Below are 230,686 nucleotides of genomic sequence, written 5' to 3'. Positions count from 1 at the left end.
CTGTTTTTGGCAAATAAAAAAGTCAGTATGTTTTATGTATATAAAAAGAGCCTAAATATACAAGTAGTGTATAAAAACTTGTATATTTAGGCTCTTTTTAATTATTCCTTGTTTCAGTAAAGCACCCGATAGTTTAAGTACAATTCTTCACAAACTATAGTAAATAATCACATTAACTAGTTCTGTCAATGGTTTGAAGCGTTAATTCCTTAGTGCGAAATATAACCAAGACTCCTTCACGATTCAGGATTAGTTTTATAAAAGGTTTAATCGTTTCCGAATCCAGTGAACTACAACAAGTAAAACGGGAATCGCAACAAAGAATATAGGCAAAAGGAACTTTATAACCCATTCCCCTTCTTTTAAGTGCTCTGAAATATTACTTGCCTCTATTATGGAGCTTAAAAGAGCTATGAATGCAATCGGAACTGCTAACTTTTGTTTATTTTCAACATTAAATATGTCCGATATAATATTAATCGCAGCTAAACAATAAATAGATATTTTAAAAAATACGCCAATAATCAGTGCAATAATCGCGAAAATATCTAGACGTTCTAATAATTCTCCTATGTGGGCTTTTTGTATCATTCTTAATAGAGGGAATGGAGAAGTGCTATAACCAGTTTCTCCAAGAACGGATATTTCAAGAGCGTGAGTAAAGCTTAATATTAAGGTACTGAGCGTTAATGCTGCAACTCCAACTTTTCTTCCGGATTGAGTTTGATTTAAATTAGGAAAAATGGTTGAGAAACAAAAAATTTCACCGAACGGAAACATTAATATATTGGGATAAGCTGACTCTAAGACAGGTTTCCATCCATTTTCAAGAATTGGTTGGAAATTGCCGATGTTAGCTATACCGGATAATAACACTGAAATACTCCCCAATAAACCAAAACAAATTAAAACGACAAAGTAAAGCTCTGCTGTTCTAGCCAAAACTTCTACACCTTTGTATAGTGCATATATTATTACTATAATCAACATCGTTTCAATAACAAACAGTGGAGTCTGGCTATATACGCTAGACACTAGTAATGCCCCAGTTTCCCTTAAATCTCTAGAAGAGAGATAAATGAAAAGCGTTGCATATACAAGGCTTACTATCCAGCCTAAATTTCTTCCAAGGATCTTTCGAGCATACCCACTTAAAAGAAGATTTGGATACTCACGAAATAGGTAATCGTACAGTATAAATAAAACGATTCCCCCAACAGAGGCAATTATTACTGAAAGCCAGACATCTTTATCAGATGCAAATCCGATTGGAAGTACAAGTGCAGTACCCATTTCAAACAAAAAAATCAAAACGAATAATTGACCGGAACTAATTTTTTCTTTTTCCATTTCTCACTAATCCATCCTAAAACTCAATAATTTATGTTCATTTTTACTGTTAGTTCCAATCTTTTATATTTCAGTTTTCTTCCACCAAAGGAAAAATATACAAATTTAGGCGAAATAAAAAAAGCCCTTTCTCAATCTTCGAGGTAGGACTTATGTAATTCCTTCACCAGTGCTTAATACGTGCACGGCATTCTAATAATAACAGCCGAAATTACGACCCCTTCCAAAACCCTTTAATACATAAAAAAATAAATGGTCAAGAGATAGTACCGCTTAATGTTAATAAATTATGGGGGGAATAAATCATCCAAAATATTGAAAATTGTGTTATTGCCTAATATATTTAATTAAGATTTGCATATGATGTTACATAACAAAATCTTGTCCATTTTCCTTTACATCCTTTTTTAGGATGGTTTTGTATTAGGTTGAAATTGGTAAATCTCCAATACATAAGCGAATAAATATTCCGCATACTACTTTAGTAATTCAATTTCATTCCGAAAAGAGGTATTTAAATGACAGTTGGAAAGGATGTTCAAACCGCTTTAGCAAGTTTAAAAGGTGCACAAGCAAGCTTTGAAACTTTTGCTTTAGCAACCGATAACCAGAATGCAAAACAGCTTTATCAACAAGCCGCACAACAAACAAAATCCGTGCTTGACAGCCTTGAACCTCGTCTCCAAGAAATTCAAGGGGAAGAACCTCAGTACAATCAGCAATAAAGTGTAAGCGTCTTTATCAAATATGATAAGATATCCCAGATACTATTTCTGGCGGTCGGAATATGATGTTATATAAAAAATTCTTGTCCATTTTCCAAAACCATCCTTTCTAGGATGGTTTTGTTTTTTAGAACACCATTTATTCTATGGTCATAAGTTTTTATCTAATATACATCAGAAAAAATCAATTTTATTGCACAATATAGGTCAAATGCGACATTAATGAGTCACTTTGCTTGTTCAACTAAACTGCCACGTTAGTGCAGCGAGCATAACTTCACAAATATGTATAAATATTAGCTTGTATACATTTTTTTCTTGAGTATCGATTCATAAATATACTGCCAAAACATACATTAAATAATTTCCTGAAACAGCAAAACAATGGTCTGCCTGATTAACCAAGGCAATCATGTATGCCTCTCCATGTAAAAATGTACGTTTCAAATTGGCAAAAAGTGTCCCAATTAATCAAGCAAAAACTGTGTCATCTCTTTCAAGCGGTCACAACTGGAATAATTGATTAGGATGCTTCGGTAATTGTCACAGTATAACCTAAGTTTTCAAGTCTTCGAACCGAATGGCGTACAATAGATACTTGTCTCTGTTTATCAAAATAATCTTCGCCTAAGTCAACATACATTTCTTTTCGTGTTAGAAGGTAATATGCGATTCGCAACATCGCATGGGCGACTACAATGGCTGCCTTTTTCTTTCCTTTTCGACCAGCTGTACGTCTATAAAGTGCACCGAGATAGTTTTTTGATCCTCTTACTGATTGAGCTGCTTCTGTTAATGCAGATCTTAAATATTTATTTCCCTTTTTAGATCTGCTTGATTTTCTTTTACCTGCGCTTTCATTATGCCCAGGAACCAAGGCTGCCCATGAACAAAGGTGAGCTGCGGTGGGGAATTGGTTTCCAACATCCGTTCCAATTTCAGCTAAGATTTGTTCAGCCATTCTTGTTGCGATACCAGGAATGGAATCGAGTCGTTCAATATCTTCCTGATAAGAACTTACTCTTTGTGCTATCTCTTGATCCAACATTTCAATTTGCTCACTTAGAAAATCAATGTGAGTTAAAATGGTCTTCAACATCAAACGTTGGTGAGGGTTTACATATCCCTGGAGGGCTAATTCTAGTTCTTCTTTTTTTCGCTTCATTGTACGACGAGTGAAATTTGCAAGTTTTTCAGGATCGTCTTCACCATTGGCGATCGCTCGAAGCATATCCTTTGATGAAACACCCATGATATCAGACACAACAGAACCAAGTTTGATATTGGCACCTTCTAAAACCTTTTGAATTCTATTATGTTGTCTGGCTCTTTCTTCTATAATACTTCGGCGATAGCGAACAAGTTCCCGCAGTTCTCGTTGATTCCGATCAGGAATGAAGCTTGCTTTCAGAAGTCCATGACGAAGAAGTTGGGCTATCCATTCGGCATCTTTAACATCAGTTTTACGTCCCGGAAGTGCCTTCATGTGTTGAGCATTCACAACTAAAAACTCGATTCCTTCGGACTCTAATAAGTTAACAATAGGTTTCCAATAAACACTTGTGCTTTCCATAGCTACGTGAGTACAACTATTCTCCTTAATCCAGTCCAATAACTTTAATAGAAAAACCGTTTTAGTAGAAAATGTTTGAACCTCCTTTCCTTGCGAAGTCATAATACAAGCAGTGATGTTGTCCTTATGGACATCCAATCCACACGCTCTTTCAATGATTACATCCATTGAAATCTTCCTTTCGAGGCTTATAAATTGGAGGCTGGTGCAACAATCAGAATTAGGATTAATCTACCATGAGTGCTTCCCGTAAGGGAGCGACAGTTTGTGGTGCACCGTGGTCGTTGGAGTCAGACTAACGGATGGGCTCTAAGGCACCATAGTTCATCGACCTTCCTCTCCCAGCCTTAGAACAAGTATGGACGGATTCAATACATTTTCATTCTTTGTGGTGAAGAGCTGGTTTTTAGCGATTCATGGATGGCTAACGGGTCTTTTTGACGAAGAACTGGCTGCCATTTTCGGCGGCTTTTCTTATTGAAGTAACTGGCAGATTAACTTCAAAATGGAATTGTTGCTGACAGGGTAATATTTCCTATGTCCATATATAGAACCATTCGATTAATATAATAATGACGATATTATTTGGAGTGGAGGGAAATGCCTTTAAATGATCAACTTCAAAATACCTAAAGGATACTTATTAAGGTTTTTGTATTTTTGTTTGCTCTATTTTCTATATATATTAGTGGGTGAGATTTGGTTCACAACGTTATACGCCCACGATAATTGGATAAACCTAAGCGGAATTATTATGATTGCTATTCTATTGGTTCCCCTTTATACATTTATAAACACAAGATTATCCCTTGGGAAAATGAGATATATATTTTATATTCCCCTCCTCCCATCCTTTATTGGAGTGTTGTTGTTTCAGCCAATTGAATATAGTCTTTTTCCAAATCTATTTACACAAGACGACTTAGGTGCAGGGATTCTTATGTTTATGATTGCTCTCCCACATTGGGCTGCTATGGTCCTCTCTTTTTGGTTATCGGATAAATTAAAAAAGCATGTCTAAAAGGTTGAATATCTTGTGCGATACTTCAAGAAGAAGGTCGCTTTTTTTTCTTTTGCATAAGAAAGATTGTGAAATGTTGTACTTAAACTAACGGAGCAGGTTTGTTTAAGAAGGAATATAAATGAAATTGGTAGAATAAGTAATTGGATATAAATCTTAACATCTAAATATTAATAAGCGGAGAATGTCTATGGGAACTAAAGAAGTAAAAAGTTTAAACTAAAAGGGGGTTAAAAAATATGAAACAATTGGGAACGCTATACTTTTTCTGTGGAAAAATGGGTGCAGGGAAATCAACTAAATCAAAACAATTGGCGATAGATAAAAATGCGGTACTGTTGTCTAAGGATGAATGGCTTTCATCTCTTTACCCCAATCAGTTCGCATCATTTGATGATTATATAAAATTCTCAGCACAGCTCAAACCGTTGGTGAAAAAGCATGTCCAAAACATATTGAGTGTCGGTACAGATGTTGTAATGGATTTTCCAGCTAACACTAAAAAACTACGAAAGTGGTTTTTGGATATGGCATCAGAGGTCAATGCAAGCCATCAACTAATTTTCCTTAATCTAAATAACGACCAATGCTTACGTCAAATTGCACAAAGGCGTAACGAACAACCTGAAAGAGAGGCTTTTGACACGGAAGCGGTGTTTATTCATGTAACTAGTTTTTTTGAAGCACCAGAAGAATCCGAGGGTTTAAATATTTTAGAGTTTAGCGGAAAAGAATAACAAGAAGTTCAATGAATCGTATGTATAGAGTACCTTTTGTTCTGGGAGGTGCTCTATATGATATAAAATGAAATGTGAGTAAGAAAAGTTTCAATGTATATATGTTAAAATCGGTGTAACTTTGTGAAGTGGTGCACTTAAGCTAACGGGTGCTTATGTTTAACAAGTGTTGGTTATGATTTTTAGGAGGAACAAAAATGAATGACATAAAAGCTAGCCATTATATAAACGTTAGACATATTGCTGGTGCACAGGATGATTATAGAATTAGCGTCGATTTTGACGGAAATATTGTTTTATTAACAGAACAGAAAGTACAAGGAAGGTACTTGCATAAGGTATTTCATGTTGTAAATGGAAAAATAAATAAAATAGAACTCCCTTCGGTATTGGAAGCATTTGATTTTGTTCAATCTCTTGAGGAGAATTGGTTATTGGTTAGTGCAAGAACCGACAAGGAAGAGGGGTATTTAAGGAACGGTACCTTATTTGATGTTCACGGAAATGTGTTAAAAACGTTCGAGTTTGATGATGCAATTCAAGATGTGCAAACGACAAAGGATTCTGATATATGGGTAAGTTATTTCGATGAAAACATGGATTCAGGTTTAAGATGTTATGATAATGAAGGAGTCCAAACATTTGATTACGTCGATTTTGTCATTCAAACAGGGAGAAAAGTTCCATTCATAAGCGATTGTTATGCTTTAAATGTCACTTCTAAAGACACAAATATCTATTATTATTCTGACTTTCCACTTGTTACATTAAATAAGACGGATTATAAGATTATTCGTAATGTTCCTATCAAAGGAAGTCATACATTTGCTATCTTAAATGATCTAGTTATGTTTAGTCATGGTTATGACCATAGGGCAGTGGTATACTTGTATTCTTTAAAGGACAGGAGAAGAAAGAAATTTCAAACGGTAAATCAGATTGGAGAAGAACTGATATATGATTATGCTGTTGGCAGAGGGAGCAAATTGTTCTTAGTTAAGGATGATGATGTTTACTTAATAGATATGGAAGATGAAAAGTTTGTGAAAGAATATACTTAAAGTAACTGGTTGCTTATGTTTATAAAAGGGGCACTACCGGCGACCTTTTTTCTTGCTCCGGTGCTGACAGGTTATTGAATAAAAAACTAGTTTTGACAAAACCTTTGTTAAAACTGGTTTTTTATTTGTTTTTAGGATGGATGGTGGTTTTTCTTGTTTAGCATTAAAAGGGCTGCATTTAAATTAATTGCATTATTAATAGTATTAACTCTTATGAGTAGTGAAATAAAAGAAGTTAAGTCATCAATGATAAGCATAGAAAAGGGGGAATTATCTCTTAAAAAAGCCATAAACCTCGGTCTAGGTCGAGCAAAAGAATGGAATAATAACGCATCTTTATTAAGAGTAAGAAGTGTTGACGAGACGATGGGCGGATCAAGAGGAGAGACTGGGAAACGTTTTAATTGGTTCTTGAATTTTATTGTTCCTGGTACAGATGAATATTTACTTCTTGGTATTTCAAAAGGAAAAATTACAGTATTCGAACAGTTAAAACAATCGGGTCAGGATCAAACGATAGCCTACAATGATATTAAGTTTGATAGTGCTTCTTAGTAAAAATAGCAAAGGATAAATATGGACTTAAACCGGGAAAAGACTGGGCAACAGGATATCATTTTACACTTAATATTATTGAAGATAAACCAACTATAACCGTAGTAGGCATTGACAAAGATAAACTCTTTACAAGAATTTCTTTCGATGCAAAAAACGGTGAAATTATTGGTGCGATTCACAAAGTGCCATATGGCGGTGGATTGATATCCTTACATCAAGGATCAAATACAACTAAGATAACAAAAAAAGGTATGGCTATTATGGGAATCACAGAAGGGAAAGAATATTTGGTTACTTGGGGTGATAGAAAACCAACCCAGTTTAATACAACCAATCATCCTTTTCTTGGAGTCAGTTCAAATAATGGAAAAAGATGGACTGACTTAGATATAAACAAGTATGTAAAATATGCGTGGTTTAACACTAAAGATGAATTATATGTTTCAACAGCATATGAAATATGGTCAAATGTAACGCATAAAAGTAAAGGGAATAAAATATTGACTTTAAAAAAAGAAATTGAAAACATAGATTATTCTTTGAATAATAACATTGCAGTTTTATCTGACGGAATAGTTTACTCAACTATAAATCAAGGGGATAGTTGGGAAAAACACCCGGTTCCTGAATCCCTACACACAGTTCAGATCTCTGATAAGGGAGAGTTATTTGTCTTTACTCAAGATAGGAAGATTTTTCGGAAAAACAGAGATAAATGGAAAGCGATATCTATACCTTCAAATGCAGGTGTTCCTTGGGATATGAAAATCCTTAAGAATAAGATCGTTATTTCCACCGAAAGTGGATTGTGGATACGTGACGTTAGTGGAGGTAAATGGGGAAAGCGACAAGTCGATGAACCGATAGCGAGATTAATTAAAAAGGGACATAATTTATTTGGTATTACAGATAGAAGTGCGGCTATTTACGAATTAGACTTTGAAAATGAAACCAACGATAAGATAAAGAAAGTGTATCAGGCTAAAGATATTATTATTGTTTGGGATATAGATGTATTCCAAAATATTTTATTAATTGCAACCATACCAGATTATAGTTGGGAAGAGATGGACACTAATATTTCAAGAAAGTAATCCATTAACAAGAATGGTAAAGCTTTTTACTAACCGGTGCAGGAGCTTAATAGAGAGCTGCCATTCTTGGTGGCTTTTTTATTATTCAACTAACGTGGCAGGATATGTAGAAGAAGATGTTCGAATATAATAAGGAAAAGTCTAATTAAGCAGTATTTTTCATAAGGGGTTTATATGAAAATGGATAAATTAAAAAATGGTGAAATAATACCTGGGAAAAATATCGGGACGTTTCATTTGGGATGGACTTTCAAACAATTGAAGACAGCCTTGAATGATAAATTTGAGATTGAAAAAAGGAGTCGTTGTTTTGTAGTGAAAACCGATTGTATTTGGTTTTGGCTTGATGATAAGCAAGAAGTATTTCAAATTAGAGTACAGGAACCATTTGAGGGTAAATTCCTTGGTGAGATTGGGATTGGAAGTACCCTATTAGATGTTGAGAATAAGGCTGGAGAATGGCAGGAAGAATTAGATGTGTATATTCTTCCTAATCACATAGGAATATGCTTCGAACTACGAGATATAGATGATTTTGATGATGAATGGGACGAACTTACTGCCCCCATAAATGCTATTAGTGTTTATTAAATAACTAGCTACTTATACTATGGGCAAGAGTTAAAGATTGGGTTGGCTGCGGCAATCCTTTTTTAAAGCACTAACGGGCAGAATAGTTGAACAACCATTGAAACTCTACTTATTTGGTGAACGTTTTATTAATATAAAAACTTTAAAAGGGATTGAGACAAATGAATGCTTTGTATTTTAATAAAGAAAACTACACTGGGAATCATCTCCATGTAGATAATTGGAAGAATGAGTTTACGCCTGTTATAGAGGCTATTGCTTGGGAAAGACAAGATGGTTCAATGGATTTATTCTTTAATGATTCTGATAATGGAAAATTACAAGACTTATATGCTGGTAAGGAATTTTATTACGATGATGAAATTGGTTTATTTTTAGGTAATGTGAAAAGCAATGAGGAAGCCAATGAAACTTTTCGTAAGTGGGTCGATACAGTATTGAATCCATACCGAAACAAAACAATGTAAAATAATAACCTTCCTCAACTAACGGGTGCAATAGTTAAAGATTGGGATGGCTGCGTGCTATCACTTTTTCTTATTGCACTAACGAAGCAGGATAGTTGAAGAAGATGTTTTCTCTTATTATGGAATTAACCCACCAATGATAAAGAAGGTCTTACAAATGAATGCTTATAATTTAATTCCCCTAATTCCTTTTTTACTTGGATTATTTGGAATAATTCCTCAGTTTTATCGAGAATAATGATAATAAAATCTTCAACAAAAAACAGGGAGGTAATTAAAAAGGCTAATATAATTTTACTAGGAGTTGGATAGATGAGCCGTTTTATTCCGAAATACGGAACAATTGTTTGTCGGTTAACAAAAGAAGAAAATAAGCGTTTTTTTCCACTATATCAATCTTTCTCTGCAGAGATTAACGGGTTTAGAAAATTACAAAAAATGTTGGTGAATCCAAGTCAGGAGTTAGTTCAACACATCGAAGTGTTAGCTGGAAAATTAGAAAAAAAGAGGTATGCGGTATGGGAACCGTTATACAATCAATATGGTTTACAGTGGAGGTCAGATACATATATATTGCCTAATCATGATGGGATTCTCTATAATGCAAAAAGTTTCGTACCTGAAAGCTTTGAAAATTCTTATTACAAAGGGGAAGAATCTATGAAAAACGTAAATGAAAATAAACCTATTGACGGCACATTAGTGGGAAAATTAACTGAGGAAGAAATCAAACATTTAATGGAAGTGGATGCACTTGATGCTGCACTTCAACATATCAGTATTTCGGTCTCTACTGTTCAGGAATTTGATAAATTCCTGCTTAAATTTCAGGAACTTGAGAAACAAAGAAGAAGTGTGATTATCTCTATATATAAACGATTGAAGATACCGCAAGCTTGGGAGCTTACATTTGATTATTCATTAGGGAATATTTATGTCGTCAATTATGAAGAGCCTTAGGATAATGTAAATTGATATGGTATTGGGATGAGTAAACTTAAAAATATTTTTTACTCAACTTAAAACGAAATAGTAATACCTTTCTATTTAAAATAAAATCAGGAAAGCTGACGCAACAACCAGAAAAAGGATTAATCTCCCATAAGTGCTACCCCTAAATGGGCGCGACAGTCGGTGGTACACCGTGGTCGTTGGAGTCAGACTAACGGATGGGCTCAAAGGCACCATAGTTCAAAGACCTTCTTCGCCAGCATAAAAACAGTATAGACTGCCTGAACCATTTTCATTCTCTGTGGTGAAGCGATGATTTTTTGCGCTTCATGGATGGCTAACGGGTGCTTGAGTGAAAGATGATTTCCAGCAAAGATCGCGTCGGCGGTCATTTTTCTTGTTGAGCTAACGGGGCAGTTTAGTTAAATAAGAACAACTGCTAAAATAGCCATAAAAGTGTCCCAAAAAGGGGTTGATAATATGGAGAATTTTCCGTTGCTTATTGATGTTTTACCTCACCTGGCAAACAGAATTAAAGATTATTTTTATCGGTAAATGCAGAATTGACTTGTCAAATCAAGTTGATAATCTTCGAATAAAAGGACTATGTGAATGTGGCGACCCCGATTGTGGTTCATTTTACCTTAATGAATATCTAGAAAACGAGGATAAACTTGAAGGGTTTGATTTTGAAGATATAGGAACAATCGAAGTTAATGAAGGTAAAATTGGCTTTGTTGAAATTTTCCCTAGTAATTTCGGTTACGAAATACGTTCAACACTAAAGAAAAACAATATATCTTATTGAAGTAACGGAGCAGGTTAGTTAAATATACCACGATAAATAATCTCAACATTAATGTGGAAGAATACTTATTAAAAGAATAAAAAGGGTTGTGGAACATTGAATAAAAGAATTAACTTTATTTGTTTAATACTCTGTATTGCTTATTTTGTACCAACTAATGACATAGCCTTTGCAAATCCAAACGATTCTCCTCCTTCTATTGAAGAAATGTTCACTCAAGTTGGATATAAATCTGCTGAAGAAGCCGTTAAGGAATTTGAAAATCACTTTAAGAAAGATGTAAAATTGCCAAAAATCAAGCCTTCTATTCCTTTCACCCATCAATTCGGAAGATTTTATGAAGATAAAGAATATGACACAAATGATTTCCTATCAATACATTTTGTGAATGAAAAGTCACGAGAAAATAATTATAAAGTTGATATTCGACCCTTAAAAAATAAAATAAATTTTAAGGATAGAGGCAATCAAAAAGTCTATACACTTGAAAATGGTCAAAAAGCCATTTATATAGGCGATCAAGTTATGAATTTTCTTGTTTTTGAAAAAGATAATTGGCAATATATGCTCGGAGTTGATAAAAAGGTATCAAACAAAGTTACACCAGAAGTATTAGTTGATATTGCTAATTCAATTGAATAACGAATGCAAGTTTAGACCATTAGGTTTCTTGCTAAACTAACTGTGGCATTACTTCAGCAATGAGGTAATGTCATTTTCTTATTAAACTAACGACTTGTGAGTTTGTGAAGAATTCTACTTAAACAAACGTGGCAGTTTAGTTTAAGTGAAAATATTCACAAACCTTATTATTTAATTAAATAATAAGAAGAATGCACTTCACAGGTAACCCTTTGGTGGCTTCTTCGATGAATTGAATATAGTAAATAAATCTTAATATGTTTACGAGTTTTTTCTATACATCAGATAAAGAGTCTGAAAATTTCTCCTGAGTTTCTTTTAAAAACATTTCAGCGGCGGCGGAAAAAACCTGATGCTTTTTCCACACAATATTTAAGCCAGATTCAAGTCTTGGCTCTAGCGGTCTAAAACAAAGGTTACTATCACTAGACGTATTCACTATTTTATCAAGGACTACTGCATAACCAATGCCCTCATCAACCATAATGCCAGCATTATATGCCAGATTGTAGGTAGTCACGACGTTTAATTTATCAAAATCTTCACCAAACCAATCCGCAAATTCATTTTTAGAAAATGTCTGTTTCATAGCTTGTCGTGAACAGATTACCGGAACATTTAATAAATCCACTGCTTGAATCGTATCTTTGAAAGCAAGAGGTCTGTCTTTCCTCATAACAACGCCCCAAACATCTTTGGCTGGGATATCGATATAATTGTATTTTGATAAATCAGCTGGTTGAATTAAAATACCAAAGTCAAGCAATCCCTTGTCAAGCCGTTCAGTCACATCTTCTTCGTTTCCGCTGTAGAGGTGATACCGTATATTTGGATAACGTAACTGTAAATCTTTTACTACTTGTGAAATCTGTCTCATGGCGTCTGTTTCCCCGCCACCTATGTAAACATCACCACTTATTGTTTCTTCCATGGAACTAAATTCTGTCTCTAATTTAGCTACCATATCAACGATTTCTTCTGCTCTCTTTCGCAACAGTATTCCTTCATCTGTGAGAATAATACTGTGACTACTGCGAGTAAATAGCTTTTTGCCTAACTCTTGTTCAAGGTCTTTTAATTGTCTTGATAAGGTTGGCTGTGTCACATGCAAAAAATCAGCAGCCCCTGTAATGCTTCCTTCTCTTGCGACAGTAAGAAAATAGCGCAAAACTCTTAATTCCATAAACACTCCTCCTTCATTATGTTTTATTATATCCGCTATAGAAATGCTCATCAAGCATAACTTGATATAAGATATAGGTATTTGTTATGTGCAAAAGGCACAGCTAGAATAAATAACAGAGGGTGAAAACAACAGTAATATGATGTTATCTTAGCTCATTATTAACGAATGTAATGAGTAGAGAAGAACCCAGTAAAATATTAAATTCCTTAAGGAGAACAGTTTTTAACTTGGAGTATTAATTGAAAGAAGCCCAGTCACAATGAATTTTAAAAGAAAATTATATGAAACTTGGAGGAGAAAAAAGGATGAAAAAATCAATAATTCAATCTGTTGCATTGCTGGTAGCCCTCACACTTACTGCTTGCAACAACAATGATACTGATATAGAGGTCATTTCTCAACAAGAAGAGAATTCCTCTGGGGCTAAGTCTGGGGAATACACTGAGATTGGGTCTGGGGCTAACCTTGTTAAATTACCTAAAGACCTTGAAAAGGGTGTCGTTTTTGCAACTTACGATCGAGGAGATATTCATGAAAACATCTATGTAAATAGTAGGGAAGCAATTGAAGCAGTGCAGAACGGAGAGGAGCTTCCGAGCGGCACCGTTATCACTCTCGAAGGATTTCGAGATGGAGAGATCGAGCATTATTTAGTGATGGAAAAGCGTACCGGCTGGGGTTCCCGGTACTCGCCCGATGAGCGTACTGGGGAATGGGAGTTCCAAGCATTTACTCCTGACAAAGAAGTGATGGAAGATGGTATTGGTGGACCAGCTATTGGACGATGCTATTCCTGCCACGCAAATCAGGAAAGGGATCAATATATGAATTCGTTAGAACAAATGAAAGAGTTTGATTTGGAAGAGATTTCACAATCAAAGAACAGTAATACAGAAACTTCAATCGCAGATATCACTACTGACCACTGGAAGGTAAGTGAGATATCTGCCCAAACGAATGTTTCTAAGGATGTAAATAAAGACGAAAGTAATGCAATAGATGGTAATGATAAAGCAAAAATCATTCAGGAAGTTCTTTTAAAGATGTATTTACAGCAATTTGAAAGCTAATGGATGTGTTGCCATTATAAGGTATTTGCATGTCTACTATGGAAACACAATTCAATAATAAATCAAATAGAAAGAGGAAAATACTTTGAATCCAAAGATGTTATTCAGGCTTGTTAATGACCTTGCGATGACATTTCTTATGTTAATAGCAATGGCTTACTATATTACTGGAAACATGGTCCACGAAGTCATTGGAGTTGTGGTACTTTTATTATTTATCGTCCATAACTTTTTAAATCGACGTTGGTATAAAGCGATTTTTAAAGGGAAATATCATTTAAGGCGCATTATACAAATAGCAATCAATCTACTTTTTCTTGTAACTATGTGTTTGATGATGATGAGTGCTGTGATGATTTCCAGTGACTTATTTCCCTTTATTCCCATAAATAACGACATGATGCTACGACAAATACATGTTCAGACAGCATATTGGGGTTTTATCATTATGGCAGTCCATATAGGGTTTTCTTGGGGGATGATTCTCTATTCAGTGCGGAGTATGACGGGAATAACCGGTACTAGTCGTATTCGGACCATTGCGTTGCGTATTCTGTCGGTATTAATTGTTGCCTACGGGACACACTATGCTTTGAAATTTATTCAGAGGCAGGATAAAAAAGTAGTTCAAAAAAGCTGAAATAACTTTAAAAGTGAAAGGGCAAGTACGATCCCGCTTAATCTATTTCAAGCGGGATTTCTTATTAATACCATTTTTCCCTTATACCTGTAACATGCAAAAAATTCAGTAGCAGCCGTAATGCTACCTTCTCTTTCAAGAGGAAGAAATATTGTAAAACACTATATTCCATATATGCACCGTTAATGTTTTAGTCTATATGTTTCAGAAATGCCTACTAGGCATATCTTGATATTAGATATAAGTATTTGCTATATGTGAAAATCGCGCTAGAATAAATAGCAAAGGAGTTAATAATTTTCGAATGAAAGAGTCTGCTATCTCATTTTTCTATTCATTATTATTTGGGAAAAATGTGAATTAAGATCATAGAGCAAATTATTAAAGCTTACAATGAAACCCAAAATTAAATAAATAAGGAGATCATGTAATTTGAAGAATTTATGGAAAGAATTCACAGTTGGAAATATGAAATTACCTCATCGTTTAGCAATGGCACCAATGACTCGAAGTAGAGCATTAACTGATGGAACACCTTCAGATTTAAGTCCTGAATATTATGGGCAACGTGCTTCGCTAGGTCTAATTATTAGTGAAGGTACTCAACCCTCTGAAGATGGTCAGGGTTACTTGAATACGCCGGGTATTTATACCAAATCACATATTCAAGGGTGGAAAAAAGTTTCCGATCGGGTCCACCAAGAAGGTGGTTATCTTTTTATCCAATTAATGCATGTAGGAAGGATTTCTCACCCAAATAACACTCCTCATCATCGTCAAGCAGTTGCACCTTCAGCCGTTGCTCCAGGTGAGCAGATTTAAACGGAAGATGGAATGAAGGAAATTCCTGTACCAAGGGAATTAAGTACAGAACAAATAAAAGATGTTATTTACGAATTTAGAAAATCTGCGGCTTCGGCTATTGAAGCTGGAGCTGATGGAGTTGAAATTCATGGTGCAAATGGCTATTGAATTCACCAATTTATCGGTGAAAATTCAAATATTCGTACAGATGAATATGGTGGATCAGTTGAAAACCGTGCACGCTTTGCTATTGAAGTTACAAAGGCTGTTGTAGATGAGATTGGTGCAGATAAAGTTGGTTTTCGTATATCGCCAGGAGCACCACTTGGCGGAGTAAAAGAAGGGGCTGACGGAGATAAAGTCTATCAATACCTTGTTTCCGAGTTAGAGGAATTAGGTTTAGCATACCTTCACATAATGCATACAGGAAATGAGAGTCTTTTATGTAAAATACGTTCTATTTGGTCAAATCCATTAGTTAATCGCTCAGGGCGTCAAATAGAGGACATCAGTATTGATATCGATAACAATATCGCTGACATCGCACCAATTGGTGTATGGGCTCTAGCTAACCCTGATATTGTAGAGCGTTTGAAAAAAGGTGCTTCACTCAACGAGCCTGATCGTACCACATTTTATGGTGGCGGTGAGAAAGGATATATTGATTATCCATTTTTAGATAAATAAGGAGATAACAAAAAAGGAGCTAATGAAAGGAATACCTGCCGCCATAGAAATGTTGGCTAGTCAGCTTCAGAAGCTCCTGAATTCGCTAATGGATTATTTTTATCATCCGTTAACTTAGTAAATAATAAACGTATGTTGTTAGTAAAATCAATGGTGGTATTCTTTAGTTCCATAATAATATTAAGAAAGGGCGTTATTAATTATGTCTAATATTCAAGATAAAATTGTAGTTATAATGGGTGCATCCAGTGGGATTGGTGAAGCAACTACCAAGAAACTTGCACAAGAAGGGGCAAAACTAGTGATTGCGGCTCGTCGTGTAGACCGCTTGAAAGCCCTAGTTGAATCATTGCCAAATGCAGAAATTTCATATGTGGTAGCAGACGTTACGAATAAAGACGATGTTCAAGCAGTTGTCGATTTGGCAGTAAAAAAATATGGTCGTGTAGATGTACTTTACAACAACGCTGGTGTCATGCCAACTGCAACAATTTCGGAAAAACGTTTTGATGAATGGCGACAAATGATAGATATCAATATTATGGGTGTTTTAAATGGAATTGCAGCTGTATTACCTATTATGAAACAACAACAGTCCGGTCACATTATTGCAACTGATTCCGTAGCTGGACATGTTGTTTATCCAGGATCTGCTGTATACTGTGGGACTAAATTTGCAGTTAGAGCAATTATGGAGGGATTGCGCCAGGAAGAAAGAGAAAATAATATTCGTTCCACTATAATTTCACCAGGGGCTGTAACTACTGAACTTTATACAACAATTAATACGCCTGAAGAGCGAGAATGGGTAAAGGATCTTATGAATAAGGGTGAAGAAGGACTTTCTTTGAAAGCAAGCGATATCGCAGATGCAGTAGCTTATGCGATTAGCACACCTGAAACTGTTGCAGTGAGTGAAATCTTGATTCGTCCAACAAAACAAGTTGTCTAATGGATACAACTTTTAAAGAAAAGATTGCTCGTCCTACAAGACATCTGCCATATATATCGTAAGTAATAAAATTGCTCCATGGCTTTGCTGGGGGGCAATTTTTTTACTAATGGCAGTTCGTTAAAATCCTTGTACATTTAAAAAAAAGGATTTTATGTTCTCGTTGGATGTCCGTAACTGCAAAAACGTGGGGACACGCAGTTGTCTAATTGGATACAACTAAGATAGGAGTTGCTTTTTTGTCTAAGCGAAATAATTTACTTATATTTACATTGACCCTAGGGGCTTTCGGCATTATAAATACTGAAATGGGAGTTATAGGGATATTACCCTACATTGCTGATCACTTTCATGTCAGTGTATCTAAGGCAGGGTTGCTGGTGAGTATCTTCGCACTTACTGTTGCTATTTCTGGTCCAACTATGCCGTTATTATTTTCGGGGGTAAATCGCAAGAAGGCAATGTTACTTGTACTTGGTATTTTCGTTTTAGGTAACATTGTCTCTATATTTACATCAAACTTTACCATTGCAATCATTGCGCGTGTGATTCCAGCCATTTTTCATCCAATCTTTTTCTCAGCAGCTTTTACAATGGCTGCTAACTCAGTTAGCAAGGAAGAAGCTCCAAAAGCTGTTTCAAAAGTTTTTATTGGAATATCTGCGGGTATGGTACTTGGTGTACCAATCGCAAGTTTTCTTGCTAGCACAGTTTCGTTTCAAATATCAATGGCATTTTTCGCCATCGTGAACGCTATAGTATTTATTGCTACATTAGTATTTTTCCCTTCTATGCCTGTTAAAGAAAGACTCTCTTACGGCGCTCAATTATCGGTATTAAAAAAACCAATTACTTGGCATTCCATTGTTGCCGTCATTTTACTAAATTCAGCAGTATTTGGGGTGTATAGTTTTCTTGCTGAGTATCTTAAAACCGTTACAAATATCTCTGGGAAATCAATTAGTTTAATGTTAGTCATATTCGGGGGGGCAAATATTATTGGAAACATTGTGGCAGGGAAGTTACTTACAAAAGATGCCATCAAAACTGTAGTATCTTTTCCTTTTGCATTGGGAGCCATTTACATCATATTATTCGTATTAGGACAATTTACTTTACCTATGGCTATCATTACTTTATGTTGGGGAATATTGGCTGGTATAGGAACCAATATTAATCAATATTGGATTACGTCTGCAGCTCCAAATGCTCCTGATTTCGCTAATGGATTATTTTTATCATCTGTTAACTTAGGAACAACAATAGGTACAGCTGTAGGTGGATTATTTATTTCAGAATTAGGTACACAATACGTCGTATTAGTGGGATTATTATCGTTGGTATTAGGGTTGGTATTTATTTTATTAAGAAACTATATGCACAGTCCTACCAAACAACTTTCTAGATAAAGAATTAATTTAGGCGAGAAATGGGGGATTTTAAATGTCACTGGATAAACAAGTTGCTCTTGTCACCGGCGGGAATCGAGGAATTGGATATGAGCTTGTCAAGCAATTGGCGGTGAAAGGTTTTAAGGTCATTTTGGCAGGTCGGGATCCAGAGATGGGTCATGAAGCTGCGCAAAAAATTAAGGAATCAAATCTGGAAGTTTCGTTTGTGGTCATGGATGTAGATAATCAAGAAAGCATTCATCAAGCTGCTGTTGCAATAAATGAGAAGTATGGAAGATTAGACGTATTGATTAATAATTAATGCTGGCGTGTATCTGGAGGAGAATAGAAAGTTAGTGGCAATGGATCCTTCCATTCTGGAGAGAACGATGACAACCAATTTCTTCGGAGCTTACCATGTGATTCGTTCCTTTATACCCCTTATGGAAAAACAAAGATATGGAAGAATTATTAATGTTTCCTCAGAATATGGGGCGATGTGCGAATTGTCATATCCTGGAGTAGGAGCTTATAAGTTGTCTAAATTTGCCCTAAATGGATTAACACGATTGGTAGCTGCCGAAATCAATGGTGATATCAAAATAAATGCTGTCGATCGGGGATGGGTGAGCTCAGATATGGGCGGACCATCTGCTCCAAGAACACCAAAGCAAGCTGCTGAGTCTATCCTGTGGTTAGCAACTGTTGGATTTGAAGGACCGAATGGGGGATTTTTTAGAGATGGAAAGCAAATCAATTGGTAACAACATTAACCAATTTGGTATAAGGCTTAGCAATAAAAGGAGCAAATAAAATGAAGAAAATCCTTCAAGTATTTTTTACAGTAGCTTTTATTTTTACTTTTGCAGGGTGCAGTAATTCTGCAGCAAACAATAGGTATACATCATCTGAAACATCTGCTCTTTCTAAAAACAACTCAATCGATGAACACAATAAAAGCCAAACAGATCGTGCTAAGGAGACGACAACAGTGAAAGAAATAACTACCATAAATATCCTAGTTGGAAATAAGACATTCACCGCAACTCTTGAGGATAACGATACAGCTAAAGCGCTTGTTAAACAGCTCCCGCTAACAGTAGATATGTCTGATCTTAATGGGAATGAAAAATATAATAATTTGTCAGTTAATCTTCTGGAAGATAAGTCAATCATTCCAGGAAGGATCAATGAAGGCGATTTAATGCTCTATGGTAACAACTGTCTTGTTATTTTCTACAAGACATTCAATACTTCCTACAACTATGTAAAGCTCGGACACATAGACAACGCCACTGGTCTTACTGAAGCCTTTGGTTCAGGTAGTGTGAAGGTTACATTTTCCGTCAGTGAATAACTTTAAGATGTGCCAATAAAAACTCAGTTCATTAATTGTAACGCACTTGTTTTAATAAGCAGGTGCGTTAATTATATGTAAGAAGTTACTATCTATGTACTTTAGATAATTTTAAATCATCAAATTTTCATAAAGATAATCAACAATTTTTATTGGCTTGTTGAGTAATAAACGAATCGCATTACTTTAACCATTGAACAAATCCTGTTTTTTTTTATAATTATAAACATGTGTTGAGTAATCAATCTTTATTCATTTTTTTCTAGAAGGACCTCGTGTACTATACCTAATTTATGGATTTATTGTTGGTCTTAGGTAATTCTAAACAAATAATTCATCAAGGAGAGATTCTATAATGAAAACATTAGTTCTTGTATTTCATCCAAACTTAACTGCTTCCCGTGTTAATCGACGCTTGACGGAAGAAATGGAGAAGCAATCGAACGTTACCGTACGCCATGTCTATGAGGTTTACCCCGACGAGAAGATTGATGTGGCAACCGAGCAGAAGCTATTGGAGCAGCATGACCGCATTGTGTTGCAATTTCCTTTCTATTGGTACAGCACTCCTCCATTGCTGAAAAAATGGGCAGATGAAGTCCTTACCTACGGCTGGGCTTATGGGAGCAAAGGGGACAAGCTGCACGGAAAAGAACTGCTGATTGCCGTTTCTGCGGGCGCCCCTAAAGAAAACTATTCACCAGATGGCAATTTCAAATACACCGTCCCAGAGCTATTGCGACCTCTTCAGGCAACCAGCAACTTGATTGGCACGCGTTATTTAACACCATTTATATTACACGGAGTAATGCAACTCCTGTCCGACGAGGAGCTTGAGCAAAGTGCGAAGGATTACGTGGCTTACGCCTTGAACCCTGAACTTGACTACTTGCAGTCCGTTAATATTAGTCTGTAGTGGGACATAACTTTACGACTACCAATCGTTTGAGGAAGTCATTCAAGCTGCAAAAGATTGAATTAGTTACTACAATAATAAACGAATTAAAGAAGAACTCGGTGGTAAGAATCTTGTAAAGTACAGGATTCTTACCACCGAGAAATCAGCATAATATATTTTCGTCCAACTTTTTGGGGTCAGATCAGTCTGTAGATGGACCCAGGGTTTTTTTATTTGGTTTTACCTTGATGAATTATTCAAAATTCCTATCTAACAATGTCCCCGTTTGTTCAGCCATGACACGGGCTGGTAAAGGCATTTTATTCTTGAACCACCATTCCACTGCACCAACAATCGCTGAACCAAAAAATTGAAGAATAACCTCTTCATTTAAACCTTGATTTTTTCCTTCGGTATTTTCTACTTCAGCCTTATACTCTTCGATGACTAAATCAAGAAATCGACTACGAAAATAAGGGGCACCTTTACTGGCTAACATCGTTGAAAAGAATAAATAATTACGCTCAAAGTATTCGAACCAGACATAATTCCCTTCTTGAAAAGTCATTTCAGATGCCGATTGGCATAGTTCCCGGAGATTGTCTATATGTTCTTCAATCATCTTATCCAGGAGGTCGTATTTATCCATGTAATGAAGATAAATGGTTCCTCGATTAACATCTGCTCTGTCTGCAATATCCTGAATGGTAATGTCGTCAAAACTTTTTTCAGACATCAGTTCAATTACAGCATTTTTAATAGCTACTTGACTTTTTGCTATTCTTCTATCTATTTTAGACACTTTAATTCACCAACTTTCTAAAGATAATCAACAATTTTAAATGATTTGTTGAGTAATCAACGAATTGCTCAAAATTAACCATTGAAAGTATGAAGGGCTTTTTTATAATTATAAACAGATGTTGATTAATCAATCAATATTAATTTTTAAAGCATCATGTTGCAGCTAACATTTGGAATAATAAAAGTAAATTAACTTTAAACAGGAGGTTTATATATGGACCGCATTGAAAAGAGCAAAGAAAAATACAAACAACTATTTGGAAATGGAGTACCAGCCGCATACACTACCGATCCTGATTTTCAAGACATCCTTAGCCGCTTCATTTTTGGGGAAGTATTCTATCAAGGAAATCTGGATGACAAGCAACGCGAGTTGATTACCCTGGTAGTGCTTACGACCAACCAGACATTGCCTCAGCTCAAGGCACATGTTGCTGCGGCACTATACGTTGGGCTGACACCAGTAGAAATCAAAGAGGCAGTTTACCAGTGTGCTCCGTACATTGGATTCCCGAAAACGTTAAATGCTATCAATGAAGTCAATGAGGTTTTCAAAGCGAATAATATCTCTTTACCAATAGAAAGCCAAAAGACTGTAGATGAAGATAATCGTTTTCAAAATGGTCTTGGGGTTCAAGTAGAGATTTTCGGTGATGTCATTAAAAAAATGCAAGAGAGTGCTCCGGCAAATCAAAAGCATATGCAGGAATATCTTTCTGCTTTTTGTTTCGGAGATTTCTACACCCGTGGTGGACTTGATTTGAAAACACGGGAGTTGTTGACACTCTGCATCGTAAGTAGCTTAGGCGGTGCTGAAGGTCAAGTAAAGGCACATGTGCAGGGTAACAAAAATGTAGGCAATGACAAGGAAACATTAATCACCGCCATTACTCACTGCCTCCCATATATGGGCTTTCCTAGAACACTGAACGCATTAAGTTGTATTAATGAAATTATTCCAGAAAATTAAGAAAGTAGAATAGGGGATGCCACATACTATTTTATATATGACAAGGTACTACAAAAAAATAACAATTTGAAGGAGACAAAAGCATGTTCAACGAAACTTACAAATTATCAAATGGTGTAGAAATTCCAAAATTAGGTCTTGGTACCTGGCTGCTTGACGATACACAGACAGCACAGGCAGTGCGTGATGCGGTATCTATCGGATATCGTCATATTGATACTGCTCAGGCTTATATGAATGAAGTTGGTGTAGGTGAAGGAATCCGTTCCTGCGGTGTTGCAAGAGAGGAACTTTTCATCACGACAAAGGTTGCTGCAGAAGCAAAGACCTATGATGCGGTTACGATGTCCATTGATGAATCTTTAGCGAAGATGGGGCTGGAGTACATTGACCTTCTGATTATCCACAGCCCACAGCCTTGGACGGAGTTCCGTGAGGAGAACCGTTACTTCGAGGAAAACAAAGAAGTATGGAAAGCAATGGAGGATGCTTATATGACAGGTAAGGTAAAGGCAATCGGTCTATCAAATTTCCTTCAGGATGATCTAGAGAATATTCTTACAAGCTGTGAGATCAAGCCTATGGTAAATCAGGTATTGGCACATGTGAGCAATACTCCTTTTGAACTAATTGAATTCTGCCAGAAGAATGACATCCTGGTAGAGGCGTATTCACCAGTTGCACACGGTGCAGTTCTCGATAATGCAGAGGTTAAGGTAATAGCTGATAAGTATGGAGTATCTGTTGCTCAGCTTTGCCTACGTTATGACATCCAGCTTGGTCTTGTAGTAATTCCTAAGACGGCAAATCCGGAACACATGAGAAACAATGCAGAGCTTGATTTTGCTATCAGCGATGGAGATATGGAAATTTTGAAGAATGCAGATCACATCCAGAATTATGGTGAGCATAGCTTCTTCCCGGTATTTGGCGGAAAGTTAAAATAAACAGGACTAACTACTGTTACCGGACATAACTTCGAACGGTTTACAAAAATCATTATCAGCCATCTGTTCAAGTTGGTTAATAAAAATAAAATTTATTGGAGGAATTAAAATGGCTAAACATGAAGAAGTAAAAAACGGTGTTATTTTCCCAGTAGGAGAAAAAAATGAAGCATTTGCACAATTTTTCGTAGGACAAAGTTATCTTAAAGGGTTAGTGTCTGACCCTAAAGTCAACGTTGGTGTTGGGAATGTGACTTTTGAACCGGGATGCCGAAATAACTGGCATATCCATCATGATGGATTTCAAATTTTATTAGTAACCGGTGGAGAAGGCTGGTACCAAGAAGAAGGAAAACCTGCTCAATTATTAAAAGCTGGTGATGTTATTGTTACTCACGACGGTGTAAAACACTGGCATGGCGCTACAAAAGACAGCTGGTTTGTACACATTGCAATTACTGCCGGTAAGCCGGAGTGGTTAGAACCTGTCGATGAAGAAACGTATAACAAATTATAATAATTAACGCATCGAATTATTTGATTCGATGCGTTAATTATGTCGCTCAAACAAACAAAAGGGCGGAAACGGTATTGGAAAAACGTGTGATTGAAAATGGTATAGCTGTCACCTTAAGCCAAGAAGTTATTAAAAATGCAGCGACTGAGTTGATGATATCCATATTAAACACATTGACTTCACCAACCTTTCTTAAGGATAATCAACAATTTTGATTGATTTGTTGGGTAATCAACGAATTGCGTTAATTTAACCATTGAATGCATTCAGTTTCTCTTTATAATAATAAACAGATGTTGATTAATGAATCAGTATTGATTTTTTAAAGTGATCTAATGATCAGGTCATACCTGAAAATTGAACTTGCATCAAAAAATGCAGGGAAAGGAGATGGTTATTATACGAACGGACAGGTTAAAAACATATTCTTTGCTGTCAGTTGCTTTGTTGATCTCATCCGGTCCTTTGATTGCCGCAAACATTCCTGCAATCGAAAAAGAATTTCCGACAGTAAATCCAACCCATGTAGGGCTTTTAACAACCATTCCTTCACTGTTTGTCATTCTAGGTATTTTAATTGCGAACCGTTTGGAACTATGGTTTGGAAAGAAAAGAACGATATTGATTGGTTTGGGAGTTGTTTTTCTTGCAGGGGTATTTCCGGTACTGAAGCATGATATCTTTTCGTTTTTGTTTATTTCACGCTGCTTCTTTGGTTTAGGAATCGGTTTATTCAACCGCTTAATCATTCAAATGATTAGTGATATATTCCAAGAGGATCCCCGTAGAAAAGCAACTGTAATTGGATTGGAAAGTGCCTTTGAAGGATTGGGTGGCATTTGTTTGACGCTTATAGTGGGGCAGTTGTTGAAAATCAACTGGTATACATCGTTTCTTATTTATGCCCTGGCGCTTCCAATTTTTCTAGGATTCTTTCTCTTTGTACCGGATGACAAGAAGCAAAGGGCAAAGAGAAAAGCGGAACCAAACACAACTGTATCGGACAGTCCCGACGAAGTAGGATCTTATGGATCGGTCATTGGTTATGGTATTTTGCTTTTTTTGATTGTGACCTTTTTTATTAATTACAATATTCAAATTACCCCACTACTTTTAGAAAAACACATTGGCAATGCTACGATTGGTAGCAACAATCTTGCCTTCATCGGTTTAGGAGCATTTATTGCCGGTTTTTCATTTGGTAGAATTTTTCAACTGTTGAAGGATTATATCATGCCTGTCGCACTTTTATTGCTAGCAATTTCTATATATATTACTACTATTTCAGAAAGTATCTTACTCACGACATTTTGTTCAATGACTATTGGCTTTTCTTTTCGTTGTATGATGCCATATTTGTTTCATACATTTACGCAAAAAAGCGAAAAGGTGGCAAAGCTTGGAACAACAATGGTGTTAGTTGCTTATAACATTGGTGCTACCCTATCTCCTTACGAGGGGATTGTGTTTTCAAAGTTATTACACGTTCATACTGTTCAGTCCTTGTTCCGTTCAAGTTCAATTGTGATTTTTTTGATTTCTATCATTGTTTGGGGAGTTGTTTTTAAAAAGGCAAAAATGAACAAAGTCCAACAGAGAAGTATTTAAGTTTAAGAGGAGGATGCTGTATGCCCCACATTATTGTAAAACTTATACCAGGCAGAAACGAGGAACAAAAGAAAGAACTTACAGATAAGATTGTGCAAGCTGTTAGAGAAAAAGTAAACGCTGGAGAATCTAGTATTTCTGTCTCATTTGAAGAAGTTCCAAGTGAGAAATGGGAAGACCAAGTATATAAGACTGATATTTTAGGAAAAGTAAAAACGTTGTATAAAAAACCAGGATATAAATACTAAATGGAGGGAATTATCATGACAAATATTAAAGATAAAGTAGTTATTATTATGGGGGCATCAAGCGGAATTGGTGAAGCAACAACCAAGAAACTTGCTCAAGAAGGAGCAAAATTGGTCATTGCTGCTCGCCGCGAAGATCGTTTGAAAGCTCTTGTTGAATCATTACCGAATGCTGAAATTTCACATATTACTGCAGATGTAACGAATAAAGAGGAAGTTCAAGCAGTTGTCGATCTGGCAATTGAAAAATACGGTCGTGTCGATGCGCTTTACAACAACGCTGGAGTTATGCCAACTGCCCCACTTTCAGAAACACGATTTGATGAATGGCGTCAAATGTTAGACATCAATATCATGGGTGTTTTAAATGGGATTGCTGCAGTTCTGCCAATTATGAAAAAACAACAATCCGGTCATATCATTGCGACCGATTCCATTGCAGGTCATGTCGTCTACCCTGATTCTGCTGTGTATTGCGGAACAAAATTTGCGGTACGCGCCATTATGGAAGGGCTTCGCCAAGAAGAGCGTGAAAATAATATTCGTTCCACAATTATTTCTCCAGGACTTGTTGATACTGAACTTTATACAACAATCAATGATCCTGCGAATCGTGAATGGGTTAAAAATAACGCGAAAATAGAAGGTGTAGGATTAAAACCAAGTGACGTTGCTGATGCAGTAGCATACGCACTTAGCACACCTGAAACGGTTGCTATAAGCGAAATTATGATTCGCCCAACCAAACAAGTTGTCTAATCCTTCTTTAGTACCCAATTAGTTATCACAAAGGACAAAATAGAATTCTCTCACCATGATTGAGAATTCTATTTGTTTTTAGAACAGTAAATTAGATAGATATTCGCTTAAAAGTCACATAATTTTTAACTTGTTTTATGAAATTGGAGGAGAAACAATGGAATCAATTAATCAACAAATGCTAACCGGGGAACGCGCTCTTTTTAAGAGTCGAGATCTTATCATTAAGGATTCAGTTTTTGCAGATGGAGAGTCACCGCTAAAGGAAAGTTGTGATATTTCCATCGATAATAGTATTTTTAAGTGGAAGTATCCTTTATGGTATTGCAAAAATATTAGTGTAAAGAATAGTAGTTTTCTTGAAATGGCACGATCCGGAATTTGGTATACTCATCATATTTCAATCAGTGACAGCATCATTGAAGCACCAAAGACATTTCGAGGTTCAAGCGATATACACCTGACCAACGTTGATATGCCAAATGCACAAGAGTCCTTTTGGAACTGTAAAGATGTTTACTTAACAAATGTGACCGCAAAAGGCGATTACTTTGCAATGAATAGTGAAAATATCAAAATCGATAATTTCAGATTAGTAGGGAACTATGCCTTTGATGGAGCGAAAAATATTGAAATCCGAAATGCGAAGTTACTTTCGAAAGACGCTTTTTGGAATTGTGAAAATGTCACTGTTTACGATTCTATCATTATCGGTGAATATCTAGGTTGGAATTCAAAAAATATCACGTTTATTAACTGTACCATTCAAAGCAATCAAGGCATGTGCTACATGGAACATTTGGTGATCGAAAATGGGAAAATCATCAATACGGATTTAGCATTTGAATATTCAACAGTAGACGTGGAAGCAACAACAGTGATTGACAGTGTGAAAAATCCGATTTCAGGAAAGATTCAAGCGAAGAACATTGGCGAATTAATATTGGATGACCAAGAAATTATCTCAGCTAATACACAGTATGAACTGGATAAAGCAGGTGAACCCTGTGACCTTTAATTTTGATAAAATGACGAATCGCTTTAACACGAACTCTTATAAGTGGGATGTTGGGCACGAAGAGCTTCCTATGTGGGTGGCAGATATGGACTTTGAAACATCCCCCGCTATTGTTAAGGCAATGCAGAAGAGATTAAACCACCACATTTTTGGTTATACAAGCGTACCAGATGCATATTATCACGCAGTTGCCCGGTGGTGGAAAAATAGACATCAATTTAATATAGAAAAAGAATGGATAATGTTCTGTACTGGTGTGGTGCCAGCCATTTCTTCCATTGTGCGCAAAATGACCAACGTTGGAGACAATGTGTTGGTGTTGGCACCAGTCTATAATATCTTTTACAACTCAATCATCAACAATCAACGAAAAGTTCTCTCAAGTGAGTTGATTTATAAAGACCATCATTATTCCATTGATTTTAATGACTTAGAAAGAAAATTATCCGATCCCAACACAACCCTTATGATTTTCTGTAATCCTCATAACCCAATAGGTAAAGTATGGGATAAAGAAACTCTTGAGAAAATAGGAAACCTTTGCATCAAACATAATGTTCTTATCCTTTCTGATGAAATTCATTGTGATTTAGCACATCCGGGATATCGCTATATTCCATTTGCTTCTGTTTCAAAAGATATTGCTCAAAATTGCATTACCTGTGTAGCACCAACGAAAACATTCAATCTTGCTGGGATTCAAACTTCGAGTATTATCGTTCCAAATCCAGAGTTAAGAAAACTCGTGAATCGTGGAATTAATACCGATGAAGTGGCTGAACCAAATGTTTTTGCGATTGAAGCAGCAATCTCGGCGTTTACAGTAGGTGAATCTTGGCTTGAAGCATTATTGGAATATCTGATGGAAAATAAGGAATTTATTGAACACTTTATCGCAAACCAGCTTCCAGAGCTTCAATTCATTCATTCAGAAGCAACCTATTTAGCGTGGATTGATTATGGGGCTGTAACGAATAATACCAAAGATTTATGTGAATTTATTAGGAAAGAAACAGGGTTGTATGTTTCAGAGGGTGCTATTTTTGGTGGCAATGGTAATAACTTTATTAGACTAAACTACGCCTGCCCCAAAGCGCGGCTTGAAAATGGATTACAGCGTTTGAAAAAAGGGATTGTTGCATTTCAACTTCTAAACAACCCAATATGATTAATGGGGTTTTCCAATAATTAATAAAAATATTTAAGGAGGAAATCATCATGACAAATATTGAAGGAAAAGTTGTCATTATTATGGGTGCATCAAGTGGGATTGGTGAAGCGACTACCAAGAAACTTGCACAAGAAGGAGCAAAATTGGTAATTGCGGCACGTCGTGAAGACCGCATGAAAGCTCTTGTTGAATCATTACCTAACACTGAAATCTCATATGCAGTTGCAGATGTAACGAATAAAGAGGAAGTACAAGCAGTTGTAGATTTGGCGGTCGAAAAATATGGTCGTGTAGATGTACTTTATAACAACGCAGGAGTCATGCCAACTGCTCCACTTTCAGAAAAACGCATTGATGAATGGCGACAAATGTTAGACATCAATATCATGGGTGTGTTAAATGGGATTGCTGCAGTTTTGCCTATCATGAAAAAACAACAATCCGGTCATATCATTGCAACTGACTCTATTGCGGGGCATGTCGTTTATCCAGGTTCTGCTGTATACTGTGGCACAAAATTTGCTGTTCGGGCTATCATGGAGGGGCTTCGCCAAGAAGAAAGAGAAAATAATATTCGTTCAACTATTATTTCCCCAGGATTAGTAGATACCGAACTTTATACAACGATTAACGAACCTAAAAATCGTGAACGGGTGAAGAATAACGCTAAAATAGAGGGTTTGGGATTAAAGTCAAGCGACATTGCCGATGCAGTTGCTTATGCAATTAGCACACCGGAAACTGTAGCGGTAAGTGAAATCCTGATTCGTCCAACGAAATCAGTAAAATGAATGAAGGTTCAATAGAATTCTCTCATCAATGTCCACAATCTAGAACTGGAAATTCCAAAGTTTAAGCGAGTTCATGATAAGGGGGACTATACATGATTCATGAAAAAATTAACTTAAGCAATAATGGAAAAGTAAAATTGATAACTTATATTCACGATAATTCAGTGAAAAGAGAGAAGGAAATGGGACCAGCACCCAAACGCCCAGCTATTATTGTGTTACCGGGGGGTGCCTACTATTTTATTTCGGAACGAGAAACGGAACCAGTCGCATTGACTTTTATGAAGGAAGGGTTTAATACTTTTGTGCTTCACTACTCTTTTGGGGATGACTCTATTTTTCCAAATCCCCTTCTAGATGTATCATTGGCTATTTTAACAGTGCGCAAGAATGCTGAAAAATGGGGGATTGATCCAGATGCGATTTGCTTGATGGGATTTTCGGCAGGTTCTGGGATAGCTGCACTGTCAGCAACGCAATGGAACAATCCAGAGATAGCAGAAAAATTAGGTGTTCACCTGAAGATATTAAACCAAATGCAGCTGTTTTAGGATATGGTGCTGCAAAAAACTCGATGATTGTCGAGGGAGAAGATGTTTATGTTCCACCGATGCTTGGGAAAATTGCTAGAGAAAAAGCGTCTCAACTGGAATTCGTCGATTATATTGGAACGCATACCCCGCCACTTTTCATTTGGCATAACCGATATGACAAATATGTTCCGGCGATTCAACCACTGATGATGGCGCAACGAATGCAAGAATTAAATCTTCCTTATGAACTCCATATTTTTCAGCAGAGAGAACATGGGATGTCTGTTGCGAATCGCCTATCTAGAAATCACTTAAAAAACGAGAGTGAAACATCAAACGTCGATAAATGGGTTGAGATGTGTGTAACTTGGATTTTGGAAGTGTTGGTAAAACACAACTAAAGTTGGTGAGGATTATGAAAAAGGCAATCACCATGTTTCTGAGTCTTTTGGCAGTTATGCTGTTAACTTCATGTACCAATATACAAAGGAATCCAGCAACTAACGAATCGGAAGTTCATTCAAATGAAACATCAAGTATGAGCAAAAGTTCACCTGTTTCAGAAAAAACGAATCATGAAAAACAAAAAGAGGGTGTGAAAGAAATGAAAATAAAATTAACTGTTGGGCAGGACGAATATACTGCCACTATGAATAACAGTAAAGCAGCGAAAGATTTTATCTCCTTACTTCCAATGACGTTGACACTCAAAGACTATGCGGGAATGGAAAAGATAAGCGATCTTCCAAAACGATTGTCTACTACTGGTTCTCCAGATGGGACTGCAGGTTCTAATGGAGATATTACTTACTACGCGCCTTGGGGAAATTTAGCTATATTTTATAAAGATTCTAATTATGCAAATGGACTTATTAAATTAGGTAAGATAGAGTCCGGAATAGAAAAGCTTGCAAGTATTCGTGGTGATTTTACAGTTACAATAGAAAAAATTGATTAAATTAAAATGATGGGGCGTTTAAATTGTCACAGAAATTGCAGTGGATTTGCCTTGGTAAGTTAATGAACTAATCTCAACTATAAATATATGAAATGGGGATTATAGATGGCATTAATTCAGGTTAATTTTATGTCGAAGACTTTGGCAAGAACAGTTCCAATGAATGTAATATTACCAGTGGATAAAATGACGTTTCCAGGCATGCCCGTAAGAGGGGATAAATCATACAAGACATTATATCTTCTTCATGGTGTTTTAGGTAACTACACAGACTGGGTATCAGGAACGAATATTCTGAGATGGGCAATGGAAAGGGATCTTGTTGTTGTAATGCCTTCTGGTGACAATATGTTTTACGTAGACAATCTGGGGACAGTCAACAATAATTATGGGGAGTTTATTGGGAAGGAACTGGTAGAGATTACAAGGAAAATGTTCCATCTTTCAGATAAAAAAGAGGATACGTATATCGCAGGTCTTTCTATGGGGGGATATGGCGCACTTAGAAATGGCTTAAAATACCATGATACATTTGGATGTATTGCAGGACTGTCTTCAGCCTTGATTATTGATGGTATTGAACAAAGACCATACAATAGTCCATTCTTCTTTGAGAGCCGTGCCTATTTTGAAGGCTGTTTTGGAGACCTTACGAAGGTGTCCGACAGTGACATGAACCCAAAATGGCTGGCGAAGAAGTTGGTAGAAGAAAATTCAAATATACCGAATATTTATTTGGCATGCGGAGAAAGTGACCCCTTGCTTGGAGCAAACAGAAATTTCAGAAATTATCTGGATGATATTGGTATTAAAGTAACCTACGAAGAAGGTCCTGGAGGGCATGATTTTGATTTCTGGGATCAATATATTAAAAGGGTATTAAATTGGCTTCCGTTGGAAAACAAAACTGTAGGAATCAACAGTGGAAATGTGGGAATTTAATGAAAATTAAGGAGGATTTATTATGGAATATCGCCAGTAGGGAAAACAGGCATTCAAGTTTCGAATTTATGTTTTGGTACGATGTCTTTTGGTGGAAACGCTGATGAAGAAACATCTAAAGCCATGTATAAACGTTGTCGGGAAGCTGGAATCGATTTTGTTGATACAGCCGATGTATATAGTGGGGGGCGTTCTGAAGAAATTTTAGGGGAATGCATTGCACATGAGCGTGATAATATCGTCCTGACGACAAAAGTGTTTTGGAACACGAGTGCTGATGTGAATGCAAAAGGATTGTCACGAAAACATATTATGCAAGGTATTGAAGGCAGTTTACGCCGTTTAAAAACAGATTATATTGATTTTTATTTTGTTCATGACTTTGATGAAAAAACCCCAATTGAGAAATTCTACGGACACTAGACGACTTGCAACGGCAAGGAAAGATTCTCTACCCTGCAGTAAGTAACTGGGCAGCTTGGCAAATTACAAAGGCATTAGGAATTTCTGCAAAAGAGCAATTGGCTCGTTTTGAATTAATCCAGCCTATGTATAACCTGGTTAAACGCCAGGCTGATGTTGAAATTTTGCCAATGGCTGCTTCTGAACAAATCGGAGTCATTACTTACAGTCCGCTAGGTGCCGGTTTATTAACCGGTAAGTATGGAGTAAACAAACGACCGGAACAGGGGCGCCTTGTAGAGGATGCCCGCTATGGCGATCGTTACGGTGCCAATGATGATATTGTCACGGCTGAACAGTTCACCAAATATGCACAAGAACATGATGTGAAACCTGCAACTTTACCAGTTTCTTGGGTAATGGTTAATCCCGCTGTTACTTCCCCTATCATTGGTGCACGTAATTTGGAGCAATTAAAAGATTCGTTAGCAGCTGTCGATCTTAAACTTTCGTCAGAAATGTATTCTGAAATTTCGCGTTTATCAAGAACGCCCGCTCCAGCAACTGACCGTACCGAGGTATTAACTGGAAAATGGTCGTAAGACTAATAAACTTAGGTCCTTCAAGTATTACTATTATAGAAGGAGTGAAGGGTGCAGTATGGAATTGCATTCTTCTTTTTTATCGTTCTTTTTCAAACCTGTTTAGTAATTTAGTAAACATAGTATTACAAATCTATACTGGTTTCCCAAGTAAAAAGAAGGTCTCTAAAAATACCAAGATAAAGGGCGATTCTTCCACATGAAGTACGCCATTTTTGTTATTACAAAAAAATGATTGTGAAATATTACACTTAAACTAAAGGGTGCTTTACTTCAATAAGGAGTAAGCTTTTTTTCTGTTGTTCCATTAACGGGGAGGTTAGTTCAACAAGGATAATGGATTCTCATTATAGAATATAAGAGGAATCATTGTTTAATTTACTGGAGGTGTTTAAATGCAAGATAACAAAGAAACTCCTGAACAAATAAGAGAGAGATTAAGACAACAAGAATTGAAAAGCAACCCAACTGGTAATTTGAACGATGCTTTTAATAGGGCAAACAGCGGAGGTCTTGTGGATTTAGTAGGAAGTTTAGGCTGGAAAGGGACAGGAATACTTATCCTTGTAATCATAATAGGATTAATAATTACTTCATTTTTTTTCAAGTAACGGGTGTAAGAGTTGAAGAACCAGCTGCTGAACTAGGCGGCTTTTTTCTTGTTGAACTAAAGGAGCAGATTTGTGAAATAACCTTATATGAAAGTATCTGGATAAATTGGTAAAAAAGTACACACCATAAACTTTGGAGGTGGTATAATGAAAAATTTAAGATTATTTTATTTAGGTTTGTTAATTCTACCGTGGCTAACAGTTCCATTCTTAGGTAGAAATTCATTTAAGAAATATCTTCCAGCAGCAATTTTTATGGGTACAGTCACAACTGCATTAGATTTATTCGGTGAAAAGAAAAGATGGTGGCGATTTTATAAAGGGATACCGCCTTTAAAAAGTATGAACTTTTTTAATTGGGGTCCTTACTTTGTTTCAAGTCTTTGGATGTTAAAAATGGCTTATGGTAAATTTCCATTTTATATAATCTCTAATACGATTCTTCACATTTGTTTTATTTACCTTGGAGGTATAAAATTTGTAAACCGTTTTAAAATATTTTCCTTAGAAAAATTAACAAAATTTCAATACTTAGCTATCGACTTTTTAAGAGCATTAATTCTTTATGGTTTTCAATTCATAAATAATTTTAGTCAGAATACAAAAAAGCTTTCTAACAAGTAATCAATTTAAATTTATTACAAAATGGCTGAGATTTCTAAAAAACAAAACACCGTCTTAGTGATTATATACATTACATTGTGAAGGAATTCACTTAAAGTAACGGGTGCAAGAGTTGAAGATCCAGCTATTATTTTAGATGGTGTGTTATGAAGTTAAAATTAATGTAATCAGGAGGTTTGAAGAAACTTTCATACTATACTGAAGATTTAAGTTAAATCTCTGTCTGGAAGTATACAAAAGTGGAAAGGAAAATTTAAGAGGTAAGCACCAGAAAGTGCTTACCTAATAACCTCATCCAGAGAAATGATTATATGCTTTAACTCCTTATTCGAATCTAAAACACCTATTACAAATTGATTATCTTCTGTTATTGTCGCATATCTGAAATGTTCATCCCCATTAATAAGGAAAGCTGTTTCCTGTTTTGCCTCCAACTTAGCAAAGACATCATCTGTGTAATCGAGTGGTAGAAAATCATCTAATCCTTCTGTTGGTCTACCAACCCATTTGAAGAGGAAATCTTTGATTGCATATTGCTCAATCATCGATAAATTTTTATTGAATTTTAGTTTATTCACCGATACTGTGTTCACTCAATCACTCCTAAGATAGTATGTATAGTTTATACTTTAAAATACCTTACTACAACGGTATTCATGTGACATAATATTTACAATTTGATTTCGAGTTAATGAAAATATGGGTCCAATTTGTCAATCCTTTTTTCTTATTGTGCAAACTGTCAGGTTAGTGAAAAAAGAAAAAGCCCCAAAGTAAATATTTACTTGGGGGGATGTTTTTCATAGGGAAGATATGGAACTTTCTTAGGCGTATATGTAATTACATCAGAAGAATAAATTTTGATTATTAATTTGTTTTCTATCGATTTTGCAAGTATGAGAATAGGTTGATTGTAATCATTTTTAAAGATTAAATCAGGTCCGTTCCAACTAACGGTGGCATCCCGCTTTGGTGGAACGTATGAAACCTCTCTACTGTGTGAATTACGCTGAACAATTTTTAAACCAGCATTATCAACTGCATTAAAAAGGGTAGATGATACTTGACAAATTCCTCCACCAAAGTCCTCTGAAAATTCCCCATTAACGATTACAGTAGCTGGCATATATCCTTTTCCTGCTGTTCTTTCTCCAACCACTTTATTAAAGGAAAATATTTCACCTGGAAAAAGAACATAATTATTAATGGCTTTTGCAGCAAGATAAATATTATTGTTTCTTTCTTTGTTATTGGTATTAAAGAATGTTACATATTCCCCAATTTTTTCTCCTCTAATATTTCCAAGTAATTCACTGTCGACCCTTGGATAAATAGCCAGTAAGGGGACTTCTAATGTAGATGAGCCATTATTAAAATAATAAGAAAAAATATTTTCTGTGAAAACTTGGCGGTTTAAACGGTAACCGAGTTGTTCTGGTATAATATTCCCGTTTTTATCTATAATTGAATTTTTAGGATTTTTAGTTACATGCTGGTCAATATCGTCCATGAATTTATTAAACTTTTTTGTATCCAAAATGGGTAATATAGGCAAGTGCATCGAAAAGGTAGTACGGTTGGCAACGGAGATAGGATCACTGTTGTTAGTGATTACTAAACGTCCTGGCATAATCACTTGTTGAGATAAAATTATTATTCCAAGCATCCAACTGAAATTCATATGCTTAAAACCTCCCTACTTTAATTATGAGTTAAAATATCCATTTCATGTAATTGCAGCTATTCTTTTATTACGGTCATTTTTGGAAATAAAACCTTTACAACAAAGATTGTGAAAAATTTCACTTAAAGTAATGGGTGCGTATGTTTAAGAAGGGGTTGCTGCTGCGGTCCTTTTTTTGTTATTGAGCTAACGTGGCAGGAAAGTTGCAATGAAACATTTTGCTGGAAAAATTCGTATATAATATAGCAGATATTAAAAGGGGATGTAATACTTTTTTCTAAAGAATTGGCTGCGAAAAAAGGGCATCCCTTCTGTTAATATCCTAACGAACAGAATAGTTGTTGAACATACCTCGTTATTATCAGATTTGAGAAAAAGGATGAAACAAAGGGGTGCAGAAGATGAAAAAAGTAATAAAATGGATTATCTTAATCATAGGAGCTTTATTTGGAGCAGTAGCGTGGAATTCCAATAAAAAAGAGGAACAATAAATAATGAATCAATCTTGAGTCAAGAATCAGCCGCCATTCTCGGTGGCTTTTTTTATTCAAGTAACGGTGCAGGTAAATGGAATAAGAATATTTAAAATTCAATTGAAGGTAATCCAATTTATGGAATATAATAAAATGAAAGTAGGGGGGATAAAATGTTTAAACTCATTCTAAGTGTGGGGATATTTTTTATTGCTATGTTACTTAGTTGTTACTTTTTTGTAGGTGTAAGTTTAATAAAGTCTTTACAGATGACATTTATTATAACAATTTTTCACATTTTATCCCTTTTTATCAATAGGCGTAATAAATTTGAGAAAAATAAAACCTTATAACTAATAGGTGAATGGGAATGGTTTTCTAAGGTGATTCATTTTGAATAAAATTTAACGAGAGTATAACGAAATTGACCCTTTGGTTGGTCGAAAAAACGGGTTTGTGAAGTTTTGTACTTAAACTAATGGGTGCGATAGTCGAAGAAGAAATAGTTAAACTGAACAAGTTAAACAAGTACAAAAGGGAGAAAAAACTATGGAGTCAGAGTTAATAAAAGAATTTTCGGACGATGTAATCTTGCAATTGAAAGAAGGGGCAATGAAACAATTTAAAGGTTATATGTATCTAAACGGTGGATTCCGAAAGGGTTCTCGAATTGTAAAGGAACAGGAAGTCAGGGAATTTATCTATCAATTTTGGAAAACAGGGACTATTTCCTTATGGAAGTAACGGGTGCTTGAGTTGAGTAAGGAATGGCTGCTGCGGCAGCCTTTTTCGTTGTTCCACTAACTGGCAGATTAGTGGACAATGGTAAAATTTACCGATAAAGTATTTCTTATGGGAGGGTAATATGGAACAAGTTAATTTTTTTGAAAACAGTCTTTTTTATGAAAAGGCAGAGGAAACTTTCTTAGTACACAAAAAGTTAATTAAAGAACGTATGCCCGAAGCTGATGTTCAGCACGTTGGAAGTACGGCTGTCCCTAATAGCCTTACAAAGGGTGATTTAGATATACAAGTGCGTGTTAATTCTGAACAATTCCCAAAAGCAGTTCAGACACTCTCAGCATTATATGAACTTAATGAAGGTAGTGTAAAAACGGACTGGTTCAGGGCTTTTAAAGACGATTCAACCGTTCCTCCTTTAGGAGTTCAATTAACAGTCATAGATTCTGAATATGATTTCTTTTGGAAATTTCGAGATGTTTTATTACTAAATGATAATTACAGGATGGAATATGATGAGTTAAAAAGAGAGTTTGAAGGGAAAGAAATGGATGAGTATAGGGAAGCTAAAAATGAGTTTTTCCAAAAATTAATGAACACTTCTGAATTTAATAAACTGTGACATAAGATTGTGAACAATTGTACTGATATGAACGAAACTGTCAATGCTCCCTACACAAATTGATTTTGGTTCGGTTTTTGGGCAACTCTAAGAAGAGAAGCGTTTTTCGGCTTCTTTGCTTATTAGTTGGGATTCAACCTTTTAAGGCTAGGGGATCTCCTTCTCAGCTTACTGACTGCTCCTCAAATTGGCTGTCAAGTGCTTTCCTTGACAGGCAATTTGGAGATTGAGATACTTTTTAAAGCTGAGAATGATAAATTTCTCCTTTCATATTGATATAAAAAGTTAAGCACACGGCACGAAGGCAAAAATCTCAACTGCGGTTAGCACTCTGATATTCGTGGGTTTTCACATTTTATCTTTCCGTATAAAGGAGCTTCCACTAACTTAAAACGTGAGTTAGCCTACTTGGGCATATCACAAGTACAATTTCGTGGTTTCTCCTTACCGGTTTTTACCTTTGCCTCCGAGCCCTAGGCTCCGACTTCTAAACAAAATTGATATTTATTTTATTCGAAACTATTACTTTGCCATGGAGCTATTTTCAATTTCTTGAGTTACTGCCCAGATAAATCCTGCTAATTCTCTTGCAATGGCTGTTAATGCCTTTCCAAATGCTTTTCCACGTGATAATAAACGAAAATATTTTTTATGAAGGCGATTTTGAGCTTTCCATGAGATCATTTGAACATTAGGCAATTGTCCTTCTAGTCTTTTCTTTAAATCTCCCTTTATAGCAGGTGGAAATCGATAACTCCAAGCTGCTTCTACGAGCAACCTACGAACATGACGATTGCCTGTTTTGGTAATTTTACCTTGCCTTCTGGTTTCACCACTAGAACTTTCACTTGGAATTAACCCAACGTAAGCCATTAATTTTTTGGGAGTTGCAAATCTTTTAAATGATCCAATCTCAGCCACAAGACTAGTAGCTGTAATCGTAGCTATTCCTCTTAATGATTGTAGTGCTTGAATCATTGGCGCATGGTAACCTTCGGTTGATTGTAATTTTATTTCTTCCTCAAATCGTTTTACCCTTTGCTCAATTTCTTGTAGATGGTACAGATACTCTTGAAAAACTACTTTGGATGCGGAACGTTCAAACTTTAGAGTATTTAACCATTCACGATATCTACGAGTCCACTTTTTTCCTTTGAAAGGAGGGTGAATATCATTCCGTAAAAGGAATTTAGATAATCGATGTTTGGCTCTTAATTCATCTTCTTTAGCATCTTCACGAGCCCGAACTAAATCCCGAAGGGCTTCGTCATCTTCTGTTGGCACATAAACAGGGGTTAATTCGCCGGCGCGAAATAACTTTGCTAGTTTAATCGAATCCCTACGGTCGGTTTTAATACGCTCACCTGGTTTTTTAGGGATTAAAGATGGTGCGATTACTTCACACTCTATTCCTAGGGTAAGAAAAAGTCGATGTAAACCATAGCCAGTTGGTCCAGCTTCATAGCACACTCGAAGATTCTCTTTTTCTCCAAGCTTTTTTACTAACTTTCTAATGGATTCCGGAGTGTTAGGAATCATCCCCCAATACCTTGGCTCATCACGACCTTCATCTGCAATGGCAACGGCAATTTTTTCTTTTGAAACGTCTAAACCTACATATTTTATGGTATCCTGCATAATAACTAGCTCCTTCCGTAATGTAGCTCTGATTTGGTTTGTTATTTTCAGTAAACAGTGTAACCAAATTAACCTTCGGTGTTACGAGTAAGGAGCTAGTTTCGTTCATGATAACTTAAGCTCCCTCAGTTAGATTCGATTATCTCTCAAATACTCACTTATTCGCAGGATTTCAAATAACTTGGATTACATCAGGGTACTGATGAAAAGAGTTGTAAGCATTTTGGCTACATGAAGGCATACCTAAATAAAGGAGGTAGTGATATCTCCACTATTTTCCATATAATGTACGTTTTTTCCACGCCACCCCTGGAGGTTTTCGCTCCCATGTCTCAACGGGTCAAATGCCCTCTCATTCCTTCGTCATACCTATCCAAGTGGTAGATGCCGGTCTTTCTAACGGAACGGGTCAGAGCCCTTATGCTTAAGTAATCCGGTCCTTCGTACTTTCTTTGAAATCCTACGAATAAGCCAATATTCGAAATGTATTTATCAATTAGTTTATTAATTTACCTGTAATTGAAGATATGTTGGAAATTTTATTAAGCAGCTATTGAAATTAAAGGTTGTACTTTGTCGGAACGATAAGATTCATTTTTTCTTGCCATTCCTACTAGAATTCTTGCGTACCGTGGGAACATAGTCGCAAGTATGGAGTGGGCTCAAAGATTTTTCAAGAAAATATATTAGAAAGTTTTGTTGAAGCGTATTTTGCTATAAAACCGTGGAACCACTTACAATTCAAAGATAAATTTATGGATACGCTTCTTTTGCCTGGTGTGGGACGACCTGATAATGTTAATATCCTTACAAAAGAACAAAAGAAATTATACGGGTCTAATTCTTAAACTGGCTGTTGCAAAAAAGGAGTCTTTTCTTATTAAGCTTAAGATGCAGATAGTTGAACAAAAAGGAAATTTATTGAATAACCCATTGCAAAAATTTTTAAAAATTTAGTAGGCAGGGAAAAAGTGTTTATTTAAGAAGGACTTTATTTTATTTATATTAGGTGATTCCGGTGTTTTTATTAAGTGGAGTAACTGGTTTTTTCGGTTCAAAAGATGATCAACCTCCTTATCATACAAAAAATGATGTAAAACGAGAGTTCTTTAATTCTGTCACTAAAGTGGGCGGAAAAACAGGAAACTTCTTTGAACCAGAGTATTCAACAAGTTATTATGAAGGTGTTTTCAAATATAAAGGCAGGACAATTTATGCGTTGTTTAATAAGTACCAACCTTTGATGGGATTTGTCTCCAAAGTTGATGAGTATAACTTCTCCTTTATTGATGTCCCTGAATTATTAAACGGATTCCGTAGCTATTTTAAAATCCTAAGCGTTAAGGATTTAACGACACCCTTCGAAATTAAAGAGGTTAATGGAAAAATTTTTGTTAAAAATAAACATCAATTAAAAGATGTTGAAGTACAGCAGGCACTTTATTGGAAGCCACAGACAATAGGAGAAGTAATATTTAATTCTTGGGACTGATAATACCCGAAACATAAGCCTTCCTGTTCAAATATAATGTGTTTGATGAACGGTATATCCATCCCATCAATGCGCAATTATGAACTCTGTAACACAATGAAAATGGGAGCCTGTCAGAAAATAGAAAATAGGTGATCTTATCGTTAATAAATGGTATCGGATGTTGGTGTTAATCATAGGAAATATGAGACGGATAGTTCGAAGACGTAGAGATAATGGTTGGACCGTTTATACTTCATTGGCGGAAATCGGAGGAAAGGCTAAAACATATCCTTTCAACTGGATAAAAGAAATTGATGAACATCACTTTGATAGTCTTTTTAAAGAAGATAATGAAACTGAATTTGGTATTGGTAATTTTACGTTTCGAACCGTAAAATCTGAAAATAAATTAAATCAAATGAGTGAAGCCTGTTTCTTCTTCGCAGCACCAAGTGTTATTCTGCATGAAAATTATTCACTCTCATTTCGAGATGTGCAGCCTTTATTGCTCGAAATTCTTATTAAAGATTTTGTACCACACTATAAAAATGTTAAACAATTATTTATACTTGGCGAATTTAAGGAAATACGTTTCGAAGATCTCAAAGAGGAATCAAAGAAAATAGTGGAGAATTTGATTGCTGCAAACTTCTACCCAGTTATTTCAGATTTATATCGAGGTAAATATGCAGAGAAATCTGGAATGCGAAAGTTACAATATTTTTTAATCAACAAGGAAGACATCACTCCGTTGTATTCAAAAGAAACTGAAAAAATCCAGCAGTTTATACAGAGTGCATTTTTTGACCAAAATGAACCATTTTGTCGCCAGCCTGTAGGATGGAAGCTTGAGCAAAATCTAAAGGAGTCGATCACAATTCGTTCTTTCTGTACCTTTGCAAAGGAAATTGTCCTATTGGTTAATGCAGTTGACGACAGTGTTGAAGCCATGTATATTTTCGGATGAGTTTCGTGAAAGTATTACTTGAGAGGTGCCATAGCTCCTCCTTCTTCATGATCAGGTTAAATTGAGTTCTTAAGCTAAAAGGGTGCGTTTGTAAAAATATGGGAGAAAGTTAGAGGAATAACAAATGCAGCAGATTGACTTGTTAAAAGAAAAGGGAATCCTTGTTACCGAATTGAAAAACAAAAGAAACGAGCTTCGGAAACAGTGGGAAGAAGCATTCGCAAAACACCTTAGCAAATCCCAAAAAAGAAAGATTTTTTTTCATCAGCACTTATGGCATGTATTTAGTTTTAATAAGCTTCCATGCGTTGAAGGACTAGAAGCAGGGGATGCTTTTGACAAGAAAAAGAAAGATGCTTGTTATATTTTTTACCAAGACAATGATTATGTATTATTACTTGAAAACGCTATATGGTTAAAGGCGGAGGACAAAATAAATGAAATTGATGGATATATAAATGATGTTTATGTAGTGGATAAAGATTTTTCATGGACATTTATCCATACCCATGAATACTTTTGTGGTCTTTATTTCTTTCAGCAAGTACAGGAGTAACAATTGTCTTTTTGAATTACGGGGTCTACACTATCAGCTCCAGATTTTTAGAAATCAAAAAATTTTTATAACATCATTTCATTTTTAGTTTTTTTCCATTATACTTTAAATATCAGGCTATGATACTTCTTCCTTCTACAACTCATTGGATAAAAAGCAGAGGTATCGCTTTCCTGATTATAATTATTTAAGAGAAAAATCATTAGAAAAAATCAGGCTGTGAGATATCTCGATTACCTGATTTTTTTATTTTTTTATATATAATGAATTCAAGATTGGAAGCTGATGGGGATGAGCAAAAACAGTATTTTTGTGCGCAGAAAAGGAAAATTGATTGTGAATCAAGGACCTGAAAAGGTATTATGTTTAGATGTGTTAGCCACAGCTTTAAAAAACATTGAAAAACTTGGCTTTATGTTTTCGGAAAAGTTGATAAATGCTGTTCGCACGATGAACGAAAAGGAGTTTTTATATTTCTATAATACTCTTATCCTTGACCTCCAAGAAATGACTGGAGCCCATAGAAGTTTTCGTCCAATGTATCCAAATTTTCCAACACAAGTGATGGATATGGAAGAGGCTGAATTATATCTAAATGCTATTGTTCACTATTTCTCTGTTGCTGTAAAAGATTCCATTGGGGTTAATCTCCCGAACAATGGTCTTCCAAAATATGAAAAAGTGATGCGTTCTCCCCTTATCGAAAGAACAGATCTTCGTATTTTAGAATTATCAAAAGAAGAAGACTTTATTTTAATGATTCAGAATTTAATCAGCGCAAAAACGTCGATTTCCGGAATAGATAAACAAGATGTTGCATGGGCAATCGAGCATATGGATGATATCGCTTCCTTATTGCCTGACTCAATTCCATTAAAGGAAAATGTCGCATTTATAGTTGCTCAATTACTCCAATTTAAAAAAGCAGATGTTAATGTAATTTCCAGGTATTTCGAAACAGCAACAGACGTTTTGAGATTAGCTGTGGCTCTCTCAGGAGGAGACGTAAGTTTAGCATCAAGCACCCGTTTCAAGAGCTTTAATCGTCAGGAGCGCCGTTTGCTCATGTCTTTATTGGATTCGGTTAACCATCCTGAAGAAGACATGCTTCGTCACAAGGAGGCTTGGAAGCGCTTAAGTGAACGACTGCATCCAGGAGAATTCAAATCAAAATATTTAAAAGTCTACCAAGCCTTTGAGGCAGTCCGCGGAAATGTTCCACTCCAAACATTTGGAGGGAAATTGGAGCATTTATTAGAGCAGAAAGATGCTTTGGCAGCTATTACTCTTTTGAAGAAGCGACCGGGTGATTTTGCGAGAAGGCTGGATCACATCATCCGCATTTCAGAAGAACCTCAACAAGTGGTTAAATCTTTTTCAGGAGTGGTAGGTTCTGTTTCAACGCGAGTTCTATTACAGGTTCACGCACACTTCAAAAACCGAAACAACGGCAGTGATATTCGTGTATTTTTCCCAAAAGGAAATGTTGGGAAAGCTATCAGCATTACGAATGAGCTGATACACATTGAAGAAGAAATTTGCTGCTCAGTCGTTAGCATTATCGAAGAAGAGCTTGTGACACGCTTCAGCGAACTTCCTCCGTTTGGGAAAGTATTTGTGGATAAAGAGCTACAGGATTATCTTGTTCCATTTTCCCAAAGGAGCGCTTCAAGGTCAATTCGCACCATTTCCCGCGGAAGCCAAATAAACATTCCGGACGGTGATACGATACGTGCGTATGTCTGGTGGAGGAACATGGACGGAGACGATCCTTGGGAAACTAGAGTAGACCTTGACCTTTCTGTTACGATATTTGACGAGAAATGGAAGTTTATGGACCAGGTTTCGTATACCAATCTTCGTTCTAATGGGTTCCGGATGTTTCATTCCGGTGATATTACTGACGCTCCAAAAGGTGCTGCTGAATTTATCGATATGGATATACCGAGCATAGTGAAAAACGGTGGACGATATGTGATTGTCAATGTTAACTGCTTTACTGGTCAAAGCTATGGCGAACTGCCAGAATGTTTTGCAGGCTGGATGATCCGAAAAGAACCACGTTCGGGAGAGATTTTTGAGCCGAAGACCGTGGTTGACAAGTTTGACATTACTGCAGATACCCAAATTTGCATTCCTGTTATTTTTGACCTCGCTGAACGCAAAGCGATCTGGGCGGATATTGCTTTGCGGAGAAATCCGAATTACGAGATTAATATTGAAGGAAATTTGATTGGGATTGCTGCAACCGGCAAAAGTATGACTTCACTAAAGAAGCCAACTCTTTACGATTTGTTTATGCTCCATGCACACGCTCGAGGTAAACATGTTGAATTAAAAAAAGAAGCAGATACGATTTTCTCCGTGAAAGAAGGAATAACTCCTTTTGAAATTGAGAAAATCATGGCTGAGTTTCTGGTTTAATTTAGACTGTGCTTAGTGCATAGTCTTTTTTTGTTTAAATTAAAATAGTTTTTATTTACACGAAGAAAAGACATAATTACAACTGGATGCTTTAGTGTTTGCATAGGGTGACTTTCATTCTTCTCAATTTCTAGATCTGATATCCTGTTTCTGCGTCAAATATAGCTATCCTTTTCTCCCCTTCCTGCGAAACGGATATATATACATATACTTGCCGCTTTGGGTGTACATCAGCATCATGGATCGTGACTAATCCATACTGAGCTGCGCGGGCTAAAATAGTATTCACATTTTCAAAGTTGGTTTTTTCCCTAATGTTCAGTTTTGCATTTTTAAATTCAACGTATTCTTTTTTATCAAGTGACCGGTAATAGGAATCCGCATCTTTAAATTTCTTATCTGAATTTTCCTCGTAATACATGCCCCGTGGTTCCTTGGGGTAAAGCATCCAATTTACGACTTTTATCAGTTCTTTTTTCGAAGGATTGTATTTTTTATGATCGCCCAATAATTTCACACTATATTGCATGTTATCAGAAAGAAAAATTAATTCGCAGCCTTTCTGTGTTTCACCGATAAAACCCCTATAGCCCTTTTTGAGCGAAACTGGTTTATACATGTTACTCTTCGGCAAAATGATCTCTCCTGCGGTTGGTTCTGCTTGAATTTCCAGAACGCCTGCAATTTCCTTATTCTGATATTGCAAGAAAATCTTTTTGTCTGTTACTTTTCCATTCACATGTGTCATTTTAAAGGGAAAATGCATTGGAACCAATATTTCTTTGTTGAATTTTTCTTTGTATTCTTTTGTAACGATTAGCTCATTCATATGCGGATTAGCCACATCTGAAATGACCTTGATTTTTGATATTTTGTTATTTTTTACTGATACTTCCCATATAAAGGCGATCCGATCACCGCAATCACTCGGATTATCACCCATGCAATCTTTAAAATTTCCAATCAAGATGACCGTGTTTTTATGAGTAGAAGGAAGCGTACTAAGACCTCCGATTGGCGAATTTTCCCTGATTTCAGGAATTTTGACGCCTGGCTCTACCAATGCGTTTAATTTCTTAGCGTCCCTTTCATACAATGCTCTGGAAAGTTGGTGGAACCACCGCATTTCTTCACTCATTGCTTTTGTGTACGTCGGGGATAGCGCTCCAAGAGCCAACACAATAAGGAATACTAAAATAGATTTCTTTGTTTTCATTATTTATCACCCTATTATTTATTGTTCCCAATATGCCTGACATGTATGTTTGTATTTTCATAATGATAAGTAATTGAACTGCATTCCTCCTATCGCATCACGGGTAAATAATATTCTGCTCTATTTGGAAAAATAACTGTAAAAGAAGGTTTTAGAATGAAGAGAATAGTTTCAGTCGCTGTGTTAGCAATAATAACCACAATTTTTGCTTTCAATATTCAATTAGTACATGCAGAACAAAATGATAAACCTTGGAGTAAATACCCAGATAACTCTGCCAAAAGTTTTAAAAACGCTGATTCGTTTTATAAGTCGCTTGATAGAAAGCAATATACTGAATTTGAAAATGCAAAGCTGAATATCCGAGAAAAAACTTATTTTAAGGACATTAATAGTGTTCTTTCTCGTGCGGATCAATATGGGAAATCCAGGGTCGGTGGTGATGGTTATCACCCAAATAGACAAGTTTATGTTTTTATGACGATTTCTCCAGAGGGGAAAAGGTGGCATGCTGTTTTTGACGCGGAATTAGGAAGGAAGATTTTCGAAGGACGTCATAAATGAGTGGAAAGTAACTCCAACTGTTGATCTCCGGATAAATCTAAGTTATAACTCCTGATAAAGTACAGGCAGAGGAAAAAAATCCAATAAAAAATGCAATTAAGCTTTTAATCCATTTTATGGGGAGGCGAGTGGTAACTTGGATGAGTATGAAAAAATGATGACGGAGTTTGATGAATGGTTAGAGGATGCAAAAAAGAAAATAAAGTCCTCGGTCCAAATCGATCCATCGAAGTTAGATGCTTTTGTAAAGATTATCTCCGAGTTGGTCAGCATCAAACAGAAGTATGATGACAAACTGTCAGAATTACGCACTGCTGCGAAAGAGAAAATTGTAAGGTTGGAGTATTCTAAAGGCGGAGAAACGATCCATCGTGGATACTACTGTCCAAGTCCAGTTTTAGATTTAATCATTGGTGGGATGAAAAGGGGCAGACTGTTCAAAAAGAAGAAACCTGAATTTGGGAATTACTCGTACGAATATGGCTTTGATATGGACGGTAGACTGCTACGAGTAAAGGGTGTAAATGAGTTTACAACTCCAGACAGTCGTTTTAACGAAGAGTATTTGATATATAACGGAGATGTGGTTTATGGTTTGGAATTTGATAACTTAGGCGAATTGGGAGTGGTGTCCAAGTGCATTTACGATAACGGAAAATTAATGAAGTATGAAAGAAGCATGTGTGGGATGGAGAAATTTGCTGATCTTCATTATGAGGAATACACATACGACAACAATAGGCTTTCCAAAGTGGATTTCTTTTTTAATATTTCGCCGCAATTAGAACTGTATGAAGAGGAAAGATTAAGTGTAGAACACGATCAAGATGGCAATATTATTAGGTTAATCAGCGATGAAATTGTGGATGGTAAAGCAGAGCAGTTTATATATAATGTTAAACCGCCCAAAAAATAAGTGGCTGCACTAAAAAGATAACGGGATAGGGGTAGCTTAATACACAAAAGGAGCGAAAGCGTGGTAAAGAAAATTTCAACCAGCTGCTTATTACTTTTGTTGTTTATCCCGCATGGGAGAACATATGCAATTGACCGCGTGGTTCTAAACAGTGTGCCAATCGATAGAGCGGATATGAGAATTTACTTATTAGCAGATAAAAAAAGCTGGATGGACTATGAAAATTTCTCGGTTCAAGTCGGCGAACAAGGTCAAGATGTTCTTTATCATTTTCCCGATTGGTATCACGGTAAATATGATTCAGCTTTATATTTTGTAGATATAAGCAGTGACAAGCAAAAAGATGTTGTGGTCGTGTTGAACAATGATAGAGCAGGACTTGGAAAGCCAAATAAAGATATTCATATTCTAAACCAAATGAACGATTTACTATTTAAAGAAGTGCCGGTCGAACCGGTTAGTGAAACACTAAATCGCCTTGCCAAAATAGATCAAAAAGGGAATGTGGTAACGATTCTTGCAGGTAAGAAGGAACATAAAATCAATTTATCCAAGTATCATTTCGTTAACCCGCGCACTCCGCACTTTAGCGTTGAGACAATGGAATATACCATTGAAAAAGGAACATTAATTGGAATTGTAGGTGCATATGTAGATCGAAATGATGCCGTTGTAGGTGGGCTTCTTGGTCATTTGAAAATTAAATATAGATGGGGTGGAAAAAGGTATATCGCTCAGTCAATTACATTTAAACAGGCTGTGCCTGAACCATAAAAACTCGCCAAGTAGCGAGTTTTTTATTGTCTTTTTGGTTGAATTAAGTCTTGAAAATGTGGAGGGAGCTCATATGATTCGAGATGCTCAAAATTCTTTAACTTGATTTGACTAGGAATTATAGTTGGAGCAATTTCAAAAGTCAATCTGTCTTTTCCTATTGGGTTATGAGCTCCAAACACTGGTGTAACTTCTAATGTGATTAAAAAATGAAAAGTACGGAATCCACCAATTCTTTCTACCTTTTCGATTTCAACTTCGTAAGGATACACCATTGAGGTTTCAGTGAAATATTTGGAATAGTAATTGCTTACCGCTTTATCTATTTCTGGTCCTAGTAAAAGCATTAAGATATCATTGACCATCATTTCTTTCGTATCCTGAGGTGGCGCGGTACTTTCATGTTTCCACCCTGTCAGAAGCCAATCAAAAAGCTCAACTGATTTCAATCGAATCTTTTGATCATTTTGGGTGAGGATGACAACACCATCTGCCAGCGTACAAAATTTTTTTTGATTTTGAACATAGCAGTCATAAGCAGGTTCTACTATAGCAACATCAACGTTCTTCATTTTTATTTTTAAGACGGCAATCGGAGTTTTTTAACTAAATCCGATGTTTCTTTTACAGTGCTTGCTGTGTTAATCCATTCAATCACCTTTTTGATAACAAATGATTCAATACCATCATTTTCATTGAAAATACGCGTTCCGCCAGAAGTGCGGTATATTTGCATAGAAGCAACATCATCCCATTTCATGTGGACATTTGCCTGTACTAGTTGAATCGGGAGGAAAAGTCCTGAAAAGACCAGGATTATTATTACTAACTTTTTCATTAATATCTCACCACCATTGTAGTGCCTCAAATGCCTTTTATTATTTTTCCTCAATTCAAAATCTTGATGATTGCCATTCTTTTGTAACAAATGACTCCATCATTGCTACCAAGGCAAAAAGATCAGTTTTATAAGTAATTTCAGCTATGGTAAATATATGTGAAATATACAACTATAGATAAATCTCCATAGGATGAGGAATTATTTGCATTTCCTAATAAAAGTCCATGTGGGAAAAATATTAAGGCACCAAAATTAAAGGAGGTTTCCAATGGTCTACATTAAGGCTATGCTGGTTTGTTTGCTTTCATTTCCATTCCTGTTCAATGTTCCAGCAGCGCAAGCAGCTCCACCGGAAAATGAATTAAACCAATATTTGGCTGGAATTGGATGGACAAAACAGGACTTACTGGACTACCTTGATTACTATGAAATTCCTTTGGATGATTTCAGTACAGTGGAAGAGCTTAAGGAAATTTTGGGAACCCCTATTAACTCGACAAATTTTCAGGAGATGTTAACGAAATATGGTCTGACAGAGAAGGAATTTAATGATCTCATGGACCATTTTGGTGACTCCAAAAATGAATATAAATTTAGCGAGGATTTGGATGCAGCAGTCGAATTCTATGTCAATTATGATGATTTCATGGCGGAAGCCGAAAAGGGATTAGCAGAATTCGGCATAACAGAAGAAGAATCGGAGAGATTTTTCAATTATTTAGCTGAAGTGGAAGAAAAAAATAAAGACCAGCTCGACCAAATCGCAACAAACGATACGCTCTGGGAAAAATTAGCGAATGTAGAGGACCCTTCCCAATTAAGCGATCAAGACCTAGATGAAATGGTTCAAATATTGGAGGAAATCATTTCGCTTTATGAAGTAAAGGTGAATTTGAAAGCTGATGGACAGGCTGTTACGTTAAAGGATTTATTGAAAATGCAAGAACCTCCAGGCAATTTATCAGCTAGTGTGTATAGCAATTCAGGGGAGCTTCTAATCGATTTTAACATTCCTAAAGAATATTTTGAATCCCTGGAAGGTCTTGAAGAAGGGGAAGACATGTTGCACTTAGGTGAGATTTCAGATGATTATGTCGACCATATGCACGAGGAAAAATATGAAGATGCACAACAATTAAAATAATGTAAAAGCCCTTCTCTTTTGAGAGGGGCAATTTCATTCGGTCAGACTCTTCCTTCAATTATTTGCTTTCGATGCTGGACGGCTGTCAGTAATTTATAACCTCTAAGCTTAGGAATCATGTTATCGAGAAGTGTAAGCGCCTCTTCCTTTTTCCCATCATAAACGGCTTGATCGACATCCAATATGTTTAAAAAGAAGGTATCTTTTATCTTTGCTTTATTTTGTTTGAAAGCTTCTACGTCGTCTTCATTAATCGCGATATCCGCCAAAGCGTACCACTTTGTCTTATGTTCGCCCATTAGAGAAAGAAGCTCTTTTGCTTTTCCGTATTGTTTTCGCTCGATTAAGAGCATTGATTCGGAGTTTCGTTTCGCCTTTTTGGAACGGATTTTCTCCATCGCTTGTTCTGATGCCGATAGATCCCCTTGAAGAAATTGATAAAGAAATTGCAAATGTGGAGCTTTGGATTTTTTTAAGTACGCCATCATCCTTTCGGCATCTTTTCCAAATAAAAGCGGGTTTCGAAACAAGAAATAAATAAACACGACAATCAATATGCCATACATGAGCCAGATGGGAACCTGGAAAACTCCCATCAAAAAAGCAAACAGAACGACTAGCAGTAAAAACCAAATCATAGAATCCTCCGTAAAAGGTTTTATTCCTATTTTTACCACACATTTTTTTTACATGGATTTATCAAATGAAGAAATAAACCCCATTCCTTTATGTAACGGGTTCACTAACTTCTTTCATAAATGCATCAGTATTATTATTTGAATTAAGAAAACGAACTATTTATATGGAAACATTTTCAGCCTAATTTTTTGTTATTCGGGAGGGTATTTATAGATCTTTAAGTGCGTGTGATTTATCAATTTAACTGTGGGTCCAAAAGTAACTAGATAGGTCATTCGGTCCTTGCCAACCCGAACGTGGTGTTCACCATCGTAAGGCTCAATTTCAAATGTAATTTCCAATAATAAGCCACGAAAGCCATTTACTCTTCTTGTTTCAATCACTTCAATATTCCATGGACTTACTTGAGGTCCAAAATCCTTAAAGATCTTCGGATAATAATATTTTTGCAGATCTTCTCTGATATAAGGAGTGAGCATGTTCATGAGCATATCCTGTAACCGAAGTTTTTCTGAATCTTGAGTTTGCTTGGCTGCCGGAACAGATGATGTTGGTGCAGTGCATGGCTTACACCCTTGTAAAGTATTCTGCAATATAGCAGGACCCAATTTCTCTGTTTTTGAGTTGGAGGGTCGAACCTCGACAATTGCATTTTTAGGAATTTTTGCAGATATCTCATCAAACTTACCGACCCATGGGTTTCCACCAAACCAGCTTAGATTATGCTCTTTAACAGGATACATCTTAAATCGCCAACTGATTTCACCGGGTATTTGGGAGAATCCTTCGTATTGATCATAATGTCCAAATGACGAAGGCGAAGGAAGCCAATCTGCATAAATCCCCACACTTTGACGTTCTCTAATTGGGCTTGATGGTGAAGAGGTATAAGGCTTTTTAACTTTTGTGATTAAAGCAGTTCCTTGAGCGCTGGAAATACTTTTAACCGAATGAAGAACAACACTGCATGGGTAGGATACTTCTGTGGTTGTTTGAGCATGTGCTACACCTATACAAGAGAAAAATAGCGCTAGCAATGCGGTCGAAAATTTCAACATAAAATCACTCCCAAATTCATTTCTCCCGTCTACACTGAATGCGTCCTTCTTTTCCGGAGATATTTTTTTGGATTGTAATGTTATTAACTTTTACGTCGTTTTCAGGTGTATCCGTCAACGTGATATGAATTCTATGAAGCGGTCCAGCATGATGCCCTGAATAATTTAACGCACTCATGTGAATGACATGTCTTCTTCCATCGCCGTTTATTCTTTCGATTTTATCTATTTTGGGGCACATGAAAAAATCATCATACGATTTGTCGAGATAGTTGAAGTATCGTGTATATAAGGTTTCATCAAGCAATTCTTCCTTAGAGGCTCCCACATTTTCATATTTCCAACCAACTAGGAGCCAATCAAATAGTTCAATCGATTTCAATCTAATATTTTTATTATTCCGGGTCAAAATCACCTCACCATCGGCTAGCACGCATTTTTTTGTTTTATTTTCAGAAACACAGTTGTAAGCGGGTTGGATAATTGAAACATCACCGTTTTTCATTTGTATTTTTAATACAGCGATTGGTGTTTTTTGATTTTCTGGCTCAGTTGTTCCTTTTGCAGAACTTGCTGAATTAATCCAATTCACAACTTTATTGATGACGACTTCTTCATAACCATCGGTGTCCTTAAATACGCGGGATCCACCGGAGGAGCGGTTTACTTCAATAAAATCGACGTCGTGTGTTACAAAAGGGAAATTTGCCTTAGCTGATGGTATCGGTGTAAAATACCCTGCAAACATCAGGATGAAAATAATCAAAAACTTCATAAAAGTGCCCCCTTTCAACCTACTTCTTTTTTCGCGTATAAAGAGCATATGAAACCAACAGTAAGCCCAATATTATTGGCAAAACTGAAGCCAACAAAATCACCTCCAGCATTTCTAATATTTAATGAAGCTATTTCATCGACCTTGCAATTTCTAACATTTTTTCTTTTGATAATCTGGAACTACTCATTTCTACATAAGTATCATCTTGTACCCAATTAAGTAAACCGCCAGTAATGGTGTTTCCGGTCTTGTCCACGTTTCCATTATCTACCCATGCCTGAAAATAACCTTTGTTTCCATTAATATCGACTTTCTGAGCATGAGGAAAATCGTCATTCGATAATGGAAACCCTCTTCTCAAATGAATAGCGACCATTAGCTTGGTGTCCTTACTGTCCATATAATGCAGCATGATCCAGGGGGATGTTTTGGTATCTAACGTCCAATCATCAGGAATTTTCTTTGGAGTTAATATGTTAAAATCAACTTCTTTCTTTATTTCTGCAATGGTTTTGCTGTTGTGATTATACTTAATTTCTTTAGCAATAATTGTCATTGGACTACAGATGAACAAAATTACGGCAATGGTTAAACGAATAGGGATTTTCATACTTTACCTCAATTCAAATTAAGTATCTGATATTAGTGCATTTTTTTGATAAAAGGATTATGAAACATTAAATGAATTATTATTTGAAGTTACGGGGAAATTATACATATAGTAAAATCGGAATAATCATACCGAAGGAGTAAAATTGATGAAAACATTTGAAGCCTTGGAATGGCTAACCACTAACAAAAATCCATCAGCTTTAGCAAGTGATCGGTTTGGCGAAACAGCTAATGCCATCAAATTTGTTGAAAAACTTTACGAACTGGGTGCGCTAAAGGTCAATGTAATTGGTATCCTGGATGAATCAGAACGGATTGAGGAGGAAGGCGGTCCATACGTTACGTCACTGACTGTAGATTTACCACCAGACAACGAAAAACGCGATAAGCTCATTAAATTTTATAAAAAGGAAATGGAAGAGCAAGGCATTGAAGCAGGCGAAGGAATTTTGGAATGGAACGGAACCAAGATGAATGAAGGCAAACTGGGTTTCGGCTGGGGCTGATAAGGTGGGCAAAATTCATGCGGAATAAGCTAAAACCGTTATTAATTACCATATTCGTTATAGCGGCTGTATTTACGGCAGGTAAGTTTGCGCTGGATGCATTATTTGGGGATATTTGTGGAAACGACATTAAACAAAAATTCCTTCTCCAAATGCTAAAAATGTAGCATATGTCTTCGAAAGAAATTGTGGTGCAACGACGGGACTTTCCCCCCAATTATCCATTTTAAATAAAGATGAAAAATTACAAAATGAATCAGGAAACACATTCCGATCAGATAAGGAATTTTCCGTCGAATGGATAAATGATGAGAACCTGAAAGTGTTTTATGATAAATCTTCTGAAACTTACGAAATGGATAAAAAGGTGGATGGCGTTACGATTCAATTTGTAGGCAAAAAGGAAATGGAAAAATGAGCACCCTTGTCATTGGACTATTGTTTTTCATCCCTGGAGTAGCATTCTTTCCTTATGTTTTATTTAAATATTCCGATGAGGAACATCAAAAGGAACTTGAAAAGTGGAGATGGTTTCGGGATTGGGATTTAGCGCTTTTTACAAAAATAGCAGAAAAATCATTCTATTGATAACTGCTCTTATCCCTGTTTTGATTGGTACCTTTGCTCTTTGGGTTTACTTTTCTGGATAAACCATCTTGTTATACTTACCCGAGCGCTATTAGAGAGTCAGCTGCTTTACTAAAAGGCACATTACCAATGGAAAAGAATGTTGTAAATCAAGAAATGTATGCTAATGGTTCTTATCATATCCCTTATTACAATTATTTCTGGTTGTTCTAATGATTATAAATACCCGCCTGGAAAAGATACGGTGGAAATTTATGGCGATGGAACGTATCAGATTTTGTCAGGAGAAACAATGACGTTAGCTAATGTTGAAACTCAAGAAATTCCTGAAGAGAATGTCTATAAATATAAAGAAGTGAAGCCGATGGTTTATCTTATCGGAGAAAGCGGATATACGATCCTCAATTATCAAACCGGAAAAATTATTAAGTACAAAAATATGGACGAAATTCCAGAAAAACAAAAGAAAGTCTTTATAGAAATTACAAAGGAATAGTAGCCCTCCCTCCGAACTCCCAAATTATCCCCTCGGAGGACAGCTTTGCAGTTGACTCCAACCCGCAAAAAATTTTCCCGGCATAAAGCCCTGCTTTTAGATTGTGAAAAATTGTAATTTCCATATTCCATCTATTTCTTTAACTGTATAAAGCAAGAGCGTTCCAATATGCACACTTCCTAGGTTATATCAACGATATATTCATCCTATCACTCAACCATTTTTCAAATCCTCAATTATGTCAGTGTTTCACTACCTCCAATAAAATACCTTTGTGCTGTTAAAGTATTGGTGTACAATTCCTGATTGATTTTATGTAAAATTTCTTATACATTTTTTTAACCAAAATTCAAACAATAATGATGAAGAATTACTGTTGAAGGGGTGAGTTTATGAATTTTGAAGGTTTTCGTATTGTGACCGAAGATGACCAACTAACATTAGTGTTATATCTAGATGACCAACAGATAGCGGAGTTGGGAGGTTTTGGAGATCCGGGATATAATAATGATTTTCTAACTGAATTTGCAAGAGAGTTGGGAGTTAAAAGAGACCTTAAACAAGTTGTCCGTAATGAGGCTCTTCAATATATTAAATCAAGGTTTCCAACCCTAAAAGTAAATACCGTTAAAGTTATGGTAGGAACAATGCTGCTTGGTTCATTTTCACTTCTTGAATTAGAAAACAGAGCTCAAGCATATACGGGACAAACCCTGCCTAACACAACCTATCAGGTTAAAAGCGGGGATACACTTAATAAAATTGCCACTCAATTTAATACTACTATTAGTATAATGAAGGAACTTAATGGTTTAAAAACAGATGTTTTATATGTCGGTCAAAGTTTAAAACTGCCGTTTTATACATATACAGCTGTTTCAGGGGATACCCTTTTTGTTATTGCCAAACGCTATAACATTACGGTAGATCATCTTCGGTCTGCGAATAAGCTAACGTCAAATACGGTTTATATTGGGCAGAAATTAAGGGTGCCACTCCCGGTTGAGTCAGCGGTTACAACAGCGCCCCCAGTGCCGACAGCTCCTACAACAGGAAATTATCAAGCGTATACAGTGGTACCAGGAGATACTTTATATCTAATCTCAAAAAAGTTTAATACGACTGTGGATGCTATTATACAATTAAATAAATTAACTTCCGCTAGTATCAATGTTGGACAAAAGCTGCAAATTCCATCATCTAAACCGGCTCCATCCGAGAATACACAAAACATTGCTTATACGGTTGTATCTGGGGATACATTAGCTGGCATTTCCAGAAAATATGGAACGACAGTTACGGCAATTAAAACCGCAAACAAATTAACGACAGATATCATCAATGTTGGGCAACGACTAACAATCCCAGTGCAGATCCAGGCTCATCATCCACCTGCTGATACGACCGCACCAACAGTTCCTACCATCATTACTAATGCTAATATTACCAAAAATAATGTTGCGGCTTATACAATAACAGGGGCAGCTGAGACTGGAGCGACCGTTTTTTTAACCTTAACTGACGGGACAAATACAGTATCTCTTAATACAACTGCTGATGGAACCGGAAAGTTCCAAATTGCTACAAACACTTCAGCATTAAAGGATGGAACGGTTATAATTAGGGCAATTGCCCAGGATAAGGCTGGGAATAAAAGCTCTGAAAGACAAGTCACGATTATTAAAGACATTGTTGGACCAACACAACCGATACTTACCAGTCCGACTATAATTAATGGAACAAATAAGGGAAGCTATCCATTGACCGGTAGGGCAGAGCCAAACAGCAAGGTTAATGTTACATTCAAGGACGCTTCCAATCATGAAGTTAAAGGTGTAATGACCACAAATAGCCAAGGTGTTTTTAATCAAACATTTAATCTAACATTATTATCTGATGGGTCCGTATCGATTCAATTGAAAGCAAATGATCAAGTTGGTAATGAAAGTTCTATGCTCTCTACGAACGGTTCCATTGATACGATTGCGCCAATCACTCCAACTTTGACTGTTCCAAGCTTTATAAGTTCAACAAACCAAAATGGTTTTACTATTTCAGGAACAACCGAGCCGAAAGCCACTATGGAAGTTAGAGTAAGCGATGGTACAAACGAAAGAGCAGTTCAATTCTCTGCAGATAACAAAGGGAATTATAATGGGACAATCGCTTTAGCATCCCTAAAAGATGGACCAGTTAAGATTAAAGCTATTAGTATAGACCGGGCAGGAAATGCAGGTCCGGAGAGGACATCCAGCATAACAAAAGACACAAAGGCAAATCCACCAGCACTAACAAATGTAGCATACGTTAACCTGGCAACCGCATCAGCTTATCTTGTAAAAGGGACTGTAGAACCAAATGCAAAGGTAATCATTTCGATATCCGATGGAATCAATAGCCCTGTAAACAAGGAACTTCAAGCGGGGCAGGATGGTAGGTTTCAATCAACCTTTGATTTATCAGGGCTTAATAATAAGGCATTAACCATTAACGCTTATCAAATTGATCAAGCAGGAAACAGAAGTACGATGTCCACTGCTATCGTTCAAAAAGATACAACTGTTGGGGCACCTACTATAGGTGAGCTAAGCTTACTAAGAAGTGAAAACGTTGGAGCTTACACCATCAGTGGTACGGCAGAGCCGCAGGCTGTTGTCCATGCCATCTTTAAAGACGAATCGGGAAATATGGTTACCTTTGATGGTAAGGCAGATTCGTTAGGTGCTTACACTTTAAAAACAGATTTGCGTGCGTTAAAGGGTGAAAAGATTTCGTTAACCGTAAATCAGATTGACGCAGTAGGAAATAAAAGTCAGGAATCAACAAAGATATTTAATGCGGATTTGAAAGGTCCTACAATATTAGAACTAGCAGATCTACCGGTCATTTCACAAGCTTCCGAGTCATCCTATGAAATAAGCGGAAAATCAGAACCGAATAGTACGATATCGATTAAGGTCACTGACGGTACAAAAACGGTGTTGAATAATGTAAAAGCAGATGGTCAAGGTAATTTTATGTTAACAATGAACCTCTCGACTTTAGCAGATGGTCCACTGAGCGTAAACCTTACAACAAAGGATGAACATGGAAATATCGGTAAGGAAATTCGTGAAACTGTAATAAAGGATACACAAGCGCCTAATACATTTACTTTTGATGCTGCCAATGATGGGATTGTAAATCAGTATAATGCGGATGCCTACCACATTACTGGTACAAGTCCAGAAAACGGGGGTATCATTCACCTTGAAATATCCAATGGAACTGAAACAATCACAGACACTACGCTTGTAGTAGACGGTGTGTACGATATTCCAGTGAACCTTTTGAAAATATCTGATGGCAAGTTGTCACTACGGGTTAGTCAAAAAGATGCTTCAGGGAATGAAAGTGAAGCAAAAACATACACCATAGTTAAAGATACAGTAGCGAATGTACCAGTCATAACGACAAGTCAGGTGAAAAATAATGGAACAACTTTTAGCTATACCATACAAGGAAGTGCCGAGCCCAACTCGAAGGTACAGGTTACTCTAGCTGGTCAATCTGGTTCAGAAATGATAAAACAAACTTTGATATCTGGTGCGGACGGGAATTTCAATGGAACCTTTGACATTAGCCCATTTATAAAAAATAACCCATTTATATCTGTCCAACAGATAGACAACGCTGAAAATAAAAGTAAACCAAAGAGTATCGGATTAACGAGCTATGTTACAGGTTCCGGTGATACCCTTTGGAAGATTGCAAACTTATTTGGCACTTCTATTGATTCTATAACCAAGCTAAATAGACTAACGTCATCGAATATCTATGTTGGGCAAAATCTGATGATTCCAACCAATGCAGGAGTGGAAGTGTCTGTAATATCAGAAGAACAAGCTTTTAATATGGGTTATTTGTACTTCGGAGATTCTAAATTTTTCTCGGATACAGTCAAACAAACAAACGGTACGATTAATGTCGTTTCCCCAACGTATTTTGACTTAAACGCAGATGGAACCTTGAAATTGACTTCTCAAGTGGACAGACATTTCATAGCTTCTATGCATGAAAATGGAATAAGGGTAGTGCCGTTTGTAAGTAACCATTGGAATCGTGCAGTAGGAGAAAGTTCTTTGGAAAATCGCGAAAAATTAGCACAACAACTTGCAGATACCATTGAACTATACAATCTAGATGGTATCAATGTGGATATAGAAAATGTAACCGATCAATATCGAGATGAATATACCGATTTTGTCCGTTTACTTCGAGAAAAGCTGCCAGCAGGAAAAGAAGTGTCAACAGCTGTTGCAGCAAATCCAAGTGGTTGGAAATCTGGTTGGCAAGGCTCTTATGACTATGCAAACTTAGGATTACATTCCGATTACCTGATGATCATGGCTTACGATGAAAGCTATTCTGGTAGTCCTCCCGGTCCATTAGCAAGCATTGGTTGGGTAGAGCGTTCCATCCAATATGCATTAAAACAAGGAGTCCCAAAAGAAAAGATTGTCCTTGGAATTGGACACTATGGAAGGTATTGGAAAGAAGGAGCATCTTCTGGCGGATATGGTATATCTAATCAACAGATAAAACAAGCAGTAGCGCTATACAATGGTTCTGTCACATTTGATGAAGCAAGCCAAACTCCAAAAGCAGTCTTCACTATTAAAGAAGGTGATGCAACTATTAGTGTATACGGAAGAAACCTTGTTCCAGGGACCTACACAGTTTGGTTCGAAAACGAACAATCTATTCGTGCTAAAATGGATCTCATTAAGAAATACGGCATAAAAGGCACCGGAAACTGGGGAGTGGACCAAGAAGTTCCAGAATTCTGGGATGCGTTTGCTGGCATGGTGGGCAAGGAGACAGCATTACCATAGGTTTGGAATTTGATTGAAGTAATAAAACGTATTTTATTACTTACTTTAAGAAAGGGGATAATCCTTGGAAATTAACCTGGATTGCACATATTGATGAAGCCGATACTTTAAGTTGATTAAGCAAATTTAGTTAGTTTTACTGAACTAACGGTACATTTTTCAATAAAGAAGGTCCTTTTGGAAAAGAAACGATATTTCTTATTAAGTCGGGGCAAGACTCGAACAAAGGAGTGGCTGCGGCTGCTCCTTTTCTTATTGTGCTAACGGGTGCTTAGTTAGAAAAGATCGTTAAGAAAACGATCTTTTTTATGAATAAACAAAATCTCTTTTATGTCCAACTTGACCTATAAAGTGTAAATAGGAATTCAGAAATTTATTTTGTCTTTTTTTAAGGCTGTTTTCGCATAAATTGTTGCTTTCTTGAGCACTTTATAAAATGTTGATATAATGTGCTCTTGGAGGCGTTGAAATATGTGGTTAGACATCTATGAAGAGTTCAGTAAATTATCCGAATCAGAACAAATGGCATTGTTTGAAGCGATGAAACACGATTTATTTCCAAGTGAACCTGACAAAATCAAAAAGCTATTGAAAGACATTCGTGAAAGTAGGTTCTCTGCTGGGATGGCTTGTGTCCATTGCGGCAGTGTTTCGGTCAAACGAAACGGTAAATATCGTTCAAGGCAACGTTATCTTTGTAAGGATTGCGGCAAAACATTCAACGATATGACAAACACGCCTTTTGCTGGCTCTCATTATCCTGAGAAATGGGTCCAGTATATAGAAATGATGATTGAAGGTTTTACTCTTCCTAAAATCGCTGAACGCCTAGAAATCCATATTTCAACCGCATTTTATTGGAGACATAAAATATTGAACGCTTTAGGAATTCACGGATTTAACCAGTTAGCAGGAATTGTTGAAAGTGATGAAACCTTCTTTCGAGAATCGATGAAAGGCAAAGAAATCACTCATAGAAAAGCGAAAAAACGTGGCGAAAAAGATGAAAAAAGAGGGATTTCAAATCAGAAAATTGCGGTGGTAGTTGCCCAGGACCGAAATGGAAATGTGATTGCCCGCAAAGCAGGTACAGGGCGTGTTAAAGCTGAAGAGGTGATTGGTGGATATATTCATCCATCTTCTTTGTTATGTACTGATACCGCCACTAACTATAAGAAATTTGCAAAGATGAAAAAGTTGCAGCACGAATCTGTTAATGAAAGACAGAAGCAACGAGTAAAGAAAGGAATTTATCACATTCAGCACGTTAACAATTTTCATAACCGTTTAAAAAAGTGGATGGTACGATTTCAAGGTGTAGCCACGAAATATTTGGATAATTACCTATATTGGTTCCGGTGGCTAGACTTAGGCAAAAACTTAGCATTTGAAAAACAAGTAGAACGAATGCTTATTTTGGCGTGTCAAAAGTCAAGTTTGACAACTGTTCAGATGTTGAGAAGTGCATAATAAAAGACCTCAAAAGAGGTCAAGTTTTTGATATATATTCAGTTTACATTTTGCCAATGAAAGAAACTAGAAACCACCAGAAAATTATTGATAATGACAGAAGTATTACAATCCATACAACATTCTCGAATTTCCTTTTTAGTAGATAAACGATGGCGATGATTAACCCGTAAGTAGGAATTCCTAACCAAACTATGTCCTGCAATATTTCACTTTTTGAACCTAAAAATCCAAGTATATCTGTAAAAAACATTAAATACCAAAATATTTGTAGATAGAGTCCAACTTTCAACAAAACTTATGTCACGCCCATTAATTGTAAATTTAGATTTGTATCACATAATATTTGTATTTTAACAGAAAAGTGATTTGTTTCCCATTTATATTCTAAAAACAACAATCTTTACGAAAACAGCCTTTAAAAAAGAGTTCACTCAAAGTCAGATTGTTTGTAATGAAAAATTAATTTCAATTTATTTTTTATCTTTTTTTATTTCTCTTTCGGACAAAAAAACTTGGAGCATCGCTGTTACTTTTTCTCTTTCAAGGGGGGTCATTTGTTTTGCCACGTTTAATAATTCTATTAAATCAGCTGGTAGTCTTTTTTCGTCAGAAATAAGGTCTAGAAGATCAATCTCTAAAGCTTGGCTAAGTTTTATTAGTGAAAGAAGTGACGGTGACTGTTTACCATTTTCTATTCGACTAATTGATGCAGCTCCGAGTTCTGAATATTTACCTAACTGTTCTGTTGTAAGTCCCCTTTTTTTTCTTATGAACTCCAACCTTTTACCAAAATTCATAAAATATTACCCCTTACAAATTAAAGTATGTGTTGTAAATGTTGTAAATTATGAAAGGATTTTTACGACTGTTAATTTTAACATTTAAAATAAATAAAAAATATACATTTCCACATAAGTAATAAATATTGATTTTTAATCCATATATGGATTATAATAGACTTAATAATTCCATTTATTCCTAAATGTAACTCTAAATTAAATGGATCTAAAAAGGTTACCCTACAGCTTTGTTAATTAGCATCCTTGTCGTATTATAAAAATTTTTACGAAAGGGAGATTGTGACGATGGCAAAAATAGCAAAAAAGGAGAATTTAGAATCACATATTGATTATATCCCAAATGATAAACTTCCTAATCAAGCAGGGGTATATGTACTTGTCGATATAAAAACAAGTAAAGTTTATATTGGTGGAACAATGAATATAAGAAAAAGAATAGCAAATCACCGAAGTTTGTTTAAACATAAAAAACATACAAATAAAATATTACAAAAAGCGTATAAAGAAGGATGCTTATGTGTATATGTTTTAGTAACATTACCAATTCCAGATAAGGATAAAGTTAAAGAAGTGGAAAAATATTTTATAAATGCAATGCCAGTGCTACTTCCAAATGATGTATTAAATAAAAATTCTTAGAAAATTAAATCTTTTAAAATACAAATAAAAATATAATCTAAAAAGAATCACATGCTTTCAATGTGATTCTTTTTTTATTTATAAATATCACATAAACCTTTACCTGAAAATTAAGTAAAATTGTATTTGTTACCGATGAGAAGAAGTATATAAATGGTCAAAAATTAGTGGAACTATTTTCAATAAAGGAAAATTTATCAATAAAATATATGTTTTTACTAGAGGGTTCCGAGATAACGAGAAATTATTTTTTCTTTTAGTAAGTTAGTTAGGACTTTTTTAAATTATTATTAAACATAAGGGGAAGAAGCAAAATTTTGATTTTCTATTTATAAATACTTTTTAAGTTCTTCCAGGGATCTTATTTGATTGTGGGGAACTTAAGGAATTAATTTGTAAAAATATATTATGACCTGTAAAACTTTCCTTGAAGACAACCCAAATTATATTTATATAATACATATTTATAGTAAATCGACCTACTATAATCATGGGTATAAAAAACCTCCGGTTTTAAAAGAATAGACTAGATGAGGAAGATTTACATTACACACAAAATACTAATAAATTAAACGTTCAAGACAAGTACTACTTTAAATGTAAGTTTTGTAAGAAAAATCGGTCAAGACTTGTTGTCAGCCATCCCATATTTAGCGGCTTCAACTGGATCAGCCTGTCATGCCGGCAGCATTGAATTATCACCGGTATTAAAAGAGATGGATGTTCCTGAAGAGGTGGGGATGGGTGCGATCCGCTTTAGCTTAGGCCGGTTTACGACGAAAGATGAGATTGATCAAGTGATGGAATCGTTAAAAGGAATATTGTAATTTCTTCGGTCAGGGACTACCTATTCGCAGTTAGTCTTTTTTCTCTGGGATTAAAGGTTCCTATCTTTGCATAAGCTTTTAGAATCGCTCTATCTTACTGAGGTCAGATAATTTATTGAGTTAGGGTAAGAAAGTGGTGCTTTATCTTACCGAAGTTAGATAATTTATCAGGATAGAGTAAGAAAGAGCCGGTTTATCTTACCGAAGACAGTTAGTTTATCGGGTATAGGTAAAATAGAGCCTCTTTTCTATATTCACTAGTATCTTTAACTCATTTACTCAATGTAATTGGCGTATTATAATGTTCTTAATACAGAACGACATGAAGGAAGGTGTGTTGGAATGCAAAAAAGAATATTAGGTAAAACTGGGCTGGAAGTATCGGCGCTTGGACTAGGCTGTATGGGGATGTCGGATTTTTACAGTGGGAGAGATGACGACGAGTCTATTAAAACAATCCATTGTGCCATTGAAATGGGGATTACGCTTCTCGACACAGCTGATATGTATGGCGTAGGTAAAAATGAAGAATTACTCGGACGGGCAATTAAAGGTCGTCGGAATCAAGTGGTTGTTGCCACAATTACTACTTTTTGCGCAGCTACAAGAAATCGAACGTCTTCATGCACTGGGCGATTGTCTTTTCGATGACCAGCTTCAAAAGGGCATCGACCTTGATTCTATTAGTATTTCCCGGCTGTCGCACCGATTAAATGGTTTGAATCCAGATCTATTCCAAACTCTTTTTCTAGATTTAGTGTCACAAATTCATGTCAAAACCCACTATACAAAACTCGTGATGCCGTTAAAAATCATCGATTCAAGCACATTGCCACTCAATTTGACAAATCATAAATGGGCAAAATTCCGTAAAACAAAGGCGGGAGTCAAGTTGCATCCTAAGCGAAAAACCCAATAACTAATGATATTTAAAAATAACTAGAAATAACACCTTTCCTCTAACTTCAAAACTGCTTGAGACCTGCGTGCCAGGTCTGGGGGGTTCGATTCCCACGCAGTCCCGAAAAAAAATCCTACAGCTGCAAGGGTTTGTGATAAATTTTGACCTTTGCATTCACTAAAACTTAATAGGGATTTCCTACACAGTTTTCTGCCAGTTTCACGAAAGACTGTTTGAGACTGAGGTAAAAAACTGATTAGGACTTATCAAGAAACTGTTCGATTCGTAGCTCGCTTAATATTAATTAAGGGGGCTTTTTGTATGCACAGAAAAATTAATAGGAAGTTAAAATTGGAAATGTTTTTAGCGAATGTTAATGTTAGTCAAGACTCCTATATTGTCGGTAAAGTGTGAGGATTTTCTACCATTTTTCAAGGAAATAAGTTCCAGTAATTATTTTGCTATGATATAATGATGGTAAGTTTAATATATAATGCATAATTTTGTGTAACTTTAGTAAGTTTTTTTGGTTATGCTGACTTAAGTCGGGAGGATTACATATGTTTGAAAACCTTTTAACTATATCTGACGCTGCAAAGCTCTTGGGAGTGTCCCCAAGTACATTAAGGCGGTTAGAGAAGAATGGAAATATTGAAGAATATGGTTTAAAGGTTATTTATACCCCTGGAGGACAAAGACGTTATATTCTTGATGAGGTTCAACAGCTTTACTCTAATCAAGGGTTTTCAGGACAAACTGGATTTGGTATAAAACCAGCTCTATTAATTCGTGATTTAACTATAGCATTTACCGAATCCCATTCTCAATTATCTATTAAAATGGATAATCAAATCGCTGCTACCCAACAACTTATTGAAGAAGCACTTACCGATAAAATACCGATTATCTTTAGTAAAACCATTTATGAATCAGAAAATAAGGTTTCTAGACTGTGGTGTGAGAAATTTCCGTCTCTTCAAATTTTAGACCGCGAAAGTACATGGGTCAACCTTCATCCAGATTTAGCTGACTATCCCTATGATATGGTTAATGCAACAGTGTATATATCTACTTTGTACGATAATCAAGTAGACGATTACCTGCAAAAAAGAGAAATTGATACAGTAATATTAGCTGGAACTACTACAAGTGGAAGTATTAGAGCAACCGCTGTCGATGCCCTTCAAAGAGGTTACAGAGTTATCATTCCTAAAGAGGCTGTAGGAGATCGAAATCAAACCTTACAGAACTCAACATTAGTAGACTTAAACGCAAGGTATGCCGATGTAATGAATCTGGAAAAGGTTCTTAAAGGCATGAAACTATAAGTAGGGCAATTGCATTAAAACCATGATTATTTTTGATAATCATGGTTTTTTTATTTTTAGAAAAATTTAATAAATTTGAATATTGACACTAATGGTACTGTAAGTTACAATGAATTCATGGAAGCTTTGGTAAGTTTAATAGATTTAGGTAACTTTTGAGAAAGTATACAACTTTGATAACTTCAATCTATCGGTTGTAACAAATTTTCTATTATTTTAAGGAGGAGTAAAGATGGAAAATACTCAGGTAGTATCAAAGTTTTTGAAAACAGGTGAGATGTTCAAGGAAAGTCTTCGTGATGGTCGGACGGTGTATTATAAGGGTGAAAAAATTCAAGATGTGACCATTCATCCAGCTACTAGTGGCGGTATCAATATAATGTCCAAGATCTTTGATGCCCAGCATAACTCAGAAACCCAAGATAAGCTCACATATATCAGTGAGGAGTCAGGTGAAAGAGTAAGTAAAGCTTGGATGATTCCCAGAACGAAGGAAGACCTTAAGAGCCGCCGAGAATTAACTGACTTTGTAGCTCAGGAAACCTTCGGGGTGTTTGGCAGACCGTTCGATTTAGCACCACTCGTTCCTGTAGGGATGGCAGCACATCTTTCCAAATTCCGCAGTAAAAGACCAGAATATGCTGAAAATGTACTTCACTATATCGACTATGCCCAAAAGAATAACTTGATGGGACCTGAAGTACTAGTGGATCCTCAAAATGATCGTTCCAAAGCAGCAGCTGCTGGTGCCCGCCTATTCGATATCGAATTAGGAGGCCAAATTAAAGGAGGCGACTCCACACCGGCTTTGCTCAGGGTAGTGAAAGAGACCGAAGAGGGGATCTACATTAGCGGAGCAAAGGCAGTAGGTTCTATTTCTTCTCAAGGAAACGAAATGATTCTCTCCAACCTTATGCGCCCGGGGCTTTTACCGGAAGAATCTCTTTGGTTAGCTGTTCCTATAAATGCACCGGGCATTCACATTGTCTGCCGTGAATCAGTCTCAACCGATTCAATTAGTTCTTATGATCACCCGGTTAAATCACGCGGAGAAGAAATGGATTCTTTCTTGATTTTTGATAACGTTTTTGTGGAAAAGTGGAGAATTTTCAACTATGGTGTCCCAGAACTCAATGAATTGTACGGAGGCGTTGTATTAGGAGTACACTGGCACGTGCTCTCCCGTTTAGCTACTAAAGCTGAATTGTACGCTGGGGCTGCCCAGCTTATCGTAGATGCACTTGGAACAGGGAAAATTCCAGGCGTCCGTTCAATCGTATCGGAAGTCATTCAATATGCTCAAACGTTAAGAGCCTATGTTTTAGCCTCTGAGGAATTAGCTAAACTGACTGAAGATGGCGTTATGTGGCCGGATGTCAATATGCTTACTGCCGGACGTCTTTATGGAATCACACATTATCCGCAAATTATTCATCATCTCCAGGAATTATGCGGACAAGGATTGGTCATGAGATTTTCTGAAAAAGACTATGATCATCCGTTTATTGGAGGAAAATTAGAGGAACTTCTCTTTGGACGCGATTTAACTTCCAAACAGAAAAACTTGTTGATGAACTTCATTTGGGATATTACCACTGATTCCCACGCAGGCCGCATCGGTCTATTTGAAAACGTCAATGCGTTGCCAGCACCACTGCTTCGTGAGCGTCTGTATCATGAATATGACCGAACACCTTTTATGACCCATATTCGTAAATCGATTGGACTTCCTTTGTAGGTATCGTTTATAAGAATAATAGCTTGATAGGTTATATCTATTTAGGAGGCGTGCAAATTGAAAAAAAACTATCGAATAGGACTCGTTGTTCCTAGTTCAAATACAACGATGGAAACAGAAATTCCAGCAATGCTTCGATGGAGAGAACAAGTTGAACCGAATTTGTCGTTTACTTTTCATTCAAGCAGGATGCGAATGAAAAATGTTACAAAAGAGGAATTAAAAGCAATGGATGTAGAAAGTGACCGCTGTGCTGTCGAACTTTCAGATGCCAGATGTGATGTTCTTGCGTATGCATGTCTTGTTGCTATTATGTGCCAGGGGCCAGGGTATCATATGGAATCTGAACAGCGCTTATTTAATGCAACAATAGAAAATGGAGCAGCTACTCCGGTTATTAGCAGTGCGGGTGCATTGGTAGAGGGCATTAAAACATTAGGAGCACAAAAAGTCGCGATAATAACACCTTATATGAAGCCATTAACGAACCAGGTGATTGACTATATTGAGGCTAGTGGAATACAAGTGACAGATTCTATTAGTTTGGAAATCCCTGATAATTTGGAAGTTGGACGTCAAGACCCTATGCGTTTGGTGGAGATTGTTAAAAATTTAGATATTAGCCAAGCTGATGCTGTTGTATTATCTGCTTGCGTTCAAATGCCTTCATTAGAAGCTATTCAAATAGTTGAGAATGAAATCGGAAAACCTGTGCTTTCAGCAGCTGTGGCAACAGTATATAACATTCTTAAAACTCTTAATTTACAGCCTTATGTACCAAATGCAGGAAAGTTGCTATCAGGGGATATTCTCTCTAAATTTCCAATTCAGGAGGGGAACTATAATGGATGAAATAAAAGATAAATTTCGGGAGTCCATGGGCCGACTCGCTACTGGAGTAACAATTGTCATGACTGAAATTGATGGCCGGCCTTGGGGCTTAACGGTAAGTGCGTGTTGTTCACTATCAATGGAGCCACCTCTTATTTTAATAAGCCTGGCAACTAAAGCAGCTAGTACACACGCGATAATTAATAACGAACGTTTTAGTGTAAGTGTTCTAGCCGAAGATCAAATTGAAGTAGCGAAATCTGGAGCTAAAGCAGGAGCACCAAAGTTTTTTGAGGAGTTTGTAGAAAGTAAAGGCAATTTTAATTATGATGTCAAAAATGCTCTAGCCAATATTCATTGTAAAGTTGAACAAACAGTCACTGCCGGTGATCATACCATTTTTATAGGGTTCGTTGAAAATGTAGTACTGGGTGAAGCTAAGTCACCATTGCTTCATTTTAATAGACAATTTGGAGAATTTAATACAGCTGTAAAGAGCTAAATCAAGTGAATGACTTTCCAAGATTGGTATATTACCAATCTTGGAGGGTTATGAAGGGAGAGTTGTTGTGGTGCATGTTAAAGGTGATGAGGCTTTCTTTAAAGAAAGAGGATTTGGAAAATTATTAGGTTTTGGTAAGAAACCTGGTTTGATAGTTGTGGATATGATTAAAGGATTTACTGATGCTAGTATGCCAATGGGCTCGGATTTAACCCCGCAAATTAAAAATGTAAATGAGCTTTTGAATATTATGCACAAAACAGATCTGCCAGTATTCTTTACTACCATTTCTTATGATGATGATACATTTGCAGATTCAGGAATTTGGTACCAAAAGATGGAGGGGTTAAAAACTTTAAGAGCAGGGACCGATGCTGTAAATGTGGATCCCCGTTTAGATTTTCGTTATGGTGACGGCTTAATTGTTAAGAAATATGCATCAGCTTTTTTTGGGACCGATTTAATTGCACGTCTGAATGCACAGAATGTTGATACTGTAATAATTGTTGGTTGTACTACATGTGGCTGTGTTCGTGCCACAGCTGTTGATGCGCTGCAATACGGATACAGACCAATTGTTGTTGAGGATGCTGTAGGGGATCGTTCATTAGCATCCCATGAACAGAGTCTTTTTGATATACGCCAGAAATATGCCGACGTATTGAAAACTGAAGAAGTCGTAACATCTGTTTCTTCTAAATATGGTAAGGATTCATTAACAGCTTTAATAAATGAATAAATTTTCAATCAGTGCCCTTAAGCCTAGTGAGGAGGGATAATACTGAAATACTATAAAAATCTATTCAACACGTACTTAAAAGAATTAGAACATGGCTCATATATTACTATTGGTTCCTTTGATGGTGTTCATAAAGGCCATCAACAATTAATTTCGAACATTGTAATGGAGGGTAAAAAAAGGAATTGTCCTACTATAGTCATAACATTTGACCCTCTTCCGAAATCTTTTTTTAGTCATAATGATTTACAATCTTCACGTATAACTAGTCCGCACACCAGAGCAGAGAGAATAGCTGCTCTGGGAGTCGATATCCTCATTGAATATACTTTTGATTATAACTTTTCAACCATTAGCTCCGATGACTTTATTCATAACGTTCTTTTGGGTCTAAACCCTAAAAAATTTTTTGTTGGGAAAGACTTTAGGTTTGGCTATAAAGGTTCAGGGAACCCCGAAGTTTTAAAACAAACAGGTTCTAGATTGGGATTTGAGACAGAAATAGTCGAATTTACTGATTTAGGAAATGAGCGTATCTCTAGCACTAGAGTGCGTCATGCGATACACAATGGTGATCTTAAGCTCGCCTCTGACCTTATGGGTAAACAACATGAATTGTGTGGCAGGATTGTTCGGACGATGAATGATTTTAAAGGATTATTTTTCCCCGATTCAGCCCTTATTCTGCCCCCTGAAGGGGAATATTGGGTCAATATCAACAATTCTAACAAATATTTTACTAAAGCTATAATTCTCAATACCCATAAATCTGTTGAAATTGATTTAGACAAGATAAGAATTAATAGTTTTTCTAAAGATAAAGTTATTGTACAGTTTCTGCAGTCTGTGACAACAATAGTTCCTGAGGAAATTGAATTAGAAATAGATAACCAGCGTCATTCTATATTAAGTTAAATTGTTAACTTAAATATATTATATTGTTTAATATTGTTTAGAATATTGACACATTTTAATACTCATCATAGAATTTATCATGAAAAATTCGGTAAGTTTAGCAACTTGAGGTAACTTTAATAAGCTGTTCAACTTTGATAACTTTAAAACGTTAGCGGGAAAAGATTCTCTATTATATCTTAGGGGGAGAAGTATGGAAAATACTACAGTAGTTTCAAAGTATCTGAAAACAGGCGAGATGTTTAAGGAAAGTCTTCGCGATGATCGGACTGTTTACTATAAGGGTGAACTGATCCCTGATGTAACCACTCACCCAGCCACTAGCGGTGGTATTAATATCATGGCTAAGATTTTTGATGCCCAGCATAACCCAGAAATCCAAGATAAGCTTACTTATATTAGGTCAGACTTAGGCGATCGTGTCACCAAAGCCTGGATGATTCCTAGAACGAAGGAAGATTTAAAGAGCCGACGGGAATTAACTGACTATATTGCTCAGGAAACCTTCGGGGTGTTTGGCCGCCCGTTTGATTTGGCACCTCTGGTGCCTGTGGGAATGGCGGCATATCTTTCAAAGTTCCGCAGCAAAAGGCCTGAATATGCAGAAAATGTCCTCCGCTATATTGACTATGCCCAAAAAAATAATTTGATGGGACCTGAGGTACTAGTGGATCCTCAAAATGACCGTTCCAAAGCCGCTGCCGCTGGTGCCCGCCTGTTCGATGTCGAATTAGGGAGCCAAATCAAAGGAGGCGACTCTACACCTGCTTTGCTCCGGGTGGTGAGGGAAACGGATGAAGGTATCTACATTAGCGGAGCGAAGGCGGTAGGTTCCATTTCTTCCCAAGGAAACGAAATGATCCTTTCTAATTTAATGCGACCAGGTTTGTTACCTGAAGAGTCATTATGGTTATCAGTACCGATAAATGCACCTGGCATCCATATTGTCTGTCGTGAAACCGTTTCTACCGATGCAGCAAGTTCCTATGATCACCCGGTCAAATCACGCGGAGAAGAAATGGATTCCTTCTTGATTTTTGATAATGTCTTTGTGGAAAAATGGAGAATTTTTAACTATGGAGTTCCAGAACTCAATGAACTATATGGAGGTGTTGTATTAGGAGCGCACTGGCATATTCTCTCTCGTTTAGCAACTAAAGCGGAACTGTATGCTGGGGCTGCCCAACTCATTGTTGATGCATTAGGCACTGGGAAGATTCCAGGTGTACGTTCTATCGTATCAGAAGTAATTCAGTATGCTCAAACGTTGAGAGCTTATGTATTGGCCTCAGAGGAATTAGCTAAACAGACTCAAGATGAAGTGATGTGGCCAGATGTCAATATGCTTACAGCAGGACGTCTTTATGGAATTACCCACTATCCGCAAATTATCCATCATCTACAAGAATTATGCGGACAGGGATTGGTCATGAGATTTTCTGAAAAAGACTACGATCATCCATATATTGGCGGGAAATTAGAGGAACTTCTCTTTGGACGCGATTTAACATCCAAGCAGAAGAACTTATTGATGAACTTCATTTGGGATATTACCACGGATTCACATGCGGGTCGTATTGGTCTTTTTGAAAACGTCAATGCACTGCCAGCACCATTGCTTCGCGAGCGTCTGTACCATGAATATGACCGAACACCTTTTATGAACCAAATTCGTAAATCAATTGGACTTCCTTTAGGGGTGTAATCAAAGCTTTTTAATAACCGCAAGAGTAAGTTGCTTGATAAACGACTAGAGCTTAGTTTTCTAGGTTCTTCGTTGAGAGGAGTACATTAATATGAAGCAAAATCATTCTTTTGAGGATTTATTTGTAAAGGGTCTAAATGCAAATATTCACCTCATTACTAAAGGAGAAAAAGCCGGTACTCCAGTCATTTTTTTGCCTGGAATTACTAGTTACAGCTATTCATTTGTAAAAGTCCTAAATTTGATGCCTGAAAAATATTATTCCTTATCAATGGATGCTAGAGGCAGAGGGCAGTCCGATCGGCCTAAGGAAGGCTATCTATTAAAAGATTATACAGAAGACTTGCTGAATGTAGTCAACGCATTAATAGATAATCCGGTTTCTCCGATATTGGTCGGTCACTCCATGGGAGCCCGAATTGCTGCTGCATTTGGGAGCCAATATCCAGCTCTAATTTCCGGCATGGTATTAATCGACCCTCCTATTAATGGTCCTGGACAGAGAGATATCTATCCGAATCCTTTGTCCATGTTTTTAAAACAAAAGGAGGCAGTAGATCAAGGAGAAATGGAATTATTCCGTAGTTTCTTCCCTTCATTTACGGAGGAACAAATATCCGAAAGAGTAGAAGAGTATCGAAATAACAGTTTGCAAGCGATCATTGAATCCTATCAATCTCTGTTAATGGAGTCTTTTCAAGTATTTATCAAAATGCTTACTGTACCGGCATTACTTTTAGCGGCAGAACATGGAGATACAATTCGCGAAAACGAACTGCAGGTTTTGAAAACTATCAACTCTTCTATGCAAGTGGAAAGGGTTAAAGGTGTAAGCCACATGGTGTATAAAGATGCACCTGAGCAAACTGTTGATTATATTGTTTCATTTATTGAAGGACTTACAAAAAAATGAAAGAGGTGTCTATAAATGACTGTTGAATTTGATGAAATGGTTTCCCTGTTTAAGAGAGAGCTAGAATTATGTAAATTAAAGCCGTCTGAAACGATGGCGGTACTAACCTCAGGAGAGATAAGAGCCGATTATGCAAAAGCGTTCCTTACGGCAGCATCTCAGCTCGGGGCGAATGCCTTTGAATTGAAACTGCCGCCAGTCAAACAAGGAGCGGCAGGTTCGTTTGGAATTACACCTTTGACAGATAACCGAGTTGCAGTTGAATGTTTAAAAAAGGCTGATCTTGTCATTGACTTAGTTCTTCTCCTTTTTTCTAAAGAACAATTGGAACTGCAGGATGCAGGGGTAAGAATTTTGCTAGTTGTTGAACCTTTCGATGTGATAAAAAGAATGTTTCCAAAAGAGAGCGACAAAGAGAGAGTACTCTATGCAACTGAATTATTAAGAAATGCAAAAGAACTAAGAGTGACCAATAAGGCCGGCACCGATGTTACGTATCAGCTAGGTCAATATCCAATTCTTACAGAATACGGTTTTGCTGATGAACCAGGAAGATGGGACCACTTGCCAAGTTGTTTTTCTGCTGGGACATCTAACGATGGCGGCGTAGATGGAATAGTTGTTATGGATAAAGGGGACATATTTTTCCCTTTTAACCGATATTTACAAGACCAAATAAAATTAACGATAAAAGCCGGATATGTTACGAATATAGAAGGTGGTTTTGACGCCATGCTGATGAGGGAGTATATCGAAAGCTTTAATGACCCGCGAGCTTATGCAATTTCCCACATTGGCTGGGGGCTTAACGAAAGGGCACAATGGCATAGTCTCGCGTTTGATGATCAAGTATTTGGCATGGATGGGCGTGCTTTTTATGGAAATGTCTTATTCTCCTTAGGTCCAAACTCTGAATTAGGGGGGAACAACGATACCCCATGCCATCTTGATTTACCAATGAAAAATTGTACGTTATACCTAGATGGTAAGTTAATAGTTAAAGATGGAGATATTGTTATCGATGAAATGAAACCTGTAAAACCACAGCTAGCATGATTAAATAAACTCATTCTTTTCCTGTCGGTAAATTTATGATTTGTATCTTTGAATCTTTGAATTTTAAAAAATAAATAGGTTATGGAACGAATTACTCTACAGCGATTTAATACAACTTCTTTGCGAGAGATGGTACGTTTTAGAAAATTATGACCATTATACGGAGGTATGTATATTGAGCAACCAAACGGTTAAGGTGAAAGAGCATCCTTCAATTGAAATACGAGGTGTCGATATGATTCCGGAGTATGAACGGAATTCGAAGGCATCAAATGTATTCTACGTCTTGTGTGGTTCGCAGTTTGCTTTTGGGATTATGGCCATCGGTTCTTTACCAATTGTGTTTGGACTTGGATGGTGGGCAGCATTCTGGGCATTGACGGTAGGGCTTGCAATTGGCTCAATTGCAATTGGAGCAATAGCTATCTTGTCACAGAGAACAGGAACTAATGGAGCACTTGCTAGCGGTGCACATTTTGGTGTAAAAGGCCGTGTTATTGGTTCGCTTCTTAATATTGTAATAGCCATTGGTTTTTATGCTCTTATGGTTTGGACTGGAGCTCAAGCCTTTGTCGCGGGAGGTCACCGGTTGTTTGGATGGTCAGAAGGAACCGGTACATTGCTGATAGGGTGCATCATCATCAGTATTATCACCGCTGTAGTAGCAATAATGGGTCATAAAATAGTAGTTCTGTTTGAAAAGATAGGCACTTGGTTGGTTGGAAGTATTGTCATTCTGTCTGTGTTTACATTTGCTTCACAGTTCAACGTTAGTTACGAAGGCGGACAGTATTTATTGGGAGGTTTTTGGCCGACTTGGGCACTCGCCATGCTAGTAGCCGCTTCGGTACCTATTTCGTATGCACCATTTGTTGGGGATTATAGCCGATATATTCCCAATAGTCATAGTTCGACGAAATTAGCTTTGGCTACATCCCTGGGAATGTTTGTAGGCTGTTGGTTAGCTATGGTACCGGCATCATATTTGATGTCAACGGTGAAGGATTTATCTACTCCATTCGTGACAGGAATTATTGGGGGGTCTCCATCTTGGTGGATAGCACCAATTATGATTGCTGGAATATTTGGGAGTCTGCCGAACGGTGGTTTGTGTTTATACAGTGCCGGACTTTCTCTCGAGAGCCTGGGATGGAAGCATAAACGGGTAACTACCACGATAATAATGGCAATTATCGGATTTCTCTTAGTATTTGTAGGCGTCCAGGATGTATCCAATATGATCCATCTTATAGACGGGTTTGTAATTATCATCATAGTGGGTGTGTCACCTTGGTTAGCAATCAATCTAGTCGGACATTACTTAGTGAAGGGGCGCTATAAACCATTAGATTTACACAACAGTTCCCCGTCAAGCAGCTACTGGTACTCTAGCGGGTTTAACATTCCTGCTGTTATTTCATGGACTATTGGTTTGATTGTGGGATTGTTGTTCACAAGCACTAGCATTTTCACCGGTCCACTCGTACCTGCCGTTGGAGGCATTGATTTAAGTTTTACTTCATCAGCGCTTGTTGGGGCGATTTTATACTACACTTTAACTATTTTATTACCAAATAGTTCCAGGGATGTACCTGATGAAGTCGCTGAGAATATAGTACCTTAAATTGTTGGTTAGGAAAGTCATTAAAATGGAGAAAATTTCTTAAACTAAGACGAACTTCTTTTTAAAAGGAGTTCGTTTTTTTTGAAGGCTTTTTCATGATGAGTATTTTTAGTGAGAAATCTTATGAAGAGTATGGCTTGAAAAGTAGATGCTACTATAATGTTTTCAAGAAAGAATTATTAGCAATTGATAGCTACATCCGTAGGAGGTTGCTGCCCAAAGATTAGCCAGGACTTGATTAATCAAAACATATTGGTAAGCCGTATGTTTTAATAGGACATGTGCGATTCCGCTAATCCCTCTTTCTAGCAAGCTGCTTTTTATATGCATTAGAGGAAATGTAGGATTATCCAGTAATAATATAGCCTACTAAAAAAGTCTGATATAATAAAAAATAAATTTTTTAAAATTAGGTGGCGGCGCTAATGTTTGCTGAAGTAAATATTCAAGAAATAAGTTCGACTATCACCAAGTTGTTTCAATCCTTTCCTGTTAGGGTTGAAGTAGTGTTGCAGGATGATGACCAAAAGTCACTGCCGCTAAAGTGTCCGATCATTAGTAAAATCAAAAAAACCGGTATAGATGTATTCATTCGTAATAAAGCAAAGCACAGTACGTGTGAATTATGTTCTCTGAAAAATGATTGCGTGGCTGAAACCACCATTATTAAGCCCATAACCAAGAACAAAAAAGTAATAGGGGTTTTGCTGGTTACTCCCCTGGATGGACAGGCAGGCTGGCTGAATAAGAACTTCGATAATATTGAAATCCAGCTTGACTTTTGCTGTGAATGGATCAGCAATAAAATTGAAAATGATGATTTGAAAAAGGAAAACACCTTGGTTTTGGAAGAAATGATTGGACTGTTTTCTTTTATTCAAGAACCCATTTTAATCGTTGGCCTTGATGGAACGATTCATAGCTTGAGCAATAATGTCAGCAAGGAGTTTAACAAAAGCAAGACGGTTTTACTGGGCGAAAACATCAACGAAATAATGTCTGCTTCCGATTGGCTGAAAATAAAGAATGTCAAAAACCAGCAGGATTTTAAAATATCTATTCCTTCTTTAAAAAGCGAACAAGCAGAACATATAGCGAAAGTTAAACCGCTTCTAGCAAATGGAGAAATCGTTTCATTTCTTATCAAGTTGACATCTATCTATGATTCAAAAAAGAAAATGACTGAACAAAGAGTCCTCTACACGTTTAAAGATGTGAAAGGAACGAGCGACTCCATTCAAACGGTTGTTGACATAGCTAGACGTGTGGCACCCAGCGATACCTCCATTTTACTGAGAGGCGAGAGCGGGACTGGGAAGGAAGTTTTCGCACAAGCGATCCATCAGGCAAGCAATCGAAGAGATGGTTCGTTCATTGCATTGAATTGTGCTGCCATTCCTGAATCTTTGTTGGAAAGCGAGCTTTTTGGACATGTTAAAGGAGCTTTTACTGGTTCAAGTGGAGACAAACCAGGCAGATTCGAAATGGCCAATGGCGGGACGATCTTTCTTGATGAAATTGGAGACCTGTCCCTCCATTTACAGGCAAAACTGCTGAGGGTTGTCCAGGAGAGGAAAATTGAGCGGGTTGGAGATACGAAAAGCACTCCCGTTGATGTCCGAATTATAACTGCCACTCATCGCAATCTTGAAGAGCTTGTAGCAAAGGGCGAATTCAGAGAGGATTTATACTACAGGCTAAATGTCATTCCCATTACGATTCCACCATTAAGAGAAAGAAGAGAGGATATTCCGCTCCTCGTTGAACACTTTTTGAAAAAATTCTCCAGGGAGCTATTTCGCTCACTGAAGAGACTTTCTAACGATGTTTATGAAATCCTCCTTAGTTATCAATGGCCGGGGAATATCAGAGAACTGCAGAATGTAGTCCATCATTTTGTCCAATTAGAGATTGGTGACCTGGTAACCATGGAAAGCCTGCCAAAATATTTAAGGGATTTATATGTTAATGGCACAAAAATTGAACAGGTTGATAGCCTTGCTGTTTCAGGTAAAAGGAATACCCATGTGGAAGAAAAAGATTTGATCATTGAATTATTGAATCAGTATGGCAGGGATACTCCCAGTAAAAAGAAGGTTGCGAAACACATGAATATCAGCTTGCCTACTTTATATAGAAGAATTAGCAAATTCAATATTAAATAATGAACAGTAGCTGAGAAAAATGATAAAACTGAGAAAATATGAGAAAAAATGATAAAATGTATGATTACCGGTGCTTACCGGTCATTTTTGGCTTTCTCATTATTTTAAAATTCTCGTAATTCACGTAAATTAAATCTTGTCATTCCCATCCACCCCGGGCTTGATGGGGATTTCTTTTTTTGGCACACTTCTTGCATTATAAAAAGAAAGGAGCAACAACCTATGTCTTGGCAAATTAAAAAGCAGGATATACCACTATTGGCAATAGGAGCAAAGATTCTATCTTGTGGCGGAGGCGGTGATACCAAGACGGTACAGAGTTTATTAATGTCGATCATGACGGATGAGGACTCAATAACCGTAAAGTCCATTACGGATATAGAGGACGAATGGATTGCTGCGGTTGGTATAATGGGTTCTACCATTTTATATGATGAAAACATCCCCAGCGGCCAAGAGGGAGTCCAAGTCCTTGATGTTTATGAATCGACCAGTCAAAAAAAAGTCGATGCACTTATCCCTATAGAAATTGGCGGCGTGAATGCCCTGACTCCGTTAGTGACGGCGGTCATGAAAAAGTTGCCTGTTGTGGACGGAGATGGAATGGGAAGGGCTTTTCCTGAGATATCTATGACAACCTTTCATCTCTCGGATATTCCTTTATCACCATTCGTCCTGCAAACACATGATGAAAGCACTTTAATTGATGGTTTGGAGGATATTGATAACATAGCAGAATTGGCAAAAGATTTTATTGTGAGAAATGGAGGGTGTGCCCATTTCCTTTGTTACGCTGCTAATGGAAGAAAAATGAAAACATCTATGGTTCCAGGATCATTAAATTTAATTCATCGGTTAGGAACTGCCGTCAAAAAAGATACACAAATAAGCCGAAAAATTGAAGAGATGCACAGGGTGTTCGAAAACTCAATTTATGGAAAACCTCTAGAAATCATCAGTGGTGTGGTTTCTAAGGTTAACCGGTGGTTTGAAAAAGGATCATTAATTGGAAAGCTCGTAATAGATGGGCGGTCTGTTTTTTCAAATAAAAGGATTGAAATAGAATTCAAGAATGAGTTTATTTCTATAAAAGAGGATCAGTATATTTGTACAACGCCTGATCTCATCCTTGTTTTGAATGAGGAAAATTTATTCCCCTACAATGTTTCCGAGATTCAGGCGGGTCATTCCGTCATTATTTTCGCTCTACCAGCTCCAACGATTCTTCGAACAAAAGAAATGCTTGAGCTCGTGGGTCCAGAAAACTTTGATTTAACCATATCCTATAAACCTCTGCCAGGAGAATTAGATCATGAAACTGGGAATTGATGTGGGAGGAACAAATACAGATGCAGTGATTGTCAGGAATGATGGCAAGCTTCTTTCCTGGTCGAAGCACTTAACAACGAATGATATTATTTCTGGAATTGAGTTGGCTGCGAAAGAAGTGTTAAAAGAAGCGAACATCCCGCCAGACCAAATAAAAGGTATTTTCTTAGGTACAACTCATGTGCTTAACGCACTATATCACCCTGTCAATCTTTCTAAGACGGCGCTTATCCGTATCACGAAAAAGCCTTCGTTAATTGAACCAGCTTTACAATGGCCCGAAAATTTAAAGAAATATATTTCAAAGGTTTATCACTTTAAAAGTTCTTATGATTACACAGGCAAAATAAAAGAACAATCAACGCCTAATCAAGATGAAATCGAGCAGTTATACCACGATATAAAAAAATACGGTATTGAGTCAATCTGTCTTGTGGGAGCTTATTCCCCGTTATATGAAAGTGAAGAACGGGAAATTCGCGACCGTATTAAAGATTCTTTTCCTGAGATACCTATCACAATGTCTCATGAAATCGGAAGTACCGGATTCATAGAAAGAGAAAATGCCACACTTTTAAATGCAATAATATCCAAGGTGATCCGCCAGGCAATGATTGATTTATCGACATTATTTAAGAAACTTTCATTAGAATGTCCATGTTGGTTAACTCAAAATGATGGCTCACTTATGGGAATCCAGGAAGCAATTGATTACCCTATTTTAACAATTGGGTCCGGGGTCACTAACAGTATCAGAGGGGCCAGTATCTTGAGCGGCTTGGACCGCTGTATCGTCGTCGATGTCGGTGGAAGTACGATTGATATTGGAAAGATCCAGAACGGCCAGCCGGAAGTTTCTATAGGTTCGACATCTATTTTGGATATAGATGTAAATATGCGGGTTCCAAAGATGTATTCCCTTCCTTATGGCGGAGGCAGTCTCATTTCAATCGAAGAAGAATCAGTCCAAATAAAAGAAACGATTGCCAGCGATATTGAACAACAGGGGATATCATGGGGCGGTGACACTTGGACATTAACCGATTCTTTCCTTAAAGTTTATCCAGATTCCTTTTCAGATGAAAAAATAACTCTAAAGGGATTAGATAAACTGTCAGAGGATGACTGTCAAAAAGTGATTAAAACAGTGACGGGTGAAATCAAGAAAAAGATATCCAAACTTCAGCTGAGTAATGAAGCCCTTCCGGTTGTTTTAGTAGGCGGAGGAAGTTCATTACTTGTGAATAGGTTATTTGGAAAATACCAAAAAGTTTTCCATCCCGCTGGCTTTCATATTTGCAATGCAGTTGGCGCCTGTTTCGCACCTCTTAGTGCCCAGGTGGATAAAGTGTTCTGGCTGAGAGACAAGACGAAACAGGAAATAATCGATGAGGAAAGGGAACAACTGGTTCAACAGCTGTTTCTGAAAGGAGCAAAAAGAGACAGCATTGAGCTGGTATCTATAGAAGAGTTCCCCTTTGATTATATGAAAGGGGAGGTTTTGAGAATCCGTTTGAAGACTTTAGGAGAATTGGAGTTTACTTCTGATGGAGGTGATGGGGTCGTTTAATTTTTTTATGAGATAAATATTCGGAAAATTCCACAAATTAAAAGGAGTGAAAGTAAATGAAAATCAAAGTAATCATGCCAATCACATCAGATATTTTTAATGAGGAAATTCTGGAAGAAGTTAAATATTATGCATCTGAAACAACTGAAGTTGGAGTGACCAGCCTTGATTATGGGCCTGCATCTGTTGAAAGCGAATATGATGAAGCGCTGTGTGTACCTAATTTTCTGGAAAAAGCTAAGGAGGCTGAGGAAGACGGATACGACGGTGTCATCAGTGACTGCTTCGGTGACCCTGGAGTAAAGCCGGCAAGAGAAATTCTGGACATTCCGGTTGTTGGTGCTTGTGAATCCTCGATGCTGTTCGCAAGCTCATTGGCTAAATCATTTTCTGTCGTGACAGTGCTGCCGAATGTAGTCCCTATGATTGAAAACATTAGCAAAACATTAGGGGTCAACGGTAATTTAGCATCCGTCCGATATGTAAATATTCCTGTATTGGAAGTTCACGATAAGGATCGGTTAAAAAGAGAATTGTACGAGGAAATGATCAAAGCAATCGAGCAAGATGGCGCCCACGCCTTAGTATTAGGCTGTACAGGATTCATGGGTGTTGCAGCAGAACTTCAGAAACGCCTAAAACAAAACGGGTTTGATGTTCCGGTCATTGACCCAGTATTCGCGGCAACACGACTGTTGGAAAGCTTGATCACAATGGGAGTAAAACAAAGCCGTCTGACATACATGACGCCACCCTCAAAACAGAGAATAAAAGCATAATTGGGATTGAAAATACACAACAAGTACACTCCTGTAAAATCAATTAACAGAACGTTCCGAATATTGAACGGGGATTATGGCTTTCCATGAATAGGGCAAAATCCTTTTTTGTGAAAACCACAGTCAGGGGAGTAAATAATAAATTAAAGGGGTTGGATTTATGGAAGATACAAAGAAATTAGGAGACGATTACTCGCTGTCCAGGGTTCCGAAATCAGCGCGATTGCCAATGTGGGACATCATGCTTGTCCGGGTAGGAGCTCTTGCCACCTTGTCTCAATTTATGCTGGGTGCTGCATTAGGATACGGTATGACTTTCTGGCAGGCGTTTTGGGCCATGTTCTTTGGAAGTGTTATTTTACAGGTTATCAGTTTTCTTATCGGTTATGCGGGAGCACGTGAAGGTCTTTCTACGAGTTTATTATCGCGGTGGACTGGATTCGGCCGATATGGCTCCACTATTATCGGCATAGTTATTGCCATTTGTACGATAGGCTGGTTTGGGGTGCAAAATTCAGTCTTTGCCAATGGATTAGTCCAGGCAACCGATGGTAAATTGATTCTTCCCGTTGCCGCTGCGATAACTGGCATGGGCGTAACGGTATTGGTTATCTTTGGATTCAAGCTGTTAAGCATGACAGCGAAAATTGCCGTTCCTGCCTTTCTATTGGTAGTAGGATTCGGAATCTATCAAGTTCTAAGTGATTATTCGGTTATGAGTTTAATAGGAACTCCACCTCCAGGAGAGGCGCTTTCACTTGGAGTAGGTGCAACAATGGTGGCCGGAGGGTTCATGATTGGTGCAGTCATCACTCCTGATTTCAGTCGGTTTGCACGAAACGGGAAAGATGTTTTTTGGATGACCACGATTGGTACCATAGTTGGTGAGATGGGTGTCGGCATGGTTGCTGTGTTGATGGCCCATGCTGCAAAAACGAGTGATGTTGTCAGTATCATGCTGCAAACATCCGGTTGGCTTGGAGCCGCTGTAGTTGTTTTTTCAACAGTTAAAATCAATAACTTGAATTTATACTCTTCTTCTTTAGGTTTTACGAATATCATCGATTCGTTATTTAGGGTCAAAGTGAATCGTGCAATTGTGACACTTGTGATCGGGGTAATCGGAACAGTTCTATCCATAATGGGGATTCTTGATCGGTTTGTCGACTTCCTTGTTTTACTGGGAATTATGATTCCACCAATTGCAGGGATCATGGTGGTTGATTACTTCGTGTTAAAAACGTATCGTAAAGCACTTGATGAAAGCAGGGAGAAAGGAACCTTGCCAGCAGAGCCTGAAAAAATAAATCCAATTACATTAGTGGCTTGGGCGGCAGGTTTTGGAGGCGGTTATTTTATTCCAGTTGGCATCCCATCCATCAATTCACTATTAATAAGCGGTATCGTCTATTACGTTGGTGTGTTAACGGTGAAAGCATTTCAGGGTAAAAAAGAGCTAAAGGGAAAAGTTGCATAATAAACTTACGTATTATTGGAGGTTTTTAAATAATGAGAAAATTGGGCAAACAGGAAATCGAAGATATCGCGGTTGGCGCGGCCTTACTTGGTACTGGCGGCGGAGGAGACCCATACATCGGCAAGTTAATGGCATTGCAGGCGATTGAAGAATACGGGGAAATCACCTTGTTAGATGTGGATGAAGTGCCAGATGACGCTTTAGTTGTGCCTTCTGCGATGATGGGAGCACCGACTGTCATGCTTGAAAAAGCCCCAAGCGGTGAGGAAGCAGCAGCTGCTTTCAAAAACCTTGAAGCCTATTTAGGAAAAAAGATCTTCGCAACGATGCCAATTGAGGCGGGTGGACTCAATTCAATGCTTCCATTGGCCCTTGCCGCAAAATTAGGTTTACCTGTTGTCGATGTAGATGGAATGGGCAGAGCGTTCCCGGAATTGCAAATGGTCACTTTCTATTTGGATGGTGTCGCCGCTACACCTATGGTCCTTGCTGATGAAAAAGGGAACACCTCATTGCTGTCAACAATCAATAATGTTTGGACAGAGAGGATTGCCCGCGCAGCTACAATTGAAATGGGCGGTTCAGCCATGATTGCCATCTATCCTATGACAGGCAAGATTGTAAAGGAAAGCGGAATTAGCAATATCTTAAAGCTGGAAGAAGAAATCGGCAAAGCCATCAGGCTTGCAAAGCAAAACAATGCAGACCCGATCAAAGAAGTTCTCAAAAAGGCAGAAGGGTTTGAATTGTTCCGGGGCAAAGTCAGTGATATTAACCGGAAAACTGAAACCGGTTTTGCAAGAGGAGTCGCGACATTCGAGGGAATCAATGAATATAAGGGTGAAACGCTCGAGGTCCGTTTTCAGAATGAGCATTTGCTTGCTCAGACCGAGCAGCGCCTCCTTTGCGTCACACCGGATTTAATTGCTGTGCTTGACGCGGAAACTGGCCTTCCAATCACGACAGAAGGCATCAGATATGGCGCTAGATGCGTCGTAATTGGAATGCCTTGCCATCCAAAGTGGAGAACGGAAAAGGGCATTGAAGTAGTTGGTCCTAAATACTTTGGCTACGATGTTGATTATATTCCTGTAGAAGAACTTGCGAAAAAAGGAGTGACAAAATAATGGGCGTATATCGTATTGGAATTGACGTAGGTGGAACCCATACAGACGCGGTCCTATTGGATCAGAACAATAAGGTGATTTCGGAAACAAAATCACCGACCACTGAAGATGTAGCAACAGGCATTTATACAGCCATGAAAAAAATAATCAACGATGCGAATGTTCCTCGTGAACAAATCAAATATGCAATGCTAGGGACCACCCATTGCACAAACGCCATCGTTGAGAGGAAAAGATTGAATAAAATTGCAGCGATTCGCATTGGTGCCCCGGCTACATTGGCCGTCAAACCACTGATTGGTGTACCGGACGACCTCCGCGTGGCACTTGGAAAGTATGTATATCTTATTCGGGGAGGGCATGAATTCGATGGGCGGGAGATTGTCTCTTTAGATGAAGAGCATTTATATCAAATAGCCGAAGAAATCAAAGGGGAAGTGGATTCTATCGCCATCACTTCAGTCTTTTCTCCTGTATCGCAAAAACATGAACAGAGGGCAAGTGAAATACTGAAAGAAGTACTTGGGGACGACGTATCTGTTTCTTTATCATCAGAGATCGGCTCGGTAGGATTGCTGGAAAGAGAAAATGCGACGATCCTCAATGCTGCTGTTGTCAAGGTCGCTAAAACTGCAGCGGACGGATTCATCAATGCACTGAAGAACGAAGGGATTGAGGCGAGAGTCTTCTTCGGACAAAACGATGGAACATTAATGTCGGTAGAATATGCGGTTAAATACCCCATTTTTACGATTGCCTGCGGACCAACGAATTCTTTGCGAGGAGCATCTTATTTAACTGATTTCTCCGATGCGATTGTGGTGGACGTTGGCGGAACAACTTCTGATATTGGCGTACTCGTTCAATCGTTCCCAAGGGAATCCTCATTGGCAGTAGAGATAGGCGGAGCGCGGACCAACTTCCGGATGCCCGACCTTATTTCCATCGGCCTTGGGGGAGGAACAATCATTCGCATCCAGGACAATGGCGAATTCACGGTTGGACCAGACAGTGTCGGGTACCGCCTGCCGGAAAAAAGCCTGATTTTTGGAGGAGACACTTTAACTACAACGGATGTTGCAGTAGCCCTTGGAAAAGTCGATCTTGGTGATCCTTTAAAAGTGGCCCATCTTGATAAGGAATTATTAAATCGAGTCTATGATAAAATGGTAGAACTCGTCGAAGAAGCGATTGATAAAATGAAAACCAGCTCAACACCTGTACCGGTCATTCTCGTTGGCGGCGGCAGCATTTTGCTGCCAGAAGAATTAAAAGGAGCTTCAGAGGTCATTCGCCCTCACCATTCAGGAGTGGCAAATGCCATCGGGGCGGCGATCGCCCAGGTTAGCGGACAAATTGAAAAGGTGTATGCCCTAGCAGAAATCAGCCGGGAAAAGGCGCTGGAGCATGCCAAGGAAAAAGCGATGTCAGAAGCGATTAATGCTGGTGCAGATCCCGATAGCCTGGTCATTGTCGATATAGAGGATGTTCCGCTTGCCTACATGCCAGGAAACGCGACCCGTATCCGTGTTAAAGCAGCAGGTGATTTAGCACAAGTTGAAATGAATGAACTGGTGTAGTACGAACTGGATAAGAAAAGCGCAAGTGCCCTGTTAAGCCCCGACAAATCATCTCTACCCGGAAAGTCGCTCTTTGACTTTTTGGGAGGAGGTTATTTGACCTCGAGGGGCTGGGCGCTGGAGCTAGACAGTTATCGATAATATAAAAAAGCTCTAGTCCAATCTAGAGCTTTTTCTAATACTGTATTATCAAATATTGGAGGAAAAGAATATGAGGATAGAAACATACATAGAGGAAATCAAAAATAAAACATTAATCATTGATACCCACTTTGATCTTTTAATGGATGTGGGTATCCAAAGGGAAAAAGGCAGAAGGAAGGTGATTGAAACAGATTACTGGCCGCGTTTAATGAAGGCGGGGTCATTATCATTATCGCGGCCATTTTTATCGACAGCGGATTTTTACCCGAGATGGGTCTGCGAAAAGCGCTCAATCAGGTTAGTGCATTGTACGAAGAAGTACAGGAGTCCCCGGATAAATTGATGATTTGCAAAAATAGAGACGATATGATTCTGGCACAGCAATCAGGGAAAATTGGTTTCTTATTATCCCTTGAAGGAGCGGAACCAATTGGAACTGATTTAAGCTTATTAAGAGTGTTCTATGAATTGGGTGTCCGAAACCTTGGCTTGGTTTGGAGCAGAAGTAACGCGGTGGGATATGGCAGCCATTTCAGTCCGATAGACCAAGGGACAAAGGGTGGAATAACCCACTTTGGAGTGAAGGTAATTGAAGAGGCCGAAAAGCTTGGAATGATGATTGATGTTTCCCATTTGAATGATGAAGGATTTTGGGATGTGATCGAAATGTCAAAAAAGCCGATCATTGCATCACACTCGAACTCACGGGTTCTTTCGAATACGATGCGTAATTTAACCGATGAGCAGATGAAAGCTATTGCATCAAAAGGCGGTGTGATTGGAGTCAATGCGGTGTTGTATATTAACTGAGTCAATTAAAAGGGGTAAATTGGGATACCGTGGCGATTACGCTTGAACCGAATGCGGACAGTTAGACACCGAAGGGACGACAGTGTTAAAATCTTCTCTATAATTTAGTAAAACCGTAGCACTAGTATAGTGACAGAGTTTTATTTTTTGTCTCGTCTTTATTCAGTCCTAAAACTTTAAAAATTTTTAATGCCACGGGCTTGACTCCAAGCATTTTCAATCCTATCTAGATGAATTTTGTTATCGATTTAATCGAAGGAAATTCAAAGGTGAATGGTTCAGCCGTTTAGTGGCACTATGTGCCACCAACAAACGCCTTTGCGTTCGAAAGAACGGTATGTAACCAGTGTAAATGGTCTGGACTTTCTTTGGCATCATAGACTTGATACTCGTGATTAAAACCAGCTCCATCAAGCGCTCGGTAGGAATGATATGCATCACTACTAATTATTGAGCCTGGTTGGATCCGTTTCTTTGCAAAATCAATTAAAGTTTTCGCTTTATAAGAGCAAAGTTCTTCTCTAGGGTGCGTTCTTCCTCCAACTCTTTTAAGCGCCATTGCAATACTTTTTTATCTTTGACCAGCTGTTTCATTTGTGATTTTATGTACTTCATGCGATTTACCTCCTCTAAGATATTCAATCTATCCACAAAGTATAGGATTCTCGATTTGTAATGGAATGATAGTGGGAAACCTATCAGTATGATTATGCTGTAGGGAACAATATGAAAAAAAATATGAATTTGCTTTTGTGCTTTCTTTTTCATGTCATTATCCGCTTTCACTGCTGTATATGCTCTTGAGGAAACAAACAAATTCATCACTATAACCAGTAAGCAAATGGATGGCACAGGTGATGGCAAAAAGGATACGAAATTATTAAAAGGAGAACCGTATGACATAGAAAACGGGTATATCTAATAAGAAATTTTCAATATCAAGCCGATCAATTAACTGTTCAAATGTTGCCGTTATTTGAATTGCCAAATAACTATTTACCTTAAATATGATATGATCCCATATTTCTTCATTTTTTTATAAAGAGTAGCCCGTGTTATACCTAATTCTTTTGCTGTTATACTTTTGTTCCCATATGTCGTTTGAAGTGTTTGAAGGATTCTTTCTTTTTCTAATCTTTCTTTTTCATGAAATAATGATCGCACTGTAGTATCAATAGTTCGCTTTGCTTGCGGTAGGAGCTGGTCAATGTCATTTTCAAAAATTTCACTGCGTTCGTGAAGTACAACTAATCTCTCTACTAAATTACGCAGCTCTCGTATATTACCTGGCCAATGATACTCGGTCAATCGATGGACTGTCTCCCGATTAATTGCAGGTACTGCTTTGTTATATTTGATAGAAAGTTCTTTTAAAAAATCATAAAGTAAAAAAGGAATGTCATCTTTTCTTTCTCGTAGTGGAGGGATCTGAGCAGAGAATACATTTAGCCGATAAAATAAATCAGAACGAAATGTTCCATCTGAAACCATATTTTCTAGAATACGATTGGTGGCGGCAATAATCCTAACATTAACTTTTATCGGAGTTTGTCCACCTATGCGATAGATTTCTTTTTCTTGTAAAGCCCTCAAAAGTTTGACCTGCATATCCAGTGGAAGTTCTCCTACTTCATCTAAAAATAGAGTTCCTCCCTCTGCTAATTCTAGTTTCCCCGGTTTTCCTCCTTTTGAAGCACCTGTATAGGCACCTGCTTCATAACCAAAGAGCTCACTTTCAAACAGGGCATTAGGAATCGCCCCGCAATTAATCGGAATAAATGGTTTTTCGCTTCGTGAGCTTTCTTCATGTATGGCTTGGGCAAAAAGTTCTTTCCCAACACCACTTTCTCCGCTAATCAAAATCGTTGCGCCTGTCTTTGCTACTTTTTTTGTGTCATGAATAATCTGTTGAATTGAGGCATTTTTTCCTTTTATCTTATTAAATGGATCATCTAGATGATTTTGAGTGATTTGTTGTTTTAGCTGCTGTAACTCTTTAGAAGTAGAGGTTAATTGTTCATGTAATTTTATTGTGGCGGAAATATCTTTTTCCACTGACATACTGCCAATAAGTTCTTTGTTTTGATTGTAAATAGGGCTCGCGCTTATTAAGACATGCTTGTCAGGCCGAGGAATGTGATACATATCTCGGATGGACTGCTGGGTTTCGAGAACCTTCAAATTCATAATATCCTCTTGTTCAAAAAAATTGCGAATATTCCTTCCGATAATCTCTTCTTTTTTTATATGGTACGTTTTTTCAGCTGCTTCGTTCCAGAATACCATTTCTCCATCTGTGTTTATGACAGAAATGGCTTCTTCTAATGAAGACAACAACGTATGAAGGGTATCAAGGGCAAAAGAATCGTTTTTTTTCATATACCACCTCGAAGATTTGATTGATTAAATTTTAAAAAAGTGTTTAAAAAATATACACTTTGTATACAGTATTGTTGATAAAAATATACATTGTTTAAGTTAAGTTGTAAACAAAGTTTGCTGAAAATTGACAAACTTCGCTTTTTTTTGTTTTGGCACAGTTCTTGCAATAAAATACAGTAAGCAACTATTGAAACCTTGAAAATATTTTAAAACAGACGAAGGTTAAATATATTAAGAGGGATAGGAGGTAGATGAATGTTAGTTATAAATGCTAATGAACAAAGAAATTTAATAGATATGAATGAGGTTATAGAACATGCTGCAGTGGCACTAAGTGAATTTTCGGCCTCCCGGACAATTACTCCCATTCGTTCGGCTCTGCCATTCGGTAATTCTCAAAATACCGCTTTAGTGATGCCCTCAGTTGCAGAAGAGCTTAGGAGCGTGGGAGTAAAACTAGTAAACGTAGTCCCAGGTAATAAAAAATTAGGTAAGAAAACGATAAATGGAGTAGTTATTCTATTTGATTTTGAAACAGGTGAACCGCTCGCTTTATTGGAAGGCTCTTATTTAACAATGATACGAACTGGAGCACTTACTGGTGTTGCAACTAAATATTTATCTCGTCCTGATTCTAAAATAGTAAGCATAATCGGGACAGGGGAACAAGCAACTGGTTTACTAGAAGCCATCCTAGCTGTTCGAGACATAAAAAAAGTCTCCCTTTATAACCGGACGCCAAGAAAAGCAAAAGAGTTTGCTAAATACATTGATCAAAAATTTAGCGTGGATGTACAAGTGGGTACGGATTCAAATCAGGTTGTACATGAAGCGGATATTATTGTAACGGCTACGAACTCTCTATCACCGGTTTTTACAGATTTGATAAAGCCTGGTGTTCATATTAATGCCGTCGGTTCATTTCGCCCAGCTATGCAGGAATTGCCATCTCACGTTTTTTCTACGGCCGAGAAAGTCGTTGTGGAATCGAGGCATGCTGCACTAGAAGAAACAGGTGATTTGCAAATACCGATTCAAGAAGGTCTGTTTCACAAAAGCAATATTTATGCAGAGCTTGGTGAAATTGTTAGTGGTGAACGAAAAGGTAGAGAAAGCGTTGAGGAAAAAACTGTTTTTAAATCTGTCGGACTTGCCGTTGTGGATTTAGTAGTAGCGCAATATTTATATGAAAAAGCTTTAAAGCATAATGCTGGAACCAACATTCAGTTGTAAACAGGCTTTTGTGCAGAAGAAACATAATATTAATATCTTTCAAAATACAAATATACTATTTAATAAAAGGAGAGAAAATCATGAACACAACAGAATTAAGCAAGGTTAAAGATTACAAACACGAACAATTTACAGATTTTTCAGTAGAGGAAAACAAAAAAGAATTTGAAGCGGCATTATCTTTTGTTAACTCACAGCTTGAGAAAGAATATCCGCTTATTATCGGAGGAAAACGCATTACTACTGAAGCGAAAATCGTCTCCATTAACCCAGCTAAAAAAGAAGAAGTCATTGGAAGAGTATCTAAAGCAGACCAAAAATTAGCTGAAAACGCGATGCAAGCTGCATTGACTTCATTCGAATCATGGAAAAAGGAGGATGCAGAAAATCGTGCAGAAATTCTTTTCCGTGCAGCCTCTATTATTCGCAAACGCAAACATGAATTCTCAAGCTACCTTGTAAAAGAGGCTGGAAAGCCATGGAGAGAAGCAGATGCCGATACAGCAGAAGCAATTGATTTTCTTGAATACTATGCCCGCCAAATGGTGGAATTAAAAGACGGTGCCCAAGTAAAAAGCAGTGAAGGAGAAGTAAATAGTTACAATTATATTCCTCTAGGAGTTGGAATCATTATTTCACCGTTTAACTTCCCTTTAGCAATCATGGCAGGAACAGCAGCTGCAGCTATAGTAGCCGGAAACACGATTCTATTAAAACCTTCTAACAATACACCAGTTGTTGCCGCGAAGTTCGTTGAAGTAATGGAAGAAGCTGGGCTGCCAGAGGGAGTTCTTAATTATATTCCAGGAAGTGGTGCGGAAGTAGGAGATTATCTTGTTGATCATCCGAAAACTCGCTTTGTATCATTTACTGGCTCCCGTGAAGTAGGCTGCCGCATTTATGAACGTGCAGCTAAGGTACATCCTGGTCAAATTTGGTTAAAGCGTGTGATTGCAGAAATGGGTGGAAAGGATACAGTAGTCGTTGATAAAGATGCAGATTTGGATCTTGCAGCATCTTCAATCGTATATTCTGCATTTGGGTTTTCAGGACAAAAATGTTCAGCTGGTTCTCGTGCAGTGGTACACCAGGATGTATATGATGAAGTACTTGAAAAAGCAGTGGCATTAACTAAAACATTAAAGCTTGGCAGCCCCGAAGACGTCGGCACTTATATGGGGCCAGTTATTGACGCTAATTCATACAAAAAGATTTCTAAGTATATTGAAATTGGCAGAGAAGAGGGCGTCCTGGTGACAGGTGGCAATACTGACGATTCTAAAGGTTACTTCATAGAGCCTACGATTTTCGCTGATGTGGACGAAAATGCACGATTAATGCAGGAAGAAATTTTTGGCCCTGTTCTAGCTTTCTGTAAGGCACGTGACTTTGATCATATGATGAAAATTGCGAATAACACCGATTACGGATTAACAGGTGCATTGCTTTCAAACAATAGGGAACACATCGAGCGTGCAAAACAGGAATTCAATGTTGGAAATCTTTACTTCAATCGCGGATGCACAGGAGCGATCGTTGGATACCAGCCATTCGGCGGATTTAACATGTCGGGAACGGACTCAAAAGCTGGAGGCCCTGACTATCTCATTTTGCATATGCAAGCGAAAACAATAAGCGAACGTTTGATTTAAAAAAGTCGTTAACCAAAATCTTGGGAGGTTAGGAAATGATCGCAGAAGTTTCGAAAAATATTTTTCTTCACGCTTCACAAAACAAATCATTAAATAAAGCAGCAAAAAAATGGGGATTACGGTTTGGTGCTTCTCAAGTGGTCGCGGGGGTTACCATCAAGAGCGCCATTGACACTGTTAAAAAACTAAATGAAAAAGGGTTAGTCTGTACTCTCGACCATTTAGGAGAATTTGTTTCGAGCAGAGAGGAAGCTATAGAAGCTACGGAATACAATGTAAGAACATTAGAAGCAATCTTCAGGGCTGGGGTAAATAGCAATCTATCAGTTAAAATGACCCAGCTTGGATTGGATATTGATAAAGAATTTTGCCTGGATAACATGCGTAGAATACTAGAAACAGCTAAAAAAACGAAGAATTTTGTCAGAATCGATATGGAAGATCATGCACATTGCCAGGTTACATTAGACATTCTAAGAGAACTTCGCGAAGACTTTGATAATGTGGGAACCGTGATACAAGCTTATTTAAATCGAGCCGAGCAGGATGTGACAGATTTAAAAGGAATTCCTCTCCGTCTCGTAAAGGGTGCTTATAAGGAATCTCCAGAAGTTGCAATTCAGGATAAAAACGAGATTGATGGAAATTACATGAGGATAATCAAAGAGCATTTGTTGAGCGGCACCTATACAGCAATTGCTACCCATGACCATAATATAATTGCTAAAGTAAAAGAATTTGCGAAAAAGAATAATATTTCAAATGATCAATTTGAATTTCAAATGCTGTATGGTTTTAGAACAGAAATGCAGCTCAGTTTAGTAAAAGAGGAATACAAAATGCGTGTATACATTCCATTTGGTGACGACTGGTTTGGTTACTTCATGCGTCGATTGGCAGAAAGACCGCAAAACGTAGCATTTGCCCTAAAAGGATTGTTTTCTAAATAAGGTAGGTGCCAGCACCATCCAGTAATTATCAACCTGTATTCTTTGAATCGTTTTTCAAAGATACAGGTTGTTTATTTTCTTCCGAAAATTTTTAAAAATACTGTTAATTTAAAAAATAATATGGTATTATGAAATTAAATACAGTATTACTTAAATAATTACGATATATTTTAAATGTTTTACTCGTTTGGGGGTCTTAAAATGGAAGAAGAAGTATCAAAGAAAATCAGAGAGTTACGGCTTGAAAAAAAACTCACACTTAAGGATTTAAGTGAGAAAACAGGCCTTTCAATCAGTTTTTTATCTCAAGTTGAACGTGCTGCATCTTCAATAGCTATTACATCATTGAAAAAATTAGCGGATGCATTCGATGTTCCTATAACTGATTTTTTCGAAGATTTTGCCAATAAAAATTATAAAGTAACAGTAGAAGAACAAAAACCATTTAGAATTGAGGGGGCAGGGGCGATCTATACCCGGCTCGGGGGGGAGTTTCCAGGAAGAGCAGTGGAACCTTTGTTAGTGACTTTTCCTCCTGGTGAGCCTAAAGAAAAAATTGTGACCCATCCAGGTGAAGAGTTCTATTACATTCTTGAGGGCGCTATGATCGTAACTGTGGAAGGAAAGGAATACATCTTAAAACCAGGTGATACCATTCACTTTCCATCGACTATCCCGCATTCCATTACGAATCCACTTGATCATGATGCAAAGGTCTTTTGTTTTGTAACGCCAGTCATTTTTTAAATGGCTTGCTCTATATAAAAATTATTTATTAAGATGGGTGGTTAAATCATGAGAGTAGCAACAGACATTGGCGGAACATTTACTGATTTAGTTTTTGTTGATCAACAAGGGAAAATTGGGGTTGCTAAAAGTCATACAACTCCCCCGAATTTTGAAAAAGGAGTTTTGGATGTTATTCGTGTAAGCGGTATCAATACAGAACAGTTGGAGACTTTTATTCATGGAACCACTGTCATTATTAATGCGTTAACTGAACGAAAAGGTGTGAAGACAGGATTAATTACAACTAAGGGATTTCGTGATGTGTTAGAGATAGCACGTGGAAATCGTCCTGATCTCTTCAATATCCAATATCAAAAACCTACTCCTTTTGTTCCGCGTTATTTACGACAAGAAGTAGAAGAACGTTTGAACTACAAAGGGGAAGTAATCCAAGCTTTAAATAAAGGACAAATAGAAGAAATTGTTCATTACTTTAAGAAAGAAAATGTGGAAGCGATTGCTGTTTCTTACCTGCATGCATATAGCAATCCATTACATGAAAAAGAAACAGTAGAGCTTATCAATGAATTATGGCCTGATGTTGCGGTTACTGCTTCCCACGAGGTAACAAGAGAGTGGAGGGAATATGAGCGCACTAGTACAACGGTATTAAACTCATATGTTAAACCTATTGCTTCTTCTTATGTCGATCGTCTTGAAAATGAATTAAATAAAGTTGGCAATAAATCTAACAAATATATTATGCAATCAAATGGCGGTACGACTACATTTGAGCAATCAAAGCAAACACCAATCAATATGGTAGAGTCAGGACCAGTTGCAGGAATTTATGGATCAGCTATCTTAGGAAAAATCCTTGGTGAAGAAAATATCATTGCCTTTGACATTGGTGGAACAACTGCGAAATGTTCTCTGATCGACGGCGGCGAAGTAAAGGTAACAACTGAGTATAATATTGAACGTACAGACCGTACTGCGGGTTATCCAATTAAAGTTCCAGTGGTCGATATAGTTGAAATCGGTAACGGTGGCGGTTCAATTGCCTGGATTGATGCTGGTGGATCTTTAAGGGTTGGTCCGCAATCAGCAGGAGCCTTGCCAGGACCTATCGCATATGGTAAAGGCGGAACAGAACCTACTACTACTGATGCGAATCTTGTGGTTGGACGGCTTTCACCGAAAAACTTCGATAACGCTGTCGATATGGAAAGCGTAAGAAACGCGATACAAAAAAAAATTGCTAACCATTTTGATACATCGGTTGACGAAGCAGCTCTTGGAATAATCCGAATTGCCAATTCCAATATGCTTAATGCACTAAAACTTATTTCGGTGAGAAAAGGCTATGATCCACGTGATTTCGCTTTAGTAGCATTTGGCGGGGGAGGTTCTATGCATGCTCCGGCACTTGCAAAAGAGCTTGGGGTACGAAAGGTTATTGTGCCAGTAGCAACTTCTGTGTTCTCAGCTTGGGGAATGCTAATGACAGATTTGCGTCATGACTACATCCAAACCTTTATTCGTCGAGTTGAAGGCATTGATTATGGAGAGCTTAATGGGACCCTGGCAAAACAGGAAACAGACGCTATTTCTCAGTATGATCAAGAAGGTGTAAAAAAGGAAAACGTTCTGTTCACTCGTTTTGTAGACTTACGCTATGTCGGTCAAGAGCATACCGTGAAAGTTCCAGTTCCTAACGGAGAAATAACTAAAGAAACAATGCAGCAAGTGATTCATAAGTTCCATGAAACACATGAGCAATTATATACATTTAAGTTGGAAGAGTCGCCAACTGAAATTGTTAACCTGCACTTAATAGCTCTTGGTTCAGTTAAGAAGCCTGAATTGGCTAAACTGGAAAATACCGGCGCATCTTTAGAAAGTGCATTAAAAGAAGTAAGACCAGTATTATATGAAGAGCATGGATGGATTGAAACAAAGGTATATGACAGAGCACAGCTAACACCAGATGCGGCTATTGAAGGGCCTGCCATTGTGGAAGAGTCATCTGCATCAACAGTTGTTTACCCTGGGCAATCGGTCACTGTTGACGTTTATGGCAATTTAATCATTGAGACGGGGGTATAAGACGATGGCAAATACAGTTGCACCAAAAGTAGATCCATTTACATTAGATATTGTTAAAGATTCATTAGTTGCGATTGGCGAAGAAATGTTTTATGCCTTAGCGCGTACTTCAATGAGTCCGATTATATATGAAGTTTTAGACTATGCGAGCGGTCTTATGGATTCTAAGGGCCAATTGCTAACACAAGGGAACGGAGTAACTGGCTTTATTGGGATGCTTTCTTTCATGGTTCGCGAAACAGTTGAAAGATACAATAAACCAGGTGATTTAAAACCGGGGGACATCATTTTGATTAATGATCCATATGGCGGGGGCGGCTCCCATTTATGTGATGTTGGATTGGTTATGCCGATCTTTTATCAAGGAGAGTTAATCGCTTTTTCCGCGAACAAAGCGCACTGGACAGAGGTTGGAGGAAAAGACGCTGGATCTATGTCTACCGATTCAACAGAGATCTATCAAGAAGGCCTGCAATTTCCTTGTATAAAATTATTTGACGAAGGGAAATTGAATCAGGCTGTAGTGGATATTATAGCTGCAAATGTCCGCTTTCCAGATCTTTCATTAGGGGATATGTGGGCTCAGGTAGCTGCACTGAAAACAGGTGAACGACGAGTCCAAGAATTGTGTGATAAGTATAAAAAAGATACTGTGCTTAACTCTATTAATTATCTTTTAGAGCATGGTGAACAATTAGCACTTAAAGCTTTAAAAGAAATACCGAAGGGTACGTATGAAGCAGTCGATTATATCGATGATGATGGTATTGAAGAAGGTCCATTCCGAGTACAGGTGAAGGTGTCGATTACCGATGATCAGTTTATTTGTGACTTCCGTGGCAGCCATCCGCAAGTGACTGGTTCAATCAATACTACTTATACGGGTTTAGTTTCTGCTGTCCGCACTGTATATCTTGCCGTAACCAATCCTTCTCAAGATGTAAATGATGGATCATTCCGCCCGCTTCATGTTATTACCGATAAAGGCTCGATCTTTAATGCGATGCGCCCAGCCCCTGTTTCGATGTATTGGGAGTCGATGTTATTTGGAACAGACTTAATTTGGAAAGCGTTAGCCCCGGTTGTACCTGAACGTTTATCTGCAGGCCATTTCTTATCAGTGTGTGTAGCGATTCTTTCAGGTAAACATCAAGATACGGATGAGCGTTTCTTGATTGTTGAACCATCTGTTGGTGGATGGGGAGGAGCAGAAGGCGCGGATGGAGCTTCCGGTCAATTCTGTATCCTGGATGGGGAAACCTTCAATATCCCCGTAGAAGTGTGCGAAACAAGAAATGGTGTTTTAGTTGATGAGTATAGCCTATCTACTGATGGAGCTGGTGCAGGTGAATTTCGCGGTGGTCAGGGTGTTATCCGTTCTTACCGTGCTTTAACAGATAATCAGGTCTTTACCGCATCCTTTGGTCGCCATAAATATGATGTATGGGGAGCAGAAGAAGGAAAAGATGGTTCTAATAATTATTTTGAGATTGTAAAAGCGAACGGTGAAGTCGACGGACCATATGGTAAGTATAATCAATATCCGTTAAATAAAAATGATGTTGCCCGCCTTGTAACAGCATCGGGTGGCGGATACGGTGACCCGCTGAAACGACCGGTTGAGAAGGTGGTTAGCGACGTGAAAAATGAGTATATCACTGTCGAGCAAGCAAAAAATGATTATGGGGTAATCCTTGATGCATCAACTATAGAAGTAAAAGAACTATCTCTAGAACGTCTAGCAAAGGAGGCGAAATAAATGAATGTAATTACATTAGAGGATGTGGCTAAGGAAGACCGCCCGGGAATAACAATGAAAACACTATTTGATGAATCCATAATTGAAGGGGCCCGTGCTTCGATCGGCACGGTTTCCGTTCCAGCAGGTGCCCGGATTCCACTCCGAGGAACGGGTTCACATGAGCAAGATGAATACGCTATTTTTTTAAAAGGCTCCATTTTAACCATGAGTGGTGGAAAAGAATACCGAGTTTCGGCGGGACAAGCCACCTTTATTCCCCATGGCGAAGAACACTGGGCCTATAACGACGGACAAGAAGATTGCGAACTTGTTTGGGTACTGGTTAACAGATAACCATTATTTCATAAGAATATATAATAACATTCACACTCGATGAGTATTTGCAGATAGAAAGCCTTGCATTTTTTATAAAAAAGCAGGGCTTTCTATCTATGTAATTTTTAACTAGAATTTGAGGAGGCGTATTCATTGTCATATCAAAACCGTATCCATAAAGTACAAAAACAATTAGAAGAATTAAATCTAGAGGCTGTTGTAGTTACCTCACCACCGAATTTTTTCTATTTTAGCGGGACATGGCTGGACTCCCATGAAAGATTGCAGGCGATTGTCATACCTAAAGCTGGAAAGCCAACCATGATCGTTCATGAAATGTCAAAAGAAGAAGTCAGTTTCAATGGAATTTTTGAAAACGCTTTCTGGAAGGATGGAGAGAATTCATTGGAGTTATTGGCAAGTATTCTTCCACTAAATGGAACCGTATCAATCGATAATCTATGGCCAAGTCAAAACCTACTTAAGCTTATACAATTGAAAAATCAATTATCGTTTGTTGAAAGTACGCAAGTAATTGGTAAATCAAGACTAAATAAAGACTCTCAAGAATTCGAATTACTGAAGAGATCAGGCGCAATCGCGGATAATGTATTACAACAAGTAATTGATTACCTTCGACCTGGACTTACCGAGAAAGAGGTAGCGGATGAGATTAAGCGCCTTTTTGCCTTGCAAGGAGTTGAAACACTGTCCTTTAATCCCATTGTAGGTTCTGGGAAAAACGGAGCGATCCCACATCATCAATCAGATGAAACTTCTATTGCCGCTGGAGATATGGTTGTCATTGATATGGGTGGAATTAAAGACCACTATTGTTCAGACATAACCCGAACGGTATTAGTAGGGGGAGAACCTACTGACGAAATGTTGAAAGTCTATGAAATAGTGAAACAGGCACAGGAAGCAGCCGTTAAGGCTGTAAGACCAGGGGTACCTTTAAAGAATATTGACAAGGCAGCAAGAGATATTATCAGTAATGCCGGATATGGGGAATATTTTACTCATCGTACTGGCCATGGCTTAGGAATAGAAGTTCACGAAGAACCATTTGTGACTTCAAACAACGAACAGCTTTTAGAAGAAGGAATGGTCATTAGCATTGAGCCAGGCATTTATTTAAGTGGTAATTTTGGTGTTAGAATCGAGGATATCGTTTTTGTGACTGATGATGGCTGCGAAAGACTGAATATTCTTACTAAAAATTTCGTTCATACTGGGAAAAAAGAAGCTTTGGGCAGTGAAAAGGCATAACTAGATTTTGAGATTTGAATTAAATGCAGTACCTCTTAAAAATATAGCACGAAAAGGAGCTGTTTTTGTGACGCGATATCGTTTAGGGATAGATATAGGGGGAACATTTACGGATTTAGTTCTTTATGACAAGCAAGAAGCGAAATATCAAACAGAGAAAATTTTAACCACTCCAAAGAACCTGTCAGATGGTGTATTGGAGGGTATGAAAAATCTAGTTGAGGACTTTAGTGAAATCGATTACTTCGTACATGGAACAACAGCAGGACTTAATGCTTTTCTCGAACGAAAGGGATCGAATGTAGCCTTAATTGTCACTGAAGGCTTTAGGGATATTTATGAAATAGGCCGTGCGAATCGTCCTGATATGTATAGCATTACATATAGAAAACCGGAACCTCTAGTAAAGCGCCGTAACGTTTTTGAGGTAAAGGAAAGAGTCTTAGCTGACGGTACAGTCGAGACAAATCTAGACTTTAACCATTTGGATGAAGTGGTCAATCAAATTATCGAAAAAGGATTTAACTCCGTTTCGGTAAGTCTTTTACACTCATACAAAAACCCAGAAAATGAAACAAAAGTAAAAGAGTTTATTAAACAAAAAGCACCTCACATTTCAGTATCGCTATCGCATGAAATTGCTCGTGAATGGCGTGAGTACGAACGTACTAGTACGACGGTGATCAATGCCTATGTGGCACCGATTGTTGAAAACTATCTTGCTAGTCTAGAAGAAAGGACGGGGCAAGGAGGGTTAGAAGGAGACTTATATATTATGCAATCCAATGGCGGGGTGATGACATCTGGGGTTGCAAAGAAAATGCCAATCCAAACGCTTATGTCCGGTCCGGTCGGGGGTGCAATCGGAAGTATTAGCCTTGGGAAACTCACAGACTATAAGAACCTAATTTGTGTCGATATGGGAGGAACCAGTTTTGATGTAAGTCTGGTCATTGATGGAGAACCAGATGTTACGTCGGAAACTAGTCTAGAAGAGTTTCCTATTCTTACACCAATGGTTAATATTCACACAATTGGGGCGGGTGGTGGTTCTATTGCCTGGATCGAGGGCGGGGGATTACGTGTAGGTCCAAAAAGTGCAGGAGCAGACCCAGGTCCTGCCTGTTATGGAAATGGAGGTACTCAAGCAACTGTAACGGACGCCAACCTAGTGTTAGGACGTCTGGATGAGGAAGGGTTTCTTGGCGGGAACATGAGATTAGACCGAGATGCTTCCTATCGAGCTGTTAAGCAAATTGCTGACCAGCTAGGTTTAGGAGTACTAGAAACAGCAGAAGGGATTTGTGATATTGCCAATGCAAAAATGGCGGACGCCATTCGTACGTTAACAGTAAGCAAAGGGATTGACCCACGTGATTTCGCGCTTGTCGCATTTGGTGGAGCGGGTCCGATGCACGCCGTGTTAATCGCCGATCTTCTTGGAATTACGAAAATCCTTGTCCCAACAGTTGCTGGCACTTTCTCGGCTTGGGGCATGCTTCAGACAGATATCCGTCATGATGCAGTAAGAACGTTTGTAGCTGTTTTAGATCGAAGCGATAAAAAGATGATGAGTGATCTTTATACTGAGATGGAGCAAGAAACCATTAACATTTTAGCTCAACAAAAAGTGAATAAGAAAGATATGTCGTTCCAACGTACAGTTGATATTCGCTACGTTGGCCAGGAATACACAGTCAATGTTCCTTTAAATGTTGAAATAAATGAACACAAGTCAATGGTCCAGCTAGCTGGTCTCTTCCATGAGATGCATGGGAAAATCTATGGCCATAACAATCCTGATGGAATAATAGAGGCCGTCAATTTACGTATCACTGGCTACGGAAAGCTAGAAAAAGAGAATGATACAGGAAGTGAAACCTCGATTAAAACGGATACAGATATCGTAACCAGAACAAACAAACAAGTCATCTGGAATGGGCAGGAAAAAAATACCCCAGTCCTTACGACAGCTTATTTGCAGTATGGCCACCAATTTTTTGGACCTGCGATTGTAGAAGATCCTAGAACCACAACAGTTATCCCTGGGGGATATCGAGTTGAAGTGGATCGGTCAGGTAACCTTGAAATTACGAAGGAGGTAGTTTAAACATATGGATGCTAAAACTGTAATGAAAACAGGTAAATTTTTAGAAAATCCAATTACAACGGAAATCATTCGGAATGCACTAATTTCGGCCGCACATGAAATGAATGCGAGTTTGGCAAGAAGTTCCTTTTCTCCGATCATATATGAAATGAAGGATTGCAGCGTTGGTATTTTTAATAAAAACGCAGAATTGCTGGGTCAATCAGCAGGACTTCCAATCTTTTTAGGAAATTTAGATGAGTGTATAAAAATCGTTACCGCTTCGATTGGTGGGGTTGAAAGATATCAGCCAGGTGATGTCTATATCATGAATGATTCTTATCTAACTGGTACTCATCTTAATGATATTACAGTAATTTCACCCGTTTTTTATGATGATGAACTGATCGGTTTTACCGCGAATCGTGCCCACTGGCTTGATGTAGGTGCCCAGGATCCAGGTTTCTCCATGGATGCTACAGAAATCTACCAGGAAGGAGTACGTATTCCGCCTACAAAAATATACGATGCTGGTCAGGCTCGTAAAGATGTTATTAATCTTATTATTTCTAACAGCCGTTTTCGCGATGCTGCATTAGGGGATCTTAATGCTCAAATTGCTGCCTGCCGTACCGGAGAGAAACGTTTTCATGAGATCATCAGCCGATTTGGTTTAGAAAAAGTAAACCGCTCCATTCGGGATATTTTCAAGCAATCTGAACTTTTAGACCGCAAAATGATTGCGAGGATTGCTGATGGAGTTTATGAGGCGGAAGGTTGTTTGGACAATGATGGAGTGTCCGATGAACCAGTACCAGTAAAAGTAAAAGTAACCGTTGAAGGGGAAAATATTACGATCGATCTCACTGGCTCCAGCGAACAAGTTAGAGGAATGACCAACTGTGGATTGGCTCAAACGATCTCAGCCTGCCGGGTAGCTTTTAAAGAACTTATCAGCCCCGATGCACCTGTCACCGGAGGGAATTTTAAAACATTAAATGTTGTGGTACCAGAAAGAACGATCTTTAGTGCGCAAGAGCCGGCAGCGTGTGTTTGGTATTTTTCTGCACTAGGCCTGCTCATCGATCTTGTGGTTAAAGCCTTATCTCCAGCTCTTAAGGAAAGAAGTGCGGGTGCACATTACGGGGATTCGATGATCATAACGTTTTCAGGGATTGACCCGCGCCGTAACACGCCGTTCTTAAACGTAGAAGCTACGGCAGGCGGCTGGGGAGGCTTTGCTGCTAATGACGGCCAATCCGGTTTAATCAATAATGTTAATGGCGATTTCAAGAACCTGCCTATTGAGGTTCTTGAAGATAAGTATCCTTTTAAAGTAACCACCTATGGCTTTAGACAGAATTCTGGGGGACCTGGAAAGAACCGAGGAGGTCTCGGAATTATTAGAGGCTACGAAGTTTCTGCAGATGAAGCTTTTTTATACCTTTGGTTAGAGCGTTCAAAAACACCTGCCTGGGGACTTTTTGATGGTAAAGAGGCAGCATCACCAGAAGTAACTATTTTAAGTGGGGAAAAAGAAGAAAATGCCCTGAAATTAAATGCTAAACCGATGAACAATGGAGACAAGGTCATTGTGAAAACGGGTGGAGGCGGCGGATTTGGGCATCCGTTTGAACGGGAAGCCTTTCGTGTGCTTGAAGATGTTATCGATGGATACATCGACCGACAAACTGCGTTTGTGCAGTACGGTGTCGTAATTAAGGAAGACGTTTTAGAAGTGGACGAACAAGAAACCATTATGTATCGCCAAAGAAACAAAATAGGTTAAGAGGTGAAATATGCGCCAAATATTAATCAAATTTGAAAACGGGGAAAGTTTCCCGGCAACATTACTAGAAGATAAGGCCCCCCAAACGTGTCAAATCGTTTGGGAGGCACTTCCCATATCGCAGACAGTAAGGCATTCACGCTGGTCAGGCCGTGAAGTAAATTTTGAAATTTCATCTACTTCTATGCCAAAACGAGAAAACCAAACCATCTCTACTAGTGTAGGGGAAATTGTCTACTGGAGAGATTGGGCGCTTGAGTCTGAACCGGACGTTTTAGAAGTTTTAGCTATTTACTATGGTGCAGAACATACACGGAGCCACAAAGGGGATGAACCGGTTAACGTTTTTGCCCAGGTTGATTTTACTTATCTGGATCTTTTACAAAAAGTTGGTGAACGTATCTGGTTAGATGGTACTGAAAGAGTTACTTTTACGAGATTAAAAGACTAAAAGGGCGAAATTAAATTAATATTAAAAATAATTATTTTTTTCAAAAATAATTATGCTATTACTTTAATATTTATGGTAATATGATAAAAAAAGATAGTTATTATTCTGAATTTTTAAATATTGGAGGAAAAAAAATGGCTAGTAAGAGAATTTTGTTTATTAATCCATTGCACACAGACGTTTTTGATGAAGAATTTAGAACACAATTTGAACGTTATAAAAGTCCGGACACAGTGGTGGATGTTGTTTCTTTTGCCGGACCAGGGCCGATCCACGTGGAGTATAACTGCTATGAAGCGATGGTCATTCCAGAGTTGATCAGGACTGTGAAAAAGGCGGAAGAGGACGGTTATGACGCGGCAATTCTCGGCTGTTTTTATGATCCCGCTTTAAGAGCATGCAGAGAAGTTGCTGAAAAAATGGTTGTTACCGCACCTGCTGAAGCTGCTTTGCACATTGCCACAACGCTTGGAGAAAATTTCTCGATTCTTGTGGGCAGAAAAAAATGGATTCCGGAAATGAAAGAAAATGTCCACAAATATGGCTTTGCACATAAATTGGCGTCATTTAAATCGCTTGAGCTCGGGGTGCATGATTTCCAGAAGGATCCTGAAGAAACAAAGAGAAGAATCAGGGCGGCAGCGAATGAAGCGATCGAGAAAGATGGGGCAGATGTCATTGTATTAGGCTGTACAGGAGAGTTTGGTTTCTTTGAATCATTGCAACAAGAATTAGGCGTGCCAGTCATTGACGCGAGCTGTGCGCCATTTAAATACGCAGAATTTTTAGTAGAAATAAAACAAAAATTATCCTGGACCCACAGCAAAAAGGTAGGGTATCAATCTCCTCCGGAAAAGGAGGTGGAGGCGTTTAACTTATATAATCAGGTTTTAAATAAGAATTAGTTTTATCATTATGAATAGGGGAGTGGGTTAAATGGAAGTGGTAGCTTCTGCTAAGTCTCAAGAGAAAACTGTTGAAGTTGGTACTTTTTTTGAAAACATGCCATTTACAAAAAAACATCGGTTTGTAGGGGTAGCGCTATTTATGGCGTTTGTAATCGAGGCATGGGAAATGATGATTATCATTATGATTAGTGGAGCTATCGCCGCTGAATTTTCTTTAACTCCTGTCCAAGTAGGTTCCCTTATTGGTGCAATTTTCTTAGGTATGATTCCGGGGACATATGTGTGGGGGATTATTGGAGATAAAATCGGACGAAAGAAAACGATTATTTACAGCTTACTCTTATATGGAGTGGTTTCAGCTGTCAGTGCATTTTCACCCAATTTTGAAACACTTTACACATTGCGCTTATTATCCGGTTTTTCCTTGGGTGGTGTACTGGCTTGTATCTTTCCTTATTACGAAGAAATGCTCCCAGTTAAACAGCGTGGTAAAGCAGCCGTATATTTATCAGCAGGATGGCCAATTGGTACATTAATTGCCCTTGGAATAACTCGTTTAACAATGGATGTGGAAGGGATATTGGGCGGTTGGAGAGCAATTATTTTTATTAGTTCGCTAGCTGGATTATGGGCTTTCGTTATTAAAAAAATTCCTGAATCTCCTTACTGGCTTGCAGGAAAGGGAAGAACAGAGGAAGCCAAGCAAATTATTTCTGATTTAAGTGAAGGTAAAACACTGGTTAGTCAGGATACAGAATTATTTGTCTCTAAAGTAAAACAAGGTAGTATCTTTGAAATTTTCAAAACGAAAATGATAAAAACAACAGCATTACAAACAATCGTCAATTTCTGTTTCTCTTTTGGATATTGGGGATTGTATACTTGGATTCCAACATTATTACAACAAAAGGGCTTATCAATGGGACAAAGCTTAGGTTTCGTTGCATTATCAGCCGTAGCACAGATTCCTGGGTATATCGTAGCTGCACACCTAACTAGTAAATTCGGACGTAAAAAAGTCATGTTTGCTTTCGTATTATTTGCATCAATCTTTGGATTTGCATTTGCGTATTCTTCGAGTGTATTCCAACTATATGCATTCAACTTCGCTTTAGGATTCTTTAGCTTAGGGGCATGGGGCGTTTGGAACACATGGTTTGGTGAAATCTATCCAACAAATGTACGTGGTGTAGGATATAGCTGGGGTGTTGGCGGACAACGTTGGGCTAACACGGTGGCTCCATCGTTAATCGGTTTTGTAATTGGATTAGGCTGGGTATTTGGAGCAACAGTTTCTTTTATTCAGGTTTTCATGGTTATTACACTGATTACAATCCTATTTATTAGAGAAACGGAAGGCGAAATCTTACATTAACATTAAAAAAGTTTAATCCATTTAAATATTAAGCAGATAAAATGTTTATTACTTAGGCTTCACCTTAACTAATTTAATAGATTTGGTGGAGCCTTTTTCTAAAATAAAATCAACAGAATAATGGATTAATAGGAAATATATAACGAGGAGGAAAACATATGTCAGAGCAAATCAGGATTGGTTTTGATGTCGGTGGGACTTTTACCGATGGTGTTTTAATGAGAGGCAAAGAAGTTGTTTCGAAAACAAAGTCATTAACCACAGAAGATATTACAACAGGGATTATAAATGCATTGGATTTATTGTTAAAAAATAGCCAAGTAGATGTTTCTAAAATAGAAATGGTTTCCCTTGGAACTACCCATACAACGAATGCCATAATTGAAAGACGCAAACTTGATAAAGTAGGTATTTTCCGCATTGGGGCACCTGCGACAACTGCGATACCGCCAATGACCGGGTGGCCAGAAGATTTAATCGCTGCTTTAGGTGGTAAAGAACATGTACATATCATTCGAGGTGGATCTGAATATAACGGTAAGGACATAGTCCCTTTAGATGAAAAAGCCATTATGGATGCAGCGAAAGCAATGAAAGGGAAGGTAGGATCGGTAGCCATTACTGGTGTATTTTCACCAATCATACCAAAACACGAAGACCGTGCAATGGAAATCGTAAGGGATTACCTTGGTGAAGAGGTGTTCATTACTCAATCCCATAAAATCGCATCCATCTCTTTACTAGAAAGAGAAAACTCAACGATCTTAAACGCTTCCGTTAAATCGGTTATGAAACGTGCCGTTGAAGCATTCAAACAAGCGGTGGCAGATCGAAATATCAATGCAAAGCTATTTGTGGTTCAAAACGATGGAAGTGTAATGAACGCTGATCATGCAGTAGAGTATCCAATCTTTACAGTAGCTTCGGGACCAGCTGCTTCTGTTCGTGGAGCCGTGTACTTATCAGGTATCCAAAATGGGGCGGTCGTGGATGTGGGTGGAACCTCAACTGATGTAGCCTATATTGTAAATGGTTTTCCAAGAGAATCCTCTATCACTGTAAATATCGGTGGAGTAAAAACAAATGTACGCTGTCCTGACCTTTTGTCCATTGCTCTGGGCGGTGGAACGATTATCAAAACTCAACAGGATAAAGTCATTGGTTTGGGACCTGAAAGCGTGGGATATAACCTTGTCAAACTAGGTAAATCATTCGGCGGTCCTATTTTAACCGTACATGATATTGCTGTGGCAACAGGACGTTTAAACAGCAAACTTGAGATTTTTGATACCAATTATGTTACGAACATAGCTGCAATAAATTCATTATCAGCATCCTTAGTAAAGGAAGCGAACGCTAGAATTAAGGAACGTGTTGAGATTGCCATTGACCAGATGAAAACTGAATCGGGGTTAATACCTGCTATCTTTATTGGCGGGGGAGCCTTAGCTGTTCCGCAGCATAATATTGAAGGAACTACTGAGGTGGTCCTTCCGAATCATTTTGAAGTGGGCGGCGCAATTGGAACAACGATCGCGGAAATTGGAGCTTCTGCAGAATTGGCCGTTGACCTTGCAGTTGAAAACCGAAATGATGCCATCGACCGTGTTGTTGCCTTAGCTAAGAAAAATGCGCAAGAAGCTGGAGCCATTGCTGGAACAGAGGAAATTTTAGATGTGGAAGAAATTCCGTTTGCTTACATGCCAGGAAAGAAACAAAAGGTCAGAGTACGGGTTAAGGGCAAAGTATTTGCTTAAAACAGTGAGGAGGGAAACCATGAGTGTTTATGACATTTTAGAAGATTGGGGTATTACCAATTATCGGGTAATCGACAAGAAAAGCATTGAAGAAATTACGCTAGGGGCTTCTATTTTAGCCACTGGTGGTGGAGGAGATCCGGAAATCGGACTGCTATGGGCCTATAAAGTTTTAGATGAAGGCAAAGATATTGTTATGATTGACCCACTAGATATTCCAGATGATATTTTAGTGGCGAGCCCTGCTTGTTTAGGAGCAGCCCTAGTGTTAACGGAAAAGCCGCCTAATGAAGACGTTTTGAATAAAGCGGTTTCCACATTGGAAGCCTATATGGGCAAAAAACTACAAGCAACAATCCCACTTGAGTGTGGAGGGGTAAACTCCATTGTTGCTTATGCTGTTGCAGCAGAATTGGGATTGCCTGTGATCGATGTAGATGGAATGAATCGTGCCTTCCCTGAGTTGCAAATGACTTCATGGGCTACTCAAGGGGTGCACGCATCCCCAACAGTTTCTACCGATGACCGTATGAACACAACGGTGATTGATACACAGGATGATGATCTGATGGCAGAGTCGATTGCACGAAAAGTAGCGATGTCTTATGGCGGAATTTCCTGGGTAGCCACCTACGCAATGTCTGGAGCTGATGTGAAAAGAACCTCCATCTTAAACTCCCAAAGTATTGCATGGGATGTAGGGAAAGCCGTCATGGAAGCCAGAAAGAGCCACAATGACCCAGTTGAACAAATTTTAACTAGTATTAAAAATACTAGAAATATTCAAGGCCACCGAGTATTCAATGGGAAAATCGTCGATATTCAAAGAGAATTTGGTGGTGAGATGAACAAAGGATTCTCACTTGGAAAAGTGATAATGGAAGGTATTGGAGACTGCAAAGGACAAAGAGCTGAATTGGATTTTCAAAATGAATGGTTAAATTTAAGGGTGGATAACGAACTAAAATGTGTTACACCGGATCTCATTGCAATCCTTGATATTGAAACAGGTGAGCCGATTCGTACGGACATTATGAAATACGGCTACCGTGGCTCGATTATTCTTATACCGGCTCATGAACGGATGAGAACAGAAAAAGGTCTTGAGACATTCGGTCCTCGCTATTTTGGATATGACTTTGATTATGTTCCCGTTGAAAAGTTAATGGCAAAACAGGGGGTAAAATAATGGAAACGCAATTGCTTCAAACCAAACTAGAAGATCAAGATATTAAGTTAGTTTTAAAGACGATTGTCAATCAGCCTTATATCGAAAGAAAAGAATTAGCAGACAAGCTCGGATATTCTGTGGAGCAGGTCGATGAAATTTGCCAATCGTTTATTGATTCTTTCGTTATTCTTGAGTTGGCAAGTCAGGCAACCTCTAACATTGAGTCTCGTGTCCCAAGAAAAGTGTATTTAATCAATCCAGAGTTGGAGCAGACCATTAGAGAATTAATATAAAAACATATGATCAGACATAATGCTGGTGAAACCATGAATACGTTGTTCATTCTTAAAGAGAATAACCCATGATTTCACCAGCATTTCTAAAATAATAAAGCTGAATAGGTGAGGAATTTGGAAGTCAATCCGTTTTTAAAAAGAGTTCAAGCTTTACGAAAGATAATGGAAGAGAGACAACTGGATGTATGTTTGCTATTTAATCGAGCCAGTATCCGATATTATACAGGACTTCGTATGAATACTGCTTCCTTTAGTATTCTATTAATTTCACAACAAGATATAAAGTACGTTGTGGCACGCTTAGATTTAAAACGGGCTCTGAGGGATTGCTGGATTAAAGAAATTCTCCCTTTTCCAGAAGATACCCCTGATTATCTTACTGTTTTAAATCATTATTTTCATAAACGCAAAATAACACGGGTTGGTGTGGAGCTGCCGGAACTTAACTATGATACCTTCCAGTACCTTCAAGAGAAACTGTCAAATGCCCATTTTGAAAATATCGCATCTGAAGTCGGACGGTTGCGGATGATTAAAAGTGAGGAAGAAATTCAAATTATTCGTAAGTCTGCTCAAATTGCCGACAAAGCAATGCAAGAAGCGCTGAAAGCAGCTAGAGCAGGGATGAAGGAACACGAAGTAACAGCTGTCGCCATGTATACGATGTTAAAAGAAGGAGCTGAAAATTCATCATTCGAGATTTTTCTCGCTTCCGGTGAGAACAGCTGGCTACCACAACGATATGCTTCAGATAAAGCATTGAATCCTAATGAATTAATCTTGTTAGATATGGGCGCAATTTATCAAGGTTATTGCTCCGATATTACCCGGACTTTTTCAGTAAAAGAAACTACACTTGAACAGAAACGGCTGTTCCAAGATGTATTAAGAATCCAGCAGGAGACCATTCAGTCCTTGCGTCCAGGAGTGCAGGCTGGAGAGATTGATTACATAGCAAGACAGAAGATCCAAGAATTAGGATATGGCGATTACTTCCCGCACTTAACGGGACATGGATTAGGCTTAGATATTCATGAAGGCCCGATTATCGATAAGGGAAGAACTGATATTCTTGAAAAGAACATGGTGGTAACGATTGAACCTGGGGTATATCTGCCTGGAGTAGGGGCTGTTCGAATCGAAGATATGGTTCTAATAACTGAAGGTGGTTACGAAGTATTGACCCAAACGAAGCGTGATCTAATCAATTGAGCTAGCGAAAAGCAGCTCGATAACCAAGGAGGAATCGGGATGAGTGTGTACGACATCCTAAAAAAATGGGAAATAAGTGATTATAAAACGTTAACAAGACAGGATATTGATGACATTACATTAGGTGCTTCCATCCTTGCGACTGGTGGGGGCGGTGACCCGGAAATCGGACTGTTATGGGCTTATAACGTACTAAATAAAGGGAAAGAAATCGTATTAATTAAACCTGAAGATGTACCAGATGATGCGATGATCGCGATGGGGGGATGTTTAGGAGCCCCAGTGGTTCTGACGGAAAAAACTCCAAACGGAAGCGAATTGAATATTGCTTTTCAAAAATTAAGTAAATACTTGAATCGTGATTTCGTTGGCGTAATTCCACCAGAGGCTGGCGGAGTTAATACAACTGTTCCGATGGCAGTTGCTGGTGAAATGGGCTTACCTGTTATTGATGGTGATGGGATGGGCAGAGCTTTTCCTGAATTACAAATGACAAGTTTTCATATTGGAGGTGTTTCAGCCAGTCCGGTTGCATCCATTAATGAGAAAGGGTTTGCTACGATAATTGATACTACAGATGCATACATGGCTGAGAACATTGTTCGTCAAACAGCAATGTCATATGGAGGAATCAGCTGGATTGCAGGATACCCAATGAATGGGGAACAACTGAGAGCAACATGTATTCCAAACACAGTAAGCCTAACACTTGAGTTGGGGAAAAAAGTAAGGGAAGCTCGCAACGTGCACCATGATCCGATTAAAGTCGTTGAAGAAATTACCGGTGGATGGAGCGCTTTTAAGGGGAAAATTGTTGATATCAATCGCGACTTCGGTGCAGAAAGCACCAAAGGATTTTCCATGGGACAAATTATCATGGAAGGATTCGGAGAGCACAAAGGAAGCACGGCTGTGATTGATTTTCAAAATGAATGGTTGAAATTAACCATTGATAACCAATTAATCTGTTTGCCTCCTGATCTTATTACGATATTAGACTCAGAAACAGCGGAACCGATTCGGACCGATATTGTTAAATATGGGTACCGTGGAACGATTGTTGTTGTTCCTGCGCATGAGAGAATGAAAACGGAAAAAGCGATTGAAGTTTGTGGTCCACGTGCATTTGGTTATGATTTGGATTTTGTCGCACTCAAAAGGTAGTTTGCTAGGATGCTAACACACATACAATTAGGGAGGTGATGATTCAAGACTACTTTCTCGCATACTTAATCGTCAGTTGAGTCATTGGAAACCTATACTTAAAAGCTTGGATGTAAGAATATATGAATATAGGAGGAAATGCTATGCGAATTTCAGTTGATGTTGGTGGTACTTTTACCGATGTTGTGACACTCGATCCAGCTTCAGGCGATCTACGCCTTGAAAAGGTAGAGACCGTCCCACACAACCCTGCGAGCGGTGTTCTGGAAGGATTCCGTAAGGCAGAAGTTAGTTTCGAGGAAATAGATTACTTTGTACATGGGACAACTCTTGGCCTGAATGCTCTTCTAACTCGTACAGGAGCTCAGGTAGCAATCGTTACAACCAAGGGGTTTAGAGATGTTTATGAGTTAGGGCGTACTGACCGTGATTCCATGTACGATTTTAAATATCGTAAACCGGAATCATTAGTCCCAAGGCACCGGCGCCTTGAAGTGAGTGAGCGTCTTGATTATCAAGGAAATGTTCTTACTCCATTTGATCGCGAAGAAGCGGTTAAATTGGCTCAACAACTTCGTGAAGAGGGAGTTCCATCCGTAGTAGTCTGCTTCTTACACAGCTATATCAACCCGAATCACGAACTTGAAATGGAGAAGGTGCTTCTTGAAGAATACCCAGATGTTTCAGTGACTTTATCCCATCGATTAACACGAGAATATCGCGAATATGAACGTACTAGTACAGCTGTTATTGATGCGTATATCAAGCCAATCATGCGTACTTATTTGGATCGACTCGACAGTGAATTACAGGAAGAAGGCTATCAAGGCCAATTCTTACTTACCCGCTCAGGCGGCGGTGCCATGACAGCGAAAGCAGCTAAGGAAGAACCCGTTCATTCAGTTATGTCCGGGCCAGCAGGTGGTGCAATTGGTGCAGCATATTTATCTGAACTGACAGGATATCCGAATTTGATCACCCTAGATATGGGTGGAACAAGTCTTGACACCACTATGGTCGTAGATGGACAGATTGCTATAGAAAACGAGGCATTAGTTGAGAGTTTACCGATATCCACACCAATGATTGATATTCGTACGATTGGTTCTGGCGGCGGGAGTATCTCATGGATCGATGACGGAGGAGCCCTTCAGGTTGGACCAAAAAGTGCGGGTGCAGACCCAGGCCCTGCATGTTATGGAAAAGGCGGAGTAAATGCAACGTTTACCGATGCTGCCCTAACGTTAGGTTATTTAGATGATCAGAACTTTCTTGGGGGAGCGATGACCATTGATCCTAATCTTTCCCGTAATGCAATTAAGAAGCTTTCCGATCGGTTAAACCTTTCTATCGAGCAGGCAGCTGCTGGTATCGTCCGCATAAGTGAGGCGAAGATTACTGGTGCGATTCGAGAAATATCAGTAGAACGAGGGTATCACCCAAAAGATTTTGCCCTTCTTGGCTTTGGCGGAGGTGGAGGACTCGTTTCCTGTAACGTTGCACGAGAGATTGGTATTCCAACTGTTATTATTCCTCCAGGAGCAGGTAATTTCTCAGCATGGGGAATGATGATGGTCGATGTAGTGTATGATTTTGCTCAAACCTTTGTAACAGGTCTAGTGAACGCAGATGTTAATGAAATTACCATGTTGTATGGCAATTTGGAAGATAACGGACGTGAATCTCTTGGCCGCGATGGATTTACCTCTAAGGATTGCAAGTTTATTCGTTGGGCAGAGATGCGTTATGCAGGCCAAGAGCATACCGTTAAGATTGAGATCCCGGGGGACGACATTACACCAGCTCACATATCGGAAATTGCCGCAAACTTCGGTGATGCCCATGAGACGCAATATGGTCACCAAACAACAGATCCAGTAGAAATCGTTACCCTTCGTGTGAGAGCTATTGGCGTGCTTGCGAAACCGAGAATTGCCAAGCTCGAAGCAGGGAAAGGTGATGGATTGGCAGCACGTAAAGTAAGCCGCTCTGTCTACCAATCACCCCTTAATGGTAACATTGAGTATGAAGTTTATGATCGATTTAAGCTGCTTGCCGGAGATGAGATAGCCGGTCCAGCAATCATAGAGGAGCCTAGCCACACCACCATTTTACACGAAGGTGATGTTCTAACGGTTGGAGAGTATGGAGAACTTACCATCGCTATTTATAATGATAGAGGAGGTATAGCATGACTAGGAGCATAGAATTAAAAAATAGTGCGCAAACAAATGTAGATGATCATGCAGAACAGATTAAAGTTCAAGTTATTCACAACTACCTGCTGTCAGCAGCACGGGAGATGATGAGGAATTTAAAGCGTACCGCTTATGACACGATCATCTATGAAATTCAGGATTTTGGACTTGGAATTTACGACCGCGAATGTAGATTACTAGCTGAATCACCTGGGTTGGCTATTTTTACTCGTGGTAATGACTATGCGCTGAGAAAAATGGTAGAGTTTCTCGGCGAAGAGAACATTCATGAAGGGGATGTCATTCTCTTTAACTATCCATACTGGAGCTCTAACCACACATTGGATGTACTAGTTAGCTCACCAATCTTCTATCAAGATGAGCTGATTGGGTATGCTGCCTGTAAAGCACACTGGCTTGATTTGAATCAACAAGATCCTGGGTACTGCTTAGATACTACCAGTATTCATAGAGAGGGGCTCATTCTTCCAGGTCTAAAAATTTACAAGCGTGGCGTTCGTGATCTAGAGGTGGAGAATCTTATCAAATTCAACTCTCGTATTCCAGATCGAGTAATTGGAAATATGAACGCTCAGATTTCTTGCTGCCACACCGGTGAAAAGCGGGTACAAGAGCTGGTACAAAAGTTCGGCCTAGAATCTTTTAAAGTGGCAAGTCAAGAGATTTTAAACCACGGTGAACGGATTGCTCGTGCTCGCCTTGCTGCTCTGCCGAAGGGAACATGGTCTGCCGAGGATTGGGTTGATGATGATGGGGTCGAAAAAGACAAAATGGTTAAAATTAAAGTGACGGTTACCGTAACTGATAGCGAATTTATCGTTGATTTCACCGGTACGGATCCTGCGGTTGCAGGTCCTATTAACCTGCCAATTGGGATAACGGAAGGGGTTGCAGCACTGGCTTTCAAAGGGCTCACAACTCCGGATTCTCCAGCAAATGATGGCAACTTCCGTCCATTACGCGTCATTGCTCCGGAAGGTTCATTGGTAAATGCGCAGTATCCTGCGGCAACTTTTACAATTTGGCCATCTATTCACATTCCGGAGATTATTTGTAAGGCATTAGCAAATGCGATGCCAGACATAGTACCTGCATGTTCAGGTGGAGAGGTCGTATCGGTTATGGGTGTCGGTACACATCCAGTAACCGGTAAAGTTTGGCTTGAAGCGACAAATGAAGCGGTTGGCTTTGGTGCTCATGCTGGAGGCGACGGCGAAAACGGAATTATGCACTTATCAGAGCCAGGCTGCAGAAATAACCCGATTGAGGTATTAGAGACCAAGGCTCCACTATTAATTGAAGGCTATTATCTTCGTCAGGATTCCTGTGGAGCTGGAGAGCACCGTGGCGGGGTAGGAGCTACTCGTGTATATAGATTTACTGCTCCAGGGAATGCCGTAACGATTCTAAAGAAAACGAAGACAAAACCTTGGGCATTAAATGGTGGCCAGGAAGCCGATTCCAATCATATTATGCTATGGCCTGGAACCGAGCGTGAGGTGCGTACAGGGGCGATTAATCAACCTTTGGAAGCCGATGAAGTTCTAATCAGCAGTGCAGGCGGCGGTGGAGGATGGGGAAATCCATTTAACCGCAGCGTTGAGAAAGTGCTTGAGGATGTACGTAATGGCTATGTTTCACAGGAGAGCGCACAGCGTGACTATGGGGTAGTTATTGATACAGCCTCTTGGACGATTGACACTGCTGCCACTGCTAAACTGAGACAGGCACGATAGGGGGCCCGTAACATCATGAAATTTATCGATTTGCATAGCGATATTCTGGTGGACGTGATTTGGCGTCGTTCACGAGGTGAGAGTCGGGTAATAAGCGAACGCCATTTGCCAGCACTACGAAATGCCGGCATTAATGCACTAGGTCTAACCATCTGGATAGAATTAGACCAAACTCACCGGGCGGCACCTCGTACTAGGGAGGTGATGGCTGCACTTGGAGCAGAATTGAGAGAATCACCGGGAGAACTTGCAATGGTTAGAACCCCTGCTGAGGCTGAAGCAGCGATCAGCTCAGGGAAGCTTGCAATCCTGCTAACGATAGAAGGAATGGCGGCGCTTGATGAAGATCCAGCCCTTTTGTCCGATTTATTCGATTTGGGACTAACATCAGGACTGTTAACGTGGAATGAGACGAATGCTTTTGCGAGCGGTTTTCCCGGCTATAATTATGCCGAGGCACGGGCACTATCCCAATCGGGAAGTGGTTCGTGGCTAACTGGACTTCAGGGCCCTGGGGATGGTGAGGTTCGAGGCCTTACTGCAAAAGGGCGCATTCTTCTGAAGGAGATGGCACAAGCGGGAGTCATGCTGGACTTGTCCCATCTGAATGAAAAATCCTTTTGGGAAGCATTAAGCGCGTATCCAGGTCCGGGAGTATTTGCATCCCATTCTAATGCAAAAGGTGTATGTGCAATCTCGCGTAACTTAACAGATGATCAGATAAAAGCAATTGCTGAGCGTAATGGGATCATTGGCCTCAATGCATTCTCAGCGTTTGTACATCAAGACAACCCTGGGATTGATCGATTTATCGACCACGCCGTGTACATTGCCGGTCTGGTAGGGACACGACACCTTGGCTTCGGGTTTGACTTCATCGACTATCTGGACGCAGAGGCGCTTGATAGTATTGGTGGCACGCTCCCCAAAAATCCTGAACTAAATGGTGCGGTGGATGTACCTAATTTGCTGGAGCAAATGCGCAAGCGGGGTTTCTCTTCAACGGAGATAGAAGGTATAACTTGGGGGAACTTTGCTAGAGTATGGGACTCTGCTATTTGTTATAGCAACACAGTGAAAGTGAATAAGGTGAAATAATCAAAAAGGATAAAGGTAAAAGGGGAAAGGCTTAGCTTTTCCCTTTTACTTTAGAAAAGACTCCAATATAGTAGGGGGGCTAATATATTTGAATAGAACTGAGAGTTTACAACTTCACAAAAAAGCAATCATAATTGACGCGACATGTCCATTAGGATCATTGGAAAACTACTATAAATTGTGGATCGACGGAGGGGTTACAGTAATGGCTCCCACTGTGGCAGTCGATCAAAATTGTCGAGAAACAGTTAGTCTCATTGCCACATGGTTAAAGAAAATCGAAGCAAGTGATGACTTGTTACTTGTAACATGCGTAGAAGATATTTATAGGGCTCAACGAGAAAATAAATTAGGAATCATTTTTCACTTCCAAAACTCTCTGCCTATTGAAAACGATTTGGACCTTTTGTCTGTTTATCACCGGTTAGGCGTAAGGGTTATCCAAATCTGTTATAACGTAAAGAATTTTATTGGTGACGGTTGCACAGAGCGAACTAATAGTGGATTAAGTGAATTCGGTATAAACGTAATCAGAGAAATGAATCGTGTAGGAATATTGGTAGACTTAACCAACACAGGTTATCAAACAACCATGGACGCTATTAAGATATCTGAGAAACCTGTCATATTTAGTCATTCAAACGTGTTTAACTTGTGTCCATCACCTAGAAATCTTAAGGATGATCAAATAAAAGCAGTAGCCGAAAAAGATGGTGTCATCGGGGTTGTTGGTTATCCAGCTTTCGTATCAACAAAAAATAAAGCAACGGTTGAGGATTTGATCGACCATATCGAATACATTAGAAATCTTGTTGGGATCAGACATATAGGGATTGGGATGGATTATTGGGAAGGAATGGATGGGATTGCTGCTCTTGATGAATCGAAAAAGTTATATACAGATTTAATTCATACAGGAAAATGGAAGGCAGATTGTTACCCTCCGCCGCCATGGAGATATCCAAAAGGGATAGAAAACCCATCAAAGTTCTCTAAATTAACAGAGGCATTAATAAATAGAGGGTACTCAGAGGAGGAAGTCCTTTTGATATTAGGTGAAAACTTCCTTCGTGTTTATAAAGAAGTGTGGAAACCATGAGCATATGTTTTTCTTAAAAAGAGATTCGTAAAATTTCAGTAAAAAAACAACAATATGTATTAAAGGGGGATAAGACATGATAAATTTTTCACAATATATTCATACCATTGATTCTCATACGATGGGGCAGCCAACTCGAATCATTACCGGGGGCGCACCTAGAATACTAGGTTCAACGATGATGGAAAAAAAGCTGTATTTGCAAAGTAAATTAGACTGGATGAGAAAATTATTAATGTCGGAGCCACGTGGTCATAAAGACATGTTTGGCGCTATCATTACAGATCCTTGTTCGGAAAATTGCGATATTGGCGTTATTTTCATGGATGGTAATGGATACTTAAATATGTGTGGTCATGGAACTATTGGAACAATCACAACAGCCTTAAATATTGGAATGATTGAACACAAAAAGAATATAAAGATAGATACACCGGCAGGAATTGTTGAATGTAGCGTTGAGTTCTTGAACAAAAAGGTGGATAGAGTAACGTTTACAAATGTACCGGCATTTGTTTTTGAAGAGAAAGTGAATGTATTTGTTGAAGGTGTTGGTAATGTGTTGCTTGACGTGGCCTTTGGTGGCAGCATATTTGGCATCGTTAAGGCTGAACAGTTTGGTTTAAAGCTAGTAAGTGAAGAACAGCAGCAATTAATTACTCTTGGGAATAAAATTAAAAAGGCCGCAAATGAACAGTTGAAATTTCAGCATCCATTGATTCCAGAAATCAACTCGATTGATTTAATTGAGTTTAGTTTGATATCGGATAATGAACATGTTGATTATAGGAATACTGTTATATTTGGAAATGGGCAAATTGATCGATCCCCTTGTGGCACAGGTACCTGTGCAAAAATGGCGTTACTATATTCGCAAGGAAAGTTAAAAATACATGAACATTTCGTACATGAGAGTATTATTGATTCTAAGTTTGCAGGAAGAGTTATTGCGGTTAGCCAAGTAGGCGATTATCAAGCCATTATTCCACAGATTACTGGATCTGCATGGATTACTGGCATGCATCAATTCATTATTGAAAGTGAAGACCCATATTATGAAGGATTTTTATTAGGGTAAGGAAAATCAAGCTAATTAATAAAGTGAAACCAAACGGAGGAAAGAATATTGAAAGGAATTATCATGGAGCTGAAACCTACGATTGATTCCGTTTTTGATTATTTACATCAAAACCCGGAGATAAGTTGGCAGGAGTACAAGACAACTGCCTACATTCAAAACTTTTTAGAGGAACGGGGTTTCACGGTCCAAACGTTTGATGATTGTCCAGGTCTCGTTGTGGAGGTGGGAACCGGGGATTTTTGCGTTGCCCTTCGTACTGATATGGATGCACTCTGGCAAGAAGTAGATGGTCAATTTCAAGCAAACCATTCTTGTGGGCATGATGCACATATGACGATGGTGATGGGAACCATGCTCCTTCTGCAAAAACTAAATACCTCCTATAAAGGAAAACTGAAATTCATTTTTCAACCGGCGGAAGAAAAGGGAACCGGGGCATTAAAGTTGATAGAAAACAAGATTGTAAATGATGTGGATTTTTTGTATGGTGTCCATCTGAGACCAATTGAGGAACTAGCGGACGGGTATGCAGTGCCTGCCCTTTATCATGGTGCAGCAGCATTTTTGGATGGGAAAATTATTGGTGTGGATGCACATGGCGCACGTCCTCATCTTGGCCAGAATGCTATCGAAGTGGGTTCATCTTTCATTCAAGCCATAAAAGGCATCCATTTGGATCCGATGATTCCATATACCGCTAAAATGACAAAGTTCCACGCTGGTAGTGATTCTGGGAACATTATTCCCGGAAATGCGAACTTTAACATCGACCTGCGGGCACAAACAAACGAAGTCATGAAAGAACTTATAGAAAAGATCAATGAAATCGCGGAATCAGTCGCAAATCTGCACGGTGTTACGATAACACTAGAGACAAAAGCGAACGTAGCAGCTGCACAAGTTAATGAACAGGCTAAACATTTTATGAAGAAAGCCATTATTGATTCTTTAGGTGAAAAGCGGTTAAAAGATCCGATTATTACTCCGGGTGGAGAGGATTTTCATTTTTACACATTGAAAAATCCCCACATAAAAGCGACCATGCTAGGATTAGGGTGCGATTTACAGCCCGGGCTTCACCATCCTAAAATGACATTTAATCATAGTTCCCTTTACTCTGGAATTGAAATCCTTGCAAGAACCATAATAAATACACTTGAGGCTTTTGAAAAAGGGGAGTTATCATGAGTTTTGAAATTAAAACACGAATGCTAAATACTGTTCATGATCTAACGCTGGTTCAAAAACTGGAAGAAGAAGTATGGAAGATGCAACCGCTTCCCCTCCATCAAACGATCACTGCTTCTCAAAATGGCGGCCTTTTATTAGGTGCTTTTATTAATGAAGATTTAGTAGGATTCAGTTATAGTTTTGCGGGTTTTAATAACGGGAAAAGTTATTTGTGTTCACATATGCTTGGGGTCCATCCGAGTCACCAAATGAAAGGCATAGGTGCTATCTTAAAAGAAAAACAGAAAGAATTAGCTCGAGAAATGGGTTACGAACTGATCATGTGGACGTATGATCCACTTGAAACACGAAATGCTTATCTTAATCTATCAAAATTACATGCAATAAGCTCAACATATGTTGATAATTGCTATGGTGATATGGAAGACAATTTAAATAAAGGTATTCCATCGGATCGTCTTAAAGTGGAATGGTGGACCAATAGTCCTTATATTTCAAAACCCTATCCTATTAACCAAGAACAGGCTGAGTTGATCTTTAAATGGGAAACAATTGAAGGGAAACTCCCAAAATTAAAGAATATTGAGGAAGACTTACCAAGCATTTCGTCTAGTGATAATCCAATCTTATTGCCAGTGCCAGCCAATTTTCAGTATGTAAAAAACACAAATAAGGAGCTTGCAATGGATTGGCGATTTAAAACGCGAAAGATCTTCCATACCTTATTTTATAAGGGATACGCAGTTGTTTCCCTTATAAAAAATAATAATCAATCAGTTCATTTTTATGTATTTGTCCCAAAACGATCCTTACAAAATTTACTTCATGATAAAGGAGTGACAACAGAATGAGATTACGAGAGGTAAAATTACGACATGTAAGAATGAAGATGAAATTTCCGTTTTCAACTAGTTTCGGAACGTTTGAAGATAAAGAATTTATTTTACTAGAAGCAAAGGATGAAAATGGTGAGAGCGGCTGGGGGGAATCAGTAGCATTTCATTCTCCTTGGTATAATGAAGAGACAGTAAAAACTAACTGGCATATGTTAGAGGATTTTATGATCCCAAAACTTTTGAATACAGATATAGAGCACCCTGATGAGGTTTCTGAAATTCTCTCAGGAATTCGAAAAAACAATATGGCAAAATCAACAATTGAAGGGGCCGTGTGGGATTTATTCGCTAAGCAAAAAGGGATTCCACTCGCTGTGGCACTGGGTGGTGAAAAAAAGGAAATTGATGTCGGCATTAGTATTGGGATTCAAGATACTGTTCTCGATTTAGTTCAATTAATTGAGGAACATGTAAATGAAGGATACAAGAGGATAAAAGTAAAAATTAAACCAGGTTGGGATGTCGAGGTTTTAAGGGAGGTTCGGAAACATTTTCCGAATGTGCCATTAATGGCTGATGCCAATTCAGCTTACCATTTAAATGATATCGACCGATTAAAAGCACTTGATGAGTTTAATCTCACGATGATCGAACAGCCGTTATCCTCTGATGATATTGTTGACCACGCTCAACTACAAAAAGAGCTGAGCACACCCGTCTGCCTCGATGAAAGCATCCATTCCTATGAAGATGCCCGAAAAGCAATTGAACTCGGAAGCTGTAAAATTATTAATATCAAAATCGGACGGGTCGGGGGTTTAACAGAGTCAAAGCGAATACACGATTTATGCCAAAAACATGATATCCCAGTTTGGTGTGGGGGAATGCTGGAATCGGGTGTAGGAAGGGCACATAATATTGCGTTAACAACCTTGTCCAATTTCATACTACCTGGAGACACAGCTGCTTCTTCTCGTTATTGGGAGAAAGACATTATTGACCCTGTAGTAGTGGTTGAAAATGGAATAATCACCGTTCCAGAGAAACCAGGAATTGGTTATGAACCTAATCGAGAAATTATACAACAACTTTCCGTCAGTGAAAAATCTTATTTCTAAAGAACCTTGGTTATTGCTGCCTTTCAAGTAAAGTCATAGCATTTTGATTAATTTATCAGCAACACAAGATTTCAAGTTGAGTTTAATAATGTAAATGGTGAGACACAGATTATAGAAAGTGATTATATTGCTGGATATGTGTAAGGCAGCTATTCCGCTTAAAATGCAAACTAGATGGATTTGATATAAGTTCGGATGAACTACAACAGCGATACCGAGAAAAAGCAGAGGGCTATATGAACCGTATTAATCAGTTAATAGACCAGAGTAGAGGAAGTGTTTCTGGATGAGATTCTGATTGAGATACTGATTGACGCTTGAAGAAATTCAACCTTAATAAATAGATAAGAAATTGGCAAATCAATTCCTACTACAAGAATAGGAACTAGATTATGATAGACTGCGTTCTCAGTCGAAAGTGTACCGCACCGACAACCGTACCGCCTTTTTCAAAGGACAAACTACGAATGAGGCGTACACCATGAAATACTTTGAAATCCCACTCACCAAAGCTACACATTTTGACAGAATCAGAAGTCTTTGCAATTAATAAAGCAAGATACGGAGCTATTCAAAAGCCTTGAAGCGAGGGGAGGCATTCAAACGAGCGGATACACAACGGAACCCAGAGCGGACGAAATTCGAGAAGGAAGGTACTCATTAACGAGTGTCTTTTTATCTTTTTAAGTTAATATCCTTGTCCAACTTCAACGAAGCAGGTTAGCATTCCTGTAGATGGTTAAATTTGAACTTTGAAAAAAATAGAGCCCCTCAGTAAGATATGAGTATAGACACCACTCTAACTCAAAACCTTAGAAGGAACCCTTACTATGAAGTTTAAAATGCAAGACAAGCAAAATCAACTAATAGAAAGAATTTCCGATAAACACCTTGTTGTTGGTGTGGACATTGCTCAACAATTACATGTGGCTCGAGCTGTAAATTTCCGTGGAATTGTAGTCGGAGATCCTCTTACATTTGAAAATAACGAAGATGGATTTACTATTTTATTGCACTGGATTAACAAGCTAAAAAGGACAAATAACTTAGATACAACTATATTCGGCATGGAACCTACGGGACATTTACTGGATTAATCTATCAAAATGGCTTTTCGAAAAGAATATTGAGGTAGTAACAGTAAATCCGTACCATGTAAAAAGGCACTTGATGATTATAATTTTCATCTACAACAATTACTAGAGGAATATGACCTCGCAACAACACAACTCGAAAGAGTTGAAAACAAGTCGCAGAAGTACTTAAACAAATTCCTTATGCCAATCAATTGCTTACCATTAAAGGAATTAGTGAGATTTCATTGGCAAGTATATTAGGGGAAGCTGGAGATTTAAGTGGCTTTGCCCACGGTAATTCTTTACTACGTCGTCATGCAGGATTGCACCTAGCTGAAGCAAGCTCGGGAAAGTGGAAAGGTCAAATTGTCATTTCTAAACGTGGAAGGTCTAGACTGCGGCGTTTCCTCTACTTAGCGACGATGAGCCTTGTCATGAACAACCCTGAGTTTAAAGCGATACACACCACTAATGTTAAGGTGAAAAAAATCAAGAAGATGAAATCAATTATCAAATTGGTTGGTAAACTGGCTCGGGTATTTGTAGGAATAGCCAAACGAAATGAATCCTATTGCCCAGAAAAATTACAACCTTTAACTACCTTAGCAGCATAAGAACTTATAGATTCTTAAAAACACTTACGAGTTTCCCCGAAAGGGTAAACTCCAATAAATTATCATAAATAGTGATTGTTAGCTTTACACTTAACGAATGTTGGCTTATTCGTAGGATTTCAAATATGTACGGAGTACCAGATTTATTCAACAAAAGGGCACTGACCCATCAGGTTAGCATAACTGGCCTCCACCCCTTGGATAGGCATGACGAAGGAATGATAGGGCAAATGACCCGTTGAGACATGGGAGGGAAAGCCTCCAGGGGCGGCGTGGAGAATGTACATCATATGGTAAAATGTGGAGTTGGATTTCACTCCTTTATTTAACTATGCCTTCACGGAGCCATAATGATCTGAACTCATTTCATTTAATCGTTAAATCCATATCAAGGGTTATGAAATCCTACGAATAAGCGAGTATTCGCGAGAAAATCGTATTAAACTGAGGGAGTTTAAGAAGGAACATTAACTTTCACAGAGAATATATGAATTAAAAGAAAGGAGAAAAATGTAAACCGAGGATTCTTAATCAATACGATGTAACAACTGAGTGGATTATCTACCATCTCATTGAACACGAATCACATCATAGAGGACAGATTTTCCAGATTCTTGCGAATTTAAAGGAATAAATAAAAGCCAACTTATAAGGAAAGATTGGGTGGTATCAATAGTAAAGCAAATTAAATTTTATATGGATGACCAAACTGAAGAAATTATCATCCATAAGCTTCGGACTTCTGGTAGTGTTTTTGCAGAAGAAGAGGCACTGCTACTTATATCTGAAGCACCGACATTGGATGACCTTATGAAAATGGTCGAAATGCGAACCGAGGGGATACCTCTTGAACACGTCATTGGGTACACAGAGTTCTGTGGTCTGAGGATAAAGATAGACTCTGAGGTCTTCGTGCCTCGCAAACGAACAGAGTTTCTTGTCCGTCAGGCAGAAACCCTAACTTGTTTAGGGGATATCGTTGTTGATATGTGTTGCGGGTCAGGAGCTGTAGGAGCAGCTCTTGCAGCAATTTTAGGACGGGTAGCCTTGTACTCTGTTGACCTCGACCCCGCTGCAGTAAGCTGTGCTGGCGGCAACATAACAGCTTTTGGTGGCCACGTTTTTCAAGGGGACTTGTTTACAGCCCTACCCCACTCCCTTCAAGGCCGTGTGAACATCGTAGTTGCTAATGCTCCTTACGTACCTACCGAGGCGATCAAGCTGCTTCCCCGGGAGGCTCTCCTGTATGAACCAAAACTGGCCCTTGACGGAGGGAAGGACGGACTTGACCTACAGCGTATGGTAGCGAAAGAGGCACCTCTCTGGTTAGCTCCGGGAGGGCACCTTTTGTTAGAAACGAGCGAACAGCAAGCATACCAAACCTTTGAAATTTTTTCTAGTATGGGGCTTATCCCTAAAGTAGCCAGAAATGATGAATTGGACGCCACGGTGATCATCGGTACTAAACCTAGCCTCTAAAGTAAATAGACAACTAGACTTAACCTAATATGATCATTACTTGGTACGATACACAATGAAAAATCCTCTTCAACATAAGAGTGCAAGTGCTTTAGTTCATTAAGCTTTAAAAGATTAAAATAAGGAATGGCTCAGAACAGTGAACTGAGCCATTTTTTAAATACAAAATTTGATGCAAAATACGTTACAGAGAATCTTCCTAAATAGGGAAGTTTCATTATTATTCTTTACTTCGTAAAACAGTAATAAAACCATCCAAAATCTCATGACTAACAGAAAATCCTTTACGTTTATAGAATTCTAAGGCGTCAGCATTGCCATTTGAGACAAAGATAAAATAATCTTCGATATCATCAAAATGTTTCAACCATTCCATAGACATATTGAAAAGTTTAGAACCAACCCCTAATTGTCGGTACTCATCTTTAATATAAAATTGCGATAAACATCCAACATTATTTCTATAAACAGAAGAAAGGTCAAAAAAAGTGGCAAAGTCATTTGAATAAGCCTCTTTGGGAGAAATATTGGAATAGACATAACCGACGATTTTCTCATCATCTTTCACTACCACAATGTAATTGTGTAAGGCGCTTTTTATAGAAGGAATCATTCGTGTGTCAAAATTCATGCTGTCAAACAATTCCGGTGTTATGTATGCTTTTGATTTTTGAAAGGCCATGAGTTCATTACATAAATCTCTACAATACTCAATTTTTTCTTCGGGGATCACTTCATAGGCCAAATTCATTTTTTCACTCCTTGGTCCCTATTAGCCGTATGTATTTCTTCTAAGGTCTACTTGGAAATAAAAGGGCGCGACGATTAAATTAAACCGAGGCGCTTTAATCCGTAGCGAACTCCGTCTTCTTCGGCGGAGAGTGTGACCATATCGGCTACTTGTTTCAATTCATCACGAGCATTTCCCATGGCTACTCCCATTCCGACCAATGACAGCATTTCCATATCATTTAAACCATCTCCAAAGGCAACAGCTTCATCAGGTGCAATGCCGAACCTTTCCAACAATTTAGTCAAACCAACTGCTTTATTGGAATTGGACAAATTCACGTCACAGGTTCTTGCTCCTGAACTCCATCTTCTGAAATCTAATTCCGGAATCTTTGTTTGATAAGAAGCTTCTTCCTCCACGTCGCAATGAAGGAACATTTGATAAATATCCTGTTCGGTCCAAAATTGAGGCGGGGCAAGTTCGGGCTTCCACGGATCATGTTGGTACGCTTCCACGACGAATGGATGGCTTAGATCGGTAGTTTTAAAGCTCGTACCTCCCAAAAAAGTCAGTGGATGTTTATAATCATTGGACAAAAGATGTACTCTTTCTAAAACATGTTTTTCAATCGCATTCTTGTATATTTCTTTTCCTTCATGATAGGCATACGATCCATTAAAAAAGACCATCGAGTCGACCCCAGTTTCCGAAAGGATGGACTCTGAAAAATAGGGAGCTCTCCCCGTTGCTATAACCACGTTTATTTTTTTCTCTCGTAACCGCTGAATCGCATCCTTTGTGGCAGGACTTAGCGTTTTTCCATGCGGGACGATCGTTCCGTCAATATCTAGGATGACAACCTTGTAATTCATATAACACACTCCTACAATGCAATCTTGCTTTGTTACGCAGGTATACTGCAAAGTATAACATATTGAATAAAAAACCTATAAAAGCAACGCTTATATATTTTAAAATGCAATAGGTAATTTGATCAGATGGGTATATATAGATGGAAATTGTTTTGGCTAGAATTATTCAATTCATTATTTCTGTAATAATATTATGTAAACTAACTCTTATTAGGCTTAGAAAAAAATCATTTATTGTTTTGGGATGGTAGACCTAAAAAAAGACTGACTAAAAATAGTCAATCTAAGGTGACGAAAGGTGCTTCCTTTCGTCTTAATATATCGTATGCAAGAGATCGGACAAGTGATACTATAAGCTTGATTAAAATTTACTAGGACTATCCACAACATCAATTATCTTATTAGTCCTCATCATTCCGCATTCCTGTAAACATTAGAACAAAACGAAGTAATTCAGCTACAGCTACTACAGTCGCAGCCACATATGTTAATGCCGCAGCATTTAGTACTTTCCTCGCCCGATACTCTTCTTCATTTCTAATCAAACCAGAACCAATCATTACATTCAGTGCTCTTGAACTTGCATTGAATTCCACAGGTAATGTAACAACTTGAAATAACACGGCCGCAGCCATTGCTATGATTCCTAGTAATAAAAGGTTGGCTGAAGAAAGAAGTAACCCTATTAAAATTAAGATAAACGAAAAATTAGAGCCGATATTAGCCACAGGCACTAATGCATGTCTCACGCGTAAAGGTACATATCGGTCCCTTTGCTGTAAACAGTGACCCACCTCGTGAATCGCAACGGAAATCGATGCAATCGAAGTACCATTGTAATTAGTGGAGGAAAGTCTAACACTTCTACTTTTTGGATCATAGTGATCGGATAAATGACCAGACACTTGTTCGACCGACACATCATACAAACCATTTTGATCCAAGATTCTTCTAGCCGCCTGGGCTCCAGTTAAACCCGAGGAAGCTCCTACTTTTAAAAATTTAGAATAGGTATTTCTTAAGTACATTTGCACTAATAGTGGAATGATCATAATTAGAACAAAATAAACAATAAAACCCATGAAAGATGCTCCTTCTTTAGATGTCTAATTTACATACAATATTATACTTTATAGTGCACTTTTTTAGTATTAATGTGCTTGTTTCATTAAGGCCTAAAGATGTCATGAGATATGGAGAAAGATAATAATTGAAGTGAAAGAAGACTAAAGTGCTTTTTTTATGGAGAGATAAGCGATTTATACTATTTCCTTTGTTTATTTCTGAAAGCAATAATATTTGTTTTTAATGAAGCGTATGTTCCGATCGCTGCATATCCATAAAACCAACCCATAAATATTCCGCCAAGGGTGTTGTGCTTGTGACTAATAAAAATTGAGATTCCCAGCCCAAAAATAAGTGCAATCGTCGGTACAAACCATTTCGGTATTTTGAAAAAAACCTTAATTAGTTGAGTTAACAGTATAATGATTGGAATCGCAAATATTGCATCCCAAAAATTCGTTTTAATAGTGGGAAAATCCATCGGCAATCACACCTTTTTTTTAGTTAATATGTGCAAATGGCATAGATTTATTAATCACTATTATAGGAAAAGTTATCAAAAAGCAGAGAAAAACCCCTAGCTTCAGCTATGGGAATACTCATAAATGTTTAGTTCAGCGTAATATACCAAGCCAATCCTCCGATTGCACCTAAGATGACAATCACATAAATAGCCGTCAACCGTACTGTGTTTTGTTTTGTTGAACCTTTATAGTCCTCATCAGGTTTTCCTGTTAGTGCAAGTGTACCAATCAGGGCAGCTACTAAAACGATAATAATAAGAGTCATACCAAACTTCATATGTTTCATCCTCACTAAGATTAATAATCAAAAGAAACTGAATTATTTAATAATAAATATTTGTTTGCCAAAATTATGGACTTTTCATTAAAGTTTCAATGTATGATTCTTATATTAAGGTTTATGATATAGAAAATAACCATCCAATTTACAAAAAATTTGACCATCCACTTTTGACTTATTGATCACTCTAACTCGAATTATTATCCAGTCACAGTTAAGGAGTTCCAAATGAATCTGAAAAATAAATGGAATCGCAAATATAAAGAACGTATAAATCAATTGGAAGCACCAATGCCGAATGAGAGATTAGCAATCCTGTCACCTTATTTTACCGGAGGGTCTGCGCTCGATCTTGCATGTGGGCTTGGTGGAAACAGTCTGTTTCTGGCACGATTAAATTTTCAAGTACAAGCGATTGATATATCAGATGTAGCTGTCAACTATCTCGAGGAAATAGCAGGAAAGCAAAAGCTTGCTATTTTTCCTCGTTTGTGCGATATGACGGATATGACCCACCTTAATTTGAATAATAGTTCTTTTAGTTTGATTGTCATCACGTATTATCTTGATCGATCACTATTTCCGCTGGTTAAATCAGTCGTTAAAGACAATGGATATTTCTTTATGGAAACCTTTTATAAGTCTCCAAAAAAAGAGAGTCAGGGAGTATCCGATCAATATAAACTGCAACCTGGAGAATTATTGGCTGAGTTTAGTGATTGGAAAGTTCTTTTTTATGAGGAAAATGAACATGAGGGACGACAGACGATTTTTTGTCAGAAACAAAAAATCGTCTGAAACCATTAGAACAGTCCCTAAGTGTGAGGAACTTTCCATAAGAATAGGAATGAAATCGATTGTTTTTAATCTCTTATAAGTTTACTATATTGTGTGGGAGGGATCACCATGATAGATTTTGTTTTTCAAAATAGTACAAAGTTAATATTTGGTAAAGATCAGGAGCAATTAGTAGGTCAAGAGGCCGTTGTTTATGGGAAAAAACTTCTCTTGCATTATGGCGGAGGAAGTATCAAGACTGACGGACTATATGATAGGATTCTGCAGTCATTGCTTGAACAGGGCATAGAAATATTTGAATTGGGCGGTGTAAAGCCGAACCCTCGAGTCAGCCTTGTTAGAGAAGGAGTTGCCCTTTGTAAGGAACATAACATTGACTTTATTCTTGCTGTAGGTGGAGGAAGTGTAATTGATTCAGCCAAAGCGATCGCTGCTGGGGCGAAATATGATGGGGATGTATGGGATTTCTTTGAAGGGAAATCTACAGTTCAAGACTGTCTGCCAATCGGAGTTGTGTTAACCATACCTGCAGCGGGAAGTGAATCTAGCTCGGGCACGGTTATTACGAACGAAGATGGATGGTATAAGCGATCGACAGGTCATTCGACCATGCGTCCTAAGTTTTCCATTCTAAATCCTGTTCTTACATACACCTTACCATCTTATCAAACAGCATGCGGGATCACAGATATGATGGCGCATATTTTAGAAAGATATTTCACCAATGAAAAGAATGTAGAATTAACAGATCGATTGTGTGAAGGGGCATTACGAGCCATTATAAATAATGCACATACAGTAATCGAGGACCCAACCAATTACGATGCAAGAGCTGAGATTATGTGGTCAGGCACAATTGCACATAATGATTTGTTAGGGACAGGAAGAGTTGGTGATTGGGGAAGCCACGATATTGAACATGAGATCAGCGGCATTTATGATATTGCACATGGAGCAGGTTTGGCGATTGTATTCCCAGCCTGGATGAAGCATGTGTATAAACATGATGTAAATAGATTTGTTCAATTTGCTAATCGAGTCTGGGATGTAGAAATTGACTTAAACAATTTAGAAAAAACCGCTTTAGCAGGAATCAAGAAAATAGAACAATTCTTTAGCTCCATCGATATGCCAGTAACATTGAAAGAAGCTGGTATTGGTGAAGAGCACTTGGAGGAAATGGCTAAAAAGGGAACAGAAAGAGGACCACTAGGCAATTTTGTTAAGTTACATGAAGAAGATGTTATACAGATTTTACATTTGGCTAAATAAGAAAAAACCCTCGATTATTCGTTCCTGACTGATGGAATTGACTGAAAATGCTTTTTGAAATATCCAAATTAAGAAGAAATTAAAGGGATTATGCATTCCTCAGGTGAAGGAAAATAGATAGTAGAAGAAGATTTAGATCTAAAAACAGCAACACCAGTCATTGCAATGTCATTAATAATGCGCTATCGTTCTCTAGAGGATGAAACCTTTACAGGTAAAGTTGTAGCAGCATTAAGAAATGAGTTTGGTGGACATGCTGTCGAAAAGATTTAAAAAAAGTATTTATTTTATTAATATTGGAGGAAAAAGATTATGAAATTTTTTATCGATACTGCAAACCTAGAGGATATCAAAAAAGCCTATAAAATTGGTGTGTTATCAGGAGTAACAACCAACCCTTCTTTAGTGGCGAAAGAGGGAGTAAAATTCGAAGACCGTATTGCTGAAATCCTTAATGCTGTACCTGAGGTTGAGTCTGTATCTGCCGAGGTAACGCCTAATGCTTTAACTGCTGATCAAATGATTGCGGAAGCAAACGAACTTATTAAAATTAACGGTGGCGATAAAAATATCACCATTAAACTTCCAATGACGTTAGATGGATTAGAGGCTTGCCGTTATCTAACGAAAAAAGGTGTAAAAACCAACGTTACCTTGATTTTTAGTGTGAACCAAGCATTGCTCGCTGCACGAGCAGGTGCAACTTATGTTTCACCATTCTTAGGCCGTTTGGATGATATTAACGAAGATGGTGTAGAATTAGTCGCAAAAATTGCTAAGATGTTCCAGATTCAAAACTTGGATTCACAAATCATTGCTGCATCTGTTCGTCACCCAGATCATGTAACCCGTGTAGCAATGGCAGGTGCGCATATTGCAACGATTCCATTCAAGGTAATTGAGCAATTATCAAAACATCCATTAACAGATCAAGGGATTGAAAAATTTGCTGCGGACTGGAAAACGACTGTTTAAAAACAGATTATTAATACGTATTTCTAAATAGAGTTATTTAAGCACCTTTATCTTAGTTAAATGATAAAGGTGTTTTTTTTAAAATATTCAAGAGCATTCAGCAACAGTAAAAAACCTCTCCATAATAAAATTATGGAGAGGTTCTTTAATCTATAACCATTTATCTGCCCATGCCTCAAGAGTCTTAAGAGATCGTTCAAGTTTGATAATTTTGCATAATCTTCTATAATAAAACAAAAAGAAAATCCTCTGAAATCAAGATAGTTTCGTGATTTCCGGAGAGATAGTTAGTCCAAGCAATGAATTTATAGTATTAAAATTTTGCTGGATTTTCAGTGGATTACATTCTTACTTTGATTTTATTACATAGTTTTAAAGGATTCTGAAGGGTGATATTAGTGGATGAACTGATAAGTAAATGTTGGCTAATTAAAAATGCCTTTAATATTGATGTACAAGCGGTCGATCATCAATTTCAAACGATTTTGCACATATCTGATGATAGTGAACCCCTAATTTTTGCAGAAGCTCGAAAGAAAATCTATTTGGATCTTAAAAAAGCTTTAGAAAAGGCAAATAAAAACAGTTTTTGTATTCATACAGATTCATTCCAACTATCGTATATGGCGATGCCTATAAACGAGGAAGAACTGTTTCAAGGAATGGTTTTGGTTGGGCCTTTCTTGAATGAGCGGGTCACTGACCATTTTATCTGGAATGCGATGAGGGAAAATCATCTTGAAAATAATTGGGTAAAACCATTGGAGAATTTTTATAAATCCTTACCCTATTTGGGACAATCATACATAGCAATTGGCGATTTGTTAGTGAATCTATTAGCGAATCCGCGAGTTGACTCCCATTTCAGTACGACAAAAAAGCATAGTGGGCAAAATCAACCGGATGTACAGCCGCAGGATTATGGCCAAGATGGTTTAGAAGTTAAGCTAAGGTATGAGGCAGAAAAGAAATTTTTACATTTTATCGAAACTGGGGATAAAGAAAATGCAATGAAAGCTTTGATTGAATTCACAGGTGATTTTTCCTATAGAGTTCCAGGGAATCCTTTACGGGCGAAAAAAAATCTTAGCTTTTCAAGTAATACTATGAATAGATTGGCTGCTGCTAAGGGAGGGGTTGAACCTCAATATTTACATGCTATTTCGGAAAAATTCGCACTTAAGATTGAGGCAGCGGTAGCAATGTCCGATTTAGATACGATAAATTTCAGTATGATTGAAGAATATTGTGATGCGGTTAAGAATTTTGCTGTTAATGGATATAGTTCAGTTGTAAGGAAAGCATTAATGTATATAAATATCCACTTCAAGGAAACTATAAATGTGCAATCTATAGCAGCTGAAATTGGATTTAATCGAGCATATCTTGCGAAGAAATTTAAAAAAGAATTGAATATAAGTGTCATTGATTATATTCATAAAAAGCGGATCGAAGAGGCAATTTTTCTTATGGAACAGGGTCATTTATCTATTACAGATATTGGTATTCAAGTGGGTTTTAGCAGCTATAATTATTTTTGTAAAGTATTTAAAGAAATAAATGGAATGACAGCTACAGAGTATAAAGGGAGCAAACCATTAGAAAAAAAGGAGCATAATTAAAATCATTGCCTCTTCTAACGTTATCTTTTTAATTTCATAAATTGGATTCAAATTACTAAATAAATTTTTTTTATAAAAAATATTTTAAAATAGTGTGCAATTTTATATAAAAGTTAACAATAATGGATGTGGAAACGAACTCAAATTGCTAACATGAATCTATCACTTGTCCCAACTATTCCCGAAAGATGGGGATGAACAAGTTAAGGAGGCATTCAAATGGAAGTTAACCATAAACAACCGAATTTAGAAGTTAGAGTCAAGAACATTATTGAAGTTGATGGATTAAAATTTAAAGATCTGAATAACAGTGGGAAATTAGAACCTTATAAGGATTGGCGCTTGAGTCCGAAAGAACGTGCAGAGAACCTAGTCTCATTGATGAATACCGATGAAAAGGTCGGCATGATGCTTATTAATTCTCGTCAGATGGGTCTTTCTCAAAAAGATAAGAGTAAGACAAGCCATGATGGCGTGTTAGATGAAGGAATTGTTGAAAAGGGAGAAACTATTTTTGCTTTGGCAAAAGTATATGGTACCACGCATACGATTGAAAACATGCATTTGCGCCACTTTATTCTAAGAGACAATTGGAGCCCATCCGAAATGGCAGAATGGGTGAATACCATGAATGAAGTATGTGAGGGGTCACGTCTTGGTATTCCATGTTTAATCGCATCGAATTCAAGAAACGAAAATACTGAATTCATCTTTGGTATGAATGATGCAGCTGGGATTTTTTCCACTTGGCCTGGAACGTTAGGACTTGCTGCAGCGGCAAAAGGAGATATGAAAAATGGCGGTGATGCCTCACTTATTAGCCAATTCGCCCAAATCGCACATGATGAGTGGGATGCGGTTGGATTAAGAAAAGGATATATGTATATGGCGGATACTGTTACGGACCCGAGATGGCAGCGGATATATGGTACATTCGGTGAAGACCCAGAATTTATTTCTGATGTTATCGGCCGCGTCATTGACGGCTTTCAAGGGAAGACCCTCGGTAATCATAGTATTGCTATGACGACCAAGCATTTTCCTGGCGGTGGACCAAGGGAAAATGGATTTGATCCACATTATGAAGAGGGTAAATGGAACCTGTACCCAACTCCAGGAAGCCTAGAAAAGTACCACCTGCCTCCGTTTCGTGCAGCGGTAGAACATGGGACTTCATCCATGATGCCATATTATTCGATTCCTAGTATCAAGAAAAGTGTGGTTCAAGAATTCGAAGGAGAAGACATTCCTTTCGAAGAGGTTGGATTTACATTTAATCAATATTTCTTAAATACGATCCTTAGAGAAAAACTAGGGTTCAAGGGTTATATTAATAGCGACAGCGGCGTCACAAGTAAAATGAGCTGGGGCGTTGAAACTTTAAGCGAGGCGGAACGTTTTGCTAAAGCGATTAATGCGGGGACAGATCTTATTTCTGACACTAATGATATTGAAAACCTAAAAAAAGCGATCGAAAAGGGATGGATCAGTGAGAAGCGGATTAATGAAGCCAATGTACGACTGCTTACAGAAATGTTTGCTTTAGGACTATTTGATGACCGTACGTATGTTTCACCGGACCATGCATCTGAAGCGGTGAAAAATCCAGCAAACTGGGAAGCTGCTTATGAAGCGCATAAAAAATCGGTAACTGTGCTTAAGAATCAGAAGCAGACATTACCTTTAACAACTGAAAAGCTTGAGGGTAAGAAGGTTTATGTGGAAGTTTTCCATAAGGAGACAGAACGAGCAACTTCATATACTGAAAAAGCTAGACAGGAATGTCAAGAGCTTGGTCAATTTACTTTGACCGATAACTATGAAGAAGCTGATGTAGCTATATTGTTTTTAAGTCCAAAATCTGGAGCTTATTTCAATGCGACACCAGGACTATTGGAACTTGAAATATGCGAAGATAAAACGGTAGCTGCTTTGGATGGTACATCCTATCAAGAAACGACATTGAGTGGGATGAATCATTTAAAGGAAGTGGCCGACAGTATCCATATTCGTGGTGGAAAAGTAATCATGAGTGTTAATGTCATTCTGCCATGGATCCTTGGAAATGCTGAACCATTGGCAGATGCATTGATCGCTGGATATGATACCTACTTTAAGGCACAGTATGAGGTTATGGCGGGCAATAGCTCACCAGTAGGTGTGTTACCGTTGACATTGCCAGCGAGTGAAGCGGTCATTGCGGTTGATGAAAATGGTGAGTGCGTGTCAAGAAATGATGTACCGGGTTATGTCAAGGACGAATATATGCCTGAAGGACTTAACTATGCTTATAAAGATAGCGATGGGAATATCTATAAACTTGGTCATGGATTAACATATTAATTTAACATAGAATCATAATGAAAAAACTCGCCAATACTGATATGCTCCCCAATAGGTAGACAGATTAAAAATAAAAAATCTGGCTACTTATTGGGGAGTATTTATTATGTCTAAAAGGTCCTATTCTGTAGAAGAAAAATTTAGCGAGTTTTTTCATTATTATACCTTTCTACAATTTATCATCAACCACTACTTTTACATCTCCAATTGTATCTATTTGGACTTTTTCTTCTTTCACATTTTCGTTAATCTGAATAATCTCTTCATACTGATTCCTAAAAATTTCTACATCATTAAGGATAGTTTGGTTTAATATGACCTCAATATGATCTTCGCTTAGAGGAATATGAGTGGTTTCAATTTGTGTAGTTGGTCCACTTTCTGGATTTAATATCTTTTTCTCAATAATTAGCTCTTCACGGATTATAGGGACGACAATTTGTTTCTCCACAGTATACGTTTTCTTATATACTCTAACATCAGCCGTCTTAACCCACTTCTTGTTGACCTGCAATTCTTCCTTATGTAGTTGAAGCGTTTTATCTTCTCGATGGTCGTTCTTCTTTTCAGTCAACTTAATCTCTCCCTCCATTGGAAAGTAGTGCAAACACCTTTTCATTGCCCAGCAATGAAAAGGTGTTTTTGTTTCAGAATAAGAAAGTATAAGTTTTTGAACCTAGATAATTGTCTAGCACAAGCGGCCCAGCGGCTAGTGTACTTCGCCCTTTTCCCTACGATAAGTCAACATCGGATCGCTAGCGCTCTCCGTGTTTCCTTTATCTCAGTCAAAGTGCTCCAGTCCATACGCCGCTAAACGGGCGCTTGCGATTTTCTTCTTAGCTATTATTTATATCGTTAAAGCTTGACCCGTCGGATACGATATCGACACTTCCGGTTGTATCAACATGAGCCTCTTCGTGTCTGAGTGTCTCTTGGACTTTCTGAGTATCCTCAATTTGACGTTTCGAAGCAGAAATCTCCTCGGTCGCAACCGTATACTTGTTTACCTCAACTTGCTCCTGGGTAACAGGAATCGTAATGGTTTCCTGAGATAAAGTGGATCCATCGCTACGTTCGTTATTCAACGGTGTTCTTTTTATGACAACTTCCTCGTGCATTACAGGAACGTCGACAGTTCTTTGTTCTTCAACGACATCTTTAGAAATAACTACTTGTCCAGCATCGACATTATTCTTTACAATGTCTAACTCTTCTTTATGAAGCTGGAGAGAGCCGTCAGTTTTAGTATCTTGGGTACTTGTACTGGGATCGTTCCCTTGATTGCTCATAGTGGTTTGGCTATTTTCACTTTCAGTGTTTTGTGATTTATCATCACCGAATAATCCTAAAAAGTCGCTCATAAAAATCCCCCTTGAAAGTGTTTTTGGTCAAGCCTTTTTTATAATGTACTCATGAGGGTTCTTTATTCTTTAAAATCATTAGAATAAAAGGTATGAAAAGATGAAATTCGAGCTGATGTAAGATTCACTTTGTATGAAATATTTTCATGGCATAATTTTTGTTTAATTAAGAAACAATCTTGTTTGGAGCTGGTGACTAAAAAGAATATAATTAAATTGAGTTTGATCAAATGTATTGTGGAGGGGATTACATTTTGACATTTTTAGAAAAAATTAAACCACACTTGATTAGCAATGATATATTAATTCAAGAAACGGTGCTTCATGCATTACACGATTATCCAAACGTTCCAGAAGAATGGACAATCGAATTATTGACGGAAGCCTTTAAAAACCAGGACAAGCAATCCTCTATTTTAATCTACATAGAAAACATGAAAATCAATGAAGACGCTGTCAAAGTTTTACTAGAAAATATTCCAAAAATGGACAAGTCCAAGATCCACTTAGCGGTGAATTTGTTTGAGCGTATTGATCCAAAGCTCGCTCTAAAATATAGAGAGCAACTGCAAAGATACATTGGTGAGGATCGTTGGTCATTTTATGAGCTAATCGTAAACGGAACGGAAGAAGAAGTTTGGAATAAATATGCAAAAACAATAAATACTCTTGACCAAGCCGATTCTTATCAACATCCACTTTACATACAAGCTAAAAAAATGGCTGCATGCATCGTTCAAAATGGCTGGATTACCGAAGAGAAAATCGATGTGATTATCCAAGAAGAATTAAAAGAGGATTGGTTTTCATTTAATGGAATCTTGACGGTGTATATGATTGGATTGCTGAAACTAGACAAGCATATCCCATTTCTATCCAGTTTATTAGACTGTGATGAAGATATCTTGTTAGAAGAAGTTGCATCGGCGTTAATTCGGTTTCAATCCGATGAGGTGGTCGAAGGGGTTAGTCCTTATTTAAAGCAATCGGATTCGATTATTTTTGCTAGTTCCGTTATCGAAAATATTAAATCAGACCTCGCGGTTCAGGTTTTGAGAGAAGCCTATCAATATTCAGATGAACTTGAAGACCAGGATATGCTGATCGAAGCACTCTGTCATCAGCTTTCTATAGATGCTCTTCCTGAAATTAGAGATCATATGAAAAAGGAATACTTCTCAAGCCTCGTAGATATTGAACAGACGGTTTATAGTTATTATTCCATTTTAGGCGAGCCACATCCTGAATTAATGGATTGGAAGCTTGCAGCACTTGGAAGAGAAATAGAATTTAGAAATGAAAGCAAGCAGAGTGGAATTTCCCAAAACGGTCCAATTTTAACGGAAAATAAAGTAGGGCGAAATGATCCGTGCCCGTGTGGAAGCGGGAGAAAATATAAAAAGTGCTGTGGCAAATAAGGAGATTAAGTGCGATGAAGTTTGATAAAGTTCGTTGGGGGATCATTGGATGCGGTGATGTAACAGAAGTGAAAAGCGGTCCAGCATTCCAAAAAATTAATAATTCTGAGTTGGTTGCCGTTATGAGAAGAACGGGGGGACTTGCCAAAGATTATGCAAACCGGCACGATGTACCAAAGTGGTATGATAATGCGGATGAACTTATAAACGATCCTGAGATAGATGCTATCTATATTGCAACACCGCCAGGATCCCATAAGGAGTATACAATCAAGGCAGCAAAGGCAGGGAAACCTGTTTATGTAGAAAAGCCAATGGCCCGCAATTTCGATGAATGCCAGGAAATGATTGGTGCTTGTGAGGAGGCAGGAGTCCCATTATATGTAGCTTACTATCGGAGGGCACAACAGCGATTTTTAAAAATAAAAGAGCTGTTGGAGAATAGGGCAGTTGGTGAGGTACGGTTTGTATCATCAACACAATATCAAAAAGCTACGGAAGATGTGTTGGACCCACAACATCTTCCATGGCGAGTTCAACCGGAATTGGCAGGCGGGGGACTATTTTTTGATCTAGCCAGCCATACGCTTGATCTATTAGATTTTTTACTTGGACCGATTACGTCTGTGCAAGGATTTGCTTCCAATCAAGCAGGCTATTATCGTGCCGAAGATATTGTAACAGGTACATATCGGTTTGAATCTGGCGTCCATGGTGTCGGAAATTGGTGTTTTACTGCTTTTGAAAATGTCGATAGAAATGAAATTGTGGGGAGCCGAGGGAAAATCACCTTTTCCACTTTCGGAAACGAGCCCATTGTTTTAACTACAGCGAGCGGAACGGAGCAATGGAGTTTCGAGCGACCAGAGCACGTCCATCAACCACTTGTCGAAGCGATTGTAGCTGACTTAACAAGTGGTAGCCTTCATTGCCCTAGCAGTGGAGTGACAGGTGCCAGAACGAACTGGGTCATGGGAGAAATGGTGAAGAATTATTATCAGTAGTATGGGACTAGGATCAACCTAACACGGTTGGTCCTAATTTTTTAGGTCCGTCATCTTATGCCAGCGAAAGTGTTTGGCCCTTTCAGAAAATGGTTGGTGCCTGACACTTTTTTTTATTTATTTTCAGTGTTTTTAGTCGATGTAAGCGCATACATTTATAGTGAGCACTGGAGGTGATGTTGTTGATCTATCCTTATGGGAATGATTATATTAAGTACTTAAACGATGAAGGTTCACATGGCATCACGTATGAACAATGGAAATTTAAAAATAGTAAACAATACTCAGACAAGTGCAGACAATGCGGACATGGGAAAAATCGGTTTCAACCATGTCCAAAGTGCAATTATTAAACGCCTAAGGCGTTTTTTTTTAGACAGGGGAAAGCTGATAATATCAAATGGTCAAATAAAAAAGCTTGGATTTTTGAGATACCAAGCTTTTTTAATGTATGAAGGTATGAAAAAAATTTATTAATTATCGTGATTGAATGCTTCTGTTTTAGGAGGATTTACATATTTTCCATCCATTTTGACACCAACACCCTGTTCATAGACCATTTTCCCGCCAAAGTACCCAACCGCAAGGATGCTGGCAGAACAAATTAAGGTAGGCAGACAATACATCACAAGTGAAGCCTTATGAAACTCTTTCTTTTTAAATATAAAGAAAACACGGAATGCGACGACAAGAAAAGCAAGGACGGTGGCAATATCCGCCAAGCTTTCGTGATACTCGAAAACATTTGTATTTCCTCTAGCATCGTGCTCGGGTCCAGTGCCAAAAATTTCTTTTTCTATTCTCCGCATTTATCATTCTTATGGTAAAAATGCTGTGGAAGGATGATCCAATGTTTTTTCATAGTTGTTATTGGATATGAAAATAATATGTTTGAGTTAAGGATCGGATAAAACAGACGAGCTGCATTTTTAGAAAGAAAGGAAGTACTATAATGGAAAACTCAATTGAGAAATTACAAAAGTTGCACGAATCGGTACAAAGATTGGAGTCGGTGTTACAAGAGGTATGGAGTTTGGTTGACGAAATTGGTGAGGATGATCAGTTCAATGACCTTTTAAATAAAGCCAAAAAATATCATTCAAAGAAACAAAGCACAGATGAAAGTATGGAGGAACTAATAGTCAGGCTGGATGAATACGATAATTGCATGGAGCAAATTCCAGAAGACGGGACGGCGGCTGTCGATTTTGAGGATGCGATTGCAGAACTTATCGATTGGATGAGGAATAATCAATAATAATGGGTTGTAAAACCGGGGACTAACTAATTGGGTTAGCCCCTTTTTCTTTGGAATCCTTCTATTCGCTGATAGAAATTGCAAACTTTGATAAATTTCGCGATTCGCCCATTGAATGCGAAAATTCGCTCATAAAATGCAAAAATTCGCCCATTAACTATAAAAATTCGCTCATAAAATCTAAAACTGCAAAAACGCCTGAATTTTTTTAGGAAAATAATAAAAATTTCACCTCAAATTCCCGTGTTGAACAATTAAATTTTCGTTTATTGTCAAAAATGCGGGAACTTTTCATTATAATTCATGATATTTTATGAAAATCAGGATTTAATATTGCCGTTTTCTCAAACCATCTAGGAAATACTATTGAGGTTAGTAAATTGAAACAAGGAGATCGCATAGTGAAAGATAAAATCCCCTCATTATCGTCCAACTCATTTTATTTGGGTATTTTGTTAGCGGTCGTTGGAGGTTTTTTAGATGCCTATACTTTTATCAGCAGAGACGGCGTATTCGCCAATGCCCAAACAGGAAATATGGTCCTGCTCGCTGTAAAAGCAGCGAACAGGGATTGGCATGGCTCGCTGCTTTATATCCCGCCCATATTAGCATTTATCTTAGGTGTTTTGGTATCAGAAATGGCTAAAATTCCTCGTGTTAGACAAGTTCTACACAGCTATAGAAGGTCAATTCTTATCTTAGAATGCCTTGTATTAATTATTGTAGGTCTATTACCACAAAGTGTGCCGAACATCGTAGTAACTGTATGTATCGCATTTGTATCCTCTGTACAAATTTCTACTTTTAATAAAATCGACAAATGGGCTTACAATTCAACCATGACAACAGGAAATCTTCGAACGGCAACCCAAGCAGCCTATTTGGCCTTAAAAGAAGATAATGATGAAGCCAAAAAACAATTCAAGGAATTTTTTGTGATCATTCTTTCTTTTTTATTTGGCGCGTTGACCGGGACATTTTCCACCACCTACATTGGGAACACCTCTATTTGGATTGCGTCTGGGATTTTAGTGATCGCACTTATTTTGTATCACCGGGATCGAGGGTATATAAGCAAGTACTTAACGTTAAGATAGAATGTTAGTTGCCTAGTACTTGTGAAGAAGAGGCTGGAACAAAGGAGAACCAGCCTCTTCCTGTCTTCATATTGATATCTTCCCACTAAACCATTTCCAACGTATGAATTACCTCTCTGAGTGCTTCTATTTCATCGTCCCCGGAAACTTCTAATATAATTTCTGCCTGTTTAGGGATCGCTAATGATAAAACGCCGAGTACCGATTTTACACTAACCTTCCGCCCTTTATAAGTAAGAAAGATATCAGCATTAAATCGAGAAGCGATTTGAACTAATTGATTGACCGGCTGAGCATATAAACCTGCATTTCTGTTGATTGTCACTGTTTCTTGTATCATGATTTTCCTCCTTGGCTGCGATGTTGTAGCATCTGTAAATAATGCACTTTTCTTATGTATGAAACTACGTCACTAAAAATGCACCATTGACTCAATATGGGCCATTTTGTGTGGTAGTCCTTCTGCGCTGCCTATTGAGTTCCCTAGTACTTTAGTTTAAATCTAGTAATTTGAATGAATGTCTAATAAAAATAGGCTTTTGAATCAGTAGCAATACCCAGCCAAAGTTCATATTTTGATGGAGAGAGTACTTGATGCATAGGTGAATTCACCTGTTATACACCTATTTTTCAGATTATGTTTGTTCTGTTTCCCCTTTCATGTGCTAGCACAATTTGTTGATTTAAAATAGACGGAGGTATGAAAATGAATCCTTTCCTAAATGAACTCCAAATGTTGAATGTTGGCGATTTCCAAGCGAGTCAGGCAGTTCCTTTTGACTATAACCAATACTACATTGATGATCAGTCCCGACAATTCGGTGGTATGGGCGGTTTTGGTGGTATTGGTGGTATAGGTGGTTTTGGCCGTTGTTTTAGCTGCTTTAGCTGTTTTAATTGCTTTAACTGCTTTAATTGCTCTAGTTGTTTCCGTTGCTCTAGTTGCTCTAGTTGCTTTAGGTGTTCTAATTGCTCTCATTGCTCTAATTGTGGCGGCGGCCATCGATGCGGTGGAGGTCGGTGTGGCGGTTAATCGTTCGATTTTTCTAATGTAAAACTGATTGTTAAGGAGAAGAGGCCGTCACTGTGTGAGTTTTTGCAGAGCCTCTTCTCTTTTAGCTTAGACATAAGGGACAAATTGCGGTACATAGAATTATAGTGAAGTGATGTTACAGAATGGAGTAAAGCTACGGCTAAGGAGGAGCGAAATGACAAGTTTGAACCCTTCTATGCGTCTGAAAGTGAAAAGGGACACGTTTTTTCTCCCCGATTCAAACAACGGTGTGTATTTTCGGAACAACATTAGCTCGTTCCGTATGGAAGGCAGTACGATCGATCAGTGGGTTGAAAAGCTGATACCGATGTTCAACGGGGAGTACACTTTGGGGAATTTAACAGAGGGATTGCCGGGCCCATACCGAGATCGAGTGTATGAAATTGCAGAAGTGCTGTATCGAAATGGGTTTGTCCGTGATGTAAGTCAAGACCATCCGCATCAATTGGAGGATCAGGTTCTTAAAAAGCATGCTTTTCAAATTGAATTTGTCGACAGTTTTGTCGATTCGGGAGCGTACCGTTTTCAAACCTATCGTCAGGCCAAAGTGTTGGCAGTTGGCTCAGGTCCTTTTTTTGTTTCGTTAGTTTCTTCGTTAATTGAATCCGGATTGCCCAAGTTCAAATTGCTAATCACTGACACGGTACCGACTAATAGACGGCGGTTAACGGAACTCGTGGCACATGCCCGTAAGACAGACCCTGAGGTAGAGGTAGAGGAGATCAACCTGAAGGACGATGGGGTAAATTTTTGGCGGGAGAGTGTGCAACCGTTTGATTCAATTTTGTATGTGTCACAGGAAGGCAATTTAGAGGAACTGCGGCTTCTTCATACGGTTTGTGGGGAAGAGAAAAAGGCATTCCTCCCTGCTATTTGCTTACAGCAGGTGGGAATAGCGGGTCCGTTAGTGAATCCAGACTCTGAGGCGAGCTGGGAGTCTGCTTGGCGCCGCTTGCACCAATCTGTGATATTCAAAGACCAGCAAATTACTGCTTTCTCTTCCACTGCCGGCGCAATGTTGGCCAATGTAATCGTATTTGAATTGTTTAAAGAGGTTACAGGAGTAACAGAACTGGAACAAAAGAATCAATTCTATTTGCTTGATCTTGATACGTTGGAAGGACACTGGCACTCGTTTATTCCCCATCCACTGGTGACTGGACGAATATCGACTGAATGGGTAGAAGATTTCGATAGGCGGATTGAACAGGGATTAAGCAGTGGTGAGCCGAGTGAATTGCTACTTTTTTTCCACCAATTGACATCAAAAGAGTCAGGGATTTTCCATATTTGGGAGGAGGGAAATTTAAAGCAACTTCCGTTAGCTCAGTGTTGTGTTCAGGCAGTCGACCCTTTATCTGACGGACCGGCTAAGCTGTTAGGAGACATTGTCTGTTCAGGACTGACACATGAGGAGGCTCGAAGGGAAGCCGGTTTTGCTGGGATTGAAGCCTATGCGTCACGAATGGTCGATTTGCTCGCTACGAGGCTACTTCCACATCAGGAAGTAGAGGGTAGAATGCTAGATTTGCAGGAATTTGTTGGGGTTGGGACTGGGGAAACGTTTGCGGAAGGAGTTTGCCGCGGGTTGCAAAAGTGTTTGGCCGAAGAGCTTAACAATCAACAGCATAATCAGAAGATATCTGTCTCTCGGGTGCAGTTGAGTGCTGTAGAAGATGAGCGCTGCCGGTATTATTTGCATGCGCTGACTACAATGCAGGGGGCACCAGTTATCGGTTTAGGTGAGGAAGTGTCAGGTTTCCCTGTGATATGGCTCGGTACGAGTCAGGGATGGTATCGTAGTGTAGATTTAAGTATAACAATGGCGTTACGCAATACGTTACTACAGGCACTTACCAAAGTCCAAAACCCAGAAGCTTGCCTAACGGCGCAAGTGTTTGATGTATCTTCCTTGCTTCTGGAAGAAATGGTGCCGCTAAGCTTAGTAATCCCTGCTTGTGAAGAGAGGATAAAATCCGAGAACTTGCAGTCCGCTATGGAAGTCTTGGAACGAGATCATAAGCGGCTTTCGGTGTTCGAACAAGAAATAGAACCATTTTTGAAAGAAGGATTGGCAGGGGTGTTTGGTGTGTTGCTTCGAGAGGAGGAATCTAGGTGAGCGCTGTCGTGTTGGTTGTTGGAGAAGGGGTGGTGGCGGACAGTGTATGCGAAGAACTGTTCGCTCATTACCATGTAGTTCGCCAGACCGAATTCGAGGCAGTTGTACCGAAAAAAACTGATTTGGCACTGGTGCTTCAGGATGCCTGGAATCCTTCTGTTCATCAAAAGGCAGAAGAGATATTTCGACTAACAGGCACACCCTGGCTGCGAGGCTTCGTTTCATTTGGAAAGGGTGTAGTGGGGCCGCTAATTCGACCAGGGACGCCCGGGTGTTCTCAGTGTGCGGATATGAGACGTCTCATGGCTGGACGCGACCGTAAAGAGATGTGGGAGATGAAGCAGAGACTGAAGGAATACAGAGGTATGCAGCCTGAAGGCTGGGCATCCTCCACAGGACTCTTGCAGCTGTCATACCAGATCAGGGCAGAGGTACAGCGAATTTTGCAGGGGGATCAAGCATTTTCGGAAGAACAGGTATGTTTAATTAATTTGAAAACATTAAAGAGTTCATGGCATTCCTTTCTTCCTGACCCGCTGTGTCCGGTTTGCAGCCATCTACCAGACGATTCGGAGGACGCTGCTCAAATCTCATTGCAGCCAAGTCCGAAGATCAGCCTAGACAGTTACCGCTGCCGTTCGTTGGATGATCTGAATAAAGTTTTAGTTAAAGACTACCTAGATCATCGAACGGGCCTTTTGAATGGTAAAATGGTTGACCTCGTGCCGCCATTTGCTGATGTCAGTGTGAATCTTCCTTTGTTCGAGGGGGATGAGGGAACAGCAGGCAGGACAAATTCATATGAGGTAAGTGAGTTGACTGCCATTTTAGAAGGCCTCGAGCGGTACTGCGGTCTGGAGCCACGCGGGAAACGTACAGTCGTCTTTGATAGTTTCAGCAATTTGAAAAATAATGCGCTCAATCCTATGAAAGTAGGTGTGCATGCAAAGGAACAGTATGAGCAGCATGGTTTTCCTTTTCAACCGTTTAATCCTGAACGACTAATGAATTGGGTATGGGGTTATTCGTTTTTGGAAGAGCGGCCGATTCTTGTGCCAGAATTGCTAGCCTATTACAGCTTGGGCTGCGGCCAGCGTGGATTTGTCTATGAAACTTCCAACGGATGTGCATTAGGCGGAAGTTTGGAGGAGTCTATTTTTTACGGAATTATGGAAGTGGTGGAGCGTGATTCATTTCTATTGACTTGGTACGCGCAGCTGAACCTGCCGCGTCTTGACCCATCCTCAGCTAATGACCAAGAATTGCAGTTAATGATCGAACGTATGCGGTCGGTCGCGGGATATGATCTTTATTTGTATAACTCGACGATGGAGCACGGAATTCCAAGTATTTGTGCGATTGCAAAAAACAGGAAGCAAAAGGGAGTGAATCTCATCTGTGCCGCTGGCGCACATCTCGACCCTGTAAGGGCGGTAAAAAGTGCGGTTCATGAGTTGGCTGGCATGATGCTGACGCTTGATGAGAAATTGGAGTCTAACCAGGAAGAGTATAGCCGAATGCTGCAAGATTCATCTCTGGTGCAACAGATGGATGATCATGGTATGCTGTACGGTTTGCCGCAAGCGGAAGATCGCCTGGATTTTTTACTTGAAGATAATCGTCCATTGCGAACATTTGCCGAGGAATTCAAGTGGAAATCGGGGCATATGGACCTTACAGATGATCTGCTGGACATACTTATAGTTTTTCGACCATTAAATCTTGATGTAATTGTGGTGGACCAGACGGCACCAGAATTGAAACGGAACGGATTGTATTGCGTGAAAGTGCTGATTCCGGGGATGCTGCCGATGACATTCGGACAACATCTTACCCGTGTAACTGGGCTGGAGCGTGTTCTCAGGGTACCTATGGAACTCGGATTTTCAAAACAACCGCTGACACTTGAACAATTAAACCCACATCCGCATCCGTTTCCATAAGAGGCGAACTAGGAGGCAAGGAGGATGAGTCTAGACGAGTTTTTGCACAATCTGCATTTTGACATTGATAAGGCAAGTGTGCCTAACTGGGAAGTGGATTGGGAAGATGCGCCACTTTCTTATAAGCTCTACAGTGGTTTACCTGAGGTACCATTTTCTCTAGAAGTACCGCTGACACTTGAAGGACAGGAACCGCCCGCAAAGCCTGATCTTCGTAAGGTCGGTCATTTCCTCTGGTATGTATACGGCCTTACTCAAGTTAGCCAGTCAGTCTTTCCCTTGGATTCCAAAGATAAAACGGCGAATCTAGTACAGTCATATCGGCGATTCGCTCCTTCCGGCGGGGCATTGTATCCAAACGAATTATACGTTTATCTAAAGGTAGAGGATTCGCCTGTTGGGATGTACCATTATGATGTCGCCCATCACCGCTTGGTATTGTTGCGAGAAGGAAATTTCGATTCATATATCGCCCGTGCTCTTGGTAACCGCTGTGATATATCTTCCTGCTTTGGAACTGTATTTGTGTCAACCATGTTTTGGAAAAATTTCTTTAAATACAATAACTTTTCTTACCGTCTGCAAGGGTTAGATGCTGGTGTGGTTATCGGACAGTTACTGGAAGTAGCAAAACGTTTTGGCTTTGCATCAGGGGTTTACTTTCAGTTTCTAGATCGGGCCATTAACCATCTTGTTGGGCTTTCCGAACAGGACGAGAGTGTTTATGCGGTTATACCGCTTTCAGTAGAACCTACCATTTGGTCTACTAACGGGAGTGAAAAAGAAGGTTGTGCCTCTGCCACCGAATTGTGCCGAGAGTTAACAGCGATTCAGCCCCATCATTACATCCGGTCACGGAGGGTTAAAGAGTATCCAATGTTAACAATGTTGAATGAAGCGTCCATGCTTGATTCAACGCAAGCGTTTCGGCTGATCGAGGCGCAAGGGAGTTTGAATGGTGACGATCATGCGGAAGAGCTGCCTCACGTGAACCGGTTGTCATATGATCTGGCGTCGGTCTGCCGCAAGCGATTTTCTCCAGACATGGATTTTGTTTTGGGAAAGGTAAGTCAACCTCAGCTGGCGGCTCTGCTTCAGGAGGCGATAGCTTCCTTCTCGTATCGTAATGACTTGGATGAAGCACATAGGAAGAGCGAGCCTCGTCTCTCTTTGTATAGCTGTTTATATAATGTTGAAGGTATTCCAAATGGTGCCTATCATTATGACAGTGCTACTCATGCGTTACGACTGGTGGATCTCGGTGATTATCGACTCCAATTGCAATCCGGAATGTCTCTAGATAATGTGAATTTGCTCCAAATACCTCTCTGCTTACATGTGGCAGGAGACAGAGAATCATTCAGAACGGCACTGGGTTACAGAGGATACCGGATCCAACAAATGGAAGCAGGCATGCTAGTACAACGATTACTGTTAGCGGCGTCAGCCCTCGGAATGGGGGGGCACCCACTCCTTGGTTTTGATGCAAACTTGAGTGATCAGATATACAAGATGGAACCACTAGGAAAAACTAGTCTAATCCAAATTCCAATTGGTCCCTATCGACATCGTCCTTGGTTGAAGGGAAGTTTGCATAGTTAGGATTAATAGGGTTACTTTAGTTCTAAGGTTATTGCAGGAAGAACTTCATGATGTTCCAGTTAATCCTATGGTTTCAAAAAACGGGTTTAGTCCAGAAGCGAAATAGGCAAGTATTCATGAGGATTAATATTAAAATGCCTTCACTTCCAATGAATGGGTGACGGCTTTCCTAATTGCTTCGAGGGGATTTGAACATTTCTATCAGGAAGGATAAATCTCTGTCTTATATTTATGATTCTGATAAAAGATGTTCATGAATCCTTCTTAATGACACTTTTTCATATTCACCTGAGTGATTCAAAAAATAACTTAATTGGATGGGGGGATGTTTTTGGCTGCCATTGGTATAGAACCGTATGTGCATGTTCGTTTTGCCAAAAATCCAGTATACGATCCAATTGGCCACAAGTTAAGCTTTATCGCAGATTATACTGGTTTGCCACAGGTTTGGGAACTTAATATAGGGGAAGGGTGTGAAGGATGGCCTGTCCAAACTTCATTTACAAAGGAAAGAATCACCTTTATTAGCTATCTTAATGGCAAATCTAATTTGATTATTGGTATGGATGTTGGCGGAAATGAAAATCAGCAATTGTACTTACTTAAGGGAGAAGGGAAACTAATCGAGTTGACAAACTCACCAGACCATATACACCGTTACGGCGGAAGCTCTCCAGATGGAAAATGGATTGCCTGGTCGAGTAATCGCCGTAATCCAGCCTTTTTTGATATCTATATTCAAAATCTGGAATCGTTGGATATTCGTCTTTTGAATTCTGGTGATGGAATATTTTCAGCGGTTAAATGGTCTCCTGACGGTAAATCCATTTTGGTCCAGAAAATAAATTCCCCCCTAGATAATGATTTGGGCATAATCGACCTTTCAACAGGAGCTATGAACTGGTTAACAGAACATACAGGGGAAGCAAGTTTTAAAGATGCCCATTTTAATAAAGATGCGGACCATATATATGTATTAACGAATAAAGACAAAGAATTCTATGGGCTTGCTCTTATAAATTTAAATACCAAAGATCTCGAGTGGCTAGAGTTGGGAAAGTGGGATTTTGAGAATTTGGCAATGAATAGTGATAAAAATTTGTTAGCTTATTCGATAAATGTGGGAGGAATTTCAAAGGGGGTACTTTTAGACATAAATCGAAGTTACCTTTATACATGGGAAACTCCCATTGGAGTCATATCAAATCTAAAGTTTTCCCCAGATAGCCAAAAACTAGCGTATGTGTTTAAGGGACCGACATATCCCTCAGATATATGGGAACTTGACCTAAAGACCATTCAGACAGAGAGGCTTACGTATGTTTCCCGTTCACCAGTCCTGGAACATAAATTAGTTGAGCCGGAGCTTATATCCTTTCGTTCTTTTGATAACCTCGAGATTCCGGCCTTTTATTCGAAGCCGAGAGATTCCACTGAAAAACATCCTGTTGTAATATACATTCATGGCGGGCCTGAGAGTCAAGCACGTGTGGTATACAACCCAATTCAGCAGTATTTACTAAACCAGGGTTATGCCGTGTGTACACCAAACATTCGAGGAAGTACAGGTTACGGAAAAACATTTACACATTTGGATGATGTCCGAAAAAGAATGGACGCTTTAAAGGATCTCATTTATTTAGTGGAATGGCTAAAGGCCAAGGGGAACGTAGATCCTAAAAAAATCGGGATCATGGGCGGGAGCTATGGCGGGTTTATGGTTCTTGCTGCCATCAGTCACTATCCACAGCTTTGGTCTGCTGCTATTGATATTGTGGGAATGTCAAGCCTTAGAACATTCCTTCAAACAACAAGTCCATGGCGTAAGAAGCACAGGGAGAGTGAATACGGAACAATAGAAAGAGACGGTGAATTTTTTGATAGAATTGATCCATTGAATTATTCAGATCGAATTACCACCCCATTATTAGTAATTCACGGGAAGGGCGATCCGCGTGTCCACATAAGAGAATCTGAGCAAATGGTTAACAAGCTAAAAGAACGGCAACACGCAGTTGACTTTATTCGCTTTGAAGATGAAGGCCATTCGATTGACAAACAAAAAAATAAAATTACTGCCTATAAGGCAATGGTAAATTTTCTCGATCGATATATCGGTAATGGATCCTAACTCGGGTGAGGGTTATGGAGATTAGCCCAAGATTAGTGGCACGGCAGTTGTTGATTTCGAAGTTGTCATCGCAGAACTTATTGAATGGATGAGAATTAATCAGTAAAACACGCAACAATGGAACTAATTTACTTAAGGAAATTGAGAGGATTAAATTACTTGAACACAGAAAATAGGGAAGAGTCTCCCCAACACAGGGAGACTCTTATTTATCTATGAAAAATGTAATCTATATTACTTAGAAAACTGTAGTTCTTCAGACACAGATTCAGGTTTGTCACAGGTACTTTTCATGAAATAGTGTTTTCCATTTTCTGATGATTCATGGAGTCCGTGCATTGCTTCTAGGACATGGTACGCTAATTGGCCATTGGCTCGATAGTTTCCGCCTTCGAGGATCGCCTTGGCCATATCTGCGACACCAAGCCCTCTGCAGTTTTGATCGTACCCAGAAGTCAGCGGGACCTCCACAAATTCTTTTTCGTCACGTTTTCTTACCCGAACAGGACCGCCAAATGTATTTGGATCTGGAACGAGTATCGTACCTTGACTTCCATAGATTTCAATAGGTGGCAGCGATGTTCCGCCAAAGGCGTCAAAGCTGGTTGTAATGGTCCCGATGACACCTGAGGTAAAATCAATCACACCGGAAAGATGGGTAGGGGTAGAGACTTGAATCTCTGTTCCTGCTTTAGGTTTACTAATCACGGTTCGTTTTGGATAACTAATACGAGCGGATCCAGAAATTCGGTTAATAGGTCCTAACAATGCTATTAATGCTGTTAAATAATAAGGACCCATATCAAACATTGGTCCGCCGCCGGTCTCATAATAAAAGGCAGGGTCTGGGTGCCAATGTTCATGTCCACGGCAAATCATGAAGGCTGAAGCACCAACAGGGACACCAATTTCTCCTTGTTCAATTAATTGGATTGCTGTTTGAATACCAGCACCCAGGAAGGTGTCAGGTGCACTCCCAACTAATAGATGATGCTTCTTGGCTGTTGCTAGAATTTGTTTACCTTCCTCACATGTAACAGCAAGCGGTTTTTCCATATAAACATGTTTTCCTGCTTCGAGTGCTTGAATACAAACAAAGGCATGAGCCTTTGGAATCGTTAAATTAATGACTAGTTCAATTTCAGGGTCTGAAAGCAGTTCCACGACAGAACAAGCTTTTGGAATCCCGAATTTCTCAGCCTGAGCTTGTGCACGCTGTAAATCTAAATCCGCACAGGCAACAAGCTCAAGGTTAGAGAATTTCTGACAATTTTCCATATATATAGAACTAATATTTCCGCATCCAATGATACCGATTTTAAGCCTTTTCATTATTTGTTCCTCCGGTTTAATATTCTTGGTCAATGTAAAAATCTAATTATTATTGACTGTCTCCCATACCTGTATAAACACGGCCATTTCCATAAAGTGCGGCTACGTCCACACCTTCGGCTCGTTTCTTTCCTTCCGCAGCCCATAAAAATCCACGGCGCATAATAAGCGTAACTTCTGGCATTGTAATGATATTAGCTTGGTGTCCTAATGAACTATAAAAAACATTTCCAAGACCCCAGCGTTTTGTCCAAACAACAGGCATATCAACTGCTTTATTGGCAGCATGAGGACCGTGAACAACCGGGAAGCGAGTGGTCGCTAACACTTCAACGGCTGGATCAAAATGAAGGTAATACTGCTCACTGACAACTTTAAAATCGGAGATTCCCTCTAATAACGGACTTGTAGAATGCTTGATGTTTACCATATATTCCACACCATCATTTCCAGGATGTGCTACCCAGTTCCCGCCTGTCATGAATTGCCAATCCACATTGTTGCGGAAGGAGTCACACATTCCACCGTGGCATCCTGCTAAACCAACACCAGACATAACCGCTTCGGAAATATTTAAGGCATATTTATTTTCAATCTTACCCATTGTCCAGTGGGGAATAATTAGATCAAAGGATTTCAGCTTTTCCGTGTCTGCATAAGCGTCAAGTGTATTGGAAACCTCAACTTGAAAGTTTTCTTCCTCAAGTATCCCTCTAAAGATTTCTGCTACCTGATCTGGTTGATGGCCATCCCATCCGCCCCAGACGATTAATGCCTTTTTTTTCATAATTAGAGCACTCCTTTAATTTTTATTTTTTTATACTTCAGATATACGAATCCATTGACGTTTTTCTATCGATAAATCAACCGCCTCCAAAACTTCTTGGCACTTTACGCCATCACGGAAGTTTGGAACGGGCTGGCGATCTTCTCGGAATGACTCCATAAGTTCAACTACTTCGTGAATAAACGTATGTTCATATCCAATCGTATGTCCTGGCGGCCACCATGCTTCCGCAAAAGCGTGGGAAGGGGTCAGTCGCTAAGATGCGGCGGAAGCCTTGGACATCATCTCTATCATCAGCAAAATAAACCTGAAGTTCATTCATGCGTTCAAAGTCAAAGATGACGCTTCCTTTACTGCCGTTGATTTCAAAAGAATTCTTACAGCGGTGCCCTGTAGCAAATCGTGTAGCCTCAAAGCTTCCTAAAGCTCCGTTAGCAAAACGGGCTAAAAATAGGGTAGCATCATCAACCGTTACTTCGCCTTTTCCATCACTATCGCTGCCTTTAGCAGATAAACCAGTCATTTGAGAAGGAATTGGTCTTTCTTTAATAAATGTTTCATTCATTCCAATAACCTCAGTAATATCACCGATTAGATAATGAGACAAATCGACAAGATGGGCCCCCAGATCTCCATGAGACCCTGAACCAGCAATATCTTTTTGCAGTCTCCAGGCTAGCGGGAAGTTCGGATCTACGAGCCAATCCTGTAAAAACCAGGCGCGGAAATGATAGATTTCTCCTAGCTTACCTTCGTCGACAAGCTTTTTAGCCAGCATCACAGCAGGGGCAAAGCGATAGTTAAAGCCGACCATATGTTTAACCCCAGCAGATTCAACGACTTTAAGCATTTCTCTAGAATCCTCAAGTGTAAGCGCTAACGGTTTTTCGCAAAAAACATGCTTGCCTGCTTTTGCTGCTGCAATTGTTATTTCTTTATGTACATCACTCGGTGCATTGATATCGATAAGGTCAATATCTTCTCTTTGTAAAAGAGTTTTCCAGTCGGTTGTATGTTCCTCCCAACCGAATTGCTTAGCTGCAGCCGCGACAGCGTTATGGTCACGACCACAAATCACTTTCATTTCAGGATGAATGATCTTAGGGAAAAACAGGGGAAGATCTCGATAGGCATGACTGTGGGCTTTGCCCATAAATTTGTAGCCAATCATTCCAATTTTTACGGTTTCCATAACGAATCTCCTTTTCTTATTTAAGAATGAAAAAGAATAAAATATTAATCGATTTTTATTAAGATTGTTTGGTGTAAGTTGTCTTAAGTTGTGAAGATGCCCGTTCTATAAAGGTAACTGGCAATCGTTCATTAATTTCTGTCATGGTACCTTGAGTGATTAATTGGAGAACTTTTTCAGCTGCCAATTGCCCCATATCAAAAAGCGGTACATGAACGGTGCTAAGTGGCGGGGAGGTCATCCTTGAAATTTCAGAGTTATCATACCCAATGAGAGCATAATCATGACCTGCTTGGTAGCCTTGTTCACCTAAACCCTGCATAAGACCAATTGCCATTCGATCATTCCCGGCAAAAATAGCATGGATCTCTGGCAGTAAAGAAGCTATACCGGCAGCCGCTTGAAAACCACTTTTACGGCTATAATTCCCTTGAAAAACGAACTGAGGATTGTAGGGAATACCCGCATTCAAAAGGGCAGTTTCATAACCGTGTAACCGTTCGATACTATTTGAAAATTCATTTGGTCCATTTAAAAAGATAATTTGTTCATTCCCATTCATTAGCAGAGAGGATACGGCTTGTAAACTACCATCAAAATGTTCTGCGTCAATGGAATGAAAGGGATAGCCCGAAAAAGTTTGATTCACAAGACAATAGGGGAGTTGCAATTGGTGTAAATTTTCAAGTGCTTCCACTTCACCAGGAACATCCTTGGAACCTAGGATGATGCATCCATCTACCTTCTGAGTATGAAAAAGCTTCACATAATCTTTCGGCTCATCAGGGGATTGAAATAAAAGTAGCAAACCATATCCAAACTCACCAATCTTTGCGCCAATTCCACTTAAAAGTTCCGAAAAATAATGGGTAGTCATCAAGTTTACTCTTTGAAAATAAGGAACAATGACCCCAATGTTGTTACTTTTCCCACGTGCAAAGCTTTGGGCAATGGCATTAGGGTGGTAGTTCAGATGTTGGGCGGCTTGCAAAACCTTTTGTTTGGTTTCTTCACGTAAGGGACCGATATTATTAAATACTCGTGAAACGGTGGCTTCAGAAACGCCGGCTAATTTTGCAACATCTTTCCGGTTAGCCAAGATATCACCTCTAAACTTATAATGTACACGCGTTCATTCTCTCTTATTATCTGATAATTGTCAATATTAAAATTCGTTATTATCTATTGTTAAAGTTGATAATTTTGAAGATATACAATATTAATTATCTGTATTGTGGGTATAACATTATGGTAATAGTAAATTGGTTAATTATTCTTTATCCATATTTGAAGGAGGCATAAAAATGAAATGGAAGGGAAGACGGCAAAGCGCAAACGTTGAAGACCGAAGAGGAATGGGCATGGGTGGTAAAACAGTGATTGGAGGCGGTATAGGCAGTATTATTATTGTTCTCCTCTTTACGATGCTCGGAGTGAACCCAGGAGATTTACTTGGCAATAACACATCGACAAATGATTTGGATTCACAAACTCCTCCTTATCAAGAATCTGCTCAAGAGAAGGAATTAGCCGACTTTGTTTCTGTTGTCCTTGCTGATACAGAGGACGTATGGTCAGACGAATTCAAGAAGAAAGGGCTGCAATACGAGAATCCTAGGCTCGTTTTGTACCGGGACAGTGTTCAGTCTGCCTGCGGGTCGGCTAGTTCGGCTGTAGGACCTTTTTATTGTCCGGGTGACCACAAGCTTTACATTGACTTAAGTTTTTATGAGGAATTGAAACAAAGATTCCAAGCACCTGGTGACTTTGCGATGGCGTATGTCATTGCCCATGAGGTAGGACACCACGTCCAGACCCTTTTACATAGCGGAGACCAAGCATCACAAGCCCAAAAAAGTTCCAATGATTATTCGGTCAGATTTGAATTGCAGGCTGACTACTTGGCGGGTGTTTGGGCCCACTACGCGCAAGGGAAGGGGTACCTAGAAAAAGGCGACCTGGAAGAGGCACAGAATGCCGCAAATGCTGTAGGTGATGATAATATCCAGAAAAAAGCACAAGGCTATGTGGTTCCTGAAAGCTTTACTCACGGAACTTCCGAACAGAGAAAAAGATGGTTTAATAAAGGATTTAAAAACGGCACCATTGAGGGAGGAGATACCTTTAAAGCAGCGAACCTTTAAATGGTTTCCCCGTAAAGATGAATAAGAACGTTTTTTTCAAGCAAAAAGAGCCGTCATCAACGGCTCTTGCTTCATTATTTTGCAAATACATGATCACCAATCGTCTTTACTACTTCACGCGTACGAATCCAATCATCCGTTGCAATTTCTGGGTTATAAAAATAAATACAATCATTTAAGCGATCATTTCTCGTTAGTGCTTCTTCGACTGCTCGTTTCGACTCATCTGATGCTGGTTTTTTAATTTCACCATTTTGAACCGGAGAAAAGGCATAGCTATTGCCTACTACTTGTTTAATTACAGCGGTCACTGTACTTGGGAAATGAGGAGAATCAACTCGATTCAATACAACAGTCGCAACTGCAACTTTTCCTTCATAAGATTCACCTTTTGCTTCAGCCTCTACTAATCTGGCAAATAAATCTTTCTCTTCATTTGATATTGCCACTGCTGGTTCCTCTTGTTTTTTTTCTGGCGTTTCTATTGCAGGTTTTGATGATTTTATTGCTTTTACTTTCGGTTGATCAGGATTTTGCAACATTTCTTCTATATAAACCCAATCGTTCGGTTGATTATTAACTTGTTCTATTTTATCAGTGTCTAATCCATATTGTTGTCCTAGTTCCCAAGGGCTATCTCCTTTTACAACTGGAGATTGGGTAATAGCCTCGGCCGTATTAATTTGCAATCCTATAAGTGCAAATGTAGCTACACAAGCTACAACTAATTTTTTCATGTAATTGTTTTTCATGTGGCTACCTCCTGTAAATTCGTATGGTATTACTTTATCATGTGCTAGTACACGATTTACAGAACGCTACTGTTACATTTCTTTTTAATTAGATGAACAACATTACAGGTAAAATAGATTTATGACAATTTTCCTATATAAATGACATATTCAATCCAATAATACGAAATAGAGGAATATTTTACTTGAAATTTATTGTAATATAATAGAAGTATTCGGTGAAGGATGAATTTATTGAATTTTCTTTCATGTGGAAAGGAATATCGATCTTAGTTATTGTAAAAGAATAATTAAGAAGGGTGGAATTTTAGTGTTGGGCAAAAATCACGAAAGTGAGCAACTACAACGAGGTCTAGACAACAGGCACATCCAGCTAATTGCACTTGGAGGTGCGATTGGAGTAGGTCTGTTCTATGGTTCAAGTGCAACGATTCAAATGGCTGGTCCGTCAATTTTGCTCTCATACTTAGTGGGAGGCTTAGTTATTTTTACCATTATGAGAGCATTAGGGGAAATGGCTGTAGATGAGCCGGTTTCCGGCTCATTTAGTTCATACGCAAATCGTTATTTAGGGCCGTTTGCTGGTTACTTAACCGGTTGGACCTATTGGTTTATGTGGGTTGTCGTTGGGATGGCGGAAATTACAGTTGTCGGTGTCTATGTAAATTACTGGTTTCCGGAAATTCCACAATGGCTGACAGCACTTGCTACACTTGTTGTAATCACAATGGTTAACCTTACAAGTGTAAAAGCATTTGGAGAGTTTGAATTCTGGTTCGCGATGATTAAAGTGGTTGCGATTATTGGAATGATTGTTGTTGGATTAGGTATGATCCTCTTAGGTATCGGCAACGAAGGTCAGCCCATCGGTTTTAACAATCTTTGGACTCATGGAGGATTTATGCCAAATGGGATAAAAGGTATTTTCATGTCATTGGTTCTAGTGATGTTTTCATTTGGCGGGGTAGAACTAGTCGGGATTACCGCAGGGGAGGCTAAAAATCCTCGAAAATCAATTCCATCTGCAATAAACAATGTGGTCTGGAGGATTTTAATTTTTTATATTGCTGCACTAGGCATCATGATGAGTTTATATCCTTGGAATGAAGTAGGGACGAAGGGCAGCCCGTTTGTGTTAATTTTTGATAAAATCGGAATTCCTGGGGCCGCCCATATTATTAACTTTGTCGTGTTAACAGCAGCATTGTCTGCTTTTAATAGTGGTTTATTCAGTACTGGAAGAATGCTATACAATTTATCACTACAAAATAATGGTCCGAAATATTTTGGAAAGCTCAACAAGCATTCTACACCACGACGTGGAATCCTATTTTCGTCATCTTTTTTATTAGTGGCAGTATTTTTAAATTATATTGTTCCTGAAAAAGTATTTATCTATATTTCTTCTGTTGCAACGGTTGCGGTTATTACTAGCTGGACCATAATACTGATTACACAAATAAAGTTCAGACAATCAAAAACGTCAGAAGAAGTAAAAAAACTAGCATTTAAAATGCCGCTATATCCAGTTTCAAGCTACTTAGCCCTTGCTTTTTTAGCCCTTGTTGTGGTCTTAATGGCCTTTATTGAGGGCATGCGAGGAGCCTTAGTTGTAGCACCTATATGGTTTATAGTCCTTTATATAGGATATAGATTGAAAAAGAATGAATAATCAAAGAGCTCGATTGACAAAGAAAAAGTAAGATAAATGGAAGCCGACAATCCTCCATTAAAAGGTGTCAGGCACCATCCAATTTTATGGATGGTGCCTGACACCTTTTTGCTTTAGACATCTTTAATCCGAGAAAGTGTTAAATAACGGAAAATTATAGGTAAATTGTCATGATTTGACAATTTGACAAAATATAAATATAATTTAAGATATTCTGAAAATTACTAATAATGGAATTTTCACGTGTAATAGGTTTTAAATCAGGAGGTCAAGAATGATTGTATTTAATCAGGTACATAAGTTTTATGGGGATTTTCATGTCTTAAAAGATATTAATCTTACAATCAATCAAGGTGAAGTAGTTGTAGTAATCGGTCCATCTGGATCAGGGAAAAGTACCTTGTTGCGCTGTATCAATCATCTGGAAACCATCTCTGACGGGACACTCACCGTAAATGGGATATCAGTAGGGGATAAAAAAACAGATATCAATAAGCTGAGGCGCAATATTGGCATGGTTTTTCAGCACTTCTATTTATATCCGCACAAAACAGTGCTTGAAAATATCACTCTTGCGCCGATGAAAGTATTGGGCCAATCCGAAAAAGAAGCTAAGGAAACCGCCCGTCATTATCTTACCAAGGTAGGGATATTAGATAAGGCTGAATCTTATCCTTCACAGCTTTCCGGAGGTCAGCAGCAGCGTGTAGCCATCGCCCGTGGCCTTGCAATGAACCCGGAGATCATGCTTTTCGATGAACCAACCTCAGCACTTGATCCTGAAATGATCGGCGAGGTACTGGATGTAATGAAAGCCTTGGCCAAAGAAGGTATGACGATGGTGGTCGTAACCCACGAAATGGGCTTTGCCAAGGAGGTTGCTGACCGAATTGTTTTTATGGATGAGGGGCGAATATTAGAAGAAGCAGTTCCGGCTGAATTTTATGAGAATCCGCGTGAAGAACGGGCTCGCTTATTTCTCAGCCGTATATTAAATCATTAATAGGGAGGAAATGGAATGTTCAAAACAAGAAATTTCGTAAAAATGGCGGTAGTGTCAACTATGGCTGCCATCCTACTTGCAGGATGCGGAGGGGACAAGGCCTCGAAAGAAAGCAGTAAGGATGTACTTGCTCAGATTAAAGAAGAGAAAAAAATCGTATTTGGTGTAAAACATGATACTCGTTTGTTTGGATTGAAAAATCCTTCAACAGGTGAGGTGGAAGGGTTTGACATTGATCTTTCTAAAGCACTGGCCGAAGAAATGTTTGGCAAAGAGGTTAAGCCTGAGTATGTAGAGGTTACTTCGAAAACGAGGGTAGGACTCTTAAATAATGGTAAGGTTGATGCGGTTGTCGCCACTATGACCATCAATGAAGAACGTAAAAAAGAAGTCGATTTTACGGATGTATATTTTGATGCCGGGCAATCATTGCTAGTGAAAAAAGGAAGCAAGGTTAAAGGCATTGAAGACTTGAAAAAAGGAACGAAGGTGCTTGCTGTTAAAGGCTCGACCTCATCCGTAAATATTCGTGAGAAAGCTCCTGAAACAACCGTACTTGAATTTGAAAACTATGCTGAAGCTTTTACAGCCTTAAAGTCAGGTAAGGGTGATGCCCTGACCACAGATGATGCGATCCTTTATGGTATGGCAGAAGAAGATCCGTCCTTTGAATTGGTCGGAGGAACTTTCACAGAAGAGCCTTATGGGATAGCTGTTAAAAAAGGCAATAAAGAGCTTGTCGATGAGTTGAATAAAGCATTAAAAAGCCTGAAGGATTCAGGGAAGTACGATGAAATTAAGGATAAATGGATTAAACATTAATTATTTATATCGGGTTTCTCGTCAGGTTGGGCAGCAGTCCGCAGGCAAGTTTGCGGACCTGCTCATTCCGATGAATTAGGAGGAGATCGTTTGCTGGATTTCTCGATACTAACAAATAATATCGATTCATTTTTGGAAGGATTAAAAATAACGATTATTGCCAGTTTAATAGCATTAATATGCAGTTTTATTTTGGGAACACTTATTGCAATCATGCGAATTGCCCCATTTAAACCTCTTAACTTTCTCGGTTCGGCATATGTTGAATTTATCCGTAATATACCTGTACTAGTTATCGTGTTTTTCACTTACTTAGCTGGAAATTTTGGCGGGATGACTGCAGGAACCATCGGATTGACCATCTATACAGCCGCTTTCATTGCTGAAGCAATCCGTGCCGGAATTATGTCTGTTCCAAAAGGGCAAATGGAAGCTGCCCGCTCGACAGGATTGAGTTACGGCCAGGCAATGAGAATGGTTATACTCCCTCAGGCTATTAAGATCGTCATCCCTCCTCTTGGCAACCAATTTATCAATTTAGTTAAAAATTCATCATTGTTAGCCGTAGTCGCAGGTGGGGATTTAATGTATCAGGGGGATTTAATTTCGGCAAAGACATACATAACTTTTGATACCTATATTTTTGTGGCCTTATTTTATTTAATTTTAACAATACCTTTAAGTCTTGGCGTAGGATTTTTAGAAAAACGCATGGCTAGAAGTAATTAAGGAGCTGTGTAGATGGATTTTCTAGCACCGTTCATTGAAGTGTATACACTGGACAATATTAAATTTTTACTGGAAGGGTTTGGGGTCACTCTTAAGGTCGCTGCCATTTCAATTGTGCTTAGCTTCATTATTGGCGGTCTCACAGGAACGCTCAGATATGCGAGGATTCCCGTTGTTTCTAAATTACTGGCCTTGATTGTTGAGACGATTCGAAACCTTCCTTTGCTGCTGATCATTTTCTTCACTTATTTTGCATTGCCCGAAATCGGAATTGAAATGGAAATAACTTCAGCGGCTATTGCAGCATTGACGGTTTTTGAATCGGCGATGATATCGGAAATTATCCGAAGCGGTTTAAACTCCATCGAAAAAGGACAGGTGGAAGCAGGACGTGCGTCTGGCCTGACCTACATCCAGACATTACGCTATATCATCATGCCCCAAGCGCTGAGAAGAATGGTTCCTCCGATTGTGAGTCAATTTATTTCTCTGCTTAAAGATACATCGTTAGCTGTCGTCATCGCCTTACCGGATTTATTGCACAACGGACAAATTGTTTATGCGCAAAAGGGATCGTATGTGATACCTGTTTTTGTCATTGTTGCGTTGATGTACTTTATTGTTAATTATGCTTTGTCACTAGTTGCACGAAGGTTAGAATTAAAGCAGACGTAAGAAATCCGGCTCATAAATGGGGCCGGATTTTTTTACTTAAAAATCCAAATGCTTTATTTGATAAAAAATTGAAGATCATTACACGATAAGCAGTTTTAAATATTTAAAGGACAGAAAAGGAGTGAAGGTTATTGACCTTATCTCCTTTGCTGCCCACAAGAGGAATTTCTATTTAAATGAATATTATTTTCTTTTTTTAGACTTAAATGTTTTACAACAGGTTTCGGCTGAACGGCTCACTTCATCAGTATGGTTCTTTTCACCTAACTCAGCAGACATTTCTGTATCATATCTTGCATGACTATCCATTTCAACCATAATTTTTTCAGCGGTACATACATTACCTGAGCCATAGAACGTACAGTTTGAGATAGCACATGAAACCTCTACTTTTGGCATTGCTCTATACCTCCTTTAAGTTTCCTTACAAACATTCTTTTGAAAATTTATGTTAGTCCAGAGGAGGACAACCTTAGTGTTAATCACGCAACTCTTTTACATACCAGATAACATAGTGCCAATGTAAGCCATTTAAAAGAAAGTTCTTCATCATAATTTATGTTGGAATGGAGCTAACAATTGAAGATATACGCTCTGTTGGAAACATAAAACTTTTAGGATTTATCCTACTTCTTTTATTCATTCCTAATAAAAGCTACTTTGGGCACAATAATTCCGACCATAAAATTGAGGTGATACCATGTCTGTTGATCGTATATGTACCATTGGACCGGCAAGTAATGATAAAAAAGTTCTCACTGAGTTGATTAATCATGGGATGACGATTGCACGATTGAATTTTTCTCATGGGACTCACGACAGCCACAGGAATGTCATTCGATTATTAAAAACACTTAGCAGAGAGAAAGGACATCCAATTAAAGTATTGGGTGATCTCCAAGGTCCAAAAATACGACTGGGCGAAGTGGAAGGTGAAAAAATCACTCTTAACACAGGACAGTCCTTTTCCCTTCACATCGATCAAGTAGTAGGTAACGATAAACAAGCAAGTGTCGATTATGAAGGTTTAATTAAAGATGTAAAATTAGGAAATCGAATTTTAATTAATGATGGCGCCGTGGAGTTGGAAGTTACGAAGGTAGAGCAAACTAAAGTTGTTACCACAGTTAAATCAGGAGGGGAAATATCTTCCCATAAAGGAGTAAATCTTCCAGGTGTTGTTACCAGTTTACCAGCCCTTACTGAAAAAGATAAACAAGATATTCAATTCCTTTTACAAGAAGAAGTGGATTTCATAGCTTGCTCATTTGTCCGCAGGGCAGCGCATATTAAAGAAGTTCGCAGCTTTATGGAAAGTGTGGAGGGACATACGCCTAAGCTGGTGGCCAAAATTGAAACGGTTGAGGCCATTCAAAATTTCCAGAAAATTTGTTCGGAAACTGATGCCGTAATGATTGCCCGGGGCGACCTTGGTGTAGAGCTGCCCTATCAATGGATTCCATTGTTACAAAAAGCGATGATTAGCGAATGCAACCGGCTGGATACGTATGTCATAACAGCAACCCAAATGCTGCAATCAATGGTAGAGAATCCTCTGCCAACAAGAGCGGAAGTCACAGATATATTCCAATCCGTAATGGATGGGACAAACGCTGTGATGTTGTCTGCTGAAAGTGCTGCAGGAAATTATCCTGTACAGAGCATTGAAACATTGAAGCTTGTGTCCCAATTTGCAGACTCCGTGAGGAAAGAAGCACCTTTTGATTTTGCGGATATGCTAAAACTCTTGAATAATACAATTAGTTGTTAAAAAAGAAAAGCTGTTTTCGTTTTTTATAGACATCCGATATCCTTAAAACGTAATTCCTAGGAAAAAAACAACATCCATTCCCTAACAGCAAAAAGGAAGGAAGGTGAATTTCACCTTCCTAATATTTTTTCTAATTAAATTTTAAGCTCGCTGAATCGTAGTGGTTGAGAAGTTTTTAACCATTTTTTGCAAGTTTCTATGACCTTCTCTTAATTTTATTGTTTCTTCGATAATTTTTTGGAATCCTTCCAAATCTCTATCAGATGCATTTAATAAGGACTTCGGTAGACCTTCGACGATTTGTTGTAGGGATAAATCCATACTCAAGGAAAATGACCACCTTTCAACTTATTCATTAGACATCTGTTACGTCTTCTTAACTATTTTTGTAACGAGATGATTTTTTCCTGCTATCACGTTTTAAAACTTATCTACATTAATCTCCATATTTTATAATGAATAGTTAAATTACTTCTTAATCGGACAAATTAAGACGGTAAATCAAAGGGTACTTCTCCTGTTTGTAGAAAAATATTAAATTTAAATGGTCTTTTTGTAATGTTCAAAAAACACTTTAAAAAGTCTTTCGTCACCAGCTCGATCGGGATGAAGGGCTTTAAGTAGTTTCTTAAACTCTTTCTTCAACATTGCTTTGTCAGCCTCCGCATCTAAACCAAATAATGAATTAAAGGTAAGTGGGGGATGATCGGAAAGAGCATATTCTGCTTTTAACATTTTTTTTAAGCCACTAACTTTTGCTTGTTCGATCCGAATAGTAGTTTTTACCTCTTCGATTTCCTCTTTTAATTTCTGGTTCTCTTGTAACGTCTTTTCCCAGTGCAGATAATCCATACCAAATTGTTTAATCTTGTCCTCAATTTTCTTTTCTAATATGAATGCTACTAGATCTTTTGGTTGGATCAAGAAGTCAATATTAAAATGTTTGGTCCTTTTCGCTTTTATTTTCCCTTCGAGGATCCAACGTATGACGATTTGTTCACTAGCTGTTATCCCTTCATCCCTTAGCAGTTCAGTAACCTCTTTTACATTTAACATGTGATCCACTCATTCTTGTTTCTAATTTTTTTTACATTTCTATGTACTTTTTGTTTTTAAAGTTAAATTCAATGTATCATACATAAAAACTTTTCAGGTTTACGATAATATTAAGTTTTATTAAGAATTATTTTCAAAATTAACTTTTAGATTAAATTTTTAGAAAGACATTTTCTTTTGTTAAAGAAGGTTAACAATTCCTTTAAAAGTCATTAAATACCCGTTCAATCGACAAATTCTTAAAAAATCTCATTTATAATTGCCTTTATGAAAGGAGTGGAACCCTTCTTAATGAAAAATAACCAACGAAAAGCTGTCCACCAAAAAAGGCAATTTTTAATAAATGAACTAATTAGATCGGGAATATTTAAAAAAAATAATAAACATTTGTATGAATGGACTTTGGGTGAACTAGAAACTGAGTACCAATATATTGAAACAAATAGTTTGGATTCAAGTACAAAAACAATAAGATAAATAAGCATTCTTCAACTAAAATAATCTTAGAATTTAATGATAATCGGGGCGGAGTACTATATTTTCATTTAATTTGAAGTATGAAGTAGGAAAGTGATAATCGTAGGTTTACGAATTTGATTTCTTAAAAATTGTGTACATAGGTACCAATTATTAAATTAAAGGGAAATAATAGTTGAAGATCTAGCTGCTTTGGCGGCTTTTTTGTTTTTTCCAATAAAGGATGCATCATAAAAGCTAGGTGTCAGGCACCACCCATTTACTGGATGGTGCCTGACACTTTTTTGTTTATAAGTGGATTTTAAAGAAACTAGAAATTTTTTATAAAAAAAGATTTCTAAATATTCAACAAATAGGTTATAATAAAAAACAATAAAGAAGTTACTGCAACATTTATAAAATATGAAGCATTTCCTGCATGAATTGGAGGACATATGAAAAACTTTGAAACAATTATTAAGGAAAAATATGGTACTTTGTCTCCTGGGCAAAAAAAAGTGGCTAAACATTTAATCGAAAAACTGGATGAATCAGCTTTTGACACGGCAACTATGATTGGACGAAAGGTAGATGTTAGTGAAACCACCGTCATCCGACTCTCATATGCTTTGGGATTCAATGGTTTTAGCGAAATGCTGCACTACATCCAACAGCAGATTGTAAACAAAAGTTTGAATCCATTCAGTACAGATTCCAAAATCGAAAATAAAGAGGAAGAGCACACTTCTCTTTTTACGGAAATCATGGAAAAGGAAATTCTTTCCCAGCGACAAACCAATCACCAGCTCAATGAAACCGAACTTTGGAAGGTCGTTGATGTTTTAATCAAAGCAGATCGGATCTTCATTTTGGGAATGGGTGCATCCTATGCACCAGCTCACTGGTTTTCTTTTCAGCTCCATACACTGCGAGATCGAGTCACACTTTGTCCGTCAACAGGAGAAATCTATGAGCGGTTAGCCGATTTAAGTGATCGCTCTGTTCTATTTATTATCTCGTTTCCTCGTTATTCGAAGGAAACCCTGCATATTGCAGAATGTGCCAAAAAACAAGGGGTTCCAATCATTTGCGTTACCGATCGTTTATTGTCTCCGATTGGTCGAATCGCCGATTATACGCTGACAACAGAAGAAGATTCCGAATCGGCCGCCCATTCCATTACACCTGCGATCATTTTGTTGGATTTTATCATTGCTGGGATGAAGGTGAAAAATTCGGATGAAATCCAAGTTCGACAGCAGAAATTAGAAGAACTTTACTCAAACTATGGTGTGTTTGTGGAATGAACAAATTAGGAAAGGAGTTCCACTATGAGCCAGCTTATCAATTTTATGAACGAGCAGGAACAAGCGATTCTAAAGACTTATACTGATCTGCACCAATTGGCGGAGCCAAGCTGGCAGGAACAGAAAACTTCACAATATATTCAGGAAGAATTAGCGAAAGCAGGGATCTCATTTAAAACATACGAAGGGCATTTTGGTATTGTTGCCGATATTCCAGGAGAAGGCAACGAGATCGTTGCCTTACGTGCCGATATGGATGCCCTATTACAAGAAGTGAAAGGGAAGGTTCAACCCAATCATTCCTGCGGGCACGATGCCCACAGCACCATGGTATTACATACTGCCTTAGCCATAGCTGCTAATAAATCTTTTCACACTAAGCCGATCCGGTTTATTTTTCAACCAGCAGAGGAGAAGGGGGAGGGGGCGCTGCGAATGATGCAAGAAGGTGCTTTGGAAGGTGTTCAATACTTATTTGGTGTTCATCTTCGTCCATGGATGGAAGTTCCAATGGGGAAAGTGGCTCCTGCCATTGTTCATAGTTCCTGTGCAACCATTTACGGGGTCATCAAGGGCAAGCAAGCACATGCATCGCGGCCTCAGGATGGAAATAATCCAATCGAAGCCGCTTCGTACCTAATTCAGGCCTTGCAAAACATTCGTTTAAAAAGCCCGGACTCCTTTTCAATTAAAATGACAGGCTTACTTGCTGGAGGAGATTCCTCCAATGTCATACCGGAAACCGCAAATTTTATTTTGGACTTACGTGCAAGTACAAATGGAGCAATGGATGAACTGCAGTCTAGAGCAGTGGATTTGCTAGAGAAGGTCGGTACTTTGACTGGGACAAGTATAACCGGAACCGTGAAAGAATTTGTTCCTGCTGCAAGTTTAAATACGGAAGCTATAAAACTAGCAAAGATGGCCGCTGCCTCTGTCTTGGGAGAAGAAAATGTAGTAGACAATTGTATTTCACAAGGAGGAGAAGATTTTCACTTCTATACCCTGCAAAAACCGGAAGTAAAAGCGACCATGATTGGATTAGGCTGTGACTTGCGTCCTGGACTTCACCACCCAGACATGCAATTTAATCAGAAGGCACTACTATATGGAACGAAAATATTAACAAGTCTACTTTATAATGCCGCTTCAAAAAATAATGAAAATAACCATTAATGGTGGATATTATGAAAAAGTATATGGTTGGTTTGTGTGTAGCATGTCTAGTCCCGATATGGCAACCTGCGGTGGTTTAAAAAGCTTTCTTAAAAATGTCATCTAATCAAGTGTCAGGAGGATAGTTACTAAATATGGACTTACAAAAACTGATTACGATACGCATGTTACATACGGCAGAAGAATTGACTGCTGTGAGAGATTTAGAAAGTCTTGTTTGGGCTGATGAGGATCCAGTACCCGTTAACCATAGCATTGCCGTTGTTAAAAATGGCGGGATGGTGATAGGCGCTTTTTCTGGAACTCGATTAATTGGCTTTCAGTATAGCTTTCCAGGATTTGATGGGACAAAAGTCTATCTATGTTCGCATAGTATGGGGATTCATCCAGATTTTCGAAAAATGGGAATCGGTGAAAAATTAAAATTAAAGCAGCGTGAAGAAGCACGAAAGATGGGCTATCAACTCATCACGTGGACATATGACCCACTGGAAACGGTCAATGGATATCTTAATTTAAGCAAACTAGGCGGAGCGTGTACGCAGTATATTGAGAATTGTTATGGTGAAATGCCTGATATTCTTAATGCAGGGTTGCCATCTGATCGCTTTTTAGTGGAATGGAACATAGCTGAGGAAACGTCTAAGCGGATGGAAGATTTCGTTGATAACCATGAAGTCCCCCTCTTGATTCAAGTGGAAGAGGATGCCGAGGGGTTGCCGGTACCGAAGGATATTTTTCTAGATAGCGAGAGGGATGCCTGGGCCAATCTCCTCTATGTTCCGGTTCCAAATCAATTCCAAACGATTAAAGCGAATAATTTAAAAGCCGCATTAGAATGGAGAATGAAAACGCGCAAGGTTTTTACCCATTATTTGAGCAAAGGGTGGACGGTTACGGCATTACGGAAAAGTGATCAGCCTTACCTTCATCATTATGTATTAACCAAGAAATATACTTAACGGAGTGAGGTATAAATAGTATGGAATTACAACGAATTGTGTTAAGACATATGAAAATGGATCTATTACACCCCTTTACGACCGCTGTAGGGACCGAATATGATAAAGATTTTATTTTGGTCGAAGTCAGAACGAAGGATGGCATTACGGGATGGGCTGAATCCGTTGCTGCGATTGATGCCACATATAAAGAAGAAACTGTCAAAACCAATTGGCATATGATGGAGGATTTTCTGATTCCACTTCTTCTGAAAGAGCCAATTTCTCATCCAGATGAGGTCTCCGAGCGCTTTCATCATGTCCGTGGGAATTATATGGCAAAGGCTGCCCTTGAAGGGGCCATTTGGGATGCTTATGCTAAACAGCAAGGAGTTAGTCTATCGAGTGCCCTTGGAGGAACATTAGAAAAGATTGAGGTCGGCGTCAGTATTGGGATCCAGGATACGGTCGAAGAATTATTAGCTTTGATTGAGGGGCATCTACAAGAAGGATATAAACGGATCAAAGTGAAAATTCAACCAGGATGGGATTTAAACATTTTAGCAGAGATTCGAAAACACTACCCAGATATTCCATTAATGGCGGATGCAAATACCGCTTATACTTTAGAGGATATCGAAACGCTTAAGGCGATGGATCAGTTCAATTTAATGATGATCGAGCAGCCATTGGGCTTTGATGATATCATTGATCATGCGCAGCTTCAAGCGCAAATCGAGACACCAATTTGTCTGGATGAAAGTATCCATAATGTGGATGATGTGCGAAAAGCCATTCAACTTGGCAGTTGTAAAATTATTAATATTAAAATTGGGCGTGTCGGAGGGTTAACAGAATCTAAAAAAATCCATGATTTATGTGAGGCGAATGGGATTCCCGTCTGGTGTGGCGGCATGCTTGAGGCTGGAGTTGGCAGGGCACATAATATTGCAATAACAAGCCTGTCTAATTTTACTCTCCCAGGTGATACAGCTGCTTCTGCCCGGTATTGGAAGGAAGATATTATTGATCCCGAAGTAACAGTGGAAGACGGGATGATTACAATTCCAAAACAACCCGGTATAGGGTATGAACCGAACCGGGAGCGTATTGACAAGTACACGTTGTATAGCCGTACTTTTCATTCATAACTAATGTATATTTATATAGACCTAAACTTCCTGGATTCGCTGAAAGAACATACAAATTCGCTGATAGAACTTAAAGATTCGCTGATAGAAGCTAATAATTCGCTGATAGAATCTATTCTCACCTTTTGGAATCGAAAATTCGCTCATAAAATGTAAAAATCCACTCATTTTTACACTTCTGGACGATTCCCTCCTAAAAAAAACGCCAAACCTTTGAATTCCACAATGGTTTGGCGTTTTTTTAACGAGATAGGATGGTTTGATGGTTGTTATGGTTTGGCGGTACCATCGGATAGACGTTTTCTTCCTCCATTATATTAAACTCCATGAGAACTGGCCCGGTACACTGAAATGCTTCCCTAATAATCTGCTTAGCTTCTTCTTCGGTCTGGGCCCTAAATCCGGTTACACCGTATGCCTGAGCCAATTGGACGAAATTCGGTGAAGTCATTTTGACTTGGGAATACCGCCCCTGATAAAACAGTTCCTGCCATTGGCGCACCATGCCAAGATAGCCATTATTCAAGATAGCGATTTTTAGCGGAAGTTGATACTTCACAGCTGTGACCAATTCCTGAAGATTCATCTGAAAGCTGCCATCGCCTGAGACACAAATGACAGACCTTCCCGGACAAGCAGCAGCTGCTCCAATTGCTGCAGGCAGTCCGTAGCCCATGGTCCCCAATCCGCCGGATGTAATCAGTGTCCGCGGCCTGGTAAAAGCATAATGATGAGCAGTCCATATTTGATGCTGACCCACGTCCGTTACCACAACAGTATCCTGAGTGGAAGAGTCACTTAACAGCCGAATTACCATCTGAGGGTTCAACACACTGTTGGATTGATCAAAACGAGGGACCGTACGTTTCCATTCGACCACCTCATTTGACCAAATTCCAGTATTTTCATTAATTTTTTGATAATCTAATTGATTTTTCAATGTAGATAGAAACTCTTTTGCATCGCTGACAATCGGCAAGTCGATAGGGATGATTTTATTGATTTCAGCAGGATCTATATCCACATGGATCTTTTTCGATGAAGGCGAAAAACCACTAATTCTTCCTGTCACTCGGTCACTGAAACGAACCCCAATACTAATTAAAAGGTCACAATGATGGACGGCTTTATTAGCGGCAAACGTCCCATGCATCCCGAGCATCCCCAGGTACAACGGGTTTCCTGCTTCCATAGAACCAATCCCCATAAGGGAGCTTACGACAGGGATTCGAGTTTGCTTTACAACCTCTCTTAAATAATCGGCAGCTCCTGAAGCGATGATCCCGCCCCCAATGAATAACACTGGCTTTCTTGCTGTTTCCATTAAACTCTTTGCCATTTTAATAGAATTTTCTATCCTATTCCTCCTTTTAAGCTGTGGTCGACCTAAACGGTGGTTCTGGGTAACATTCATCGTTGTATCTGTTGTGAGTTCAAGCAAAACAGGTCCTGGTCTCCCGTTAGTCGCCATCGTAAGGCAATTTTTAAGAGCTTCTTGGATGCCTTCGATGTTATTTATTTTTAAGGCGTGCTTCGTAATGGCCATTGTAAGTCCTGAAATGTTTAATTCAAGAAACGCTTCATGATTGGTATGGAGCGGATCATCCTGTATTTGTCCTGCTATAATGACTAACGGCACCGAGTCACTATAAGCAGTTGCGATCCCAGTAGTGCTATTGGTTATTCCTGAAGCAGTGGTTAGCAGGACTACTCCAGGTTTGCCTGTAGCACGAGCGAAACCATCTGCAGCATGAACCGCAGCTTGCTCATGCTGCATCCGTACATAACGGAGATTTGTATCTTTCAAAAGCATTAACTCTTGTTCGTCACAGCCAAAGAAGCAGTCCACACCTAGCGAACTTAATGAATTTATAAACATTTCTAAATCTGAAAATTCTTTTAACAATGTCATACCCTCACCTGATTTCTATTTTTAAAGAATATTCTAAAATATTTGGATTCATTTGTATGTGAAATAAATCATGTTTCCTATAATTTTTGATTGTCTCCATTCTCAGTGAAGAAAAAAAACGGTAACTGTAGTAGTATTATAGTGAAGGTGATTGTATGGAAGCAGGGGGTTAATCGTCAGGTATTAGTGACTCGTAAGTTTGTTATATTGAAATAATAAAACAATAAAGAGTGAAACCTTCACATTTACTATAATTCTTCAAAACCCTCTAAAATTGGACATTTTTAACAGGCTATTGATGTACTTTTTATTAATTATGGGTGGAAGGATGTGCATCCTTTTTATTAGCCACTTTCCTTCATTAATATTAAATATTATGTAGACGATAATATTGACTTAAAGTAAAATAAAAAAATATGAAAGATAATTGATAAATGGGAAGTTTTATCATTTTGAATATTCTATTTTTTGTGACAACTATGATTTAAGTTTAATAGATTAACCTGTTAAGAAACGATAGGAAATATGGAGGTCTTATGAAATTTAAAACAAAGCTCTATACGAGCATCGGTTCATTACTGCTATTGTTTTTTATTATCGCAATCATTTTAATGAACATGCTCGAACAATCGACAGTAAATATGAATATTGTTGTTAATGATTTAAATGAGCGAATCAAAATGGCTTCCGATATTAAATATGAGACTTCTAGAATAGGTTTAGAGTTAAATTCGGTGTTATCGGAACGTAGAGATGAAATCGATTTAATGGCGACGAATTCTTGGGAAGATTCCCATACCAATTTGCAAGCTGCGATTGAATCACTAGAAGAAATGGATAAGGAAGAGAAATCTCAAGAACTAATCGCAAAATTTAATACATTGCATGAACAATATCTAAATATGGGTCAGCAAGCTTTGACAGCAAAAAAACTAAATAGTGAGTATGAAATTCCTGCTGTCTTTTGGACTGATGCTGAACTTTTAAGACAAAGAATGAATCAAATTGCCGACCTTCTTTATGGATTGCAAGAACAAAAGATGAAAAATGAGCTCTTAAGGTCGAAAGATACATACAATATGGCTGTTACCATTATTTACATTTATCTTGCCATTGCCTTATGTATTGGAATTGCTTTCACGTTTTGGATTATTAGAGGTATGACCAATAACCTGAACAAAATAACAGCTGTTATGAAAAGTGCTACCACTAGTGATTTTAGTTCATTGCCCCGAATTGAGCTTTCCACTAAGGGTGAGTTGGGTGAAATCGCAGTTTCCTTTAATAAAATGGCACATGCACTAGAGGAACAAAGTAAGCTAGAGAAACAATTAAAAGAAGTAGCAGAAGAGCAAAGTTGGCTGAATAGGAAAATTGCCGAGATTGCTACCATTTATCCTGAGGTTGAAAATGTTTCGATGTTAGCAGAATTGTTAATTACAAAACTTGTACCAATGGTAGGAGCTAGTTATGGAGTTTTTTATGTTAAGGAAGTGGAAGAGCGAGAGAAGTATCTAAAAAAGATTTCTGCCTATGCCTCTTTAGATGATAATAAAGATTATATGCGTTTTCGTTTTGGAGATGGTCTGATCGGACAATGCGCACTTGAAAAACGTTCAATCTTACTAACCAATGTCCCTGATCACTACGTAAAAATTAGATCAGGCCTTGGAGTAGGTTCACCGAAAAATATTATTATTTTACCGATTCAATTTGAAAATGATGTACAAGCTGTCATTGAAATTGCATCATTTGAGTCCTTTAGTCCCCTTCAAGTTAAACTATTGGAAGCCGTAACTCATAATATTGGTATTAAGATAAACAGTATTGTCAGCCATATGAAAGCAGAAAGATTATTGCAAGATTCACAAGCCTTGACAGAAGAACTTCAAGCTCAATCAGAAGAACTGCAGTTACAACAAGAGGAGTTAAGAACGACGAATGAAAAACTAGAAGAGCAGTATATAGCCTCTGAACAAAAGAACAAGGAAATCGAAAAGGTTAGGGAGGCGCTTGAAGAGAAAGCTCAACAATTGGAGCTTAGCTCTCAATATAAAACGGAGTTTCTAGCGAATATGTCCCATGAGTTAAGAACACCACTTAATAGTTTACTAATTTTAGCACAAATACTCGCTGAAAACGGGGATGGAAATCTTACCGCTGACCAGGAAGAGTATATTCAGACGATTTACTCATCAGGTAATGATTTACTTCATTTAATAAACGATGTTTTAGATATAGCCAAAGTGGAGTCAGGGAAATTAGATGTAAACCCTACAGAGGTAGAGCTACAGGATATACATGATTTTATCGAACGACAATTTACTCCGATTTCGATTCAAAAAAATGTACAGTTCACTATCAAAATGGAAGAAAGTTTATCAGGGTCATTCAATACAGATGAACAGCGTTTACAGCAAATTTTAAAAAATCTCCTTTCAAATGCGTTTAAGTTTACTGAACGTGGCAGTGTGTCATTAAAGGTTCGGAAGGTTATAAAAGATGTCAGTGGCAACCTGTTTGTAGGAGGAATTCGAGAGCAATCGATGCTTGAATTTTCCGTTATCGATACGGGAATTGGCATTGATAAAGACAAACAAGAAACGATATTTGATGCCTTTAAACAAGCAGATGGAACGACAAGTCGTCAATATGGCGGCACTGGATTAGGACTTTCCATTAGTCGAGAAATGGCTCAGTTATTAGGTGGATTTATAGAGGTAACGAGTAAGAAAGGGAAAGGAAGCACCTTCACTTTATACTTGCCATACTTTCAAACGATCAACAAAACAGTAGGAAATACCGCTTTGGAAGAAGTAGCCATAAGTCTTTATGAGGATGATCCACTTAATGATATAAAAGATCAAGAAATTCAATACGGCATTTCTTCTTTGAAAAACAAGAAAATACTCATTGTAGATGATGATATACGGAATGTCTATGCCTTAACAATTGCGCTTGAAAAATATGAAATGAATATTATTATAGCAGAAAATGGCCGTGAAGGGATTGAGGTATTAAAGGACAACCCAGATACAGACTTAATTTTAATGGACATTATGATGCCGGAGATGGATGGGTTTGAAGCCATGCGACAAATTCGCCAAATAACAGAATTTCAAGCAGTACCAATCATCGCCCTTACAGCCAAGGCAATGAAACGCAGTAGAGAAGAATGTTTAGATGCTGGAGCAACGGATTATATCAGTAAGCCGATTAACTTAGACCAGTTATTTTCCTTAATGCAAGTATGGCTATATAGTAAGGAGGGCTAGAAAATTTGATAAAGACACCTGATATTCTACAGTCAGAAGAGATAGAAAGAATTGAAATAGAATTACTGCTAGAGGCCGTATTTCGTTATTATGGTTATGATTTTCGAAACTACGCCTTTCCGTTTATCCAAAGGAGAATTCGCCATCGTGTTTGTAAGGAGAATCTTACAAGTATTTCGGCTCTACAAGAAAAGGTACTACGCGATTCAGTAGTCATGGGGGAATTGCTTTCTGAATTCTCGATTAATGTGACAGAGATGTTCCGGGATCCTTCATTTTTTAAGTCATTCCGAACCAAGGTCATCCCTTTAGTAAGAGATTATCCTGAAATTCGAATTTGGCATGTTGGCTGCTCTTCAGGGGAAGAGGTCTATTCTATGTCTATTCTCTTACATGAAGAAGGGATTTACGATAAAACGAGAATGTTTGCCACCGATATAAACAAAGGTGTTCTAGAAAAGGCAAAGCAAGGTACCTTTCCATTAGATCGGATGCAGCTCTTTACCAAAAACTATATAGAGGCAGGCGGTAAGAGGGCCTTTTCAGAATACTATAAGGCAGTGGATGATAAGGTTTTTTTCCATCCCTTTTTGCAAAAAAATGTTGTGTTTGCCCAGCATGATTTAGTAACGGATCAATCATTTAACGAGTTTGATATCATTATATGCCGAAATGTATTTATCTATTTTAATAAGGATCTTCAAAATCATGTCCATACGTTATTATATAATAGCCTAAGCCCTTCAGGTTTTCTTGGGTTGGGTAAAAGAGAGGGGATAAAATTTACTAGTTATGAACACTGTTACGGAGAATTTGACGCATCAGAAAAAATCTATCGAAAAGTTAAATAGTCCCCATTCCAAAAAGGTAAATATTTTAATGGTGGATGATCATCCCGAAAATCTATTAGCATTGAGAGCTGTACTTACTTCACCCAATTATCACTTAGTAAGTGCGAATTCAGGAAAAGAAGCGTTAAAATGTATGTTAAAACAAGATTTTGCTGTAATTTTACTGGACGTACAGATGCCTGGTCTAAATGGATTTGAAACGGCGAAGCTTATAAAGGCTCGAGAAAAAACAAGACACATCCCGATCATTTTTATCACAGCCATAAGTCAAGATATGGAACATGTGCATCAAGGGTATGCAGTAGGGGCCATTGATTATATTTTTAAACCCTTTAATCCAAAAACATTGAAGCAGAAAATCGAACAATTTGTTAAGATATATCAAAATCACAATGAAAATATCATTCAATCCGATCGAGAACGGAAGGTTGAACTGAATAAAGTGAATAAAAAGTTAGATAGAACAACGTTAAATTTACGGCGGACAGAGGCATTATCCAAAGTTATTGGTGAAACCATTGTCGACACGATCCTTACGTTTGACGATCAATGTTCTATTCTATCAGTGAATCCAGCTATAAAAAGCATGTTTGGTTACAAGGCTGAGGAATTAATCGGTAAACATGTGGTAATGCTTTTTCTAAAATGGATGGGTAACGACGTCCAGGATTCTTCGTTTTCATTCTTTTCCTCAATCAAGCAATCTGTCGGAAAGGTGATAGAATCGGTCGCTATTCGGAAAGATGAAAGTCACTTTCATGCGGACATTCTAATTGGTGAAACCACAGTTGAAAATCAACAGCTTTTTGTTTGTTCGATTCGAGACGTTACAGAAAGAAAGCAGATAGAAGAAATTAAAAAACTCCAATTCAATAATATGGAACAAATAGTTGAAGAACGCACACTAGAACTGATAAGGGCTAACGAGAAACTACAAGAAGAGATAGAGGAACGAGAAAGAATCGCCAATCATCTCTACCGTTCCCAAGAAAGATTTCGTAAAATTTTTGAATCTAGTCCCTGCCTAATGGCGATTTTTTCGCAGAAGAACTTAACCTTTATTGAAGTAAATACTAGTTGGATAAAATTTACTGGTTATAGCCAAGATGAGTTGGAAAAACACAAAATAAATTTGAAGAATTTTGTCGATGAATCAACGGGGAAACCTATTAATCTTGATCGGAAAATTCGTAATAAGAAAATTAGCTATAAAACGAAAAACGGAGATATTCGAGACGGATTATTATCGACTGAAATGATTGATATCGATCCAGAACCATGTACGCTAATTGTTTTAACAGATATTACCGATACCGTTCACCTGGAGAAGGAGATGTCACGATTAGATCGGTTGAATTTAATCGGTGAGATGGCAGCAGGAATTGCCCATGAAATTAGAAATCCGATGACAACTGTTCAAGGGTTTTTACAATTATCAAGGAATAACAGTGCTAATTTATCAGCAGAGATTATTGATTTGATGTTAGATGAATTACGTAGGGCGAACGCGATTATTACTGAATTTCTTAATTTAGCCAAAAACAAGGTCAGTGTGAAGAAAAAGCAAAACTTAAATACGATACTAGAAGCATTATCTCCCCTAATTCAAGCGGAGGCTTTTCGGTCAAATAAACAAGTTAAGCTTGATTTAAATAAGTGTCCGGATATTTATCTCGATCAAAAAGAAATCCGTCAGCTAATCTTAAATATCGCCCTTAATGGACTCGATGCCATGTCGTCGAATGGAAAACTTACGATAAAAACATATACAAAAAACCAAGCCGTCATTTTAGAAATAAAAGATCAGGGTCATGGCATCAGCCCGGACGTTCTCCAAAAATTAGGAACACCTTTCTTTACAACGAAGGAAACGGGAACAGGATTAGGTTTGGCTATTTGCTACAGTGTAGCAAAACGACACCACGCTGAAATTGATATAACAACGGGGGATGAGGGGACCATTTTCTCGATTTGCTTTCAATTAAATCCCATTCTTAATAACTGATCGTTACTATTCTTAAAATAAGAGAGAGGGGAGGATGTATTGTTAAAAAATAGAAAACTAGTTTATTTTGTAGGAGCGGTTATTTCTGTCATCATTATAAGTTTTATTTCTAATTCATTTGTAGATGAAAAACCGAAAGTGGTCGTTGTTTTAAAAAGTTTAGACATACAATATTGGAAAATCATTAAAGCAGGCGCTGAAAAAGGGTTCAGAGATTTTGGCATCGATGGGAAGGTTATCGCACCACGTAATGAATCTGCTGAAGAACAACGTAGATTATTAGAGAAGACCTATCAAGAAAATCCAGATGTATTAATTGTCGCACCGACGGATTCAACGGTTCTTCCTTTACTGGAAAAGTTTACTGATATCAAAAAAACTCCTGTATTACTAGTAGATAATGATTTTCCATTGGAAAATAAAACTTCTTATATCGGTACCGATAACGTGGATTTAGGAAAAAAAGCAGGCTCACTTCTAGCCTCGCAGCTTCAACCTGGAAATAAAGTGGCCATTATCGGTGGCGATTTGTCCATTTCAGTATTTAGAGAACGGATGAATGGCGCTAAAATGGCTTTAAAAGATGCGGGGATCATCTTGGCGGCTGAAAAAATAGGGATATCGGATGATCCCAAAACAGTAAAGAAAGAAATGACAAAGATATTGCGTGATCATCCGGATATTAAGGGAGTCTTTGCTACAAATGACATTTCTGCTTTACTTGTAATTAAGGTATTGGAGGAACATGGTGTTACGATACCAGTCATCGGAGCAGACGGAATTCCTGATATGCTGAAGTTAATCAAGGTTGGAACGATATCTAGTACAGTAGCACAAAATCCTTATGATATGGGATATTTAAGCGTTGAAACAGCATTGAAAGTAACAAAGGGAGAAAATGTTGAAAAAGTTGTTGATACGGGTGTAGATATCATTATTAAAGAGAATGCAAAACAGAGACTAGACTTCCTGAATAAATTGTTAAAATGAATAATAGGTAACGAATAAATGAGTGTCAGGCACCAACCAGATAATTGGATGGTGCCTGACACTTTTTTTGATGATCACGAAATATTAATAATTTCTTGTTCCTTACCATTTCCTTTTTATTCCTTATTCTCTATATAAATTGGGGATTTAGTGGGTGCGTACCCTGAAGAAAGGAAGATAAATTCATAGGGGATTACTTACCAGTTTTTACGAATCCCTTAATTGGAAATTGAGGGAATTAACAGTTCTTGTCGGAAGAGGAAAAGAAATGGCTTACTAGGTTTTTTAGCAATGATGCAAGTGAACATTGGGAAGAAAACCATTTCATAAAGCCCGTTACAGTGATTAATAAGAGGAGAAGGTCGTTATAACTCGTTCATAAAGCCCGTTACAGTGATAAATAGTCATAGAAGGTCGTTATAAACCGTTCATAAAGCCCGTTACAGTGTTTATAAGCACAGAAGGGCGTTATAACTCGTTTCACATAGCTCGTAATTAGCACCATCCAACACTTGGATGGTGCTAATTTTAATAAAACCCATTCATTTTACCTTTATAAAAAGAAGTGATGACTATCTTAAACTAAATAATTTAATCTCCTACTAATCCATTAATAAGTGGTCATGTGGAACAAAGTGTGTGAAACAAGAAAAAGCGGGGTGTGTCACCGGAATTTAACTATAGAGATAAAAAATAAAAATATCACAAAAAAACCTAAAATTAATACAACGGTTAATTATCCTAATTTTCGTATAATTTAATTGTCCCATTTTGTATCCGGTTACAAATATTGAACGTCAAGCTTTTGGGGGCAAAGGAGGGAAAATATAGATATTTTTATGCAAACGCTTTTATGATTCACTCTCAACAAAATTTCAAGGGGGTAGCAAAATTGGCAAAAAAATCGAAACGGTTAAGAAAAATAGTTATGTCTTCTCTTATCACAAGTGTGGCTGCTGCCACACTTGCTGGCGGGGCATTTGCCTCACCACCGGACCATTCAAATGCTGGTGGGAAAAAGGCGCCATCGGTTGAAGCACATGTTAAGCCCACTATTAAGATTGGTCAACGTCTATTCAAAGATCTCAATGCTAATGGCAAGCTTGATCCTTACGAGGACTGGCGCTTGTCCACCGAAAAGCGTGTAGCCGATCTCCTGCCGCGAATGAGCATGGAGGAGAAAGCAGGCATCATGCAAATCACATCACTTAGCACTACCGCTATCAACGATTACATCAATAAACGCCACATTCGCTACCTTATCATCCGAGATAATCCTTCAGCTGCAGCACTAGCTGAACGAGCGAACCAATATCAGGAGATTGCCGAGGCTTCACCACTGGGTATTCCGATCGTTTTCACCTCTAACCCGAGGAATAACATAAATGAACAGAACGAGTTCGGCATCAGCGAGGCCTCCGGTCAATTCTCCACCTGGCCTGGAACCCTGGGTCTTGCGGCAACGCGTGACCTCAGCCTCATTCGCGACTTCGCCGAGATTGCAGCCGACGAGTGGCGCGCTGCCGGCATCCAAAAGAATTACGGATACCAGATTGAAACTGCGACTGAACCACGCTGGCGCCGCATTTCCGGTACCTTTGGGGAAGACCCAACGTTGAACGCAAAAATTGCAAAAGAACTCGTCCTTGGTTTCCAAGGTGAGGAGCTCAGCAGCAAGTCTGTCGCCCAGACCGTTAAGCATTTCCCTGGTGACGGAGCTGTCGTCCGTGGCCTCGACCCGCACAATGAGGCTGGTCAGTTTGCGACCTATCCAACGCCTGGCAGCCTTTACAAATACCAGCTGCCTCCGTTCCAAGCTGCCATCGATGCTGGAGTGAGCTCGGTCATGTCATACTACAATGTCCCTAAAAATGAGGGCAGCGCTGCACAGCTTCCACGTGAGCTTTGGCAATCGGAGACACAGCAGTTCGAAGAGGTAGCCGGTGCTTACAACAAGAACCTCCTCACTGACCTGCTCCGTGACCGGATGGGCTTTAAAGGATACGTCAACAGCGATAGCGGTGTGCTGACCAACCGCGACTGGGGCGTGCATAACCTAACGATTGAAGAGAAGTTTGCGAAGGCAATCGATGCAGGAACAAACATTTTCTCTGACAACAACGACCCAAGCGGCCTTATCTCTGCTGTAAATAAAGGCTTAATTAAAGAGAAGGACCTAGGTCCTTCCGTGTCCCAGCTACTTACTGAAATATTCAACCTTGGACTTTTCGAGGATCCATATACCGACCCGGCAGAAGCTCAGGCCATTGCCAGCTCAGAAAAATCACAGGCCAGAGCAGACGAAGCGCATCTTAAGTCCGTTACGCTTCTCCGCAACAATCAGGGAATGCTGCCGCTGACTGATGAAAAAATCGCACATACAAAGCTATACGTAGAAGTGTTTAGCGGTTCCAACAGTGCCAGTCGTACAGAGGCAATGAAGAAGATGATTGCGAAGGAAGACCCAACAGTAACGATCGTTGACACACTTGGTGAAGCAACTGCCGCTGTTGTTTGGCTGCGTCCAAGTCCATACGAGTTACCTGACAACTCTACTGTAGACATTAAATTAGGCACGAACACCGGAATTGACGTTGCAAAAGTTAAACAAATCGAAGAAAAAGTCCCAACTACCCTGGTAATCAACATGACCAATCCATGGGTTATCGATGAGGTAGAGCCTGCCGCTGCATCAGTCGTGGCTACTTACAGCGTCAAGGCTGAAGCACTACTTGATGTCCTTCGCGGACGCTTCAACCCAACAGGTAAGCTGCCAATCACGATCCCAGCCAATCAAGAGGCTGTAGAAATGAACGCGTCTGATGTTCCAGGCTACGCCGAAAAGTTTGACTATACCTACACAAATGCAGCGGGTGACGACTACACCTTCGGCTTTGGTCTCAGCTATAAAAAGTAAGAGCATCTTGCCGGTCATACTACCTTACGACTAAGGGTTTTCATCTAGGTTATATCTGAAAACTATTACCTTTAGTTAAAAATCAGTTTTATGCAAATTGAGAGCCGAGGAGTACGGTATTCTCGGCTTTCTCTATTGTATTTTTACATTCTATTAACTTTCTCTTTTTTAGTAATATCCCTGACTACATCCTCAATGGTTACATTTCCGAGAGCTTTCTCCAATGCCGTCTCGGCAATTGAAAACAGTGGACCAATTGTATTTTGAATATTTCTTCCAACGGGACAATTAGGATTGGGATTTTCATGTATGCTAAACAATTCTTTCTCCTGGACAACATTAACTGCTTTATAAACATCCAACAAGGTAATAGTAGATAGATCCTTTGCCAGTTCAGCCCCAGCAATACCAGGTCGTACATTTACTAATCCTGCTTTTTTTAACATGCCCATTATTTTTCTGATCACGGCTGGATTTGTATTGACACTTCCCGCAATATACTCTGATGAGTTTACCCCACCTTTATTAACCTCAAGAAGTGTTAATATATGAATTCCAACTGCAAAACGGCTGCTAACCGACATCTTTACTCACCTTCTCTATTGTCTCTACACTTTAATATCTCCATATTATTATAATGTAATCAATTTGATTACAAGTGTATTATACCAAAATTACGAAGAAAATATATAAATGGTTTTTTACGTTGACAAAAGATCAGCATGTTATTAAAATGATTACAGGTAATCAATTCGATTACAAGTTAAAGTCAATAATAAAAATAATTTTAACAATAAAACAATTGGAGGAATATCAAATGAAAATATTAGTAACAGGTGCAACAGGAAAATTGGGATCAAAAGTAGTGGATACCTTATTAAAAACTGTACCAGCGAATCAATTGGCTGTCAGTGTACGTAATCCGGAGAAAGCAGAAGGATTACGAGCTCGTGGAGTAGAAGTTCGCAAAGGAGATTTTGACCTTCCAGAAACATTAGATACTGCTTTTGCAGGGATTGATCGTTTATTAATTATTTCTGCGGATGGTGACAATGAAACAAGAATTCGTCAGCATACAGATGCAGTCGCAGCAGCTGAACGAGCTGGAGTGAAATTTATCGCTTATACAAGTTTGGCTAATGCAACAGAAAGCACAAATTTAATGGCACCGCCTCATGTTGCGACAGAAGCTGCAATCATTAAAACAGGGATTCCATATACTTTCTTGCGTAACAATTGGTATTTGGAAAACGAAATTGGGAGCATTCAAGGGGCGTTGGCAGGTGCTCCATGGGTAACTTCAGCTGGAACAGGCAAAGTAGGCTGGGCACTACAACAAGATTATGCAGATGCAGCAGCAGCCGTGCTTGTCGGAAACGGTCACGAAAATAAGGTTTATGAACTTTCTGCGCCTCTATTAACTCAAGAAGAATTAGCATCTGCTCTTGGAGTTGTATTGGGTAAAGAAATACCTGTTCAACAAGTCACTGACGAGACTTATGCCGAAATCATGAAAGGTCTAGGTTTACCGGATTTTGTCATTCCGATTGTAGTTGGAATTCAAGAGAGTATTCGAAATGGTTCATTAGCAGTTGAAAGTAATGATTTTGAAAAGGTTCTCGGTCGTCCAATTACGCCAATCAACGAGGCATTAACCCAAATAGTTACCCAAATTTCTCAAACAAAATAAATTCCTCTAAAAAAAACCGACCTTTCTGAATATGAACTGTGACCCATAAAATGGACAGTCTAAAAAAAGACCGAGTATTTTAAGCTGCTAATAAGTGACTCCGGTATTGTGCCGGAGTCATTTTATTTAGGCTCCATTGATATCTGTTGGTGTTGTACTCCTCAATATAGGTTCCTATCAATCCCTGTAATTCCTCAAAGCTCTGACATGAAGAATAGTCTACTTCATCCTTTAAATGACCAAAGAATGATTCCATTGGGGCGTTATCCCAACAATTTCCCTTACGGGACATAGACTGAGTAAGCTTTAGCTTTTTCACTCTTTTTTGAAATTCTGGATGCGTGTAATGGAACCCTTGGTCTGAGTGAATCATAGCTTCCGGATGAACTAGATCACCAAGTGCTACAGAGAGTTTATCCAATGTACAATAAACAAGATCCATCTTTAATGTTCTGGACAAATGATAAGCAACAATTTCCCTTGTCGAGGAGTCCTTTACACAAGACAAATAAGCCGGTTGCGCTGCTCCATAGTACACATAAGTAATATCCGTTAGCAATACTTTTCCAGGCTCACCTTGGTCAAATTCTCGATTTAATAGGTTAGAGAGAGTCTTATGTTCTTGGGTAGCTTTAGCCATTTTTTTGTAAGGATTAATTTGGCGAACCTTTGCCACTAAATTAAACTTCCTCATAATCCGTCGGATTTTTTTGTGATTCATTTCCACAAAATAGTCATTCTCTAAAATCATTTTGATAGTAAGTGCTCCAGCGAAACCCTTTTTCTTATTAAATATTTCCTTGATTAACTCATAATCATTCCAATCATTCTCTTCTCGCTCAGACCGCATGCTTTCAGCCTTTACCCAAGCATAATATCCACTTCTGCTTACCTCTGCCTTCTGACAGAGGAATTTCACCATATGTATAAGCCCAAACTTTCTAATAGTTTGTTCGATAAGCATATACTTCTCTGAAACGGTTACTTTTTCTTCTTCTTCGCCTGCCTTTCTAGTTCGTCTAGCTTTTTTAAGAATTCAAGCTCCGCTTCTAGGAATTTAATTCGTGCTTCAGCTTTCTTTAAGTTATCCTCAACTGAAAGAGGCTTTGAAGAGGGTCTACCAGTGCTTGCTTTTCCACGCCTTTCTGTGAAGAAACCATCCTCCCCAAACTGCTCAAATGTTTTCCTCCAGCGTTTTAAACATTCACTAGGTTTATCAGACCCAATCATTTCTAAGTCAAATCCATGTTCAATAAAAATTTGGGCAGGTCCTTTACCATTTGAATTTTCTTTAATTGCTTCTACCTTAAATTCAGGCTTATATGCGATAGAACGATCCGATACGTGTTGTACATTTGGATTCTGTTCTAGTAGTTTCATTTGAATTTCATTAAAAATAATTTTACTCATTATATGTCCTCCGCTCACATCATTGAGTTTGATTATAAACGGGTTTTTGTGAAATGGACACAGAAAAACCCGAATAAGGGACTTTTTATAAAGTGTCCATTATTCGGGTTATAGTTCAATAAATCAGAGGTCGGTTTTTTTAGAGGAAGGAATAATTCAAGCAACCTTAAAATATTTATATAAAAAAACAAGAGTAGGTTAGTCCATTAAGTGTCCCTGTAGAGCTTCTAGAAGGGAGCCAATTCTTTGAATCGAAATCGAAATAAAAATGTACAGTTAACTATTTTTTTGCTTTTCTGCTTACTGGTCATTCTGATTATTCATGCGATTCTCCATATTAGAATTTATTTTGTATACAGTACAGGTATTGGTCCTATTTTCTTAATAGGATTGATTATTTTCCTAATTGCTTTACTATTTTTCAAAGGTTAAAAACAAGGGAAGATAAAGTCTGCACGTGTATTGTATGTCTGCGTCAATAAATGTCGGCAAGAAAATCGACTAGTATATTCACCGTTTAACAATAAAAAGTTTGTATTAACACTTGTAAAATGGTAAAATATAGCTCCATTGTAAAGAAAAGCATCTACAAAAAAATTGTAGATGTTTCTTTTTGTCCCAGTTCCCGTTGTATAACTCATATTGAGAGGTGACGGATGAGAGAATGAGCTCGAAAAAACAAATATCAGTTCGTAATCATAAAGATTATCAAACAGAAGTGGAACGCCTAGAATTTACTAAGGAATATATTAAAAGCGTTCTGGAAATATCGAAGGGAAATAAAGAACAGTTTGTCGAGAATTTGAAAGAAGCCTTTGCTGAACTAGATACGTCAGACAGTAGTTTAAGCTACATGAATCTTTTAACGAATGCTCAATACTTAGAATTGGCCGAAAGTGAATTGGAACGGTTAGCAAGCGTCATCGGGAAACCATATTTCTCGAGAATCAATTTTACAAGCAGTGGTGACACCAAAGAAGAGATTTTATATATTGGGAAAGCCTCACTGTTTGACCGTGTGAATCAGATTCCGATTATTGTCGATTGGCGATCACCGATTGCAAATGTTTACTATGATGGCCGGTTAGGAAATGTGACTTATGATGCCTACGGAGAAACGCAAAGTGGCTATTTATCTTTAAAGCGGCAGTATGAAATCGAAAATGGACTATTAAAAGAGATTCGAGATATCGATTTAACCACACATGATGAACTATTGCAGAAATCCTTATCAGGAAAAGCGGATAATCGCTTAACAGAAATTGTCGCGACCATCCAAAATGAGCAAAATGAAGTCATTCGAGCTTCACTTAAACACCCCATAATCGTTCAAGGAGCGGCTGGAAGTGGAAAAACAACCATTGCTCTCCATCGAATTTCCTACTTTCTCTACTCTTCTGGATATCGATTTCCTCCAGAAAAATTAATGATTCTTGCACCTAATAAATTGTTTATCGATTATATTTCAGCCGTTCTGCCTGATCTAGGGGTAAACAAAATTAAACAAACCACCTATATAGAGTTTATGAGAAATTGTTTGGGGAAGAAATTAACATTAATATCTCCTAATTCAAAATTAATGGCGCTTATTAACGGAAACGAAAAATCAAAAAGGATCCAATGGGTTTCTAGTTTTAAAGGATCGCTGGATTTTAAGGAGTTAATTGACCATTATTTAAAAGAAATTGAGTTTAATTTGGCACCTTCCGAGGATTTTATGATTGAAAAATCACGACTTATGAGAGGGGGGAAACTCAAAAAACTATTTATCAATGAATTTCAATACTTACCTATCTATAAGAGATTGGATAAAATTAAAAATCTATTAGCAAATGATCTAAGAATAAAAAAATCGATGATTCTTTCAAAAATTAATACGAAATACGATGATGCATTAGAAAAGCTCCTTTTTAGCAGCAGGCTGGATTCAGAAAAAAGAACGGAAAAAGTAGTCAGCTTCATGGATTCGAAAGAAAAAAGAATAAGTATGGTGGAAAAAGAATCGAAGGTAGCGATAAAAAATTATATGGCACCTTTTGTTAAAAAAGATATTTTTACCTTATATAAGGAACTAATGACGTCGCCTGAACTGTTACAAAAATATTCTCGTACGCTTTCCGAGTTAGAATGCAAGAGGTTAAGTAACTATTGTCAAAGGATTTTTGATAAAAAGGCGCTAGAGCTTGAGGATTTAGCTCCAATATTTTACATGAAATCTAAATTAGAAGGTATTGAAGAACCATATAAAATGAAAAGTGTTTTCATAGATGAGGCACAGGACTATAGCTATTTCCAATTTGCCGCACTAAAAGAAGGTTTTGAAACAGAATTGTTTACGATCGTGGGAGATTTAGCCCAAGGGATTCATTCCTATCGAGGGTTAAACAGCTGGGAACCATTAGTAAACGACATTTTCCCAAATGCTAATTATCAAGCTTTACAAAAGAGTTATCGAACGACAGTCGAAATTATGCAATTAGCCAATGACATTCTTTCTATCATGGATAAAGACTTACCAAAAGTAGAACCAGTCATTCGACATGGGGACAAACCATGTTTTACGAAAATTGACCCTGGCAATTTGGAACAGGTAAAAAAGATACTTGAACATGATATTGATTTACTCAAAGAGGAAGAACTTAACTCGATTGCGATTATTGGAAGAACAGACAAAGAGTGCTTACGAATACATAAAATGCTGGAGAATAGCAATCTTCCAATTCAGTTATTAGAAGAAAAAGAAGATATGAAAAAGGGATGCGTAGTGATCCTACCTTCATACCTTTCAAAAGGATTGGAATTTGATGCCGTACTGATTCTTACCATGGAAGAATCGTACAGAGAAGAAGAGTTAGACATCAAATTATTGTATGTAGCCATGACCAGACCGATGCATAGGTTGTATTTATATGCGAGTGCGCCATCGGAATTATTATTAAATAGAGCTGCATCCGTCCATTTTGATACGACATGAAATAATAAAGTGCCAGACACCATTTGAACCGGTGCCTGGCACTTTATTTTAAAGGTGGATTTATTTCTTGAAACGGTTCCACATGAAAAAGATACAAATTGTTCTGACTCTTTTATCTTTCTTGAAATAACACAACAGGATTATTGAATTAATTGGAGAATACATTAACAAGACTTAAAGTTTTCCACCATCAATCATCTTTGGAAAATTGGTAGTCAGGCGTATTTCTTCAGAAAAAAATTAATAGAGCCAATGTAGGTCATGTAATAAACGTAAATCATTTTTTTAAAAGTGAGGTAGATTCAAATGATGAATGGAAAAACTCTGTTTATTGCCGGGCATGCAAAGTTACCCCAAGGGATGGCAGCGAAAAGTGTATTTGAAACATTGACGATTACAGCAGAAATCGATAGAAAATATGGAGTCATTCTCGAGGCCTCCTGTACATTGGCTACTGAACATGCCCGTGGATTTGTTGGCCAGGTGTTAAGGGGGATGAGTTTAAACGACGGAATTGATGACGCAATTGCTGCACTTCAAATGTATTATCGAGGTAAGGCCGCCAATGCATTGGTGGCGGCGTTAAAAGATCTAGATCTCCATTATCAGCAAATAAAATCTACAGAAAAGTAATTGTTGAAAAATTCAAATTATTGGTATATAGTTAGAATAACAACTGGGTGACAGCAAAAACCTTGCTGCATGACCAGATGGTTTGTAATAAAAATGATGATATTAAATTGACTATATTCACTTGATCTTCCTTCGCCGGAAGACGAGCTATGAGTAGGAGTCAGTAAAGCAATCAATGAAATTTTTCATTGTTTGCTTTGCTGGCTCTTTTTGTTTTATAAGTAGTCGGAAAGAGGTGATTTTGTGAGAGGGGCACTTGATGGAATCAAAATTTTGGATGTTTCTCGGGTACTGGCAGGACCATTTTGTTCTATGATTCTCGGTGATCTGGGTGCAGAAGTGATCAAGATTGAACACTATGCATCAGGCGACGAAACGAGGGGCTGGGGGCCGCCTTTTGTCAATGGAGAAAGTGCGTATTATTTATGTGCCAATCGGAATAAACAAAGTATGACACTTAATCTTAAATCAGAAGAAGGAAAAAAGATCTTCTCCAAACTGGCTTATACTAGCGATGTCATGATTCAAAACTTTAAATCTGGAACACTTGAAAAAATGGGATTAGGCTATTCGCAGTTAAAAGCAATAAACCCTGGACTGATATTGGCTTCCATCACAGGTTTTGGTTCAACGGGTCCCTATAAGGATTTGCCAGGCTATGATTATATCATTCAAGCAATGAGTGGACTGATGAGTATCACTGGCGAACCTGAAGGAACTCCAGTAAAAGTTGGTGTGGCGATCGCAGATGTGTTAACAGGACTATATACCTGTATCGGGATATTAGGGGCTTTACAGCATCGGAACCAGACCGGGGAAGGGCAGGAAATTGATATTTCACTGATGGATTGCCAGATTTCTTCATTAATTAATGTGGCAAGTAATTATTTATGCAGCGGTGTGATTCCAAAACGACTGGGCAATCGGCACCCAAATATTTCACCGTATCAGGCGTTTAATACCATGGACGGTGAACTTGTCATTGCCGTAGGAAATGATGAGCAGTTTAAGCGATTTGCTGCTGTCTTGGGTAGACCTGAATTAGCGGAAATGGAAGAATTTATTCATAATGAACAGCGATTAAAAAATAACGATAAACTAGTGGCTATTTGTGAAGAACTGCTTTCAAAAAAGCCGAAAAAAGAGTGGAAAGAACGATTAGATGCTGTTGGGGTTCCGAATGGCCCAATCAACACCATCGCTGAAATGTTTGAAGATCCACAAATAAAGGCTAGAGAGATGATTGTCGAAATGGAACATCCATTAATTGATCATCTTCGATTAACTGGCTCACCGTTGAAGTTATCGGCAACACCAGTAACCATGAGGCGCCATCCTCCACTGGTTGGCGAACACACTGAATCACTATTAGAGAGCATTGGATACAATTCCGAAGAAATTTCGAGATTAAAACAAAATAAAATTATTTAAGGAGGAAATTTTAAATGATGAACTTTGAATTAACAAATGAGCAACAAAGTGTAAAGGAAATGGTTAGAAAATTTGTTGATAAGGAAATCATTCCAAATATTCAGGAGTGGGACCGACAAGGTTATTTTGAACCGGCTATTTTGAAAAAATTGGCGGATTTGCAAGTAATGGGTGTCTGTATCCCTGAAGAGTATGGTGGGGCCGGCATGGATTATAATACACTGGCGATTGTATGTGAGGAATTGGAACGAGGAGATACTGCCTATCGTACAGCCGTTTCTGTTCATACTGGACTAAATTGCATGACGATCATGCAATGGGGAACAGAGGAACAAAAACAAAAGTATTTAGTCCCCCAAGCACAAGGTCGTAAAATTGGTGCTTTCGGATTGACAGAACCGAATGCGGGATCTGACGTTGCAGCGATGAATACAACAGCTACAAAGCATGGAGATTACTATATTTTGAATGGGTCTAAAACATGGATTTCTCTTTGTGATGTTGCTGATCATTTCTTGATTTTTGCCAAGACAGATCATGATTTAGGGCATAAAGGAATGACTGCATTTATTGTAGAACGTAGTTTTGAAGGGGTAGAAACGAAGGCGTTCAAGGGTAAGTTGGGTATTCGTGCTGGAAATACTGGAGAAGTATTTTTAACAGATGTAAAAGTTCCTGTTGTGAACAGATTAGGTGAAGAAGGGGAAGGGTTTAAAATTGCCATGTCTGCACTAGATAACGGCCGATTTACAGTGGCTGCAGGAGCAGTAGGTTTAATAGAAGCAAGTCTTGAAGCTAGCCTTAAGTATTGCCATGAACGGAAAGCATTTGGGAAAGAGATTGGAAAGCACCAGCTTGTACAGCAAATGATTGCAAAGATGAGCGCAAATCTTGAGATTTCAAGACTTCTGGTTTTTAAAGCAGGGTGGTTAAAGAATGAGGGTAAACGAAATACAAAGGAGACGTCTCTTGCTAAGTGGATTTCATGTAATGCTGCTTTTGATGCTGCAAATGATGCCGTTCAAATCCATGGGGCTTATGGTTATTCCGATGAATATCCAGTAGAGCGCTTTTTGCGGAATTCCAAAGCTCCAGTGATCTATGAAGGTACTAGGGAAATCCATACGATTATGCAAGGTGAGTACGCTTTAGGTTATAGGGAAGATAAGACTCTTCGTAAACAATTGCCTTCATGGCCTTTTGAACAAGTTAGTGTTACTAAATAGTTGGCCTTGAAGTCATGGAAGTTCATGTGAACGGTTCTTGACAGGTTGGAAGTTTACCAATTAGTCGATCCGGATCAAGTAATGGGAAAATATAATTGAATGGTGCCTGACACTTTTTAAATGGTATAATAAGGAATAATGGGTGCGCATTTACGAAGTAAAGGCTATTCATATATTTTACAATTGTTTGATGGGGGTGTTTGTATGCTAGTTGTTACAACAGAAAATATCCAAGGCTACAAGGTGGTCGAAGTAAAAGGACCTGTTTTTGGTTTAATTGTTAGAAGCCGCGGCTTGGGTGCGGATATTATGGCGAGCTTAAAAGGTTTGGTAGGTGGAGAAATTAAACAATATACCGTGATGCTGGAGGATTCGAGGAAAGAAGCCATGGACCGGATGATCAAGAATGCAAATGCGATGGGGGCCAATGCAATAGTTATGACTCGGTTCGACTCAGGGGAAGCTGGAAAAAATATGACTGAAATCTTTGCATATGGAACGGCAGTAGTAGTCGAGAAAATGTAATGAACGGACTTTGGATAATTATCACCTATTACGGTTTGCAAATCATCGCTGTTATTGTTTTTATTTTATTAGGTGTGATTATTTATGACAAACGTTTCAAAGGTCAACAGGGTGAAAAAGTGCCCGCCGGATTTGAAAAAACAGATGAAATAAACATTGACCCAGTAACCAATGAAAAAATAAGAGTGTACTATAACCCCTTAACAGGGGAGCGTTTTTATAAAAAGGAAAAATGAAAATCTAAAAATGTAAAAAATGACTCAAATTGTCAATTAATTTGTGTCATTTTTTTTGTTAAAACACAGGTGATTTGGTAGCGTCAGGCACCTTCTAGATCATAAAGTCTTTGGAAGGGAAAAGAAACACTGGAATTTTGTGCAGACGTTAATTAACTATTATAATAGTTTAAAAGGAATTTCAAAAAAATAAAGCAATAAAAGGATTTGGAGGGGTAGAAATGCAAAAGCTGACGTCATTATTTCATAACAGAATAGGCATGCCGATGAACCAAACAATTACCTTTGAAAAATTAGATGAGGTTCTTGAAAAAACAGCACAAAACATTCCGTTTGAAAATTTAACTATCATTGAAAACAAAACCCGTAAAATTACAAAGGAAAACTTATTGAACAAAATAGTGGAAAGAAATGAAGGCGGCCTTTGTTTCGAATTAAATCCGCTTTTCTATTTCTACCTATTAGAAAATGGGTTTAATGCAGTCTTAACAGACGGTGTTGTTTATAATCAAGCTGCCGACGAGTATCATCAATTTGGAAGGACGCATGTAACGGTTCTTATAAACAACGAGGGACAAACCTATTTAGTTGACACGGGTTTTGGTGGGAATTTACCGTTAAAACCAGTTCCAATATCCGGTGAGACCATCTCTTCTTATAATGGGGAGTTTCGGATTAAAAAAGTAAATCATCAATATGGGGACTATTGTTTAGAGATGAAATTAAAGCATAAAGATACAGATTGGAAAATGGGCTATGCATTTAATTCCAAGAAACCTATTGAAGATTTGGCGGATTTGAGTGAAATCCAAAGAATAATTGCAGAACACCCAAAATCTCCATTTAACAAACAACCTTTAATTACCCGACTTACCCATAACGGAAATATCACCTTAACAAATACCACATTTACCCAATGGGCTGACGGAATTCTATCTAAAGTGACAATTGATAATGTAAAATTCAAAGAGCTGGCAAAACAACATTTTGGGCTTTAAAAACATATTGTCATTTTTGGGGGACGAAAGAACATTTTCCCATGTGCTTTTCTAGATTAGTGCTTATTTTTTAACCAGCTAACGGCTCCATAAATAATAAGCAGTACCCCCCCAATCTCGATGGCATGGTCGGCCAAGTTAAGAATTCCACCAGAGCGAATGATAAAATCTGTCACTTGCCCAAACAAAAGACGATCAATGCCATTTCCAATTGCTCCTCCGACTAGGAATCCCAAACTACTATCGATGAGAGTACCCTTCAGTTCTCCGGTTCTGCGAAAATATAAAACACCTATCACGAACAACACAGCCACAACTCCGAAGAGCCGTGAATAGCCTTGAAATAAACCTCCTGCCATTCCACTATTTTCGATATGTGTGAGTTGAATTCCCCACAACAATGTAAATGTTTCATTGATGTCAATGTAGGCCCTAATTAAATATTTAGAAAGCTGGTCCATCACAATAACGAGGATTGCAATTACGTAAAATAGCATATATAGTCCTTCTTTCTGGAAGAATCCTTTGCATTCTAATCTTCAGTATAATTGAAGGCTTATGTCTATTCTATTATGAAGCTCTAATACGTTTATTCGATATTGTTAAGTAGAACTGTTGCGAAGTAGCAACAATCGAGATTGAGAACGGATCATTTAATTGATAGATAGATTCAATACCATTTTTATTTGACCACGGAATTAGCAAATGTCCAATATTATACTTAAGGTGGTAAAATTGAAGGAATGAATACGCATCAGATTGATAGGATTTCCAATTATTGAATGGTGCCTGACACTTTTTTTGTTCTTTAAACATCGTAAATGTCAGATTTCTAAAAATATTATAGTATAGGACCATTATCAAATAACAGCAGGTAAATTTTTTAATCTTGTAGAAATTAAAGATTGGTGAAATGTTCTTCACCTACGAGGATAGTATATTCTTAGCTAATCAAATGCTACAAGGGTGGGAGTAAATATGTTAATAAAGCCAAAAAAATTGCAACCGGGAGATCGTGTTGCAACAGTAAGTCCGTCTTGGGGAGGTGCTGGTGATCCAGAACTTAGATGGCGGTATGAACAAGGTGTAAAGAGAATAGAAGAAGTTTTCGGACTGGAAGTTATCCCAATGCCGAATAGTTTAAAAGGGAGCGACTATCTTTATAAAAATCCACAAGCTCGTGCTGAAGATTTGATGACAGCATTTAAAGATGAAAGCATTAAAGGAATCTTTGCAAATATTGGCGGAGAAGATAGTATTCGTTTACTTCCTTATATTGATTTTGATGTTATACGTGAAAACCCGAAAATTTTTATGGGCTACTCAGATGTAACTGTTTCACATTTATTTTGTCATAAAGCAGGAATTTCTTCTTTTTATGGTCCGGCAATATTAACCGATTTTGCTGAAAACGTTGAGATGGATCCATATACGATTGACATGGTGAATCGAACGCTCTTTTCAAATGAGATGATTGGCGAAATTCAACCAGCCAAAGAATGGACGAGTGAACGTTTAGAATGGATAGAAGAGAATAAGAACCGCCGACGGACCATGCGACAAAATGTAGGTTACGAGATACTTCAAGGCTCAGGTGTAGCACGAGGACATTTGATTGGAGGCTGTATAGAGGTACTAGAGTTTGCCAAAGGAACAGTGCTTTGGCCTGAAAAGAAATATTGGAATGAAAGTATTCTTTTCTTTGAAACATCTGAAGAAAAGCCGGAACCAAATAATATTAAGTATTGGTTGCGAAATTATGCCATACAAGGAATTCTACAAAAAGCCAATGGAATCATTTTTGGTAAACCGCAAGACGAGAAATATTACGATGAATATAAAGTTGAAATTCAAAAAGTCATGAAGGAATTTAATTTGGAGGATTTGCCGATACTATATAACTTGAATTTTGGTCATACCGAACCGAAATTCATATTGTCTTATGGAGCAATGGCGGAAATTAATTGTGATAAAAAGACTTTCACGATTTTAGAAAGTGGCGTGGAATAATGAATTGCTTGATAATAATTAGAATGCAGGGGGAATGATCACAAAGAAGGAAGTGGTAATCGATTCATGATTCTCCTGATCGAACGAAATCCGCGATGAATAATTTTATCTACACAGTCGCGATTTCATATTTACCGCTCCATGATAAGGCGTCGGAACGAGAACAATTGGTATTTAAAATTTTATCTATTGTGTTGATTTCACTGTCATGTTATGATTAAGTTGTCAAATGTGAACAATTTGTGAAATTTACGATTTTATTATAAAATAGGAGTCTCTTTTAATACGAAACAGCGAACCTGTTGATCGGTTAAGAGGTTTTTTAACTCATATGACAAGGGTAAAATATTATAACTGTTAGTGCTTAACAGCGAACCTGTTTTAGTAGAACCGTTGTAATGATTCAATTGGGATTCCGCCTTTTTTATGGAACCTATAAGGAATCTATTACAATGGTTTTTATTTTTGTTTCGTTTTATTGTATAATAATAGAATAAACATCATTAACATAGTGATAATATTGAGTAAAAACAAGTGAGTTGAGTTATGTGAATAAATATGAAGCAGAATTTAGTAACATTGTTCGCACGTATCGAAAACGTTTTATGGGTAAAGGCCCTAGTCAGGTTCGCACAACTTTTTGTAAGAACTGGGCAATTTGTGAATTAGAAGGTAATTTATCTCCTATTGAAAAATTTATTGCAACAGCCGAAGATGGGAAACAAATGTTACGATCTGCTCGTACTGAAATGGTAAAGGACATTTATAAAAAAAACTATCCTCAGGAAATGGAAGAACTACTTGATGCAAGATTCATTCGTGTCTTTGTGGATATTGATATTGAAACCGACATGGGGATGTCAATCTTCGTGTTTGATCAAGATATTGAGGAAAAGTTTAACTTAAAGACTTAAAGTTAATCCAGATAAAAACTTCTTTTAACTGCATAATGTTGGCACTTGACAGCGTACCTGTTAAAGACTAACCACCTAGATCTATTTGTCATTTTTTACGGATGAATAAAGTCCTAGGTGGTTTTTTATTGGGATCATTGCAATTGACAAATAGAGGAGGAAATGAAAATGGGAAAAACTCAACATCCAGGACCACAAAAAAAGGCAATGTTACCTGCTCCTAAATACTGGGTTAGTCCAATTCCTTTTGGACTAGGAAAGATTAAGCCGCAGCACATCCGCGATACGATGAAGATTGCTTGGGATAATAAAGACAATATCGGCTATGCCACACGTATTATTACAAAAGGGGTTTGTGACGGTTGTGCACTCGGTGTATCAGGGTTGTATGACCAAACATTGGAGGGACCACACGTTTGCACCACACGTTTGAATGTGCTTCGGCTAAATACAATGCCTGCGATTCCGCCTGAAATTCTTCATGCAGATATCGATGAACTAAGGAAGTATGATAGCAGTGAACTTCGTAAGCTAGGTCGAATTCCATATCCAATGATTCGTCGAAAAGGGGAACGTAAATTTTCACGGATTACATGGGATGGCGCAATGAATTTAATTGCAGATAAAATGAAAAAGTTGGATCCGAAACAATATTCATTTTATTTAACCGCTCGAGGGATTACAAACGAAAGTTATTATGTTGCAGCAAAGGTAGCTCGTTTTCTTGGGACCAATCACATTGATAACGCTTCCCGTATTTGCCATGCTCCAAGTAAAACAGCTTTAAAACGTTCCATTGGTGTGGGAGCTTCGACATCCAATTATTTAGATTGGATCGGAACAGATGTCTTATTGTTTTGGGGAAGTGTTGCTTCGAACTCATCACCTGTATCTTCGAAATATATGCTTGAAGCAAAGAAAAAAGGAACCAAAATCATTGTTGTTAATCCATACCGTGAACCAGCGATGGATAAGTATTGGATTCCTTCAAACCCTGAGTCTGCATTATTCGGTACAAAAATTGCCGATGACTTCTTTCAAGTCAACATTGGCGGGGATATTGCCTTTATGCATGGAATCATGAAGCATTGGTTTGATATGGAGGATAAAGCATATGGGTCAGCGATTAACCATGAGTTCGTAGAGGAACATGTAAACGGTTACGAGGAATTAAAGAAAAAAGTCCAAGAACAACCTTGGGAAGATATCATCGAGTCTTCAGGTGTTTCTAAAGCACGAATCATTGAATTAGCTGAACTTTTAGCAAACAGCAAAAATGCGGTATATGCGTGGGCTCTTGGTCTGACGATGCACTCCTTTGCAACTGACAATATCTCACAAGTAGCAAACCTTGCACTCCTTCGTGGACACTTAGGACGAAAGCATGCTGGTCTTATGCCGTTCCGTGGACACTCTAGTGTTCAAGGCAGTGGAGAAATGGGGGCAGACCCGTTTGTTTTACCTGGCGGAGGCTGGGATGAGAAAAATGTAGAGCGAGTCGAAAAACTTTGGGGATTTGACCTGCCAAAGTGGCAGGGTGATATCGTTGGCGTCACACTAGAAAACATTGTTCTTCCAGAAGATCATGAGCGGAAAGTGAAATTATATTACCTATCTGGTGGTAATTTCTTAGAAACGATGCCTGACCCAGATTTTATTGAACAAGCCTTATCTGAACTGGAGATTCGCGTTCATCAAGATATTATTTTAAACACATCGACTTTAGTTGATGCGAAAGAAGCAGTCATTGTGTTACCGGCGAAAACGCGTTATGAGCAAGAAGGAGGCGGCACGAGTACATCTACAGAACGGATGGTTTACTTCTCTCCTGAAATTACTGGTAATAAGAACAGGATTGAAGAAGCATGTGCAGAATGGAAGATTTATCTGGACCTTGCGAAGCGTGTGAAACCAGAAACGGCTCATTTGGTTGATTTTGCTGACGGGCAGGCAATTCGTGAGGAAATTGCCAAAGCAAACCCTGATTACGACGGTATTCAGCATTTGAAAAAGCAAGGAGACGTTTTCCAGTGGGGGGGCGCTTGGTTATGTGAAGATGGAATTTGTCCAACTCCAGATGGGAGAGGTACCTTAATTCCTGTTGATATTCCGGATTTAAATAAAAAGCCAGAACAATTTATTATTACATCTCGCCGTGGTAAGCAGTTTAATTCAATGGTGTATAAAGAAGTAGATCCGTTAAACGGTGCTGGTCGTTATGATGTATTAATGAGTCCTGTTGATGGGCAAAAATTCAGCATTGCTGAAGGCGAAGGAATTGTTGTTTATAACGGATTTGGCGTCTTCCAAGGTACGGCAAAATTTGTTGATATTGCGCAAGGAAATTTAGAAGTTCATTTCCCGGAGGGTAACTACTTACTGCCGCGGGGTCGGTATGAGAAATTTGCCGGCATTCCGGATTACAACATCACAGTTACTGTTGAAAAAGCAGAACGATATCATGCGCGTAAAGATACCCAATATCTAGAAAAGCCGATTGCTGAGCTTGAAACAGAAGTTGGTTAAGGGCAAGAATATCTATGGAAAGGGGCACCGCATTTGTTAAAGGAAATCACTACTTCTCAAAACATTGTCAAGTATAATGGACATAACTTCATAGAGGAAGAGGATGACATTGCAGTCGAATCTGCCTTAACGATTATATTAGATGGAACTGAGTTTGCCACCATGGTATGTACCCCTTCTGAACTGAAAGAATTGGTGGTCGGCTTCCTAGCTTCTGAGGGTGTGATTCGAGTCTACCAAGATATTCAATCGATCCATATTGATGAAGAAACGGGATTTGCTTATGTTGATCTTGTGAGTAAACATTCGATCCAAAAAGATTTCCATTCGAAGAGATTCATTGGTTCTTGTTGTGGAAAAGGACGGCAATTTTACTTTCATAACGACGTAAAGACAGCTAAAACAGTTATGACAAAATTGACGGTTACACCGGAACAATGCCGTGAGTTAATGAAGCAAATGCAAGAAAACTCTTCACATTTTCAACAAACCGGCGGGGTTCATAATGCAGCTCTTTGTACGAAGGATGGAATTGTGGCAGCACGAACGGATATCGGTCGACACAATGCCCTGGATAAACTTTTTGGCTATTGCATGATTAACCGAATACCACTTAAGGACAAAATCATTGCTTTCAGTGGCCGAATTTCATCCGAGGTGTTACTAAAAGCAGCCAAGATTGGAGTAGGAATTATTCTATCCAAATCTGCACCTACCAATCTTGCCCTAGATTTAGCAGAGGAACTCGGAATTACGGCGGTTGGCTTTATCCGAGCTAACGGATTTAATGTTTACACCCATCAGGAACGCATTCAAGGTATCGAATATAATCGATCATCGCCATCTGTTTTATAAGGATTCAATCTTTTTTATAAAAGATAAAACACTCACAAATGTTGAAATGATATGCTCCCCAATAGGTAGACAGATTAAAAATAAAAAATCTGGCTACTTATTGGGGAGTATTTATTATGTCTAAAAGGTCCTATTCTGTAGAAGAAAAATTCGAGATATTGAAAGCGTTGGAGGATAATCAATATTCGATAAACGAAGTCGCATCAATTTATAAAGTAAACCACTCCTCTATTTTGGAATGGAAACATAAATTTGATAAGTATGGGACGGACGGTCTAAAGGAGTCTTCCACTTGGAAAAGGTATTCTAAGGAACTAAAACTATCCGCCATAAGGGATTACCTTTCTGGTAAATATTCTTTACGAGAGATTACAAGAAGGTATGAAATATCGGATTTATCGGTCCTCAGGCAATGGATTAACAAGTATAATAGTCATAGTGAATTAAAGGATACGTCACACGGAAGGACGAACTCTATGACTAAAGGAAGAAAAACCACTTTAGATGAACGGAAACAAATTGTTTATTATTGCTTGGAGAACGATAAAGATTATCAAAAAGCAGCCGAGACCTATCAAGTTTCTTATCAACAAGTATATCAGTGGGTTAAAAAGCATGAAGATGGTGGAGACGAAGCGCTTAGGGATAAGCGAGGAAAGAATAAAGTAGAATCAGAGCTTTCTCCAGAAGAGAAGGTTAAACTCGAGATGCGAAACCTGGAAAAAGAAAATGAACGTTTACGTGCAGAGAACGCATTCTTAAAAAAGTTAGAGGAGATCGAAAGGAGGCGAAGATAAGTCAAATTCGATTTGAAGATAAGTATATCGCAATTCAAGAGCTACATCAGGAAGAAAATCTCGCTATTATCTTACTCTGTGAGGTTGCAGGAATTGCACGATCTGCTTATTATAAGTGGCTAAATCGCACACCTTCTGTTCGTGAGATTCGAAATGAAGAAATTATAAAGGAAATGAAGGCTCTTCATGAGAAAGTTGATGGAATCTATGGATACCGTCAAATGACTTTAAATATGAATCGAAAATTCGAGGAGGACCTCAATCATAAGCGAATTTATAGACTAATGAAGATATCTGGCCTTGAAAGCGTCATTCGGAAAAAGAAGAAACGTTATAAGCCCTCAACTCCTCAACACGTTGCAGAAAATGTGCTCAATCGTGAGTTCACAGCGGAAAAACCGAATGAAAAATGGGTTACGGATGTCACCGAATTTAAGTATGGCCAATCAAAAAAGGCTTATTTAAGTGCGATTCGTGATCTATATGATGGGTCGATTGTTAGCTATGTTTTAGGACATTCAAATAATAATAACCTTGTCTTTAAGACGCTAGACCAAGCAATAACCCATTTAGATGGAGACAAACCACTTATTCATAGTGATCGAGGGTACCAATACACCTCTCATGGATTTAAACGAAAGTTAGATGCCGCAGAGATGACGCATAGTATGTCGCGGGTGGGTAGATGTATTGATAACGGGCCAATGGAATCTTTTTGGGGAACACTTAAATGTGAAAAGTATTATTTACATAAGTATGAGACATTCGAAGAACTTTCTATTGCGATAGACGATTACATTAAATTTTATAATTATGAAAGATATCAAAAACGACTAAACGGCTTTAGCCCTATGGAATTTAGAGCTAAAGCCGCTTAGTGCATTTTTATTATTTCCACTGTCTACTTGACGGGGGGCAGTTCAAAATATCAATATTTGTGAGTGTTTTTTTGTTAGGGGAAATAAGTAAAACTAATAGAAGATCAAGTTCAGATTACGGCTTTCTTTGCCATTTCCTAAATGATAAAATAAATATACAAAATATTTCACCGAGAAGATCCTTCACGGGAAATGTATGTCCTTCATACGAGCAGGGAAGAGCCAAATATTATCGAAAAAAAATGGGTAGGAGTAAGACGTTCATGAAAAAATTGATGATAGAAGACGGTTTGTTGCTTACTGATATGGAGTTAGGTTACCTAGGAACATATTGATTGTTTTAATAAATTAAACTTACTCCTATAAATGCATCCTTTTTCCTCACTATTTCAACCTCAGAAATTTCTTCTACATGATAATTTTCAATCTTGTTTGATATTCAAAAATAGGTAATTATTTGTTTTGTTATGTCGTCATCGCTACAGATTATGTAAATTGGGCCGATGACCCCAAATGGGATTATTCTTTATATATCTTATAATTCATTAAGTGGAAAAATAAAAGTGTCAGGCACTTGATAATCATCCCGATCATTTACTTGAAAACACGTAGACTTTTTCCACTAATCCTTGTTCATGCTCTATCCGACATCATGTCTGCTCTGTCATTTTACTTTTTTCCCAATCCATTAAATCATCCTAGCTTAAAAAAAATAAAGGAGTGTAAAAGAATATGAATCAATCTATTCCTCGTATGGGGCGTATCACTGCAATTCTCTCTGGAATCCTTCTGGTGTTGGCTCATTCTTTAAACCTACTGGCAGGTGAACATGAAAGCATTTTTGGTACTTTTCTTATTTTTGCTGCCCATTTACTGCTCGTCTTTGCTTTTTTTGGCTTGTATTCTCTTCAAGGGGATAGAAACGGCTTGCTGGGTCTTTTTGCTATGATTCTAGGAAATATAGGAAACATCATAGTAACAGCCATTGTTTTTGTGGAAATCGCACAGGCTTCAGGGGAAAAGGTTGGTCAAGTTTTTACCACAACTTTTACTAAGCCCATTTATACGTTCGGACCCCTCCTGTTTGTAGTAGGAATGATATTATTGGGAGTATCGATGATTAGAGGAAAGGTATTTCCTAAAATTACGGGGTATCTTTTATTGATTGGTACCATAGTGTTTGCTGCGGCCAGTGTTTCAGGTGACAGCCAGAAGATTGTTGAGGTCATTGGCGCTCTTTTCACAGGAGCGGGATTTATCGTATCCGGATTAAAGTCCAATAAATTAAAGAGACTCTCCGAATCAGAGGCAGGAAAAAATGTTACATTGTAGAAACACCCGATCATGTCCATAAGTAAAAGGAACTAATTGACCAAAACAGCCACTTTTTTGGGTTTTCTATCAATATAAAAATAAATAACGATTAAAGGGGGGATTTATGGATGGAAAAAATAACTTTAGATGATTTGTTAGATTTAGAGGATAATTGGCTGGATAGGGATGGTCTTGATGAGGGGGGTGAACGAAACTTATGGTTAGAAGAGGGAATCCGGCTTTACAAACGGTTTCTTGACTTGGATCGAAAGGAACCCCGCTATTCCATTCATCTGGCTGATCTTTATTTGCAATTGGGTCGTGATGAGAAAATGCGCAGAGGAAATTACCACACTGCCTATGACATTTTAAGAAAGGCATCTTTGTACACCCCGAGTAAACCGGATGCATTTTATCATCTTTCCTTTGTTCTCGCTGAGGAGTCTCGAAAGTGGGAGGCTGTTTTATTCTACGGAAAAGAGGCTTTAGAAAAAGGAATCGAAGGCAGCAAACGAATCAAACTATTGTGCAACCTTGCATTAGGCTATTCAAGAATGGGATATGTGCAAAAAGCGTTGGAACTTATTCAAGAAGCACAGAAATCAGATGGGCAAGGTGAACATTCCTGGTTCATACAATTGTATAAAGATAAGATGAAACTTAAACGGAAAGAGCCTATTCTTTTAAAAGAAATAGATGAGAATCGAACGATGATCACGAATCGGGATTTAGACCAACTTGTCGAGGAGGCAGAAAAAGGACAGTGTGTTGTTCTCAATTTGGCAGGTCCAGAGAAGCTTTTTTATGGAATAAAGGATACTATTCGGCTTGAGCCAAAACAAGCCAATCTGCTTGGTTACCTGATTGAAAATAAAGGGATTTATTGTACAAAAAGCAGAATCGAAAATGCTGTTTGGAACGATCAAACCGTTAACCCCACTACCGTAAGACGGTATATATCAGCGATAAGAAAAAAACTTTCTCAGGCAATGGGACGAAACGATATAGATAAAAATATCTTAGAAACGACAGGCTTGGGCGAATATGTTTGGAAAGCAGAGATCTCAGCAAAAGTCCTCCGAAATGGATAAAGAAGTCCGGTTACGACCATCGTAACCGGACTTTTGTATATTTAAGGAGCAGAAAGTTAAAGGAGGATGATAAGTATGAACTTATTGAAATTAGAAATGATGAATGCCACAGAAAGAATTGCAGAAGCACTGCAAATGAGAGGCTTATTTATTGAGGTTAAAGACGATTTTATTATTCTGTCAGACGAAAATACCCATGAGGATATAACGAAAACAAAACAATTAATAAGCAGCCTTGGTATTCCGACCTTTTGGCAGGATAACCAATTTCAGGTGTTAGTAAACAGGTCTCCGATTGTTACGATGAAGAAGATCATGAACGCTCCCGGGCGAGAATTCCCTGTCCACTTGGAAGGCTATCATTTCCAGTGGAGAGCCTTTGCTCAAAGACGGTTTGGAATTAAGGTCAATGCCTTGGATATGGATGCAAACATGGCGATGCTAGTTAAATCATTAAACAAGGCGGGTATTACATCTCTTGCTGGCTGCAACGGTCATCACCGTTACGCGCCAAATGTCCAAATCTCTGGAGGATATCAAGGTGCCTGGTTCAAGGTGATTCAGGAGAAATACTTAAGTGAACTGACTCTTCATTATAAGTGGACGGTCCATTTCGAAAACCAGTCTGGATCTTGTATGTGTGCAGAAGGAGCTGAACGCTGGGACATGAACTTGATTTATCAAGATACGGTGCAAATGGCAATGGTCCTTCAAAAATATGCAAGGGAAATTCGAGAGTTGAAAAACGCTTCATTTAAACGCAATAAAGAGATGAAGGAAGTAGCGAGCCATCTTTTGCTAGCAAGAAATTATGAAGGTCTTGTGGAATGGATGAAAGCTAAAGTAGAAAATATATCCGTAGCAGATAAATTAAAATAGGATTTCACAGGACAATAATCCTGGTAATATCGAATGTAAAGCTAATCTGGCGAAGCTTTTAATCCGTAGCGGAACGGATGGAAAATTAAAATATGTTAACTTAGTGAAAGCGAAGATAGAGAAAATAGATATCAATATTTATATTAAAAACAGAGTCTAGAAGCCCATTAGAAAACATATACGCCTTCACACAAATTAAGCTATAAATCACCCAAAATTGCAAAAATCGCCTTCAAAAATCAAATTTGAAGGCGGTTTTTGACGTTTTCGTTCTAAAAATGCCCTCAAATATGAAAAATGAAGATTCGCGTTACCCCGCCATTCTCGATATCGTATAAGTAGCGAGTCGAGGGCTTTTACAAAAAGCCACGTAAAGGACAAGGTGATAAGAGTTGTCATAAATTATTCATATTTTATTGAAAAATATATGACCATTTTCTTCATTTATTTATATATCAAGTATGAAGGAATTTTATTAAAAGAAGGGCAGTGGATCGATTCCAGGTCGATTTGTACTTGACCTGACGGCAGGTGAAGAGTGATGTGTTTTGCGAAGTTCTGCGATTGCAGCCATCAAATTTCCTTCTTTTGCAAATAAAGACAATAAAAATATGTATTATGATATAAAAATATTCAATTTATCCCTTATAATATCATTAATGAATAATGTTAATAAAAGCAACGCAGTCAATTCTGAAAGGGGATACATATTTTTTGAACGCAAAATATCTAGATTTACTCGCCCAAAATTATGATAGTGCAGAAAAAGTAGCAACAGAAATTATTAATCTCGAATCCATTCTAAATCTACCAAAGGGGACTGAACATTTTGTCAGTGATTTACATGGTGAGTATCAAGCTTTTCAACATGTATTAAGAAATGGTTCAGGGAATGTAAAAGAGAAAATTAATGACCTGTTTCAACATACCTTATCTGAATCCGAAAGGAATGAATTTGCAACATTAATTTATTACCCAGAGGAAAAACTGAAGTTAATAAAAAGTCATTTTGGTAATGAACTAGAATTAAACCAATGGTATACAGAAATCATTGAGCGAATGATTAAGCTCATTTCTTATGCCTCCTCCAAATACACACGCTCTAAGTTACGTAAAGCTTTGCCGAAACAGTTTGTGTATATAATTGAAGAGTTACTCTACAAAAAAGATGATTCCACAAATAAGGATGATTATTATTCAAAAATTGTCCAGCAGATTATCTCCTTAGCACAGGCGGATAAACTGATCATAGGTCTTGCCTATACGACACAGAGATTAGTTGTCGACCATCTTCATGTAGTAGGGGATATTTACGACCGTGGACCCGAGCCCGATAAAATTATGGAAACACTGATCGATTACCATTCGGTTGATATTCAATGGGGAAACCATGATGTCCTATGGCTGGGTGCCTTTGCTGGATCAAAGGTATGTCTGGCTAATATTATTCGTATTTGTGCGAGATACGACAATTTGGATATTATTGAAGATGTATATGGAATCAATCTAAGACCATTACTTAATCTAGCGGAAAAGTACTATGAAGACAATCCAGTTTTTAGACCTAAGGTCCATTCCGATAAAAAACTATCTAATCATGAACAACTGCAAATTACGAAAATTCATCAAGCAATCGCCATGATTCAATTCAAACTGGAAATCCCGATCATTAAGAGGCGCCCGTACTTTAATATGTCAGAAAGACTTTTACTTGAGAAAATTGATTATGAAAAGAACGAAATAACGATACATGGGAAAACCTACCCTCTAGTAAATAGTTGTTTTGCTACTGTTAATCCAATGCAGCCAGATCAATTATTAGATGAAGAAAAACAAGTGATCGAAAAATTGTTATTTTCCGTACAGCATTCCGAAAAGCTGGCTAGACATATGAAATTCCTAATGAAAAAGGGCAGCCTTTATTTGAAATATAACGGTAACTTGTTAATTCATGGTTGCATTCCTTTAGATGAAGAAGGAAATATGGAAAAAATGACGATTGAGAATAAAACGTATGCAGGCCGTGAATTACTTGATACGTTTGAATATAATTTACGACATGCTTTTGAACATCCGGAAAAGACAGATGACCTTGCAACTGATATGGTTTGGTATTTATGGAACGGAGAATACTCATCCCTCTTTGGAAAAAGAGAAATGACCACCTTTGAAAGGTACTTTATTCAGGATAAGGAAACGCATAAGGAGAAAAAGAACCCTTATTATTACTTACGTGAGAATGAAGAACTTTGCAAAAAACTCTTGGCTGAATTTGATCTCGACCCTGAGCAGGGTCATATTATCAACGGCCATACACCAGTGAAAGAAATTGAGGGAGAGAATCCCATCAAAGCGAATGGAAGAATGATTGTTATCGATGGTGGGTTCTCAAAACCCTATCAATCTGTAACAGGTATAGCGGGATACACGTTACTATATAATTCCTACGGTATGCAATTGGTTGCTCATAAACAGTTTCATTCAAAAGAAGATGTATTAAGTGACGGTACGGATGTATTATCGGTAAAAAGAGTAGTGGATAAAGAACTGGTGAGAAAAAAAGTAAGAGAAACGAATATTGGTAAAGAACTATTACAGGAAATTTCAAATTTGAATAGTTTGAGGGAATATCGATATATGAATTAGAGCGGATTGTGGGTTTTCTCCATTCTTTTTGTATAATATAAGAATAGAAAATAAACGAGAAAAGGTGAGCACATGAGTCAATTATCCGAGTTGTTATCCAATCAACATAATCAAAATGTAGAGGAATTAAAAGAATTGCTCCGGATTCCAAGCATCAGTTCCTTATCCGAGCATAAAGAGGACATTCAAAAAGCAGCTTCATGGATTGCCAATAAATTAGAAAGCATTGGAATGGAACATGTTGAAATCGTCCAGACAAAGGGTCATCCGCTTATCTATGCGGACTGGCTTCATCAGGAAAATGCCCCAACAGTCTTAGTGTACGGCCATTATGACGTACAGCCCGTTGATCCCATTCATCTATGGGAAACGCCTCCGTTTGAACCAACGATCCGTGATGAAAAGATCTATGCCAGAGGGGCAACCGACGACAAAGGGCAGACGTTTTTACATATCAAAGCAGTGGAAACACTATTGAAATTAGAAGGGAAATTACCGGTAAACGTAAAATTTTGCATCGAAGGAGAAGAAGAAATCGGAAGTCCTCATCTTCCGCCATACTTATCCGAAAATAAAGAAAAATTATCCTGTGATGTGGTCGTGATTTCCGATTCTGATATGTGGGACAGAGGCGTCCCTGCGATTACTTATTCATTAAGAGGTCTGTGTGCATTAGAAGTTTCCCTTAAAACCGCAAATTCTGATTTGCACTCGGGCATGTTCGGCGGGGGAGTTCAAAACGCAAACCATCTATTGGTACAGCTGCTTTCTACTCTTCATGATTCAAATGGTAAAGTAAATGTTGACCATTTTTATGATGATGTAGTGGAATTAACCGCATTTGAAAAGGAACAAATTAAAGCACTGGGCTTCGATGAAGAAAAGTTAAAAAAATCGTTAGCATTAACTGATTTAACAGGAGGGGAAAACAATTATCCTTATCCTGAGAGAATCAGCTCCAGGCCAACATTAGAAATAAACGGATTATGGGGCGGATTTCAGGGGGAAGGAACTAAAACGGTCATCCCGAACGAGGCTCATGCCAAAATCACCTGCCGTCTAGTCCACAATCAAAACCCTGAAAAGATTCAAGGATTGGTTAAAAAGCATCTGGAAGAACATGCACCAAAAGGATGCACGGTGAAAGTGTCGCTACAAGATACGGGGAATCCATTTTTAACGCCGATCGACAGTCCGATGATTCAAAAAGCGGCCGAAGCGTATGAAACTGTTTATGGGAAATCGCCTGTTTACAAAAGAGAAGGTGGCTCCATTCCTATTGTATCGGATTTTAACCAATCACTGCATGCTCCTGTTGTCTTAATGGGCTTCGGTTTGCCAGATGAAAATCTTCATGCTCCAAACGAACACTTTAACTTAGAAAACTTCGATAAAGGGATCTTAACCATTTGTTCCTTTTTAGAACTTCTTAATAAGTAAAATGGTGCCTGACACCACCTTCAGTGGTGTCAGGCACTTTTATTAGATTCAGGTGTTTGAATTTAAAGCTGCGTGTGTAGTATCGTATACACGAGGAGTGATTGTATGAACGAAACCATTCAATTATTAAGAAATCATCGCTCAGTTAGGGACTTCGACACTGAAAAAGAGGTAAGCGAAGCCCAGATCGAAGTGATTATTGAGGCGGCTTTGGCTGGTCCCAATTGGATTAATGGACAGCAAGTGAGCGTAATCGAAGTTAGAGAGCCTGAAAGGAAAGCCGCATTGGCGAAAGCGGCAGGCAACCAAAGATGGATTGAGGAAGCTCCAGTTTTTCTAGTGTTTTGCATGGATTTTTATCGGGCGAAGCTGGCAGCTGAAAAAAATGGTATGGAGTTTAAAATTGTCGAGGACTTAGAGGCCATTATTATCGGTTCAACAGATGTAGGGATCGCTCTGGGAGGCGCAGTTATAGCGGCTGAATCGATGGGACTCGGGATCGTTCCGATCGGAGGATTACGGAGAAATCCCCAAACCTTTGTTGAACTAATGAATCTTCCGGAATATGTTTTTCCAATCTCAGGTCTGGTGGTCGGATATCCACAATCCGTCCCCGCTCAAAAACCAAGGCTGCCAATTAAGGCAACCCTTCAGAAAGAACAGTATGATGCGAAAATTCAAAAGGAAATTATTGACCAATATGATCAAACGATATCATCCTATATGTCTGAACGGACCAGCGGGAAAGATACCAGCGACTGGTCCAGTAAGGTCGCTCAATTTTATGATACGGGTTTTGACCAATACGCAAAAAATTCCAGTCCCACGGTAAAAAATCAGAGGTTCCGATATAAGTGAAAAATTCATAGATCTGACTCAAAATAAGAGCAACGGACAAGTTGCTCTTTTTATTTATAAATTTTAGGATGTAATAGTAAACGTGTTTGGAACTCAGCGTTGTTACAGGTACATCGGGCAGTCGAATCAAGATGGGGGTTTTATGAAGCGTTAGTGGAATGCTACTATACGATTGAATGGGTTCATGAAGAAGATGAATAGGGTATAATCTATGATTACATAATAAAAAAAGATTAAAATCTTAAAAAAAGATATGAACTTAAAGAAGTTCGTTTGTTCATGAAAAGGATAAAAGTGGAATATGGATGTATCGATTTAAGGGAGAATATAAAATTGATATTATCTTTAGGATTAATAAAAAGAAAGTGAAATATCGTTTAAACAGAGGAGGAAATTTAAATTAATAACTACGAACAATTAATAGAAAAACTTCAGCAGTTTGGGGTTGTTGACGAGTATCTGCCAACAATCGATCAACCAAAAGTAACCTTAGAAAGGGATGTTAAAGTTTTTAATAATGATTTTAACATTTTACAGTTAAGTTTACTGTACTCGATGATTTCAGTTGAAGAATGGAAGGATCAGAAATATTTTTACATCATTTGGAAAAATTCTGACATGAAATCGAATCTGAAGCGGTTTGTCCTTTATTATAATCAGAAAAAAGGAATCCTTCGAAGAAAGTATGTGTATAGAAACGGTATTGAGTCAAGAAAAGAGGAAAAACGCCCGGTCCCTAAGGAGCAACTTGTTTATGAAGCAAGTAAGGGTTTGCTTTCTATCATATTAGATGGCTTCAAACAAATCGAGTAAAGGGATTTTTATTTTTTATGTTGGGGGATACCCCAAAAATGTCTTTTACAGAATCTATTTTTAGGATAATCGATGCGAAATGACTTCATCGATTACTTTCGTGAAGACAGGCTCAAAAACCTGGTGCGGCAGCTTCTGAAAGGCCTCATTCGTTCAACGAGAAAATGAATGATCCATACCTATACATTTATATAAATTAAGTCGGGGAGCTTGATAAGCAGGAGGACCAAGAAAAAGTAAATTAGTTTCTGAAGTAGAGTATATATTCAGGGAATTCCCGAACGGTACGATGTGGTTGTTAGTTTTTTCAGCTTCTATCGTCTTTAATATGGAAGGTTGGTTTGTAGGTATCCCAAATTTACTAATGTTGGTTTTATTATTTATATTATTTACTATGAAAAAAATAAGAAGCTGTCCCAAACGGTCGTTGAGTGACGACTTTTTTTGGTCAGCTTCTTGTTTTAGGTAAAGGAAAGCATTAAACTATTTATTTGTTTCGGCCATTTTTTTAATGGACGAACGCATATAATGATTAACCTGCTACTTTATTCGCTTTTTGCTCTCTAACCATATTCTTGCTCTTTTTCACAGAGATTTTATTTATGGAAAGCGTTATGAGAAATGAACATATTAAACTTCCAGCCATTGCGATGATAAAGCCTGTCATATTATTGGATAAAAGTGGTGCCATAAATGATGGAACATAGGCCGTTCCACGAACATCAAAAAGTCCAACAAGTAATCCGCCTAATCCGGATGAGAGGATTGCTCCAGCAAAGATATATTTGTTGGAAAACATAAACGGATAAGCGGCTACTACAAAGGTACCAAAGCCCATATTAATGGCAAAACCAGGTGCAGCCACTGCTGCTTCACCTTTATCTCGAGGTGAAACAATATTGGCAAGGGTAATCCCCGCTGATACCATTACCAATCCTACCATATCAACGGCACCTAAGAAGCTGTTTCCTGTCTTTTCCATTTCTAACAGTACAATCGGAAGGATAGCCGCGTGATAGACGCCGCCAATAATAGCTGGCCAAATTAACAGCCCAGCAATGAGTCCAGCAAGTGTCCCATTAGTAGAAACAAGCAGGTCTAATAAAGAGCGGATTCCTTCACCGAGCTTTAAGGCGACTGGCGCGATGAGGAAAAAGACTGCCAATCCAGAAATCAACCTGGCAATTCCACCTGCTGCAATATTGACGGTTGTAGCGGGGAACTTCCACTCAACACACTTTCTAAATATGTATTGGACCAACAGTCCTGCTAAAATACCCCCGATAATACCTCCAATAATTCCGCCTTTCACTGATAAGACTCCGGCGACAATCCCTGCCACAATCGATACATCATCAAGGTCCGCTACTTGTTTAGCTGCGACGACGGCAAGTATAACAGGGAGGGCGTTAATCATAAGTTCAAATACTTCTCCTAGCATCGTTAATCCAGGAATCTTGCTCAAAGCTAAAACAAGGGCCATGGCAATAAAACCTGGAAGAGAAGACAGCATCATTCCCCGAAGATTGATTCGTTGAAATTCATCATATCCTGTTAAAGTAACTGATGGTGGTATACTTTTCTTAGAGATGCCAGAAGAATTAACTATTTTAGAGGATTTTATGATTATCGATCTAACAATCGGAATAATTCTTCAAGTAAAAATAAAGGTGTCATGCACAGTCCCATTTTCTTGGGTAGTGCCTGACACTTTTTTGTTTTATTAGAATAACCGCTAGTTATTCACGGATACTCCACTTAAAAAGTGGTCTAAGGCGTTTCCCATTAGAACCTCGAGGGATCCGGAGCCATTAGATATTACCCAATTGACAAGCGAGCCTACATAAATATTGACGCTGTCTGTTGCAATCTCCTCAGATGTAATATCCTAGGTAACTAGCTCATGGTGTTGACAGAAATCAATTACTTCTTTCGTGACGTTATGAAATATAGCGAAGCGTAGCTAGTTGATCGGAAATTGTTGATTTCCAAAAAGACAATCTCGAAATTAATTGATCTTTATCTTATAAGTACCATGATAATAAAAAAGAAAAAAGTGTCAACAATATCAGTTAATATAGTTTTTTCAACAAAAAAGACTACTTTCATATATAGAGGAAGTAGTCTTTTTATGTTGTAGCAATTTGGAGGTCTTGACGACTTTTCTTAGTTGAATGGGATGTGGATTGATTGGTTTTTGGTTAAGCTTTAAAGCTATCTTGCCATTTTAGTAAACGATTTTCTAAAAAGCGGACAATAGAGTCGGATATTTTACCAGCAAGGGCAAAGATGATAATGCCTACAAAGACAGTGTCTGTCTGCATAAAAGAACGGGCATCTTGGATCATGAAGCCCACACCTCTATCTGCTCCCAATAACTCTGCGACAACTAAGCACATCCAGGCAGCGCTTAGAGCTAAGCGTATACCTAGTAAAATATTAGGTAGAGAAGCTGGAATCATAAGCTTAGTTATTTGCTCTATTCGGCTGTACTCTAATATTTGAGCAACATCGTATAATTTTTTATCTACATTACGAATGCCTAAAAAGGTTTGTAAATATAAAGGGAAAAAGGCACCTAAAGCAATTAGTAATATCTTAGATAATTCACCAAACCCTAACCACATGATAAATAGCGGTGTAATCACAAGCAGTGGGACAGTGCGGAGCATTTGGATACTTGGGTTTAAATATTCCTCCGCCATTTTGTTCATGCCAACAATGACACCTATTAATAATCCGAGAAAACCGCCTATAGCAAAGCCGAGAAATGCTCGGATTAAACTGATTTGCAAATGTTTAGCCATCTCCCCTGACTGGACTAGTTCAATGAAGCGGGTGACAATTAACAATGGTGAAGAAAATAATTGAGCGGACAAGATATCGATTGAACTTAACAATTGCCATAAAATCAATACGAAAACAGGCAGGGATAATCCTCGCCAAATAGAGTAGCTTTTTGTTAATTGTGATTTCTTTTTCTTAATTGAAATGGCTTTGTTCTGAGCAATTGTTTGTGTAGACATTTATATCATCCTTTCTTTTTTTAGTTAAATGCTCCAATCTTCTATTTCATTAACTTGGTGATCAAGGTATTTCAAGATAACGGTTCTGTATTCTTGGAAAGCTTTACTGATCCTTGTTCTTGGATAAGGCAAATCAATAGGTACAATACCCTTTATTCGCCCTGGCTTTGCATCCATGACTACGACTTTAGATGACAAAAAGATTGCCTCATCAATATCGTGGGTTACAAGCATCATTGTCGTCTGATTTTCCTCCCATATTTCAAGTAAAGCTTCTTGGAGATGGTTGCGAGTGAATGCATCTAATGCGCCAAACGGTTCATCTAACAATAACACTTCAGGATTTCGCAGCAAGGCCCTGGCAATTGCCACACGTTGTGACATTCCCCCGGATAATTGACGCGGATATGCTTTTTCAAATCCTTTAAGTTTTACAAGTGAAATTAAATGGTCCACTTTTGAACGTATATCCGGATCTTTTAATGACAGATTACCTGCAATATTTTTTTCTACGTTTAACCAGGGAAACAAACGATGCTCTTGAAAAATAAATCCGCGATCCTTAGAGGGGCCATTCACTGCCTTTTCAGCTATCTTAATCTCGCCTTCAAAATCTAAATCAAGTCCTGCAATCAATTTTAATAATGTACTTTTTCCGCAACCGCTGGGACCAATAATGGTCATAAACTCACCATTTTTTACACCGAGATTAAAATCCTCTAAAACTTTAATGCTTTCATTGTCACTATTAAAAGTTTTTCTTACATGATTTATTTCCACTGTTGATACCATAATGCTCATCATCCTTTCTAAAATAAAAAAAGAGATTCAGCGAAAAGACATATGTGTCTTTTCGCCGAATCTCCAGTAGACTAGTCGATTCATTCGAATGAATTAATTGATAATAACTTACCATGGTTATTATTAATATTCAATACTTTAAAACCAACTAAATTTATAGGATTACTTAAAAAAATAATTGACAGACTATTTCGAACCCTGTTAAGATGCATTCATAAACAAACCACTTACCAATTTAGTCCAATTAAATAAAAGTGATAAGAATCCACTAGTCGACTAGAGATTTAACAAAGAGAAGCTTCCACGCTCACTTTGTTGGATCTCTTTTTGTTTTTTGAACGAATCATTAAGCTGACTATATCACTGGGTTAGGTGGGAAATAAAAAGTCAGGAGGCGGTTCAAGAGAGATTTACGCTGTATTTGAAAAAAATAAAACATGATTATTAGGAGGAATTTGAAAATGACAGCTTTTCAAACAAAACAATTAAAAGTGGTACCGCAAGCAGGAAGAATTGGTGCGGAAATTCAAGGTGTTCAATTAAGCGGGGATTTAGAATCAAGTATTTTAAATGAAATTAAACAAGCGCTAAACGAGTACAAGGTAGTATTTTTCAAGGGTCAAAATCATTTAACGGATGCGAGCCAAGAAGCATTTGCAACATTATTAGGTGAACCATATGCTCATCCGACCGTACCGGTAAAAAATAATACAAACTATATTTTTGAGCTGGACTCTGAGGTAGGTGCAAAAGCGAATCATTGGCATACTGATGTTACGTTTGTTCCTGAAGTTCCGAAATACTCCATATTAAGAGGGGTAACAATTCCGGAAGTTGGCGGTGATACAGTTTGGGCAAATACGAATACAGCGTATGATGACCTTCCGGAGGGCTTGAAAAGATTAGGAGATAAGTTATGGGGAATTCATTCAAATGAATTTGATTATGCACAGTTTAAACAAAGTGATATTAATGTTAATGAAGTTACAAAAAAATATCGTGCTGTTTTTGAATCAACAGTTTTTAAAACGAGACATCCAGTTGTTCATGTTCACGCAGAAACAGGGAAAAAGCATTTGTTATTAGGAGGATTTGCAGGAAAGTTAGAAGGCTATACAACAAGTGAATCTGAAAGATTGTTAAGTATCTTTGATTCTTATGTGACCCGTCTAGAAAATACCGTACGCTGGAAATGGACGGAAGGGGATGTGGTCATTTGGGATAACTTGGCCACGCAACATTATGCGGTTGCAGACTACGGAGATCGTCATCGCGTTGTACGACGTGTAACAGTCGGAAAAAACGTACCCGTTAATCAGGAAAATGAAGTAAGCAGATTAATAGTTAAAAAATAAAATCTAACCAATTGAATAATTAGAGGTTCCGATAAGGAGATCACGCTCATTGTCGGACCTCTTTTCTTATCATACACACATGCAGGCGGGTGAAGCCATGTCATACGAGGAGGTTAAAATATGGAGAATTATCGTAAGCATTTATTAGGATTATTTTTGGTCATTTCCATGATATTTTTATTAGCAGGATGCGGTTCTTCCGCAGAAAAAACGAATGCCAAAAGTATTGACAAAGGTGCTCCGGTTAAAGTGAATATTGCTTTAAATGGGAAAATGGGACCATTAGTCATTGCTCGGGAAAAGGGCTGGTTCGAAGAAGAGTTTAAGGCGATGAATGCCGAAGTTAAATGGAGTGAATTCACAAGTGGACCACCGCTATTAGAATCACTGGCTTCAAATCGTGTTGATTTATCGTTTTTAGGAGATGGTGCGTTAATAGCAGGTCTAGATAAAAAACTGCCATTTGAAGTGATTGCCCAAACCGGTACAGGAGAATCGAATGTTCGGATTTTGGTACAAAAAAATGGGGATATTAAGAGGATTAAAGATTTAAAGGGCAGGACCGTTGGTGTTCCTCTTGGTACAACGGCTCATGTGTATCTAATTAAAGCATTGAAAGCGAATGGTTTAACGACAGATGATGTGAAACTCATCAATCTTCAACCCGATGATGCACAAGCGGCCTTTGAATCCAAAAAATTAGACGCATGGTCAGTGTGGAATCCTTATTATCTAAATAATGTTGAAAAAGGGAATGGAGTAACTCTAAATGTAAACAAAAAAATATATGCCCCTGGCGCAATTATTGCCAGGAAAGGCTTTGCGGAAGAACATCCTGAGATTGTTCAAGCATATTTAAGAGTATACAAAAAAGCAGCCGATTGGCAAATTGAAAATCCGGATGAAGCATCTGAAATATATTCACGTGCAACAAAACTTCCAGCTGCTCTCATTAAGAAGATCATCACAGCGGAAAAACCCAATATACTTTTTACTGAAGAGTCTATTAACGCACAGCAAGATTCCATTGACACATTAGCTGAAGCAGGGTACATCAAGAAAGCATTTAATTATAAAGACCAGATCCATAATGAGTACATCGATGCAGCCTTAAAAAAATAACATCAAAAGGTAAAATAGAAATTTAATAAAAGTGCCTGACACGAGCCAATTTTGAAGTGAACCAAAATAGTTAGACAAATATAATTTTATGCAATCAGATGGGCATGTTTCCGGTATTCCACTGGACACATGTCCTTTAGGGGTTGTAATGGGTAGTGTATTTGCACCTGAGGAAGATGTAAAGGTAGAACCGAAGAAAAAAGAAGCTGTCGTTACCCAAGAAAAACCTGCTGTTGAAGAAACTCCTGCTCCACCAGTTGAGAAGACATATGGTATCGGCGAAGCGGTAAAGGTAGGGAAGTTTGAATATGTAATTAACGGTGCAAAGGAAACTAAAGAATTAAAAAGCGATAATCAATTTATTGACTCTGTTACAACCACAGGTATATTACTTGTCGTTAGCTATACAGTTAAGAACCTAGATATAAAAGCTAGAATGGTGGATAGCAACCTTTTCCAAATTAAAGGGCAGAATTTGACCCTATGAACACGGGGGAGGTTATGATGATTTTAGGTGAGGCTAACTTATTTTTAGAAGAAGTTAATCCTCAAATGTCCCGACAAGGTAAGTTTGTAGTGGAAGTTCCTGCTGATTTATGTATCTATTCATTAGAAGTTTCATCTGGACTAGGTTGGTCAGGTGGAAAGTATGAAACAATTAAACTGAAATAAGGGTATGAGTGATGGAACGACAGACCAACTATATCTAATTTCCCACCTATTCAGGGGCTAAAGAGACAGCTAATATAGTAGCGAACATAGTATGATTTCGTACAGATCGATCTATTTATCTAAAAAACAAAACGTATGTTCCTATTTTTATTATTGCATGTTAAAATAGAAGTGCGATAGAAGAGGATTTCTCAAGGGTGGTTAGCACATTCCCATCAGAAAGGGGGTGATGCTTAATGACAGTATTTGAAACATTCATGATTACGTTTGCATTTGCAAGCCTGATTGTAGCCGTTCTGTCATTTAACCAAAAAAAATAATCCACCCTTGAGTTTTAGCAGCCCTGGGTGGATTACTTCCGCTTAATGCTGATTCCCTTGCAGGGAACCTGCTATTGCATTGACCGTGTGGTGTTAATGGCACCAGCGGTCTTTTTTTTATTTTATGCAATTATATAGATATATTATAACCAAAAAAACGGAAAAAGGAAATAGAGTATGAGTTTTAGGTTGTTCCACTATTCATCTCGATATAGGGTCCCTATCATTGAACTTGTTGGGGGTTGAAAGGCACTTCCATTAAAGGGCACACCCAAAAAGGTGTGCCCTTTGTATTATCCTTGGAAATTTGTATACCATCCCGGCCTGCGGTTTGTATATATACTACCGTTTGGTGAATAAGAGAAGTGAATATTTTGTTCTTTGAGCTTTGAGATGAGCTCGTTTTGCTCCATATCACCCACGAGCCAAAAGGCTCCATGATTATCTCGTTGGTCAATAACTTCATACCCCAGGCTCTCTAAATATCCTTTTAACCCTGCTTCAGCAATGGTTAGGTGTTTCTGTTCAACCACTGCTTTCGTTTCAGTTATTGGAGTTTCCACTTTAGTAAGAACTGTAGATTGAATTGAATGTTCCTCTCTAGTAGCTGGCCTTAAGGATTGGTTTGTTTCATTTGATTTCAGTCCCAATTCAGCTTTATCTCCAGAAACATCCTGAAGCTCATTCTTTCTTGTAAGCGAAATAGTCATCGTTTTTGGCGGTCTGTTTAGATAAATTCTTCCAGACGGTTCAATTTGATATTGTTTAAGGGTTTCCCATAGAGAATCGAGAGCTTTTTCAGGGTTGTAATAATATTCGCTTCCCCGAACTCTCCAAAATCTCCATCCACATCTTTCTAATATTCGCTGGCGTTTCATATCGTAGTCATATCGGTCGGGTCCGTGCCAATGATCACCATCACATTCCATGGCAATTCGGCCTTAATTAGGGTTTGGAAAGGAGAGGTTCTTAAATTCAGGAACCTCTTTTGTTCTATTTTTATTTATTAGGTGCTGTCATTTTCTACTAGAATTGGACAATCTTAATGTTGTGGTAAGGTGGCAATAGTTTAGGTAATTAAATTTGAATTAGGCAATGAAATTTAAATATATCCAGCCTACAAGGAAGATTTCAAGTTTATTATTCCGATAAAAGTAAGTGGACAGGAGGAATTTAACTTAATTGCCACTTGGTATAAGCGTGAGAACAAACTGTATTCTTGTCTTAAATATAATTATTTAGCAGCCTCCAAAAAATTCGAAGGGTGCTTTTTGCTTTAATCTTCGAATATATTATAAGGTCCTTATTTACTACAGGTCTAATAATACCCAAATTATGCTAATATGATATTAAGAGAAAAAGCCTATATAAGGTGGGGAGATCATGTCAACGGAAACAGCGAAAATAGCAAGGATTTTTGAATATTTGCTTGCTGTTAAAAATCTAAACGAGAAGATTATTCGTATTGTTAATGATTATGAACAGGTATGGTGGGAAAAGGACATTCCACAAATAGATGGTTTTTATATTGGCGGGAGTGGGACAGGTGAAGAAGCTTGGTTTGAGGTACATAAGCAAGAAATTCCTACAGTACCCCAAGTTCCATCTGAATTAAAAAAATGGGTAACTAAATTTGATAATCCAGAGCAATCTCCCACGGTATTTGGGGTCTTGGTAATAGGCATAGATGAAGAAGAAAAAGAAATTATGGAATTATTTGATGAGGATCCAAAACGAAAAACTAGTTACCAACAATGGATAGAAGAATGGGAAATGTGGGCTGCAGAAGCATCCCCAAAAATGAAGATTCAACAGTTATATACGGACCTATTCACCTTGTATCAACGCTTTGAACGTGAAGGGGAAGACATAGAACTTGTTTGCGGGCATGGATTACTTCAATGGAAAATTGATGATAAACAAATCTCCCGTCATATTTTAGTAACGAAATTAGAAATTACTTTTGACGCAAAGAAAGGTATTTTTCATCTCTTGCCTACGAGCAAAGGAACAGCGATGGAAACAGACATGTTATTACATATTGATTTTCCGAATGCCACACGGGTTATGAAAATGGAAAATCAAATTCAAGAGCTTGATTTTTCACCAAATCAATTGGATCCTATTAAGTCCTTTTTGCAGGAAGTTGTTCATACGATAAGCCCAGAAGGATTATTTAAGACAGATAAAAAGGACAGTTTGAAAAGCGTATCAACACCGATCATTTCTAATAGTCCGGCCATATTCTTGAGAAAAACAGGTGGCAGGTTTTGGCAGCAAGAATTAACCAATGCCATTGAAAAAATACAAGCAGGTTTTCCAGTTCCAGAATCCATAAAAAAATTAATTACGACAAGTGAATCTGGTGATGATCCAAAGGTTCTATCCCCAGATTGGGAGGCAGTGGGCCAGGAGTTGCTTTTCCCATTGCCGGCTAATAAAGAACAGCAATTGATTGCTGAGAAATTAGCTGCTAATAGTGGTGTAGTTATACAGGGGCCACCTGGAACAGGGAAAAGCCATACGATTGCTAATTTGATTAGTCACCTTCTTGCACACGGGAAAAGAGTACTTGTCACTAGTGAAAAGGAACGTGCTTTACATGTATTAAAAAATAAAATCCCTAAAGAAATTCGTCCACTGTGTGTAAGTGTTTTAGGAGGGGACTCGAAATCAGTCAAAGAAATCGAGGACTCCGTTCGTGTTATTGCCGAAAATATCGATTCAAAACAACCTGAAATTTTACAAAAGAATATCGAGCGATTAAAAAGAGAATTACAAACCACTAAGAGGAGTATTGAACGAATCAATCAAATGATTAATGATGCTGCAGAAAGGGAATGCATACCAAAAAAGTTTGGTGACATGGAATTAAAGCCACTAGATGCAGCAAAATGGCTTAAGAAGTTTGAAAGTCATGCCTGGATACCTGATAACATTAAATCAGACTCGCCATTCCCATTCTCTACCGAAAAACTAATTAAATTTTTTGAAATTTTAGGTCTTCTGGCAAAAGAAGATATTCAGTCGCTATCGTTAGTAAGACCTAGCCTAAAATCATTGCCTCCATCCAACGTATTTTTAGAAAAAGTCAATGAGATACAGGGAATAGAGGAGAAGATCGAACAGACAACGGAACAGATAAAGGGCTGGACTACCGGGGATTTTATGAGCCTTGATTTTGCCAAATGGACGACTAAAACGACAGAAGCCATTGTAAAGTTGAAACAAATGCATAATCCCAAGTGGCTCTATACCATTATCAAGGATTGCGTGAGAGAATCAAGCCAAGTACCCATGTGGAATCAATTTATCAAAGAAATTGATGAAAAGGTAATTGAAATTCAAATACTGGAGAAGGAAATCATTGAGCATAAAATTGTCTTAACTACAAATAAGATTCTTCCTGAGTTAAGGGACGACCTCCTTGTTTTGAATGAAAAATTATCTTCTAATCCCAAGATAGGCTGGTTATATAAAAACTTAACAGGTAGAAAACTTAAATATCTCTTTGAAGAGATAAAAGTAAATACCTATCCGATTAGAAACAGTGAAGACCTCACCTTGGTCATAAAACACATTGATCTAATGATTATGAAGCAAAAACTATCTATTAAGTGGAATCGTGTCTTAGATGAAATTGACGGAACTAAAATGGAAGAAACACAGAAAAGATTTGCTCTAATAATAAAGGAGAAATGCAATCAAATCCTTAATGCATCTAATTGGGTTAACAACTTAGAAAAAGAGTTTGAGGAATTATTTGCTGTTATTTCCATGACTGGGGAACATAGGTTTCATGAGGAACAATGGCTGTATGAACTACATCAAGGTTTACAAGCTTTTCATTACAAAAAGACTTGGCATGAAACACAAACATTCTTTCAAAAAATAGAAGTAGATTTAATTGCAGGAATGAATCAACGACATTCACATCCATTATGGAATAACTTATTAGATTCACTTCGTAAGCGAAATACCACAACTTGGGATGCAATCCTTTCAGAAGTGGAAAGACTTGAAGGCTTAGAAGTTGATTATCAACAATTGTTAGAACTAAAAAGTCTACTATTTGATGCAGCACCAAAATGGACATTGGAATTACTAGAAACTGGTGGAGTAGGAAAGCCGCTAATTCCCCCAACAGATCTAGAGATTGCCTGGATATGGCGTCAAGTAGATGCCTGGCTAAAGGAATTAAATGCTAAACAACAGATTGATCACCTAGAAGAACATAGAAAAATGGCAAAATTGAAAGAACAAAAAGTCATAAAAGAATTAATTGCGGAAGCAACTTGGAAGGAACAATTAGAACGAACCACACGGACACAAAAAATGAGTTTATTCGCATGGCAAAAGGCGATTCAACGAATTGGAAAAGGAACGGGAAAATATACCCGTATATACCGCCAAGAGGCTAGCAAAGAAATGAAGGTAGCAAGAGGGGCCATTCCAGTTTGGATTATGCCAATCCAGCGTGTGATTGAGAACTTCGATCTAACAGAAGACATGTTTGATGTGGTTATTATTGATGAAAGTAGCCAAAGCAATTTGTTCGGATTAAGTGCCTTACTTCGTGGGAAAAAAGCGGTTATAGTTGGGGATGAAAATCAAATCAGTCCTGAGAATGCTTTTACAGAAATAAGCGATGTCCATGAATTAATCACTAGGTATCTTTTTGATATCCCGAATAAAATGCAATTTGACATTCGGACCAGTTTATATGACACAGCTTCTAGGGTTTTTGACAGTAAAATCGTCTTAAAAGAGCATTTCCGCTGCGTCCCAGAAATCATTAAATTCAGCAATGAATTAATGTATGGCGGAATGATTGACCCATTACGTCTACCTTTTGCAAAGGATATGTTTACACCGCCTGTAAAGGCAGTAAAAGTTGATGATGGGTATCGATTGGACAATACCACTAAAGTAATTAACATTCCAGAGGCTGAAGCCATTGTTGATTATATTATAGAGTGTATTAAGGATCCAATATATTATCAAAAGTCTTTTGGAGTGATTACACTACTCGGGAACGATCAACAAAAAGTGATTGAAGGACTCATTCTCAAGAAAATCGTTGAAGAAGACATCATCAATAGAAGACTAGTGGTAGGAGATGCGTATGCCTTTCAGGGAGACGAACGCGATGTGATCTTCCTCTCATTAGTCATCGCGGAAAATAAAAGTTTTACTTCACTCGGGAAAAAAGATGCACTACAAAGATTTAATGTTGCTGCAAGCCGACCAAGAGATCAAATGATATTGTTCCACTCCGTTGATGCAAATAAGTTAAATCCAAATGATGTTCGATATCGACTTTTACAACATTGTCTTAATCATGGTGAAACCGAGGAAGAATTGGTTAAGGAGGAACATGAATTTGTTTCGGAACTAGAAAGAGACATTTATACGTTAATTTCATCCAAGGGATATAGTGTTGTTCCACAAGTTAAGGTTGGCACATTAGGTAAGGCAATAGATTTGGTAGTTGAAGGAGAGCGTACGCGATTAGCCATTGAATGTGAGGGTGATATGGAATGGCAAGGTGAGGAGAAATGGAAAGAGGAAATTGAACGACAGCGTGTTCTTGAAAGAGTAGGATGGATATTTTGGCGGATCAGGGGAAGTGTATTCTATTCAAATCCTGAGAAAACGATGGAATCGCTCTTTGCCAAGTTGAGTTACATGGGAATTCGTCCTCATAATCAACAAAAGGAAACAAGTAATAATGTTTCACCAAGTGTATTAAAAAAGGAAATCATCCTAAAAAAATTAAATAAACAACCAGTGAGAGAAAAATCAAAAGAAAATTTTTCTACTTTCAAGCAAAATAGAAACATCAAAGTTGAACCCCCAAAAAACAAAACTCATTCAGAACAAATAGCCCTATTCTCACATGAATTAGAAGGTTATCATGAACAAATGGATTTAATTGATTTGATTGATGAAGCCCCTGAAAGTCTTTATAATTATTTAACTGTAAAGAACTATGAAGTTATAGACAAACGTCACAAGGGTGGGAATCTTTGGTTAGTCGGTGGGGCTGAACTAAGGCCGTTAATTAGTGAACTTAGACAAATGGGGATTAACTTTCAGTTTTCAATTAAAGGGAGTCGCGCGACTAAGTATAGACCTGGGTGGTTTACGAGTTACATGGGATAGAAATATTAAGTAAGGCGTAACCATTTGTGGTTAGGCCTTTCTGTGTGCAGTCATGTTCATTAAGATGTCATCAATTACTGAATGGGCGTGGATATGTGAACTATTAGTCGAAAAAATGGTGTCCATGGCGAGGTGGGACCTTAAGGAAGTCTTATGAAAATCGTTGGTCTAAAGTATAAGTCTTTACTTTTATAGAAAAATATACAACCTAGCCAAAAGGTGCGCATAACTGCAGAAATTAATCGATGAATAATCATCACATAATATTATTATAAAGTTTTTATATAAAATTCTAGTGTTAAAATAAGGTAATAATAGAATTAAATATATCATTGGAATAATGTTCCATAGGAGAGATAAGGAATGAAAGCGATTCAAAAAAAGATCTTAGACTTCCGTGATGAAAGAGATTGGAAAAAGTACCACAATGAAAAAGATTTGGCCATATCGATTTCCCTTGAGGCAAATGAACTGCTTGAAAATTTTCAGTGGCGTAATAGTGAAGAAGCAATTGCTAAATCCGAACAAAATATAAAAGAAGAAATAGCGGATATTTTAATATATCTTGTCCAGCTTGCAGATAAAATGGGAATTAATCTTGAAGAGGAAGTCACAAACAAGCTGGTTAAAAACGCTATTAAATACCCAGTAAGTAAAAGTGAGGAAAAAGAGTTTTAATTTTTAATAACAGTATATTACAAAATAAATTTGAATCAGATAATAGGTTCGCATTTCAGCCTGCTGGTCTACCTGATTTTATATGTCCATTATTTGCAAAAGATTTCTATTCATTTGATGAAAAGGATAGATTGAGCATCAGCCACGGGGGGATGAGTATGGAGGAAATATTAGTTCCCATCGCGGAGGTTATCAAGTATGAATGAAAAAAACCTTATTTTATTTAGTGCGATGTTAAAGCCAGAGTGGATTGATTTCACAATTCAAAATTTTATTCAGATAAATGAATCTAAGCGCCTGAATGATAAATTAAATGAGTACTTAAAAGACCAAATTAGTAGTACCATAACATTACAAAAGACAGTATCACAATTACAAAGAACAGCCGGGTTTCTTTCCCCTTTATCAAAAAAAGATTTCATGAAGATTTATAATGAGATGGTTCAAATCTCACCTGATAAGAGAATAAAGCATCGCTTAATTTTATTGTTTGAATCAAGTGAGTTTATAAAAGATGTAATTCTTTCTATTAATAAACTATGCTTATTAGGAGTAAATGGTATAAGGGCAAACCAAATTTATGAATACGTTACTGCAAAATATGGTGAACGCGCTGGACTAATTCCACGGAGAATCCGTTACGTTTTACAAACTTTGTCAAACTTGATGATTATAGAAAATAAAAACCGCAAATGGTATGTAATCAGGCCCGAATTACTTGAGGAAATAGTAGAAAAGGATTATAGCTTAATGTGAATATTATTAATAGTGACACTTTGAAAAGTATCACTTAAGGTTTTTCTGTCAAACTAAAGTTATTTTTTAAGTTTATTTAAATTATTGTATAGAAGAGAAAATCAGGCAAAGGGCATTTAAAAAAATGTCCTAATTCGTTTCAATGATTTTTTTATTTAATCTTTTATACTTAAATAATTATTTTAAAATAAACTGGTCGCATTGCTTGTTCTATGTGTCGATGACTAGGACGGGAAACGATACCTACATTTTAGTTCCGGATATGAATATTTTTCTTTCGTGAAAGAACTAAAAGATGATTTTGGGATTGATTATAAAATCATAGCAGGCAATACCATCATATCGAATAACCCAAGATGCCCTTGATGTGTGGAAGGGTATATTTAATGTTGCGGGAAAATAACAGTATCAGTGAACGATTTCTGAGATGCAAATACTACCGGATGTGTAATCAAACTATCAAAGATGTATCAGTTTTGGACAAGCCAATTAAATGCACTTTTTGTGGTGGTTATATGGTTCGAAGTAGGGGAGCAAGAGGAGAGTTCTATGGTTGTTCGAATTTTAGGGATGGGTGTAGACATACCATAGTATAAATATAAATGTGTCGACTTTTTAGGTTGGCACGATTTATTTTTAAGGATGTAATCGGAGAGTATTCACTTCAATTTGATGAAAATCTCGTAAATACAAACATATATACATTAAAAAACACCTTTATAAAAGGTGTCAAATTTGGTTTTGGAACTTCAATCCAATAATGGCTTTCCTAACTAGAATGACAAGAATTCCGAAGAAATAATCAAATTTTCAAGTTCGTTTGCTATAGTATAATCTCCTCAAAAAATCAATACCGGATTTTTTGGTGGGTAAAAAGAAATTAGGAACTAATAAATTTAGTTTATATTATTGGATTTAAGTATATAGTGTCAAAGTTAAATATTAAAAAATGTATCCAACGATTCAATTCTGGTATCTAAATAATTACTCATCTCTTCGTAAACTGGTATATAAGTTGGTAGAGAAGAAAGTAATTTAAACTTTAACCATTCATAAATTTTATTCTTACTCTCATTTTCTAGGAATGTTTTGGAAAAAAAGTCATCTTCTGTAATTGTAGGTTCAGTTAATAATTCCTCCGGAAATTCAAATAAATTTAAATATAAAATATAATATACCAACCAAGGTGAAATTACTTCTGGATTTTTTGAACCTAAAATTTGTTCAAGTTTATCAAATGTTAGGAACGGAGGAGCAAAAAGTTTATCTGATTTGTTTTTGAATAATTTAGGGATAGCACCATGTACCTCATTATTATGATTTTTTAATAACCAATCAAAATTTCTTACTTTTCCTATATTTATATCACGTTTTTTTAGAAAATGTTGTCTCCTTATAATAGTAAGTTCGGAGATATTCATTTTTGAATCTTCCTCAATAAATTCTCCTATTTTCGCTTTTTGCCAAGATTGCTCTCTTTCTTTCCACTGATTCATTTGTTCAGGAGATAGTGACGCTGAAATACGGTTTATTTCATTAGTAATCTCTTTAACTTCATCGATAAAGTTGGATAAATCTGTCTTAAGTTTTATCAATTTGTTTTTTTCTGCAGTAATTGGTTCACTACAATTTATATTACATGCTACTAGGAAAGACTTACATGTTCTTTCCCAAGTGTAATGCCTAACAGCTTCTTTTAATGTTCTTGAAAGTTTTTTATTGCTCTCTATGTCAGAAAAAATAATATCTAATTTGGCCGATACATTATTTACATCTGTTTCTTGATTACCAGTTATATTTACTGGATGTACACAGGTTAGTAAATGGCTGTAATCTCGCTTAAGCAATTCGTATAAGCCTGTATTAGTTGATAAAATAAGTGGCACCTCTGCAGATATAGCTTCCCAACCAGCAAGACCAAACCCTTCGTGTAAAGATAGCATCATACTAGCACTTGATACTCTTAATTCTTCAAATACCTCGGTCCTTTCTAAATAAGGAAGGGGTTGTATATTTATTGAGGTTTTGTCTGAGTAATTGGAACAAAATTTCTGCAAGTCTTCGTAAATTTCTTTATACTTCTTATCGTATGTATCTTTATCAGTAACTCCAATCATATAAAATGCAGCAGAACTATCTTTAGCGCTTTGTGCAAAGGCACCAATAGCTACCATTCCCTGTTTAATTATATCATCATCTAATCTACCGTAAGCAACCGCTTGTAGGAATTCAGGTATAGGCGGTTCTATAGGATCTATTGTAGATAAACCAGGAATAATTTCGAAACAATTTGTTAGTGGTTTCTTTGCTTTCTGTAAAAGGAATTTGGCAGAACGATGTAAGCTAGGACCTATAGCAAGAATATAATCAGCGTTTGTTAAAATACTTTTTTGTAATTCTATCTTTTTTTGAGTTCTTCTTGCATCACCTGACTGATATGTCGAATAAGCACTATAGTTCATATGATGAAAAACTACGCCTTCTTTTCCTGTTTTGTTTGCACATTCAATAGCAATTTGTCCAGTTTTTACATCATGACCAATCCAAATGAAGGGTTCTCCAAATCGTGTTTCACTCTTTATGTTTCTTATAATTCTTTCTGATTCCTCGCCTTCATAAGATTTTATAAGAAAAAGGTTTTCTGGCAGACTAATAGAACTAGAATCAAATTCAGGATCTTGAACAACACAAACAATTTCGAAATAACCTTCTAATAACTTTGCAGTATGTAAACATAAATCATAATTAAATGAGTTAATACCACCGTGTTTTGAACCCCATCCTGTTGAAATAAAAACTAATTGTTTCATGAATCCTCCTTATAATTGAAAAAGTATATAGTAAATTATACCATTATCCTATTGTTAGAGATGATATTTTTTCTGAAAAATAGCTTGCTTTGCGACCGGTAAGTTTCTTTTTTAAAATGTTTGGTTTTTAAAAAGGTATACCATTATAAACCCGCAAGCATATGTGAGTGTCTTCTTGAAATATTGAAAAACGACTAAAACAATTTTTGATGGTAAAGAATCTCAAAGGGCTGTATCTGTATTCAATCCTTATTACACATGGGTTAGATTTTAAAATAAAGTCCGCGCTAAACTATAAAACGAAACCAATAATTGGTATAATTTCATATTGAGTTACATAAATAGGGGGGAGTCTAGGGTTTCTTAAAGCTTGACTGTAGTCTGAAAAGATACATATTTATAGCAATATTAAATAAAAGTGATTCAACTAAACTAATCATGTTTTGGTGGATTATATTGTTCGGACCACTTTTTTTCTTTTTTTCCATTTTATAACTATAATTAAAACCATTTGATAAACCGTAGAGAGGTGAGAGGATTTGTGGATCAATAAAGAAGTAAACATGCCTGAAGAACTTTTGTCTGCTCAAAAAAATGGGAAACTAGTGATATTTGCAGGTGCGGGTGTTTCGATGGGATTTCCCGCTAATTTTCCAAGTTTTTATAAATTAGCTGATGATGTAGCCACATATGCTGGAACTTTTAAATTAGAAGAACATGAACCAATTGATCATTATTTAGGGAGATTAGTTAACCAACGGATAAATGTACATGAAATAGTTAGAAATATGTTAACTAATCCCGAATCAAAACCAACAGTGTTGCACCATAGTTTATTCTCATTATTTCCTAATCAAGATGATATTAAAATTGTTACAACAAATTTTGATCTTCATTTTTCAACAGTAAATTCAGGTGTAGTTGAAGAATATAGAGCACCTGTTCTTCCTCTAGGGAATAATTTTAATGGAATAGTCTACCTACATGGAAATGTAAATCAGATACCTAGAAATTTAATTTTAACAGATGGAGATTTTGGAAGGGCATACCTAACAGAAGGATGGGCAACTAGATTTTTACATTCAATGTTCGATAGCTTTGTAGTTTTATTTGTTGGTTATAGCCATAATGATTTAATAATGAACTATCTCGCACGTGGTCTACCTCCTAATACACAAAGATTTGCGTTCACATTAGAGGGAACCGAGGAACATTGGAGTTTCTTAGATATAGAACCAATTATTTATCCTAAAAGGGAAAAGTCAGACTCACATGGAGCATTAGGTGATGCAATTAATAGTTGGATCAAGCTATCAAATATGGATTTTTTCGAACATGAGAAAAGAATAAAGCTTTTAGTTGAAACTACGCCATCATTAGCACCTGAAGATACTGATTATTTAATTAAAGTCATTAAAGACATCCCAACCTTAAGGTTTTTTGTTAAATATGCACGAGGGCCGTTGTGGATTAAATGGTTGGAGGAAAAAGGCTTTTTATATGATTTATTTGTTCCAAATCGTATTCTAACTGAAGATAAAGTAATTATTTGTAAATGGATTGTTGAAAATTTTATTCTAGAAGATTCTGAGGAGTTTTTTTCGCTTATTGAACGTAATGGTCAAAAAATAAATTCCGTATTATGGAATGAAATTGCCCACAAATTAAGTTTTACTGAGAAACTACCAGAACCAGATATCCTAACCAAATGGGTTGGACTTTTATTAAAATTAGCTCCATTACAAACTAATAAATATTTGGATTATATTTTATACAGATTAAAAGGCAGTCAATATAAAATGATTGTTATCTTATTATTTGACTATCTTTCGAGACCACAACTTTTACTAAAACCTCATTTTCAAATTACTGAAAAACGTACGGATAAGCTAGTGGATATTGAAGTTTCAATTAAAGGAGATCATTATTATCTAAGTAAAACCTGGGACGAAAATATTAAACCTAATCTAAATGAATTCGCAAATTTAATAGAACCAATAATAACTAATAACATAAGGATGGCTCATTTTATATTGAACTCTAGTGGTCAAGCGAACTCGCAATGGGATCCTATTAGTTTTGATAGGCATGCAATAGAGCCACACGAACAAGATCGATATCCGCGAAATTTTGATGTCATAATTAATTCTTCCCGTGATATTATAAATTATTTTTGTTTAAATAATCCTGAAATTGCATTATATCTAATTGAATCATGGTTTCTATCGGATGTCCCATTAATGAAAAGAATTTCTATTTATGGATTATCTAAAGTGAATCTTAACAGTGATATAAAAATTAACTGGCTAATTGAAAAAAATGTACTATATACTTTTGGATTAAAACATGAAGTTTATCAAGTGCTTAAATTTGCATATCCAGTTGCTAGTTATAAACAAAGAGATAGATTATTTAAAAAAATTTTGATTGGTCCGGAAGTCAAACAAGAAGAGAACATAAAAGCAAGAGAATACGAGATATATAATTTAATATATTGGTTATCTTTAGTTTCTCCTGATTGTGAGATTGGTAATAAGTATTTAAAAGAATTTAGGAACAAATACCCTACATTTATACCTAGAGACAATCCAGATTTACATACATGGTCATCAATTGGTAATATTGAGCATCTGAGTCCTTTATCAGTTGACGAAATGCTTAAAGAAAATATTGAAAACATATTTGATTTGCTTTTAAAATTTGAAGGAGATTGGTTTAATGGGCCTGACAGAGAGGGACTATTAGAGGAAGTTGGAAAGGCTGCTAAACAAAATTTTGAATGGTCTTGGCACCTCACTGAAACCTTAATATCTAAGCAAGAAATTACCTCAGATTTATGGAGGGCTGTATTTAAAGGATGGAATTTATCTCATTTAGATCAAGAAAAGTGGGAAAAGATAATAATTTTATTTGAGACTGAAAAAGAACTAAGTTTAAATTTTAAAGATGATATTATAGACCTTTTTACAAAAGCTCTTAAATCCCAAGATAATAAATCCTTTATTAATTTCCTTGATAGAGCTGAAATCCACATTTATTACATATGGAAAGAAGTATCTAATATTAATAGGCAATCTCAGAATAATTTCACTACTGATAGCTCGCTAAATAATGCTATAAATAATTTCGGGGGAAAAAGTGTTCTCTTTTGGTTGAATGGGTTGACTAAAAGACTCGAAAAAGAAGAAGGTAAAAATAGTCGAAAGCTTTTCGATAGATATAGGAGTTATTTTAATGAGGTTCTGTCCAATAATTCTTATACTGCACAATTAGGAAAAGTTTTATTAGCCAGTCAAATTCATTTTTTATATTCATTGGATAGCATATGGGTACGAGAAAATATATTACCTTTACTGGATTGGTCAACATCTCCTCATCAGGCAGCGCAAGCATGGGATGGATATTTGTCTTGGGGGAAAATAATTACCCCATTATTAGAAGAGACAATGGTATATTATGAGCAAAGTTACAATAAACTTTCAGAATCTTTAAAACATATTAGAAATAGATTTTGTGAACATTTGGCCTATATAGCAGTAAACAGCGACGTCCTTCAAGAAAATAATAATCAGCAATTAATAAAATTTGTCGGGAGTATAGAAGAAAAGGATCGGGTTAGTTGGACTAATTTCTTAAATTCAAATCTTGAAATGATAAAAAGT

The 230,686-nt window shown here is 38.0% G+C and carries 201 protein-coding genes and 10 pseudogenes (1 of these 211 running past the window's edge); 167 read left to right on the top strand and 44 right to left on the bottom strand.

Annotated features, from left to right (window positions below):
- Positions 1–255: 255 nt before the first annotated feature.
- On the bottom strand, positions 256–1,350 hold the full coding sequence (locus CCK98_RS21380) for a GerAB/ArcD/ProY family transporter (protein WP_088088430.1): 1,095 nt from the start codon (positions 1,348–1,350) through the stop codon (positions 256–258).
- A 518-nt stretch (positions 1,351–1,868) separates the two neighbouring features.
- Here CCK98_RS21380 and CCK98_RS21375 point away from each other — a divergent pair.
- On the top strand, positions 1,869–2,075 hold the full coding sequence (locus CCK98_RS21375) for a DUF1657 domain-containing protein (RefSeq protein ID WP_088088429.1): 207 nt from the start codon (positions 1,869–1,871) through the stop codon (positions 2,073–2,075).
- Positions 2,076–2,598: 523 nt separating this feature from the next.
- On the opposite strand, the gene CCK98_RS21370 is transcribed toward CCK98_RS21375, so the two are convergent.
- Positions 2,599–3,816: an IS110 family transposase gene (locus CCK98_RS21370; RefSeq protein WP_088088428.1), complete on the bottom strand. Its 1,218-nt coding sequence runs from the start codon at positions 3,814–3,816 to the stop codon at positions 2,599–2,601.
- Between the two features lie 700 nt (positions 3,817–4,516).
- Here CCK98_RS21370 and CCK98_RS35560 point away from each other — a divergent pair.
- The 10 genes from CCK98_RS35560 (at position 4,517) to CCK98_RS21320 (ending at position 11,578) form a co-directional block, all read left to right on the top strand.
- Complete coding sequence (locus CCK98_RS35560; protein WP_179195889.1) at positions 4,517–4,669, top strand: hypothetical protein; 153 nt, start codon at positions 4,517–4,519, stop codon at positions 4,667–4,669.
- Positions 4,670–4,908: 239 nt separating this feature from the next.
- Positions 4,909–5,406: an ATP-binding protein gene (locus CCK98_RS21360; protein ID WP_088088426.1), complete on the top strand. Its 498-nt coding sequence runs from the start codon at positions 4,909–4,911 to the stop codon at positions 5,404–5,406.
- 197 nt (positions 5,407–5,603) lie between these two features.
- Positions 5,604–6,467, top strand: coding sequence for a hypothetical protein (locus tag CCK98_RS21355; RefSeq protein WP_088088425.1), 864 nt, complete (start codon positions 5,604–5,606; stop codon positions 6,465–6,467).
- 153 nt (positions 6,468–6,620) lie between these two features.
- Positions 6,621–7,022 (top strand): hypothetical protein, encoded by a 402-nt coding sequence (locus CCK98_RS21350; protein ID WP_088088424.1) that lies wholly within the window; start codon positions 6,621–6,623, stop codon positions 7,020–7,022.
- A gap of 185 nt (positions 7,023–7,207) precedes the next feature.
- A complete protein-coding gene (locus tag CCK98_RS21345) occupies positions 7,208–8,119 on the top strand; it encodes a hypothetical protein (protein ID WP_088088423.1) in 912 nt (303 codons plus the stop codon).
- A gap of 180 nt (positions 8,120–8,299) precedes the next feature.
- Positions 8,300–8,710, top strand: coding sequence for a hypothetical protein (locus tag CCK98_RS21340; protein WP_142292193.1), 411 nt, complete (start codon positions 8,300–8,302; stop codon positions 8,708–8,710).
- 161 nt (positions 8,711–8,871) lie between these two features.
- Complete coding sequence (locus CCK98_RS21335; RefSeq protein ID WP_088088421.1) at positions 8,872–9,177, top strand: hypothetical protein; 306 nt, start codon at positions 8,872–8,874, stop codon at positions 9,175–9,177.
- A 312-nt stretch (positions 9,178–9,489) separates the two neighbouring features.
- Positions 9,490–10,137, top strand: coding sequence for a hypothetical protein (locus tag CCK98_RS21330; protein WP_088088420.1), 648 nt, complete (start codon positions 9,490–9,492; stop codon positions 10,135–10,137).
- 559 nt (positions 10,138–10,696) lie between these two features.
- On the top strand, positions 10,697–10,936 hold the full coding sequence (locus CCK98_RS21325; RefSeq protein ID WP_142292192.1) for a hypothetical protein: 240 nt from the start codon (positions 10,697–10,699) through the stop codon (positions 10,934–10,936).
- A gap of 96 nt (positions 10,937–11,032) precedes the next feature.
- Positions 11,033–11,578 (top strand): carbon monoxide dehydrogenase, encoded by a 546-nt coding sequence (locus CCK98_RS21320; RefSeq protein ID WP_088088418.1) that lies wholly within the window; start codon positions 11,033–11,035, stop codon positions 11,576–11,578.
- A 274-nt stretch (positions 11,579–11,852) separates the two neighbouring features.
- Here CCK98_RS21320 and CCK98_RS21315 read toward each other — a convergent pair whose 3' ends face one another.
- On the bottom strand, positions 11,853–12,761 hold the full coding sequence (locus CCK98_RS21315; RefSeq protein ID WP_088088417.1) for a LysR family transcriptional regulator: 909 nt from the start codon (positions 12,759–12,761) through the stop codon (positions 11,853–11,855).
- A 308-nt stretch (positions 12,762–13,069) separates the two neighbouring features.
- Between CCK98_RS21315 and CCK98_RS21310 the strand changes: the two genes are divergently transcribed.
- The 8 genes and pseudogenes from CCK98_RS21310 (at position 13,070) to CCK98_RS21275 (ending at position 20,581) form a co-directional block, all read left to right on the top strand.
- Positions 13,070–13,834 (top strand): cytochrome P460 family protein, encoded by a 765-nt coding sequence (locus tag CCK98_RS21310; protein WP_179195888.1) that lies wholly within the window; start codon positions 13,070–13,072, stop codon positions 13,832–13,834.
- Between the two features lie 85 nt (positions 13,835–13,919).
- The gene (locus CCK98_RS21305; protein ID WP_088088415.1) at positions 13,920–14,474 is read left to right on the top strand and encodes a DUF4405 domain-containing protein; all 555 of its coding nucleotides are present in this window, start codon (positions 13,920–13,922) and stop codon (positions 14,472–14,474) included.
- Positions 14,475–14,906: 432 nt separating this feature from the next.
- Positions 14,907–15,965, top strand: a pseudogene (locus tag CCK98_RS21300) (alkene reductase).
- Positions 15,966–16,167: 202 nt separating this feature from the next.
- Positions 16,168–16,917 (top strand): SDR family oxidoreductase, encoded by a 750-nt coding sequence (locus tag CCK98_RS21295; RefSeq protein ID WP_088088414.1) that lies wholly within the window; start codon positions 16,168–16,170, stop codon positions 16,915–16,917.
- Positions 16,918–17,156: 239 nt separating this feature from the next.
- Positions 17,157–18,326 (top strand): MFS transporter, encoded by a 1,170-nt coding sequence (locus CCK98_RS21290; protein WP_088088413.1) that lies wholly within the window; start codon positions 17,157–17,159, stop codon positions 18,324–18,326.
- A gap of 34 nt (positions 18,327–18,360) precedes the next feature.
- Positions 18,361–19,072 (top strand): annotated as a pseudogene (locus CCK98_RS21285) (SDR family NAD(P)-dependent oxidoreductase).
- A 50-nt stretch (positions 19,073–19,122) separates the two neighbouring features.
- Positions 19,123–19,665, top strand: coding sequence for a cyclophilin-like fold protein (locus tag CCK98_RS21280; protein WP_088088412.1), 543 nt, complete (start codon positions 19,123–19,125; stop codon positions 19,663–19,665).
- A gap of 355 nt (positions 19,666–20,020) precedes the next feature.
- Positions 20,021–20,581 (top strand): NAD(P)H-dependent oxidoreductase, encoded by a 561-nt coding sequence (locus tag CCK98_RS21275; RefSeq protein ID WP_088088411.1) that lies wholly within the window; start codon positions 20,021–20,023, stop codon positions 20,579–20,581.
- Positions 20,582–20,816: 235 nt separating this feature from the next.
- On the opposite strand, the gene CCK98_RS21270 is transcribed toward CCK98_RS21275, so the two are convergent.
- Entirely contained in the window at positions 20,817–21,365 is a 549-nt protein-coding gene (locus CCK98_RS21270; protein WP_088088410.1) for a TetR/AcrR family transcriptional regulator, read from the bottom strand.
- Between the two features lie 216 nt (positions 21,366–21,581).
- Here CCK98_RS21270 and CCK98_RS21265 point away from each other — a divergent pair, with 216 nt between their 5' ends.
- From CCK98_RS21265 to CCK98_RS21190, 17 genes and pseudogenes are all read left to right on the top strand, one after another.
- The gene (locus CCK98_RS21265; RefSeq protein WP_088088409.1) at positions 21,582–22,337 is read left to right on the top strand and encodes a carboxymuconolactone decarboxylase family protein; all 756 of its coding nucleotides are present in this window, start codon (positions 21,582–21,584) and stop codon (positions 22,335–22,337) included.
- Between the two features lie 83 nt (positions 22,338–22,420).
- Positions 22,421–23,284, top strand: a complete 864-nt coding sequence (locus tag CCK98_RS21260) for an aldo/keto reductase (RefSeq protein ID WP_088088408.1) — start codon at positions 22,421–22,423, stop codon at positions 23,282–23,284.
- Between the two features lie 109 nt (positions 23,285–23,393).
- On the top strand, positions 23,394–23,801 hold the full coding sequence (locus CCK98_RS21255) for a cupin domain-containing protein (RefSeq protein ID WP_088088407.1): 408 nt from the start codon (positions 23,394–23,396) through the stop codon (positions 23,799–23,801).
- 74 nt (positions 23,802–23,875) lie between these two features.
- Positions 23,876–24,016, top strand: a complete 141-nt coding sequence (locus CCK98_RS35555) for a hypothetical protein (RefSeq protein WP_179195887.1) — start codon at positions 23,876–23,878, stop codon at positions 24,014–24,016.
- A 175-nt stretch (positions 24,017–24,191) separates the two neighbouring features.
- Positions 24,192–25,409 (top strand): MFS transporter, encoded by a 1,218-nt coding sequence (locus CCK98_RS21250; RefSeq protein WP_179195886.1) that lies wholly within the window; start codon positions 24,192–24,194, stop codon positions 25,407–25,409.
- Between the two features lie 20 nt (positions 25,410–25,429).
- Entirely contained in the window at positions 25,430–25,657 is a 228-nt protein-coding gene (locus CCK98_RS21245; RefSeq protein ID WP_088088405.1) for a tautomerase family protein, read from the top strand.
- A 15-nt stretch (positions 25,658–25,672) separates the two neighbouring features.
- Complete coding sequence (locus CCK98_RS21240) at positions 25,673–26,416, top strand: SDR family oxidoreductase (protein WP_088088404.1); 744 nt, start codon at positions 25,673–25,675, stop codon at positions 26,414–26,416.
- A gap of 157 nt (positions 26,417–26,573) precedes the next feature.
- The gene (locus CCK98_RS21235; protein ID WP_088088403.1) at positions 26,574–27,434 is read left to right on the top strand and encodes a DUF3737 family protein; all 861 of its coding nucleotides are present in this window, start codon (positions 26,574–26,576) and stop codon (positions 27,432–27,434) included.
- Entirely contained in the window at positions 27,424–28,602 is a 1,179-nt protein-coding gene (locus tag CCK98_RS21230; protein WP_256942433.1) for a MalY/PatB family protein, read from the top strand. The genes CCK98_RS21235 and CCK98_RS21230 overlap by 11 nt, the downstream gene beginning before the upstream one ends.
- 50 nt (positions 28,603–28,652) lie before the next feature.
- Positions 28,653–29,396, top strand: a complete 744-nt coding sequence (locus CCK98_RS21225; protein ID WP_088088401.1) for an SDR family oxidoreductase — start codon at positions 28,653–28,655, stop codon at positions 29,394–29,396.
- Positions 29,397–29,488: 92 nt separating this feature from the next.
- The gene (locus CCK98_RS21220) at positions 29,489–29,947 is read left to right on the top strand and encodes an alpha/beta hydrolase (protein WP_088088400.1); all 459 of its coding nucleotides are present in this window, start codon (positions 29,489–29,491) and stop codon (positions 29,945–29,947) included.
- Positions 29,875–30,330 carry a S9 family peptidase gene (locus tag CCK98_RS21215; RefSeq protein WP_142292190.1) on the top strand — a complete coding sequence of 152 codons (456 nt, stop codon included), beginning with the start codon at positions 29,875–29,877 and terminating at the stop codon, positions 30,328–30,330. The genes CCK98_RS21220 and CCK98_RS21215 overlap by 73 nt, the downstream gene beginning before the upstream one ends.
- A gap of 14 nt (positions 30,331–30,344) precedes the next feature.
- The gene (locus tag CCK98_RS21210) at positions 30,345–30,887 is read left to right on the top strand and encodes a cyclophilin-like fold protein (RefSeq protein ID WP_256942432.1); all 543 of its coding nucleotides are present in this window, start codon (positions 30,345–30,347) and stop codon (positions 30,885–30,887) included.
- Positions 30,888–30,992: 105 nt separating this feature from the next.
- Positions 30,993–31,829: an alpha/beta hydrolase family protein gene (locus CCK98_RS21205; RefSeq protein ID WP_088088398.1), complete on the top strand. Its 837-nt coding sequence runs from the start codon at positions 30,993–30,995 to the stop codon at positions 31,827–31,829.
- Positions 31,830–31,910: 81 nt separating this feature from the next.
- Positions 31,911–32,833, top strand: a pseudogene (locus CCK98_RS37100) (aldo/keto reductase).
- Between the two features lie 395 nt (positions 32,834–33,228).
- Positions 33,229–33,444, top strand: a complete 216-nt coding sequence (locus CCK98_RS21195) for a DUF6366 family protein (protein WP_088088397.1) — start codon at positions 33,229–33,231, stop codon at positions 33,442–33,444.
- 147 nt (positions 33,445–33,591) lie between these two features.
- Positions 33,592–34,068, top strand: a complete 477-nt coding sequence (locus tag CCK98_RS21190) for a hypothetical protein (RefSeq protein ID WP_088088396.1) — start codon at positions 33,592–33,594, stop codon at positions 34,066–34,068.
- Positions 34,069–34,346: 278 nt separating this feature from the next.
- Here the strand turns inward: CCK98_RS21190 and CCK98_RS21185 are convergent, their stop codons facing one another.
- Together CCK98_RS21185 and CCK98_RS21180 are read right to left on the bottom strand one after the other, a co-directional pair.
- Entirely contained in the window at positions 34,347–34,661 is a 315-nt protein-coding gene (locus tag CCK98_RS21185; RefSeq protein ID WP_088088395.1) for a hypothetical protein, read from the bottom strand.
- Positions 34,662–34,849: 188 nt separating this feature from the next.
- The gene (locus CCK98_RS21180) at positions 34,850–35,749 is read right to left on the bottom strand and encodes a VanW family protein (protein ID WP_088088394.1); all 900 of its coding nucleotides are present in this window, start codon (positions 35,747–35,749) and stop codon (positions 34,850–34,852) included.
- Positions 35,750–36,774: 1,025 nt separating this feature from the next.
- Between CCK98_RS21180 and CCK98_RS21170 the strand changes: the two genes are divergently transcribed.
- Both CCK98_RS21170 and CCK98_RS21165 read left to right on the top strand, forming a co-directional pair.
- Entirely contained in the window at positions 36,775–36,969 is a 195-nt protein-coding gene (locus tag CCK98_RS21170; protein ID WP_088088392.1) for a hypothetical protein, read from the top strand.
- 121 nt (positions 36,970–37,090) lie between these two features.
- On the top strand, positions 37,091–37,588 hold the full coding sequence (locus tag CCK98_RS21165) for a GrpB family protein (RefSeq protein WP_088088391.1): 498 nt from the start codon (positions 37,091–37,093) through the stop codon (positions 37,586–37,588).
- A gap of 522 nt (positions 37,589–38,110) precedes the next feature.
- Here the strand turns inward: CCK98_RS21165 and CCK98_RS21160 are convergent.
- Positions 38,111–39,226, bottom strand: a complete 1,116-nt coding sequence (locus CCK98_RS21160) for an IS110 family transposase (RefSeq protein WP_088088390.1) — start codon at positions 39,224–39,226, stop codon at positions 38,111–38,113.
- Positions 39,227–40,244: 1,018 nt separating this feature from the next.
- Between CCK98_RS21160 and CCK98_RS21155 the strand changes: the two genes are divergently transcribed.
- The 4 genes from CCK98_RS21155 to CCK98_RS21140 all read left to right on the top strand — a co-directional run bounded on the left by CCK98_RS21155 (position 40,245) and on the right by CCK98_RS21140 (position 44,647).
- Positions 40,245–40,718: a hypothetical protein gene (locus CCK98_RS21155; protein WP_088088389.1), complete on the top strand. Its 474-nt coding sequence runs from the start codon at positions 40,245–40,247 to the stop codon at positions 40,716–40,718.
- A gap of 184 nt (positions 40,719–40,902) precedes the next feature.
- A complete protein-coding gene (locus CCK98_RS36490; RefSeq protein WP_256942429.1) occupies positions 40,903–41,667 on the top strand; it encodes a hypothetical protein in 765 nt (254 codons plus the stop codon).
- A gap of 124 nt (positions 41,668–41,791) precedes the next feature.
- Positions 41,792–42,223, top strand: a complete 432-nt coding sequence (locus tag CCK98_RS21145) for a DUF4275 family protein (RefSeq protein ID WP_088088388.1) — start codon at positions 41,792–41,794, stop codon at positions 42,221–42,223.
- 291 nt (positions 42,224–42,514) lie between these two features.
- Positions 42,515–44,647, top strand: a complete 2,133-nt coding sequence (locus CCK98_RS21140) for a TerD family protein (protein ID WP_088088387.1) — start codon at positions 42,515–42,517, stop codon at positions 44,645–44,647.
- Between the two features lie 130 nt (positions 44,648–44,777).
- On the opposite strand, the gene CCK98_RS21135 is transcribed toward CCK98_RS21140, so the two are convergent.
- Positions 44,778–45,863 carry a hypothetical protein gene (locus CCK98_RS21135; protein WP_088088386.1) on the bottom strand — a complete coding sequence of 362 codons (1,086 nt, stop codon included), beginning with the start codon at positions 45,861–45,863 and terminating at the stop codon, positions 44,778–44,780.
- Positions 45,864–46,019: 156 nt separating this feature from the next.
- On the opposite strand from CCK98_RS21135, the gene CCK98_RS21130 reads away from it, so the two are divergent.
- The 3 genes from CCK98_RS21130 (at position 46,020) to CCK98_RS21120 (ending at position 48,117) form a co-directional block, all read left to right on the top strand.
- Positions 46,020–46,427 (top strand): hypothetical protein, encoded by a 408-nt coding sequence (locus CCK98_RS21130; protein ID WP_088088385.1) that lies wholly within the window; start codon positions 46,020–46,022, stop codon positions 46,425–46,427.
- Positions 46,428–46,563: 136 nt separating this feature from the next.
- Positions 46,564–47,343, top strand: coding sequence for a hypothetical protein (locus tag CCK98_RS21125; protein ID WP_088088384.1), 780 nt, complete (start codon positions 46,564–46,566; stop codon positions 47,341–47,343).
- A gap of 60 nt (positions 47,344–47,403) precedes the next feature.
- A complete protein-coding gene (locus CCK98_RS21120; protein WP_088088383.1) occupies positions 47,404–48,117 on the top strand; it encodes a hypothetical protein in 714 nt (237 codons plus the stop codon).
- 23 nt (positions 48,118–48,140) lie between these two features.
- Here CCK98_RS21120 and CCK98_RS21115 read toward each other — a convergent pair whose 3' ends face one another.
- Positions 48,141–48,689: a DUF3888 domain-containing protein gene (locus CCK98_RS21115; protein ID WP_088088382.1), complete on the bottom strand. Its 549-nt coding sequence runs from the start codon at positions 48,687–48,689 to the stop codon at positions 48,141–48,143.
- An 8-nt stretch (positions 48,690–48,697) separates the two neighbouring features.
- A complete protein-coding gene (locus tag CCK98_RS21110) occupies positions 48,698–48,955 on the bottom strand; it encodes a hypothetical protein (RefSeq protein WP_088088381.1) in 258 nt (85 codons plus the stop codon).
- Between the two features lie 271 nt (positions 48,956–49,226).
- Here CCK98_RS21110 and CCK98_RS21105 point away from each other — a divergent pair, with 271 nt between their 5' ends.
- A complete protein-coding gene (locus tag CCK98_RS21105; protein WP_088088380.1) occupies positions 49,227–50,102 on the top strand; it encodes a processed acidic surface protein in 876 nt (291 codons plus the stop codon).
- A 41-nt stretch (positions 50,103–50,143) separates the two neighbouring features.
- On the opposite strand, the gene CCK98_RS21100 is transcribed toward CCK98_RS21105, so the two are convergent.
- From CCK98_RS21100 to CCK98_RS21080, 4 genes are all read right to left on the bottom strand, one after another.
- The gene (locus tag CCK98_RS21100; protein WP_088088379.1) at positions 50,144–50,740 is read right to left on the bottom strand and encodes a hypothetical protein; all 597 of its coding nucleotides are present in this window, start codon (positions 50,738–50,740) and stop codon (positions 50,144–50,146) included.
- Positions 50,741–50,932: 192 nt separating this feature from the next.
- Positions 50,933–51,799 (bottom strand): DUF3888 domain-containing protein, encoded by an 867-nt coding sequence (locus tag CCK98_RS37095; protein ID WP_256942428.1) that lies wholly within the window; start codon positions 51,797–51,799, stop codon positions 50,933–50,935.
- 16 nt (positions 51,800–51,815) lie between these two features.
- The gene (locus tag CCK98_RS21085) at positions 51,816–52,574 is read right to left on the bottom strand and encodes a hypothetical protein (RefSeq protein ID WP_088088378.1); all 759 of its coding nucleotides are present in this window, start codon (positions 52,572–52,574) and stop codon (positions 51,816–51,818) included.
- A 130-nt stretch (positions 52,575–52,704) separates the two neighbouring features.
- Positions 52,705–53,187: a DUF4367 domain-containing protein gene (locus CCK98_RS21080; RefSeq protein WP_142292189.1), complete on the bottom strand. Its 483-nt coding sequence runs from the start codon at positions 53,185–53,187 to the stop codon at positions 52,705–52,707.
- Positions 53,188–53,335: 148 nt separating this feature from the next.
- Here CCK98_RS21080 and CCK98_RS21075 point away from each other — a divergent pair, with 148 nt between their 5' ends.
- The 6 genes from CCK98_RS21075 (at position 53,336) to CCK98_RS21055 (ending at position 61,123) form a co-directional block, all read left to right on the top strand.
- On the top strand, positions 53,336–53,695 hold the full coding sequence (locus tag CCK98_RS21075) for a hypothetical protein (protein ID WP_088088377.1): 360 nt from the start codon (positions 53,336–53,338) through the stop codon (positions 53,693–53,695).
- Between the two features lie 17 nt (positions 53,696–53,712).
- Complete coding sequence (locus tag CCK98_RS36480; RefSeq protein ID WP_256942427.1) at positions 53,713–53,862, top strand: hypothetical protein; 150 nt, start codon at positions 53,713–53,715, stop codon at positions 53,860–53,862.
- A 247-nt stretch (positions 53,863–54,109) separates the two neighbouring features.
- The gene (locus CCK98_RS35550; protein WP_179195885.1) at positions 54,110–54,283 is read left to right on the top strand and encodes a hypothetical protein; all 174 of its coding nucleotides are present in this window, start codon (positions 54,110–54,112) and stop codon (positions 54,281–54,283) included.
- 166 nt (positions 54,284–54,449) lie between these two features.
- Positions 54,450–54,779, top strand: coding sequence for a hypothetical protein (locus CCK98_RS21065; protein WP_088088376.1), 330 nt, complete (start codon positions 54,450–54,452; stop codon positions 54,777–54,779).
- Between the two features lie 392 nt (positions 54,780–55,171).
- On the top strand, positions 55,172–59,653 hold the full coding sequence (locus CCK98_RS21060) for a LysM peptidoglycan-binding domain-containing protein (protein WP_088088375.1): 4,482 nt from the start codon (positions 55,172–55,174) through the stop codon (positions 59,651–59,653).
- A 471-nt stretch (positions 59,654–60,124) separates the two neighbouring features.
- Positions 60,125–61,123: an IS1595 family transposase gene (locus CCK98_RS21055; RefSeq protein WP_088088374.1), complete on the top strand. Its 999-nt coding sequence runs from the start codon at positions 60,125–60,127 to the stop codon at positions 61,121–61,123.
- Between the two features lie 473 nt (positions 61,124–61,596).
- Here CCK98_RS21055 and CCK98_RS21045 read toward each other — a convergent pair whose 3' ends face one another.
- Positions 61,597–61,923, bottom strand: a complete 327-nt coding sequence (locus CCK98_RS21045; protein WP_088088372.1) for a helix-turn-helix domain-containing protein — start codon at positions 61,921–61,923, stop codon at positions 61,597–61,599.
- 288 nt (positions 61,924–62,211) lie between these two features.
- Between CCK98_RS21045 and CCK98_RS21040 the strand changes: the two genes are divergently transcribed.
- From CCK98_RS21040 to CCK98_RS20935, 23 genes and pseudogenes are all read left to right on the top strand, one after another.
- Entirely contained in the window at positions 62,212–62,565 is a 354-nt protein-coding gene (locus CCK98_RS21040; RefSeq protein WP_088088371.1) for a GIY-YIG nuclease family protein, read from the top strand.
- Between the two features lie 632 nt (positions 62,566–63,197).
- Positions 63,198–63,392, top strand: coding sequence for a hypothetical protein (locus tag CCK98_RS21035; RefSeq protein ID WP_088088370.1), 195 nt, complete (start codon positions 63,198–63,200; stop codon positions 63,390–63,392).
- A 342-nt stretch (positions 63,393–63,734) separates the two neighbouring features.
- A pseudogene (locus CCK98_RS21030) lies at positions 63,735–63,974 on the top strand (aldo/keto reductase); the annotation flags it as partial.
- Positions 63,973–64,290, top strand: a pseudogene (locus CCK98_RS21025) (IS4 family transposase); the annotation flags it as partial. The pseudogenes CCK98_RS21030 and CCK98_RS21025, both read left to right, overlap by 2 nt.
- 563 nt (positions 64,291–64,853) lie before the next feature.
- On the top strand, positions 64,854–65,621 hold the full coding sequence (locus CCK98_RS21020) for an isochorismatase family protein (protein ID WP_088088368.1): 768 nt from the start codon (positions 64,854–64,856) through the stop codon (positions 65,619–65,621).
- Positions 65,622–65,853: 232 nt separating this feature from the next.
- Positions 65,854–67,359, top strand: a complete 1,506-nt coding sequence (locus CCK98_RS21015; RefSeq protein WP_088088367.1) for a 4-hydroxyphenylacetate 3-hydroxylase N-terminal domain-containing protein — start codon at positions 65,854–65,856, stop codon at positions 67,357–67,359.
- A gap of 57 nt (positions 67,360–67,416) precedes the next feature.
- Positions 67,417–68,211: an aspartate/glutamate racemase family protein gene (locus CCK98_RS21010; RefSeq protein WP_088088366.1), complete on the top strand. Its 795-nt coding sequence runs from the start codon at positions 67,417–67,419 to the stop codon at positions 68,209–68,211.
- Complete coding sequence (locus CCK98_RS21005; RefSeq protein ID WP_179195884.1) at positions 68,204–68,692, top strand: flavin reductase family protein; 489 nt, start codon at positions 68,204–68,206, stop codon at positions 68,690–68,692. Before CCK98_RS21010 ends, CCK98_RS21005 begins: the two co-directional genes overlap by 8 nt.
- 67 nt (positions 68,693–68,759) lie before the next feature.
- On the top strand, positions 68,760–69,431 hold the full coding sequence (locus CCK98_RS21000; protein WP_256942426.1) for an isochorismatase family protein: 672 nt from the start codon (positions 68,760–68,762) through the stop codon (positions 69,429–69,431).
- Between the two features lie 36 nt (positions 69,432–69,467).
- Positions 69,468–70,346, top strand: a complete 879-nt coding sequence (locus CCK98_RS20995; RefSeq protein WP_088088363.1) for an FAD synthetase family protein — start codon at positions 69,468–69,470, stop codon at positions 70,344–70,346.
- A 193-nt stretch (positions 70,347–70,539) separates the two neighbouring features.
- Positions 70,540–72,051, top strand: coding sequence for a 4-hydroxyphenylacetate 3-hydroxylase N-terminal domain-containing protein (locus CCK98_RS20990; protein WP_088088362.1), 1,512 nt, complete (start codon positions 70,540–70,542; stop codon positions 72,049–72,051).
- Between the two features lie 91 nt (positions 72,052–72,142).
- On the top strand, positions 72,143–72,964 hold the full coding sequence (locus tag CCK98_RS20985) for an alpha/beta fold hydrolase (protein ID WP_088088361.1): 822 nt from the start codon (positions 72,143–72,145) through the stop codon (positions 72,962–72,964).
- Between the two features lie 15 nt (positions 72,965–72,979).
- Positions 72,980–74,020, top strand: coding sequence for a leucyl aminopeptidase (locus CCK98_RS20980; RefSeq protein ID WP_088088360.1), 1,041 nt, complete (start codon positions 72,980–72,982; stop codon positions 74,018–74,020).
- A gap of 175 nt (positions 74,021–74,195) precedes the next feature.
- On the top strand, positions 74,196–75,644 hold the full coding sequence (locus tag CCK98_RS20975; protein WP_088088359.1) for a cytosine permease: 1,449 nt from the start codon (positions 74,196–74,198) through the stop codon (positions 75,642–75,644).
- 425 nt (positions 75,645–76,069) lie between these two features.
- A complete protein-coding gene (locus tag CCK98_RS20970; protein ID WP_088088358.1) occupies positions 76,070–77,809 on the top strand; it encodes a sigma-54-dependent Fis family transcriptional regulator in 1,740 nt (579 codons plus the stop codon).
- Positions 77,810–78,031: 222 nt separating this feature from the next.
- Positions 78,032–79,138, top strand: a complete 1,107-nt coding sequence (locus CCK98_RS20965; RefSeq protein WP_088088357.1) for a DUF917 domain-containing protein — start codon at positions 78,032–78,034, stop codon at positions 79,136–79,138.
- The gene (locus CCK98_RS20960) at positions 79,122–80,708 is read left to right on the top strand and encodes a hydantoinase/oxoprolinase family protein (RefSeq protein WP_088088356.1); all 1,587 of its coding nucleotides are present in this window, start codon (positions 79,122–79,124) and stop codon (positions 80,706–80,708) included. The genes CCK98_RS20965 and CCK98_RS20960 overlap by 17 nt, the downstream gene beginning before the upstream one ends.
- Positions 80,709–80,764: 56 nt before the next feature.
- Complete coding sequence (locus tag CCK98_RS20955) at positions 80,765–81,487, top strand: aspartate/glutamate racemase family protein (RefSeq protein ID WP_088088355.1); 723 nt, start codon at positions 80,765–80,767, stop codon at positions 81,485–81,487.
- A gap of 160 nt (positions 81,488–81,647) precedes the next feature.
- Complete coding sequence (locus CCK98_RS20950; protein ID WP_088088354.1) at positions 81,648–82,964, top strand: cytosine permease; 1,317 nt, start codon at positions 81,648–81,650, stop codon at positions 82,962–82,964.
- Positions 82,965–82,996: 32 nt separating this feature from the next.
- On the top strand, positions 82,997–84,091 hold the full coding sequence (locus CCK98_RS20945) for a DUF917 domain-containing protein (RefSeq protein ID WP_088088353.1): 1,095 nt from the start codon (positions 82,997–82,999) through the stop codon (positions 84,089–84,091).
- Complete coding sequence (locus CCK98_RS20940; protein WP_088088352.1) at positions 84,091–85,671, top strand: hydantoinase/oxoprolinase N-terminal domain-containing protein; 1,581 nt, start codon at positions 84,091–84,093, stop codon at positions 85,669–85,671. Before CCK98_RS20945 ends, CCK98_RS20940 begins: the two co-directional genes overlap by 1 nt.
- 211 nt (positions 85,672–85,882) lie before the next feature.
- The gene (locus tag CCK98_RS36475) at positions 85,883–86,158 is read left to right on the top strand and encodes a hypothetical protein (RefSeq protein WP_256942425.1); all 276 of its coding nucleotides are present in this window, start codon (positions 85,883–85,885) and stop codon (positions 86,156–86,158) included.
- Positions 86,041–86,625 carry a dipeptidase gene (locus tag CCK98_RS20935; protein ID WP_306298993.1) on the top strand — a complete coding sequence of 195 codons (585 nt, stop codon included), beginning with the start codon at positions 86,041–86,043 and terminating at the stop codon, positions 86,623–86,625. Before CCK98_RS36475 ends, CCK98_RS20935 begins: the two co-directional genes overlap by 118 nt.
- 295 nt (positions 86,626–86,920) lie before the next feature.
- Here CCK98_RS20935 and CCK98_RS20930 read toward each other — a convergent pair whose 3' ends face one another.
- The 3 genes and pseudogenes from CCK98_RS20930 to CCK98_RS20925 all read right to left on the bottom strand — a co-directional run bounded on the left by CCK98_RS20930 (position 86,921) and on the right by CCK98_RS20925 (position 89,004).
- On the bottom strand, positions 86,921–87,091 hold the full coding sequence (locus CCK98_RS20930) for a transposase (RefSeq protein WP_373408543.1): 171 nt from the start codon (positions 87,089–87,091) through the stop codon (positions 86,921–86,923).
- A gap of 38 nt (positions 87,092–87,129) precedes the next feature.
- Positions 87,130–87,240 (bottom strand): annotated as a pseudogene (locus CCK98_RS36470) (hypothetical protein); the annotation flags it as partial.
- A gap of 381 nt (positions 87,241–87,621) precedes the next feature.
- Positions 87,622–89,004, bottom strand: a complete 1,383-nt coding sequence (locus tag CCK98_RS20925; protein ID WP_088088350.1) for a sigma-54-dependent Fis family transcriptional regulator — start codon at positions 89,002–89,004, stop codon at positions 87,622–87,624.
- Between the two features lie 258 nt (positions 89,005–89,262).
- Between CCK98_RS20925 and CCK98_RS20920 the strand changes: the two genes are divergently transcribed.
- The 29 genes and pseudogenes from CCK98_RS20920 (at position 89,263) to CCK98_RS20780 (ending at position 124,788) form a co-directional block, all read left to right on the top strand.
- Positions 89,263–90,240 carry an ornithine cyclodeaminase family protein gene (locus CCK98_RS20920; protein ID WP_088088349.1) on the top strand — a complete coding sequence of 326 codons (978 nt, stop codon included), beginning with the start codon at positions 89,263–89,265 and terminating at the stop codon, positions 90,238–90,240.
- An 80-nt stretch (positions 90,241–90,320) separates the two neighbouring features.
- Positions 90,321–91,892, top strand: coding sequence for an L-glutamate gamma-semialdehyde dehydrogenase (gene pruA, locus CCK98_RS20915; protein WP_088088348.1), 1,572 nt, complete (start codon positions 90,321–90,323; stop codon positions 91,890–91,892).
- A 35-nt stretch (positions 91,893–91,927) separates the two neighbouring features.
- A complete protein-coding gene (locus tag CCK98_RS20910) occupies positions 91,928–92,842 on the top strand; it encodes a proline dehydrogenase family protein (protein ID WP_088088347.1) in 915 nt (304 codons plus the stop codon).
- A gap of 201 nt (positions 92,843–93,043) precedes the next feature.
- Positions 93,044–93,589 carry a helix-turn-helix domain-containing protein gene (locus CCK98_RS20905; RefSeq protein ID WP_088088346.1) on the top strand — a complete coding sequence of 182 codons (546 nt, stop codon included), beginning with the start codon at positions 93,044–93,046 and terminating at the stop codon, positions 93,587–93,589.
- Positions 93,590–93,637: 48 nt separating this feature from the next.
- Complete coding sequence (locus CCK98_RS20900) at positions 93,638–95,680, top strand: hydantoinase/oxoprolinase family protein (RefSeq protein WP_088088345.1); 2,043 nt, start codon at positions 93,638–93,640, stop codon at positions 95,678–95,680.
- A gap of 4 nt (positions 95,681–95,684) precedes the next feature.
- Positions 95,685–97,439 carry a hydantoinase B/oxoprolinase family protein gene (locus CCK98_RS20895; protein ID WP_088088344.1) on the top strand — a complete coding sequence of 585 codons (1,755 nt, stop codon included), beginning with the start codon at positions 95,685–95,687 and terminating at the stop codon, positions 97,437–97,439.
- Positions 97,440–97,775, top strand: a complete 336-nt coding sequence (locus tag CCK98_RS20890; RefSeq protein WP_088088343.1) for a cupin domain-containing protein — start codon at positions 97,440–97,442, stop codon at positions 97,773–97,775.
- A gap of 135 nt (positions 97,776–97,910) precedes the next feature.
- Positions 97,911–99,029 (top strand): Xaa-Pro peptidase family protein, encoded by a 1,119-nt coding sequence (locus CCK98_RS20885; RefSeq protein WP_088088342.1) that lies wholly within the window; start codon positions 97,911–97,913, stop codon positions 99,027–99,029.
- 67 nt (positions 99,030–99,096) lie between these two features.
- The gene (locus tag CCK98_RS20880) at positions 99,097–101,139 is read left to right on the top strand and encodes a hydantoinase/oxoprolinase family protein (protein WP_088088341.1); all 2,043 of its coding nucleotides are present in this window, start codon (positions 99,097–99,099) and stop codon (positions 101,137–101,139) included.
- Positions 101,140–101,143: 4 nt separating this feature from the next.
- Positions 101,144–102,907 carry a hydantoinase B/oxoprolinase family protein gene (locus tag CCK98_RS20875; protein ID WP_256942424.1) on the top strand — a complete coding sequence of 588 codons (1,764 nt, stop codon included), beginning with the start codon at positions 101,144–101,146 and terminating at the stop codon, positions 102,905–102,907.
- A 10-nt stretch (positions 102,908–102,917) separates the two neighbouring features.
- Complete coding sequence (locus CCK98_RS20870; protein WP_088088340.1) at positions 102,918–103,358, top strand: DUF3830 family protein; 441 nt, start codon at positions 102,918–102,920, stop codon at positions 103,356–103,358.
- A 134-nt stretch (positions 103,359–103,492) separates the two neighbouring features.
- On the top strand, positions 103,493–104,263 hold the full coding sequence (locus CCK98_RS20865; protein ID WP_088088339.1) for an aspartate/glutamate racemase family protein: 771 nt from the start codon (positions 103,493–103,495) through the stop codon (positions 104,261–104,263).
- Between the two features lie 31 nt (positions 104,264–104,294).
- Positions 104,295–105,641: an MFS transporter gene (locus CCK98_RS20860; protein WP_088088338.1), complete on the top strand. Its 1,347-nt coding sequence runs from the start codon at positions 104,295–104,297 to the stop codon at positions 105,639–105,641.
- Between the two features lie 158 nt (positions 105,642–105,799).
- On the top strand, positions 105,800–107,398 hold the full coding sequence (locus CCK98_RS20855; RefSeq protein ID WP_088088337.1) for a hydantoinase/oxoprolinase N-terminal domain-containing protein: 1,599 nt from the start codon (positions 105,800–105,802) through the stop codon (positions 107,396–107,398).
- A gap of 19 nt (positions 107,399–107,417) precedes the next feature.
- Positions 107,418–108,587, top strand: coding sequence for a DUF917 domain-containing protein (locus CCK98_RS20850; RefSeq protein ID WP_088088336.1), 1,170 nt, complete (start codon positions 107,418–107,420; stop codon positions 108,585–108,587).
- Positions 108,587–108,862, top strand: a complete 276-nt coding sequence (locus CCK98_RS20845; RefSeq protein ID WP_088088335.1) for a hypothetical protein — start codon at positions 108,587–108,589, stop codon at positions 108,860–108,862. Before CCK98_RS20850 ends, CCK98_RS20845 begins: the two co-directional genes overlap by 1 nt.
- Before the next feature lie 117 nt (positions 108,863–108,979).
- Positions 108,980–110,077: a Xaa-Pro peptidase family protein gene (locus tag CCK98_RS20840; protein WP_088088334.1), complete on the top strand. Its 1,098-nt coding sequence runs from the start codon at positions 108,980–108,982 to the stop codon at positions 110,075–110,077.
- 39 nt (positions 110,078–110,116) lie between these two features.
- Entirely contained in the window at positions 110,117–111,241 is a 1,125-nt protein-coding gene (locus CCK98_RS20835; protein WP_088088333.1) for a DUF917 domain-containing protein, read from the top strand.
- Between the two features lie 143 nt (positions 111,242–111,384).
- Positions 111,385–113,436: a hydantoinase/oxoprolinase family protein gene (locus CCK98_RS20830; RefSeq protein WP_088088332.1), complete on the top strand. Its 2,052-nt coding sequence runs from the start codon at positions 111,385–111,387 to the stop codon at positions 113,434–113,436.
- The gene (locus tag CCK98_RS20825) at positions 113,433–115,196 is read left to right on the top strand and encodes a hydantoinase B/oxoprolinase family protein (RefSeq protein ID WP_088088331.1); all 1,764 of its coding nucleotides are present in this window, start codon (positions 113,433–113,435) and stop codon (positions 115,194–115,196) included. Before CCK98_RS20830 ends, CCK98_RS20825 begins: the two co-directional genes overlap by 4 nt.
- A gap of 15 nt (positions 115,197–115,211) precedes the next feature.
- Complete coding sequence (locus CCK98_RS20820; protein ID WP_088088330.1) at positions 115,212–116,294, top strand: dipeptidase; 1,083 nt, start codon at positions 115,212–115,214, stop codon at positions 116,292–116,294.
- 88 nt (positions 116,295–116,382) lie between these two features.
- Positions 116,383–117,393: a dipeptidase gene (locus tag CCK98_RS20815; RefSeq protein ID WP_088088329.1), complete on the top strand. Its 1,011-nt coding sequence runs from the start codon at positions 116,383–116,385 to the stop codon at positions 117,391–117,393.
- A gap of 76 nt (positions 117,394–117,469) precedes the next feature.
- A complete protein-coding gene (locus CCK98_RS20810; protein WP_088088328.1) occupies positions 117,470–118,471 on the top strand; it encodes a proline racemase family protein in 1,002 nt (333 codons plus the stop codon).
- 48 nt (positions 118,472–118,519) lie between these two features.
- On the top strand, positions 118,520–119,662 hold the full coding sequence (locus tag CCK98_RS20805; protein ID WP_088088327.1) for a M20 peptidase aminoacylase family protein: 1,143 nt from the start codon (positions 118,520–118,522) through the stop codon (positions 119,660–119,662).
- A complete protein-coding gene (locus CCK98_RS20800; RefSeq protein ID WP_088088326.1) occupies positions 119,659–120,516 on the top strand; it encodes a GNAT family N-acetyltransferase in 858 nt (285 codons plus the stop codon). Before CCK98_RS20805 ends, CCK98_RS20800 begins: the two co-directional genes overlap by 4 nt.
- Positions 120,513–121,619, top strand: a complete 1,107-nt coding sequence (menC, locus tag CCK98_RS20795; RefSeq protein ID WP_088088325.1) for an o-succinylbenzoate synthase — start codon at positions 120,513–120,515, stop codon at positions 121,617–121,619. The genes CCK98_RS20800 and menC (CCK98_RS20795) overlap by 4 nt, the downstream gene beginning before the upstream one ends.
- An 830-nt stretch (positions 121,620–122,449) precedes the next feature.
- Positions 122,450–123,309, top strand: a pseudogene (locus CCK98_RS20790) (transposase).
- A gap of 523 nt (positions 123,310–123,832) precedes the next feature.
- Positions 123,833–123,943, top strand: a complete 111-nt coding sequence (locus CCK98_RS20785; RefSeq protein WP_088090489.1) for a DinB family protein — start codon at positions 123,833–123,835, stop codon at positions 123,941–123,943.
- A 62-nt stretch (positions 123,944–124,005) separates the two neighbouring features.
- The gene (locus CCK98_RS20780) at positions 124,006–124,788 is read left to right on the top strand and encodes a putative protein N(5)-glutamine methyltransferase (protein WP_088090488.1); all 783 of its coding nucleotides are present in this window, start codon (positions 124,006–124,008) and stop codon (positions 124,786–124,788) included.
- A gap of 220 nt (positions 124,789–125,008) precedes the next feature.
- On the opposite strand, the gene CCK98_RS20775 is transcribed toward CCK98_RS20780, so the two are convergent.
- From CCK98_RS20775 to CCK98_RS20755, 5 genes are all read right to left on the bottom strand, one after another.
- Positions 125,009–125,539 carry a GNAT family N-acetyltransferase gene (locus CCK98_RS20775; protein ID WP_088088324.1) on the bottom strand — a complete coding sequence of 177 codons (531 nt, stop codon included), beginning with the start codon at positions 125,537–125,539 and terminating at the stop codon, positions 125,009–125,011.
- A 74-nt stretch (positions 125,540–125,613) separates the two neighbouring features.
- Positions 125,614–126,393, bottom strand: coding sequence for a Cof-type HAD-IIB family hydrolase (locus CCK98_RS20770; protein ID WP_088088323.1), 780 nt, complete (start codon positions 126,391–126,393; stop codon positions 125,614–125,616).
- Between the two features lie 401 nt (positions 126,394–126,794).
- Positions 126,795–127,475: a zinc metallopeptidase gene (locus tag CCK98_RS20765; protein ID WP_088088322.1), complete on the bottom strand. Its 681-nt coding sequence runs from the start codon at positions 127,473–127,475 to the stop codon at positions 126,795–126,797.
- A 182-nt stretch (positions 127,476–127,657) separates the two neighbouring features.
- The gene (locus CCK98_RS20760) at positions 127,658–127,939 is read right to left on the bottom strand and encodes a hypothetical protein (RefSeq protein WP_088088321.1); all 282 of its coding nucleotides are present in this window, start codon (positions 127,937–127,939) and stop codon (positions 127,658–127,660) included.
- 128 nt (positions 127,940–128,067) lie between these two features.
- Complete coding sequence (locus CCK98_RS20755) at positions 128,068–128,259, bottom strand: hypothetical protein (protein ID WP_088088320.1); 192 nt, start codon at positions 128,257–128,259, stop codon at positions 128,068–128,070.
- A gap of 231 nt (positions 128,260–128,490) precedes the next feature.
- Between CCK98_RS20755 and CCK98_RS20750 the strand changes: the two genes are divergently transcribed.
- The 6 genes and pseudogenes from CCK98_RS20750 (at position 128,491) to CCK98_RS20725 (ending at position 135,272) form a co-directional block, all read left to right on the top strand.
- Positions 128,491–129,060, top strand: coding sequence for a bifunctional 2-polyprenyl-6-hydroxyphenol methylase/3-demethylubiquinol 3-O-methyltransferase UbiG (locus CCK98_RS20750; protein WP_088088319.1), 570 nt, complete (start codon positions 128,491–128,493; stop codon positions 129,058–129,060).
- Between the two features lie 108 nt (positions 129,061–129,168).
- Complete coding sequence (locus tag CCK98_RS20745) at positions 129,169–130,332, top strand: iron-containing alcohol dehydrogenase (RefSeq protein WP_088088318.1); 1,164 nt, start codon at positions 129,169–129,171, stop codon at positions 130,330–130,332.
- 72 nt (positions 130,333–130,404) lie between these two features.
- A pseudogene (locus CCK98_RS20740) lies at positions 130,405–130,605 on the top strand (6-phosphogluconate dehydrogenase (decarboxylating)); the annotation flags it as partial.
- Between the two features lie 39 nt (positions 130,606–130,644).
- The gene (fsa, locus tag CCK98_RS20735) at positions 130,645–131,307 is read left to right on the top strand and encodes a fructose-6-phosphate aldolase (protein ID WP_088088317.1); all 663 of its coding nucleotides are present in this window, start codon (positions 130,645–130,647) and stop codon (positions 131,305–131,307) included.
- Positions 131,308–131,705: 398 nt separating this feature from the next.
- Positions 131,706–132,929, top strand: coding sequence for an AraC family transcriptional regulator (locus CCK98_RS20730; protein ID WP_088088316.1), 1,224 nt, complete (start codon positions 131,706–131,708; stop codon positions 132,927–132,929).
- 219 nt (positions 132,930–133,148) lie between these two features.
- Complete coding sequence (locus CCK98_RS20725; RefSeq protein ID WP_088088315.1) at positions 133,149–135,272, top strand: glycoside hydrolase family 3 protein; 2,124 nt, start codon at positions 133,149–133,151, stop codon at positions 135,270–135,272.
- Between the two features lie 169 nt (positions 135,273–135,441).
- On the opposite strand, the gene CCK98_RS20720 is transcribed toward CCK98_RS20725, so the two are convergent.
- Positions 135,442–135,846, bottom strand: a complete 405-nt coding sequence (locus tag CCK98_RS20720) for a YsnF/AvaK domain-containing protein (RefSeq protein WP_179195883.1) — start codon at positions 135,844–135,846, stop codon at positions 135,442–135,444.
- A 262-nt stretch (positions 135,847–136,108) separates the two neighbouring features.
- Complete coding sequence (locus CCK98_RS20715) at positions 136,109–136,633, bottom strand: YsnF/AvaK domain-containing protein (RefSeq protein ID WP_088088313.1); 525 nt, start codon at positions 136,631–136,633, stop codon at positions 136,109–136,111.
- Between the two features lie 254 nt (positions 136,634–136,887).
- Here CCK98_RS20715 and CCK98_RS20710 point away from each other — a divergent pair, with 254 nt between their 5' ends.
- The 3 genes from CCK98_RS20710 to CCK98_RS20700 all read left to right on the top strand — a co-directional run bounded on the left by CCK98_RS20710 (position 136,888) and on the right by CCK98_RS20700 (position 139,532).
- Positions 136,888–138,051, top strand: a complete 1,164-nt coding sequence (locus CCK98_RS20710) for an SEC-C metal-binding domain-containing protein (RefSeq protein WP_088088312.1) — start codon at positions 136,888–136,890, stop codon at positions 138,049–138,051.
- Between the two features lie 14 nt (positions 138,052–138,065).
- Complete coding sequence (locus CCK98_RS20705; RefSeq protein ID WP_088088311.1) at positions 138,066–139,055, top strand: Gfo/Idh/MocA family protein; 990 nt, start codon at positions 138,066–138,068, stop codon at positions 139,053–139,055.
- Between the two features lie 237 nt (positions 139,056–139,292).
- The gene (locus CCK98_RS20700; protein WP_088088310.1) at positions 139,293–139,532 is read left to right on the top strand and encodes a hypothetical protein; all 240 of its coding nucleotides are present in this window, start codon (positions 139,293–139,295) and stop codon (positions 139,530–139,532) included.
- Here the strand turns inward: CCK98_RS20700 and CCK98_RS20695 are convergent.
- Positions 139,529–139,864, bottom strand: a complete 336-nt coding sequence (locus CCK98_RS20695) for a hypothetical protein (protein ID WP_088088309.1) — start codon at positions 139,862–139,864, stop codon at positions 139,529–139,531. The genes CCK98_RS20700 and CCK98_RS20695 overlap by 4 nt on opposite strands.
- A gap of 143 nt (positions 139,865–140,007) precedes the next feature.
- Between CCK98_RS20695 and CCK98_RS20690 the strand changes: the two genes are divergently transcribed.
- Entirely contained in the window at positions 140,008–140,313 is a 306-nt protein-coding gene (locus CCK98_RS20690; protein WP_088088308.1) for a hypothetical protein, read from the top strand.
- A gap of 401 nt (positions 140,314–140,714) precedes the next feature.
- Positions 140,715–141,410, top strand: coding sequence for a YoaK family protein (locus tag CCK98_RS20685; RefSeq protein WP_088088307.1), 696 nt, complete (start codon positions 140,715–140,717; stop codon positions 141,408–141,410).
- A gap of 85 nt (positions 141,411–141,495) precedes the next feature.
- On the opposite strand, the gene CCK98_RS20680 is transcribed toward CCK98_RS20685, so the two are convergent.
- Entirely contained in the window at positions 141,496–141,750 is a 255-nt protein-coding gene (locus CCK98_RS20680) for an HPr family phosphocarrier protein (RefSeq protein ID WP_088088306.1), read from the bottom strand.
- A gap of 360 nt (positions 141,751–142,110) precedes the next feature.
- Here CCK98_RS20680 and CCK98_RS20675 point away from each other — a divergent pair, with 360 nt between their 5' ends.
- From CCK98_RS20675 to CCK98_RS20655, 5 genes are all read left to right on the top strand, one after another.
- Entirely contained in the window at positions 142,111–142,443 is a 333-nt protein-coding gene (locus tag CCK98_RS20675) for a heterocycloanthracin/sonorensin family bacteriocin (protein ID WP_088088305.1), read from the top strand.
- 175 nt (positions 142,444–142,618) lie between these two features.
- Positions 142,619–144,583, top strand: a complete 1,965-nt coding sequence (locus CCK98_RS20670) for a putative thiazole-containing bacteriocin maturation protein (RefSeq protein WP_088088304.1) — start codon at positions 142,619–142,621, stop codon at positions 144,581–144,583.
- Complete coding sequence (locus CCK98_RS20665; protein WP_088088303.1) at positions 144,580–146,526, top strand: TOMM precursor leader peptide-binding protein; 1,947 nt, start codon at positions 144,580–144,582, stop codon at positions 146,524–146,526. The genes CCK98_RS20670 and CCK98_RS20665 overlap by 4 nt, the downstream gene beginning before the upstream one ends.
- A gap of 24 nt (positions 146,527–146,550) precedes the next feature.
- Entirely contained in the window at positions 146,551–148,128 is a 1,578-nt protein-coding gene (locus CCK98_RS20660; RefSeq protein WP_088088302.1) for a SagB family peptide dehydrogenase, read from the top strand.
- A gap of 331 nt (positions 148,129–148,459) precedes the next feature.
- Entirely contained in the window at positions 148,460–150,259 is a 1,800-nt protein-coding gene (locus CCK98_RS20655; RefSeq protein ID WP_088088301.1) for a S9 family peptidase, read from the top strand.
- Between the two features lie 234 nt (positions 150,260–150,493).
- Here CCK98_RS20655 and CCK98_RS20650 read toward each other — a convergent pair whose 3' ends face one another.
- The 4 genes and pseudogenes from CCK98_RS20650 to CCK98_RS20635 all read right to left on the bottom strand — a co-directional run bounded on the left by CCK98_RS20650 (position 150,494) and on the right by CCK98_RS20635 (position 154,669).
- Positions 150,494–151,591, bottom strand: coding sequence for a Gfo/Idh/MocA family protein (locus CCK98_RS20650; protein ID WP_179195881.1), 1,098 nt, complete (start codon positions 151,589–151,591; stop codon positions 150,494–150,496).
- Between the two features lie 49 nt (positions 151,592–151,640).
- Complete coding sequence (locus tag CCK98_RS20645; RefSeq protein WP_088088300.1) at positions 151,641–152,378, bottom strand: ThuA domain-containing protein; 738 nt, start codon at positions 152,376–152,378, stop codon at positions 151,641–151,643.
- Positions 152,379–152,408: 30 nt separating this feature from the next.
- Positions 152,409–153,570, bottom strand: a pseudogene (locus CCK98_RS20640) (Gfo/Idh/MocA family protein).
- Positions 153,571–153,628: 58 nt separating this feature from the next.
- Positions 153,629–154,669: a LacI family DNA-binding transcriptional regulator gene (locus tag CCK98_RS20635; protein WP_088088299.1), complete on the bottom strand. Its 1,041-nt coding sequence runs from the start codon at positions 154,667–154,669 to the stop codon at positions 153,629–153,631.
- Positions 154,670–154,874: 205 nt separating this feature from the next.
- On the opposite strand from CCK98_RS20635, the gene CCK98_RS20630 reads away from it, so the two are divergent.
- Complete coding sequence (locus CCK98_RS20630) at positions 154,875–155,714, top strand: neutral zinc metallopeptidase (RefSeq protein WP_088088298.1); 840 nt, start codon at positions 154,875–154,877, stop codon at positions 155,712–155,714.
- Positions 155,715–155,788: 74 nt separating this feature from the next.
- Here CCK98_RS20630 and CCK98_RS20625 read toward each other — a convergent pair whose 3' ends face one another.
- Complete coding sequence (locus CCK98_RS20625; protein ID WP_088088297.1) at positions 155,789–156,466, bottom strand: cell wall hydrolase; 678 nt, start codon at positions 156,464–156,466, stop codon at positions 155,789–155,791.
- Between the two features lie 313 nt (positions 156,467–156,779).
- Here CCK98_RS20625 and CCK98_RS20620 point away from each other — a divergent pair, with 313 nt between their 5' ends.
- The 5 genes from CCK98_RS20620 (at position 156,780) to CCK98_RS20600 (ending at position 161,367) form a co-directional block, all read left to right on the top strand.
- Positions 156,780–158,138 carry an amino acid permease gene (locus tag CCK98_RS20620; RefSeq protein WP_088090486.1) on the top strand — a complete coding sequence of 453 codons (1,359 nt, stop codon included), beginning with the start codon at positions 156,780–156,782 and terminating at the stop codon, positions 158,136–158,138.
- Positions 158,139–158,412: 274 nt separating this feature from the next.
- A complete protein-coding gene (locus tag CCK98_RS20615; RefSeq protein WP_088088296.1) occupies positions 158,413–159,141 on the top strand; it encodes an amino acid ABC transporter ATP-binding protein in 729 nt (242 codons plus the stop codon).
- A 15-nt stretch (positions 159,142–159,156) separates the two neighbouring features.
- Positions 159,157–159,963 carry a transporter substrate-binding domain-containing protein gene (locus CCK98_RS20610; protein WP_088088295.1) on the top strand — a complete coding sequence of 269 codons (807 nt, stop codon included), beginning with the start codon at positions 159,157–159,159 and terminating at the stop codon, positions 159,961–159,963.
- A 90-nt stretch (positions 159,964–160,053) separates the two neighbouring features.
- Positions 160,054–160,692, top strand: coding sequence for an amino acid ABC transporter permease (locus CCK98_RS20605; protein WP_088088294.1), 639 nt, complete (start codon positions 160,054–160,056; stop codon positions 160,690–160,692).
- Positions 160,693–160,704: 12 nt separating this feature from the next.
- On the top strand, positions 160,705–161,367 hold the full coding sequence (locus CCK98_RS20600; RefSeq protein ID WP_088088293.1) for an amino acid ABC transporter permease: 663 nt from the start codon (positions 160,705–160,707) through the stop codon (positions 161,365–161,367).
- A gap of 183 nt (positions 161,368–161,550) precedes the next feature.
- On the opposite strand, the gene CCK98_RS20595 is transcribed toward CCK98_RS20600, so the two are convergent.
- Positions 161,551–161,766: a DUF1540 domain-containing protein gene (locus CCK98_RS20595; protein WP_088088292.1), complete on the bottom strand. Its 216-nt coding sequence runs from the start codon at positions 161,764–161,766 to the stop codon at positions 161,551–161,553.
- A gap of 301 nt (positions 161,767–162,067) precedes the next feature.
- On the opposite strand from CCK98_RS20595, the gene CCK98_RS20590 reads away from it, so the two are divergent.
- On the top strand, positions 162,068–163,138 hold the full coding sequence (locus tag CCK98_RS20590; protein ID WP_088088291.1) for a pyruvate kinase: 1,071 nt from the start codon (positions 162,068–162,070) through the stop codon (positions 163,136–163,138).
- 141 nt (positions 163,139–163,279) lie between these two features.
- Here the strand turns inward: CCK98_RS20590 and CCK98_RS20585 are convergent, their stop codons facing one another.
- On the bottom strand, positions 163,280–163,465 hold the full coding sequence (locus CCK98_RS20585) for a hypothetical protein (protein ID WP_088088290.1): 186 nt from the start codon (positions 163,463–163,465) through the stop codon (positions 163,280–163,282).
- Positions 163,466–163,678: 213 nt separating this feature from the next.
- Positions 163,679–164,194, bottom strand: coding sequence for a J domain-containing protein (locus tag CCK98_RS20580; RefSeq protein WP_088088289.1), 516 nt, complete (start codon positions 164,192–164,194; stop codon positions 163,679–163,681).
- A gap of 267 nt (positions 164,195–164,461) precedes the next feature.
- On the opposite strand from CCK98_RS20580, the gene CCK98_RS20575 reads away from it, so the two are divergent.
- The 5 genes from CCK98_RS20575 to menC (CCK98_RS20555) all read left to right on the top strand — a co-directional run bounded on the left by CCK98_RS20575 (position 164,462) and on the right by menC (CCK98_RS20555) (position 169,225).
- Positions 164,462–164,671 carry a Fur-regulated basic protein FbpA gene (locus CCK98_RS20575; protein ID WP_306298957.1) on the top strand — a complete coding sequence of 70 codons (210 nt, stop codon included), beginning with the start codon at positions 164,462–164,464 and terminating at the stop codon, positions 164,669–164,671.
- A 434-nt stretch (positions 164,672–165,105) separates the two neighbouring features.
- Positions 165,106–165,957, top strand: coding sequence for a MurR/RpiR family transcriptional regulator (locus CCK98_RS20570; RefSeq protein ID WP_088088287.1), 852 nt, complete (start codon positions 165,106–165,108; stop codon positions 165,955–165,957).
- Between the two features lie 24 nt (positions 165,958–165,981).
- Positions 165,982–167,133, top strand: a complete 1,152-nt coding sequence (locus CCK98_RS20565; protein ID WP_088088286.1) for an amidohydrolase — start codon at positions 165,982–165,984, stop codon at positions 167,131–167,133.
- Positions 167,134–167,267: 134 nt separating this feature from the next.
- Positions 167,268–168,095: a GNAT family N-acetyltransferase gene (locus tag CCK98_RS20560; RefSeq protein ID WP_088088285.1), complete on the top strand. Its 828-nt coding sequence runs from the start codon at positions 167,268–167,270 to the stop codon at positions 168,093–168,095.
- 20 nt (positions 168,096–168,115) lie between these two features.
- A complete protein-coding gene (menC, locus tag CCK98_RS20555; protein WP_088088284.1) occupies positions 168,116–169,225 on the top strand; it encodes an o-succinylbenzoate synthase in 1,110 nt (369 codons plus the stop codon).
- Between the two features lie 241 nt (positions 169,226–169,466).
- Here the strand turns inward: menC (CCK98_RS20555) and ilvB are convergent, their stop codons facing one another.
- On the bottom strand, positions 169,467–171,137 hold the full coding sequence (ilvB, locus tag CCK98_RS20550) for a biosynthetic-type acetolactate synthase large subunit (protein WP_088088283.1): 1,671 nt from the start codon (positions 171,135–171,137) through the stop codon (positions 169,467–169,469).
- Between the two features lie 536 nt (positions 171,138–171,673).
- Here ilvB and CCK98_RS20545 point away from each other — a divergent pair.
- The 5 genes from CCK98_RS20545 (at position 171,674) to CCK98_RS20525 (ending at position 181,175) form a co-directional block, all read left to right on the top strand.
- Positions 171,674–174,412: an ATP-binding protein gene (locus tag CCK98_RS20545; protein ID WP_088088282.1), complete on the top strand. Its 2,739-nt coding sequence runs from the start codon at positions 171,674–171,676 to the stop codon at positions 174,410–174,412.
- Between the two features lie 5 nt (positions 174,413–174,417).
- Positions 174,418–175,263: a protein-glutamate O-methyltransferase CheR gene (locus CCK98_RS20540; protein ID WP_256942423.1), complete on the top strand. Its 846-nt coding sequence runs from the start codon at positions 174,418–174,420 to the stop codon at positions 175,261–175,263.
- A complete protein-coding gene (locus CCK98_RS20535) occupies positions 175,205–177,268 on the top strand; it encodes a PAS domain S-box protein (protein WP_179195880.1) in 2,064 nt (687 codons plus the stop codon). Before CCK98_RS20540 ends, CCK98_RS20535 begins: the two co-directional genes overlap by 59 nt.
- 39 nt (positions 177,269–177,307) lie before the next feature.
- Complete coding sequence (locus CCK98_RS20530) at positions 177,308–178,258, top strand: sugar ABC transporter substrate-binding protein (RefSeq protein ID WP_088088281.1); 951 nt, start codon at positions 177,308–177,310, stop codon at positions 178,256–178,258.
- Between the two features lie 892 nt (positions 178,259–179,150).
- Positions 179,151–181,175 (top strand): glycoside hydrolase family 3 protein, encoded by a 2,025-nt coding sequence (locus CCK98_RS20525; RefSeq protein ID WP_179195879.1) that lies wholly within the window; start codon positions 179,151–179,153, stop codon positions 181,173–181,175.
- 143 nt (positions 181,176–181,318) lie between these two features.
- On the opposite strand, the gene CCK98_RS20520 is transcribed toward CCK98_RS20525, so the two are convergent.
- The gene (locus CCK98_RS20520) at positions 181,319–181,759 is read right to left on the bottom strand and encodes an Rrf2 family transcriptional regulator (RefSeq protein WP_088088279.1); all 441 of its coding nucleotides are present in this window, start codon (positions 181,757–181,759) and stop codon (positions 181,319–181,321) included.
- 233 nt (positions 181,760–181,992) lie between these two features.
- On the opposite strand from CCK98_RS20520, the gene CCK98_RS20515 reads away from it, so the two are divergent.
- Positions 181,993–182,865: an SDR family oxidoreductase gene (locus CCK98_RS20515; RefSeq protein WP_088088278.1), complete on the top strand. Its 873-nt coding sequence runs from the start codon at positions 181,993–181,995 to the stop codon at positions 182,863–182,865.
- A gap of 79 nt (positions 182,866–182,944) precedes the next feature.
- On the opposite strand, the gene CCK98_RS20510 is transcribed toward CCK98_RS20515, so the two are convergent.
- Positions 182,945–184,275, bottom strand: a protein-coding gene (locus CCK98_RS20510) for an IS3 family transposase (protein ID WP_088086960.1) whose coding sequence is annotated in 2 segments (ribosomal slippage) — positions 182,945–183,903 and positions 183,903–184,275 — 1,332 coding nt in all. Because the reading frame shifts where the segments join, the coding sequence is not laid out codon by codon here.
- A gap of 664 nt (positions 184,276–184,939) precedes the next feature.
- Between CCK98_RS20510 and helD the strand changes: the two genes are divergently transcribed.
- From helD to CCK98_RS20475, 7 genes are all read left to right on the top strand, one after another.
- Positions 184,940–187,249, top strand: a complete 2,310-nt coding sequence (gene helD / locus CCK98_RS20505) for an RNA polymerase recycling motor HelD (protein ID WP_088088277.1) — start codon at positions 184,940–184,942, stop codon at positions 187,247–187,249.
- 306 nt (positions 187,250–187,555) lie between these two features.
- Positions 187,556–187,882: a DUF3870 domain-containing protein gene (locus CCK98_RS20500; RefSeq protein WP_246869554.1), complete on the top strand. Its 327-nt coding sequence runs from the start codon at positions 187,556–187,558 to the stop codon at positions 187,880–187,882.
- Between the two features lie 243 nt (positions 187,883–188,125).
- The gene (locus CCK98_RS20495) at positions 188,126–189,313 is read left to right on the top strand and encodes a CaiB/BaiF CoA-transferase family protein (protein WP_088088276.1); all 1,188 of its coding nucleotides are present in this window, start codon (positions 188,126–188,128) and stop codon (positions 189,311–189,313) included.
- Between the two features lie 17 nt (positions 189,314–189,330).
- Entirely contained in the window at positions 189,331–190,539 is a 1,209-nt protein-coding gene (locus CCK98_RS20490; RefSeq protein WP_088090482.1) for an acyl-CoA dehydrogenase family protein, read from the top strand.
- A gap of 204 nt (positions 190,540–190,743) precedes the next feature.
- The gene (locus CCK98_RS20485) at positions 190,744–191,064 is read left to right on the top strand and encodes a YbjQ family protein (RefSeq protein ID WP_088088275.1); all 321 of its coding nucleotides are present in this window, start codon (positions 190,744–190,746) and stop codon (positions 191,062–191,064) included.
- Positions 191,064–191,300, top strand: a complete 237-nt coding sequence (locus tag CCK98_RS20480) for a hypothetical protein (protein ID WP_088088274.1) — start codon at positions 191,064–191,066, stop codon at positions 191,298–191,300. The genes CCK98_RS20485 and CCK98_RS20480 overlap by 1 nt, the downstream gene beginning before the upstream one ends.
- A gap of 221 nt (positions 191,301–191,521) precedes the next feature.
- Entirely contained in the window at positions 191,522–192,298 is a 777-nt protein-coding gene (locus CCK98_RS20475; RefSeq protein ID WP_088088273.1) for an arylamine N-acetyltransferase, read from the top strand.
- 56 nt (positions 192,299–192,354) lie between these two features.
- On the opposite strand, the gene lspA is transcribed toward CCK98_RS20475, so the two are convergent.
- Entirely contained in the window at positions 192,355–192,795 is a 441-nt protein-coding gene (lspA, locus tag CCK98_RS20470; RefSeq protein WP_088088272.1) for a signal peptidase II, read from the bottom strand.
- A 481-nt stretch (positions 192,796–193,276) separates the two neighbouring features.
- Between lspA and CCK98_RS20465 the strand changes: the two genes are divergently transcribed.
- From CCK98_RS20465 to CCK98_RS20405, 13 genes and pseudogenes are all read left to right on the top strand, one after another.
- Positions 193,277–194,308: a S66 peptidase family protein gene (locus CCK98_RS20465; RefSeq protein ID WP_088088271.1), complete on the top strand. Its 1,032-nt coding sequence runs from the start codon at positions 193,277–193,279 to the stop codon at positions 194,306–194,308.
- A gap of 59 nt (positions 194,309–194,367) precedes the next feature.
- Positions 194,368–194,481: pseudogene (locus tag CCK98_RS36465) on the top strand (DNA alkylation repair protein); the annotation flags it as partial.
- Positions 194,482–194,856: 375 nt separating this feature from the next.
- Positions 194,857–195,222 (top strand): DUF2294 domain-containing protein, encoded by a 366-nt coding sequence (locus CCK98_RS20460; RefSeq protein WP_088088270.1) that lies wholly within the window; start codon positions 194,857–194,859, stop codon positions 195,220–195,222.
- A gap of 168 nt (positions 195,223–195,390) precedes the next feature.
- The gene (locus tag CCK98_RS20455) at positions 195,391–197,748 is read left to right on the top strand and encodes an FdhF/YdeP family oxidoreductase (RefSeq protein WP_088088269.1); all 2,358 of its coding nucleotides are present in this window, start codon (positions 195,391–195,393) and stop codon (positions 197,746–197,748) included.
- Positions 197,749–197,781: 33 nt separating this feature from the next.
- Positions 197,782–198,603, top strand: a complete 822-nt coding sequence (gene fdhD / locus CCK98_RS20450) for a formate dehydrogenase accessory sulfurtransferase FdhD (RefSeq protein ID WP_088088268.1) — start codon at positions 197,782–197,784, stop codon at positions 198,601–198,603.
- 116 nt (positions 198,604–198,719) lie between these two features.
- Positions 198,720–200,278, top strand: a protein-coding gene (locus CCK98_RS20445; protein WP_088088267.1) for an IS3 family transposase whose coding sequence is annotated in 2 segments (ribosomal slippage) — positions 198,720–199,353 and positions 199,353–200,278 — 1,560 coding nt in all. Because the reading frame shifts where the segments join, the coding sequence is not laid out codon by codon here.
- Positions 200,279–201,010: 732 nt separating this feature from the next.
- On the top strand, positions 201,011–201,610 hold the full coding sequence (locus CCK98_RS20435) for a hypothetical protein (RefSeq protein WP_179195878.1): 600 nt from the start codon (positions 201,011–201,013) through the stop codon (positions 201,608–201,610).
- Between the two features lie 110 nt (positions 201,611–201,720).
- Positions 201,721–202,683 carry a winged helix-turn-helix domain-containing protein gene (locus CCK98_RS20430; RefSeq protein ID WP_088088265.1) on the top strand — a complete coding sequence of 321 codons (963 nt, stop codon included), beginning with the start codon at positions 201,721–201,723 and terminating at the stop codon, positions 202,681–202,683.
- Between the two features lie 75 nt (positions 202,684–202,758).
- On the top strand, positions 202,759–203,562 hold the full coding sequence (locus CCK98_RS20425) for a hypothetical protein (RefSeq protein ID WP_256942422.1): 804 nt from the start codon (positions 202,759–202,761) through the stop codon (positions 203,560–203,562).
- Between the two features lie 714 nt (positions 203,563–204,276).
- Positions 204,277–206,208 carry a fructose-1,6-bisphosphatase gene (locus CCK98_RS20420; RefSeq protein ID WP_088088264.1) on the top strand — a complete coding sequence of 644 codons (1,932 nt, stop codon included), beginning with the start codon at positions 204,277–204,279 and terminating at the stop codon, positions 206,206–206,208.
- A 72-nt stretch (positions 206,209–206,280) separates the two neighbouring features.
- The gene (locus CCK98_RS20415; RefSeq protein WP_088088263.1) at positions 206,281–207,648 is read left to right on the top strand and encodes a dipeptidase; all 1,368 of its coding nucleotides are present in this window, start codon (positions 206,281–206,283) and stop codon (positions 207,646–207,648) included.
- Between the two features lie 105 nt (positions 207,649–207,753).
- Positions 207,754–208,506, top strand: a complete 753-nt coding sequence (locus CCK98_RS20410; protein WP_088088262.1) for an NADPH-dependent oxidoreductase — start codon at positions 207,754–207,756, stop codon at positions 208,504–208,506.
- Between the two features lie 618 nt (positions 208,507–209,124).
- Positions 209,125–209,319, top strand: a complete 195-nt coding sequence (locus CCK98_RS20405; RefSeq protein WP_142292187.1) for a hypothetical protein — start codon at positions 209,125–209,127, stop codon at positions 209,317–209,319.
- A 532-nt stretch (positions 209,320–209,851) separates the two neighbouring features.
- Here the strand turns inward: CCK98_RS20405 and CCK98_RS20400 are convergent.
- From CCK98_RS20400 to CCK98_RS20390, 3 genes are all read right to left on the bottom strand, one after another.
- Positions 209,852–210,835: a hypothetical protein gene (locus tag CCK98_RS20400; protein ID WP_256942421.1), complete on the bottom strand. Its 984-nt coding sequence runs from the start codon at positions 210,833–210,835 to the stop codon at positions 209,852–209,854.
- 685 nt (positions 210,836–211,520) lie between these two features.
- Complete coding sequence (locus CCK98_RS20395; protein ID WP_088088260.1) at positions 211,521–212,345, bottom strand: ABC transporter permease; 825 nt, start codon at positions 212,343–212,345, stop codon at positions 211,521–211,523.
- 24 nt (positions 212,346–212,369) lie between these two features.
- Positions 212,370–213,137 carry an ABC transporter ATP-binding protein gene (locus CCK98_RS20390; RefSeq protein ID WP_179195877.1) on the bottom strand — a complete coding sequence of 256 codons (768 nt, stop codon included), beginning with the start codon at positions 213,135–213,137 and terminating at the stop codon, positions 212,370–212,372.
- A 470-nt stretch (positions 213,138–213,607) separates the two neighbouring features.
- Between CCK98_RS20390 and CCK98_RS20385 the strand changes: the two genes are divergently transcribed.
- From CCK98_RS20385 to CCK98_RS37090, 5 genes are all read left to right on the top strand, one after another.
- The gene (locus tag CCK98_RS20385; protein WP_088088258.1) at positions 213,608–214,501 is read left to right on the top strand and encodes a TauD/TfdA family dioxygenase; all 894 of its coding nucleotides are present in this window, start codon (positions 213,608–213,610) and stop codon (positions 214,499–214,501) included.
- Between the two features lie 120 nt (positions 214,502–214,621).
- Positions 214,622–215,623 (top strand): ABC transporter substrate-binding protein, encoded by a 1,002-nt coding sequence (locus tag CCK98_RS20380; RefSeq protein WP_088088257.1) that lies wholly within the window; start codon positions 214,622–214,624, stop codon positions 215,621–215,623.
- A gap of 148 nt (positions 215,624–215,771) precedes the next feature.
- Positions 215,772–216,110 (top strand): DUF4352 domain-containing protein, encoded by a 339-nt coding sequence (locus CCK98_RS20375; RefSeq protein WP_179195876.1) that lies wholly within the window; start codon positions 215,772–215,774, stop codon positions 216,108–216,110.
- A 14-nt stretch (positions 216,111–216,124) separates the two neighbouring features.
- Complete coding sequence (locus CCK98_RS34935; RefSeq protein ID WP_142292186.1) at positions 216,125–216,295, top strand: DUF4352 domain-containing protein; 171 nt, start codon at positions 216,125–216,127, stop codon at positions 216,293–216,295.
- Between the two features lie 236 nt (positions 216,296–216,531).
- Positions 216,532–216,615, top strand: coding sequence for a putative holin-like toxin (locus tag CCK98_RS37090; protein WP_369448568.1), 84 nt, complete (start codon positions 216,532–216,534; stop codon positions 216,613–216,615).
- 293 nt (positions 216,616–216,908) lie between these two features.
- Here CCK98_RS37090 and CCK98_RS20370 read toward each other — a convergent pair whose 3' ends face one another.
- Positions 216,909–217,544 (bottom strand): hypothetical protein, encoded by a 636-nt coding sequence (locus tag CCK98_RS20370; RefSeq protein ID WP_088088255.1) that lies wholly within the window; start codon positions 217,542–217,544, stop codon positions 216,909–216,911.
- Between the two features lie 454 nt (positions 217,545–217,998).
- On the opposite strand from CCK98_RS20370, the gene CCK98_RS20365 reads away from it, so the two are divergent.
- The 3 genes from CCK98_RS20365 to CCK98_RS20355 all read left to right on the top strand — a co-directional run bounded on the left by CCK98_RS20365 (position 217,999) and on the right by CCK98_RS20355 (position 224,214).
- Positions 217,999–222,780: an AAA domain-containing protein gene (locus tag CCK98_RS20365; RefSeq protein ID WP_088088254.1), complete on the top strand. Its 4,782-nt coding sequence runs from the start codon at positions 217,999–218,001 to the stop codon at positions 222,778–222,780.
- Between the two features lie 363 nt (positions 222,781–223,143).
- On the top strand, positions 223,144–223,458 hold the full coding sequence (locus CCK98_RS20360) for a nucleotide pyrophosphohydrolase (protein ID WP_088088253.1): 315 nt from the start codon (positions 223,144–223,146) through the stop codon (positions 223,456–223,458).
- Positions 223,459–223,656: 198 nt separating this feature from the next.
- A complete protein-coding gene (locus CCK98_RS20355) occupies positions 223,657–224,214 on the top strand; it encodes a hypothetical protein (protein ID WP_088088252.1) in 558 nt (185 codons plus the stop codon).
- 935 nt (positions 224,215–225,149) lie between these two features.
- Here CCK98_RS20355 and CCK98_RS20350 read toward each other — a convergent pair.
- Positions 225,150–227,024 (bottom strand): glycosyltransferase family 4 protein, encoded by a 1,875-nt coding sequence (locus CCK98_RS20350; protein WP_088088251.1) that lies wholly within the window; start codon positions 227,022–227,024, stop codon positions 225,150–225,152.
- Between the two features lie 539 nt (positions 227,025–227,563).
- Between CCK98_RS20350 and CCK98_RS20345 the strand changes: the two genes are divergently transcribed.
- A protein-coding gene (locus CCK98_RS20345) for a DUF4020 domain-containing protein (protein WP_088088250.1) crosses the window boundary here: on the top strand, positions 227,564–230,686 show its 5' portion. 411 nt of this gene lie beyond the right edge of the window; only the first 3,123 of its 3,534 coding nucleotides appear in the window; it begins with the start codon at positions 227,564–227,566; its stop codon lies off the right edge, out of view.

Source organism: Bacillus sp. OV166, assembly GCF_900177675.1.
In the GTDB taxonomy this organism is placed as follows: domain Bacteria; phylum Bacillota; class Bacilli; order Bacillales; family Cytobacillaceae; genus Neobacillus.
This window is presented reverse-complemented; position numbering and strand designations above follow the sequence as displayed.

Excerpts from the sequence above, each read along its gene's own strand:
- CCK98_RS20965 (WP_088088357.1), top strand. The coding sequence starts at position 78,032 with ATGTCTTGGCAAATTAAAAAGCAGGATATACCACTATTGGCAATAGGA.
- CCK98_RS21060 (WP_088088375.1), top strand. The coding sequence starts at position 55,172 with ATGAATTTTGAAGGTTTTCGTATTGTGACCGAAGATGACCAACTAACA.
- CCK98_RS37095 (WP_256942428.1), bottom strand. The coding sequence starts at position 51,799 with ATGTTGAAATTTTCGACCGCATTGCTAGCGCTATTTTTCTCTTGTATA.
- CCK98_RS21210 (WP_256942432.1), top strand. The coding sequence starts at position 30,345 with ATGAAAAAGGCAATCACCATGTTTCTGAGTCTTTTGGCAGTTATGCTG.
- CCK98_RS20810 (WP_088088328.1), top strand. The coding sequence starts at position 117,470 with ATGATAAATTTTTCACAATATATTCATACCATTGATTCTCATACGATG.
- CCK98_RS20830 (WP_088088332.1), top strand. The coding sequence starts at position 111,385 with ATGCGAATTTCAGTTGATGTTGGTGGTACTTTTACCGATGTTGTGACA.
- CCK98_RS20980 (WP_088088360.1), top strand. The coding sequence starts at position 72,980 with ATGACTGTTGAATTTGATGAAATGGTTTCCCTGTTTAAGAGAGAGCTA.
- CCK98_RS20425 (WP_256942422.1), top strand. The coding sequence starts at position 202,759 with ATGAACTTATTGAAATTAGAAATGATGAATGCCACAGAAAGAATTGCA.
- CCK98_RS20370 (WP_088088255.1), bottom strand. The coding sequence starts at position 217,544 with ATGGAATGTGATGGTGATCATTGGCACGGACCCGACCGATATGACTAC.
- CCK98_RS20970 (WP_088088358.1), top strand. The coding sequence starts at position 76,070 with ATGTTTGCTGAAGTAAATATTCAAGAAATAAGTTCGACTATCACCAAG.
- CCK98_RS21160 (WP_088088390.1), bottom strand. The coding sequence starts at position 39,226 with ATGCAGGATACCATAAAATATGTAGGTTTAGACGTTTCAAAAGAAAAA.
- CCK98_RS21375 (WP_088088429.1), top strand. The coding sequence starts at position 1,869 with ATGACAGTTGGAAAGGATGTTCAAACCGCTTTAGCAAGTTTAAAAGGT.
- CCK98_RS20745 (WP_088088318.1), top strand. The coding sequence starts at position 129,169 with ATGATAGATTTTGTTTTTCAAAATAGTACAAAGTTAATATTTGGTAAA.
- CCK98_RS20955 (WP_088088355.1), top strand. The coding sequence starts at position 80,765 with ATGAAAATCAAAGTAATCATGCCAATCACATCAGATATTTTTAATGAG.
- CCK98_RS20405 (WP_142292187.1), top strand. The coding sequence starts at position 209,125 with ATGAAATCGAATCTGAAGCGGTTTGTCCTTTATTATAATCAGAAAAAA.
- CCK98_RS21340 (WP_142292193.1), top strand. The coding sequence starts at position 8,300 with ATGGATAAATTAAAAAATGGTGAAATAATACCTGGGAAAAATATCGGG.
- CCK98_RS20500 (WP_246869554.1), top strand. The coding sequence starts at position 187,556 with ATGATGAATGGAAAAACTCTGTTTATTGCCGGGCATGCAAAGTTACCC.
- CCK98_RS20645 (WP_088088300.1), bottom strand. The coding sequence starts at position 152,378 with ATGAAAAAAAAGGCATTAATCGTCTGGGGCGGATGGGATGGCCATCAA.
- CCK98_RS20415 (WP_088088263.1), top strand. The coding sequence starts at position 206,281 with ATGAGTCAATTATCCGAGTTGTTATCCAATCAACATAATCAAAATGTA.
- CCK98_RS21205 (WP_088088398.1), top strand. The coding sequence starts at position 30,993 with ATGGCATTAATTCAGGTTAATTTTATGTCGAAGACTTTGGCAAGAACA.
- CCK98_RS20535 (WP_179195880.1), top strand. The coding sequence starts at position 175,205 with ATGAACACTGTTACGGAGAATTTGACGCATCAGAAAAAATCTATCGAA.
- menC (WP_088088325.1), top strand. The coding sequence starts at position 120,513 with ATGAGATTACGAGAGGTAAAATTACGACATGTAAGAATGAAGATGAAA.
- CCK98_RS20360 (WP_088088253.1), top strand. The coding sequence starts at position 223,144 with ATGAAAGCGATTCAAAAAAAGATCTTAGACTTCCGTGATGAAAGAGAT.
- CCK98_RS20600 (WP_088088293.1), top strand. The coding sequence starts at position 160,705 with ATGGATTTTCTAGCACCGTTCATTGAAGTGTATACACTGGACAATATT.
- CCK98_RS21140 (WP_088088387.1), top strand. The coding sequence starts at position 42,515 with ATGAGCAAAAACAGTATTTTTGTGCGCAGAAAAGGAAAATTGATTGTG.
- CCK98_RS20855 (WP_088088337.1), top strand. The coding sequence starts at position 105,800 with ATGTCAGAGCAAATCAGGATTGGTTTTGATGTCGGTGGGACTTTTACC.
- CCK98_RS20775 (WP_088088324.1), bottom strand. The coding sequence starts at position 125,539 with ATGAATTTGGCCTATGAAGTGATCCCCGAAGAAAAAATTGAGTATTGT.
- CCK98_RS36490 (WP_256942429.1), top strand. The coding sequence starts at position 40,903 with ATGAGACGGATAGTTCGAAGACGTAGAGATAATGGTTGGACCGTTTAT.
- CCK98_RS20950 (WP_088088354.1), top strand. The coding sequence starts at position 81,648 with ATGGAAGATACAAAGAAATTAGGAGACGATTACTCGCTGTCCAGGGTT.
- CCK98_RS21280 (WP_088088412.1), top strand. The coding sequence starts at position 19,123 with ATGAAGAAAATCCTTCAAGTATTTTTTACAGTAGCTTTTATTTTTACT.
- CCK98_RS21180 (WP_088088394.1), bottom strand. The coding sequence starts at position 35,749 with ATGAATTTCAGTTGGATGCTTGGAATAATAATTTTATCTCAACAAGTG.
- CCK98_RS20410 (WP_088088262.1), top strand. The coding sequence starts at position 207,754 with ATGAACGAAACCATTCAATTATTAAGAAATCATCGCTCAGTTAGGGAC.
- CCK98_RS21265 (WP_088088409.1), top strand. The coding sequence starts at position 21,582 with ATGGACCGCATTGAAAAGAGCAAAGAAAAATACAAACAACTATTTGGA.
- CCK98_RS20490 (WP_088090482.1), top strand. The coding sequence starts at position 189,331 with ATGAACTTTGAATTAACAAATGAGCAACAAAGTGTAAAGGAAATGGTT.
- CCK98_RS20820 (WP_088088330.1), top strand. The coding sequence starts at position 115,212 with ATGAAATTTATCGATTTGCATAGCGATATTCTGGTGGACGTGATTTGG.
- CCK98_RS20905 (WP_088088346.1), top strand. The coding sequence starts at position 93,044 with ATGGAAGAAGAAGTATCAAAGAAAATCAGAGAGTTACGGCTTGAAAAA.
- CCK98_RS20385 (WP_088088258.1), top strand. The coding sequence starts at position 213,608 with ATGACAGCTTTTCAAACAAAACAATTAAAAGTGGTACCGCAAGCAGGA.
- CCK98_RS21260 (WP_088088408.1), top strand. The coding sequence starts at position 22,421 with ATGTTCAACGAAACTTACAAATTATCAAATGGTGTAGAAATTCCAAAA.
- CCK98_RS20770 (WP_088088323.1), bottom strand. The coding sequence starts at position 126,393 with ATGAATTACAAGGTTGTCATCCTAGATATTGACGGAACGATCGTCCCG.
- CCK98_RS20860 (WP_088088338.1), top strand. The coding sequence starts at position 104,295 with ATGGAAGTGGTAGCTTCTGCTAAGTCTCAAGAGAAAACTGTTGAAGTT.
- CCK98_RS20895 (WP_088088344.1), top strand. The coding sequence starts at position 95,685 with ATGGCAAATACAGTTGCACCAAAAGTAGATCCATTTACATTAGATATT.
- CCK98_RS20800 (WP_088088326.1), top strand. The coding sequence starts at position 119,659 with ATGAGTTTTGAAATTAAAACACGAATGCTAAATACTGTTCATGATCTA.
- CCK98_RS20455 (WP_088088269.1), top strand. The coding sequence starts at position 195,391 with ATGGGAAAAACTCAACATCCAGGACCACAAAAAAAGGCAATGTTACCT.
- CCK98_RS20625 (WP_088088297.1), bottom strand. The coding sequence starts at position 156,466 with ATGAAAAACAATTACATGAAAAAATTAGTTGTAGCTTGTGTAGCTACA.
- CCK98_RS21295 (WP_088088414.1), top strand. The coding sequence starts at position 16,168 with ATGTCTAATATTCAAGATAAAATTGTAGTTATAATGGGTGCATCCAGT.
- CCK98_RS20680 (WP_088088306.1), bottom strand. The coding sequence starts at position 141,750 with ATGATACAAGAAACAGTGACAATCAACAGAAATGCAGGTTTATATGCT.
- CCK98_RS21115 (WP_088088382.1), bottom strand. The coding sequence starts at position 48,689 with ATGAAGAACGTTGATGTTGCTATAGTAGAACCTGCTTATGACTGCTAT.
- CCK98_RS34935 (WP_142292186.1), top strand. The coding sequence starts at position 216,125 with ATGATGATTTTAGGTGAGGCTAACTTATTTTTAGAAGAAGTTAATCCT.
- CCK98_RS21065 (WP_088088376.1), top strand. The coding sequence starts at position 54,450 with ATGGTTCTTATCATATCCCTTATTACAATTATTTCTGGTTGTTCTAAT.
- lspA (WP_088088272.1), bottom strand. The coding sequence starts at position 192,795 with ATGCTATTTTACGTAATTGCAATCCTCGTTATTGTGATGGACCAGCTT.
- CCK98_RS21130 (WP_088088385.1), top strand. The coding sequence starts at position 46,020 with ATGAAGAGAATAGTTTCAGTCGCTGTGTTAGCAATAATAACCACAATT.
- helD (WP_088088277.1), top strand. The coding sequence starts at position 184,940 with ATGAGCTCGAAAAAACAAATATCAGTTCGTAATCATAAAGATTATCAA.
- CCK98_RS20765 (WP_088088322.1), bottom strand. The coding sequence starts at position 127,475 with ATGGGTTTTATTGTTTATTTTGTTCTAATTATGATCATTCCACTATTA.
- CCK98_RS21310 (WP_179195888.1), top strand. The coding sequence starts at position 13,070 with ATGAAAAAATCAATAATTCAATCTGTTGCATTGCTGGTAGCCCTCACA.
- CCK98_RS21100 (WP_088088379.1), bottom strand. The coding sequence starts at position 50,740 with ATGATTTGGTTTTTACTGCTAGTCGTTCTGTTTGCTTTTTTGATGGGA.
- CCK98_RS20630 (WP_088088298.1), top strand. The coding sequence starts at position 154,875 with ATGAAATGGAAGGGAAGACGGCAAAGCGCAAACGTTGAAGACCGAAGA.
- menC (WP_088088284.1), top strand. The coding sequence starts at position 168,116 with ATGGAATTACAACGAATTGTGTTAAGACATATGAAAATGGATCTATTA.
- CCK98_RS20780 (WP_088090488.1), top strand. The coding sequence starts at position 124,006 with ATGGATGACCAAACTGAAGAAATTATCATCCATAAGCTTCGGACTTCT.
- CCK98_RS20545 (WP_088088282.1), top strand. The coding sequence starts at position 171,674 with ATGAAATTTAAAACAAAGCTCTATACGAGCATCGGTTCATTACTGCTA.
- CCK98_RS20435 (WP_179195878.1), top strand. The coding sequence starts at position 201,011 with ATGAATCAATCTATTCCTCGTATGGGGCGTATCACTGCAATTCTCTCT.
- CCK98_RS20355 (WP_088088252.1), top strand. The coding sequence starts at position 223,657 with ATGAATGAAAAAAACCTTATTTTATTTAGTGCGATGTTAAAGCCAGAG.
- CCK98_RS20575 (WP_306298957.1), top strand. The coding sequence starts at position 164,462 with ATGAAAGGAGTGGAACCCTTCTTAATGAAAAATAACCAACGAAAAGCT.
- CCK98_RS20825 (WP_088088331.1), top strand. The coding sequence starts at position 113,433 with ATGACTAGGAGCATAGAATTAAAAAATAGTGCGCAAACAAATGTAGAT.
- CCK98_RS20580 (WP_088088289.1), bottom strand. The coding sequence starts at position 164,194 with ATGTTAAATGTAAAAGAGGTTACTGAACTGCTAAGGGATGAAGGGATA.
- CCK98_RS20400 (WP_256942421.1), bottom strand. The coding sequence starts at position 210,835 with ATGATGCTGTCTTCTCTTCCAGGTTTTATTGCCATGGCCCTTGTTTTA.
- CCK98_RS20845 (WP_088088335.1), top strand. The coding sequence starts at position 108,587 with ATGGAAACGCAATTGCTTCAAACCAAACTAGAAGATCAAGATATTAAG.
- CCK98_RS20395 (WP_088088260.1), bottom strand. The coding sequence starts at position 212,345 with ATGTCTACACAAACAATTGCTCAGAACAAAGCCATTTCAATTAAGAAA.
- CCK98_RS21315 (WP_088088417.1), bottom strand. The coding sequence starts at position 12,761 with ATGGAATTAAGAGTTTTGCGCTATTTTCTTACTGTCGCAAGAGAAGGA.
- CCK98_RS20570 (WP_088088287.1), top strand. The coding sequence starts at position 165,106 with ATGAAAAACTTTGAAACAATTATTAAGGAAAAATATGGTACTTTGTCT.
- CCK98_RS20750 (WP_088088319.1), top strand. The coding sequence starts at position 128,491 with ATGAATCTGAAAAATAAATGGAATCGCAAATATAAAGAACGTATAAAT.
- CCK98_RS36480 (WP_256942427.1), top strand. The coding sequence starts at position 53,713 with ATGCGGAATAAGCTAAAACCGTTATTAATTACCATATTCGTTATAGCG.
- CCK98_RS21225 (WP_088088401.1), top strand. The coding sequence starts at position 28,653 with ATGACAAATATTGAAGGAAAAGTTGTCATTATTATGGGTGCATCAAGT.
- CCK98_RS20945 (WP_088088353.1), top strand. The coding sequence starts at position 82,997 with ATGAGAAAATTGGGCAAACAGGAAATCGAAGATATCGCGGTTGGCGCG.
- CCK98_RS21005 (WP_179195884.1), top strand. The coding sequence starts at position 68,204 with ATGGATGAAATAAAAGATAAATTTCGGGAGTCCATGGGCCGACTCGCT.
- CCK98_RS20725 (WP_088088315.1), top strand. The coding sequence starts at position 133,149 with ATGGAAGTTAACCATAAACAACCGAATTTAGAAGTTAGAGTCAAGAAC.
- CCK98_RS20695 (WP_088088309.1), bottom strand. The coding sequence starts at position 139,864 with ATGCGGAGAATAGAAAAAGAAATTTTTGGCACTGGACCCGAGCACGAT.
- CCK98_RS21075 (WP_088088377.1), top strand. The coding sequence starts at position 53,336 with ATGAAAACATTTGAAGCCTTGGAATGGCTAACCACTAACAAAAATCCA.
- CCK98_RS21335 (WP_088088421.1), top strand. The coding sequence starts at position 8,872 with ATGAATGCTTTGTATTTTAATAAAGAAAACTACACTGGGAATCATCTC.
- CCK98_RS21370 (WP_088088428.1), bottom strand. The coding sequence starts at position 3,816 with ATGGATGTAATCATTGAAAGAGCGTGTGGATTGGATGTCCATAAGGAC.
- CCK98_RS20520 (WP_088088279.1), bottom strand. The coding sequence starts at position 181,759 with ATGTCGGTTAGCAGCCGTTTTGCAGTTGGAATTCATATATTAACACTT.
- CCK98_RS21190 (WP_088088396.1), top strand. The coding sequence starts at position 33,592 with ATGAAAAATTTAAGATTATTTTATTTAGGTTTGTTAATTCTACCGTGG.
- CCK98_RS20485 (WP_088088275.1), top strand. The coding sequence starts at position 190,744 with ATGCTAGTTGTTACAACAGAAAATATCCAAGGCTACAAGGTGGTCGAA.
- CCK98_RS20900 (WP_088088345.1), top strand. The coding sequence starts at position 93,638 with ATGAGAGTAGCAACAGACATTGGCGGAACATTTACTGATTTAGTTTTT.
- CCK98_RS20675 (WP_088088305.1), top strand. The coding sequence starts at position 142,111 with ATGAAAATGAATCCTTTCCTAAATGAACTCCAAATGTTGAATGTTGGC.
- CCK98_RS21275 (WP_088088411.1), top strand. The coding sequence starts at position 20,021 with ATGAAAACATTAGTTCTTGTATTTCATCCAAACTTAACTGCTTCCCGT.
- CCK98_RS21220 (WP_088088400.1), top strand. The coding sequence starts at position 29,489 with ATGATTCATGAAAAAATTAACTTAAGCAATAATGGAAAAGTAAAATTG.
- CCK98_RS21020 (WP_088088368.1), top strand. The coding sequence starts at position 64,854 with ATGTTTGAAAACCTTTTAACTATATCTGACGCTGCAAAGCTCTTGGGA.
- CCK98_RS20875 (WP_256942424.1), top strand. The coding sequence starts at position 101,144 with ATGGATGCTAAAACTGTAATGAAAACAGGTAAATTTTTAGAAAATCCA.
- CCK98_RS21170 (WP_088088392.1), top strand. The coding sequence starts at position 36,775 with ATGGAGTCAGAGTTAATAAAAGAATTTTCGGACGATGTAATCTTGCAA.
- CCK98_RS21355 (WP_088088425.1), top strand. The coding sequence starts at position 5,604 with ATGAATGACATAAAAGCTAGCCATTATATAAACGTTAGACATATTGCT.
- CCK98_RS21145 (WP_088088388.1), top strand. The coding sequence starts at position 41,792 with ATGCAGCAGATTGACTTGTTAAAAGAAAAGGGAATCCTTGTTACCGAA.
- CCK98_RS20560 (WP_088088285.1), top strand. The coding sequence starts at position 167,268 with ATGGACTTACAAAAACTGATTACGATACGCATGTTACATACGGCAGAA.
- CCK98_RS21215 (WP_142292190.1), top strand. The coding sequence starts at position 29,875 with ATGGAACAATCCAGAGATAGCAGAAAAATTAGGTGTTCACCTGAAGAT.
- CCK98_RS20920 (WP_088088349.1), top strand. The coding sequence starts at position 89,263 with ATGTTAGTTATAAATGCTAATGAACAAAGAAATTTAATAGATATGAAT.
- fsa (WP_088088317.1), top strand. The coding sequence starts at position 130,645 with ATGAAATTTTTTATCGATACTGCAAACCTAGAGGATATCAAAAAAGCC.
- CCK98_RS20515 (WP_088088278.1), top strand. The coding sequence starts at position 181,993 with ATGAAAATATTAGTAACAGGTGCAACAGGAAAATTGGGATCAAAAGTA.
- CCK98_RS20960 (WP_088088356.1), top strand. The coding sequence starts at position 79,122 with ATGAAACTGGGAATTGATGTGGGAGGAACAAATACAGATGCAGTGATT.
- CCK98_RS20870 (WP_088088340.1), top strand. The coding sequence starts at position 102,918 with ATGCGCCAAATATTAATCAAATTTGAAAACGGGGAAAGTTTCCCGGCA.
- CCK98_RS35550 (WP_179195885.1), top strand. The coding sequence starts at position 54,110 with ATGAGCACCCTTGTCATTGGACTATTGTTTTTCATCCCTGGAGTAGCA.
- CCK98_RS20760 (WP_088088321.1), bottom strand. The coding sequence starts at position 127,939 with ATGGATTTTCCCACTATTAAAACGAATTTTTGGGATGCAATATTTGCG.
- CCK98_RS21080 (WP_142292189.1), bottom strand. The coding sequence starts at position 53,187 with ATGAAAATCCCTATTCGTTTAACCATTGCCGTAATTTTGTTCATCTGT.
- CCK98_RS20375 (WP_179195876.1), top strand. The coding sequence starts at position 215,772 with ATGGGTAGTGTATTTGCACCTGAGGAAGATGTAAAGGTAGAACCGAAG.
- CCK98_RS20715 (WP_088088313.1), bottom strand. The coding sequence starts at position 136,633 with ATGAGCGACTTTTTAGGATTATTCGGTGATGATAAATCACAAAACACT.
- CCK98_RS20595 (WP_088088292.1), bottom strand. The coding sequence starts at position 161,766 with ATGCCAAAAGTAGAGGTTTCATGTGCTATCTCAAACTGTACGTTCTAT.
- CCK98_RS20475 (WP_088088273.1), top strand. The coding sequence starts at position 191,522 with ATGCAAAAGCTGACGTCATTATTTCATAACAGAATAGGCATGCCGATG.
- CCK98_RS21235 (WP_088088403.1), top strand. The coding sequence starts at position 26,574 with ATGGAATCAATTAATCAACAAATGCTAACCGGGGAACGCGCTCTTTTT.
- CCK98_RS37090 (WP_369448568.1), top strand. The coding sequence starts at position 216,532 with ATGACAGTATTTGAAACATTCATGATTACGTTTGCATTTGCAAGCCTG.
- CCK98_RS20660 (WP_088088302.1), top strand. The coding sequence starts at position 146,551 with ATGAGTCTAGACGAGTTTTTGCACAATCTGCATTTTGACATTGATAAG.
- CCK98_RS20985 (WP_088088361.1), top strand. The coding sequence starts at position 72,143 with ATGAAGCAAAATCATTCTTTTGAGGATTTATTTGTAAAGGGTCTAAAT.
- CCK98_RS20925 (WP_088088350.1), bottom strand. The coding sequence starts at position 89,004 with ATGAAAAAAAACGATTCTTTTGCCCTTGATACCCTTCATACGTTGTTG.
- CCK98_RS20480 (WP_088088274.1), top strand. The coding sequence starts at position 191,064 with ATGAACGGACTTTGGATAATTATCACCTATTACGGTTTGCAAATCATC.
- ilvB (WP_088088283.1), bottom strand. The coding sequence starts at position 171,137 with ATGACATTGTTAAAAGAATTTTCAGATTTAGAAATGTTTATAAATTCA.
- CCK98_RS21195 (WP_088088397.1), top strand. The coding sequence starts at position 33,229 with ATGCAAGATAACAAAGAAACTCCTGAACAAATAAGAGAGAGATTAAGA.
- CCK98_RS20365 (WP_088088254.1), top strand. The coding sequence starts at position 217,999 with ATGTCAACGGAAACAGCGAAAATAGCAAGGATTTTTGAATATTTGCTT.
- CCK98_RS20850 (WP_088088336.1), top strand. The coding sequence starts at position 107,418 with ATGAGTGTTTATGACATTTTAGAAGATTGGGGTATTACCAATTATCGG.
- CCK98_RS20890 (WP_088088343.1), top strand. The coding sequence starts at position 97,440 with ATGAATGTAATTACATTAGAGGATGTGGCTAAGGAAGACCGCCCGGGA.
- CCK98_RS20430 (WP_088088265.1), top strand. The coding sequence starts at position 201,721 with ATGGAAAAAATAACTTTAGATGATTTGTTAGATTTAGAGGATAATTGG.
- CCK98_RS20390 (WP_179195877.1), bottom strand. The coding sequence starts at position 213,137 with ATGGTATCAACAGTGGAAATAAATCATGTAAGAAAAACTTTTAATAGT.
- CCK98_RS20650 (WP_179195881.1), bottom strand. The coding sequence starts at position 151,591 with ATGAAAAGGCTTAAAATCGGTATCATTGGATGCGGAAATATTAGTTCT.
- CCK98_RS20465 (WP_088088271.1), top strand. The coding sequence starts at position 193,277 with ATGTTAATAAAGCCAAAAAAATTGCAACCGGGAGATCGTGTTGCAACA.
- CCK98_RS21255 (WP_088088407.1), top strand. The coding sequence starts at position 23,394 with ATGGCTAAACATGAAGAAGTAAAAAACGGTGTTATTTTCCCAGTAGGA.
- CCK98_RS20615 (WP_088088296.1), top strand. The coding sequence starts at position 158,413 with ATGATTGTATTTAATCAGGTACATAAGTTTTATGGGGATTTTCATGTC.
- CCK98_RS21330 (WP_088088420.1), top strand. The coding sequence starts at position 9,490 with ATGAGCCGTTTTATTCCGAAATACGGAACAATTGTTTGTCGGTTAACA.
- CCK98_RS36475 (WP_256942425.1), top strand. The coding sequence starts at position 85,883 with ATGAGGATAGAAACATACATAGAGGAAATCAAAAATAAAACATTAATC.
- CCK98_RS20700 (WP_088088310.1), top strand. The coding sequence starts at position 139,293 with ATGGCATCACGTATGAACAATGGAAATTTAAAAATAGTAAACAATACT.
- CCK98_RS20690 (WP_088088308.1), top strand. The coding sequence starts at position 140,008 with ATGGAAAACTCAATTGAGAAATTACAAAAGTTGCACGAATCGGTACAA.
- CCK98_RS21245 (WP_088088405.1), top strand. The coding sequence starts at position 25,430 with ATGCCCCACATTATTGTAAAACTTATACCAGGCAGAAACGAGGAACAA.
- CCK98_RS21055 (WP_088088374.1), top strand. The coding sequence starts at position 60,125 with ATGTGGTTAGACATCTATGAAGAGTTCAGTAAATTATCCGAATCAGAA.
- CCK98_RS20990 (WP_088088362.1), top strand. The coding sequence starts at position 70,540 with ATGGAAAATACTACAGTAGTTTCAAAGTATCTGAAAACAGGCGAGATG.
- CCK98_RS21135 (WP_088088386.1), bottom strand. The coding sequence starts at position 45,863 with ATGAAAACAAAGAAATCTATTTTAGTATTCCTTATTGTGTTGGCTCTT.
- CCK98_RS21250 (WP_179195886.1), top strand. The coding sequence starts at position 24,192 with ATGGTTATTATACGAACGGACAGGTTAAAAACATATTCTTTGCTGTCA.
- CCK98_RS20705 (WP_088088311.1), top strand. The coding sequence starts at position 138,066 with ATGAAGTTTGATAAAGTTCGTTGGGGGATCATTGGATGCGGTGATGTA.
- CCK98_RS21165 (WP_088088391.1), top strand. The coding sequence starts at position 37,091 with ATGGAACAAGTTAATTTTTTTGAAAACAGTCTTTTTTATGAAAAGGCA.
- CCK98_RS21105 (WP_088088380.1), top strand. The coding sequence starts at position 49,227 with ATGGTCTACATTAAGGCTATGCTGGTTTGTTTGCTTTCATTTCCATTC.
- CCK98_RS20380 (WP_088088257.1), top strand. The coding sequence starts at position 214,622 with ATGGAGAATTATCGTAAGCATTTATTAGGATTATTTTTGGTCATTTCC.
- CCK98_RS20910 (WP_088088347.1), top strand. The coding sequence starts at position 91,928 with ATGATCGCAGAAGTTTCGAAAAATATTTTTCTTCACGCTTCACAAAAC.
- CCK98_RS20350 (WP_088088251.1), bottom strand. The coding sequence starts at position 227,024 with ATGAAACAATTAGTTTTTATTTCAACAGGATGGGGTTCAAAACACGGT.
- CCK98_RS20865 (WP_088088339.1), top strand. The coding sequence starts at position 103,493 with ATGGCTAGTAAGAGAATTTTGTTTATTAATCCATTGCACACAGACGTT.
- pruA (WP_088088348.1), top strand. The coding sequence starts at position 90,321 with ATGAACACAACAGAATTAAGCAAGGTTAAAGATTACAAACACGAACAA.
- CCK98_RS21360 (WP_088088426.1), top strand. The coding sequence starts at position 4,909 with ATGAAACAATTGGGAACGCTATACTTTTTCTGTGGAAAAATGGGTGCA.
- CCK98_RS21015 (WP_088088367.1), top strand. The coding sequence starts at position 65,854 with ATGGAAAATACTCAGGTAGTATCAAAGTTTTTGAAAACAGGTGAGATG.
- CCK98_RS20610 (WP_088088295.1), top strand. The coding sequence starts at position 159,157 with ATGTTCAAAACAAGAAATTTCGTAAAAATGGCGGTAGTGTCAACTATG.
- CCK98_RS21040 (WP_088088371.1), top strand. The coding sequence starts at position 62,212 with ATGGCAAAAATAGCAAAAAAGGAGAATTTAGAATCACATATTGATTAT.
- CCK98_RS21240 (WP_088088404.1), top strand. The coding sequence starts at position 25,673 with ATGACAAATATTAAAGATAAAGTAGTTATTATTATGGGGGCATCAAGC.
- CCK98_RS21045 (WP_088088372.1), bottom strand. The coding sequence starts at position 61,923 with ATGAATTTTGGTAAAAGGTTGGAGTTCATAAGAAAAAAAAGGGGACTT.
- CCK98_RS21085 (WP_088088378.1), bottom strand. The coding sequence starts at position 52,574 with ATGAAGTTTTTGATTATTTTCATCCTGATGTTTGCAGGGTATTTTACA.
- CCK98_RS21380 (WP_088088430.1), bottom strand. The coding sequence starts at position 1,350 with ATGGAAAAAGAAAAAATTAGTTCCGGTCAATTATTCGTTTTGATTTTT.
- CCK98_RS21110 (WP_088088381.1), bottom strand. The coding sequence starts at position 48,955 with ATGAAAAAGTTAGTAATAATAATCCTGGTCTTTTCAGGACTTTTCCTC.
- CCK98_RS20670 (WP_088088304.1), top strand. The coding sequence starts at position 142,619 with ATGACAAGTTTGAACCCTTCTATGCGTCTGAAAGTGAAAAGGGACACG.
- CCK98_RS20835 (WP_088088333.1), top strand. The coding sequence starts at position 110,117 with ATGAGTGTGTACGACATCCTAAAAAAATGGGAAATAAGTGATTATAAA.
- CCK98_RS20565 (WP_088088286.1), top strand. The coding sequence starts at position 165,982 with ATGAGCCAGCTTATCAATTTTATGAACGAGCAGGAACAAGCGATTCTA.
- CCK98_RS20755 (WP_088088320.1), bottom strand. The coding sequence starts at position 128,259 with ATGAAGTTTGGTATGACTCTTATTATTATCGTTTTAGTAGCTGCCCTG.
- CCK98_RS20590 (WP_088088291.1), top strand. The coding sequence starts at position 162,068 with ATGTCTGTTGATCGTATATGTACCATTGGACCGGCAAGTAATGATAAA.
- CCK98_RS20940 (WP_088088352.1), top strand. The coding sequence starts at position 84,091 with ATGGGCGTATATCGTATTGGAATTGACGTAGGTGGAACCCATACAGAC.